Origin of the sequence: Roseibium aquae (assembly GCF_008711285.1) — a bacterium.
Taxonomy (GTDB): domain Bacteria; phylum Pseudomonadota; class Alphaproteobacteria; order Rhizobiales; family Stappiaceae; genus Roseibium; species Roseibium aquae.
In genome coordinates, this window is sequence record NZ_VXDC01000001.1 from 459420 (window position 1) to 690105 (window position 230686).

Here is a 230686-nt window from a genome sequence, read left to right on the forward strand (position 1 = left end):
GTACCACGATAATCAACAGGGAGCGCGTGTAGAGCCCTTTCGGCATGACCCGGTAGAGGAAACGGGATGCCTTCCGGTAGACCAGATAAAGGGGCCGCAAAAGGCTCAATGGCGGGATGTGAAAGATCCTGTGAAGGTTCGCCATGTCCTGTCCGGTCGGTTGCGCCAGTGGTCAAAAATAAGGGTCAGTCGCACGCCAGCCGGTAGCCGATCCCGCGCACCGTCTGGAGATGGATGGGATTTGCGGGATCGTCTTCGATCTTCCGCCGGAGACGGTTGATCTGGACATCCACGGTCCGTTCACCCAAGCCCGTCTGGTCGCCGACGATCTTGTGGCGGGGCACGGTCGCCCCTGGCTGTTCGGCGAAGATCGACAGGATCTGCTTCTCCCGGTCAGTCAGCCTGATCGGAGTCTCGCCATTCCGCAGTTCGCCCTTTGCGGGATTGAAGCTGAACGGCCCGAACCGGATATCGACCGGGCCCTCGGGCAGCTTTGGCCCACCGCGACGCAAAATGGCGGACACGCGAAGAAGCAGTTCCCGCGGTTCGAAGGGTTTGGGCAGATAGTCATCCACGCCGGCTTCCAGACCCGCTATCCTGTCGGCGGTCTCTGAGCGGGCCGTCAGCATCAATATGGGCACCGTGGACGCGGACCTGAGCCAACCGGCAAACTCGATGCCTGTTTCACCGGGCATCATCACGTCGAGAACGATCAGATCGAATGTCAGGCCGCTCATGCAGGCCCTGGCCTCGGCCGCATTGCCCGCTGTGGAGACCCGGTAGCCGTTTTCGGCCAGTAAACGTTGCAGGAGTTGGCGGATCCGCAGATCGTCATCGACGATCAGAATGTGGTCGGCATTGTCATCGGGCAAGGGAGCGCTCATGGGCGGCTATCCTTTGGTTTCGTGCCGCCGTCCGGGGGCGCTTGGGTGTCCCGTCCGGCGTCGATAAGAGCCGCAACGTCGCCGCGGCCATCTGGATTGATCATCTGAAACAGAAATTGCCGAACGATTTCAGCACCGTCATCTGGTAGCGCCATTATGGCACGGTCAAGGCGTTCGGCCTGCAGGCGGGCAAGCCGCATTGCCAGTTCTTGCCCCTTGTCGGTCGCCCGGAGATGGCGCTGCCTGCGGTCGCTGGCTCCCGGTATCTGCCGGATATAACCTTCATCCACGAGTTGCTTGAGCACCCGGCCCAGGCTTTGCTTTGTGATCTTCAAGATGCCGAGCAGATCCGTGACGACCAGATCCGGATTTCGGTTCACGAAATGCAGAACCCGGTGGTGCGCACGACCGAACCCGAATTCAGACAAAACGTCGTCGGGGTCGGCGGTAAAATCGCGGTAGGCGAAAAACAGAAGCTCGATCAGATCGAAAGGCACGGTATCGTTGGGCGCGGCACGGTTGTCGCCCTGCGGTTCCCGGCCACCGCGCGGCGGCTTTGAAGTGTCGGTCTTGAAATTTATGTCAGCCATATTGACTTATTTCGGATCGATTGTTACTAATAGGGCGCCTTGAACGAAATGATTGATCGAATTGAGTGGCGGTAGGGCGTTTGCCTTACCTGCGAATCCGATTGGATCCTTCGTCCGGCATACGATAGCGGGACTTTGGCACCGTGCAAAACACGGTTTTCATGCGAGCATGAAGCGCCTGAGCCGTGTCGAGCCCACAAAACCCAACGACAATCGTCATCGGATAGACGAGCGGGAGTAAGAAACATGGCAGGTTTGCCCTTTGATCAACGTGACGGTGAGATCTGGTACGACGGCGCGTTCGTGCCATGGGCCGAGGCGAAACTGCATGTATTGAGCCATGGTTTGCACTATGCGAGCAGTGTTTTCGAGGGCGAGCGAGCGTATAATGCCCGTATCTTCAAATCCGAAGAGCATACGGCTCGCCTGCATGAGTCTGCCCGCGTCCTCGGTTTCGAAATCCCCTGGACCGAGGCACAGATCAACGCGGCCAAGGAAGACGTGCTCGAGCGGATGAAACTGAGCGATGCCTACGTTCGGCCGATCGCGTGGCGCGGCAGCGAAATGATGGGCGTCTCCGCCCAGCACAACACCATCCATCTTGCGATCGCGGCATGGGAATGGCCAAGCTATTTCGCGCCAGAAGAGCGCTTGAAGGGCATCCGTCTCGATATGGCGGCCTATTGCCGTCCCGACCCGCGAACAGCGCCGTTCAAATCCAAGGCCGCGGGCCTTTACATGATTTGCACGTTGTCCAAGCATGAGGCGGAGCGCAAGGGGTATGCTGATGCGTTGATGCTCGATTGGCGCGGGCAGGTTGCCGAAGCCACCGGCGCCAATGTGTTTTTCGTCAAGGACGGGAAGATCCACACGCCGACGCCGGATTGCTTCTTGGACGGCATCACGCGCCGGACCGTGATCGGGCTTGCGCGTGATCGCGGGATCGAGGTGATTGAACGGGTGATCATGCCGGACGAACTCGAAGGGTTCGAGCAGTGCTTTTTGACCGGAACGGCAGCGGAAGTGACGCCCGTGTCCGAAATCGGGCCGCATCGGTTTCAGGTCGGCGAGATTTGCAAGACCCTGATGCTGGACTATGACGCACTGGTACGGCAGGAGCCCGCGGGTCTGAAGGCTGCGGTCGCATAGTCCGACCGCCCGGTTTCGAAGCGTTTCGATATCCCGGCCCTTAGGGCCGGGATTTTCTTTGGCCTTACACGGCAGTCCGGTCGGCTGCCTCAAAGAGCCGTCCCTTCTCGGCAAACAAAATGCAGAGCAGTGCGGCGAAACCATAGGCCGCAAAGGCCATGCCAAGGGGCACAAGAGTTCCGTCGAACTGCTGGCCCATGATGTAACCGAGGATCGCCCCGCCGAGCGTGCTGACAAAGCCGATGACAGACGAGGCGGTGCCGGCGATGTGGCCCAGCGGTTCCATGGCCATCGCATTGAAGTTTGCCCCGATGAAGCCGAAGCAGGCCATCAGCACCGCCATCAGTCCCGTGAAAAGCCAGAAGTCCCGAAATCCGAGGCTCGCGAGCAAGACGAAAAGTGTCCCCGTGCCGAAGAACAGCAGCGTTGCGCCATGGGAGAGCCGCCGCATGCCGATCGCTTCCACAAGCCGGGAGTTCCAGTAGGACGCCACGGACATGGCAATCGCGATGGACGCAAAGACAAGGGGAAACCAGGGGCCAAGACCGAAAATGTCCACAAAGACTTGCTGGGACATGGTGATGAAGGCGAACAGTCCGCCGAAGATGAAGGTCAGGGCGAGCATGTAGCCAAGGCTTGCCCGGGTCGCACAGGTCAGCCAGTAGCCGCGCAAAATGACCGGATATTGAAATCGTTGCCGGCGCGCGCGGGGCAGGGTTTCCGGCAGACGGACCAGAGACCAGAAAAACAGCGTGAGCCCGGCTGCGAGCAAGGTGGCGAAAATCCAGTGCCAGTCGGCGATCAGAAGAATGCCTTGTCCTATTGCCGGGGCGACAATCGGAACGGCCATGAAGATCATCATCACCAGGGACATGACTTTGCCCATCTTGCGCCCCGAATAACAGTCGCGAACGATGGAAACCGCCACGACACGGGTCGCGGCGCATCCCACCCCCTGAATGAAACGGGCCAGAAGCAGCTGGTTCAACGTGTCGGAAAAAAGGCAGCCGATGCTGGCAAGCGCATAAATGAACAAGCCGCCCAGAAGAACGGTCCGGCGTCCAAGGGAATCCGAAATCGGACCGAAAAGCAGCTGGGCTCCGCCAAAGCCAAGCAGATAGGCCACCAGAACTTCCTGGCGATCGTTTTCATGAACGATGTTCAGCGCCGCCCCGATATCCGGCAGCGCCGGAAGCATGATGTCCATGGCCAGCGCATTCAGCGCCATGAGCCCGGCGATCAGAATGACGAATTCGGCAAAGGGCATTCCCTTGTGCGCGCTTGCCGCTATGGAAGCCTTGGGGGCCGGCGGCTCCACTTGGGACATCACGTCAGTTCTGTCTGGGTTGATGTCCGTGTTCGTGCGCAAGCCGTCATATCCTTTTGCAGGCAAAAAATGCTTTCAACAATTAAAGGTTGTTCATTACTAAAATCTTTCCGGCTTGTCCGAAGCTTGTTGTCCGGCAGCCGATCAAATGGCGGACCAGCGCCCGGCTGCCGTGTCGTCCTCGTCCCGTGCGGCAACCCAACCGCTGCTCTCGCCGGAAACCAGGTGCTCCTTCTTCCAAAAGGGAGCTTTTGTTTTGAGAAAGTCCATCAGGAAACTTGCGGCCTCGAAGGCTGCCTGCCGGTGCGCCGAGGCCGCAATCACCAGAACGATGTTTCCGCCCGGTGGGATTTTGCCGTATCTGTGAATCACCGTGAGCCCTGTCAGCGGCCAGCGCTCGATGGCGGCGTCCGCGATGCGCCGGATCTCCGCTTCGGCCATGCCGGGATAATGTTCCAGCTCCAGCGCAGCCAGGCGCCCGCCCTCATCCCGGCACAATCCGGTGAACGTCACAATGGCGCCGATATCGGTACGCCCCACGCGAAGGCTTGCGGTTTCTGCTCCCACGTCGAAGTCTTTGGCCTCAACGCGCACAGACGGGCGGACCGTCATGATCACCCCCCTGTCATTGGCGGGAAGAATGCGATTTCCCGCGCTCCGGCCAAGGGCCTGTCCGCGTCCGCATGTTCCTGATCGACCGCGACCCGGACGGCTTCCTGATCCGCGAAGGCGGCCGCATGATTGTCGTCCAGACCTTTCAAATGGTTGATCAGGTCACCGACCGTCTGAATGCCGGCAGGCAGATCCAGTTCTTCCTGCTCCAAGCCCACCCGTTCGCGAACCCAGGCAAAATATCTTATCTGCACAGTTCGTTTCCCCTGTTGCTGGCCGCTCACTCGTCAATCAGGTGACCGATCCCGGCGCGGAAATAGTCGTATCCCGTATATAGCGTGAGGATCGCGGCAACCCAAAGCGCGGTCAATCCGATCAATGTGGTTCCCGGCAAAATCACTTCCCCGGCCGGGCCCGCAAGCAGCACCGCGACGGCAACGAGTTGAACGGTGGTTTTCCATTTGGCCAGTTGCGTCACTGGCACACTGACCCGGAGTTCGGCAAGGAACTCCCGAAGGCCCGACACCAGTATTTCCCGGCACAGGATGATGATGGCGGCCACCATAGACCACCCGCCAATGGTCCCATCTGCTGCCAGCATCAAAAGGCAGACGGCAACCAGCAACTTGTCGGCGATCGGGTCCAGCATCCGGCCAAGCGCCGACTGCTGTTGCCAAGCCCGGGCCAGATAGCCGTCCAGAAAATCGGTGATGGCTGCGACAATAAAGATGCCCAGAGCGATCCACCGGGCCGTGTTGCCTTCGAAATAAAAACAGAACGCAACCGCTGGGACCGCTGCAATACGCCCATAGGTCAGGATGTTCGGCAAGTTCCAGGCAACGTTTCGTTTCATGATCTGATCAGGGAGGTGCGGATCTGGACTGGAGGCGGACACAACCACGCTCTCAGGAAGCTGTCAACGCAAGCGGCGTCCTACTTGTTGCTCATTCATTGGGGTCTCATGGCCACTTGTCTCAATCGAAAACGCGGTTTCCCTGCTGATCGATCATCATTTTTGCCTTGCGGACCATATGATTCACGGCCTCCTCTTCGGTTGGCAGCGTATCCGCGCGAATAAACAGATGGGATTTCCGTTCTCCGTCGATGTCTTTTTCAATCCGGCCCCGCAATTGCCACTGGCCGGAGACTTGCTGGGGCTCCGGAATAATGTCGAAGCTCTCGTAGCTGACAGCCGGATGGCTCGACGTTTTCGCCGGTTTTTCGGCTTTGTTTTCACCGCCAAAGAGGCCTTTCAACAGATTGCCGATCATTCTTGTGTTTCCTTCATTGCTGTTCCGCGCACCGGCGGGCCGGTTCCCGTGCCCCGTGGCTACACCGCCGGTCCCGGTTCGCTGCGATGTGCTTGCGCACCGGACGAGGTTGCCAGCTGCCGGCGGGTCCAATGCCGTCTGCACAAGGATACATAGGTTTCCTCGCCGCCGATCACCACTTGTTCGCCTTCCTCGACGATCTGCCCGTTCAGGTCCAAACGGGCCACCATCGTCGCTTTTCGTCCGCACCAGCAGATCGTCTTGATCTCCTTCAAGGCATCCGCGAGTGCCAGAAGCGCGGCGCTCCCGGGAAACAGCTTGCCCTGAAAGTCGGTCCGCAATCCGAAACACATGACCGGAATGCCGAAATCATCGGCGACCTTCGCCAATTGCCATACCTGATTTTCGGTTAGGAATTGCGCTTCATCGACGAAGACCGCGTGAACCGGTGCGCGCTGCATCGCATGCGCGACATGGCTGTGAAGATCCGTGGCGTCCGTGAAGATGTCGGCTTCGGCGCTCAGGCCGATCCGGGAGGCGATGCGTCCGCGTCCTGCCCGATCGTCAATGGCGGCAATCAGAAGCAGCGTGTTCATGCCGCGTTCCACATAGTTGTAGGACGCCTGCAGGAGAACGGTCGATTTGCCGGCATTCATGGAGGAGTAGTTAAAGTAGAGCTTGGCCATATTCGTTTTCAAATGGGGGAATCGACTGGTGGGGATATTGTCGGATATCGCTGCCCGCGCCTCAACCGCGCGGCCACCGAACAAGAGGGGAAAACCACGCCGGTCACCTTGTCCGAGGGAGGGTGAGGTCGGCGATCAGGGGGCGGTGATCCGTCCCGACATCCGGTCCAACTGACACATTGGACAAATCCACACCGGGCGAAACGGCGATGTGATCGACCGGCGCACCGAGAATCCAGCGCAGCCGATAGTCAAAGAAAAACCGTGTCGCGATCGGGAAACCGGATGGAAAGCGAGTGTTCAGGCCCGTCTGTGAGAGGGTCTGGCCGAAATGATACGACCATGGCGAAGTGTTCCAGTCGCCCATCACGACAAGCGGCGCCTCGCTGTCCCGCCGCTTTTGACTGATTACACGGCGCAGGGTTTCAAGATAGGCTTGCCGGTCCATCCAGCGTGTGCGGTCGCGCGGGCTTGCGGCATGAACCGCAAGCACCTGAAGGGGGCCCTGGTCGGTGTCCAGCGTGACCGCGAGGATCCCCCGCCGGGCTCCGGGATTGTCCGGGGGCGTGCCGGGGACCGAGATGAACTCCCGATGCCGTATGGGATAACGGGAAAACAGCACAATCCCACCCAGATCGCCGACAGCCAGATGACCGGGATAGGGCGCCGTGCCCGCGAATGCCTGACCGGGGCCGGAGCGTGCCAACCGCCACTCCTGCAGCCCCCAAGCGGTCTCCTGAAAGACCAGAATGTCGGCCTGCAGGTTCGACAGATAAGCGGTCAGGCGCGGGGCGTGGAGAAAAAGCCGCTCGAGATTGATCGAAACCATCCGAATGGCGGGCGCATCTGAGGTGGCCGCGTTCTGCACTAAGCCAAGCGGACGGATCATGGTTGCCGCCGCCAGAACGGCGAGGCCTGCGCACAGAAGAAGCAAGCCGGCTTTGAAGAAACGCGGCCACATGACGGGGAACCAGCACAATATGGTGCCGGCGATCAGCCCGGCCGCCGCGAACCCCAGCAGTTGCGGAACAAAGAACGACATGTTGTCGCTCAGCCAAACCCCGGCGAAAGCGAAGGCGGACAGGCCAAGCAGGCAAAACCCGAGACTTGCGGCGAGAATGCCCCAGCCGGCAAGCGAGATCAGCTGTTTCACCGGGGCTTTCCCATTGCGCAGAACTCCTCATGGCGGTCCGTGGGGTCAGTGCAGTACTTTCGCCGGACCTGCCGCGGTTTTCAGCCCGTCCGCGAAGGGCTGGAAGTGCTTCCGGCCCCATTCGGCCGCTTGGCCCGACGCCGGTTCCAGTTCCGCACGGTGGCGGGCCACGATGCTGACCGGGTCATCCATTTTGGGATCTGGTCCGCCTTCAATTCCCATGGCTGCCCAGATCCTGCGTGTTTCCCCATCCGGGTCCGCGATGAGATCCTCATAATTGACCGTCGTCATCTCGATCGGCAGGACTTCCTGCCAGAAGGCCATGAGGTCGCGATATGTGCGGACATGGTGGACCAGCGATTCCTCACTGGCATTGTAGTTGTGGTGAGCCGGCAGCACCGTGCGGTAGAGACCGGCACAGGTGTCCAAGGGGTCGCGCCGGATGTGGATGAAGGTCGCGCGCGGGAACAGCAGGGCCAGCAGCCAGAGATGCTCGTAGTCCGTGACCATGCGGTGCACAATATGCGCAGCTTTCTGGTCGATGCCGTCCAGGACCTTCTGGTAGCCGCGCCCGATCCGCTTGAATTCCTTTTCGGGAAGGCGCAGGGCCCCTTGGAAGTAAGTAGGGGTGATATGCGGGTCGACGCGAAGCTGGCGGCCGACGAGATCGAAGTAGGGCACTTCACCGCCCGCCGTCAGCTTTCTGTGGCGGGTCAGCAGGTCTTCGAGAAGCGCGGCGCCGCTCGATGGCAGGCCAAGGATGAACACCGGCCGCGCGTTCTGCGTCGCAACCGAAAAACGCTCCATGAAGTATTCGCGGGTGAATGTCTGCCGGTAGGCATCGATCTGCCAGCTGCGGCGCTTTTTCTCGTAGGGCGGGTAGGCGAGGGCGCGGTACTTTCCGTAATGGGCGAACGCGGCCTCCGGATCTTCCTCCCGTTCCGCCAGATGGCCGGCGGCCATGGACAACCGGAACCGGGTTTCGCCGGGCAAGGCGGCGCTTTCCATCGCTTTTTCAAGTGCGGCCCGTGCGCTGCCGGTGTCGGTGAAGAGACCCTGGCCCACTGCTTCCAGAAGCGTTTCCGGTTCATTCGGGCCGGTTTCCAAGGCCGCTTTCAGCCTCAGGTCCGCCGCCTCCTTTTCGCCAAGGGCCCGCTCGGCCTGGGACAGTCTGGTAAGAATCGCCGCATTGTCGGGCGCCTGTTTCAAGGCTTCCGTCAGGGCGGCGCGCGCCATCACGGGGCGCCCGTCCGCAAGATAGGCTTCGCCAAGGGCTTGCTGGGCGCTGGCTGATGAAGGCGCCATACTGACCGCCCGGCGGGCGGTTTCGACCGCGTTTGCCGTATCGCCCACCTTGAGCAAGGTTTCCGAGAGCGCGGTGAACACGAAGGGCTGCTGTGTCGCGACGCGCGCCGCCATTTCCAGGAAACCGAGGGCCATGGCGAATTCGTTCGCAGCCATGGCGACAAGGCCGAGGGCATAGTTCACCCGCGCATTGGACGGGTCGGCCTCATGCAGCTTGAGAAGCAGCGGTTCGGCGGCCGCATAGTCGCGGTCTTCAATGAAGGTAATTGCTTGCTCGAGGGCGTCCGACGTCATGATCCCATCCGGATTGTCAAAAAATCGCGACTTCCTAACAGCTTCTAGCTCTCATGGAAATGATTGTAGACCAGACGCGCGACCGCTTCGGATATTCCGGGGACCGAAATGAGATCATCGAGGCCGGCCTTCGAGACCGCCTTGGCTGTGCCGAAGTGCCGGAGCAAGGCCCGTTTCCGGGTGGGGCCGACACCTGAAATCTCATCCAACGGGTTCTTTGTGATGTCTTTTTTCCGCCGGGCCCGGTGCGAGCCAATGGCGAAGCGGTGCGCCTCGTCCCGCAGGCGCTGCACGAAATAGAGCACCGGATCCCGTTCCGGCAGCATGAAGGAGTCGCGGCCGGGCATGAAGAACTTTTCACGGCCCGCGTCCCGGTCCGGGCCCTTGGCGATCCCGACCAGCGGAACGCCGGTGACCCCGAGTTGTTCCAGCGTTTCCCGCGCGGCCGTCAGTTGGCCCTGGCCGCCATCGATCAGGACCAGATCCGGCCAGGCGGGCATGTCGGACTGCGCCACGCCATCCTGGTCGTCCAAGGGGTCCGCACCGGGTTCGGGATCCGCCGCGCTGGCCTGGTCTGCGAGGGCATGCTCCTTGAGCAAGCGGGAAAACCGGCGGGTCAGCACCTCCCGCATCATCCCGTAATCGTCGCCCGGTGTGAGATCCTCGGACTTGATGTTGAACTTGCGGTAATGCGCCTTGGCGAGACCTTCCGGTCCGGAGACGATCATGCCGCCCACCGCATTGGTGCCCATGATATGGGAATTGTCATAGACCTCGATCCGCCGGGGCGCTGCAGGCAGCCCAAAGGCGTCTGCCACACCTTTCAGAAGCCTGGCCTGGCTTGAGGTTTCGGCAAGGCGGCGGCCGAGGGCTTCCCGGGCGTTGCGCTCGGCATATTCGACCAGCTCGCGCTTTTCGCCGCGTTTGGGCACGGCGATCTCGACCTTGCGCCCGGCCCTTCCGGAAAAGGCTTGGGCCAGAAGGTCCAATTCCTCAATGGAATGGGACAGCAATATCTGCCGGGGCGGCGGCTTGTCGTCATAGAACTGCGTCAGAAAGCTTTGCAGGATTTCGCCTTCCTCCAGCGTCTTGTCAGCCTTGGGAAAATAGGCGCGGTTGCCCCAGTTTTGCCCGGTCCGGAAGAAAAACACCTGCACGCAGCTTTGGCCGCCGTCCTGATGGATTGCGAACACATCCGCCTCTTCGACGGTTTGCGGGTTGATCCCCTGGTGCGCCTGGATGTGCGACAGGGCCGAAAGACGGTCTCGGTAGATCGCGGCGCGTTCGAACTCCATCTCCGCGGACGCCGCTTCCATCTGCGCGGCCAGTTCCTTCTTGATCAGTTGGCTGCGTCCGGACAGGAAAGACTTCGCCTCCGCGACGAGCCCGGCATAGTCCTGCGCATCGACCTCGTTGGTGCAAGGGCCGGCGCAGCGCTTGATTTGATAAAGGAGGCAGGGGCGGGACCTGTTCTCGAAATAGCTGTCGCTGCAATTGCGGATCAGGAACGCCTTTTGAAGCGCGTTGATGGTGCGGTCCACCGCTCCCGGGGAGGCGAAAGGCCCGAAATAGTCGCCCTTGCGTTTGCGCGCACCGCGATGTTTCACGATGGCCGGCGCGGCGTGATCGCCGGTGATCAGGATATAGGGAAACGACTTGTCGTCTCTCAAAAGCACGTTGAAGCGCGGGCGCAGGCGCTTGATGAGGTTTGCTTCCAGAAGCAGGGCCTCGGGCTCGGTCCGGGTAACCACAAACTCCATGGACGCCGTCGACAGGATCATGCGCATGATCCGGTTCGACTGGCCTTGCAGGCGGGTGTAGCTGGTCACCCGTTTCTTCAGGTTCCGCGCCTTGCCGACATAGAGCACGTCGCCCTTTTCATCGAACATGCGGTAGACGCCGGGGCTGTTCGGCAGGCGTTTCACCTGATCCGCAATAACGTCAACGCCGCTTGGAGCGGGCTGGTCAGATGTGCTGTCGCCGGACGGCTGTGCCGTTGGCGCGGGAGCGGAATCAGAATGTGCGGTCATGGACCCAATTTAGGAGGCGGCGCGGATGACGGAAAGTGGCGCGGCGAACTATCCCCCAATCGGTGCATGAAAGGCTGTCCGCCCCGGCGCCCGATGCGGCTTACTCGCCGACATCGGTCACATCCGGGGTGGCCCAGGCCAGATGCTGTCCGCCATCCAGCGCGATCATCTGTCCCGTGATGCTTGGCGTTTCCCACAAATACCGGACGGTCCGGCCGAAATCGTCGGGTTTTGGCCCGGCCTTCATCAGAACGCCGTCGGTTTGCCTGGCGAATTCGGCGTCCGTTTGCCGGGGATTTTTGAAGCTGGGCCCGGGGCCGATTCCATTCACCCGTATGTGCGGTGCCAGTGCTTGGGCCATGGTCTGCGTGGCGGTCCAAAGGGCCGCCTTCGACAAGGTGTAGGACAAAGCCTGGGGCGTCAGTTTCCAGACCCGCTGGTCGATGATGTTCACCACCAGACCCGGAGTGTCCTGCGGCAGAGCGGCGGCCAGGGCATCGGTAAGAAACACGGGCGCCCTTGCATGGATATGGTAGTGCGCATCGAACAAGGCGGCATCCAGCCGGCCGATGCTGTCATCTTCAAAGATCGAGGCATTGTTGATGATGACCTGCGGGATGCCGGTTTCGCCCACAATCCGGGTGAACAGTCCCGATAGGGCGTCCGTGTTGGTCAGATCCGCTTTCACAACCTTTGCGGAGCGGGCGCCAAGGCGGACCGCCTCGCTTGAAAGGTTCTCAGCCGCCCCGATGTTGTTGTGGGTATGCAGCGCCAGACCCCATCCGTGCGCGGCCAGATCGTGTGCCAGTGCCGTCCCGATCCGGCTCGTTGCGCCGGTGATCAGCGCAAGAGGTGTTGCCTGCCCCATAACGTCTTCCCGTTTGTCTTGATTGTTCCGTGTTGGCATCCGGCGCTTACGCCAATTCACGGGCAACGGATCTTCGGGAGCCGCGGTGTTTCCTGGTGTCAGGCCGCTGTCGTGCCGAACATGTAAACCGCATAGACATACGCGCAATAAGCCCCGACAAAGACGACGCCAGCGGTCCTGTTCAAGGTTACGCGGTACGCGGCCAGTCCCAGCAGCAGAACAGCGCAGCCCAGCATGACCCATATATCGAGCTTGAGGATCTCGGCGGGAACATCGATCGGCACAACAGCCGTCGTGATCCCGATGATCGCGAGCAGATTGAAGATATTCGATCCGATCACGTTGCCGATTGCAACAGCGCCGTGCTGGCGGGCGGCGGCCATAACGGTCGTCGCCAGTTCCGGCAGTGACGTCCCGACAGCGATGACTGTCAGGGCGATGACGGCATCGCTGACGCCCCAGTCACGGGCAACCGCAATTGCCCCTTCGATCGTGAAGTGCGCGCCCAGCGGGAGGCCAATCAGACCGATCACGATATAGACGATGGCGATCCAGATTGCGTCCGGCACGCCTTCGACGTCTTCAAGCAGTTCGGCGCCAGCATCCTTTTCTTCGCCGCTTTGGGCCTTTTGTTCCCTGCGGTGGTTCAAGGCGGTGCGGGCGGAATCCCCAAGAAACAGAGCCAGAAGGGAAAGCAGGATGGCGGCCGCGAGCCAGCCCAGTGGAGAGAAGAAGCACAGAACAATGAAAACGCCAGTCACCGCGACCATGAAGACGGAATTGCGTGTCGCTCCATCTTCTCCGCAAGGTGTCGCCGCGATCAGGGCCGGTATTCCGAGAACGAGCAGAACGTTTGCGATGTTCGATCCAACGACATTGCCAATTGCGATGCCGCCCGCGTTTTCCAGCGCCGCCTGCAGGGAAATCACCAGTTCCGGCGCTGATGTGCCGAAGGCGACGATGGTCAACCCGATGACCAGGCTCGGAATTCCCAACCTTTGCGCGACCGCGACCGACCCTCTGACAAGAATGTCTCCGGCAATGATCAGGACAACGAGACCGCCGGCAAGGCTCAGATAGGCAAACAACACGTATGGATTCCGGGGTGGGCCAATGGGGAGGGTCACAGTTATGTGACTTATGCCCTCACATGGGGTTGCGTGTCTTATACGCAAGAGTTGGCCTTTGGAAAAGCCGGCGATTTTGTGGCAAGTGTCGCAATTTCGCAAATTGCAAGGCTCTGAAACGCATCGTTTACAGTGTCAGATTTCGGTCAAAATCCATCACGAAATCACCCAATTGCGCCAACCAATCTGCCACAAATCAGGACCATATCAGGTTTGGGGAGCGTGGGGACGCCCGGCATTCGGACGTCTGCACGTGGGTTAGTCCTATCAACCTGGAGTATCTTTCATGAAGCGTCTCGTAAGTGCAGGCCTCGCTGTTGCCACGTTGACCGGTGCCGCTCTTCCTGCGTTTGCGGCCGATCTTCCTCAGGCGGTCCAACCTGCGCCAAGCTATGAACCCGCAGCGGTGCCCTCCGGCCGGTTCGATTGGACGGGGGCCTATGTCGGTGGAAATGTCGGTTGGATCTGGGGGCAATTCGATAACCGGTTTAACGGTGCCAGCTTCGACCGGAACACGAACGGCGTCACCGGCGGCTTCCATGCCGGCTACAACTACGCCATCACGCCCAACATCGTGACGGGCCTGGAAGCCGATTTTCAATGGTCGGACCTTTATACCCGCGGCACCGTCGGTGGTGTCAGCACGTCGCTCAATTCCGGCTGGAACTCGTCATTCCGCGGGCGCGTCGGCTATGCGTTTGACCGGTTCTTGGTATACGGAACCGGTGGTCTGGCGATTGCCAGCGTCCAGGCCAACGCGGGCGGGTTCACCGATAATGCCACCGCGCTGGGCTGGACGACCGGCGCCGGTCTCGAAGGAGCCATCACCGACAATGTCACGGCACGTGTCGAGTATCTTTATCAGGATTTCGGCCGGGAAAGCTTCACGCTTGGCGGCAACTCGGTGCGTTCCGATCTGGACAGTTCGACCGTCCGTTTCGGTGTGAGCTACAAATTCTAGAAATCCGGTCCAATCAAGGATCAATGACAACCCGGCCCGCGTGCCGGGTTGTTGATTTTCCAGGTTCCGATAACCTGTTGAACGGCCCGCCTGAAAAGACGGCCGGCCGGGCGAGGAAGATGGCAATCCGCGCGGTTGGCGCTATGTTCGGGATATCGGCGCCCGGCATCGCCGCATCGCGCGGATACGTTCGTCTGGAGGAATGCGAATGGGGTTTTTGACGCGCGGTCTTGTTGGGCTTGCCCTTATCGCGCTCATGGCGGTGTCGGTCGGATACGGTGTGTACCGCGTGGCCGAGGCCGTGACCACGAAGGAAGAGGCGCGCGGCGCTCCGGCCCGGGAGCGGAGCTATGCCGTTAATGTCGCTCCGCTCCAAGCTCAGACGGTCAGGCCGGTCACCACGGCCTATGGTGAAATCGAAACCTGGCGCGCATTGCAAATCAGGGCCAGTTCCGAAGGCCGGATCGTTGATATCGCGGGCAAGTTTCGCGATGGGGCGGCTGTGGAGCAGGGCGATCTGCTCTTGCGGATCGACCCGGCGGTCGCCGAATTCGCCGTACTGGATGCCGAAGCCGCCCTGGCCGATGCCGAATCCCAAAAAGCGGAAGCCGAAGAAGCCATAGTCGGCGCGGAGCAGGAACTCGTGGCGGCGCGGCGGCAGTTGGAATTGCGGCGCCAAGCGCTGAACCGCCAGACTCAACTTCTTGAGAAGGGCTACGCGACCATGGTCCAGGTCGAAAGCGAAGAGCTTTCGGTGGCGGCGCTCGAACAGGCCCTCAACAACCGTCTTCAATCTGTGATCACGGCCCGCAAGAGGATCGAGAGAATGGATCTGGGTGTCGAGCGGGCCCGGATCGCCCGCGACGAGGCGCGCCGGATCCTGGCGGAAACCACGATTGAAGCCCCCTTTGACGGGTATCTCGATCAAGTGGACGCAACCTTGGGCCGGCGGGCCACGCCAAGCGAAGCCTTGGCGTATCTCATCGATCCGGCCGCGCTTGAAGTCCGGTTCAACCTGTCGACCGATCAGTACGCCCGTTTGCTCGACCCCTCGGGGCAATTGGTGGAAGCCCCGGTATCGGTTTTTCTGGAACTTGGGCCGCGGACAATTGAAGTGGGTGGGCAGATCGACAGGGTCGCTGCCACCGTTATGGACGGCGGTGCGGGCCGGACCGTGTTCGCCAGTCTCGATGTGGATACGGGCACGGTGTTGCGCCCGGGCGATTTCGTCACGATACGGATCGAGGAACCGGCCCTCACCGGGGTCGCCGACATTCCCGCGACCGCGGTCACGGAAGATGGTAGCATCCTGGTCGTCAATGCCGATTCAAGGCTGGACGAAGACACTGTGACCATCTTGCGCCGGATGGGAAGCCGCTTGATCGTCTCGGATGCGCCGTTCGGGGCGGATATCGTTCTGGAACGGCTGCCGCATCTGGGACCCGGGCTCAAGGTCACGTCGAACCCGGTAAACGGGGAAGGAAGACTTCACGACGGCGGCGGCCTGCCTACAGCCCGGCCGGAAGCTGGTACCGATGGGGGCAAACAGGCTGGGATGGTCGCGCTTGGCCCGGACCGCCGGAAGGCCCTGCGCGATGCCCTTCAAGCCAGCCCGTTGGACGCAGCCGCAAAGACCGAAATTCTCGATCTTCTGGATGCCCCGATGATGTCCGTGGAAAGCCTTGCCCGCATCGAGGCGCAAATTGGTCAGCGGGGTTAGACAAACATGTGGTGTCGTGTCCTGATCCTCGCGGGCGGAAGCGTGTGATGATGCCGTCGCCCGGTGGTCAAAGGTTTTCGTCTCTGCTCGACTATATGGTCCGGCACCGGACGGCGGCCAATCTGTTGCTCGCTCTCATGCTCCTGGGCGGTATCGCGGCCGGGCTCAATATCCGCACCCAGTACTTTCCCGATTTCGTGCGGGAAGAGGTGGATGTCACGGTCACGTGGCCGGGGGCGGGACCGGAAGACATGGACAGGGCTATTGTCGAAATCCTGGGACCGCGCCTGCTCGCGGTCAATGGGGTTACGGAAGCCAGCTCGCGGGCCAGGGAGGGGCGGGCCGATCTCGAAATCGAGTTCGAGGACGGCTGGGACATGAGCCAGGCAACCGACGAGGTGAAGGCCGCGGTTGACCAGGTTCGAAGCAGTTTGCCCGAGGGCATAGACGAGCCCACTGTCCGCCGCTCGGTCTACAGGGACAGGGTCACCAATGTGGTGTTTTATGGTCCGGTCGCCGTGGATCAGCTTGCCCAGTTTGCGGAGGAGCTGCAAACGCGCCTGTTCCGGGCCGGCATCACGCAGGTGACGATCACCGGAACAGCCGATCCGCTCATGCGGATCGACGTTCCGGAGGTCATGCTCATCCGCCATGATCTGACCTTGCGCGATATCGCCGATGCCGTCCGGGGGGACATGGAATCCCTGCCCGCCGGCGACGTCGGCGCCAGCGGCACCCGTTTGCGCACGGGTATCAACCGCAGAAGCGAAAGGGATCTTGGAGATATCGTTGTCAAGGCTCAGGCCGACGGCGACAAGCTGCACATACGGGATATTGCCCGGATTGACACGGAGGGCGTTGAAAGCGGCCGCGCCTATTACCACAAGGGTCTTCCCGCGGTGCTCCTGCGCGTGGATCGGGACGCGGACGGCGATACGATCGGGATCCAAAGGCAAGTGGAGACCATCGTTGCCGGCCTGCAAGAGACCCTGCCGGAAGGTGTCGTCGTTCAGCTTACCCAGACGCGCTCGCAAAACATCATCGACCGGCTCGATATCCTGATCGAGAACGGGCTTTGGGGGCTGGTGCTGGTTCTGGCCTTCCTGTTCCTGTTTTTGTCGGCGCGCACCGCGTTTTGGGTCGCGGCGGGGATTCCGGTCGCCATGGCCGCCACAATCGGCATGATGTATCTCGGCGGACTGACCTTGAACATGGTCTCGCTGTTCGCCCTCATCATTTGCTTGGGGATCGTGGTTGACGATGCCATCGTGGTGGGGGAGCACGCAGATGCCCTGGCCCGCAAGGGGTATTCGCCGACCGATGCGGCCAGCCTTGCCGCCAGACGAATGACGGTCCCGGTCTTCAGCGCCTCGATCACCACCGTGATCGCATTCGCCGGACTGGTGTTGGTGGACGGATGGTTCGGACGGTTGATTTCCGATATTCCCTTCACGGTCGCGGCGGTTCTCGTCGCCAGTCTGATAGAGTCGTTTCTCATCTTGCCGGCTCACATGCGCCACGCGTTGCAGGCGGGCCAGAAGGAACGCTGGTACGACTGGCCCAACCGGCAATTCAATAAGGGCTTCCGCTGGTTTCGCGAGACAGTGTTTCGCCGCTTCATCGCGCTTGTCGTGCAGGGACGCTACCCCGCCCTGGGGCTGGCCGTCATGGCGCTGCTGGTGTCGCTGAGCCTGTTCCTCGATGGCACGGTCAAATGGCGGTTTTTCAACTCCCCCGAACGCGGGGTGATCGCGGCCAACATCGCCATGATGCCCGGAGCCACCCGCGCGGACACACGGGCGATGGTGGCGGAGATGGAGCGGGCGCTCGAGGTTGTGAACCAACGCTTTGCAGAAGAGCACGGGTTGGCCCCGGTCAAATTCGCTCTTGCAACGGTGGGGGATACGGCTGGCCGCGGTTTGCAGGTCGCTGACAGCAAGGATGTGGACCAGCTTGGCGGGTTGTCGATCGAGTTGATCGATCCTGATCTGCGGCCTTATTCAGCCTTCGAGTTTATAGGGGAATGGCGGAAGGAGATCCGGCGCCCGCCGATGCTTGAAACCTTGGCCCTGCGCGGCGAACGGTCCGGTGGCGGCGGGGATGCGATTGACGTGCGTCTTTACGGGGCCACAACGGAACAGCTCAAGGCGGCCGCCGAAACCCTGAAACAGGGCCTTTCCCAGCTTCCGGGCGTGAGTGCCCTGGAAGACACGATGGCCTTCGACAAGCCGGAACTCACGCTGGAACTGACCCCGAAGGGTGACGCGCTGGGCTTTACCACCCAGGATGTGGCCCAGGTATTGCGCGACCGTCTGGAGGGGATCGAGGTCGCTGAATTCCCGGTCGGACGTCGGACGGCAACGGTCAAGGTGGGGCTTCCCGAAGAGGCGTTGACCCCCGCTTTCGTGCGGGAGACCTTGATCCGGGGGCCATCGGGCGCCTATGTCGCGCTGGGCGAAATCGTCACAATCACGAGCAGTTTTGGATTCGCGTCGATCATCCGGGAAAACGGCTTGCGGACCTTGCGCGTCTCCGGGGACGTGGCCCAGGAAGATCCGGATGCGGCCAGCTTCGTGCGAACCGTTCTGGAAACCGAATTGCTGCCTCAATTGGCCGCGCAGTTCGACGTGCAAAGCGAACTGGCCGGGCTGGCCGAGCAGGAGGACACGTTTCTCACGGAAGCCTCTCTCGGGTTCATGTTGTGCCTTGCGGGTATCTATCTCACATTGTGCTGGGTGTTTGCATCCTGGACCCGTCCGCTGGTGATCATGGTGATCATCCCCTTCGGCATGATCGGCATGATCTGGGGCCACTATCTGCATGGCATTCCCCTCTCCATGTTCTCGATCGTCGGCTTCATCGGCATGGCGGGGATCATCATCAACGATTCCATCGTGCTCGTTACAACGATTGATGGCCATGCCGAGCGCCGGCCTTTTCACGAGGCGTTGATCGATGGTGTTTGCGACCGATTCCGGGCGGTGGTTCTAACCAGTGCAACGACCGTTTTCGGTCTGGCGCCACTGCTGTTCGAGACAAGCCGTCAGGCCCAGTTTCTTCTGCCGACGGTGGTCACGCTCGCCTATGGCCTTGGCGTCGGTCTGTTTATTGTCTTGCTCGTGACGCCGGCGCTCCTGGCCGTGCAGCAGGATTTCGGAAAATCGGTCGCCTCCGGGCGCCGGCTGGCCAGCCACGGTAGGCGCCGCCGCCGGCCTTTGGGCCGGGTTGCGGAGCGTTAACCCTTTAACGCAGGGGGACGGCAGTGTCCGGAACCGGCGCGGGCGCCAGCTTGGTTGCCGCAAAGGCTGGAATTGCGGCTTCGAAAGCATCGACCCAGGCCGCCAGCTGCGGGTGCATTTCCCGCCATTCACCGGCAAACCGAAGGTCCAGATAGCCGAGCGCACAGGCCAGCGCGATGGTGCCCGCATCCGCATCGGACGGCTTTGTGACATCCTTGGGAGCCTGTTTCTCCAGGCTTTCCAAGGCGCGTTCAATTTTTGAGGCTTGGTAATCCATCCAGTCGTCAAACCGGTACTGGGCCGGGCGGAAGCGCTTTTCGTACACCTGAAGGATGCCTGCATCCATGATCCCGTCGGCCAGGGCCTGAAGGCGCAGGACTGGAAAGCGTGTGTCTCCGGCAGGCAGGAGCCGGCCGCCGCCAGCCAGGTGGTCAAGGTATTCGACGATCACGCGGCTGTCGAAAAGGACCGTGCCATCGTCCAGCACCAGAGCCGGTATCTTGCCGAGGGGGTTTTGGTTCCGAAGGCTGTCCGCCGGATCGGCTGTATTGGCTTCTTCGATCGCAATCTGGCCTTTGAGGTCCAAAAGCTCCGCCGCGATCTTGACTTTCCGGCCGAAGGGCGAGGCGGGAGACGAACGCAGGACGGGCATGGAACACTCCTTCAAGAACCTGGAACATTGACGGTGGACGCTGCCGCGGGACGGCAGCAGGAGGCGGGCACTCGCGGTTTGCGGCGACTTGGCGGGGCGGTGCGGATCACCTTGGCCGGGTCGTGCTGCAGTAGCTGCCATAGACCCGCCACTTGTCCAGAGGGGCGAGGCAGGCTTCAACCGCCCAACTCAGGCCGACAAAGCCGCCATGCTCGGTCAGCTTGTAGTGGACGGAATGGGTCGACCCGTCCGAAAGGCTCGCCGTGCCACGGCAAAAGCGTCGGGCCAGGGGACTGATCTGGTTTTCCTGGAAGGCAACCTCCCGCACGCCGTCAATCGCCGTGATGGTCCGGCCTCCTGCGTAGTCGGTCCTTGCCCGCGCCAGGGTGCCTGCCACCGCGGCCTGCACCGAGGCGGACTCGCAGGATGGGGGCCTTGGCGCCTTGTTCCAGGAAAAATAGGCCCGGTTCTCGGTTGCGTATGCGGCGGGGATTGCGAGTGCAAACCCAAGCAGTCCGGTCGAAAGAAGGCGCGCCATGGTCACTAGATTGGTCTCCGGACGGAACGGTTGTTCCCAGACCTTGCGGGACGGGGTGGCGAAGGTCAAGTCCTTGCATGGGAGCCGGTTTTGCCATGCCACCGGATCACTCGCCGATCACGGTCTCCACAGCCCAGCCAGCTCCGGGGCCTTGGCGCAAGACCTTGGCGAACCAGGGAAGGATGGTCCGCATCTCCTCCGCCAGAAGAAAAGGCGGATTGATGACGGTCATCCCGGAACCCAGCATGACGGTATCCGGCCCGCTCTGCCCGACCTTCAGTTCGAGGCCCAGGACATCGCGCAGGCCGGCTTCGCTGAAGGAGGCGTGCATGCGATCGACCGCCTTGCGGTTTTTCAGCGGGTACCAAAGCGCATACGTTCCTTTGGCCCATTTCTTGTGGGCTTTGACAAGGGCGTTTGTCATCCGGTCAAACTCATCGCTGACCTCGTATGCCGGATCGATCAGAACGAGGCCGCGTTTTTCTTTTGGGGGAACAAACCCGCCCAAGCCCATCCAGCCGTCCAGATGAATGGTCTTGACCTGGTGGTCTCCGCCAAAACGCCTCGCAAGGATCTTGAAATCATCCGGATGCAATTCCGTCAGTGTCAGCCGGTCGTTCGGCCGCATCAATGCCCGGGCAAGGCATGGCGACCCCGGATAGAAGGTGAGGTCCGATCCCGGATTGAGTTGGCGCACAGCCTCAAGCCAGGGCTTGAGCAAATCCAGGACGTGAGGAGGCATGTCTTCGGAAAGCACCTTTCCGATCCCGGCAAGCCACTCTCCGGTCTTTCCGGTTTCTTCGGAAGTCAGATCATAAAGGCCGATCCCGGCATGGGTGTCGAGAATACGGAACCCCTTGTCTTTGCGTTGAAAATAAAGGATCAGCCGCGTCAGAACGGCGTGTTTGAGAACATCGCCGATGTTCCCGGCGTGGTAGGCGTGCCGGTAGTTCACGCTTGAGCCTCTCCAAGGACGGCAGGGCGTTCCAGATAAACGACCGCCTTGTCACCGTGATCGGCTTCTCCGATTTCGGTGAAACCGAGCCGTTTGTGGAACCGCAGCGATCCCGGGTTCGGCGGCCGGGTGTTCACTTCGCACACCAGGCTCCGGCCGGTCGGATCCACCGTTTGAAACACCGCCTGATACAGTTTCTCGCCGACTTTTTGGTTCCTCATACTGTCATCTACGCAGATCCGGTCCGTGTAGGCGAACCGGGCGCGCATTTGACCGAGATGCCGGTAATTGCGGCTGTCATAGGCAAGACCCTCCGCAAGGCACAGCAGGAAACCGACAGGGCGATCCTGGGCGATGGCGACCGGACAGGCCAATGATTGCCGAATGAGTTGATGCAGGGCGTCTTCGGTCAGGTCGTTCACGGCGGGAACAGCGGCGGTGTTCATCCTGCGAAGGGCAGGCAGGTCGGCTTCTTGAAATGGACGAATGAGCATGGCGGATCGGTGCCGGATGAGGCTTTCTCGCAAAGATGAGGCTTTCTCGCAATAAGATCAGTGGGGCAGAACTCTCGGATGGGCAGGCTCGGATGGGCAAGACTGTGAACACGGCCCAGTTTGTCACGGCGAACAGCCGGTGTGCCAAGGCGGACCCGGCAAAGTCGCCGGTCGCGCGTCAAGCAAGACGACAATGGGCGCGCCCCAGGGGCATCAGACCACCCCCGGGGCGCCCATCAATCTGGCAGTATCAGTCGTCCAGGCCGGACGGCTCTTCGCCGGTCTCCGCAGCCGAGTCGTCGGCGACTTCCTGAAGGTTGACGGCTTTCGGACCCTTGCCGCGACGGTCGGGTTCCGTCTCGAAGGAGATCCGTTGCCCGCTGTCCAGCGTGGTCATTCCCGACCGCTCGACCGCCGAGATATGCACAAACACGTCGGCCTCGCCGTCGTCCGGGGTAATGAAGCCGAAGCCCTTGTCGGACTTGAAGAACTTCACCGTGCCCGATTGGCGGGGACCGCGCTCGACGGGCCCTCGGTCGTCAGGGCGGGGCCGCCGGGGGGCGCCGTCCTGCGCGCCGCGAAATCCGCCGCCGCCGCCTTCGCGTCCGCCAAAGCCGCCACCTTCACGACCGCCGCCGTAGCCGCCATCGCGCGGGCCGCGAAACCCGCCGCCGCCACCGGCACCGCCGCCGCCATCGCGGCTGCCGCGGTATCCGCCACCGCCATAACCGCCGCCTTCACGGCCGCCGCCATAACCGCCGCCCTCACGGCCACCGCCGTAACCGCCGCCTTCACGGCCGCCGCCGTAACCGCCGCCTTCGCGTCCACCGCCGAAACCACCGCCTTCACGGCCGCCTCCGCCATATCCGCCATCGCGGCTGCCGCGGTATCCACCGCCGCCGCCGCCTTCACGACCGCTGCCGAACCCGCCGTCCCGTGCGCCGCGATAACCACCATCGCGTCCGCCGCTGTTGTAACCACCGTCGTAGCCGCCTTCGGAGCCGCCACCAAAATCACCGCCGCCAAAGTCGCTGCCGAAGTCCTGCGGACCGCCGAACTCGCGCTTGCCGCCGCGCCGTCCACGCGAACGTCGGTCCGAATCGCCATCGTGCATGAGTAAGTCACCCTAATCTTGTGCCGGTCGCCTTGGGCACATAACCAATTGAATGCGCTCTACATTTTATCTTGAGCGCCGTCCCCGGACGTCATCTCGACCGTCCGTTCAACTCCACAGGATTGGGGTGAAACAACCGTGCCGCATCCCGATCCAGTCCGCTGCACCTGTATCATGAGCCGAGAGCGTGAAAATCGCAAGAAAATCCTTGATCCTCACTCTTCGGCGCGAGGTTGCGGAGGCCAGGTTGTGGTCCATGAGGCGAGGGGGGTGGCTTCGCCCGTGCATGCGGTGCTCGCGGCCTCTTCGGTCAAGGCGAAGTTGCCGCCATGCCAGGTCCACCGGTTCCAGACGCCGCACTCGCCAAGACCAGATCCACGAAACAGGCTTTCCAACTGGCGGGTCTTGGGATGCCAGCGGACATTGTAAAGCAGGTCGGTGGCAACCGGTCCGTTTTCGGACATTCTCGCGAAATGCAGCTGGCTCACTTTTCCGTCCGGATTGGCGAGAAGGGCGATATACGGTGTGTTGTAGGCCGTTGGGGCGCCGCAGGGCAGCAGATAGAGGGTTGCATTTTCCTGCAGTTGGGCCAGGACAGCGTCGAGGCCCGCGAAAATCCCCGGGTCGATGTCCGAACAAAACCGGCCGTTGTCCCATCTCGCGGCAACCGCTGGCGGCAAGACATCCGGGCTTGGAATGGCGATGGCATTCGGGGCATCTGCCGGCGTTTCGTCTCCCGGATCCGTCAAGGCCGCTTGGGTCCCGGTCCGGTTCTGGCGGTCATCCATCCATTGGAATGCCGATGTCAAACCGGTCGTATTGACCACGATCTCTACCGGTTCGGGATTGACGGGCAGGCGGACAACCATGCTGCCCCCGGTCTTCATGGCCTGGAGCAGCATCTGGCTGGCCGGGCCGGTGGGATACCAGAACCCCTCGCCGCCAATCGGGCGAAACCCCGCCGGAACCTCAATGGAGGCCTGGATCTCCTTCAACTGGGCAACTGGAAGCTGCTCGATCACCGTGCCATCGACCGTTATCTCTATGGCGCCATCGGCATTCAATCCGGTGTTCGTGGTCATGCGGATCAGCGGCTGCGCGTCCGCCGGCCAGTCATGTATCACCCGCAAGTCCAGCCAGATGCTCTGGGCACGCACGAAACTGGAGGCCGTGCAAAGGCCGGTGTTGGAGCAATCGACCGACCAGCCATCGAACACGGGAAGCGCACGGGGTTCCTCGGCGAGAGCTGGAACGGCTGCCAGGGAGAAGGCCAACAGGACCGACAAGAAGTGCAGCTTCAATGGGATCATAAGAGATGCAGGTCCAGATTTGTGCGCCGGGTATTCAAATGCATTTCATTCTTGTACGAAATGCAATCGCGAAGGTGAAGCGGAACCGTGCCGCTGGTTCGAGTTTGTTCCGCCTTCGCCCGCCAACTTTTTAAGTAAAGGATCAGTATCTTGTCGCAATCGCACGGCGCGGGTTCCGCGCAAGGCCCGCTTGCGGGAGAGCCGCCGATCAGGATCATGGTGATCCCGGTCACGCCGTTCCAGCAAAACTGCACCCTTGTTTGGAACCCGGAAACCTTGCACGCCGCCGTTGTGGACCCGGGCGGAGACGTTCCGGCGATCCTCGATGCGATCAAGCAAACCGGTGCGAAGGTGCAGAAGATCGTTCTGACCCATGGCCATATAGACCACGTGGGTGGCGCGGCGGATCTCGCAGAAGCGCTTGGCGTCCCGGTCGAGGGCCCGCATGAGGCCGACCGCCCGCTGATTGAAAGGGTTGCCGACCAGGCCCGGCAATTCGGTTTGCCGGATGTCAAACCGGTTGAGCCCGATCTTTGGCTTTCCGACGGAGACACAATCGCCTTCGCGGACCGGATCTTCGAGGTGCTTCATTGTCCGGGGCACGCGCCGGGCCATGTCGTTTTCTTCGATCGGGAGATGCGCATCGCCTTTTCCGGAGATGTGTTGTTCGCCGGGTCCATCGGGCGGACCGACCTGCCCGGCGGAAACCATGACGTACTGATATCGTCGATCAAGACCAAACTGCTGCCGCTCGGCGACGATGTGTCGTTCATACCCGGGCACGGCCCGGCCTCGACAATCGGACAGGAGCGGCAGACAAACCCGTTTTTGAAGTAGGGAGCCAATGTACTCCAGCCGCTTGCAGGCACCGCGCCAGACCACTCAGAGCAAAGACTTGAGTTCTTCCAAACGGTCGTTCACGAGCCAGCCGTAATAGTTCTCGCGCGGCCACGCGCGCCCGCTTCGGCGGAAGGCGGCCGCGCGGTCCCATGGGTCGCCGACATTGTAAAGGGTCGCGGTCAGGCCGGGGTTCTTTGAAATGTCGACATTCGCCACCGTCTTGTAGGCTTCGATCGCATCCTGGATCACGGCTGCCATGTAATGAAGCGAGATGTTGGGATCCATCGCGGCCCTGTAGACTTCGCCTGCATTGGCGGCATCCAGCTTGCGGTTGGCGCTTTGGCTGGCGACCCGATCCGTCATTTTCAACACCGTCAGCGGGCTGAGCTGGCCAAACCCGAAGCTTTGACCGGCGAACAAGGGCTGAAAGAACGTTTCGTTGAAGTTCCTGTTGGGAAAGCGGCGGTCGTCGACGGTCTTGTTTCGAAAACTCTTTTCCCAGACTTTCTCATAGCAGGACCAGAGCGTGTTGCTGGTCTTGGAATTCGTCCGGCAGTCCTCGAACTGGGGGCGTTTGACGAACTCTTCGACATGCTCGCCGCCATGGGAGAAACTGATATCGATCCCCGCATAGGCCAGCGCCTTGATGTAATAGGACTGGGCGCTGTCGAGGCTGTTGAAATTGTAGGTATGCTCACCGACGATGGCCCCGATCATGTGGATAGGGTCGATGCTATACCGGTTGGAGATCTGCTTGATCGACCGCATGAGCCGCTTGTCGCGGCGCAGAACGTCCAGAACGCGTTCGAATTTCTGGTCGTAGGTGGCTTGGCTGGCGGCCGTTCGGCGCGCCGAGGCAAACGGAATGGCCGGCTGGGTCCGGTAGCGGTTGCCCTCCGGTACCGTGCGCAGTGCCGCAGCATGAGCCGCCGGCGGGTCGAAAAAGCCCGAGAGGGAAGGTTGAAACCCCAAGCCAAGGATCCCGGCCAATGCTGCCATGCATTGTGCTGTCCGCCTCATCCATGTCTTGATCATGCTTGATCTCCACGCCTTCGGCGCTGGTTAGTAGAGATCTTGCGGGTGCCGCGCAAGCGGATCCGGCCGCTTATGAGCTAAAATTTCCGTGTGTTGCTTACCGGTTTTCTCCCGTTGGCCCATGGCAGGACTGGTGTCCGCAAAGGCCGCAGCAACCGGCGCAAGAACGGAAAAGCCCGGTGGCAAGGAACGTGTGAGCAGCACCGTATGACAAGGCACTGCGTACCCGTGCAAGGTCTGGCCGCTGAGGACGAAGTACCGGCGCCCGATCGCGCTGCATCAAGGCTTTGGTGGGCGCGTCACGAGGCCGGCGCGCAGGCGGACCGCTTTCGGAACGCCCATTTCATCGAAAAACGCCGTATGTGTGCGAAAGCCGCAAAGCTCTCTTTGGATCATCACATGCCAAACGGCTTCGCCCGCTTCCTGAAGCAGGATGTCATAGGTCTCATCCTGCGGATCGCCTGGGTCCGCGGGATTATAAGCGCGGAGCCTGGTCAGAGCGGTTTCCAGCTTCTTGTTCAACCGGGTCAGGGTGGAGACCTTTTGCTCCAGGATTTCCTGATCCAGAACCGAAGCCAGCGGATCGGCCGAGAACGTGTTTGTCGATTTCGGCGGCCGGACACTCACAGCAGTTTCACCCGTTCCGTGCACTTTCGGCGTTCCACCCTGCCACTCCGGGAGCCAGCGGGCGATCCAGGGAGATCTTGGATTCGGCGATGAGCAGCCAGAAGAGCGTCAGGGTCTTCAAAAGGCAAGGCACGACCGCGTAAGCGACGCTCAGGGACAGATCCAGTACCGGGGTCATCTGTCCACCGGGCTCGTAGCCAATCAGGCCAAGAGCGGGCAGGGCAAGACCGGTGGCCAGGGCCAGGGCGGCCTTCGAGATCAAGGTCAGGAACGAGAAAAACTTGGCGGCTTCACCCTGACGATCCTCCTTGTGGATGTGATCGGCCAGGATCGAGGGAGGCAACGCCAGATCGGCGCCAAGCGCCAATCCGGACAGGGTGCAAACGGCGGCAAACGCATAGATATCGCCATCTCCCAGGAGCGCTGCCCATATGAAGGTCAAAATGGCGACGCCCATGGATATGGCCCAGGTCCGGATCTTGCCGAATACCCGCGCGACCCGCTCCCAGACTATCATCGATACCGCGCCTGACAGAAAATAAAGCAACAGGAACAGACCGGTGTAGCTTTCCGCGCCGAGACGGTCGCGAATGAAGAAAAGCACGAGAACGGCGGGTATCGCGCTTGCGAAGGTGTTGAGAAGGCTGAGCAGAAAGAACCGCCGCCGCCACGGGTCGGACACGATCAATCCCCATGACAGGGACTGGGTTCCCGGTTTTGGCCGCGAAAGATCTGCGGTCTTCAGCCATATCAGGAGCAGGACCGTTCCGGCGAGCAGGACCGGAATGTATATGATGGACAAAAGATGAAAGGCGCGTGCGGGGTCCGTCTGCTGGCCGAGAACCGCCGGGCTGATCGAGGCGACGACGAGGCCGAGCAAAGCCAGGGCTTCCCGCCAGCCGGTAACCTTCGTTCTGTCATCCGTCGAGGTGCGCCACACGCCGCCGAGCGTTTGAAGGTTGATTGTGACGACCGAAAACCCCGTTGTGCAGATGAAAACAGCCACTGCGAACCATGTCAGTGTGTGTGCCGGGTCGGGATGGAAGATCATCCAGAAGCCAGTCCCAAGCAAGATCGCGCCCAGGATGATGATCCCGGCGCGGGCCCGGTGAAAGCGGTCACTGAGGGCGCCGATCAGCGGGTCCTGCAGCGCATCGACAACCCGAAGGCCAAGCAATACGAGGCCAAGGGAAGTGATCGAGGATCCCATGGTGACCGCGTAGAAATCGGGTGCATGGAGGTAGACGGGAAGCCCGGCAAAGGCCAGGGGGAACGCCATGAAGCTGTAAAGCAGCAGCGCCGGTATCCTGACCGGCGCGCAAACGCTCTCCGGCTGCTGCGATCCGTCTGGCGCGTTCATCAAGACGAGGCTCCGACCAACCGGGCTCTGAGCTCCGGGTTCCGGGTGTTGTTCCCGAGCCATATGGAGAAGAAGCGCTCCGTGAACTCGCTCTCATCGATGCGGCCGATAAGCCGGTCGCCGAAATAGAACAAAGTGCCGCCATCGGCAGTGCGGACCCCGGTGATCGACTGGCCGGATTTGACGTTGGGAAGGATCTTGGTGAGTTGGTCACCCCAGCGGTCGAGATTTGCCTGGTTTCTGAAGCCTTGGCGCTGGATTTCCTTGATGGTCTCCCTGGCGATCGCGTCGCCGGGAAAATCGCGAAGATAGGTGAGCTGAAGGGCAAACGCGCTTTTCGGATCGTACCGTCCGTTGGGCGCGTAGAGCTTTGCGTCGAACACGCGGAACCCGAGGATCCGCAAGCGACCTTCGCCGACCAGTTCGGCCGCCGGAACGGTTCGTGCGGCCGCGCCGAGGTCGGCCAGGGCTGGCGCGACAAAGGTCAGGCTGCCGGCGAACCCCGCCGCAATCATCGTCCGCGTCGCTGCGCGGCCGGCTCGCCATATCATCGTCCAAGTCATCGAAACCCATCTCCAGTGTCTGATGGCCTTCGATACGATGATATCAGATCTACGGATTATCACCGATGGGGTCCCCGCACTCACTCATCCGTGAACGCGGGGCGTTTATTCATGTCCATGGGGCCGGAGAGTGCCATCCGAAGACTGGCGCCGATCCGCCGTTTCCTCAGTTCAAAGCCGCGTTGAACTTGTCACGCGCCGCTTTTCCTGCCTCGCTGTTTTCAAAGCAGATATGCAGCGAATGCTCGGCGAGCAGGGTGTCATTGAAGCTCAGCGTACCGGCGACCTTGGCCACTTCCGGGTCATTTTTTGCCAGATGCTCGAACACAAGCCGGTCCACGACACCCGCATCGGCGCGCGAACCTGCCACTTTCAGGATGTTCTGAGCATCGTCGTCGGCCATTTCGGCTGAAATGTCCCCGGCGGCCACCATCGCATCAAACTGTTCTTCGTTTGTGTAACCGCGGACCACGCCAATCGTGTAGGCCTTGAGGTCGTCATGAGTGGACCATGTGATGGGACTATCAGCGCGTTGGATGAAACCGACCGGGCTGGTGCCGAAAGAGGCCGAATAGAGGCACCGCGCACCGCCATTGTCCACATCATCGGCAGCTGAGTAATACTCTGGATAAACGCCGATCCAGTTCGGATCTTTCTCGGCCAGATTGATGGCACGGTTCCAGGGAAATACCTGAACGCTCGCCTCGATCCCGGCCTTCTTGAAAGTGGCGATGACTGCTTCGGAACTTGCTCCCGACCCGTCGGACATTACGTAAGGCGGCCACTCCAAAGTGGTGAGCTGAAGACTTTCCGCCTGGGCTGACGCGACAACCGCCGATGCTGCAAGTCCTGCGACAATGGCCAATGTTTTCATGTGTTCGTCACCTTTCACCGATGTAAATGTTCGCGCGGTCTTTTCCAAACCGGTAGCGAAGACGTATGACATCTGCATGTCGAGATGAAATTAACCGGACGTCGGTTGGTAAAAGGTTATGAACTTAAACGCGTTTCTGCATTATCATGAACGAATTGATACTGGAAAAACTGCCTCTTCCTGATGGGTTCAATTATCATTTGTATTTTTACCTATTCGATGCACCTAGTGCGCTGTGCCGGGCGGGCCGGCAAAAGCCAGGTTCCAAGCACGCGGTTCCGGTTCCGCGGGCAAGTTGCGGTGACCGTCGACCGTGCGATCGTCACTCTCGACAATACTTTTTAACTATTTTCGGCTGTCGGCCTGTGAATCCTGCGGGGAGCGCGCGATTCCTTTTGCACTCCGGTGCGATTTGCCTTTTACTTTTCGTCAACGTTGTGAGGTTTGCGGCCAGCGAACCCATCCGCTTGGGAAGTGACTTGGGAAGTGAGAGGACGAGTAATGGGTATTTTCTCAAAGACAACGCGACCGACGGATACGCGGCGGGAGCAATCACCGCCCGAGACGGCGTCACGCGATGGCATTGGGGAGTCCGATACCGATGCCGGGACAGCGCCGTCCAATGTGAAACAGCTGTCGCCGTTCGCGCTCAAGATGCAGGAAAAGATGCACCAGCTGGACGGGTTGAAGACCCGTCTCGGGGGGCTAACCCAGTCGTTTGAACAGATGAGCGCCATGGCCTCGGAGAACCGGAACAGCATCCTGATGCTGTCCGAATTCGTCGAAGCGCAGCGCGTTCACGTGGAAACCGAGATCCGGCTGAAGTCCGAAAATGCGAAGATCTCGACTGATCTTCTGGATGCTACCCACCGGATCAGCACGTTGTCCACGCAACTGGAAGAGGCTCAGGCGGAGGTTCATTCCCTGCGCAAGCGCCTTACCGAAACACGCACGGCGCTCGAAACCGCACGGAACGAGCTGATCGCCATCCGCGACAACAACAAGAAGGTCAATGAGGAATACCGGTCGCAAAGCGCCGAACTGGTCGAGGCCAATGCCCAGGTCACCGAACTGACCGGCGAACTGGTTGACCTCAAGGCCAAGATGAAGTCGCTGGAAGACCACGCCGAAAAGCTCAAGAGCGGGCTGGAGGACGTCACGAAGCGCGAGAAGGAACTGCAGCAGAACCTGTCCGAAAGCGCCGCGCTTCTCGAAGACGAAATCAAGAAGAACAATGGGCTGACCAGCGAGCTTGAAGCCTCCAAACGCAAGGTGGTCGACTTCCGCAACGAAAACATCGACCTGAAGTCCCACCTGGATGTGGCCAATCAGGAACTGGCCTATTCAAAGGAGCGGATGGAGGAAGAGCAGCGCAAGCATGACAATGAGGTCTATGCGCTCAATGCAGAAATCGAGAACCTCTCTTCCCAGCGGCGCATCGGCGCGCAGTCCCTGCAGGAAATGACCCGCGAGAATTCGGATCTCAAGGAACGCAACCGCGATCTTCACAAGCGGATGCAGGAAATCGAACATCTCCTGGTCAGCGCGCAGAAAAATCATGAAAAGGACCGCGAGGAACTGCTGTCCAACAATGCCAAGCTGCGGGAGTTGAGCCTGCGCTACAACGCGACCCTCACGGAGCTGAATCACGAGCGCAACCAGAACAAGCGCTACACCCAGCAGCTCGAGGATATCGTCGACGAAAACAAGACCTTGCAGCGCTACAAGATCCAGGTGGATACGGCCAACGAACAAATCGTGCAGCTCAAGGGCGTCATCCTCAATTACCAGAGGGCGATGGAAGGGCGCGGGCCGGCGGAACTCATGGGTCTGACGGAAGATTACGGTCCGGCCGAAGAGCTCGGCTTGACCGAAACGGCGCCGTCGCGGACCAAATCGCCGTCCAGTGAGGACACCCGGACGTCCGAGCCGGAGCGTGAGGGGCCGGATGATCACGGCCCGGCCGAGCGGTCCGACAAGATTGTCCGCCTGCGCGAAGACTGAGCTCATGTCCGTGAATGCATCGGCCGCCACGCCCTGGTCCGGAACCTCTAATGTGTCCGGTCAAGAGTGGGGCCGGTCAACGCTGTTCGCCAGACCTTGCCATGCGGACGGGGGGCGGCAGAGGCATCCTGCCCGGTGAATGCCCGCTTGGCGGAGGCGCTCGTTGCCGCCCAGCCGATCAAACTTATTGTCAAGAATTACAACCTGCAAACAACCAATAATATGTTTTCCGCCAGAGGGGGCCTTGCTAGGCTCTTAGTGTACTGAGCCGTAGATGGCGGAAACCGTTTTTGATTTCTTTTCTGAGAGTTAGCGGCAACGGGGAAACCTGTTGCCGTTTTTTGCCGGGCCGGCCTTGATCTCAATCGGGTCGGCCATGCGGACGCACGCGCCCGAGATCACTCCTCAGGTTCCACCGAGAACTGAAGGGGATAGCCCATGCGAGAGGCGGCCTCTATCGCACGTGCCGTCTTCGTTTCCGCCACATCACGCGGATAGACAGACACCACGCAAGCGCCTTTTTGATGCGCCGTGATCATCACCCTTTCAGCCTGGCCCGCATCCAGCCGGAACTCGCCCTTCAGCACGAGGATCACGAATTCACGCGGCGTATAGTCGTCATTCAGCAGAACGACCAGATAGCGCTTCGGGCGTTCGACTTTTTTCCGCGTTCCAAGGCGCGGCTTCAGATCCGTATCGGTCATCGATCCTGTCTCGCAATTGGTGCGTACCGGACTTCGCAGCCTCCAGTGGGGCTGCCGGTTTCGTCAATCGGTGTTTGGCGGCGCAACCGCCGGGGCCGGGCATTCCAGGGCCGCTGTCACCTTGCGGCAGGTTATGGCATCAAACGGCTAAAAAATCCATGCTTCCCGGATGGAAAGGCGGCCTGACCCAAGGCTCCGGTCTGATCAAGGAAACCCGCCAATCACATCTTTGCCTTGAGGCGGCGCAAGGCTATGCCTCTGCCACCAACAAGACCCCCCGCCGCAGGGCGGGGGGCCGGGATGTTGCACGGTGTCTGTTGGATCAGACTGCGGAGACGCGCCGCAGGAAGCCGTCGATGCGGTCGGCCAACAGGCGGGTGTTGTCGGCGACTTCCGAAGAGGTCCGGGACACGTCGCCCGCCGATATCGAAGTCTCGTCGACTGCCTGTTTCACGCCCGTCATGTTTTCAGTGATCTCGCGGGTCCCCGAGGCGACTTCCTGGATGGAGCCGCTGATCTCGGCGGTTGCATGACCTTGTTGTTCCAGGGCCTGGGTGATCGAGTCGGTGAACTCGTTCACCTTGATCATGATGGCGGCGATTTCCTCGATCGCCGCGACCGAGTCGGAGGACGCGCCCTGGATCGCATTGATCTGGGCCGAAATCTCTTCTGTCGCCTTGGAGGTCTGGTTCGCAAGTTCCTTGACTTCAGCCGCCACGACCGCGAAACCCTTGCCGGCTTCCCCGGCGCGGGCCGCCTCGATCGTCGCATTCAAGGCCAGAAGGTTGGTCTGCTCGGCGATGTCCTGGATCAGCTGAAGGACCGCGCCGATCTTCTGGGCGGACGCCGCCAGGCTGGCCACCTGCTCGTTGGCGGAGGTCGCCTTTTCATTCGCGCTCGACACAACATCGCTGGTTTCGTTGATCTGGCGGGAGATCTCGCTGATCGAGGCCGACAGTTCCTCGGACGCGGACGCGACCGTTTGAACGCTGGTATAAGCCTGCTCGGTTGCCGCCGCCACGGAGGCCGCCCGCTCGGTCGTGCCGGACGACAGCTCCATGAGTGTGCCGGAGATCTGCGCCATTTTGTCGGTGGATTCCGCAACCGGGGTGAGCAGCCTGCCCGAGTCGTCGCGGAACTCGGAGATCAGGAGTTCGAGCTGTTCCTTCCGGTTCAACTCGTTCTGTGCGTTCTGGCGCTGGGTTTCTTCCAACTCGCGTTGGCGCAGGCCGTTGTCGCGGAAAACTTCAACCGTTCTGGCCATCATGCCCATCTCGTCCACGCGGCCGACATAGGGGATATCGATCTCGTAGTTGCCTTCCGACAGGGTGCGCATCGTGTCCGACAAGGAGCCGATCTGTCCGGTGATCCTCCGGATCAGCAACACCAGGCAGATCGATACGACGCCAATCGCCAGCGCCGCCATGATCACCGACGTCGTCAGCGCTTCGGCGCGCGCGGCTTCCACGGCATTCCGGTTCAGGGCGATGTAGACCTTGCCCAGGACACTGCTATCGCTCCCATCGGCCCGGACGATCGGTTTGACGCCGATTTCGTATTCTCCGGTGGTCACGAACTGTGTGTCCATATCTCCTTCGATCGCCCGGATCGCCTCGGGAACCAGCGCGACGAGGTCTTCGGCGGCCTGACTGTCCGTCTCGAGGACCGCGGAGAAGACCGATCCGTTCGCTTCCTGCACCACCGCCCAGGAAAAGTTCTCATTGTCCTTCAAAGGGGCGAGCAGGGCTCCGGCCAGATCCTGGTCGAAGTCCCACATCGCGTTCGCAAGGGCCTGATTGGTCAGCTTCGTGCTGAGCTGGATTTCCGATTCGAAGGATTCTTCCACCGCCGCGATGCGCTGCGATGAAGTGACATAGGAAAAGACCGCGAATGCGACCGCTACAACGGCGACGATAGGCACGGTGGTCGTGAATTTAACAGATTGCCAGAACTTCATGGGATCCCCCAACGGTTTCAGCAGTGATGTACCATCGAGGGTCCAAAAAAACCCTTAACACTTGTCCAAAACAAAACCCGGTACTGTTAAATTAGACGTCTTATTTATTGACCGGCGACGTGGTGTTTGAAGTTTCTTTAAAAACTATTGATAGAAACAAAAAGACTGCAGAGGAAAGAGCGGGGTCTTTTCGGCCGCAAGGCTCTCCGGCACAAAATGAAGACGCTCGCTTGTCTCGCGAAGACTACGTAGAAATACAAGTCCGGTTCGAAACCCGGGATCCGGGACACCGGTTTCCGCCCCGCCCCCGCCCTCATGCTGAGGAGGCGCGCGCCGTCTCGAAGCACCGGCGGCGCGCTCCGGCGCACGCCGTCTTCCGCCGCGCCTGGCCCCCCGGCCGTCATCCCCGACTTGATCGGGGATCCATACCGTGATGGTGCCCCACGCAGGACCTTGCCGATTGGAACCAGAACGGAATGGATCCTCGGGTCAAGCCCGAGGATGACGAAGTGGGGCTGGGGCTCGGCCAGACCCTCCGCCCTCATGCTGAGGAGGCCGCGCGCCGTCTCGAAGCACCGGCGGCGCGCTCCGGCGCACGCCGTCTTCCGCCCCGCCTGGCCCCCCGGCCGTCATCCCCGACTTGATCGGGGATCCATACCGTGATGGTGCCCCACGCAGGACCTTGCCGATTGGAACCGGAACGGAATGGATCCTCGGGTCAAGCCCGAGGATGACGAAGTGGGGCTGGGGCTCGGCCAGACCCTCCGCCCTCATGCTGAGGAGGCGCGGGTGCCGTCTCGAAGCACCGGCGGCGCGCTCCGGTACCTTCGGCTATCCTTCGAGACAAGCCCCTAGGGACTTCCTCAGGATGAGGCTGGAGGAAGACGGTGGTCCCCCGCTCGCGCAACCCTTTATTTGAGCCAGACCAGATACACCGTGACGCAGGCAAGTCCCGCCAAAAAACCGGCGGGCGCCCCGATCATCGCACCGGCCCGGCGGTTTCGGCATGCGATCGCTCCAACGGCCGCGCCCGCGACAAGACCGGGCGATGCGAGGATCGAAAACAGGATCAGAAGGTCCCAGCCCGTGAAGATACCGCCGATGTCGGACATTGCCGCCCCTTCCGCCCCTTCGCCCTTCAGCGCCGTGGTGCCGCTCTCGATCGTCCGACCGCGGCGCTTTTTCCCGTCTGCCGGGTTCCGGAGGATCCGTTCCACAGTCTGCGTGTTTCCAACGGGAAAGGGAAGACGCGCCCTGGCCACACGGGTCCGGGTCTGGCTGTGCGGCTTCCCGCCCGGAGCACCCAACACGAAAGGCGCCGCGAGGCTCTTCTCCGGCGTTTGGCTGGTCACATCCCCTGCAAGATACAGAGGTGGCGGGACGCGCCAGGCTGTGCCTGCGCATCTGGAGATAAAAAGTGTTTCTTCGGCATGGCCCGACGGCCCCGCCCGGGCTGTTTTGTGCGTTCGGTGGAACCTGATCCGGCCAGGCCATGGCACCTGGGCGTCACCCCCTGTGCCGTAGCCGGCCCAACCGGGAGGCCGCGGTGCTCTGGCTACACAGTCACCGACCGCCCTTCCACGCCGGACCCCGGACAGATTGCGTTACCATCCGTCCGTGAGCCCCCGCCCGATCCGCTCCCCGCCGGGGACGGTCCCCGTGCAAGCCCATGTGAGCGGATGGAGAGAAGTATAGGGGCAGGGCTACGGGAGTGGATAAGATTTTCCTGAGGGTCAGGAGGGGGAGGCGAGCCTGCCTATCTTTCGGGCGTTATTATCCCGCTTGTGAGCCGGCCCCGGACTTGATCGGGGACGGTGTTTCCATGCTTTGGCCCAGTGATTTGGGATCAACCGTCATGACCGGACCTCTCAGCTGTCATCCTCGGGCTTGACCCGAGGATCCATCCCGTTTCCTATCGGCATATGCACAAGCGTTACTGGGTGTACATCCTGACAACGCGCAAGGGCGGCACGCTTTATACCGGCGTGACGAACGATCTCCCGAGACGGTTAAATGAACATATTTCTGGCGCTGGGTCGCAATTTACCAAACGCTACTCAGTCAAACGGCTGATCTGGTATGAAGAACATGAGACGGCGCCTCAAGCAATCGCCCGTGAAAAGGCGATCAAACGCTGGCCACGGAAATGGAAGATCGACCTGATCGAGGACTTGAATCCGGACTGGTTTGATCTCGTTAGGCATCTAAATAGGTGACTTCGTTGGGGCAGGCAGGGCGGCCGGTACTTCCCAACGTCATCCCGGACTTGATCCGGGATCCATACCGTGATGGTGCCTCTGGCAGTGTCCTACCGATTGGCAACAACACGTAATGGATCCAAGGGATGACGGAGTGTGTGTCTGGAGTGCTCGGCACAAACACCACCGTCATTACCCGGCTCGACCGGGTAATCCATACCGTGATGGCGCCCAACGTGGGGCCGTGCCGTTTGGAAGAGGAACGGAGTGGATCCCATGGTCAAGCCATGGGATGACGCGGTGTATGGTGATGGGCTGCGCCACTTGCTCCTTCGTTATCCCGCACGTGATGCGGGATCTTCCCGCTTCCATGCCCGTGGCCAACGTTTCAGCCGTTTTTCCCGGCGGATAGCCTCTTCTGCTGTTTCATAAGTTTCGTAGTAGACCAGCCGGGTCACGTCATAGCGGCGGGTGAAGCTGTCGGCCTGTTTTTCGCGATGCTCATGGATGCGGCGTGCGAGAGTGTTGGTCACCCCGGTGTAAAACGTTCCGTTCTTGCGGCTTGCCAACAGGTACACATAAAACGCCATGCTCTATTGTGAGTGCGATTGGATCCCCGCACAAGGCGGGGATGACCGCTGGGGCGATAGGTACGCTTTGCCAAACACTCGGCCGTCACCCCGGACCGCTCCCAGAGCCTCTTCTTCTGAAAAGCGGCGGGAGGAAGCACCGTCCCGCCCCACACTCAGTCGTCCTTGTGGAGTGCGTTTCCGGGTTCTCATATCCGCCGAACGGCACTGGATGGGCACGGCCCCGCCCCACCCTCTGGCCGTCATCCCCGCCTCCGTGCGGGGATCCATTGGCACCCGTGGGTTGGAAAAGGGGCGCGGCGCAGCGGCTTGGCCGCACGGGCGAACTGTCCTCGGGCCGGTGCGGACCTGTGGATTGGATCCCCCTCGGATCAAGTCCGGGGCAGGCTATCAGGGCGGGGATGACAACCGGGACAAAACCTCACCGCCCCGGCCGCCCACTCTTTTTCGGCCGCCCACGTCGCCGCTTTTCGTCAACCGGGTCTTCATAGGATCCGACGCCGATCTTGCCGCGCGGGGTGTGATGCGGAGCGTCTTCTGCCTGGATGATGGGTGCCGGTTTTTGCGGCAGCGGGCCCTTGGGCATTGGCACTTCGGTGCGGCCGACGGTCATTTCGTCGAGGCTGGGCTTGTGAACCTTTGATTTAGCCGTGGCCGCTGCATTTTTGTTCGCGGGTGCGCCAGAGGCGCGGCCCATGGCCTTATCCTTCGCCGTTTCCTTTTTCTTGCCGGATGCGCCTTCCTTGGTGCCGCCGGCGCCGAACTTCTTGTCGCCCCGGTAGCCGCCGGTTTTCGCATCGACATCCGATTGCCGGGCCATGGCGTCGTCGGCGACGGCCAGTTCCGTTTCCTGCAGGCGCTTGATCTCGTCGCGCAGACGGGCGGCCGTCTCGAAGTCGAGATCGGCGGCGGCGTCGCGCATCTGCTTTTCCAGATCGCCGATATGGGCCTTCAGATTGTGGCCGACCAGCGACCCTTCTTCGGCAAAGCCGGCGTCCACCGTGACATGGTCCTGCTCGTAGACGCTTTGCATGATGTCGCCGATGGAGCGTTTGACGCTTTCGGGCGTGATGCCGTGCTCGGCGTTGTAGGCGAGCTGCTTGTCGCGGCGGCGGTTGGTCTCGGCGATCGCCCGCTCCATGGAGCCGGTCATCTGGTCGGCATAGAGGATCACCTTGCCGTCCACATTCCGTGCCGCGCGGCCGATGGTCTGGATCAGCGAGGTTTCCGAGCGCAAAAAGCCCTCCTTGTCCGCGTCCAGAATGGCGACCAGCGCGCATTCGGGAATGTCGAGGCCCTCGCGGAGCAAGTTGATGCCGACCAGCACGTCGAACGCGCCGAGGCGCAAATCGCGCAGGATCTCGATGCGCTCCAGCGTGTCGATGTCAGAATGCATGTAGCGCACGCGCACGCCGTTTTCATGCAGGTATTCGGTGAGGTCCTCGGCCATCCGCTTGGTGAGGGTGGTGACCAGCGTGCGGTAGCCCTTGGCGGCGACCGCGCGCACCTCGCCCAGTAGATCGTCGACCTGGGACGTTGCCGGGCGGATGTCCACCGGCGGATCGATCAGGCCGGTCGGGCGGATGACCTGTTCGGCAAAAACACCGCCGGCCTCTTCCATTTCCCAGGAGCCCGGGGTCGCCGACACCGCGATGGATTGCGGCCGCATAGCGTTCCATTCCTCGAAACGCAGCGGCCGGTTGTCCATGCAGCTTGGGAGACGGAAGCCGTATTCCGCCAAGGTGGCCTTGCGCCTAAAATCGCCGCGGTACATGGCGCCGATCTGCGGAATGGTCACATGGCTCTCGTCGGCGAAGACGAGGGCGTTGTCGGGCAGATATTCGAACAGGGTGGGGGGCGGCTCGCCGGGCTTGCGGCCGGTGAGATAGCGCGAATAGTTCTCGATGCCCGCGCAGGACCCGGTCGCCTCCAGCATTTCCAGATCGAACATGGTGCGCTGTTCCAGCCGCTGGGCCTCCAGCAGGCGGCCATGGGCGTGCAGCTCTTCGAGGCGGCCCCTTAGCTCGGCCTTGATCGACTTGACGGCCTGCTGCAGCGTCGGTTTCGGCGTCACATAGTGCGAGTTGGCATAGATCTTCACCGACTTCATCTCGCCGGATTTGTGCCCCGTCAGCGGATCGAACTCGGTGATCGCCTCGATCTCGTCGCCGAACAGGGAAATCCGCCAGGCGCGGTCCTCATAGTGGGCGGGGAAAATCTCGATCGTGTCGCCGCGCACCCGGAAGGTGCCGCGCTGGAACGCGGCGTCGTTGCGCTTGTATTGCAGGGCGACGAGATCGGCGATCAGCTGGCGCTGGTCGATGCGCTCGCCCACCTCGATGGCGAAGGTCATCGCCGTGTAGGTCTCGACCGAGCCGATACCGTAGATGCAGGACACCGAGGCGACGATGATGACGTCGTCCCGTTCCAGCAGCGCGCGGGTGGCCGAGTGGCGCATCCGGTCGATCTGCTCGTTGATCGAGGATTCCTTCTCGATATAGGTGTCGGTGCGCGGGACGTAGGCTTCCGGCTGGTAATAGTCGTAGTATGAGACGAAATACTCAACCGCATTGTCCGGGAAGAACGACTTGAACTCGCCGTAAAGCTGGGCGGCCAACGTCTTGTTCGGCGCCAGGATCAGCGCCGGGCGCTGAGTGCGCTCGATCACCTGTGCCATGGTGTAGGTCTTGCCCGACCCGGTCACTCCGAGCAGCACCTGGGTCTGTTCTCCGGCCTCGATGCCCTCCACCAGGTCGGCGATCGCGGTCGGCTGGTCGCCCTTGGGCTCATAGCTGGAAGCGAGCCTGATCGGCACGCCGCCTTCGGATTTGGCGGGGCGTTCCGGCCGGTGCGGCACCCACAACTCGCCGTTCTTGTGCAGCGGGTTGCCGCTTTCGATCAGCGCCGACAGGGCCTCGACGGTGGCCGTCGCGCCCTGGTTGCCCCCCAGTTCGCCATAGCGGCCGTCGGCGGCGGATTTTTTCTTGTTGTCCTTTTTGTGCTGCTTGAGCCTGGCTTCTAGCGCCTCGGCCTCCTCCAGCGACATGTCCAGGCCGGCCACGGGATTAAGACCGCCGGCGGCCCGTTCGCGCGCCGTGTCTGCCTTGCCCATGCTCGTTCCGCGCGATGAGCGCGCCGGGGCGGCTGTGCCGCGCGCCTTCGCCCCCTTCGGCGACAGCTTCGCCTTGCGGCCTTCCTCGACATTCGCCGCAACAGACCCGTCGCCGCCAGCCCGCTCGCGCTCCCTCGACGACGTTCGCGCCGTGCGTCTCGCCGAGCCCGGCGCCCCGGGCGCCAGATCCTCCGCCGTCGCCGGATCCTTGATCTTCGACTTGGATTTGGGAGGTGTCTTTTCCGCTTCCTCGGCGATCTGCCCCTCGATTTCCTGGGCCCAATCGCTGATCGGGCCGGAGAGGGGCGCGCCGGAGAGGGGCTTTTGCGGCGCCTCACCAAACCCGCCGGGCTGGCGCGTGTCCGGATCGATCTCCGCGTCGGCCGGGGCGGATTTGGACGTCTTGCTGCTCATGGGCGGCAATATGGTCCGAGTCCGGGCGGGAGGAAAGGGGGCTGCTACAGGAAAGCAAGTGGTTTCCTGACAGAACCTGTCACTTGATTTTTTCCCCGGGGCTCCTGCCCGAAGGTGACCGCCTGGAGATTCCCGTTGCGTGCCTGAAGCGCCACCCAACCGCCCGGTGCCTGCTGTTTTAAGCGTGCACCTACTAAGCCGCCGCGACGTCCTGGAGGAAGCGGTCGATCCGGGAGGTCACGCTTGCGAGCTGGCGCGTTGCCTCGTCACTGATCTGTTCCACTTTTCGCGCCGAATCGCTGGTCTGGCCGGACCCTTCGGCCAGGGCGTCCATCGTGTCCGTGACGCTGCTGGTCTGCCGCGCGGCTTCCGTCACATTGGCGGATATCTCGGACGTCGCGCTGCCCTGCTGATCGACCGAGGCGGCCATGGCCGCCGCCGTTTCATTGACCGATTCCATCATTGTCATGATCGCGGCTATGGCATCGACGGCGGTTGCGGTCGATTGCTGGATCTCGCCGATCTGACTGGAAATCTCGTCCGTGGCGGTCGAGGTCTGGGTCGCCAGTTCCTTGACTTCCGCCGCGACGACGGCGAAGCCCTTGCCCGCCTCGCCGGCCCTGGCGGCCTCGATGGTGGCATTGAGGGCCAGCATGTTGGTTTGGGCGGCGATGGCCTGGATGAGTTGCACGACGTCGCCGATCCGGTCCGCAGCCGTGGACAGGCCCCGGATCTGGTCGTTCGACAGGCGGGTCTGGCCCGTTGCGTCCTCCACCTGGTCGAGCGTGTTGCGCACCTGGCGGCCGACCTCCTGCACCGAGCTTGTCAGTTCCTCGGTGGCGGCCGCAACCATTTGCACATTGCCGCTGGCGTGGCGCGAGGCCGAACCCACGTCCTGGGTTCGCGTGGTCGTGGCCTGGGCGATGGCGGCCAGATGCTCGGCGGTTTCGTCAAGCTGCCTCATGTTGCCGCTGACGGCGTCGAGCGCGGTTTCGATATCACGCCGGAACTCCGCGACCAGCGCGTCGATGGCGGCTTGGCGTTCGCGGGCTGCCCGGGTGCTCACAAGGGTTTCCTGCTCCAGGCGCAAACGTTCCTTCTCGCGCGCGCTGAAAGTGCCAATGGCACGGGCCATGTCGCCAATCTCGTCGCTCCGGCCGGCGGAGCTCAGGTCCAGTTCCGTGTTGCCTTCCTTGAGGCTCAGCATGGCGGCGGTCAGTGTCCGGATCGGACGGATGATGGCCGACGACACCAGCAGCGCCAGCGCCACGCCAAGGATGAGGGCGACCACCAGGGTCAGGGAAATCTGCGTCTTGGCGGCGCTGGCCGCGGCGGCCGCTTCGGTCCCCGCGCTGGCGCTGATCGCAACCGCGCTCCGGGTCAAGTCTTCCGCAGCTGCGGAAAATGCCCGGTCGCTGGCCATCTGGGCCTCGGTGGCGGCCACGAGCGTCAGGAAGGCGTCCTCGATTTTCGGGAGTTGCTCATTGCCGTTCCGCACCGCGTCGTTCAACGGACCGGTCAGCAGGTCGGCTATGGTTTTCTCGGGGGTTTCCTTGACCGTTGCGGCACGGACCTCTTCCAGGGTGTCCAGAATGGCCTTCGCCTTGGTCATGTAGGCTGCGAACGCGTCGGTCGCGTCCTGTCCGGGTCTGGTGAGATAATCCGCATAGGCGCTCCGGCTGCCGATCACCTCACGGGAAAAACCCTGCATGTAGGTGGATAGCAGCGCCAGGCTGGCAGTGCCGCGTTCGAAGGCGCGCAGGTCTTCGGTCAGTTCGTCCATGGGCTTGTCAGCGGCCTGGCCAATCGCTTGCGCCAGTCTGTCCAGCTCGCGGACCGCCGGTTCGAACGTGTCGGCCCAGACCGGTTCCGCATCGGCCGGCGGTTCCTGGCCGGCCATGTCCTTGACGGCAGACTGAAAGGCCTTCGATGCCTTGAGGTAGGATTTCGCGGCTTCGTCCACCTCGTCCGTCTTGATGGCCCTGCGAACGGCCTTGACGTCTTTTTCGGCATCTTTCGCGAGATCGATCAGGGCCTTTGCCCGGTCCTCGGTGGGCGAGGCGAGGAACGCGGCGGCATCCTTTTCGGCCAGCACGACCGCGATTTGAAGATCGCTCAGCCGGGGCGGGATTTTTGACAGGTTATTGCGCCGGCCCTCGTTGTGGAGCGCCTTGCCCGCGAGGTTGATTTCAAGCGCTTTGAGTTGGTCGAACGCCGAAGCCGTCTCGTCCACAACCCGGCTCGTCATCTGGTCGAGATCCGCGACAATACCTTCGCGCGCTATTCTGTTGGCGGCAAAACTGTCGAACCCTTTTTCCAGATCCGCGACGATCGTTTGCAAGCGCGCGCTTTCCTGGGGCCTGTCGGCCGCAAGGTCCGTGGCCTGGCCGAACAGCAACCCGATATCGGCACGTACGGTGTTCGCCAGTTCCGGCTGACCGGATTGTTCGAACTCGTGGGCCCCGGTCAAAAGGCCGGGCACCGTTCCAAGCAGGGCACTTGCCTTCGAGGCGGCTGCCACGGATGTATCGACCTGATTGGCGGTCATCAGGCCACCGGCCCCAACGCCAATGGCGCACAGCAACATCAAGCCGAATCCGGTTCGCAGCAGTGTTTTTATCGGCCAGTTGCGGATCGAGAAAAGACCAACCAAGGAAAGTGTTCGTGCAACTCTGTTTGTCATGAAACTAAGCCAATAATTGTCCGGGCCAAAGGTCGTGCACCGCGTTTTTCATCCGGTGATGAATGTTAATAGTGTTCCGAAAACTCTAACAATTTCCGAATTCGATTTCGGATAGATGCCCAAATTCAGGGCGGTGGTATTCAAAGTTTACGCAATTCGGCGTGTGTTTTTTGAAAATGCACGCCTGTGGTCCGGTGCGCGAGCGGCGGGGAAAGGACGGTTGTCCGGTTTGATCCCTTGTGAAATCCGTCAGAATCCCGAACTTGGGGTCTGGGCCCAATCACAGCGGGAGACACGCATATGCGGACCGAAACGGACAGCCTTGGTGCCATCGACGTTCCCGGCGACCGGTATTGGGGCGCGCAGACGCAGCGGTCGCTGAAATACTTCTCGATCGGCACGGATCTGATGCCGGTGGAAATCGTGCACGCCTTTGGCATCCTGAAGCGCGCGGCGGCGGAAGTGAACCGCGATCTCGGGCACTTGCCGCCGCAGATCTGCGATCTGATCGTGGCCGCGGCCGGGGAGGTGAGCGCCGGACAATTGGATGACCATTTCCCCTTGCATGTCTGGATGACCGGCTCGGGCACGCAGACCAACATGAATGTCAACGAGGTGATCTCGAACCGCGCCATCGAGATGGCAGGCGGGCAGATGGGGTCCAAGACGCCCGTCCACCCGAACGACCATGTCAACATGTCCCAGTCGTCCAACGACACGTTCCCGACCGCCATGCACATGGCGGCGGCGATGCACACCACGCAGCGTTTGCTGCCAGGGTTGAAGCATCTGAGCGCGGCGTTGAACGCCAAGGCCGAGGCCTGGGCGGAGATTGTGAAGATTGGCCGGACACATATGCAGGACGCGACGCCCCTGACGCTCGGTCAGGAGTTTTCCGGCTATGTGGCGATGCTGGACGAGGGGATCCGGCGCATCGAATGGGCGCTGGAGGATGTCCATGCCCTGACACTGGGCGGCACGGCGGTCGGCACCGGCATCAATGCGCCGGTCGGGTTCGCGGAACGCGCGGCTGAGCGGATCGCGGCGCTGACGGAGCTGCCGTTCCGCAGCGCGCCCAACAAATTCGCAACCCAGGGCGGCCATGATGCCTTGAGCGCGCTGCATGGCAGTTTCAAGACTGTCGCGGGGACGCTCTACAAGATCGCGAATGACATCCGGCTTTTGTCGTGCGGTCCGCGCTGCGGCTTCAACGAGCTGATCATACCGGCCAATGAGCCCGGCTCCTCGATCATGCCGGGCAAGGTCAATCCGACCCAGTGCGAGGCCCTGGCCATGGTGGCGGTGCAGGTCATGGGCAATGACGTGACCGTCGGCATGGCCGCCGCGGGGGGGCTGCTCGAGATGAACGTCTACAAGCCGGTGATGATCAACGCGGTCCTGCAATCCATCCGGATCCTGGGGGACGGTGCGCGCAATTTCGCCGATTTTCTGGTCGAGGGCACCGAGCCGAACACCAAACAGATTGCCGCCTATGTCGAGAACTCGTTGATGCTGGTCACCGCGCTTTCGCCGGTGATCGGCTATGACAAGGCGAGTCACGCGGCTCATCATGCTTTCGAACATGATCTCAGCCTGCGGCAGGCCTGTCTGGATCTGGGCTATGTGAGCGGGGCGCAGTTCGACGAAATCGTCGATCCCAAGAAGATGCTGGGACCGATTGCGTGACCGGGACACCGATCATGATCGCTTCAGGTGCCCCGCCGGGGGGCCGTGCGCCGCAGGATTGCCCGGATGCACAGGCCGTCGGGCGGGCCTTTGCCAAGTGCCCGGATCTGGCCGGCATCACCGGGGGCATTGTGTCGGTCCAACGGCTGCCCGGATTGAGCAATCAGGTGTTCCGGCTCACTTCGGAGCGTGGCGTTTTTGTGCTGAGGCTGCCGCATGCCGGGCGACCCGCCTTGACCGACCGTTGGGCCGAACTGGAGAACCTGCGTCTGGCGGCCGGCATTGGCCTGACGCCCGCGCCCCTGTTCGCGGATCCGGGCAGGGGTCTTTTGCTTCTGCCGGAGGTGGCCGGGACGCCCGGCCGGCCGGAGCCTGCGCAGTTGGGCGAGGTCTTGAGCCGCCTTCATGGCGCGCGGTTTCAGTTTGCCAATCGCCGGGAACTCGCGCCCTGGATTGCCCGGTTGCGCGCTCTGGTGCGCGCGCGGCCGGATCCTGAGGGTCTCTTGAAACGGCTTGAGCGCCTGGCCACACGTGTGGAGGGGAAGGGAGCGGCGGGGTCCTCGGTTTTCGTGCCGTCGCATTGGGACATCATACCCGGCAATTGCCTTCTGACACCGGACGGGCCGGTCCTGATCGACTGGGAGTATTCGGCTATGGGGCCGCCGGCGTGGGATCTTTCCTATGCGGTGCTGGAACTCGACTACACCGCCGAGGAGGAGCGGACGCTGTTGGCCGCATATCGACAGACGGGTGGGGCGCCGGTCGGCGAGGCGGATGTTCAGGCCATGAAAGCGGTCTGCGACGTGGTCTCGGCGCTCTGGGCCCTCGGTCAGGCGGACGCGATGGACCCTGCAGCGCCGCTCGGCCGGTTTGCCCTGCACCGGATCGAAAGAGCGGAGCGTCTGTTCTGATTCACCGGCCGGGGCCGGACCCGGTTTGGTCGGCGAGGCACAGCCCGTACTGCTCGTTCATGGCGGCCCGCAATCCAGGATCGAACGGGTCGTCCAGCAGGGGCTCCCACGTGCCGGCTGCCTTCAGGCCGCTGATGGTGCACTGGCATGCGGCCGCGCAGTCAAGCGCGGCGCCCTCGGTGCGCTGGCAGCTTTGCGTGCAGGAGGTCTTGAACTGGGTGGTCGCGCGATCTGGCAGGACACCGATCCAGATGGGCAGATACAATAATCCGAATAGAATTGGCTGGTGCACGAGATAGATGAGAAGAGACCGGCGGCCCAGCATCCGCAGCCCGCGTCCGGCCCGGGTCTCCATGGAAATGCCCGCCAGGCGGGGCCGCAGCCGCCGCCAGAGCGGACTTTGCGCAACGGCGACACCCAGAAACAGAACGCCGCTCCACGGCGCCACCGGAACATAGTCGACGCTGCCGAAATCGGGCGTCCCCAAGCCGGTCCAAAGCCAAGCCTGACCGTTAAAGACATAGCTGCCCGCCCACAGCGGCAGCGTGAGCATCACGGCGGATGCGGCAAGGCTGATCAGCCAGGGTGCCTGAAGCAGGGGAAGCGCAAGCAGGCCGCTCAGGAATATCGCATGAAGAATGCCGAAACGGACAAAGCTGTCGCCGAAGACGAAGTAGGTGCCAAGGCTGACCCCTACGGCCGCGAACAGCAAAACCAGCTTTGTTCTGGCGAGCGCTTTCCAGCGGATCCCGGTGCCATGGGCCAGGACCAGCGTCACGCCGGACAAGAACAAGAAACTGGCGGCGATGCCACCGGCGAATGCCCGCCATCCGGAGCCGGTGGCGACAGGCCAGCCGACCAGGCCGAACCAGCTCAGGTCCCAGGAGAAATGGTAAACAACCATCGCGATGATGGCGATGCCACGGGCGCCATCAAGTGCGACAAGCCTTTTTGTGCGGGCCAAGGGGCGTGGAACTTCCGTCGTTTGTCAGTTGGCAAAGGCAAGCACAAGCGAGCTCAAAACGACCGCGACAGCCATTGCCCCGCCAACGATCGGCCACGGGGAGGGCCGGTCCGAAGCCAGCCCATCGGATTTTGGATCATTTTGAAGCATGGGTTCTAGCCCTCCTCGAGCAGGTCCAAACCACTTCCAAGGTGAGGAGGGTGGCCCAATTCCCGCGCCGCGAAAAGAGGTTTACGAGAAGTTAAGCCCATTATCCAGAGGCGAGTGCCCTGCTGTTGACAGATCGGGGGGCTTCAAAGCTCCAACGCGTCGAGTCCGGCTTCCAGATAGTCCGCCAGCATCGGCATGCCGAGAAGGTATTTCGCCGTCGATCCTTCGGCGCGTTCGCGCGCTTCTTGTGCGGCCTGCTCGAAATCGCCGGCCTCGAAGTCTCCGCGTCCGATCCATGTGACCGCGACCAGTTCCGCGGCCTCATCGACATTCAAGTCCTCGATCAACTCGCGGAGTTCTTCTTCCGACATGTCGTCGGCTTCTTCTTCGGCCAAACCGTCGTGATGATGGCCATCGGTCAGCGTTTGCTCATCGAATTCGATCTCGCCGTCATGCCCATCTTCGAACGTATCCTCGAGGGCTGTCGCCGCCGCGCGGGCCTTTTGTGCGAACATGCGGATCGTGTCAGCGGACAGGGTGAGGTCGACGGCCATGAAATATCTCCCGGAAAGGGTGCTTTTATCGGTCGAACAGACTGGGCTTGCAACAGCAAGCTGGCGTTTTCCGCGACTTCTTCTGGTGCGCACAGGCTGTTCGTTTCCCCACTATTCCGGGTGGCGGGGCATCTGTGCAATGAGTTTTGTCAAGGCCGGGAACCGGGCTTGCAGATCCGGGAAGCGCGGCGGTCGTTTTTGGCCAAGGGCCTGCTTGGAGCGGGCTTGGGCAAACCGGGTTCACGAATTGCGCGGACCGGGTGCGTCCACCGCGGGTTCGGTGATCTGCGGAAGGGCCGAACCGGCCGGGGCCGGTTTGAAACTGTCCGCATTTGCCAAGGCGGCTGCGCCGATCAGGGCGAGGGCCAGAAAAAGCCCCAATCCAATGGCGGCGAGGAGTTGCCGAACACCGGTCTTGTCCGGCGCGATGCGGTTGGGATCCTTGAAGACCGGCATTGTTCCGCCTCCTGCCATGTTACAACGTTTGCTCGGTGGGCGCCTGCCGTGAGGCGCGGACGGCGGGAAGCGATCGGCGGGGCTCTGTGGGAAAGACCAGACTGCCGGCGCGTTTCGCCAGGTGAAGCGTCAAGGTTCCCATGCCGAACAGCAACGCGATCAGTCCCGCCAGCACCAGTCTTTCGGCAAACACGAGGTCGGTCGCGGTGAAGAGCACCAAAACGGTCGCAATTCCCGTTGCAGTGAGAACCGGGATCAAATCACTCATTCTCTTGGATCGAAACCGTCTGGCTTGCGTCATGGCCGCTGTCTCTCGTGTTGATCTGAAAAAGACACTGACAAGCCATTTGGACCGGATGCGGACCGGATTCGGGCCACAGGGGACTCATTTCGTGACAGGATTGTGGCCGGGTGGTTGAGCTGTTTCAGAAATCCGGAGCGGGGCAAATTGGACCGGTTGTCTTCATAAACTCTCAGTGTTTGTGCGTTTACTCTGCCACTCGGATACTTCCATCCAGATCCATGTGTTTCGAGTAGGCGGCATGACGATCGACGCAGCTAAAACGCGCGCAACACCCGAAAAAACGGCAAGAGATATCGAGACCTCCGCACCGGCTGGAGATGGCGCCGTTTTCCCTGCGTTGTCGCTCGCCGGACTGCAGTTTTTCTTTGCCGATATCAAGCGCAAGACGATCATCTGGAACGAAAACGGATCACAGAGTTTCGACAGCGAAATCAAGGACCTTCAACAGGCTCCCTCGACCGAGGCACTGCGCCTGCTGACACCTGAAGACCGCAAGAACATCCTGCGTCTGATCCAGGGGGCCGTGCGGGACGGGAAAGCGGGCCCCTTTGACGTCGGGGGCGGGCCCGACCACCGCATTCCCGGTATTCCCCTGATGGCCTATCGCTACGAGATGCCCGATGGCCGCATGCTTGCCATCTGCTTTCCGTCCCTCGGCGAGGACGATGGCAATCCTGGCCAGATCGTGCTTGGACTTGCGCCCATCCTGCAGCATTTCGTGCAAAGTTCGAGCCGGATTGTCCTGCTGATCGACAATTTCGGCTATGTGCGGTTCGCCAGCGACGGCTTCGTGAAAAACTTCCAGATCGAGGATGCGCGTATGATCCTCGGCCGCAACATCGCCCATATCCAGAACAGGGTCGGGCGGACGATTGTTTCATTGGCCATCGCCGCCCTCACGCGCCGTGCCAGCGCCACGGGGCGGGGCAAATTCCTGCTCGCCAATTCCGATAGCCTCGACCTGAAATACGATGCCATGTATTTCCGCATTGGCGGAAGCATCGGCGGTGTCCTGTTTTCCGCCGGACACATTGGCGGCGATGTCGATTTTGCCAAGGTTTTCGAGTTGTGCAGCGCGCCCATGCTGGTGGTGTCGATCAAGAACCGGATGATCCTGGCCGCGAACACCGCCGCCATGAAAACCTATCACCTGTCGACCGAAACCATTGACGCTCAACCGATCACCGAAACGTTGCTTCACCCCAGAAGCTATGCCGCGCTGCTGGATGCCGCGCGAAGCAAGGCCGAGGTGCCGCAATCGGTCGTGGTCAACAGCCTGAACGGGCAATCCAAGAAAAAGCGGATAAAGGCCAGCCTGATCGGTTCAGACAAGGACGGCAAGCTGGTTCTCGAAGCCCGGTCCTGAGGGCCAATCCGGACGGGCTGTGCCTGTCCGGATGTTTCGGGGACTGACCTTCGACAAGGCCCGGCCCGGCATACATCACGCTTGCCGCGTGGCCGGCGACCTGCCGCCATTCTCCGCAGGGTCAGCGGCTGCGCAAGAACGCTTCGATCTGCGAGTTCGACTGCTTGATACCGTCAACCTGGGCGACAATCTCACGAACGCCGCGCGCGTGCACCGTGGTTGTCTCGCTGGCGTGCGTCACTCCGGAAATCGCCCGCGCGACTTCCTGGGCCGCGGCGTGCTGCTGGGTCATGGAGGCGGCGACGGCGGCCGAATGCTCGTCCATGTTGGCAATCACACCCATGATCGACTGGATCGCGGTCAGCGCCTCGGTGGTTTCCTTCTGCATGGCCTCGATCTGGGCGCCGATCTGGTCTGTTTCGCGCGTTGTTTGCTCGGAGAGTTCCTTCACCTCCGCTGCGACAACCGCAAATCCGCGTCCCGCATCTCCGGCGCGGGCGGCTTCGATCGTCGCATTCAGCGCCAGCAGCTTGGTTTGATCGGCAATGGCCTGGATTGTTGCCATCACGGACCCGATTTGCTCGGACGCCGCTTTGAGTGTGCTGATTTGCCCGGCCGCCGACTGGGCCCGGTTAAGCGCATCACGGGAAATCTTGGCCGCTTCGTCCATACGGTTTGAGATTTCGGAAATCGAGGCCGTCATTTCTTCGGCAGCGGAGGTGACCGAGGTTGCCTGGCTCTTGGCCGAGTCCGCGATTGTGATCATCTCCCCGGCGGTATGGGTCAGGCCGTCGGCAATGCCGTTCATGGCCTCAACCACACCGGTTACCTGTTCGGCGACTTGAACCTGATCCGAGATCACCGACCACGTCAGCATGGGGCCAAGATACCCGCCGCTGTCGTCCATGATCGCCGAAATGTCGAGGCGCAAATACTCGGGACCGAGTTTGATGTTCGCCCGCCAGGGGAGCTTTGACGGGTCCTTCAGGATCCGTTGCTGGTGTCCCGGGTTCTTGTGAAAGATGTCGATGGACTGGCCCCGAAGCTCGGACGCGCGAATGGGCAAATGTTCCTCGAGCGGTTGGAGCGTTTTGATGCTCGTCTCATTGACATAATTGATCTTGAACGTGTCCGGGTCACAGGTCATCACATTGATCGGCATCTTGTCGATCATCTGCAAGAGCCGCTTCGCCTCGCGGTCCGCTTTCACCTTTTCGGTGATGACATTCCAGACAAGAACAGCCTTGTGGTAGGTCCCTTTCGAGTCAAAGAGCGGCGAGATGTTCAATTCGAGGACCTCTTCCCCGAGATTGATTTTGGCTTCGTGCGGCAGGTTTTTTGCGTCCGCCAACAGACGCCTCTGATGTGTCGGATGCTTGTGAAAAACGTCGATCGACGTTCCCACGATCGTGTCCGCCGAGACCGAGAGCAGATGCTCGATCGTGCGCAGCAGTTCGATGGACGCCCGGTTCGCGTAATCTATGCGGAAGTCCTTGATGTCACATGTCATCACGGCTGTGGGAAGGGCGTCCAGAACACCGGTTGCCTCAAAATTGGCGGACTTCATCAAGCCCAGGCCAGAAAACATTTTGCTCATGACGGATCGGGTCCTTTCGACACCCACGAGGACGGCGTGTCTCGGTGTTTGGATGTGGTGGTTTTGCGCGTATCGAATGATCGCGGCTCAGCGCTCAAAAACCACGGACTTGGCTACGTCAAAATCCCCAAATGGGAAGGGGCGTCCCGCCAAATTTTCTATCGTGAAAATTCTTTTAAACGATCTTGATAAACCTATATTCACCTAAAAAAATAAGTAAAATATCTCGAATTTAGGGTTTTTATTTAAAAATATTGGGATTACTGCAGTTGAAGCATTCAATATACATCCGAAATTGTCCCCTTGTTATCTCGCTGTAGCGAGCGCACCGCTGGGCGAAAACTGACAATAACCGTCAAATCTGGAACAGTCCCGGCACTTCATTCTCTGTTGACGGGAGGCGGGGTTTAAACCGGGTTGCAAGACTGTTGCCGGGACGACCCCTGCGGCGCACCGCTTCGCGTTCAAACGCGATGAAACCGGCCAAGCTGCCATTGTCCGACAACAGCGGACGGACATCCACCTCGCAATAGTAGAGTTCACCGCAGCCGCGACGGTTCTTGATGACCCCCTGGAACCTCTGCGCTTTCCGCAAGCTCTTGCCGAAATCCCGGAGGGTTGACGAGCTGGTTTCCCGGGTCTGGAGCATGCGCGGAGAGCGGCCGATAATTTCGGTCCGCTCAAATCCGGTCATCTCCGTGAAGGCGCGATTGACGTAGCCGATCCATGGTCCGGGGTAGTCCAGTTCCGCGTCCGTAATCGCCACCGCTGTGTTCAAGGTCTCCGCCATCGAGATCAAGAGTTCAATGTTCGCGATCTTCAGCATCGGGGTTGGAAGAGGGAAATTCATGGATCGTTAATCTTTTCCAATGGCGAAAGGCCGCTGTTTCGTGGAAGCGCCGATGATGCTTGATGGAAATAAACGAAAGCTTAAGACTTTTGACGGCCTGTGGACCTACCGAAAAAACAGGACAAGCCAATGTTCAAAGATACTCGCTGTGCACACCCCCCGGCCTACACACCGGGCAATTCCATCATGTGTGAGGACATGGTTGGAAACGGACTTGCCGGACAGTTTTCCAAACTCGAAAACGACGGGAACAACATGCGCGACCAGGCGGAGCGGATACGTGTTCTGGTTGAGCGCCTGAAGTCCAACGCGTTCGTCAACCAGTGTTCGGAGCTGTTGCAGACGGTTCAGCGCTCGACGAAGTAGGTTTTCTCACGATTATTGACGGTCACAGACTTGTCACGGAAGGCGCGCGGATCTACGGTCCGCGCGCTTTTCTTTTCCCATTCCCACGGAGGACAAAATGGGCTTTCTCGCAGACGCTCTGGATCGTGTTCAACCCTCTGCCACGATCGCCGTCACAAACAAGGCGCGCGAGCTGAAAGCCGCCGGGCGCGATGTGATCGGCCTGGGGGCCGGAGAACCGGATTTCGATACCCCGGAAAACATCAAGCAGGCGGCGATTGCCGCGATCAATGCGGGCAAGACCAAATACACGGCCGTTGACGGTATCCCCGAGCTGAAGGAGGCGATTGCCGCCAAGTTTCAGCGCGAAAACGGACTGACCTACGCGGCCAATCAGATCACCGTGGGAACGGGCGGCAAACAGGTCCTGTACAATGCGCTTGTCGCCACCCTGAATCCGGGCGACGAGGTCATCATCCCGACGCCGTATTGGGTGAGTTATCCCGACATGGTGCTGATGGCAGGCGGTGAGCCGGTGATCGTCGAGGCGGACAAAGCCACATTCAAGATCCGCCCGGAAGCCCTGGACGCGGCGATCAGTTCGCGCACCAAGTGGGTGATCTTCAATTCCCCGTCCAATCCCTCCGGGGCCGCCTACACGGAGGCGGAATTGAAGGCGATCTGCGCGGTGCTCAAAAAGCACCCGCACGTCTGGGTCATGACCGACGATATGTATGAGCATCTCGTCTATGACGACTTCAAGTTCACCACCCCGGCCCAGGTTGCGCCTGAGCTGTATGATCGCACGCTGACGGTCAACGGCGTGTCCAAGGCCTACTCCATGACCGGCTGGCGGATCGGCTATGCGGGCGGGCCGGCGGACCTGATCAAGGCCATGGCCAAGGTTCAGTCGCAGTCGACGTCCAATCCCTGCTCGATTTCCCAGTGGGCGGCGGTCGAGGCGCTGAACGGGTCGCAGGACTTCATTCCCAAGAACAATGAAGTGTTCAAGGCACGGCGTGATCTGGTCGTGTCCATGCTGAACCAGGCCAAGGGCATCACATGCCCGACGCCGGAAGGCGCGTTTTATGTGTTCCCGTCCTGCGCGGGAACGATCGGCCGCACGGCGCCCTCGGGCAAGGTCATCGCAAATGACGAAGACTTTGTGACCGAGCTTCTGGAAACCGAAGGGGTTGCCGTTGTTCACGGGTCGGCCTTTGGTCTGGGCCCGAATTTCCGGATTTCCTATGCCACCGCAACGGAAGCCCTTGAGGAAGCCTGCACGCGGATCCAGCGGTTCTGCGGCAACTTGAAATAACGGATGCCGGAGCATCTCCTGAGCCGATGATTGAAGCGCTCCGCGATCAATCGAAGTTGGAAAAGATGCTTCGCCACCTTGATTGAATGGGCAAGGTTTCCGGTCAGATTGGCGCGCACCGCGCCAATCTGACCGGGCTTTCCCCGGCACCGCTCAGTCCATTGCCGCCCTGGTGAAAACCGGTTGCGGCCAAACGCCCCGGGAACCTGGTTCCACCGCCCGCTATCGCCTGCAGCCCGGGTCGCCAGCCTCGCATTCCGGTCCGGTGTTTCGCATGGCATCTTGATTGCGCCGGTCGATATCGCTCTGCCGTTCACGCGCGTCCTGCTGTTCGCGCGTTGTGAAGTCCTGCTGTTGCCGGGATTGGGTTTGATCCAGCTGCTCGCGGGTATCCGGCAAGCGCAAGTTGGCCGGCCCCTGGTCCAGGGTGCGCAAGGTGTTGGTTTGCGCCAGAACCGGTCCGTTCACGCTCAAAGCGACAAGGCCCGCGACGGTTACTCGCACAATGAGGCGGCGATGGGCGCAGGACCGCCCGGCGGCGTACCGTGCCAAGTGGATGGAGGATTTGCTCGGTCTGGCGTCCATGTCGCTTCTCCTCTTGCCATTCGGGCCCCGCTCACCAGGGCGTGACTTGCCTTCGCCCGGAGACATGAGGTTCTTTAGGCGCGATGACAAGGAGCGCCATGATGTATATTCGCCGTCCCAAACCCTGGGCCATCGCCGAAAGCGCGGCCACATCCGAAGACATTTTCTTCAGCCGACGCAAGATCTTGACAGGTATGGCCGCAAGTGGGCTTGCGCTGGCCGCGGCCGCCAGGGCGCGCCCGGCCTTCGGGTCCGACGACCCCAGCGCGCATCTTTATCCCGTGGAGCGCAATCCCCGGTTCATGCTGGACCGGGAACTGACCGACGAATCCATCGCCTCCAGCTACAACAATTTCTACGAGTTCGGCTCCCACAAGCAGATCGCCCGGGCTGCCCAGCAGCTTGAGATCCGGCCCTGGACCGTCACCATAGACGGGATGGTGGACAACCCGCAGGTTCTCGACATCGACGAAATCCTTGCCAAGATGCCGCTAGAGGAACGCCTTTACCGGCTCCGTTGCGTCGAAGCCTGGGCCATGGCCGTTCCCTGGTCGGGTTTTGCCTTGTCGGAGCTTGTGAAGCTGGCCGGCCCGGCCCCGGACGCGAAGTATCTGCGTTTCGAAACCTTCATGAATCCGAGTGTTGCCAGTGGTCAGAAACAGAGCTGGTACCCCTGGCCCTATGTGGAAGGGCTCACATTGGCCGAGGCGACCAATGAACTGGCCTTCATGGCGACCGGTGTCTACGGCAAGCCGCTGGCCCGGCAGTTCGGCGCCCCGATCCGGCTGGTGGTTCCCTGGAAATACGGGTTCAAGTCGATAAAATCCGTGGTCCGGATCACGTTCACCGACCAGCGGCCGGTCAGTTTCTGGGAAGAAATTCAAGGCAAGGAATACGGGTTCTGGGCGAATGTGAACCCGGAAGTGCCCCATCCCCGGTGGTCCCAGGCCACCGAACAGCTTCTTGGCACCGAAGAGCGCCGCGACACGCTGCTGTTCAACGGATATGCGGAACAGGTCGCTGACCTTTACAAGGGGATGGAAGGCGAGCGGCTGTTCATGTAGCGCGCCTGCGGCCACGGAACCGGTGCGGTTTCAACGCCTGTTCGCTGCCGGTCAAAAAAAGAGCCGGGTCCAAGGACCCGGCAGTTTTGTTTGATTCACTGAAACCAGTGGAATCACCTTCCAGAGGGGAACAGCTGGTCGAAATAGCGCCGCTGGGAGGAAGGTGCAGCGCTGTCTAACCAACCATGGTGCTTATATGCAGTGCACAAGCTGCTGAAACAAGAGGCACTGCTGCAAGGCAGCTATGCAAAAAAGAGTGACCTTTGGACCCGGATTGCAAGACATGCGCACCTGGTGCACAGCAGACGGGCACAGGTGTCTCAGGAATGCGCCGCCGGCCCCCGAAAGGTCCTGCAAGCCCGCGCGAACGCCCCCCGAAGGCACCAGAACACCCCATAGCGCCGATGGCAACTGGCCCTTTTGGGGGAAGTCCGCCGCACGGCGTCAGCACATGATTGCGCGCGTTTCTTCAAAAAAAGGCGTCAGTAGTTCCAGCTCTCCGCCTTTGCCAGCAGGAACTGACGAAAAGCGGTCACACGTGCCATGTTTTTCAATTCGGCCGGATACACGAAGTAGGTTTCGAAAGACGGGACGGTGTCATCCAGATCGGGAAGGATCCGGACAAGGCTGGTGTCCTTTTCGACCAGGTAGTCCGGCAGCATTGCAATCCCGCATCCGGCCCTGACGGCGCGCTTGATGGCCACGACGTTGTTGATGTTCAATATCGACTGCCTCGGGTTGGAACTCACGCGCCCGGCGGTCTCCAGCCAGTTCATTCCGCGCAGGAAGGAGGGGGCGTGGTCTCCGAACGTGATCAAACGATGATTGTCAATATCATCAATGGTCGTCGGCGTGCCGTATCTCGCCAGGTATCCGGGCGACGCAAAGACATGAAAATGCACCGTGAACAGTTTTCGTTGAATGAGGTCCGGCTGCGTTGGCTGGCGAAGCCGGATGGCCACATCGGCCTCACGCATGTTCAGGTCCAACTCGTCGTCGTCCAGTATCAGGCGCAACTCGACGTCCGGATAGAGTTCGACAAACTCGTTGATGCGCGCGGTGAGCCACGTCGATCCCAGCCCAACGGTCGTCGTGACCCGCAATATGCCGGAGGGCTTGTTCCTGCTATCGGCCAGGCGGCTTTGGACCGATTCCAGCTTCATCAGCACATCGCGCGCCGTCCGGTAGAGCAATTCGCCCTGTTCGGTCAGCAGCAGGCCGCGGGCGTGCCGGTGGAAAAGCGGTACGCCCAGATCCTGTTCCAGCGAACTGACCTGCCGGCTCACGGCCGATTGGCTCATGTGCAGGGTGTCGCCGGCATGAGTGAAGCTGCCTGCCTGCGCGGCGGCGTGGAAGATCCGAAGTTTGTCCCAATCCATAACAGTCTCCACCGCGCGGTTTCAGCCGCTGCAAAGCTATTCCGCCGCCGCTGCCGGCCGGTTTGCTTCCAGTTCCGCCAGATATTTCTCCGCTTCAAGCGCCGCCATGCAGCCCAATCCGGCCGCGGTGACGGCTTGCCTGTAGACGTCGTCCGTCACGTCGCCGGCCGCGAACACACCGGGAATTGAGGTCCGTGTCGAATCCGGCGCGGTCACCAGATAGCCGCCGGACTTTGTTTCAAGCTGATCCTGGAACAGCTCGACCGAAGGCGCGTGACCGATCGCGATGAACACGCCGTCCGTCGACAGCTCACGGGTCTCGCCGGTTTTCGCATGTTTCAGGCGCACCCCGGTTACGCCTTTCGGAACGCCGCCGCCGAGGATTTCATCCAGGACATGGTCCCACACCACCTCGATCTTCGGATGCTTGAACAGGCGCTCCTGCAAGATGCGCTCGGCCCGCAATTCGGCGCGCCGGTGCACCAGCGTGACCTTGGACGCCAGATTCGCCAGATACAGCGCTTCTTCCACCGCCGTGTTGCCGCCGCCCACGACGATCACTTCCCGGTTCCTGTAGAAAAAGCCGTCGCAGGTGGCGCAAGCGGACACGCCGGCCCCCATGAACTCCTGCTCGGAGGGCAGACCGAGCCAGCGGGCCTGGGCCCCTGTCGCGATCACCACGGCGTCCGCGGTAAATACCGTCCCGCTGTCGCTTTCAAACCGGAAGGGACGGGCTGACAGATCGGCCTTGGTGATCGTGTCATACACCATTTTGGTGCCGACATTTTCAGCCTGCTTCTGCATCTGTTCCATCAGCCAGGGCCCCATGATCGGATCCGCGAAGCCCGGGTAGTTCTCGACATCGGTGGTAATCGTCAACTGGCCGCCCGGCTGGATGCCCTGAACCAGCGTGGGCTCCAGCATGGCGCGCGCGGCGTAAATGGCCGCCGTGTACCCGGCCGGGCCGGATCCGATGATCAAAAGTTTGCTGTGTTCAGTCGTCATGTCTCGCTTACCTGTGTTTGCGGGCAGGCCGCCCCTTGCCCGCTATCTTAGCGGCTCCTGCGCGCCTGTCATCGCACGAAGCGGTGTGTATGGACTGCGTATCTTTTCAAGATGTGAGCCGCGATCTCGGGTGTTGCGTCAACCGGTTCGTAGGTAGTGGTTTTCAGGGGTCCCGGAAAGGGGTGAATCAGCCCCCGGCTTGAAAGCGTCCCCAGGAACCGGTCCATTTTCCGATGGCCTCCCGCAGGGCGGAACACATGCACGGGCCGCCCGGTCGCCAGAACCTCGCCGATCATGTTGGCCGAATCCGCTGTCACCACGATCGCGTCCGCCTTCGCCAGAAAGGCCGCGATCGGATTGCGGCCCGTGCCATCGTAAAACAGGTGTGGCCCGCTCCTCGCGAAGTCCGCCAACCGGTTCTTCAAGGCGTCCGGAGTGCGCCTGGACAGGGTGATGAGGCAAGAGGCACCTGCCCCGTCGGCAATGGCGGCGAGCCCGGTTGTGAAAGAGCTTATGTCCTTTTCCGTGAACCGGTGGTGGCGGCTGTTCCCGCCCACGAGCACGGCAACGCGGGGCGTGCGAAGCGCGTCGATTTCCGTATGAGTCTCCCGGCGCTGCGTCTCGAGCAGCGTTTGCGAAAAGCGATGCGGGCCGGTCAGGGTTGCCAGCACATTGCCGGCGCGCAGCCGGTCGTGCTCCGGGACCCAAATGAAGTCGGCGGCAGACGGTCCGGTCCGCGGATCCTTCAGGCACACCGTGAAAATTCTTCCGTCCGATGCGGCTTTGAGATGGCGAAGATAGGGAACGGCACGCCGCCCGGATCCGATGACCAGGTCGGGGAAGGGCGGGGCCAAGGGTCCTCCCGCCTTGTCCGGGCGCTCGCGAGGATCGATGGGCCCGTAGGGCATTATCCAGGAAAAGGGGGGCCGTGGCCGAACGGTCTTGTGCTCGAAGTTCAATCCGAGGGCGTTGGCGACGCCTTCGCATTGCGCGATATCGCCCGCTTTTCCATCGGTGACAATCCAGCAGGAGCGAGGAGCATCTGAGCGACCCGCGACCATCCCCGCATCACTTTCCTTATCGTAATGTTTCTGAAACATGCGTGTTTTTGTTATACTCTTGCACATTCGCGCAAAAAATCATAATCCGGCAATCAGAAACCGCCATCGTTCCGGACTTGAGAACTCCGCCCGCATCCAGATGTAGATCGGATCCCCATGGACCTCAAACACAACCGGCCCGGTGCTTATAACAGTTTACGCTGTGGACGCTCGTCCCAAGGAGACAGATTTGAAAGCGCGCCTTGATGCCATTGATTGGCACATTTTGAAGGAATTGCAGGACGACGGCCGGATGACCAATGTGGAGCTCGCCCGCCGCGTTGGGATTTCGGCGCCACCTTGCCTGCGGCGCGTTCGCGCGCTTGAAGAAGCCGGCCTCGTGCGCGGTTACCGCACATTGCTGGACGAAAAACAGCTCGGTTACGATGTGACAGCCTTCGCAATGGTCGGATTGCACAGCCAGACCGAGGCGGACCTCCAAGCTTTCGAGAAAAAGGTGGCAGAGTGGTCCTTCGTGCGGGAAAGCTACATGCTCTCCGGCGAAGTGGACTTTCTTCTCAAGTGCGTTGCGCCGGACCTTCAATCCTTTCAGAATTTCGTCATCGGTGAACTGACCGCCGCTCCCAATGTCGATAGCGTGCGGACAGCGTTGACCATCCGCAAGACCAAAGACCTGCCGGTTGTCCCCATCGAGGAAGAGCGGATGGGATAGCACCGGTTCGCCGGCCGCCGTTTCGGGCGCGTCTCAACACCGGCTTGTTCCGGGCGAAGCCGGTTCCGCTCAAACGCCTGCCGGTCTGGTTGTGAACTTCCAACAGGGTGACCATGCGGGGCTTAGGCGCAGGGCTTAGGCCGGTGACTGGCGCTCCCGCGCTTCAAGCCGACCGGGACTTGCCCCCGGCGGGACCGGTGCTTGGCCGAACCAGCCTTTTGATCTTGCCCCGGAGCCGCAAGATGATCGACAGATCGTTTGTCGCTTTCAAGGCCAGCGTGAAGGCAGCCGTGAGAAACAGGCATTTCATCAGCACGGTTATGGGTAGCGGCAGACCGTAGAACGCGGTGTCCAGCGTGTTGTCGACACCTTCCACCCCCGAATACAGCCGGTTGCTCATGACTTCGCCGTAGCTTGCGTGGAGCAGGCGCCCGGTCTGCAGATAGGACATGCCATAGACCAGGATCAGCAAGGTCCCACTGAGCGCCACCAGCAGAACGAACATCCGGGCCGCGAATGCGACCGGGCTCTCTTTTGTCCTGACCAGTCTTTGGAAAATCTCTCGCGCTCTTGGATCCAGGGTTGAAAGCGCAAGGAAGCGACCTGCCCAAAGCGGAATGCTGACTGCGAACAGCAGCAAAATGATTGTATTGAAAACCAAGCCGGAACCTCAACGCATGCTGTGAACGGGGAAGTTTATCCCGGTTCCAGCATGGGTTGAAGAAGGACTATTCCTTAGTTGAAAACCTTGGACTCTCAACCGTACCGGACTTCGGTGATTTCGTAGGACCGCGCGCCGCCCGGAGCGGCCACCTCGACGCTGTCACCAACGCCCTTTCCAATGAGTGCCCGCGCGATGGGCGAGGAAATGGAGATCCGGTTCTGCTTCACGTCGGCCTCGACGTCGCCAACGATCATGTATCTCTTTTCCTCTTCGGTATCTTCATCGATCAGGGATACCGTTGCGCCAAACTTGATCACGTCGCCGCCCAGTTTCGTGACATCAATCACCTCAGCGCGGGAAAGCTTGTCCTCAAGTTCGGCGATGCGGCCTTCATTGTGGCTTTGAGCCTCTTTGGCCGCGTGATACTCGGCGTTTTCCGACAGATCACCATGCGCGCGCGCTTCCGCGATCGCTTCAACGATGCGCGGACGCTCGACAGAGGTGCGCTGCTTCAACTCCTCCTGAAGCATGGCGTAACCGGCAGTCGTCATCGGCACTTTTTCCATGGGTCTCAGACCTTCACGTTATTGGGTCCCTCTCTTTCATCCGGGACCGCAGAATAAAAAAGAGCCCAGCCGGGAAAGCGGGCTTTCCCGGCCGGACCGAATTCAGTGTAACCTCAGCCGAAGTAGGATTGCAAAGACTTCACTTCAAGACGCCCGGCCTTGTGGGCAACAATTCCTTTCGCCGCCGCAATGGACCCGGCCAGAGTGGTGTAGTAGGGAACTTTGCCAACCAGCGCCGCGCGCCGCATCGACCGGCTGTCGGCGATCGCCTGATTGCCTTCCGTGGTGTTGAATACGAGTTGGACATCGCCATTCTTCACCGCATCGACAATATGAGGCCGCCCCTCTAGCACCTTGTTGATCTTTCCGCAGTCGATCCCGTGCTCTTTGAGGAAAGCCTGTGTGCCCGCGGTCGCGATGATCTTGAATCCGGCGTTTTCCAGACTGCGCACGGCTTCCACCACGCCGGGCTTGTCCGCATCGCGCATGGAGACGAACACGGTGCCTGAGGTTGGCACGTCCGTGCCGGCCGCGATCTGCGACTTGGCGAAAGCGATCCCAAACCGGTCGTCGAGCCCCATGACCTCACCCGTGGAGCGCATTTCAGGCCCCAGAATCGTGTCCACGCCCGGGAACCGGGCAAATGGGAACACCGCTTCCTTCACCGCGATGTGAGTGAACGGTTTTTCCGTCAAGGAGAAGGATGCCAGGCTTTCGCCCGCCATGACGCGGCTGGCGATCTTGGCAATCGGAAGACCGATGGTCTTTGCCACGAACGGCACGGTCCGGGATGCACGAGGATTGACTTCCAGAACATAGATGTCGCCGTTCTTGATGGCGAATTGCACATTCATCAACCCGCCGACCTCTAGCGCCAGGGCCAAGGCTCTCGTCTGGCTTTTCAGTTGGTCGATCGTGTCCGGGGACAGGGAGAAGGGCGGCAGCGAACAGGCGCTATCTCCGGAGTGAATGCCCGCCTCCTCGATATGCTCCATAATACCACAGACGAACACGTCCGTGCCATCGCACAGCGCGTCGACATCCACCTCGATCGCGCCGTCCAGATACCGGTCGAACAGCAGCGGGTTGGTGCCCAGCAGGGTGTTGATCTGGCCGGTCTTGTCATTGGGATACTTGGCGCGGATGTCCGCGGGTACCAGCTCCGGCAGTGTGCCCAGCAGATAGGAGTTCAGCGCCTCCTCATCGCGGATGACCTGCATCGCGCGGCCGCCCAGGACATAGGAAGGGCGCACCACAAGGGGCAGCCCGAGTTGTGAAGCGATCAGCCGGCCCTGCTCAACCGAATAGGCGATGCCGTTTTCCGGCTGTTTCAGATCGAGCTTCACAAGCAGTTTCTGGAAGCGGTCGCGATCCTCAGCCAGATCGATCATGTCCGGGGAAGTTCCCAGGATCGGTATTCCGGCCTTGACGAGAGCGGCCGCCAGTTTCAGCGGTGTCTGGCCGCCAAACTGGACAATCACGCCGTGCAGCGTGCCGTTCGACTGTTCCGTCCTGAGAACTTCGAGCACATCCTCGGCGGTCAAGGGCTCGAAATAAAGCCGGTCCGATGTGTCGTAATCGGTGGAAACGGTCTCCGGGTTGCAGTTGACCATGATGGTTTCATAGCCCGCTTCCTCGAGCGCGAAGGCCGCATGGCAGCAGCAATAGTCGAACTCGATACCCTGACCGATCCGGTTCGGTCCTCCGCCGAGGATAACCACTTTCCGGCGCTCCGACGGAGCAGCCTCGCACGCCGGCTGGCCGAGGAACGGAGCTTCGTAGGTGGAATACATATAGGCCGTCGGCGATGCGAATTCCGCCGCACAGGTGTCGATGCGTTTATACACCGGATGCACGTCCAAGGCGGCGCGCAGCCGTGCCACGTCCGCCTCATCCGCCCCGACCAGCGCAGCCAGGCGGGAATCGGAGAACCCCATGCTCTTCAGCTTGCGCAGGTTGACGGCATCCTGAGGCAGTCCGGCGGATCGGACCTTGGCTTCCATGGCGACGATCGCCTCGATCTGCGTCAAGAACCAGGGATTGACGCCGGATGCCTGATAGATTTCGTCGAGCGTCATGCCAAGGCGCATGGCCTGGGCGATGTGGAGGATGCGCTCGGGTGTCGGTGTTGAAATGGCCGCCCGGATCGCGTTCGTCGGATCGCCCTGATCCAGCCCGGGAATTTCCGTTTCATCCATCCCCGTCAGGCCGGTTTCCAGGCCGCGCAGGGCTTTCTGGAAGCTCTCGGCGAAGGTCCGTCCGATCGCCATGACTTCGCCCACCGACTTCATGGCGGTCGTCAGAACCGGATCGGAGCCGGGGAACTTCTCAAAGGCGAACCGCGGGATCTTGGTGACGACATAGTCGATCGACGGTTCGAACGATGCCGGTGTCGCCCCGCCGGTAATGTCGTTTTCCAGCTCGTCGAGCGTGTAGCCAACGGCAAGCTTGGCCGCGATCTTGGCAATGGGGAAGCCCGTTGCCTTGGAAGCAAGCGCGGAGGAGCGGGACACGCGCGGGTTCATTTCGATGACCACCAGGCGCCCGGTGTCCGGGTTCACGGCGAACTGGACATTCGATCCGCCTGTCTCGACGCCTATTTCGCGCAGGACCGCAATCGAGGCGTCCCGCATGATTTGGTACTCTTTATCGGTGAGGGTCAGGGCGGGCGCGACAGTGATCGAATCACCGGTATGAACACCCATGGGATCGACGTTCTCTATCGAGCAGATAATGATGCAGTTGTCCGCCTTGTCGCGGACGACCTCCATTTCGTATTCCTTCCAGCCGAGCAAGCTCTCGTCGATCAGCACCTGTCCGACCGGTGAGGCATCGATGCCGGACCGGCAGATGGCTTCGTATTCCTCGCGATTATAGGCGACGCCGCCCCCTGTTCCACCCAGAGTGAAGGCTGGACGGATGATCGCGGGCAAACCGATTTCATCAATGGCCCGCATGGCCTCCAGCAAACCGGCGTTGCGGTCATAACCCGTGATCCTGCCGTTCTCATCCCGAATGGCCGGTGACGACGCGATGGCCGCGCGCGGGTTCTCAAGGCCGATCACATCCATCGCTGAGCGGAATTTTTCCCGGTCTTCCGCCTTCTCAATGACCTCCGCGCGCGCGCCGATCATTTCGACGCCGAATTGTTCCAGAATACCCATGCGCTCCAGATCAAGCGCGCAGTTGAGGGCCGTCTGGCCGCCCATTGTCGGCAGCAACGCGTCGGGCCGCTCCTTTTCGATGATCCGGGCAACCACTTCGGGTGTGATCGGCTCGATATAGGTCGCGTCGGCCAGTTCCGGATCGGTCATGATCGTGGCCGGGTTCGAGTTGACCAGAATGATGCGATAGCCCTCGTCGCGCAGGGCCTTGCAGGCCTGGGTTCCGGAGTAATCGAATTCGCAGGCCTGTCCGATAATGATCGGTCCTGCGCCAATGATCAGAATAGAGGAGATGTCGGTGCGTTTGGGCATCAGGGCTCGCAGCGGCCTTGTCCTGTCCGGGCGCTGTGCCCGCAGGTGCGGCTCATTCCAGAATGGATGACAATGTTGGCTGAGCGCGTCTTATAGGCAAAAGGCACTGTGCTGCAAACCCCGCTTGGGGCCTGATTGTCACTTTTGTAAGGTCTCGGCCGGCCGGGGAGGCTGATCCGGGGGCGCGGCGAGCGGCTCCCTGGCCAGCGCCTGGGGACCAGACGATGCCGATGTTCCATCGAAATCGTTAACCCCCATTGAGAGCGCGTAGCATGCCAGCCGGATAGACTTTGGGATTTCGACCGGCCGTCCATCCCGGTTGCCTTTTTCGTAGTATTGGATCATGCGCTTCTTGAGGCCAAGTTGCTCTGCCGCTTCCTTCTGCTTCAATCCCAGAGACCTCCGCCAATCTCTGAACTGTTCGGGAGTCATCGTCATCTCGGTTCGTGTCGTTTTCGATTCGGGCATCAGGATCAGCGGGCTCACCATGCACTTTACGGGCACCTGAGTGGCGCATCCGATTTGTCTCTTAAAAATAGTGTTGCAACAGCGCTGTCAATTGAAGAAGTGCACTTTGTGCAGCTTCCGCCGTGGCGCTCCTGGAACCTGATGGCAAAGGTGGAGGGGCGGAAACCTTCCCGATGGACAGTGCCTCATAGGTTTTAGACAAAAGTCCATTGTAAACTTTATCAGGTGTGATGCCTGCCAAGAAATACTCTTCGTATCCACGGATTTCCAGACAATAGGGGGTGTGGATGAATTTTGAAAAATACTTAAATAAAACAATAACACTTAAATTATCGATAATTCATATTTTTTCAAATACTCAAGTATTTTCTGTTTTCGATGTTCAGAAACTTTCGAAGTTTCCCCAGTGTATGCGTTATAAAATTGCGTTTTTGAAGCAGAAAAGCCTGCTCATCGCGTGTTTGTGCATGGATTTGCATAAATTTATTGTAGATCAGGGCTGTCTCCCGTTGTATTTAACCCATGTGAAAAACGACAGGTGATTGTAACGGTCGGTGTTGTGACGGAACACTGGGACAGTGCAGAGGCACAGCGGTCTGACCGTATTCGCATGTGGGGTTTGCCCGAGGCTCATACGGCTTCGCGGGAAATGCGAACAATCGCCTGTGAGATCAAAGCAAAAAACAAGATCGGGTAAGAACATGAATAACGTCGCAACCGAAATGGTGGTGCTTCCTGATATCGCCGGACCGATGGATGCCGTGCCACACGATGGCCGCGTCCTTGCGATCTCCGAAATGTCGGATCTTTTCGACGTCACCTTGCGCACGCTGCGCTTCTATGAGGAAAAGGGCCTTCTCAATCCCGTGCGGCGCGGAGCGCGCCGGTTTTACGGCACCAAGGACGTGGCCCGGATGCGGGTTATCTTGCAGGCGAAGAAAATCGGCTTCACGCTTGCCGAAATCCGGCAGGTGATCGCGCTCGTGGAGGGCGACAAGCCGCGCGAGCAACAATATGCGGACCTGCGTCAGATGTGCGCCAATCAACAGCAGTTGTTGATGGAGCAAAAAGCGATGCTCGACGATCAGGTGGCCGAGGTCGAGGGGATTTTGAGCGCGTTCGACAAGGTCATGTCGAATTGAGCTGGGTGCGCGACCGCGGATCCATTTTGCAGTCAGCTCAACACACCCTCATATTGGCCTGAACCTTGGGTTCAGGCCAATGCCGCGTTCAAGCCGCGTTTTGCGCGCGCATCAATGTCGTGAAACGCTCGAACAGGTATTGGCTGTCGCGGGGGCCAGGCGAGGCTTCCGGATGGTATTGGACCGAGAAAACCGGTTTGGACCGATGTCTCAACCCGCAATTTGATCCATCGAACAGCGATACGTGCGTTTGCTCGACATCTTCGGGCAGGCTTGCCGCATCCACGGCGAACCCGTGGTTCATCGACGTTATCTCAACCTTGCCCGTCGTGTGGTCGAAAACCGGGTGATTGGCGCCATGGTGCCCCTGATGCATCTTCATGGTCTTGCCGCCCAGGGCCAGGGCCAGCATCTGGTGCCCGAGGCAGATTCCGAATGTCGGGATCCCCTTTTCGATCACATCGCGGATCGTGGAAATGGCGTAAGCACCGGTGGCTGCCGGGTCGCCGGGTCCATTGGACAGGAACACGCCGTCCGGGTTGTGGGAGAACACATCATCCGCAGATGCCGTTGCCGGCAGGACGATCACTTCGCACCCGGCTTCGCTCAGCAGGCGCAGAATGTTGCGTTTGACCCCGAAGTCGATGGCAACAACCTTGAATTCGCTTGCGCCAGCCGTGCCGTATCCGGTCTCCCAGTTCCACGCGGTCTCGGACCAGGGGTGGGTTTGCGCCGTTGAGGCGTCCTTTGCCAGGTCCATTCCTTCCAGCCCCGGCCATGCCGCCGCGCGCTCTTTCAGCGCCGCCACATCGAATTGTCCGTCGGGATTGTGCGCGATGACGGCGTTTGGAACGCCTTCCTCGCGGATCAGGGCGGTCAGGGCGCGCGTGTCCACGCCGCTGATGCCAATAATGCCGCGAGCCTTGAGCCACTGGTCGAAATGCTTGCTGGCCCGGTAGTTGGCCGGCTCCGTGATCTCCGCCGCAAGGACCGTGCCGCGGATCCCGCTGTCCGCGGCCATGTTGACGGTCTCGATATCTTCCTCGTTCGTCCCTACATTCCCGACATGGGGAAACGTGAAGGTAACGATCTGGCCGGAATAGGAGGGGTCGGTGAGGATTTCCTGATACCCGGTCATGGCCGTGTTGAAACAGATTTCACCAACCGCCTGTCCGACCGCGCCCAATCCCCGACCTTCGATGACACGGCCATCGGCCAGCACAAGGAGAGCCGTCGCCGGTGGGGTGGACCATGCGTCTGAACTTGTCATGTCTTGTTTCCGGATCTTGTTGGTGCCATCATGCGCTGCAAGATAGGCCGAAAGAACGGACATTTGCCGGCTGGCGCCATCTGCATCAAGCGCGGCACTCTATGGGAACCTGTGATAGTCGTCAACACGAGGCCTGTAGAAAATAACCTATAAGTTTCAGTTGCTTACGGATTGAAGAGTCGGCGGCGTGGCCACGGTGGGAACCTGGGAGCGGCCTGCGGGCGAGGAAAAGGCATGCGTGAGAAAATCAGTGCGGCCCTGAAGGCGGCCAAATCAACGGATCAAAAACGCCGCATTGCGACGCTGCGGCTCATGCAAACGGCCATCAATGACCGGGAAACCGCCGCTCGGGAAGGCGGGCGGGACGGTCTGCCGGATGCCGATGTGCTCGAAATCCTTCATAAGATGGTCCGGCAGCGCGAAATCGCCGCGAAGGAATTCGAGGAAAGCGGCCAGTTGGACCGCGCGGATGAGGAACGCGTCGAGCGGGACATCATTGCCGAGTTTCTGCCGGCGCAGATCGATGAAGCCGAGTTGCGCGGAATATGCGAGGCAACGATCCGGGACATTGAAGCTCAGGGCCTGCGCGATATCGGACGCTGCATGTCGACGCTCAAAGAGCGCTATCCAGGCCAGATGGACTTCGTTCAGGCCTCCTGCCTGGTCAAGGACATTCTCAAGAGTGGCGGTGCCGCGGAGACAGGTACGGCGCCAGACACCTCGCAAGGGACCGTGTCCGATCATGGTATCGGCAACGAACGTTGATCCACCGCGCGCAAACGGACCACCTGCCGGATCCTGGAGCACCGGGCGGTGGGAATGGTTCCATTGACCGGCTGGCTCGATTGAGCGGTTGAACAACCCGGTTGCCCTGTTGATATAAAGTAACGGTCAGGCGGCCGTCAGGCATCGCTTGGGTCTTGAATTGGTTCTGTCCTCTCATGCGGTTCGACAATCGGTTTCTTGATGACATCCGCGCCCGGATCACCTTGTCTGATCTGGTCGGGCGGCGTGTGACCTGGGACCGGCGCAAGTCGCAGCCCGGCCGCGGCGACTATTGGGCATGCTGCCCCTTCCATCAGGAAAAAAGCCCGAGTTTTCATGTGGATGACCGGCGCAACCGCTACAAGTGCTTTGGCTGTGGTGCGTCGGGAGATCACTTCCGTTTCCTGATCGAAACCGAAGGCCTCAGTTTTCCCGAGGCCGTCGAAAGGCTGGCCGAACAGGCGGGCGTGCCCATGCCCGCGCCCGATCCACAGGCTGCGCGCCGGGCGGAAAAACGGGCCAGTCTGAGTGATGTTTGTGAAATGGCGGCGGCTTTTTTTCAAACGCAGTATGCCGGGCAGACCGGCGCCGACGCGCGCGCCTATGTCCAGAAACGCGGGTTCGCCCCGGGCATCGTCCGCGAGTTCCGATTTGGTTTGGCGCCGGACGGACGCGATGGCTTGAAACGACATCTTGCCGGCAAGGGGGTTCCGGAGGCGATGATGGTCGAGGCCGGCTTGTTGATCCAGCCGGAAGATGGCCGCCCGTCCTATGATCGTTTCCGGGGGCGGCTGATGATCCCGATCCAGGACGACCGCGGGCGGGTAGTGGCTTTCGGCGGGCGCACGTTGTTGCCTGACGGGCAGCCGAAATACCTTAATTCCCCCGAAACGCCGCTGTTCCACAAGGGAACCATGCTGTTCAACGCGCACCGGGCGCGTGAACCGGCCTTCAAGGCCCAAAGGGCGGTTGTCGTTGAAGGCTATCTCGATGCGATCGCCCTATGGCAGGCCGGCATTCATCATGTGGTCGCAACGCTCGGAACGGCCTTCACCGAAGAGCAGATCCTGCGGCTTTGGAAATTTGCGCCGGAGCCGGTGATCTGTTTCGATGGGGATGCCGCCGGCGTTTCGGCGGCTCACCGGGCCGTCGATCGCATTTTCCCCGTTCTGACCAGCGGATATTCCTTCCAGTTCTGTTTTCTACCCGATGGCATGGATCCCGACGATCTGATCCGGACAAGCGGGCTGCACGGGTTTGAGGCGCAGGTCGGCGGAGCCCGGGCCCTGTTCGATGTTCTCTGGGAGCGGGAGATTTCCGTCGCCCGCCTTGACACGCCGGAACGCAAGGCGGCGCTTGAAAAGCGGTTCGACGACCTGATCGAGACGATCCGCGACCTGCGGGTGCGGCGGCGGTATCAGCTTGATTTGAAGTTTCGCCTGTCCAGTCTCTTCTTTCAGCGCGCGCGCGATCAGGGGCGCGATCGGGGCCGCGATCGGGGGCACAACTTCGACCGTGGCCCTGGTGGCGCGAATGGGTTCCAGACGGGCGGACGGGTCGCCGCGCCCGAGACGCCGATGTTTGGGATAGAAAGGCTGATTGTCGGGCTTTGTGTCCGCTTCCCGCAGTTGCTGGACCGGCACCTTGAACGGATCGCGGCCTTGCAGTTTTCCGATCCGCTGCATGAGCGGTTCCGAAACCACATATGCCGGATGGCGGTGCGCCTCGAGGAGGTCTCCGCGTCCGACCTGGTGCAGGATCTGGAAGAGCCGCTTCAGGATCTTCTCGCTGAATCGATAGGTGACGCGCAGAACACGGCGGGCGCCGGCGGTGCCCGGCGCTCTACCTTCTCCGCCCTGCTGCAGCGGTTCCCGCTCCTGAAATCCGAGCCGCCGGAAGATTTCGTGGAGGCGGCCTTTCTGCATTTCCTCGATGTGCTCGAGCTCAAAGTTCTGGAAAGCGAGCTGTCCCGGGAAATGGACCTGGCGGAGGCGGACATTGACGAACAAAGCTGGGGGCGCATCCGGGCGATGACCCAGGATTTGTCGCGGCGGCGGGAGGAATGCGCGCGGGAAGAGGCCGGGCTGGCCGAACGGGCCCGAAAGCTTCGAAGCATTGGACCGGTATCCGCCCGCCAGCATTCGGCCGCCGATTCAACCGGTGCGGCACCCGCTTAGACCTGAGCCGAATAAATGGCAGTTTTTTGAGGCGCAGATCGCGAATCACACTTGCGATTCCCGTAAGGCAAGCTAAATACACGATCTGCAGCACACATGCCGTGCACAGCTCTTAGGCGACGGCAATAGTCTACATTCGGCTGCAAGATCCGGTTTCGACGATGCGGCCTCCCGGGATGCGGCGGGCCGTACGACTGTTTGAGTCAAACCTCCTGGATTTGGGGCCAGGGGCGGATTTACGGTTAAACGGAACTTAAGGGACGCAGCTTATATCCGAATCAAATAGCGACTTCGTCACAGCACGGCAGGTGCTGAGGTTTGAATATCGCCGAATTACGGACGAAGCGAGAAATTGGGGCGGCCGCGAACGATCTGCAGACGTTCGCGCTTTTGGAGCACAATATGGTAGCCAAGGCGACACAAGCAGACGACACTCAAGACACCGCAGTGGAAGGCCCGGACGGTCCTCTCCTTGATCTGTCGGATGCCGCCGTCAAGAAAATGATCAAGGCCGCGAAAAAACGCGGCTATGTCACCTATGACGAGCTGAATGAAGTTCTGCCCTCCGAGCAGGTTTCCTCCGAAAAAATCGAAGACACGATGTCCATGCTGTCGGATATGGGCATCAATGTGATCGAGGCCGAAGAGGTCGAGGACGCGCCGGAAGAGGTCGATGGCGGCGATCTGGTTGCGACCAGCACAACGGCCGTCACAAAATCCACCACAGCCAAGGAACCGGCTGACCGGACCGACGATCCGGTGCGCATGTATCTGCGCGAGATGGGCTCCGTCGAACTGTTGTCGCGCGAAGGTGAAATCGCCATCGCCAAGCGGATCGAGGCCGGCCGCGAGGCGATGATTGCCGGGCTCTGCGAAAGCCCTCTGACCTTCCAGGCCATCATTATCTGGCGGGACGAGCTGAACGAAGGCAAGGTTCTCCTGCGGGATATCATCGATCTGGAGGCCACTTATGCCGGTCCCGACGCCAAGGCCGGACCGACAGGCGCCAATGACGACGATGCGCCGGACGATGAAGAAGGCGGACCTTCGGGCGCGGTAAACCGGGGGTCTCCCGCAGCGGACCAGTCGCCAGGGGATCCGGGTTCAGACGCTGATGGTGAGTCGGAAGGCGACGACGGCGAGGACGATGACGAGTTCGAGAGCAACGTGTCCCTGTCCGCCATGGAAGCCGAGCTCAAGCCGCAAGTTCTCGAAACCTTCGATGGGATCGCCGACAACTACAAGAAATTGCGCAAGCTTCAGGATCAGCTTGTGGAAAACAAGCTGGCCAACAAGACCCTCTCTCCAAGCCAGGAGCGGCGCTACAAGAAGCTCAAGGAAGACATTATCGTCGACGTGAAGAGCCTGTCGCTCAATCAGAACCGGATCGACGCCCTCGTCGCGCAGCTTTATGACATCAACAAGCGCCTGATGGGTTATGAAGGCCGGCTGCTCCGGATGGCCGATAGCTACAATGTCGACCGGACGGATTTCCTCAAACAGTACCAGGGCGCGGAACTGGATCCGAACTGGCTGCGCCGGGTCGCCAATCTGTCGACCCGTGGCTGGAAGAACTTCATCGCCAAGGAAAAAGATTCGATCCGCGAATTGCGGCAGGAGATCCAGACGCTGGCGACCGAAACCGGTCTCGAGATCACCGAATTCCGCCGCATCGTGGCGATGGTCCAGAAGGGTGAGCGCGAAGCCCGGATCGCCAAGAAGGAGATGGTCGAGGCGAACCTCCGCCTCGTCATCTCCATCGCGAAAAAATACACGAACCGCGGCTTGCAGTTCCTCGACCTCATTCAGGAAGGTAATATCGGCCTGATGAAGGCGGTCGACAAGTTCGAATACCGCCGGGGCTACAAGTTCTCCACCTATGCGACCTGGTGGATCCGGCAGGCGATCACACGCTCGATCGCCGATCAGGCCCGCACGATCCGCATTCCGGTGCACATGATCGAGACGATCAACAAGATCGTGCGCACATCACGCCAGATGCTGCATGAGATCGGCCGCGAGCCGACCCCGGAAGAACTGGCCGAAAAGCTGCAGATGCCTCTGGAAAAGGTCCGCAAGGTCCTGAAAATCGCCAAGGAGCCGATCTCTCTGGAAACTCCGATCGGAGACGAGGAAGATTCGCACCTCGGGGACTTCATCGAGGACAAGAACGCGGTTCTGCCGATCGACGCGGCGATCCAGTCGAACCTGCGCGAGACCACGACCCGGGTTCTGGCTTCGCTGACCCCGCGCGAGGAGCGCGTGCTCAGAATGCGCTTCGGCATCGGCATGAACACCGACCACACGCTGGAAGAGGTCGGCCAGCAGTTCTCGGTGACCCGCGAGCGTATCCGCCAGATCGAGGCAAAGGCGCTTCGCAAGCTGAAGCACCCGAGCCGGTCCCGCAAACTGCGGTCGTTCCTCGACAGTTGATCCGGCGAGCGCCGACATCTTTGGAACCCGGCGGCGACGCCGGGTTTTTTCATGGCCCCGATCGCATTATGTCTGGGGGGCGTGCCCGGTTTCCGGGCGCCAACTGCGCAACAGTTCCGGATGACGGATGACGGACACTCCAAACAATGGTCATTTGACACCGGAACGGGCCGATGAGCCTCTAGTCGCAGACCCGCGGCAGTCCTCCGGCGAACCCGGCAACACCCGTCTTGCTTTGGTGGCTGTCGCCGGATCGACGGCCTTCCATGCGCTGCTTTTTCTGCTTCTGGCCGGTTGGCTTCACTTTCCCGAGGCCTTGCCCCGACCGCCCGAGCCGGAAACTGTCGATGTGGCCATCGTTCAGGCCCCTCCCGAACCCGAGCCGGCACCCGAACCGCCGTCGGAGCAGACACCGCTCGGGGAAGGCACTGTTGAACCGGCCGAAGAAGAGCGCGCTCAGGACGATCCCGCTCTGGAAGAGCCTGCGCTTGAAGAAGCTGACAGTGAGCCTTCTGGCGAGACGGAAGAAACCGCCGAGCAGGAGGGGGGCGGGCAGGTGGCTGTTGTCCGGGCGATTGAACAGTTTGGGGACACGGACGGGGCCCCTGAACAGGTCGAGGAGGTCGAGCTGGGGCAAGAGGAGGACGCGCCTGCCGGCGCCGGGCAGGCCGGTGTCGAGGAGCCTGAAACTGAAGCGCTCGAAACCGACGCTTCGGAGGAAGCGTCCGTGCTGGACAGGGACCAGCCGGGCGCCGAAACGGAGGTCGCAGACGGCGCCGAAACGGAGGTGCGCGAAGACACCGAAGCAGAGGCTGACACGGACAGGGAAGTGGCCGCGCTTGAGGAAGCGCCGACCGAAGCCGGATTGCCCGAGGATCCCGGGCCGGGTCCTTCCCTCGATGATCTGGATGAGCCGGAGGGGATCGGTCTGGTCACCGCAACGCCGCGCGCAAAGCCAGCCGCGCCCCGCCAGCCGGCCACGGCTTCGGTACCGTCTGCGTCTCCGTCCCTGGCCACGTCTCCGGCCCAGGCGACACAACCGGTCCTGCGCACCGTTGCTCCGGTCCGGCGGCTCTACTCCGACAGAATTCTTGAAACGCCGCAGGCGCAAGCGGCGCTGGACCGGATGTCTGCGCCCGAACGCGCCAGCCTGCTCTGCGTCACAGAGCTGCGGGCTCAGCTCACGGCCGCAGATCCGAGGCGCCCGCCGGAACTTCTCCCGCGGTTCCTGCTGACCGGGCCAGCCGTCGTCGAACCGCGCCTGGCGGCCTACCGAAACCAAGGGATCTGGTATGATGTTGCGTTCCGCTGCGAACTTGACCCCGGCATCACAAAGGTCGAGGCCTTCCGGTTCCGAATTGGTCCGCCGGTGCCAAGGTCGGAATGGGGCGCGCGCGGATTCCCGCAAGGATGAGATCGGCTCAAACGGGAACAGTTTAAGCGGGGAAAACCCGCCGGTGCGATTGCCGTATTCAGCGAACTGCGCCATGAGCCGGGTCAACAGTCTTGGTCATTGGGACAACGAATATGGATTTGCGTCAGTTTCAGCCACTGTGTGTCAGCCTCTTGCGGATCGTGGCAGGTGGCATGACGTTCTTACACGGGTCGACCAAGCTGCTGGACTGGCCCTATGCCGCAGCGCCACGGATCGACCTTGCTTCGGCTGCTGGCGCCATCGCGGTTCTCGAGCTTGTCTGCGGGGCGTTGCTTGTGGCGGGCTTTCTGACCCGGCCGGCCGCCTTTGTTGCCGCGATCTTGATGGCTGTGGTCTATGCCCTGCTGCATGCCTCTGGCAGCGTCTATCCGCTGCTCAATGGCGGTGAAAAGACCTTGCTTTACGGTTTCGTCTTTCTTGCCCTCGCCGCTGTGGGCGGTGGAGCCGTGTCGGTGGATCGGCTCATTGGGCGGCGATAGGACGGTCCTTGCCGTCTGAACGGCTGGTCCGGTGAGCTCAAAATTCACACGCTTCGCCCTTGGGATCACGTCCTTGTCATATACACCCGACTACTCTTTCGGCAGTCAGTGGTGAAATCAGGACCCAAAAGGCATGGAAACAGAAACCGATGTGGCCGACACGCTGAAGAAGCCCGTAGCCAAGACTGTCCAGGCCTATATCGACGAAACCCCTTTCTGGGAGGATGGCACGGCCGTCGACACCATGATGATGACGGGGGTCCAGTGGCGGATCTGGTGGCTTGCTGCGGCCGGCAAGTTCTTCGAAGGCATGGTTGTGTTCATGAGCGGCGTCGCGCTGCCGCTCATCGCCCGCGAGTTTGACATCGGTGCCGCTGGCCATGGACTTGTCGGGGCATCCGTCTTGTTCGGCATCCTGATCGGTGCGAGCTTGCTAGGCGGGCTGGCCGACCTGTTCGGGCGGCGGCGCATGTTCATCGTCGAGATGGTCCTGTTCATCCTATTCCTGTTGCTTGTGACCGTCTCGAACGGCTTTCCAATGCTGCTCATTGCCATGTTTGGGCTCGGGGTTGCACTTGGGTGTGACTATCCGACCGCGCATCTCGTCATTTCCGAGAGCATTTCCAGCAAGGCGCGTGGCCGCATGGTGCTTGGCGCCTTTGCGTTTCAAGCGGTCGGTGCGCTGGTCGGTACAGGCCTTGCCTATGCGGTCTTGAGCAATTTTCCGACCGTGGAGGCCTGGCGATATATGTACGGTGCCGCGATCCTCCCAGCAGCAATCGTTTTGTTTGGGCGGTTCTTCATTCCCGAAAGCCCGCATTGGCTCGCGACGCGCGGCCGGAACGACATGGCGAAATCCGCGTTGCGCTTCCTGCTGTCGCGGGAGCCGGTCTATCCGTCCGATTTCGATCTGAAGACCGGTGACGGGGACGGTGGAGGGGCAGGGGACCATGGCATGGGGTCGCAGTTCAAGGCGATTGCCCGCCTGTTCGTCGACAAGAAGACGCGCCGTGCGACGATACTGGCCTCGGTGCCGTGGTTCCTGCAGGACCTTGGAACCTATGGTATCGGCATTTTTACGCCGGTCATTCTTGCTAGTATTCTCGGCCACCAGGCGGCCCATGAAACAAGCCTCTCCACGGTTGTCCATAATGATCTGCTCGCCGCTAAAGGTGCGGCTATCATAGATGTTCTCCTGATTGTCGGTATCGTGTTCGCGGTTCTGCTGGCGGACCGGGTCGGCCGGATCCGCTTGCAGATCGCAGGGTTTATCGGTTGCGCGGTTGGCCTCGCGCTGGCAGCAGCCAGCACCCATGCCGGTCCTGGTTTTGAAGTCCCGCTCATTTTCGCAGGGTTCATGCTCTTCAACTTCATGACGAACATGGGCCCCAACGCTCAAACCTACTTGCTGGCCGGTGAGGTGTTTCCCACCGAATGCCGGGCTGTCGGGGCGGGCTTTGCGGCATCTTTTGCAAAGATTGGCGCGGTCATGACAGCCTTTTTGTTTCCCGTTCTATTGTCCGATATTGGACAGGATGCGCTTTTGATGGGGTTGATCATCACATCGCTTCTCGGTGCCGCAGTTACTTTTGCCTTTCGGATTGAGACCAAGGGCGTCAGTTTGGAGGACGTGGCGAATTAGGCTCCATCGCTAGATCAGTGGGTGTTAAACTGGAATCGATTGAACACCCGCTGGTCGCTTCTTGAATTGCCGAGCATCTTTGGGTGTTTCTCACAAAACGCCCAAAGATGCTCTAGGCTCATGTCAACCTTGATAGATAAGAACCGCACGCTTTGGCCGCACAAAGGACCTTGCGCCGACTTCAACAGCAAGGCAGAGTCGATGGGTTTTCGTATCCTTTCCACCAAGTCATGAGATCAAGATGACCCCGACCCAATCCCGCGCCTTGCTTGATATCTATTTCGCAGCCTTCAATGCCGGCGATACGAGCAAGATGGAAAGCCTGGTCGCCGAAGACCTGGCCCATGACGTGAATCAGGGCGACCGGCGTGAGGGCAAGGATCAGTTCTGGGCGTTCAATGTTCACATGAGCCGTTGCTACAAGGAGCGGATCAGCGATCTCGTATTGTTCGTCAATGAAGACGGCACCCGCGCCGCGGCGGAGTTCATCGTGTCCGGCACCTATCTGGAGACCGACGAGGGCCTGCCTCCGGCAAACGGCCAGACTTATCGGTTGCCGGCCGGCAGCTTCTTCGAGATCAAGGACGGCAAGATCGCCCGCATCACCACTTACTACAATCTTCAGGACTGGATCGCCCAGGTCGGCGGCAAGGCCGAGGACTAGACGGTGCTGACTGACAGTTCGGAGGGGCGGGGTTGACGTCTTTCCAGAATCGGCGTGGCCCCACCGGGCATTGACCTGCTGAAACGGCTGGCCGGGCCACTCTTGGCCGGCTTTGCCCTGCTCAGGTCTTTCTCGTCCTTGGCCGGGAAAACACCATCTTCTGGTTGGCCAGGATCTCCGGTCTGCCCATCCATGCATAGGCCAGAAGCGAGGGTTCCTGGTTCGACACGGTGATGCGGTGCATGTGCTCGGGCGGGTTGAAGATCATCGAGCCTGGAGCGTAGACGCCCTGGTGGTTTTCGGAAACGGCCCCCGACAGGCAAACATAACTCTCCGAGATTCCGGCATGAGAATGGGCGGGATAGGTGCATTTGGGGGCAAACAAGACGAGACCCAGGATCACCTCATTGGTGATGATCGGGCCATTCGGTCCGCAGATCTCCGCGTATGCGTATTTTTTGTCGAGGCCGCGCGGAACCTTTTCATAGCCGTATTGCCAGATCAAACTGTCCTGAACGGATTCAATCGCCCGGATCAGCGGCGCGGTGCGCTCCAGCCGCCCTTCGTCAAGCGCCCGTTTCAGATGGGCCGTGACCGGTTTTTGGGCGGGCGGATCGAAGTGCAACGGGGCATCGGCCTTGGCAACCCGGCTGATCGCCTCACGCACCGCCCGCTGGTGGGCGCGGATATGCTCACTGCCGCCCGATGACAAGAAGCGGTAGAGTTCATAGTATTCGCGCAGCAAATAGCCCCAATCCGGAAGGTCTGAGACCCGGCGGTGTGCGGGCGATAGGCCCAAGTCAGCTTCCAGAACCATTGCGGCGTCCTTTCCTGCGGCACCCGGCTCACGCCAGACTATTTTGTCCCCGTCGTCCGGCAAGTCATTTGACACTGAAAATCGATCACGATTGCCGCTGTGTCGTGAATACGCCTTCCCCGCGCGCGTTTCGGACGGCCGGACCCTTGTCCTGACGAGGCGGCCGGGTAATGTCAGCTTTCGACTCAAACCGGGATTATAATCATGAAAGTCATTGTCGTCGGGGCCGGGATTTCCGGCCTGTCCACCGCCTGGGCCCTCGCCAAGCGCGGCGTGCAGGTGACGCTCCTGGAGCAAGGGCCGGTCCCCAATCCCCTGTCGGCTTCCGGCGACCAGCACCGGATCATCCGCCGCGCCTATGGCGGCCAGGGCGGGTACCAGCGCCGAATTGGCGCGGCCTTCGATGCCTGGGCCGAGATGTGGGACGATCTGGGCGCAAAGCATCTCGTCGATACCGGCTTCTTGCTGCTGTCCCAAACCGCGGGCGATGAGGGGGAAGAGTATCTGACCGGTCTCAAGGAAGGCGGATACGCGGTTGAAGAGATGAGCGCGTCGGAAACCGCCGGCCGGTATCCTTTCATTGACGCGAGCACGATCCGTTTCGGTGCCTTCAGTTCCGAAGGGGGCGTTCTGCTGTGCCAGAAGATTGCCGCGGATCTGCGCGATTGGCTGGTCAGGTCCGGCGTGGACATGCGCGAGCACACGTGGGTGAGTGCCGTGGATGCGTCCGCCGGATCCGTGACGCTGGAAAGCGGCGGCGTCTTGTCCGCCGATCATGTGGTCGTCACCGCGGGCGCCTGGACCCTTGGGTTGTTCCCCGGTCTTGCAACCGATCTCACCACCTACCGCACGGCCGTTGCCTATCTGACACCGCCGGAGGATTTGCGCCCGCATTGGGAAAACGGGCCGTGCATTCTGGATGTCGGGGGTACGGTCGATGGCTACGTGCTGCCGCCGGTTGCCGGCACCGGCCTGAAAGTTGGCGCCGGGGTTCACAAACGCACAAGCGGACCGAACGAGGGCCGCGTCCCGGAAGAGGGCGAGGGGATCACCATCCGCAACCTCTTCGCACCGCCCTTTGCCCGGATCGACGAGTACGGGATCGCCGATGTGGTCACCTGCGCCTACACCTTCACATCGGACGAGCACTTCTTCATGCGTTCGGAAGACCGTCTGTCAGTGGTCTCCGCCTGTTCCGGGCACGGTTACAAGTTCGGAGCGGTGGTCGGGCGGAAGATCGCCGAAGGCCTCTTGGCCAAGGACCTGGAGGCCGCCCGCGTCTGGCTCGAAGCGCGCGATTGAAGCGGCGCGGCCTTGCCGGTCCGGCGGCCTTGCCGGTTCGATGGGGGAGATCTGCCCCCGGCGGGCTTTGCGTTTCGCCGGGATGACGGCAGGACCGATTTGGTTTCCCGCTGGCTGAGGCGGGCTCATCGCCCGCCTTTCACTTTTGGTACCTTGGAACGCCTCAGACCTTGGCCCGGCCTTCCTCCACCGCGTCACGGATGAAGCGGGGCAGGGCGAATGCGGCCAGATGCACTTCCGGCGTGTAGTACTTGGTCTGAAAGCCTTGCGCCTTGAACCGTTTCTCCAGAACGGCGAGCGGAACGTCCCGCAGCGCGGCGTGGTCCGATGCCCAGCCGAGCGCCATATGGCCGCCGAAATAGGTCGGAATGGCCGCGATATAGGCCGCCGCATCGTTGAAGATCCGGCCGAAGCGGGCGATCGACGTCACAAGCTCGTCTTTTTGCAGAAAGGGGACGCCGTTTTGCGTGACCATCACGCCGCCAGGCGTCAGGCACTTGTGGACGGCCGAGTAGAACTCCTGCGAGAACAGGATCTCCCCCGGTCCGTGCGGGTCCGTGCTGTCGACGATCACGACATCGAACTTGCGATCCGTTTCGGCGACGAACTCCATGCCGTCCGCGATCACCAGTTCGAACCGGGTGTCGTCGAACACGCTGGCGTTGAACTCGGTGAAATGCAGCTTGGAGAAGTCGACGACGGACCGGTCGATCTCGACCTGGGTCAGCGTTTCCACGGTGCCGTGTTTGAGCACTTCCTCCGCCAGCCCGCAGTCTCCGCCGCCAACGATCAGGACATGCCGCGGCGAGCCGTGGGCGAACAGCGGCACATGAGACATCATCTCATGGTACATGAACTCATCGGCGGTGGTGACCTGGGTCACCCCGTCGAGCATCAGCACCTTGCCGAAGACCGCATTTGTAAACAGGACGAGGTCCTGATGCTCGCTGCGGTCCTGAAATAGAATGTCGTCACAGGAATAGCTGACTTGAACGCCGGGATAGAGCGTTTCGTTGAAGGTCAGTCCGTCGCTCATTCGACTTCTTTGCCTCTCAAGAGTTCCGAGACATGCGACCGCCCTGGCGAAAAGGCCGCGTTCAAGACGTCAACACACTTTTCCGGCTTCGCATCGCCGCACATGAAGACGTCGAATGCCGCATAGCCGGCCTCCGGCCACGTGTGAACCGAGATATGGCTTTCGGCCAGCACGGCCACACCGCTCACGCCGGCCGGCTCGAACGGATGCAAGTGGATATGCAGCAAGGTGGCGCCGGCCTCGTCGACACAGCGGCGCAGCGTTTCTTCCATATAAGGCAGATCATCGAGACGCTCGGCGTCATAAAGGTCGATAATCAGGTGCGCACCAGCGCAGCGGACCCCCGCCTTCTCAATGAAGTGGTCCAGACGGTCGACGGGCTGAATGGCCTGCGACGCGGCGGATGTATGGTCTTCCTTCTGGGTGGTGCTTCTTGGCTCGGCAACGCTGTTCGCGCCTTCTGCAACACGAGCCTCCAAGTCCATCCCCAGTTGGAAGAGGGCGGTTTTTGGCATTTCGCTCTCCCCAACCAGCAGATGAAACCCGGCTTTCATTCCGGAGCGCACGCTATACAATTTCCAGGGTGGAATCTCAACAACCGATTTCCATGTTATCATTTAGCCGGGCAAATAAATGTGTGAAGCTGGAGGGAAAGTGACTGTCGAGATCAAGGCGCTGACCGAAGAACATCTTGTTCGGGCCCTGCCGGAATTGGCGCGGCTGCGGATATCCGTCTTCCGCGACTGGCCGTATCTTTATGACGGGACAGCCGACTACGAGCAGAAATATCTGGCGCGCTATGCCGGAATTGAGGGAGCCGTGATCGTCGGGGCCTATGATGGCGATCTCCTTGTGGGCGCCGCTACGGGGATGCCGTTGGACGAGGAGGTCCCTGAATTCCGGCAACCCTTCGAAGACGCTGGTCTCAACCCGTCCGGAATTTTCTACCTGGCCGAATCCGTTCTCGCACCCGGCTACCGGGGCACGGGGATCGGGCATGCGTTTTTCGACAAGCGCGAAGCCCATGCCCGGCGGTTCGGGTTCGAGCGGGCCGCCTTCTGTTCGGTGATCCGCCCGCAGGACCATCCCTTGAGACCGGCCGGTTACCGGTCCCTCGACCCCTTCTGGACAAAACGGGGCTACCGTCCCCTGCCGGATGGGATCGTGCATTTTCCCTGGAAGGACGTTGACCGCGAAACGGAAACGGAAAAGCCGTTGCAGATCTGGATGGGTCTACTACCTGGGCTTCGTTGAATCGGGTCAGTTTTCGTGTTTGAAGTGTCAAATGGAAGGGAAGGGCCGACCAGCTTCGGAACATCGGGAACGATTGTGAAATCAAAAGGCTTTAGCAACGGACCGAGCGTGTTGGCGCACCGGCTTGCCGCGCGGTTTGCCGGAAGCGCCTTAGCGATCGTATTGCTGGGACTATCGGGTTTCGTTCACGCGCCACTTGCCTCTGAATTTCGCCTGATCACATCGCCCTGGCCCCCGTCCAGTTTTTGGGATCAAGCCGGCAATCCGGCCGGAATTGCGGTGGACGTGGTGGAGGCCCTCAAGAAACGAGTTGGTGTCGACACGCCGATTGAAATCATCCCCTGGGCGCGGGGCTATCTCACGGCCCAGAAAAATCCGAATGTCATGCTGTTCACGGCGGCCCGCACACAGGAGCGTCAGGAGGCCGGTTTCACGTTTATCGGGCCCGTGATCATGTGGTCGCATATCTTGTGGTCGCGGGCGCAAGGTCCGGTTGCTGCGACGGATCTGGACGATATGCGTGCCATGAACGCCACGGCCGCAGCGGTTCGGGGCTCTTGGCAAGCCGACTACATTGCGGACGCTGGCTTGACGTTGGTTGAAACTGATGACCACGCCATGGGCGCGCGCATGCTTCTGGCAGGCCGGGTCGATTTCTGGCTGACTTCAGCGCTTCAAGCGGCCGCGGTTCTGGAGGAGATCGGACAGAAGCCGGCGGATGTTGTTCCAGTTGTGTCGGTCCGGCAGGCGCCAACCTATCTGATGGTCTCCGATGGGTCGGACCCCGAAACGTTGTCAAAATGGCAGGAGGCCTTCTCCCAATTCCAGGCGTCCCGGGAAGCTGTCCGGATCGCGGAGGACTGGAGCGCGCGCTTGAATATCGAGTTGACCTACAAGCCGGATATCGGTTTTGTCGGTGCCGCCATGGCTGCGGACGGGAGCGGTCTGTAGCCGCGTCCCGCCCCGCTCCATCCCTCTCTGCGAAAAGTCCCGGGCCTGCGCTCTGGTCCGTCCCGCACGCCGGATTTCGGGAAGTCTTTTCCAAGACGGTGGACCCTTTAGCCGCCGATCAGCTGCCACGTGATGGTCACGGAGGCCGACAATGTGCTCTCACCGGCCTCGATCGGTGCCGCGTCCGCGGCCATCATGGCTTTTTCCAGCCGCATTCCGACTGGCCGGGGCAGGGTCGCGCCGGCCTCGGAGATCGACATGACGGTTCCCAGTTCGGCGCCGGCGGCCTTGGCGAAAACTTCCGCCTTGTGGCGCGCGTCGGCGACGGCTCTTGTCCGGGCCTCATCCAGCTTGCTGCCTGGATCGCTGACATCGAATTGAATGCCGCCGATCTGGTTGGCGCCGCTGGCAACGACAAGGGTCAGGATATCGCCGAGTTTCTCCAGATTGCGGATGTTGACCTGCACGCCATTGGCGACTTCGTAGCCCACGATCCGCGGTGGATTTCCGTTCCGATTGTCCGAATGGTCGTAGCGCGGATAGATTGAAAAGCCGCTCGTTTGAATGTCGCGTTCCTCGATCCCGGCTGCCTTGATCTGGCTTATGACAGCGCTCAGATCCGTGCTGTTTTGCGACAGGGCTTCGGGGGCGGTCGTGCCGGTGGTCACGACCCGGGTCGTGATCACCGCCATGTCGGGGGCCACATTCACCTCGCCGCGTCCGGTGATGGTGATGTGTGAAACCGGATCGGAGGCCGGCTGGGCGGCGGCCGGAAGTCCGGCGGATACGGCAAGGGCCAATGCGCCACCCAAGGCAAGGAGGGTGCGGGAAATCTTGGGGCCAAACGCGGTGCGGGCAATCTCGAACATTGAAATGATCCGTTGTTTTGCCGGAAGGGACCGGCGTGCTGTGTGACGCGGTTGAGTATTCCGCGCGAAAATGGCGCGGCCATGACCGTTCGGTTCATCCGCGGTTCAGCCGCGCGGCCCGTGCGTGGAGCCGGTGCTTGGAGCCGGTGTCAGGCGCGGGTATCCGGGGCCGGGTCCACATCGCCATTCGCCGACAGCAGGACCGCCACCGGACGGGCGGCGGGGATCTTGGCGCAGATGATCACGATGACGACGGTTAGGGGCACGCACAGAACCATCCCGACAACGCCCCAGATCGCGCCCCAAAGCGCCAGCGAGAGCATGATCACCACACCCGACAGATTGAGGCTCGATCCCATCAGCCGCGGCTCTATCAGGTTTCCGATGGAGAACTGGATGATGCCAAGGCCAATCGCGATCACGAAGAACGGGGTCAGTGTTTCGAAGTAAACCAGGGCCAAAAGGCTGGGGAAGATCACACCGATCAGCGATCCGATGGTGGGGATGTAGTTGAGCAGGAAGGCGATGAACCCGAACAGGGCGGCATAGGGAAGCCCCATCACGATCAGAATGCCGCTGGTCAGGGCCCCGGTCGCAATGCTGACCGCCGTCTTGATCCCGAAATAGTGCCGGATGCTGCGGTTGATCTCGGAGCGCATGCGGAAGGCCGCCTGGGCCTGTGCGCTGTCGGGAAACAGCTTGGCGAATTTTGTGTCGAAGGTGGATTGTTCCAGCATGAGGAACAGGGTGTAGATGAAGACAAGCGACGCCGAACCGGCGATGGTGGTCAGAAACGTCGCGCCCGCCGAAACGAGCCGTTGAACCCCGCCGTCGGGAAACAGATCGGACAGTTCGATCGGATCGTTGAGGTTCAGGTGGCCCGCCACCTGTGCCACGATCGCCTCCAGCCGCGCCTGATAGGCGGGCGCGTCGCGGGCAAGCTCGGTCAGGTTCGCGGTGACGATGTCGATGATGACGATGCCGGCCGAGAAGATCGCGATCAGCGAGACCGGCAGGGCCACCCAGCCCGGCAAATGCGCGGTTCCGAACGGGATCTGGCGCACGGCCTCCGCCAGCGCGTTGATCAGGTACCAGACGACAAGCGCGATAACGAAGGGAATGAGCAGTGAGCGCCCGACCACCAGCAGCCAGCCGAACACGGCAATGGAAACCAGACACAGGGTGAGGGTGAGAAGCGGAGAGCGCATGGACCTGCCGGAAAAGGATGAGAGGGCGAACGCGGACCCGATATGCCTAGCGCAATTCCCTGTGAGGTTGAAGCGGTGCGCTCCCCTCCGACCATGATAAATTGCGCGCACTTTTAACGTGTTAGACCCACTATTCCGGATCCGGCCGATCACGGCGCGTGTCCAGCCCGGAATGGGATGCCCCGGCGTGCAAATCATGCCGTGACCCGTCGCGGACCGCGGTTTCAAGCGGGCGCTGCCGATCCGGTTCGCGCGCAAACCGTCTTGCTCCCGCTCAAAGCATGGTATAGTGGATGCACGTCGATCCGGCATGCGCCTCAGGGGTGCCCGCGGTCGCATGGGCCTGTAGCTCAACTGGTTAGAGCCGTCCGCTCATAACGGATTGGTTGGGGGTTCGAGTCCCTCCGGGCCCACCATTTTCAGCTCACATCACGTACGTACCGACTCACAGCCCTAACCGCTCCAGAATTTGCGGGATCTTGGCCTTGACCTTGAAAAAGCCGGCGGTCGCGTGCGGCCAGACGAGGTCGTCATAGGGGCGGCGGAACTGGATCAGCATGAGACCGGCCGCCGCCAAATCGGCCGCGGCGGCGCGAAGCGCATCGCCGACCGGCCCCGCCGGCGCATAGGCGGTCGCGATCATGTTGGCGTCGGCGGCTTGAGCCAGCGCGGCCAGTGCCCCCGTCCAGTTTTCGGCGGGCAGGACGATCCCCGGATCCAGCCCGAAATGGCGCGCCGACCGCGCCAGTCCCTGGTTGACCACGGCGGACGAGAAACGTTCGACAGCGGGCGACACGGGAAGCGGAGAGCGGTGCGCGGCAAGGCTCAAACCGGCCGCGGCCACCACCGTCAGACCGCCGGTTTCCCAGCTTTCCGGATGGGTGTCCTCCTCCGTGATCAGCAGGACGCACCGGCCTGACCGGGGCGGCGCGCTTGCTGCCGGGATCGGCACCCGTCCCCCGAGCGGTGGCTCGTCCAGCGGTTCTGCGGCGCGCGCAAGGCCGTGTGTGTCGCGAAACCGTCCGCCCGTATACCGGGCGATGTTGTCCGGGATGGCGAGATAGGTCTTGCCTTTGGTGTGGAGCCCGCCGACCCAGCGCCAAGACAGGGTGTTGGAGGCCGGGTCGCCGTCCAGCAGATGCCGGTAGAAGAAATCCGCGCCCAGTTCCCAGGGCAGGCGCAGGGTGAAGATCCAGATGCTGGCGAACCACATGCGCGCGTGATTGTGAAGATAGCCGGTTTCGGTCAGTTCCTTTGCCCAAGCGTCGAAACAGGCGATCCCGGTGCGGCCTTCGACGGCCTCGCAATAGGCCTTGCGCAGACCGCTGTTGGCGTCCAGCGCCGCGATCTGGTGCGCAAGGGCGGTCCGATAGCGGATCCAGACGTCCGGTCTTTGCTCCAGCCAGCCCTTGAAATAACCGCGCCAAAACACTTCTTGAATGAACTTCTCCGCCGTCGACGCGCTGAACCGGTTCAAGGTGGCGGCCAGAACCTCTTCTTCCAGAATCACCCGATGGCGGATCCAGGGAGACAAGGCGGAGATGTTCGACCGGTTGTCCGGGCCGAAATCGTGATTGCGCGTGTCCGCGTATGTCCGGCCGGAGCTCGGGACGAACCGGCGGAGCCGCTCCAGCGCGGCCTCCCGTGCCGGGTCCCAAGACCGGATCGTGTCGGCGGTGTCGGAAATGAGATCAAGCTGGGTCATTGGCTATCGTGCCGTTGGTGGAAGGCGCTTGGCGGGTCCGCGACCGCAAGCGCGGCAGGAAATAGGGGGTATGGGCGCGATAGGCCTCGAATTCGGCGCCGAACATCCTTGTATAGCGCCGCTCTTTCAGAACCGGTGCGCACACGCAATAAAGAGTGAGCAGGCTGGCCAGCAGGAGCTGGTCCGGGGTCCAGGTCGGTACCGTCCACAGGGTCAGCGTGAAGGACAGATAGATCGGATGGCGCATGACGGCGAACAAGCCGGCGGATGGCATGGGCGGGAATTGGGGCCGTACCCCGCGCGCCAGCGAGGCCCAGCCCAGAAGGCCGCTTTGGACTTCCGCGCCGGCATCGAACGAGGCCTTGATCAACAAAAGCCAGCAGGCGCCGTAGAGAAGCCCGAACAGCCAGAGCAGCGCGCCTTCCGCCTGCCACCAGACGATGCCGCTTGGCGTCCAGAACACGAACAGCAGGCCAAGCTGGATGGACGCGACAAGGGCATAGGTGGTCGTCGCGAGGGTCTTGCCGGTGCCCGCCGGGGCGAGCCCCGCAAGAACCTTGCCGCCCGTCCGGGTCAGCAAAAAGGAATGGCCGAGCGGGAACTGGGCGATCAGTGCGGCGTTGACGAACCAGCCCCAGGGACTGGGCACGGCGCCCAGGCTCCTGGACATGCCGAACCACATGGCGGCGATCATGGCCAGAACGGCAAGACCGAACATTGCATGGCACAGGCCACCATACACAAGCGCTAGAGCGAGGTCGCGCCTGGTTTGGGCCGCGGATCGCGGCACCGGATCGGCGGTCATCGCGCGGCGCAGGGGCGGAAAGGCCTTGAGCAGCGACAAAAGGCTTCGCACGGCAGGCCGGCTCATCCGTTGCGGCGTTGCAAGCTAGCGGACAGATCCAGTCCGCGTTTCAGGCCGCCGGCAAAGGCGGCGCGCAGATCGGCGGCGGGCTGCAAGACGCGGCCGGGCCCTTTTTCGACAATGAGCGTGCGCCTTTTGCCAAGCGCATCGAGCGCCTTGCGGGCCACTTCGGCCGGGTCCATCGCGCCGGGCAGGTCTCCGCCGGAAAAACCCGCCGTGCGGCCGAAGCCGGTTCGGGTCGCCCCCGGGCAAACGCACAGGACGTCCACGGGCTCCGGTCCGAGCTCGGCGGCAAGCGCTTCACTGAACGACAGCATGAACGCCTTGGTGGCCGCATAGACCGCCAGTTTCGGCACGGGCACGAACGCGGCGGAACTGCCCATCAAGATCAGTCCGGCCGGGCGTTTGGACGTTCTGGCCCGGTCCGTCATGCCGGGCAGAAGCGCATGGGTCAGCGCGATAACGGCGGACAGATTCAGCTCGACGGTCTTGAGATGATCCTCCACCGAGCGCTCCAGGAAGCTGCCATAGCTGCCCATCCCGGCATTGGCGATGACAAGGTCGACGCTGGCTGCCTCGGCCGCGTCGATGACGGCGGCGCGCCCGTCGGCCTCCGTCAGATCCGCTTCTACCAGGCTTACCGATCTGCCCTGGGCCTCCAGCTCAATCTGGACGTTGGCGAGCGAAGCTGCGTCCCGCCCGGTGAGCACGAGATGGGTTTCACGGGGCAGGGCCCGTGCGAAGGCTTCGCCAATGCCGCGGCTCGCGCCGGTTATCAGGGCTGAGGTCGGAGCCTTGCGCTTTCGTTTGCAGATCGTCATGACGTGGCCTTTCCGCATATGTCTCCTGACATCTACGCGCAAAGGCCGCATCGGGATTGCTTCTGCGTCAGCGTGACCACATCGGCGTGGCGGTCAGTACAGCAAGCGTGGCAGCCAGGTCGCGATGACCGGGAACGCCCACAGGATCGCGACAGCAACGATCTGCAGTCCGATAAAGGGCACAACACCCCGGTAGATCTGGCCGGTGGTGATTTCCCTGGGTGCCGCGCCGCGCAGGTAAAACAGCGAGAACCCGAAAGGCGGCGTCAGAAACGAGGTTTGCAGGTTCACCGCGATCAGGACCGTGAGCCAGATCGGGTCGATGCCCATCAGGATCAGCGGCGGGATCAGGACGGGCAAAAGGATCACAGAGATTTCCACGAAGTCCAGGAAGAAACCGAGCACAAAGACAAACAGCATGGCGAAAATCAGCGCCCCGGTCGGCCCGCCAGGCATGTCCTTCAGGATCTCGTGCACGCGGTCTTCGCCGCCAAGGCCAACGAAGACGAGGCTGAAGAAGCTCGCCATCAGGATGGTCGCGAAGATCATCGAGGTGACGGTCAGAGTCGACAGGAGCGAGGCTCTCAGAAGCCCGGCCTTGAAGGCCGCGGTGAGAATGCGCAGCACAACGCCCAGGGCAAACAGGGCGAGACCGGCGTAACCTGCGGCCAGAACATAACCGGCAGGCGTGACATCCGAACGCTGCAGCCGCACGGGAAATGCAGCGGCGGCGAAAGCGAGAACAATCAATGCGGCGGTGGCCGCCAGAATAAGCCTGGGCGAAATGCCGAGCCTGCGGCCGGCCAGAAGGATCGCCCCGATCGCGCCGACCGAGGCGGCTTCGTTCGGCGAGGCGATGCCGCCGAGGATGGACCCCAGAACGGCGACGATCAACAGGATGGGCGGCACGATGGCACTGGCGATTTCCACGGCCGAGGGCTGCTCGACATTTTCCCGCATGGCGGGCGCGTCGTTGGGAAAAAGCCAGGCGCGCAGGACGATGTAAGCGCAGTAGACGGCCACCAGCAGCAGTCCGGGCACCATGGCGGCGGCAAAGGTCTGGCCGACGGAGATTGTCTCGATCGAGAACTTGCCCTGTGCGTATTGCGCTTGCTGAAAGGCGTTGGACATCACGTCGGCAAGAATGATCAGGAGTGTCGATGGCGGAATGATCTGGCCCAGCGTTCCCGCCGTGCAGACCATGCCGGAGGCGAGTTTCGGGTCGTAGCCATTGCGCAGCATGGTCGGAAGGGCAATCAGTCCCATGGCCACGACGGTCGCGCCGACGATGCCGGTCGAGGCGGCAAGCAAGGCGCCGACCAGAACCACGGACACTCCGAGCCCGCCGCGCATACGGCCGAACAACCGGCCCATGGTCTCCAGAAGGTCTTCCGCGATCCGGCTTTTTTCCAGGATGACGCCCATCAGGACAAACAGGGGTATGGCGGTCAGCACCGGATTGGTGAGCACTCCGAAAAAGCGCTGGCCCATCGCGCCCATGAACTGGATCGAGAAATCGCCCAGAGCCCAGCCCAGCAGTGCGAAGCCGGTCGCAACCCCCGCAATGGTAAAGGCAACCGGATAACCCATCAGGATGAAGGCGATCAGGGCGCCGAACATGATCAAATCGAGGGGAAGGGTCATTTGGTGGCGACCTTGAGGCGGAGGATGTCACGGAAAAGCGCGGCGAGGCCCTGGATCAGAAGCAGAACGCAATAGGCCGGTATGAGTGACTTCAAGAGAAAGGAGGCGGGGATGCCGCCGACCGAGATCGGGCCTTCCAGAATGGCCCAGCTGCGGGTCACCGTGGGCCAGGAGTAGATCAGCAGCACGACCAGCGCCGGGGCGAGGAGAAAAAGATGACCGAACAGGTCGATCCAGGCCTGCCGCCGTTCTGTCATTTTGGCATAGAAGATATCCACCCGAACATGGGCGTTGACCAAAAAGGTATAGCCGGCGCCGAGCATGAAGATCGCGGCGTGAAAGTACAAAACGCCTTCATCCAGAAAGATGAAGCTGTACCCGAACACATAGCGCAAAAGCACGATCCCGAACTGCAGCAAGAGCATGCCAAGCGCAGCCCAGCACATGACATGACCGATGGCGAAGTTGATCCGCTCCAGCGCTCCCGCCAGTTTATCCATCGCGGTTGGTTCCTGTTTTCACATGCCGCCTCGCCGCCACCCGCGGCCGGGTCCAAGCCTGCCCGCAGCGCAATGGGGCGAAATCCAAATCGGGATCTCAGCCAATGGCGGAGACAACGGATTGGGCCGCATGGTCAAGCCATGGGATGTCTGTTTGGCCGAACGCCAAGCTTGGATAACCGCAGTGGATCTGCGGTTATCCTATTGGGGCATCAGTTGTACTGATAGTCCAGCAGCCGGGCGTTCATCTGGCCATTGTCGGCATAGGGCATGTAGCTCTTCATCAGTTCCCGGTAGCTCAGGAAACTTTCGGTGATGCGCTTGACCAGTTCATCATCGTCCGCGCGCAGGTCGGCGATCACTTCGCCGGCGGCATTGCCCATGGCGATGATCACGTCGTCCGGCAGCTTGCGCACCATCACGCCGTGCTCGGAGACCAGTTGGCTCAGCGCTTGGGCGTGCTTGGTGTTGTACTCTGTCAGGACATCGTTGTAGAGGCTGGCGCAGGCCTGGCGCACGGCTTCCTGCAGGTCGGCCGGAAGGGCGTTGAAGGTTTCCAGGTTCACCGCGCATTCCTCGGCCGAAGACGGCTCTCCGACCCCTGGCCAATAATAGTTCTTGGCGATCTGGTAGTAGCCAAGGGCGCTGTCGGTCCACGGACCGATGAACTCGCCCGCATCCAGCGCGCCCGATTGCAGGGCCTGGAACATCGCCGGGCCGCTCATGGCCTGAACCGCCATGCCGAGCTTGGTGCACATTTCCGAGGCCAGGCCGGTGGAGCGGAACTTGAGGCCCTTCAGGTCATCGACGCTGTTGATCTCGTTGCGGAACCAGCCGGCCCATTGCGGTCCCGAGTTGCCGCACAGGAACGGCTTCAGATTGAACCGGGCATAGATTTCGTCGTAGAGCGCCTGCCCGCCGCCATGGATGAGCCAGCCGGCCTGTTCCGGTGCCGTCAAACCGAAAGGCTGGGATCCGAACAGCAGGATGCCCTTGGACTTCGAGCCCCAATAGGCCGGAACCGCATGATAAAGATCGGCGGTGCCTTCCCCAACCGCGTCGAAGACGCCGTTGCCGGGCACGATCTCGCCGGCGGCAAACAGTTTCACCTCGATCCGTCCGCCCGACAGCATGGTGATCCGGTCAGCCAGCAACTGGGCCGCAACGCCCGGGCCCGGCAGGTTCTTCGGCCATGCGGTGACCATGCGCCACTGGCGGATGTCCTGGGCGATGGCCGGCGCGGCGAGCGCGGTTGCCGCCGTGGCGGCGGTTCCAGCGACGCCAGCTTTCAAAAAGTCCCGTCTTTTCATTGTCTTCCCCTCGTTTCAAGGTTGATGGCAAGAAGCTGTCCGGCCGTGGGTTATCTCCCAAGAATACCCGGCAGGTTGAGCCCCTGTTCTTTCGCGCAGTTCAGCGCGATCTCGTAGCCGGCATCGGCATGGCGCATCACGCCGGTGGCCGGATCGTTCCACAAAACCCGTCCGATCCGCCGGTCGGCATCTTCGGTGCCGTCGCAGCAAATCACCATGCCCGAATGCTGGGAAAAACCCATGCCGACGCCGCCGCCATGGTGCAGCGACACCCAAGTCGCGCCGGAGGCTGTGTTCAAAAGGGCATTCAGGAGCGGCCAGTCGGACACGGCGTCCGACCCGTCCTTCATCGCTTCCGTCTCCCGGTTGGGGGAGGCGACCGAGCCGCTGTCCAGATGATCGCGGCCGATCACGATCGGTGCCTTCAACTCGCCGGTGCGGACCATCTCGTTGAAGGCAAGGCCGAGCCGGTGGCGCTGGCCGAGCCCGACCCAGCAAATCCGGGCGGGCAGGCCCTGGAACGAGATCCGCTCCCTTGCCATGTCCAGCCAGTTGTGCAGATGCGCATCGTCGGGAATGAGTTCCTTCACCTTGGCGTCGGTCTTGTAGATGTCTTCCGGGTCGCCGGAGAGCGCGCACCAGCGGAACGGCCCGATGCCGCGGCAGAACAGCGGCCGGATATAGGCCGGCACGAAACCCGGAAAGGCGAAGGCGTTTTCCAAGCCCTCTTCCATCGCGACCTGGCGGATGTTGTTGCCGTAATCGAGCGTTGGAACGCCTGCATTCCAGAAATCGACCATCGCCTGTACATGGACCTTCATCGAGGCGCGGGCAGCTTTCTCGACCGCTTTTGGATCGGTTTCAGCCTTCCCGCGCCATTCGGCGACGGTCCAGCCCTGTGGCAGATAACCGTTGACCGGATCATGCGCCGACGTCTGGTCGGTGACAATATCGGGCTTGACGCCGCGCTTCACGAGTTCCGGGAAGATATCCGCCGCATTGCCGATCAGGGCGACGGATTTGGCCTCGCCGGCCTTGGTCCAGCGGCCGATCATCTCCAGCGCCTCGTCGAGCGAATGGGTCTTTTCGTCGACATATTTTGTGCGCAGGCGGAAGTCGGCGCTTTTTTCATCGCATTCCACAGCAAGGCAGCAAGCTCCGGCCATGACCGCGGCAAGCGGCTGGGCGCCGCCCATGCCGCCGAGCCCGCCGGTCAGGATCCAGCGGCCTTTCAGGTTGCCGTCATAATGCTGGCGGCCCGCTTCCATGAAGGTTTCATAGGTGCCCTGCACGATTCCTTGCGTGCCGATATAGATCCACGAGCCCGCGGTCATCTGGCCGTACATGGCCAGGCCTTTCTTGTCGAGTTCGTGGAAGTGATCCCAGTTCGCCCAGTTCGGCACCAGATTGGAATTGGCGATCAGAACGCGCGGGGCGTCCTTGTGGGTCTTGAAGACACCGACCGGCTTGCCGGACTGCACCAGCAGCGTCTCGTCGTCTTCCAAAGACTTGAGGCTGGCTACGATCCGGTCGAAATCCTCCCAGGTGCGCGCGGCCCGACCGATCCCGCCATAAACCACCAGCTCATGCGGGTTTTCCGCGACATCCGGGTGCAGGTTGTTCATCAGCATCCGCAAGGGCGCTTCGGTGAGCCAGGACTTGGTGTTGAGGTCGGTGCCGGTCGGCGGAAAAACGTCACGGGCGTTGTGGCGGCGGTCAGCCATGGGTGGTTTCCTCGGATGTCTTTTTGTGTGGCTTAAGCGCGGGCGCAAGATCGGCCAGCGCGAACAGAATGGTTCTCAGATGGCCCCGCAGACGCTCGGCCTTTGCCTCGTCATAGGCAAAGGGCGTGTCCTCGGTGGCAAGGTGGGTCGATTGGGCCAGTTCCATCTGGATGGCGTGGATGCCGGTGTCCGGCCGGCCATAGTGGCGGGTCGTCCAGCCGCCCTTGAAACGGCCGTTCAGGATCGAGGTGTAGCCCGCAGCGTTACTGGTCAAATCCACGACCGCCTGTTCGATCTCTGCTGCACAAGTGGTGCCGCCATTGGTGCCGGTGTTGAAGTCCGGCAGCGTGCCCTCGAACAGGTACGGCACTTTGGAACGGATCGAATGGCAGTCATAGAGGATTGCGATGCCGTGTCTGGCGCGCACGCGCTCCAGCTCGGCCTCGAGCGCGGCGTGATAGGGCGCGTGCCAGGCGAGCCGCCGGGCTTGGATTTCGTCTGAACCCGGCTCCTTGCCGTCCAGATAGATCGGGCAGCCATCGAAATCCGTTGTCGGGCACAGCGTGGTGGTGTTCTGGCCGGGATACAGGCTGGCATCTTCCGGGTCCCGGTTGGCATCGATGACATAGCGGTGGAAGTTGGCCTTCACCATGGTCGCGCCGGGCAGCAGGCCAGTATACAGCCGATCCACATGCCAGTCGGTGTCTGCCAGCTTATGGCCAGTTTCGTTCAGGTTAGCCCAGATCTTTTCCGGCACGAAGGTGCCCGCATGAGGAACGCCCAGAACGACCGGGCTGTCGCCGGGGATGATCTCAACGGGCTGCATGCGGCACTCCCAGCTTGAACAGGTGATCTTCCGACAGAACCGAGACCAGCGCGCGCGCGCGCAAAAGCCCAGCGGCCGTTTCCAGATCCGGCGCCAGATACCGGTCTTTCGTCAGCGGAGCGACCGAAGCGCGCAGTTTTTCGATGACGGATTGAAGCGCCGGGCTGGTCTTGAGCGGCGCCCGGTGCTCGATGCCTTCAACCGCGCAGAGCAACTCGACGCCCAGAATATGCGCAAGGTTGGCCGTCATGCGCAGAAGGCGGCGCGCGCCGTGGGCGGCCATGGAGACATGGTCCTCCTGGTTTGCGCTGGTCGGTGTGGAGTCCGTCGAACAGGGATTGGCGAGGTGCTTGTTCTCGCTCATCAAGGCAGCCGTGGTGACCTCGGCGATCATCATGCCGGAGTTCAGGCCCGGATCCTTGGCCAGAAACGGCGGCAGATCGAACGACAAGGCCGGGTCGACCATCAGCGCGATGCGGCGCTGGGCAATGGCGCCGAGTTCGGCAATTGCAAGGGCGATCTGGTCGGCGGCAAAGGCGACCGGCTCGGCGTGGAAATTGCCGCCGGAGACGATCCGGTCCGCCTCGACCAGCACCAGCGGATTGTCGGTGGCCGCATTCGCCTCGATTTCCAGCGTGGTGGCCGCCATGCGCAGAAGATCGACACAGGCCCCGGCCACCTGCGGCTGACAGCGGATACAATAGGGGTCCTGGACGCGGGTGTCGCCTTCCCGGTGGCTTTCGCGGATTTCTGAACCCTCCATGATGCCGCGCATGGCGCTTGCGACTTCAATCTGGCCCCGGTGGCCGCGAAGCTCATGGATTTCGGCCAAAAGCGGCGCGGTCGAGCCCATGATGGCATCGGTGGACAGACTTGCGGTGACCAGCGTTGCTTCCGCCAGCCGCCAGGCGTCGAACAGGCCAACCAGCGCGCAGGCTGTCGAGAATTGCGTGCCGTTGATCAGACCGAGGCCTTCCTTCGGGCCGAGGACAACCGGTGTCAGACCCGCGCGTTTCAAGGCTTCCCCGCCGGACACGCGCTCGCCTTCGAACTCGGCTTCGCCTTCGCCGATCAGCGCAGCGGTCATGTGGGCCAGCGGTGCCAGATCCCCGGAGGCACCCACCGAACCTTGCGAGGGCACCACCGGGGTGACGCCTTTGTCCAAACAGTCCTCAATCAACTTCAAGACCTCGAACCGGACGCCGGAGGCACCCCGGCCAAGCGAGAGCAGTTTCAGGACCATCATCAGCCGGGTGGTGGCGCGGTCGAGCGGCTCGCCGACGCCGCAGCAATGGGACAGGATCAGATTGCGCTGCAACGTGGCGGTGTCTTCCGCCGCGATCTTGACGCTGGCCAGCTTCCCGAAACCGGTGTTCACGCCGTAAACCGCCTCGCTGCCACGGGCGGCCTCAGCGACCCTTTGCGCGGCCAGATTGATGGCCGCTTCCGCCGAACGGTCGATCCGGACGGAGCGTTCGTCGCGGTAAACCACCTCCAGATCGGCCAGGGTGGCGGATCCCGGGGTGAGGGTAAGGGCGCTCATTCAGAGCCTCCAAAAATGCGTTTTTCCAGGGAGTTGAAACCGATGCGGTAGCTGAGCTCGGCCGGATGGGCGACGTTCCAGACTGCCAGATCCGCGCGCTTGCCGGTCTCCAGCGTGCCGCGGTCGGTCATGCCCAGAGCCTTGGCCGCCTCGCGGGCTACGCCCGCAAGGGCTTCTTCCGGTGTCATCCGGAACAAGGTGCAGCCCATGTTCATGGTGAGCAGAAGGGAGGCGAGCGGCGAGGAGCCCGGATTGCAATCGCTGGCAAGCGCCATCGGAACGGTGTGCAGGCGCAGAAGATCGATTGGCGGGGCCTGGGTTTCCCGCAGGGTGTAAAACGCGCCCGGCAGGATGACGGCGACGGTGCCGCTGGCGGCCATCGCCCTGACGCCCGCCTCATCGAGATATTCCAGGTGATCGGCGGACAGCGCGCCATAGGACGCGGCAAGCGCGGTGCCGCCAAGGTTCGACAGTTGCTCGGCATGCAGCTTCACCGGCAGGCCGAGGCCTTTCGCCTTTTCGAACACACGGGCGATCTGCTCCGGCGAAAAGGCGATGCCCTCGCAAAATCCGTCGACAGCGTCGACCAGACCTTCGGCGTGGGCCGCTTCCAGAGCGGGCAGGCAGATGTCCTCGAGATAGGCGTCCGCCCGGTCTTTGTAGTCTGCAGGGACCGCATGCGCGCCGAGAAACGTGGTGCGCACGGTGATGGGCCTCAGGTCCCCGATCCGGCGGGCAACCCGCAGCATCTTCAGTTCTGTGTCCCGATCCAGGCCGTAGCCCGATTTGATCTCGAGAGCGGTGACGCCTTCGGCGATCAGCGCGTCGGCGCGGGTTAGTGCGCCGTCCAGAAGTTCGTCTTCGCCGGCATCCCGCGTCGCCTTGACGGTGGAGACAATGCCGCCGCCTGCGCGCGCCACTTCTTCGTAGGTCGCGCCTTCGAGCCGCATCTCGAACTCGCGCGCCCGGTTGCCGCCAAAAACGAGGTGCGTGTGGCAATCGATCAACCCGGGCGTAATCAGGCGCCCGCCGAGGTCTTCCTTTGGAAAACCGGCAAAGGCCTCAGGCAATCCTGTTGCCGGGCCCGAATAGGCAATCGTTTCTCCGTCGATGGCCAGAACGCCGTCTTCGATCAAGCCATAGGCCTCGATGCCATGGATGAGGGTTGCCAGTCTGGCGTTCGTCAGCAGGCGCTGTGGCACCGGACGTCTCCCGCTTGATTAGATTGCGATAAAAGATAATATGCATGCACATATTAACGTGTCAACGAGGGAATAAACCGGCATGCCCACGGCGCAGGACACCATCCTTTTCGCAGATAAGGCGCTGCTTCCAGACGGGTGGGCGGACAATGTCCGCGTTGATATTTCCGCTGATGGCCGGATTTCGGCTGTTGAACCGGATGCCCGTCCCGCCGGGCAGCAGCAAGCCTGCAACGCCGGAATATTGTTGCCGGCGCCGGCCAACTTGCACAGCCATGCCTTTCAGCGCGCGATGGCCGGGATGAGCGAGCGCCGCGGCCAGGAAACCCGCGACAGTTTCTGGACCTGGCGGCAGATCATGTTCCGCTTTCTCGACACCTTGACACCGGAGGATGTCGAGGCGATTGCCGCCTTTGTTCAAATGGAAATGCTCGAAGCCGGATATGCGGCCGTCGGTGAATTTCACTATCTCCACCACCGGCCGGGCGGAGCGCCTTACGACCATTTGGCCGAGATGTCCGAGCGCATCGCGGCGGCGGCCAGCCAGACGGGCATCGGCCTGACCCTGTTGCCGGTGCTTTACAGGTACGGCGGCTGCGACAAGCGCCCGCTGGCGCCGGGCCAGATCCGGTTCGGCAATGATTTCGACCGGTTCCAGAAGCTGCATGATCAGGCGGGCGGCGTTTTGAAGGCATTGGACGGCGATGCCGTTCTGGGCGTTGCCCCGCATTCGCTGCGCGCGGTGGATGCGGATAGCCTTCAAGATGCCGTCTCGCTGGCCGGGCAAGCGCCGGTGCACATGCATCTCGCCGAGCAGGTCGCCGAGGTGGAAGAAGTTCTGGCGGCCACCGGTAAACGGCCGGTCGACTGGCTTTTGGACAATCATGGGGTCGGCGGGACCTGGTGTCTCATTCACTGCACGCAGATGACACCGGAGGAAACGCGGAGCCTGGCAGCCACGGGAGCTGTTTCCGGCCTCTGCCCGATCACGGAATCGAGCCTCGGCGATGGCATCTTCGACGGGGTGCGGTTTCTGGAAGCGGGCGGCCGGTTTGGCATCGGATCGGACTCCAACATCCGCATTTCCCTGTCCGAGGAGTTGCGCACTCTCGAATACTCCCAGCGTTTGCGCGACAAATGCCGGGCCTCGGTGGCAACGCCTGAAAAATCCACGGGCCGGGTCTTGTTCGATGGCGCGGCCGCAGGCGGGGCGCAGGCCTGCGGCCGGGCATCCGGGCAAATCGGAGCCGGCTATTTCGCCGATCTCATCGCGCTTGATGCCAATGCGATCGACCTGGAAGGCCGTGACGGCGACGAGATCCTTGATGCCTTTATCTTCGCGGGCGACGACCGGATGGTGCGGGACGTCTGGTCGGCGGGGCGGCATGTCGTTGCCGGCGGGACTCATGTAAAAGGCGAAGCGATCCGGGACCGCTACCGGTCCACCATGAGAGCGCTGCGCGCCCGCCTTTGAAACGGAGCCGACATCCCGTGACCTTGACCGACACAAATTCATGGACCGGGATCCGCGAGGAGCTTTTGCGCCGGATCCACGACCGGATCTGGGAGCCGGGTTCGCAGATCCCGCATGAAGCCGATCTGGCGGAGGAATTCGGTTGCGCGCGCACGACCGTGAACCGGGCGCTCCGCGATCTTGCCGAAAGCGGTCTCGTCATCCGTAAGCGCCGGGCCGGTACACGGGTCGCGCTCAATCCCCCTCAACGGGCGACGTTGACCATCCCGATCATCCGTGAGGAAGTGGAGGCACTGGGCAAGACCTACCAGCACAGCCTTCTGGAACGCGCCTGTCAGCCGGTCCCTCCGATCCTTCACGGCGTGTTTCATGCCTCGCTCGGCGAGGATGTCGTTTATCTGAAAACCCTGCATTTCGCCGACGACCGGCCTTACGCGTTCGAGGAACGCCACATCAATCTGAAGGCTGTTCCAGAGGCGCGCGCGCGCAAGTTCGAAGTTTCAAGCGCGAATGAATGGCTGGTGCACAACGCGCCTTACAGCCGGGGCGAGCTGTCTTTTTCGGCGCTCAACGCCAGTGACGAAACGGCCCAGATCCTTGACTGCACCCCGGGGACCGCGCTTTTTTCCATGGAACGGATTACATGGATGGGCGAGGAGCCGATCACCCATGTGAAACTGATTTTTGCCCCCGGTTACCGCATGCACTCCGTCATCTGAAAAACCTCAAGTTGCAACCGCGCTGCAATCAATCTGACGTTTCGTCATGTTTCTCCGTTCTGTATTCTTGCGGTGTATTGCGGGCCGGGAGGGCAAGCTGGGAGGGCAACATGCGCACAGCAAGCAAGCAAACACGGACAACAGAGATCGCGCCGGGGCTTTATGCCAATGTCGACCACATTGTTTTGGACGGCATGGATCGGCAAGGCGTCGACTATGTGGCCGAAGTGGTCTGGTTGAGCGACGCCGAGGGCAATCGCAAGGGCAGCTTTTATTGTTCCTGCACCTCCGGAGACTGCAGCAAGAGCGCCTATTGCGACACCGGAATTGAGGTGAACTGCGACTGTATACGGTGCACGTTCAGTTGTTCCTGAATGCCCCGAAATCCCGGGCAATGGCACTCCGGGGTGCCCGCACCGGCTGATGGGGGGCGAATGTGGTGGCGTTGAAGCATGCTCGGGTCTGGCGTTTCCGGTGGTCCCCCACCGCCCGTTCCATATGCGCGTATTGCTGTTGGCATTCGTTTGTTGTGTTTTGGCGCTGATCCATTCGCTTGGACCGGCCCTGGTGGCGTGTCGACACCCACCCCAGGCCTATTCGCCCGCAACACCCATTTCCCAAATATTGTCCCGGACGTCGGCAACGCCTAACGCCGTGTTGTTTTTGCACATCCGTCTCCAGACGATCTGGATGCTATCCAACATGATGATCCGTGCCACGAGTGGGCGCCGGAACCCAGGACATTCTGGGTGCACGTGGCGCCTGGTTCTTGCAGACTTCATGGCCGCCTGCTACCTGTCCATCACCGTTTCGGGCCTCTTGGCTGTGTCAACATCCTGGTAACATGACTGGATGATGGATTTATCCTTCAAAAAGGCGGCAGGCGGGGCCGGGCTTCTTGCCCTCGGCGTCGCCGCTGTTCTGGCCTTTGACGCGGAGCGGGTGTTCGATCTGATGTCTCCGGATCCGGTCGGGCTTTTCCGTCCCGACGATCCTGACGTGGTGCGCCGCGGGGAGGCGCTCTATCTTGCCCATTGCGCATCCTGCCACGGGCGTCAGCTGGAAGGCGCGCCAGACTGGCAGACGCCGCAGGCGAATGGGCTGATGCCTGCGCCGCCACATGATGAAACCGGTCACACCTGGCATCACTCGGATCAGCTTCTGTTCGACATGACCAAATACGGCATCGGCCCGGCAATCGGAGACCCGCGCTATCGATCCGAGATGCCAGCCTATGAAAGTGTTCTGAGCGACGTCGAGATCATCGCCATCTTGTCTTTCATCAAGGCCCAATGGCCACAGGAGATCCGTGCAAGTCAGGACCGGTTGAGCGAACTTGCCGGTTCGCATCCGGTCAGGTGAACCAAACCCGGCCGAGACTGCTGGCCGCAATTGCTGGAATGGGAAAGGCGGATCGAGGCCTGGCCCACCGGGCCGTCCATCTGTCCGATGTGCGTTCACACGGCCGACTGATCCGGCCAATATAACGCCGCGGGCCCACACCCGCGATGCCCGTAAACTTGCGGATCCACCTACTCCTGGGTGTCTTTATCTGGATCGGCCGCTTCGCTGGACGGCTTGTAGGTCAGAAGGTAGGCCCAGGCGGCGTAGACGGCGATGGCGAGCACGACGTAGCCCCACATGGCGTTGTCGAAATAAAACTCCACGCCCGCCCAAAACACACAAAAGGCAACGAGCACAATCCGCCGCCACAACGGGTCGAGAAAAGGGTGTTCCGTCTTGCCAAACATGGTTTTGGCTCCGCCATCAGGATAGGAGGGTGAGGTCAAGCGGTGCCGGTCAGATCCGCCTGTCGCCGCCCATATGGGCCGGAACCAACGGGAATGCAATGAAAACATGCCGCGCATGAAACCGGCCTTCAGCGGTTCCAAAGTGGTGACATTTGACGCATGTCATCGCGGGCTCCCAATCGGGCAGCTTTTCTCGGTTCCGGACGGACCGGGCCGGGGGCCCGGCTCTCACAATCGGGTCTTGGAGCTCATATGGGCGGAATAGCACTGGCAGGTCTTTATCTCGCCATCCTCTTCACGCCGCTCGGTCTGGCGGGTCTGCAGGACAAGCCGGCACGCCCGCTCTGGGATGATCTGGCGGCCGGCTTCGGCATGCTGGCCTTCACGATCATTCTTGCCGAATTCCTGCTGTCAGGCCGGTTTCGGTCGGTTTCCGGCCATGTTGGACTTGATGTCACCATGCGGTTCCACCGGCTTCTGGCGCGAACCTGTCTGCTCTTGGCGATCCTGCATCCGTTTTTGTACAGCCTGCCTTTCTCTTATCCCCTGCCATATGACCCAACCCGCCAGCTAACCCTGGCGCAGCCAGGTGTCAGCCTGGCAACCGGCGTCGTAGCCTGGGTTCTGCTTCCAGCCTTCGTGCTGGTGTCCATCAGCAAATCGGCTGTCTTCAAGACTTACGAGGGGTGGCGGCTTGGTCATGGCCTGGGAGCGGCCCTGATCGCCGGGTTCACGTGGCACCATGCGGTTTTTTCCGGCCGCTATTCGCAAGACCCGGTCCTGGCCGCGATCTGGACTCTCTTCCTTGCGCTGGCTCTGGCGTCCCTGGCCTTTGTGTATCTCGGCCGGCCGGTGCTGCAAGCACGGCGTCCCTGGCGGGTCAGCGGGATCACGCGTGCTGCGGAGCGGACGTGGAATGTGGTGATCAAACCGGAAGGGCATGGCGGCCTGCCCTTCAAGGCGGGTCAGTTCGTCTGGCTCAATATCGGCCACAGCCCCTTTTCCCTGCATGAGAACCCCTTTTCCATCGCATCCGCGCCGTCGCCCGGCGGTGCCATGCGTTTTGTCATCAAGGAGCTCGGGGATTTCACGTCGACAGTCGGCTCGATCCCTGTCGGCACGCCCGCCTATATCGACGGGCCCCATGGACATCTCACGCCCGCACTCCGGGATGCTCCGGGACTGGCGTTGATCGCGGGGGGAGTGGGGATCGCCCCCATGCTCGGGATTTTGCGGGACCTGGAAGCGCGGGGCGATTCGCGTCCGGTGGTTCTGATTTACGGGAACCGGACTGCGGACCAGATTGTCGATGGCGATGTGTTGCTCGATATGAGCCGCCGGAACGCGGTGGATGTCGTTCATGTGCTTGCTGAACCAGGCCCGGACTGGCAGGGCGACAGCGGTGTCATAGATGAGGCTTTGCTGGCGAGATATCTTGGTCACGCGGAACAGCTGCAGTGGCTTTATGTCCTGTGCGGGCCACCCGCCATGCTGGAGGCCGTGGAGCAGATCCTTCTGGATCGGGGCGTTCCCCGGTCAAACATTCTGTCGGAGCGTTTCAGCTATGACTGACCGTCGGCGTCGACCCCTCCGGTTTCATCGTTTGCGATCGTCCCAAAGGCTGGTCCTGCTCTGGCTGATCCTGAATGCGATGGCCTTCGCGGCGGCGTTGCTTTTTGCGCTCAGGGGGTGGTTTTCCTGATCTTCGGCGGCGGCATGCAAGTCCGGCAAAATGCAGCTTGCGTTTGCGCGGGCGGCGGTCAACTCTGGGAACAGTCCCTGTAATGTGATCACAAACCGACCGTCTCCCGAAGTCCAGAAGTCCGAAACGAGAATGCTTTCCAATCCAGATCTGTTGACCGCCAATGACACAGCCGGTGAATTGCCTGCCTCCTATTATGCGGCCACGGCCATTCGAAAAACCGACTATCCCGCGCTCCAGGGGGATTTGACCTGTGATGTCTGCGTGGTCGGCGGCGGCTACACGGGCCTTTCCACGGCGCTTCACCTGGGGCAGCGCGGATACCGGGTCGCGCTTCTGGAGGCCCACAAGGTCGGGTGGGGGGCATCGGGCCGGAACGGTGGCCAGGTTGGCCCGGGACAGCGTGTCGATCAGGAGGTTCTGGAAAGCCGCCACGGCATCGCCCATGCCAAGGCCCTTTGGGATCTGTCCCTGCAATCCATGGATCTTCTGCATGCCCTGATCCGGGATCACGGCATCGATTGCGAGTTTCGGCCCGGCCTCGTGGAAGCGGTTCACCGCAAGGACTGGCTGGAGGAAACCCGGGACTATGTCGAGCATCTGCGCCAGGTCTATGCCTATGACCGGATCGATTATCTGGATGGGGACGCCATCCGCGAATGGGTCGCGAGCCCGGCCTATTTCGGCGGGGCCTACAACCGCGGTGCCGGGCATCTCCATCCGTTGAATTTCGCTCTTGGACTTGCCACCGCTTGCGAGACAGCCGGCGTTGATATTTTCGAGAACAGCAAGGTCCTGCGCTACCGGCAGGGCCAAACCATCACCGTTGAAACGGAAATGGGGACGGTCAAGGCCCGGTATCTGGTTCTCGGCTGCAATGGGTATCTCGGGCGGCTGGACGGGCAGACGGCGGCCCATGTCATGCCGATCAACAATTTCATCATCGCCACCGAACCGTTTTCCCCGGATGAGGCCGCGGCGCTGATAAAGGATCGCGCCGCCGTGGCGGATACCAAATTTGTGATCAACTACTTCCGGCTTTCCTCGGACAACCGGCTGCTGTTCGGTGGAGGCGAGACCTACAGCTACACCTTTCCGAAAGACATCAAGAGTTTCGTGCGCCGCCCGATGCTGGAGATATTTCCGCAGCTCAAGGACGCCAGGATCGACTATGGCTGGGGCGGAACGCTCGCGATCACGCCAAAACGCATGCCCTATTTCGCACGCATCGCCCCAAATGTTCTGTCAGCCTCCGGTTATTCGGGTCATGGCGTGGCCATGGCCACGCTGGCCGGCCAGATCTGCGCGGAAGCCATCGATGGCATCGCTGGCCGGTTCGACCTTTTCGAGCGGATCAACGTCCCGGCCTTTCCAGGAGGCGCGCGTTTCCGCTACCCGCTTCTCGTTCTGGCCATGACATGGTTCGCCATGCGCGACCGTTTGGGAATCTGACCATGCCTGACGCCGACCTGATTGGAAGCTACTGGGAGACAACGGTTCCCGGCTTGCCGGTCGATCCGCCGCTGGCCGGCGAGCGGGTGGTTGACCTGGCGGTCGTGGGCGGCGGGTTCGCCGGACTGAGCGCGGCGCTGCGCGCGGCCGGGGCGGGGGCGAGCGTGGCGGTCCTGGACGCGCATCACATCGGCTGGGGTGCGTCCGGGCGCAATGGCGGCTTTTGTTGTCTGGGCGGGACCAAACAGTCGGAGCGGGATCTGATCCGGGCCTATGGTCTCGGTGAAGCGCGGCGCTTCCTTGCCTATCAGAATGAGGCTGTCGAAACGGTCCGCGCGAGGCTCGCGTCCTGGAACACGGATGCGGACGTGCACTCGGACGGCGAGATTTACCTCGCGCATAGCCAACGTGCTTTTCAACAGTTTGCCGCTGAGGCGGAGTTTCTGGAAACCCGGTTTGACGCACCTGCCCGGGTGCTGGACCGAACCGCCTTGTCGGACGCCGGGATCGCCGGGCCGGAGTTTTTCGGCGGGTTGCATGTCCCGCAGGGATTTGCGCTCAATCCCATGAAATATGTCCTGGCCCTGGCCGACCAGGTCCGGCTGGCGGGCGCCGATATCTTCGCAAACAGCCTGGTCACCTCGATCCGCCGGGAAAATGGAGCCTGGCGTCTTGAAAGCCCGGACGGGACGGTCCTGGCGAAAAAGGTTGTTTTGGCGGCAAATGGCTATGCCCGGGAGCGTGTTCCCGCCTGGCTTCACGGGCGAACGCTTCCGGTCATGTCCTCCATTCTGGTCACCCGGCCGTTGAGCGATGAGGAGTTGGCCGCCCAGGGGTGGACTTCGGACCTGATGGCTTGCGACACCCGGATCCTGCTTCACTATTTCCGGCTGCTGCCGGACCGGCGGTTCCTGTTCGGGACCCGTGGCGGCATCTTCGAAAGCCCCGGGGCCACCGGCGCGATGTACCGCCGGGCCCGGAAGGATTTCAACCGCATGTTTCCCGCCTGGTCGCAGGTGGAAATGACCCATCGGTGGTACGGCCATGTCTGCCTGGCCTGGAACCTCACCCCCTTTGTCGGTCCCGTGCCGGAGATGGACGGGATCTATTGCGCGATGGCATGGCATGGGAGCGGCGTTGCCATGGCCTCGTTTTCCGGCGAAAGGGTTGCCGATCTCGCCCTGGGGCGGATCGGCCCGGCTGCGCTCCCGCAGGCCGTCTCTCAGCCGTTCGCGCGGTTCCCGGTTCCGGCCCTGCGAAAGGCCTACCTTCAGGCCGCGTACTGGGGGTACGGACTGAAGGACCGTTTGACCTAGTTGTGGAGCCTCAACAGGTTGTCGCGGGACAGGCCGACACGCTCTTTCGTCCGGGGTTGACCTCGGGATGCCGAGGCGCTCGAATGCGCGCACTTGGCCTCAAGCGGTCCTCGGGAGGATGGAATGGCGATTTCCTTGCAAGTTCTGTATCCGGCCGGTCCGGGCACACGGTTCGACCACGCCTATTATGCCGAAACGCACATGGCGCTAGTCGACAAGCACTTGGGGCCGTTTCTGGTGTCCGCACAGGCGACGAAGGGGCTGTCTGGCGGGCCGGACAAGCTGCCCGGGTTCCATGCGGTTTTCACGGCGGTGTTTGAAAATCAGGACAAGTTCAGGGCGGCAATGGCGGAGGCCGGCCCGGTTCTGGCCGATATATCAAATTACACCGACGTCGAACCGCAAATGCTGATCGGCGAAGTGATTGGCTGAGTGTTTTTAACCGGCCAATCCTGCGAGCATCCTTTGGTCTTGCCTTTGCGCTGACCGGGCCGTCCAATTCAGGCACCAGCCGGGCAGATCACCTGCCGGCATCGGCCGGGCAATGGCATAACCTTGGCCGAGCGGACAACCGATGGAGAGCAGCAGGCGGCCATGCTCGTCGGTCTCCACGCCTTCGGCGATGACGTCCAGATTGAAAATCTTGCCGAAGCCCACGATGGCTTTCAAAATGTCCTGATCGGTCCGGTTGTCCGGCAGATCCCGGACAAAATCCTGATCGATTTTCAACGTGGTGACCGGCAGCCGTTTGAGATAGGCGAGCGATGAGTAGCCCGTGCCGAAATCGTCCAGCGCGAAGGAAACGCCCAAGGTCTTGCACCGGGCGATGAGGGTGGAAATCTGGTCCAGATTGTTCAACGTGCTGGTTTCCAGGATTTCCAGTTCAAGATCCGAAGGCGAAGCCGCGGGGTGGCGCGCCAGGTGGGCTTGCAGCGTTTGGAAGAAGTCGGGTGCCATGAGCTGTTGTGCGCTCACATTGACACTCAAGGGCATGGAAAAGCCATCCTTTGCCCACCCCTCCATGCGCGACAAGGCGTGATCCAGAACCCAGTTTCCGATGTCGACGAGGATCGGATGATTGTCGATCTGAGGCAGAAAGGCGGCCGGTCCCAACAGGCCCCGTTCGGGATGGTTCCAGCGCAAGAGCACCTCGCTCCCCAGGATCCTGCCTGTTGAAAGATTGACCTTCGGCTGGAAATAGAGGTCGAATTCGTTGGCCTCGAGCGCCCGCTTCACGCTTCCCAGATGGGCGAAATGCTCCGCCACTTCCTGATCGTGGTGGATGTCGAAAAACTGGTAGCGGTTCTTGCCGGCCAGTTTGGCTTGGTACATCGCCTGATCGGCTTGCCGCTGAAGTTGATCCGCGTCCATCTCGTCGGTTTGCGGATAGAACGTCACACCGATGCTGGCCGTCAGCGTAATCCTGCCATTATCGATTTCGACCGGTTCCGCCGCCGCTTCCAGAAGCCGTTCCAGCGTGGCGGTACAGTCTTTCCGGCTCTTCAGATCGCTTAGAACCGCAAGGAATTCGTCGCCGCCAAAACGGCCAAAGGTATCGTTTTCGTCGATGACCTTGCGCATGCGATCGGCGACGATGAGTAGGACCTGATCACCGACAGGATGCCCAAAACTGTCATTGAGGGATTTGAACCCATCGAGGTCGATAAAGGCAACCGCAACGAGCCGGTTGGCGGGGTTGGCGCGCGCCATCGCCTGCGTGAGGCGATCGGCCAGTAGGATCCGGTTGGGCAAGTTGGTCAGGGCATCGTAGTGCGCGAGATGCTTCAGCCGGTCTTCGTGCTCCTTGATGCGGGTGATGTCGGAAAACAAACCGGCATAGTTGCGGGTCGTGCCATCGGCGTCCTTCACGGCGCTGATGGTCAGCATTTCCGGATAGACCGTCCCATCCTTCGCCCGGTTCCAGATCTCGCCGCGCCAGTGGCCCGTGGTCGCCAGCCGTTTCCAAAGGGCCGCGTAGAATGACGGGGAATGACGGCCTGATTTCAGGAAACTGAGCGTCCTGCCGATCGCTTCATCCGCGCTGTAACCGGTGATCTGCGTGAAGGCCGGGTTGACGTCGACGATGATGCCTTTCGGGTCGGTGATCAAAATGCCCTCGTCGGCGGCCTCGAACACCCTTGCGCTGAGTTTCAATGCATCCTCAGCCTGCTTTTGGCTGGTCACATCCTGCGCGATCGCGAAAGCTTTTTTCTGTTTACCGTCCCATCTGGCCGACCAGCGCAGGTTTACAATCGCGCCATCTTTTGCCCTGTAACGATTTTCGAAGCCGTCCAGGGCCGCGCTTACAACAAGTGTCTTGAAAACATCGATTGTCGACGGCCGGTCGTCGGGATGAACAAAGTCCAGAAACGGCCGGCTGAGAAGTTCCTCTACAGAGTAACCGATCAGCTCTTCCCAAGCTGTATTGACCCGCAGAATGCTGCCGTTGTCATCGGCGATCATGTTCAGTGACTGAGACTGGTTGAAGAAGGATTCCAGATCGCGCTGGGATCGCTTGCGTTGGTCCATCTCCGTGGCCAGGGCTCGCGTGCGGTTCACAACCCGGTCTTCCAGCGAGGCGTTCGCCTCGTTCAGCTCCAGGTTTTTCAAGCGCAGTTGCCGGTCAAAGCTGCGCAAGCTAAGAAACTGCCATGCGAGAAACCCGGCAATGCAAAGACCGAGAAGCGCCAACATGGCGAAAAACACCCGCTGGGCCGACCAGAACGGCGGCGCTTCCCCGTACCACTTCAAATAGATCTGTTCATAGTCCGGGGTCGTGACAAAAGTGCTGACGGCCGGACTGAACAGGGCGTGAAGGTCGGCCCGATCGGCGCGGAACCGAAGAGCCCTCTTGATTTCGCTCAAGGGGCTTCCGACTTTCGCGATCTTGTCGCCAACATTGTGCTTGCGGGCCACGGCTTCGAAAACGGTGTCCGGATAAACGACCGCGTCGACGGTTCCCGAAAGGAGGCCGAGCAAAGCCTCCCGGACGTTCGGATAGACCTCGAGGGACAGGTCATTGCGGCTTCGCAGCAGGAACAGGCCCGCATTTTGTTCGACGGCACCGACCGTCTTGCCATGCAGCGAGGATATGCCGGTGATCTGCCGCTGGCCGCTTCGAACGAACACGGAAATGCGGAAAGTCTCAACCGGAGGTGTGAAGAGACAGTCGGAAAGGCGGGCGCTCAGGATGCCGCTGTTGGGAATGAGGTCGGCTTCCCCGGTTTCCAGCAATTTGATCGCGTCGGGAAATGTGTCCGCGATCTTGTAGCGGACGGTGAAACCGAGGTTGCCGGCGAGATGTTCCAGAACGTCGATGGCAAACCCTTGCGGTTCGCCGCGCCCGTTCAGGCTGTATTGCGGCGGCCAATAGGCTGGAATTGCGGCCACGATCTCCTTGGCCGACCGTTCCGAGCCTTCGTGAACTTGAACTTGGCCAGCAAGCGCGGGCCCGAAAGCGCACACAGGGATGGCAACAAGTGCCAGAAGGGACAATCCAAGGATTTTTGCGCGCCAAGCCGAGCGCTCCGCGCGCATTCCGCGCAGGAACCGAAAGGATCTACGAACTTTTTCATAGATAAATATGCTAATTCCGGCTGGCGTGTTCATGGAAGCCATTTTTATTTGGGAGCCAAGACCCGTATTGTTTTGTGATTTTGGGAAAAATGTATGTATTGCGAGTTAATCGGAATGATTGACTAGTGGGAAAACGATATGCCTCTTCGGCAATTGTCTGAATTTCCCTTGGAAATACTGACGATCCCAACCCTTGCTTGCCTACGCGCATGCAGCGCAGAATTCGCTGGCAATCCGGTTGCGCAGCGGGCGGATGGCTGGTTGGTCGTGGTTACCCCCATCCGGCCATTGCCCCGGCGCTCTGTTTCGCCTAAAACCGGGCCAGATTTTAAACAATACCCCGACAGCTTCTCGATACGCGGAGACGACGAGCCCCATGGCGCGCCAGTTCATCTATCACATGAACGGACTGTCCAAGTCCTATAACGACAAGAAAGTCCTCGACAACATCCACCTGTCCTTCTACCCGGACGCCAAGATCGGCATTCTGGGTCCGAACGGGGCCGGTAAGTCGACACTCTTGAAGATCATGGCCGGTCTCGACACCGAGTATTCCGGCGAAGCCTGGGCCGCCGAAGGCGCGAAGGTCGGCTACCTGCCGCAGGAGCCGAAACTCGACGAGACCAAGACGGTCATGGAAAACGTCATGGAAGGCGTTGCCCACAAGCAGGCCAAGCTCGACCGGTACAACGAGCTGATGATGAACTACTCGGACGAGACCGCCGAGGAAGCCGCATCCCTGCAGGACGAAATCGACGCGCAGGACCTTTGGAACCTGGAAAGCCAGGTCGAGATGGCGATGGAAGCCTTGCGCTGCCCGCCGTCCGACAGCCCTGTCGATAATCTGTCGGGCGGGGAGCGGCGCCGCGTCGCGCTCTGCAAGTTGCTGCTCTCCGAGCCCGATCTCCTGCTGCTCGACGAGCCGACCAACCATCTGGACGCGGAAACGGTGCATTGGCTCGAGCGCCACTTGCGCGAATTCAAGGGCTCCGTCCTGATCATCACCCACGACCGCTACTTCCTGGACAATGTTACCGGCTGGATCCTGGAACTCGACCGCGGGAAGGGCATTCCGTACGAAGGCAACTACTCGGTCTATCTGGAAAAGAAGACCAAGCGGATGCAGCAGGAAGGCCGCGAAAACATGGCCCGCTCCAAGGCGATCGAGCGCGAGCGCGAGTGGATGGGCATGTCGCCGAAAGGCCGGCAGACCAAGTCCAAGGCCCGTATCAAGGCCTATGAAGATCTGGTCGCCATGCAGGAAGAGCGTCTGCCGACCATCGAGCAGATCCTCATTCCGGTCGGCGAGCGTCTTGGCGCCAATGTCATCGAACTGGACGGCGTCTCCAAGGGCTTCGAGGACCGGCTCCTGATCGACAATCTGTCGTTCAAGCTGCCGCGCGGCGGGATTGTCGGCGTGATCGGCCCGAACGGGGCGGGCAAGTCGACCCTGTTCAAGATGTTGACTGGTCAGGAAAAGCCGGACAGCGGCAAGATCACCGTCGGTGACAGCGTGCAACTGGGCTATGTCGACCAGTCGCGGGACAAGCTGGACCCGAACAAGACGGTCTGGGAGGAAATTTCCGACGGCAACGAGATCATCTATCTCGACGGCAAGGAGATCAACTCCCGCGCCTATTGCTCGTCCTTCAACTTCAAGGGGCCGGCCCAGCAGGCAAAGGTCGGCGATCTTTCCGGCGGTCAGCGCAACCGTGTGCACCTGGCGAAGGTCTTGAAAAAAGGCGCGAACGTTCTCCTGCTCGACGAGCCGACCAACGATCTCGACACCGAGACCCTGGCAGCCCTTGAGGACGCTCTTGAGAATTACGCCGGCTGCGCCGTCGTGATCTCGCACGACCGGATGTTCCTCGACCGTCTGGCCACGCACATGCTCGCTTTTGAAGGCGACAGCCATGTGGAATGGTTCGAAGGCAACTTCGAGGACTACGAGAAGGACAAGGTCCGCCGCCTCGGTGCCCACGCCGCCGACCCGCGCCGCATCAAGTACAAACCGCTGACACGGTAAGGCGGATGGCAGACCCTTCGAAACCCCGGGGCCTTGCTCCGGGGTTTTCGGTGTCCGCTTGCCGCCTCGGGGCGAGCAGCATCCGTATCCGGGCGTGCTTCAGTCGCACGCCCGTTGATCTGAGCCGGATTTGGTGACACGAATCATCCCATGGACAAACGGGACCGGGCCATTTTGTTTCGGGAGCGGCTTGGCAAGGCGCTGAACGAACGCACCATGAACCGCAGCGATCTGGCAAGAGCGGCGGCACTGGATCGCTCGACCGTATCGCAACTTCTGTCCGAGGGCGCGCCGCGGCTGCCGAACGGACAAGCGCTCGCGGCCATCGCATCCACGCTTGGGGTTTCGTCCGATTGGTTGCTTGGATTGTCCAGTCACGAGGGCGTTGCGGCGGACGTTCTCGATCAGGCTGTTCAGGTGGCTGAAACCGACCGGAACCCGGTCGATGAGCATTTGCTTGCCTGGTACCGCGAATCGGCGGGGGCAAAGGTGCGGCATGTGCCGGCCAATCTGCCCGATGTCCTTAAGACGGAAGATGTTCTGACCTTGGAATATTCCGGGGCGACGGTAAAGACGCCCGGACAGGCGATTTCGGACACACGGGTCCGGCGCGCCCTGTTGCGGCGTCCGGAAAGCGACATGGAAATCGCCGTTGCCAAGGACGCGCTGGAAGGTCTTGCCCGTGGCGAGGGCTTGTGGGCCCGCTTGCCGGTCGAAACCCGCAAGGCGCAGCTGCTCTACACGGGGCAGATGCTCAACGATCTCTATCCTTCCCTTCGGTTGCATCTGTTCGGTGCGCATGACCGCTATTCCGCGCCCTTCACGGTTTTTGGCCAGAAGCGTGCGGCATTGTACATCGGGCAACGCTATCTCGTGTTCACAGCGACCGCTCATGTGCAGCTGCTGACCAGCCACTTTGACGATCTTGTGCGCAACGCGCAGGTGCGTTCCCACGAAGCCGGCGACTTTGCAGTTGACCTTGCGCAGTCTATGCCATTGTCAGGCCATCGCGCTCAAACGCGGCCTTGAGCGTTGCCGCCAGGGTTTCGAAATCGGCCAGGCGCGGGGACGATTTCCGCCAGGCAAGACCAACCGTCCGCGCCGGTTGCGGGTCGTCGAACCGCAGCAGAGCGACCCGGTTGTCCCGGACTTCGACATCCGCGCAGATTTCCGGAAGAAGGGTGATGCCGTAGCCCGCCGCCACCATCTGCATGACAGTCGACAAACTGGTCGCTCCCAGAGCGCTCGTCGCGCGGATCGGCAGGTTCTGGCAGTAGTTCAGCGCCTGATCGCGCAGGCAATGGCCTTCTTCCAGAAGCAGGAGGCGGTCCGTCTCCAGCGCCTCCGACAACACCCGGCGGGCGGGCGTCTCCGGGTTCCCGCCGGACTGGCGGGCAAGGAGGAAGCGGTCGCGGAACAGCGGTTCCTCCCGCAGGGCTGGATGGGCATAGGGCAGGGCGATGATGATCGCATCGAGCTGGCCGGACAGCAGCTCTGACACGAGTTGTTCCGTCAAGGTCTCACGGATGGTCGGAAGCAGGCCGGGGTGCGCCGTTTGCAGCGCCGGGAGAATGCGTGGCAGGAGATAAGGTGCGATGGAAGGAATGATCCCGAGGCGCAAGGTCCCGGTCAGCGGGTCCGACAATTGCTTGGCCGTGTCGATCAGGTCCCGCACATCCACAAGGATCTTGCGCGCCCGCGCGACCACCTCCTCGCCCTCCCGGGTGAGCCGGATCGCGTTGGGCTGGCGTTCGATCAGCTTCACCCCAAGCCCCTCTTCAAGCTCCTTGATCTGCATCGACAAGGCCGGTTGAGACACGGACACGGCCTCGGCCGCCTTGCGGAAATGAAGGTGGGTCGCGAGCGCGTCCAGATATCTGAGCTGGCGTAGCGATACCATGACAGTCAGCGATCCGCGTCCGGCTGGCGATCCGGGGCCTCGCCAGCTGGTCGGCCGCGCTGCTCAAACCATCCGACGGTTGCCTGCGGGACACTGTCCGTGCTTGCGAAATACGGTTTGATATCGAGCAGCGGCGTGCCGCTGAGACAATCGAGGCCCCGCACGGTCAGCCGGTTTCCGTCGATCTTCACCAGTTCCACAACGGACAAGGAGATCGGGTTGGGACGGATCGGGGAGCGGAGGGCGAAGGTGCCGTGGCAAACGCTGTCGAAAGCCGGTGATTGAAGGATCAGGTCGCGGCGGGCCTCATGCATCCAGTAAAGCAGAATGATGTGGGAACATGTGTTCAGGGACGTCAGCCCCGGACCATACTCGTCAGCGACGATCACCTCGCACAGGGCGTCGGTCTGGCGGCCGTTGCGCGGGCACTCCGACGTCTCCGTCCAGGGTGTGTGGATCCGGCCGATAAAGACCAGACCGGCATCTGGAGCGACCGACGCCGGATCAAAGGTCAGGGCTGTTTCGCCCTCGCGCATGGACTTGGACATGTTAACTCCGGATGTGGACGGCAACCATTTTCTGGCCTGAAACCACGTCCTGCACAAATAATCTGGAAAAAATTCCACCGTTTCAATGTCAGGATGCGGGTGTCCGGAGGCCGTGAACAAACAGAATAATAATTTAAAAACAGAGGTTTGATATGGTTCTGTATGACTTGTATTCAATTTTCGTTAGTTTTGAACAAAACACAATTACATTCTCCGCCCGTGCTTTACTGTCTTCTTTAAAACTCCCCGTCATTGTGGCTTTCAGAGATTAACCGCAGTCTGGTAGCGAGAATGTCCGAAGCGCTGAAAACCGAACTTGTGAACTTTTCAGAATTGAACGGGGAGAATTCAGCTGCCCGGCGCGCCGAACTGGCGCGTCACGTGGCGACCCTGTTCGCTCTCACCTCGGATCGATGCTCGGATGAGCAGGTCGATATCTACGATTCGGTTCTGATCCGGCTCGTCGATATGGTCGAGGCTGAAGTTCGCAAGTATGTCGCCGAGCAAATGTGTGGTTTGCGCCGGGGGCCAGAGGAAACGATCCGAAAGCTGGCAATGGACCAAATCGAGGTCGCGGAACCGATCCTCAAAAAGTCGACCGTGCTGCGGGACGCTGATTTGGTCGACATCGCTCAAACGCAGGGCAACGCGCATCGCTTCGCGATCGCGCAACGCGATATCCTGTCTCCGGATGTCACCGATGTGCTGGTGGACAACGGTGACTTGCGCGTGAAGCGCAAGGTTGTCAGCAATACGGGTGCGGCGTTTTCAGACCGTGGCTTCACGACGCTGATCAGCGACGCGGCATCGGACGCAACCCTTCAACTGTTCTTGGCCGAACGTCCCGATCTGGCCGACAAGCACATCCAGGCGCTGATCGCGGTGGCCAGCGGCGAGGTGCGCCGGAAACTCCTGGAGCGGGGCCAGACCCAGGAAGCGGGCCGGGTCGACGAGGCCGCCGATATCGCCGCCCAGAAAATGTCCAATCAGTACTGGCTGAGCAGGTACGATTTCGAGACGGCCCGGAACCGGGTTCTCGTTCTCGCGCGCCGCGGCATGGTGACGGAAGCCGCCTTGCGGCGGTTCGCATCCGAGGACCGGTTCGCGGAGGCGGTTGCAGCCTTTGCCTGGATGGCCCGCTGCGGTCTGGAGGAGGTCAGCCATTGGATGGTGCGCGCCGATCCTGAGCCGTTCCTTATCCTTGCCAAGGCGACCGGCCTGTCGTCGATCACGGTCGGCGCGCTCCTGTCGATAGGCCCGTGGCGCCACCGCCTGTCCCCGGAAACGCGCGCAATGGCCATGCAGAGTTTCGAGCGCCTGTCGGCGTCCGAAGCGAAGCGGAAGATGGCGCACTGGAAGCACATCGTTCTCAACTGAGGCCGGGCCGAAAAAGCCTGAGAAAGCAGACCCGGCCGGGTCTGCTTTTTTGTGCAAGATCATGTGGCAGCAACCGCGCGTCTTTTTTTTGAGCGGCAAACGTGCTCTACCTGAACCCACTTTTTGGGGGAGGGATTCATCGTGTCGCTTCGGTTTCATGCACAGCATCAGGCCCCTCCCGTCCTCCGGTTCTTGAGAGTCCTGCTTCTCGCCGTTGGCCTGGTCGCCGGTCTTGGCTGCGCGAACGGCACAGGCGCAGCCCATGCCCAGGGCGCCCTCGGTGTGCTGACTGCGCAAAAGGACGATCGGCCGGCCGAGACCGCGCCCCAATCCCACTCGGCTGCCTCCACTCATGCTGCGGCTTCGCTGTCGGAACGGACCATGCTGCAAGAGCAGCTCGACATGGCGCAAAAGGCGCGTGGTGTGCTCCTGCGGATCCTCAATGAGATCCCGACCTTTTCTTCCAGCATCACGGCGACACTGAGAGCCAAAGGACCGGATGGGACCCTTGGCTGGCTCGCCGGCACGCTTGTCTCCATCGCCGTGGCTGTCGCGGCGGGGCTGGTCTCAATGACGCTGATCTCCCGGTGGGGACGGGCGCAATTCGCGCATTTTTACCGTGCGACTGCGCAGAACCGGGAGGACAAGCTCGGCTATCTTTTCTTCCGCGCCGCCCTGATGTCCGCGGGGCTGGTGATCTTCGTTCTGGTGGCCGGACTGATCGCCCTGTTTCTGGTGGGGGGCGCGCCCGGTGGGAGGGAAACGGCATTTGTCGTCCTGTCCAAACTGACGTTTTTCCTTTTCATCCGGATCGTGTTCTTGAACCTTCTGGTGCCGGATACGCCGACACATCGGCTTTTCCCCTTGTCGGACGCCAATGCTTCGGGTCTCTACCGCAGCTTGTTGCTCGCTGCCGGGATTGCAGCCGTCATGATCGGCCTGTGCAACTGGATGGAACGGCTCGGCTTGCCGCAGGATCCCCACAAGCTCGCACTCATCGGTGCCTCCTTTCTCTCCATGTTTTTGTTGAGTGCCATCGCGGTCACCTATCGGGCCGCCATCGCGGCGTTGATCCAGGGTGAGGCCAATAAGGATCCGGTGCCCATGTGGCGGCGTGTGCTTGCGGGCGGCTGGCACATCTTTGCGATCGTCTATTTCCTCATGGCCTGGGCGATCTCGTCGATCCGGCTGCTTTTGGATTTGCCGGACGCCACGGGCTTGGTCACTGCCCCGCTTCTTGCCTTGCTTGCCGCCTCGGTGGCCTTCGGCGCCTTGCTGCTGGTCATCGACCGGTTGCTTCTGCCGCGGCTCGACACGCGGCGCGCCCAAGCCAGGCTGATCGAGGACATTTTGCGCCGGGATGAGTCCAGCGAAGGGGAAACCGATCTGGAGAGCGCCAGCGCACAGGCGGCCGCCGAAGCAGCGGATCAAGAAGCAGCGCGCAAACCGTTCCGCGACCTTCTGGACAAGGGAGCCGCCTTGATCGTGATGTTCGGCGGTCTGTATCTGCTGACGTCCATGTGGGGTGTTCCCATCGCCGGACATCAGTCATTCATGGGGTCCCTTATCGAAATCCTGCTGGTCGGCTTCGTCGCCTATATGGCTTACGAAGCGGTGAAAACTCTGATCGACCGGAAGATCGCGAACACTTCACCCTCGGCGGATTCGGGAGAGGACATCGAGATTGGCGGGACGGGGGAAAGCCGGATCGCGACTCTTTTGCCGATCTTCCGGAATTTCCTTTTGATCACGATTGTGGTGATCGCGGCCATGCTGGTTCTGTCTGAGCTCGGCGTGAACATTGGGCCGCTGTTCGCCGGGGCCGGTGTGGTGGGTCTGGCAATCGGCTTTGGCGCCCAGACATTGATCCGCGACATATTTTCCGGTGCGTTCTACCTCATCGACGACGCGTTCCGCAAAGGCGAGTACATCGACATCGGAAGTGCCAAGGGCACCGTTGAAAAGATTTCCATCAGGTCCATGCAACTGCGTCATCACCGCGGGGCCCTGACCACGATCCCCTTCGGCGATATCAAGCAGGTCCAGAATTTCTCGCGGGATTGGGCGATGATGAAGCTTGCGTTCCGGGTGACCTACGACACCGATGTCGACAAGATGCGCAAGATTATCAAAAACTTCGGCCAGGAATTGATGGACGACCCTCATTTTGGTCCAATGTTCCTGCAGCCGCTGAAGTCCCAGGGCATTTTGTCGATGGAAGATTCGGCCATGATTGCCCGGGTGAAATTCATGACCAAGCCCGGCAAGCAGTTTGAGTTGCGAAAGGTTGTGTATGCCGGGTTGCGGGATTTGTTCCAGAAAAACGGGATCGAATTCGCGAACCGGCAGGTCACCGTCCGGGTCGCAACAGCCGATGACGACGAGCCGATGGGAAAAAAGGCCGCGAGCTCCCTGGGACAGGCCGCCGCCGGGGCGGCCGCCGCCGCCGCCATGATGGAAGAAGAGGCAAACGCGAAAGGCAGCGGAGATCAGCTATAGACTGTCCGCGGACCTTGAAAGTGCGCCGCCGCGCGCTGCGCATGGCCAAGCGGTCTGTCCGACCTGAGCGGTCTTATGTGGAGTGGCTATGAAGATCGGCCTTGATGGCGGTGCCTTGAATGAACGCGGGATGACCGTCGCTATTTACGACTACGCGGCGGGCCTGCAAGACCAACTCGGACATGAGGCGGTTGTCTTCTACAATCCCGACCACAGCTTGCCGGATGTCCTTGCCAAGTTTACTGCCCGTTTTCCAGTGGTGGCAAAGCCTGGTCATGGGCAGGATGAAAAAGCCATTGAGCGCGAAAAGCTCGACTTCTACTACATTTTGAAGGACGGTCTCGGGTCCGTAGCGCCCGGCCTGGCGGAGCGAACCGGCGTTCACGCCGTGTTCCGGTGCTACAAACCCCACGGCGATGTCTATGCCTATGTGTCCGAGTGGCTCACGGCTTGGATGACAGGCGGGCGGGCGCCCTTTGTTCCCCACATTGTTGATCTGCCAGACCCCAACCACACGCTGCGGGACCAACTGCGTATTCCGGCCGACGCCTTCGTAGTCGGGCGCTATGGCGGGTTCGATCAGTTCAACCTAGAACCGGCGCGAAGGGCCGTTGCCCGCGCGCTCAATGAGCGTCGGGATCTCTATCTTTTGTTTGTCAACACGCAGCCCTTCTTGTCTCACGACCGGGCGCTGTTTCTATCGCCCGTGGTTGGTCTGCAGGAAAAGTCGAACTTCATCGCCACCTGCGATGCGGGGCTCAATGCCAAGAAAATTGGCGAGAGCTTTGGCCTCGCCAATGCCGAGTTCTATGCGCTTGGAAAGCCCGTGTTCACCTGGGCGGGCGGCATGGATCAGAACCACGTTTGGATGACCCCGGATGACACGTGGCTCTACCGAACGGAAAACGATCTCTATCGCCTCCTGACGGGCTTTTCAGCGCGGGACGCGGATGCCGATTTAGCGATCTCGGCAGCGCAGACCTATTCGCCCACCGCCGTCATGAAACAGTTTGATCAGGTCTTCCTGTCAGGCCGGTATGCGGCATCAGACATCCAACTCAGTCGTGCATTCCGATTGAAACGGCGGCTTCAGGAGAAATGGTTGCGCGCCAAATTCCGGGCGTGGAAGATGGTGTGACGGTGACCATGCTTGATCCGCGCAAACAGTAATATCGCCCCCCATGATCGTTTGAGCGTTGCACATACGGCGTTTTCGCAAACTCAAACACCATGACTGAAAAGGCCGGAAAGCGGGCCTGGTTTCCGCTGGGAGGAGCCGCCGTGTACCGGCTTAAGCTCCAGCGGAAGAATGCGCGCTTGTCTCGGGCACTGAGGGAGACCAAACGCAGTTGAGGCTTGCATCTGGAGCGCTAATCGCATAAAGATATCTTTATATCGACATTCAAGGCTTATGCGCACAGCTTCATGACAGAGTCCCAAACCCTTTCCGTTGATGAAATCCTGGCCGTTCTTCGCGCCGTGGGTGAGGCGACCCGGTTGCGCTTGATCGCGCTGCTGGCTGAGAGCGAGCTGACGGTCAAGGACGCAACCGCGATCCTGGGTCAAAGCCAGCCGCGCGTGTCCCGTCATTTGAAGCTGTTGACGGAGGCGGGGGTCATTTTGCGGTTTCCGGAAGGGGCGTGGGTCTATTATCGGCTCTCCGATGGGCCGCGCGGTGCGCTGGCCCGCGATCTGGTCCAGCGCATGGCCGGTGAGGATCAGGTTCTGGCCGCGGACAAGGAGCGGTTCGGTGCCCTGCGCCGCCAAAAGGCGGAGGAGGCTGCCAGCTACTTTGCCCGGCGGGCAAAAACCTGGGACAAAGAGCGGTCCTTGCATGCTGCCGATGCGGAAGTCGAGGCGGCGATCCTGCGGGCCATCGGTGACCGGCCCTTTCAGTCGTTTCTTGATCTGGGGACCGGAACCGGGCGGATGCTGGAGCTTCTGTCGGACCATTATGTATCCGGTCTGGGTATCGATGCCTCCCATGAAATGCTGGCGGTGGCGCGTGCGAATCTCGCGAAGAACGGCCTGTCCAGGGCGCAGGTGCGCCACGGCGACATTTGCGCGCTGAATGTGCCGCCGCGCTCGTTCGATCTGGTGGCCATCCACCAGGTGCTGCATTTCATGGACGATCCGCAGCGCGCTCTTGCGGAAGCCGCACGTGCTCTTCGTCCCGGCGGCCGGCTTCTGATTGTCGATTTGGCCCCGCACGCGCTTGAATTCCTGCGCGAGGCCCATGCGCACCGGCGTCTTGGGTTCTCCCATGGGCAGATGCAGCGCTGGCTGGATGGGCTCGAACTGGACATGCAGGCTGTGACCGATCTTCCGCCGCCCTCCGACACGGACACCAAACTCACGGTTACGCTCTGGCTGGCGAAGGACCGCCGGGTCGCGACCGATTTCCCGATCGCCGATAGCAACCGCGAGGTCGCCTGATATGACATCTCATTTTTCGGCCCGGCGTTCCCGCCAGCCTTCCCCGTCCCCGATCACGGCCAGTTTCGAGTTTTTTCCGCCGAAAAGCGAAAAGATGGCGGAAAGTCTCTGGGCCACGGTCGAGCGTCTTGCCCCGCTCCGCCCGGACTTTGTGTCCGTGACCTATGGAGCCGGCGGCTCGACGCGTGAGCGCACCCACAAGACGGTGGACCGGATCCTGAACGAAGCCCGGCTCGACACGGCGGCGCATCTGACCTGCGTCGCGGCGACGAAATCCGAGATCGATGGCATTGTCCAGGACTACTGGAACATGGGCGTACGCCGGATCGTGGCCTTGCGCGGCGATCCGGTCGAAGGCATCGGCGCACGGTATGCGCCGCACCCCCAGGGGTATGCCTATGCATCGGATCTGGTTGCCGGCATCAAGAAAATCGGGGCGTTCGACGTGGCCGTGAGCGGTTATCCGGAACGCCATCCCGAAAGCCGGGATTGGTCGATGGAAATCGACAACTTGAAGCGCAAGGTGGACGCGGGCGCCGACCGGATCATCACGCAATACTTCTTCGACAACGAGCTGTTTGCCGAGTACCGAGAGAAGCTGGCGAAGGCGGGCATCACGATCCCGGTCATTCCGGGTATCCTGCCGATCCACAATTTCGAGCAGACTGTGGTTTTTTCCGCCAAATGCGGCGCGTCGATCCCCGAATGGGTCGCCCGCCGGTTCGCAGGGCTGCAGAACGACCCGGAGACCCGCAAGCTGGTCGGGGTGGCGATCGCCTGCGAACAGGTCATGGATCTGGTCGATCAGGGGCTGTCCGATTTCCACTTCTATACGATGAACCGGGCCGACCTGACCTACGCGATCTGCCACATGCTGGGAATGGGAAACGCTGCGCCCGATAAGGTGGCGGCTTAGACGCTGACGTGTCAGCCCGCATCCCGGTGTTGGCCCGGCTTCCTGCCGCGGGCCAGCCCTATGCATGAGTTTCTTCAGGCCTTCGGGCCGAATTGTGAAAGTTAGGAAGTTCCGTGATCAAGTCCGATGCATTCGACCGTCTTCAATCCCTGGCGAAAGATCGAATCCTGGTCCTCGATGGGGCCATGGGAACGGAGATCCAGCTCCTCAAGCTGGAGGAAGCCGACTTTCGCGCGGATCGCTTCAAGGATTGGCCGAGCGATCTGAAAGGCAACAACGATCTCTTGAGCCTCACCCAGCCGGATGCGATCCGGCGGATCCATGTCGACTACCTGGAAGCCGGCGCGGATATCGTCGAGACCAACACCTTCTCATCGACCACAATCGCCCAAGCCGATTACGGCATGGAGGAGCTGGCCTATGAGTTGAACGTGGAAAGCGCCCGTCTGGCGCGGGAGGCGTGCGATCTGGTCGCGGCGAAAGATCCGTCCCGTCCGCGCTTTGTGGCGGGTGCCCTCGGCCCGACCAACCGCACCGCCTCGATCTCGCCGGATGTGAACAATCCCGGTTTCAGGGCCGTGTCCTTTGACGATTTGCGATTGGCCTATGCCCAGGCCGTGCGCGGTCTGATCGAGGGTGGCATCGATATTGTTCTGGTCGAGACGATCTTCGACACGCTCAACGCCAAGGCGGCGCTGTTCGCCATTGAAGAAGTGTTCGAGGAAACCGGAACCAAGTTGCCGGTCATGATTTCCGGCACGATCACGGACCTGTCGGGCCGCACTTTGTCGGGTCAGACAACGGAAGGCTTCTGGAACTCGGTGCGTCATGCCGAACCGTTGACGATTGGCCTCAACTGCGCGCTGGGCGCCAAGGAAATGCGGGCGCACCTTGCAGACCTGTCCCGGGTCGCCGATACGCTGGTCTGCGCCTATCCGAATGCGGGCCTGCCGAACGAGTTTGGGGAATATGACGAGAGCCCGGAATATATGGCCAGCCTCATCGAAGGCTTCGCAAAGGACGGCTTGGTCAATATCGTTGGCGGTTGCTGCGGCTCGACCCCGGCCCATATCCGGGCCATTGCAGAGGCCGTCAAGGACCACAAGCCACGTGTCATCCCCGAGATTTCCCGCCATATGCGTTTGTCCGGCCTTGAGCCGTTCACCCTGACGCCGGAAGTCAATTTCGTGAATGTGGGTGAGCGGACCAACGTCACCGGCTCCGCCAAGTTCCGCCGCCTGATCAAGGAAGGCGACTATGCCACCGCGCTCGATGTCGCGCGCGACCAGGTGGAGAACGGCGCCCAGATCATCGATGTCAACATGGACGAGGGATTGCTGGACTCCGAGGAGGCCATGGTCACGTTCCTCAATCTCGTCGCCGCCGAACCGGACATTGCCCGCGTTCCGGTGATGGTCGACAGTTCCAAATGGACGGTGATCGAGGCCGGACTCAAATGCCTTCAGGGCAAGGGGGTCGTGAATTCGATCTCGCTCAAAGAGGGTGAAGAAGAGTTCCTGAAACAGGCGAAGCTGATCCGCCGGTATGGCGCCGCGGTCGTTGTCATGGCCTTTGACGAGAAAGGCCAGGCCGACACATTCCAGCGCAAGATCGAGATCTGCGAGCGCTCCTACAAGGTGTTGACGGAAAAAGCCGGGTTCGCACCGGAAGACATCATCTTCGATCCGAACATCTTCGCGGTCGCGACCGGCATTGAGGAGCACAATAATTACGGCGTCGATTTCATCGAGGCGACCGGCTGGATCCGCGAGAATCTGCCCCACGCCCATGTATCCGGCGGCGTCTCGAACCTGTCCTTCTCCTTCCGGGGCAATGAGGGCGTGCGGGAGGCCATGCACTCGGTGTTCCTGTATCACTGCATCGCCAAGGGCATGGATATGGGCATTGTCAATGCCGGTCAGCTGGCCGTCTACGACAAGCTCGATCCGGAGCTGCGCGCGCTGTGCGAGGACGTTGTTCTGAACCGCACGCCGGATGCCACCGACAACATGCTAGAGGCCGCAGAGCGCTGGAAGAACGAGGGCGGCAAGAAGAAGGAACAGGACCTGTCCTGGCGCGAGCTTCCCGTCGCCAAGCGGCTGGAACATGCCTTGGTCAACGGCATCGCCGAGTATGTGGAAGAGGATACGGAAGAGGCGCGCCAATCCTTCGACCGCCCGCTCCATGTCATCGAAGGCCCGCTGATGGACGGCATGAACGTGGTCGGCGATCTGTTCGGGTCCGGCCAGATGTTTTTGCCCCAGGTGGTGAAATCGGCCCGCGTCATGAAGAAGGCGGTCGCCTATCTCCTCCCTTATATGGAAAGGGAAAAGCAGGAGCAGGGGCTTGAGGGCAAGTCGAATGCCGGCAAGATCCTGATGGCGACCGTGAAGGGCGACGTCCATGACATCGGCAAGAACATTGTCGGCGTCGTGCTCCAGTGCAACAATTTCGAGGTGATCGACCTCGGCGTGATGGTTCCCGCCGCAAAGATCATCGAGACGGCCAAACAGGAAAAGGTCGACATCATCGGCCTCAGCGGTCTGATCACGCCGTCGCTGGACGAGATGTGCCATGTCGCCGCCGAGCTGGAGCGCGAAGGTTTGAATGTGCCGCTTCTGATCGGCGGGGCGACCACAAGTGAAGTGCACACGGCGGTCAAGATTCACCCCAACTACGAGCGGGGTCAGGCGATTTATGTGACCGATGCCGGGCGCGCTGTCGGCGTTGCCTCCCGGTTGATGAGCGAGGGGCAGCGCGACCGGTACTATGGCGAGGTGCGAGAGAAATACGCCATCATTGCCGAAAAGCATGCCGCGTCCCGTGGCCAGTCAAAGCGTGTGACGATCGAGGCGGCCCGCGCCAATGCGTTCAAGCCGGATTTCGCTGCACACGCGCCGGTCAAGCCAAAGGTGCTGGGCCGGAGAGAGTTCCGCGATTTTCCGCTTGAGCAGCTTGTTCCAATGATTGACTGGACGCCGTTCTTCGCCACCTGGGAAATCAAGGGGCGCTATCCGGACGTCCTGCGCGACAACCGCTACGGCCCGGCGGCAACCGCCCTTTATGACGATGCGCGGCGGATGCTGGACGAGATTGTGGAGAAAAAACTCCTGACCGCCCACGGTGTCGCCGCGCTTTGGCCGGCGGCTGGCCGGGGGGATGACATCGTTGTCTTTGAAGACGACACACGGGCAACCGAACGCTGCATCTTCCACACGCTGCGCCAGCAGATGGACCGGGCCGACGGCCGCCGGGCCAATGTGGCAATGAGCGATTTCGTGGCCCCGGAAGGCAGCGGGTATCAGGACTATATCGGCGGCTTTGCCGTCACGACGGGCCATGGCGAAGAGGACCTCGCCGCCCGCTACGACAAGGCGGGCGACGATTACAACAAGATCATGAGCCAGGCGCTGGCCGACCGTCTGGCGGAAGCCTTCGCCGAAAAGCTGCACCAGATCGTGCGCACGGACCTCTGGGGCTACGCGGCGGACGAGGCCCTGTCGGTCGAAGACATCATCGCCGAGAAATACGCCGGCATCCGCCCGGCGCCGGGCTATCCCGCTCAACCCGATCATACGGAAAAGGAAACCTTGTTCCGCATGCTGGACGCGGAAAGCGCCACAGGTATCCGCTTGACCGAGAGCTTCGCCATGTATCCGGGATCGGCCGTCTCCGGCCTTTATTTCGGCCATCCGGACAGCCATTATTTCGGCGTGGGCAAGATCGAGCGCGACCAGGTGCAGGATTATGCGCTGCGCAAGGGCTGGGATGTCGAGCTCGTCGAGCGCTGGCTCGCGCCGATCCTCAACTACGATCCGGTTCGCCGGGAAGCCGCGGAGTAATCGGCGTCCAGCGTCAAGATGCTGCCGGGGCAGGTGGCAACAATACCTGCTCCGGCTTCCGGCTCTGAACTCAGTGTTCACTAATTGTGATCTAGTTTTATGCTAATTCGGTTTTAACTTCCAGATCGATGAACAACGGGCCGGATTGGCCCTTTTTCCCGATCTGGAGAAGACCCATGAGCAACACCGCAAGAATTCTCAAAATCGATGCCTCCGCCCGCAAGGCCGGATCCGTCACCCGTCAATTGAGCGATGAACTTGTCGCCAGCCTGCTGTCCGCAAATCCGCAAGCGAAGGTGCTGGAAAGGGATGTGGCCCACGGGTTACCAGTGGTGGACGAGGCGTGGATCGGCGCCAATTTCACGGATCCGGCCGAGCGCACGCCGGATCAGCGATTGAAACTGGCCCTGTCCGACACCCTGGTGAGCGAACTGCGCGCCGCCGACACCCTGGTGATTGGCGTCCCGATCTATAATTTCGGGATTCCGGCAAGCCTGAAGGCTTGGGTCGATCTGGTTGCACGGGCCCGCGAAACCTTCCGCTATACGGAAAATGGTCCGGTTGGCCTGCTTGACGGCAAGAAGGCCTATCTGGTTGTCGCTTCCGGCGGCACGGAAGCGGAATCCGCGATCGATTTCGCCACGACCTACATGAAACACGTCTTGGGGTTCATGGGCATCACGGATGTCACCGTGGTCGCGGCGGATCAGCTGATGCTGGACACCGGTAGGAAGGATGCTGCTTCCCACAAAATCCATGATCTGACGCGAAGTGCTGCCTGAGCCCAGAGGGCCGTTGTGACGTCGAGACCCGTTCCTGCGTTCAATAGGCCAGCGTGCAATATGGATGGCGCGGCCGGTGATGCGGATTCCCGCCTGATCCGGCCGCTGCCGTTTTCGCCGGATCGCGCAGGGCCTGGTCTGCCCGTATGGCAAGTCGTCTGCCGAACCGGCACGTCGTGCCCTTGGCCCCTTTCGAATGAACAAAAAAACAGGCTCTGCGTGATCCACGAGAGCCATATTTAAACCGGCGCCTGTTAGAAGACGCCGAGAACTATGCCGGCCAGAAACCCAAAGGCCAAGATGATTGCGATCTTGTTCAGGCTACGTGCTGTGGTCATCTCGAACCTCCCGAGTACCTTCACAAAGTTTTAATCTAGTGTAAATCAGGTGGCAAATGAAGAGAAAAACATGCTGCATTGCACCTGTGCGCAACTGCGGCCCGGCTTCAGATTTTAGCCGCTTTCAGAACAGGTCTTTGTAAAAAGACAGAAAATCATCACATAAACACCTACAGGTCGTAGAATACATGACCTTCAATCAGGTATTCGGAAGGATCCGGTAGCGCTATGTTAACGCGGTTCGGCTAGCATCAGAGCTCCGGAAATTGCATGCATTGGACATTTGAATGCTGAGCCTCAGCAAGCTCGCGGAACTGGCAAAAGACAAGACGTCGACAGGCCGCAAGAGTCTGGTTGCGGCCGTCACGGATCTGTTTTTGTCGGCGGATGACGATCATGTCGAAGAGGTCAGCCTGATCTTCGGCGACATCGTTATGCATGTGCTCGGTCAGTTGGAACACGAAACCCGGCTGGCTCTGGCGAAACGGGTCGGGCGGCACCGCTCGGCGCCTCACAAGCTGATGAAAGAACTCGCGCAGGACACTATCGAAATCGCCCGTCCGGTACTCGAGGACAGCCCGGTTCTGAAGATGTCAGACTTGGTGGATGTGGCCGCGACACAGTCCATGGATCATTTGTCAGCGATCGCCGGGCGGTCCAACCTCGACGAAGCCGTTACGGAAGTTCTCGTGGATCGCGGTGATTCATCTGTTTTGACCAAGGTGACAGCCAATCCCGGCGCGCATTTTGCCGACACCACCTATTTGCGTCTTGTCGACAAGGCCAAGGCGGACCCGGACATTCAAAGCGCGCTTGTCCAACGCACGGACATGCCGGAAGAAGCGGCGCGGATGCTGGTTCCGTTCTTGTCGAAGGAATTGACCGAACGGATCAAGGAACTGAACGTCGACGGGGCGCTTGTTCAGGTCATGGCGGAACGCGCCGCCGCGGAGGTCGCGGCCCGCGCCCAGCGGGCGCAGCAGACCCGTGACCAGATCAACCAGCTCATCAAGGACGTGGCTGCGGGAAAGACCAAGATCGATGACGCGGTCAGCTATTTCGCAAAGTCGGACCGGGCGGCGGAACTCGGCATTCTCCTTGCCAAGGTCAGCAACCTCCCCGCCGCTGGCGTCTCTCGCCTCGTCTATACGGAAAGCGACAAGGCGCTGTCGATCATCTGCAAGGCCAATGGCGTCACGCAGTCGGCCTACAAGCACATTCTCACAATGCGGGCCAAGCATTTGCGTATGGGCGGTCTGGAACTCAACGCCGCTTTGCAGCGCTACAGCGCGCTGACGGACAGTTCGGCGCAAAAGTCGCTCGGAGCGATCCGAGCTTCAATCGAACAGCACATGCCCAAGCGCGAGGACGAAACCAAGAAGGACGGGAAGAAACCGGTCCCGTTCGCCGTCCATCGTTAGGGCATGGCGCACGGTCTGTGTGAAGGGCCGGTGTCTGGATGAAGGTCAGGTGGATGCCCGGCGCATCGCGGCCGTCATGACGGCTGCCGACATGAGGAACCCCCCGCCAATTTTCTGAACCAGGCTGAGCAAAGAGGGACTGCGCAGCCGGCTTCCGATTTCCGACGCCGCCAAGGCGTAAATGGCGGCATTGGCGATCCCCAAAACCACAAATGTGGCTCCGAGCAGCACAAGCTGCGGCGCGACAGCCGCGCTTGGCGAAACGAAGTGGGGAAGAAACGCCATCAAGAAAACGATGCCCTTCGGGTTGAACGCCGTCACCAGGAACGCGTGGGCAAATATCTTTCGCGGCGCTATGTCGGGAACGCCGGTTTGCCCGAGCGCCGCGGGTGCGCTGCGCCACATCTTGAGGCCGAGCCAAAACAGATAGGCGGCCCCAACCCATTTCAGCACTGCGAACAGGCTGGCCGAAGTGGCCAGGATCGCGCCCAAGCCCAACAAAGACAGCGTCGCCGCCACCGCATCGCCCAGCCCGACACCCAACACGCTGGCGACCGTGGCCTTGCGGCCATGGCTGAGGGCATAGCTGATCACCAGCAGGATCGTCGGACCCGGAATGGCCAAAAGGATCAAGGTTGCCACAATGTAGGCGGAATAGAGTTCGATCGTCATGGTTCCTTCCTTTGCGGCGGCTCTCGCCTTTGATCAAGCCCAAAGCCGCCGCCTTTTGTAAAGGAGGAACGTGGCACCATCTGCCGGCCCACCCGGCGCGGAATATGGAACCGATGATCCGATCGCTTGCACTGTTTCTTGCTTTCCTGGTGGCATGGCCAGGCGGTTCCATGGCCGAAATCCCGGCCCCGGAGGCAAAGCCGTTGGCGGATGCCGGTCTGCGGCCATTCTCGCCCGGCGTTGATCTTCCGCCCGCCAAACCTCTGCGGGTGTCCGCTCCGCCCGAGCGCAAGCCGGCGTTGGCGCACCAGTCCAGCGGGGAAACGGAGGCCGGCGGGATCTGCCGGATACAGAATGCGGACGTCGAACCCGGCCCGCCCATCAAGGGGAAGGGGGGCTGCGGGGTGGAGCGGCCGGTCCGGCTGAAGCATGCCATCCTCGGTACCCAACGCATCACCCTGTCCGGCGAACCGAGCCTCGATTGTCCGGCCGCGCAAGCGGTCACGGACTGGCTGCGGAAGGATATTGGGCCTTTGTCGGTTCGCCTGACAGGAAGTCCTTTGGTGCGTCTCGTGACGGGACCGGGATATGTATGCCGTCATCGCAACAACGATCCGGCGGCCAAACTGTCTGAACACGCGCGTGGCCGGGCCTTGGATGTGACGGCTTTCGAGTTCGCCGACGGCCTTGCCATTTCGGTTGAGGAGGATTGGGGGGCGGCGACAGATGCCGGCCGGTTCCTGGCCGCCGCGCACAAGGCGGCCTGCGAGCGGTTCACGACGGTGTTGGGCCCGGCGGCCGATGACAACCACAAGGCCCATTTCCACCTCGATACGGTCTGCCGGGGTCCCGATTGCGGGTATCGGATCTGTCAGTGAGGCTGTCCGCTTGGCGCGGCGCCTGCGCGAAGACTGTGCCGCCGCGCAGACGCTGCTTGCTCGCTCCGGTGTTTGCCCGTCACGGCCCGGGAAGGGCTTACTGGCAGAATTTCTGCTCGCCGCGATACGTCGTGTAGGTCCCGGTCTGCGGATTGAAGGAGCGGTATTTGGTGGAGCAATACCGGTACCAGGCAGGGCTCCAAGGCAGATATCCGACTGGCGCGTAGGCGGGTCCGTGCACAGGGCCATGAATGGGGCCATGAATGGGGCCATGAATAGGGCCATAGACCGGCCCCGGGGGCGGTGCGGGGGGATAGTAGTGTGCCGGAGGCGGCGCGGCATGGCTTGGGCGGCTCGTGGTGCCAAGAATGATTGCGCCCGCCGCCAGCCCGATGATGCCAGCGGCCACGGCCGCGCCGACCGCGTCGTTGTTCTTCCGGTGTTTGCGGTGATGGTGCTTCTTGTAGCTGTGGTGATGGCCCGGCCCGTGCCAGCCCTTTTTGTGGCCGGCCTCGGCAGCTCCGGCCGTTGGCAACAGAAGCATTCCTGTCAGGGCAACGGCGAGAACGCGTTTTGCGATTGTCATGCTCTCAACTCCATCTGCGCCCGGGCCGCTGGCAGGATTTCGCCCTTGGGTCCCGGGGTGGTTCGATCCGATGACACGACCATGCGCGATGTGCGCTGAACTCATTCTGAGATCCTCGTTCATCTCCGGTTCAGAAACGGCACCGCCATTCCAAAGCGAACCGCAAAGCGCTATTTCGAGGAGAGGGAGAGTCTCCAACTCAGGACGCGCCGAAAAAGGAGTTTTCCATGGTGGAACAAACCGGAGTAACGGAACAAACCGGGGCGGAGCGCCCGAAGAAGGATGTTCTCCGTGAGACGGACGATGACGCCCGCCGCATGGGTCGCGGGCTGGTGCGTTCGGCGCGGTTCGGTGCGCTGGCCGCGCTGGAGCCGCAAACCGGTCATCCTTTGGCCAGCCGGGTGGCGCTTGCCACGGACCTGGACGGAGCGCCGGTCATCCTGACCTCAACCTTGTCCGGCCATACATCCGCCATTCTGGCGGACAACCGGTGTTCCCTGTTGTGCGGGGAGCCGGGCAAGGGCGACCCGCTCGCCCATCCGCGCATCACGGTGTTCGCCCATGCCAGCCGCATCGACCGCACCGCCGACACCCATCAGCGATTGCGCCGCCGGTATCTTGCCCGGCACCCGAAGGCCGAACTTTATGTGGATTTTGGCGATTTCGCGTTCTTTCGCCTCGAGATCCAACGGGCCAGCCTCAATGGCGGTTTCGGCAAGGCGTTCGAGCTGGAGAGCGCCGATTTGCAGCTTGGTTGGTCCGATTGCGCGGCACTGGCCGATTGGGAAGCGGGGGCCGTTTCCCACATGAACGAGGATCATCAGGACGCAATCAAGCTCTACGCCGAAGTCCTCGCCGGCGCGCCGGAGGCCGGTTGGAAACTCGCGACACTTGATCCGGACGGCATGGATCTGATCGCGGGCGATCTGACAACGCGTATTTGGTTCGAGGACCGGTTGACGGAACCGGCCAAGCTGCGCGAAGCCCTGGTTGGCCTGGCCAAGCGCGCGCGAGCGGCACGGGTCTGACTGGCGCGCCGCTCAGTGCCTTGGAAGGTGTGCTGGCCTGTGACCCCGGCGCACCGGGTGCGGGCTGAAAGTCATGCCCGGATCCAGGCCTCCGGGTCGTCGAACTGATCGCCGGCGAAAAAGCGGCTCTCGGCGCCGGTAAACACGGAAAACACGCGGCGGGCGAGATCCATCCACGCCGCGTCGCCCACCACAGCAACCTTTTCCGGGGCCTTGCGGTGTTCGCGGACAAGCGACAAATGGCTGGCGAGCGCGTCAAGCCCCTGCCAGCCATCGAACTCGCGCAGATCGAGCAACAGCCGAATCCGGCCGTATTTTTCAATCAGATCTTCCAGTTCGTCATCCGCGCTGTCATAGGCCTCCGCATCGATCTGGCCGATCAGGCTGACATGCACCACCCGGTCGCCATCATCGCGGATCCGGATGGTCCCGAGGGATTCAGACAGCCAGCGCCGAGCCTCGTCATGGTCTTCAAGATCGAAGGTCTGGACCGGATAGGGGAGGGCGAAGGAAAAGGCCTTGATCGAGGTCTTGATCCAGCCCACGTCGGTGACGAGGGCAGCCCGCTCGAACCCTTTCCAGTGCCGCATGCCGAGCTTGGTGTCATCCCAAGCTGCATCCAGCGTGTATCCTTCAAATCCGGGGCCAACCTGGACCAGAACCTTGATCCGCTCGTGCTCCTGAAGGGCCTTTTCTATCGCCGGCGTCAGAACGCTGTCATAGTCCTCATTCGTCACCTTGCCGGTGATCTTGAACTCCAAGGTTCCCTCGGGTGTTCCGGAAATCAGCTCGATCATCGCCCATAGTCTCCCGTGTGGACCGATACCGCCACAAGGTAGGCATCGGCTCGCGGTGCGCGTATCCGGAAAAAAACGGAGGGCGGAAACCCGCCCTCTGATGTCCTGTGTTGGCTGCCCGTTCACCGGCTCCATCGGGGCATGCCGGTGCAGTGTTCTTGTTATTCGGTGCCCTGGATCGCAGACAGCAGCCATTCCCCTCCGGCGCTGCGCACGAATGTCCACACTTCCGTGCTCTCGGCCGGTCCGTCCGGGTCGCCCGAAAGCGCTTCGCCGCTGTCGCGTTTGGCGATGTAATCGACCGCGCTGTAGCGCATGGCGACAGTGACATAGTCCTTGCCATCCTCATGCCAGGCTTCGGCAACATCGCCCTGCAGCAGTTTGACATCCGAAACGACGTTCTTTTTGCCCGCAGACGCAAGCTCGCCCAGCTCTTCGGCCAGATACGACATGGCTTCCGGGGTCGCCAGCTGGCGCAGCGCAGCATAGTCTTCGCGGCTGTAGGCATCCTGAACTTCTGCCAGCATGACCTCAAACCTGTCGAGGTCCTCTGCGGTTGCCTCATAGGGCTGGGGCGCCGGCTGGGCAAACGTCCGGGAAGCTGATCCGCCAGACCCAGACCCGCGAGATCCTGCGCCGCCAAAGCTGAACGGCGTTGCCTGAGGCGCGCTCCGGTTCGGCTCGGGGTGGTGAGGCGATCTTTCAAACGGGTTGGGGCCAGCTGTTGCCGGTTGTTGCCGGGACCGGAAAAAGCGCATCGCGAGGCTGACCAGCAACAAGATGAGGCCGACTTGAAGGATCAGGCCAAGGAACCCGGCGAAACCACCAAGCCCGCCGCCGAACAGCATTCCAACGAGACCACCGAGCATCAAGCCGCCCAGCAAGGCGCCGCCGAAGCCACCGAAGAGGCCGGGGCGCTGCGCATTTGCCGTTTGTCCGGCAGCGCCCGGGGCGGCGCGCTGTGTCTGCGCGGGCTGCGGTGTCATGGACCGCTGAACCGGCGCTGCCCTTTCCGGGGCGGTTTGAGTCGTGGGCGGCGCGGAGTAGGTCTTGCTGCCTCGGCTGCCGAAACCGCCCATCCCGCCTCTGCGGGCCTCGGCGTACTCCGTTGCGGCAAACATCGCTGCAATGGCAACGACCAAAAAAGCTGTCGTCTTGCGCAGACGGCGGGCGGCAGCAGGCATTTTTCTCTCCTCGTTCAGGCCGGTTCGGCCGATTGCGTGTGATGTAGGAATTTCCGCATGAATTGCCAACGGACAGAGCAGGTCTTTGTGGCGAATTCGGAGAGTTTCTGGGGCTGCTGCATCCCGGCGCGTCACTCCAGCTGCTGCAGCTGCAGAACCAAGAAAAAGGGCGGGGATGATCCCCGCCCTCGATTGCTGAACGTTAGGTGATCTTTACGCTTTGCCCCAGCCGCCTGCCGTCGGTGTGATCACCGTGACCGCTTCGCCCGGTTCCAGAACGGTCTGGTCGCAGCCTTCCAGAACCTTTATCGAGCCATCCAGACGGCGGACTTCCGTGCGGCCGACCTCGCCATCTCCGCCGCCAGCCAGACCCTTCGGCCGAATGGTGCGGTGCGAGCCGAGGATCGCGCAGTCCATTCTTTCCAGGAAACGCAGCGTCCGCTTGGTTCCGTCGCCGGCTGACCACTTGCCCTTGCCGCCGGACCCTTTGCGGATGTGAAAGTCTTCCAGGAGGACGGGAAAACGGAATTCAAGCACCTCCGGGTCCGTCAGACGGGAATTGGTCATGTGAACATGCACCCCGTCGGTACCGTCGAAACCCGGCCCGGCCGGCGAGCCGGAGCAGATCGTCTCGTAGTACTGATAGGTGTCATTGCCGAATGTCAGATTGTTCATCGACCCTTGGCTGTTCGCCATGGCGCCGAGCGCGGCGAACAGGGCGTTGGTCACATGCTGGGAGGTTTCCACATTTCCGGCGACGACGGCTGCCGGATAGGACGGACGCAGCATGCAGTCCTCGGGCAGAACGATGTTGATCGGTTTCAGGCATCCGGAATTCATCGGGATGTTGTCGTCAACCATCACCCGGAAACAATAGAGGACGGCTGCGCGTGTGACAGGCTCCGGCGCGTTGAAGTTGTTCGGTTTCACGCCGGATGTTCCGGTGAAATCGACGGTTGCCTCCCGTTTGTCCTTGTCGACCGTGATCTTCACCTTGATCACCGAGCCCTGGTCGGTCGGATATTCGTATTCGCTGTCCGTCAAGGCGGAGATCACACGGCGCACGCTTTCTTCAGCGTTGTCCTGAACGTGGCGCATATAGGCTTGCACCACGTCCAGACCGAAGTGGCTGACCATCTTGCGCAGTTCCTGAATGCCCTTCTCGTTGGCCGCGATCTGGGCGGACAGGTCGGCGACGTTTTGGTGCGGGTTGCGGGCCGGGAACGGATGGTTGGTCAACACCTCGATCAGTTCCGCCTCGCAGAACCGGCCCTGGTCGACGAGCTTGAAATTGTCGAAGAGTACGCCTTCCTCGTTCACATTGGTCGCGCGCGGCGTCATCGAGCCGGGCGCCGAGCCGCCGACATCGGCGTGGTGGCCCCGGGACGCCGCCCAGAACAGGATCTCGCTCTGGTCGTCGGAGAACACGGGCGAGACGACCGTGATGTCGGGCAGGTGCGTGCCGCCATTATACGGCGCGTTCAGGGCAAAGACGTCGCCCGGCTTGATCTTGCCCTCGTTGAGCTTGATCACCGTTTCGACGGACCGGTCCATCGAGCCAAGGTGAACCGGCATGTGCGGCGCGTTGGCCACCAATGCGCCATCGGCATCGAAAACCGCGCAGGAAAAATCCAGGCGCTCCTTGATGTTGACCGAATAGGCCGTGTTTTGCAGCGTCACGCCCATTTGTTCGGCGATCGACATGAACAGGTTGTTGAACACTTCCAGCATGACCGGATCGGCGTGGGTGCCGATGGCGTCGTCGCGCTTCAGCGCGACAACCCGGTTGAGGATCACATGGTCCTTGACATTGATTCCGGCCTGCCAGCCGTCCTCCACCACGATGGTCGCATGCGGCTCGATGATAAGTGCGGGGCCCATGACCTTCATGCCCGGCTTGAGCCGGTCCCGGGTGTACACGCCCGCATCGTGATGCGCGCCCTCCGAGAATATGCGGACGGTCTTGACCGGCTGCGGCGTGTCGCTGGTGGGAGACAGGTCCGGTTCCGTAAGGCCGGCACCGCCACCGGCGGTTTCGACCTCCAGCGCTTCGATAACCACCGGCTTGTTCTCGTAGGCAAAGCCGAACTGTTTGCGGTGCGCCTGTTCAAATGCGGCCCGCATCTCGGCCACGCCGGCGAGGTCGACGGGCAGCGGGGTGTCGGTGCCGTCATAGCGCAGATGGGCCGATGCGCGGGTCTGGCGCTTGTCCGCAGGGATATTCTGTTTTTCAAGCTCGGCCTCGGTCTGGGCGGCGAGTTCGTCCCGCAAGGCAAGAAGATCGGGCAAGAGGTCATCGGTCAGTGTCTTGACCACGGCCATCTGACGGTCGGCGCGGATGTCGGCGAGACCCATGCCATAGGCCGACAGAATTCCGGAAAAAGGATGCAGGATGACGGTCTTCATGCCCAGCGTATCCGCCACCCGGCAGCCGGCCTGGCCGCCCGCGCCGCCAAAGCACGTCAGGGCGTAGTCGGTCACGTCGTAACCGCGCTGGACGGAGATTTTCTTGATGGCGTTCGCCATGTTCTCGACGGCGATTTTCAGGAAACCGTCGGCGACGTCTTCCGCCGTGCGGCCGTCCCCGATCTGTCCGGCCATCTGTGCAAACTTCTCATGAACCACAGTCTCGTCGAGCGGCTCGTTGCGGCCGGGGCCGAATATCCTTGGAAAGAACTCCGGGACGAGTTTGCCGGTCATGAGATTGGCATCGGTCACCGTCAGGGGACCGCCGCGGCGGTAGCAAGCCGGGCCCGGATTGGCCCCCGCGCTGTCCGGCCCGACCTGAAACCGGCCGTCCTTGTAGTGCAGGATCGACCCGCCGCCCGCGGCCACCGTGTGGATCATCATCATCGGCGCGCGCATGCGCACGCCGGCGACTTCGGTCTCGAAGGCGCGTTCGTAATCGCCGTCATAGTGGCACACGTCGGTCGATGTGCCGCCCATGTCGAAGCCGATGATCTTTTCGAAGCCCGCCATGCGGGAGGTCTGCACGGCGCCAACCACACCGCCGGCCGGGCCGGACAGGATTGCATCCTTGCCCTGAAACAGGTCGGCCGCAGTCAGGCCGCCGGACGACTGCATGAACATCAGGCGCGGGCCTTCGCCCAGTTCTTCCTGCACTTGGTTCACATAGCGGCGCAGGATCGGAGAGAGATAAGCGTCGACCACGGTCGTATCGCCGCGCCCCACCAGTTTCATCAAAGGCGATGTCTCATGCGACACGGAGATCTGCGGAAAGCCGGTCTCCCGTGCGATCGCCTTCAGCGCCTGCTCATGGGCCGGGTATGCATAAGCATGCATCAGAACAATCGCGATGGACCGGATGCCGGCGTCATATGCGGCCTGCATCTGGACCCGGGCGTCCTCTTCGTCGAGCCCCAGTTCCAGCGTGCCGTCGGCGCGAACCCGTTCCGTGATCTCGTAGACTTTTTCGTAGAGCAGTTCCGGCTTGATGATTTCCTTGGCGAAGATGTCCGGTCGCGCCTGATAGCCGATTTCCAGCGCGTCGCGGAACCCGGTCGTGATGAAGAGCGCGGTGCGCTCGCCCTTGCGTTCCAGCAACGCATTGGTGGCGACCGTCGTGCCCATCTTGACCGTGTTGATCTGTTCTGCCGGGATCCGGCCGCCGGGTTCTATGCCCAGCAGTTCGCGAATGCCCTGGATGGCCGCGTCCCGGTAGGCTTCCGGGTTTTCCGACAAGACTTTATGGGGATGGACGGAGCCGTCCGGCGCACGGCCGACAATGTCTGTGAATGTGCCGCCGCGGTCGATCCAGAAATCCCATTTGCCTGTCATCGAAAACTCCCTCTTTCGGTTTTGGGCGGCGGTGCCTGGCCGGATCCAGATGAGACGGCCCGTTCACGCCAGCCTTCGTGGTTCTGATGTCGACATTTTATCGATAAAATGTCAATGAAGAAAATTGCCCGTGCCGATATGGCGCGGGGTCCCGGACGCCTTTGGGGGGCCACGTTTGCCTTCCAGCCGGATCCGGGAGCGCCTCGGGGATCGCCGGTGGAAGGTTCGATGAATACATGATGAGAATTTGTCGATAAATTATTGATGTTATCCCAAAACCGGTCTAGCGTGAAAAAAGGCCGGTGTCAGGTGTGGCGGAGAACTCGCGCTGCTTCTGGCGGGTGGTCAGCAATGAGGGCCAGAATGCCCCGTTCCACGAGGAGAGAAGTCATGTCGTTTTCCAACCGTATTCCGAAAGCCGGTGCGCGCCTGATCGCGGCCGCTGCTTTCGGTCTGGCCAGTGCCACTGTCGCATCCGCACAAACCAAGTGGGATATGCCGACCCCTTACGGGGATAGCAATTTCCACACCCAGAATATTGCGCAATTTGCGGAAGATGTGGCGGCCAAGACCGACGGCAGCCTGACCATTCAGCTCCACACCGCGGGCTCGCTGGTGAAGCACCCCGAAATCAAGAACGCGGTGCGCCGCGGTCTTGCGCCGATCGGGGAGGTTCTGATCTCGCGCCTTTCCAACGAAGATCCGGTCTTTGCCGTCGACTCGGTGCCCTTCATGGCCAATTCCTATGACGCGGCCTGGAAGCTCTATCAGGCGTCGAAGCCGGCTGTGGAGGAAAAGCTGGCGGAGCAAGGCTTGAAACTCCTTTACACCGTGCCGTGGCCGCCGCAGGGGATCTATGCGAAAAAAGAGATCAACAGCCTGGATGACATGAAGGGCCTGAAGTTCCGCGCCTACAACACCGCGACGGAGCGCCTCGCCCAGCTGGCCGGTGCCGTGCCGACACAAATCGAGGTATCCGATATCCCGACCGCATTCTCGACCGGACGTGTGGACGCCATGATCACATCGCCCTCGACCGGTGCGAACTCCAAGGCTTGGGACTTCCTGACCCATTACTACGATACCCAGGCCTGGCTTCCGAAGAACATGGTGATCGTCAACCAGAGCGCTTTTGACGGGTTGAGCGAAGCCGAGCAGGCCGCCGTTCTGGAAGCTGCCGCAGAGGCCGAAACACGCGGCTGGGAAGCCTCGAAAGCCGAGACGGAATCCCAGACTGCGATCCTTGCCGAAAACGGCATCACCGTTTCCGCACCCTCCGCCACGTTGCAGGCTGAAATGGAAGCCATTGGCGAAACCATGGTTGGTGAATGGGAAGCTGAAGCCGGCGAGCAGGGCGCTGCCATCGTCAGGGCCTACTCCAACTAAAGGCACGTGTCCGGACCGGCCCCAACGGCGGCCGGTCCGGCTCCTGGTTTGACGGCACGTCTTGGCGCGTCGTGCCTTTGCCGCCAACGTTGTGAAGCCAAACCACCTGTTGGGTGTTCGCAGCTGCGCGCCAACGCACACATTTGAATTGGGAGGCGCGAATGCGCGCGGTTCTAAACAGGCTCTATTCCGGAGCGCTGGGCCTTGCGGCCATCTGCCTGGTGATGATTGCCGCCCTGGTGGTCGCTCAGGTGAGCGGCCGGATCATCGATGGCGCGCGCAGCGCGCTTGGACTGGACCCTTGGGGATTGCTGGTTCCCTCACTTGCCGAATTCGCCGGTTTCCTTCTGGTCGGGGCCTCGTTCCTCGCCCTTGCCGGCACGCTGCGCGGCGGGGCGCATATTCGGGTTTCCATCCTGCTCCAGTCGGTGCCTTCCGGGATTGCCCGTTTTCTGGATCTTTGGAGCCTGCTGGCGGCCTTCAGCCTCACGGCCTTTTTCACCTGGCAGGCCGCGCTGCTTGCTCTCGACAGTTTTCAGTTCAACGAGGTCTCCTTCGGGATCATTCCCGTTCCGCTGGTGATCCCCCAGTCGGTCATGACGGCGGGACTTCTGGTTTTCACCGTTTCGCTGCTTGACGATTTGATCACCGTGTTGCGCGGCGGGCAGGCCAGTTTTGCACCCCACACGGGTGCCGGGGCCGCGGGAGGATCGCACTGATGGACCTGTCTCTCGTTGCTGTTTTTCTCGGGCTCGGCATGCTGGCGGCCCTTGCCACTGGGATCTGGGTTGCCGTCGCGCTTTTCGCCGTGGCGCTGGTTGCCATGGTTCTGCTTGTCTCCGCCCCGGCCGGGCCGGTCATGGCCATCACCGTTTGGGGGTCGGCCAATTCCTGGGATCTGACAGCCTTGCCGATGTTCATCTGGATGGGCGAGATCCTGTTCCGCTCCCGCCTGTCCGAGGACATGTTTGCCGGGCTCGCTCCGTGGATGCGAAACCTGCCCGGACGGCTCCTGCACGTGAACATTCTCGGCTGCGGGATTTTCGCGGCCGTGTCCGGGTCCTCCGCCGCGACCGCGGCGACGGTCGGGCGCATGTCCCTGCCGGAACTGAGAAGCCGTGGCTATGATGAGAACATGGCCATTGGGACATTGGCCGGATCGGCGACGCTCGGGCTGCTGATCCCCCCATCGATCATCCTGATCGTTTTCGGTGCGGCCACCGAACAGTCCATCTCGCGCCTGTTCATGGCTGGCGTGCTGCCCGGGGCATTGGTCTGCGCCCTTTTCATGGGCTATGTGATCCTGTGGTCGATGCTGAATCGGTCCAAGATGCCTCCCAAGGAAGATCCAATCCCGCTTCGTGAGCGGATCTATGCCACCCGGCGCCTGTTTCCGGTCATCGCCATGATTGTCGGCGTCATCGGCTCGATCTACGCCGGCCTGGCCTCTCCCACGGAGGCGGCCGCGATCGGGGTTGTGCTGTCGCTGATCCTTTCCTGGTTCTCCGGAACGCTGACCCGCAAGTCCTTTGTCGATGCCTTGTTGGGGGCGACCAAAACCTCCTGCATGATTGCCTTCATCCTTGCGGGCGCCGCCTTCCTGACGGTTGCCATGGGATACACCGGAATCCCCCGGGAACTGGCGGCCTGGATCGGCGGGATGGAACTGACACCGCTGGAATTGCTGCTCGCGCTGACCGTCTTCTTCGTGGTGCTGGGCTGCTTTCTGGATGGCATTTCCGTCGTGGTCCTGACCACCTCGGTCATCCTGCCGATGGTTCAGCAAGCCGGCATCGACCTGATCTGGTTTGGCATCTATCTCGTGCTCGTTGTGGAGATGAGCCAGATTACGCCGCCCGTGGGCTTTAACCTGTTCGTCCTTCAGAGCATGACGGGGCACAACATCTTCAGGGTCGCAAAGATGGCTTTACCATTCTTTTTCCTGATGATCGTGGCCACTGCACTGATCGTGGCGTTTCCACAAATCGTCTTGTGGCTGCCCAATACCATGATGTCGAACTGACGCGGGATCAATGACATGACCAAGCAGGACACGACCCCTCCGCCAAATCCCCCAACAAGCGTCGGACCGGTCGTGTCTGCCGCCCATCTGGCCTCGGGGGCCATGCCGGCCCTGTCCGAAATCGAGTTCGCGGTGACAATGATGGTCAATGCCTATCACCGCTGGATGGTCCGGTGCATCGCTGCTTCGGGGAATGCCGGACTAGGGCCTCTGGACGTTCTGGTTCTGCACTCGGTCAATCACCGGGGCCGGGCCAAGACGCTCTCCGACATCTGTCTCGTTCTCAACATCGAGGATACGCACACGGTCACCTATGCGCTGAAAAAGCTGGAAAAGGCCGGGCTGATCATGTCCGGCCGGCGTGGCAAGGAAAAGACCGCCGCAATCACTCCCCAAGGCGAGGCAGCCTGTATGGAGTACCGGCGCTTGCGCGAGGCCCTCTTGGTCGAGCCGATGAAAGCCCTCGGACTGGATGAGAAGGAGCTCTCCCGGCTGGCCGCGACACTCCGGCTTGTCTCTGGCAACTATGATCAGGCGGCCCGCGCCGCCGCCGCCATGTAGATCCGGACCAGGCGCACCGGCCTCGGCGTTCCATGCAAATGAGTGCGGTTCAACGGGCTCTGCCGTGCTAGCTCAATATTGCAACACTACAATTATAATTGTATAGTTGGTGCATGAAGGATAAGGATGCCGTCAACAAATTGTCCGCGCTTGCGCATGAGGACCGGGTTGCCGCGTTTCGGCTTTTGGTGAAGGCCGGACCGGAGGGGCTGCCTTCCGGTGAAATCGCAAGCGTTCTGGAGATCGCGCCCACCCGGATGTCTTTTCATCTGTCGGCCCTCGAGCGCAGCGGCCTGGTGAGGGCGCGGCGCAATGGTCGGCATGTCCACTACGCCGTCAATTATGAAGACATGCGCAGGCTTCTGGTGTTCCTGACCGAAGACTGCTGTGGCAGCGCACCGGAAATCTGCCGCCTGCCCGCGCCCCTTTCCCAAGCCATTCCCACCTGTTGAAAAGGCCAAGGCCATGACCATCACGATCTATCACAATCCAGACTGCGGCACGTCCCGCAACACGCTTGCCATGATCCGGGAAAGTGGAGTCGAGCCCACGGTGATCGAGTATCTGAAAACACCGCCAAGCCGTGAGAAACTGGTCGAACTGATCGCCCAGATGGGCATTCCGGTTCGTGATCTCCTCCGCCAGAAAGGCACTCCTTATGACGACCTTGGATTGGGTGATCCGAAATGGACCGACGAGCAACTGATCGACTTCATGATGGAGCACCCCGTGCTGATCAACCGGCCGATCGTTGTTTCGGATAGGGGCGTTAAGCTGTGCCGGCCCTCCGAAACAGTGATGGACCTGCTGCCGGTGGATCTTGTGTCATTCACCAAGGAAGATGGGGAAACGGTCGGCTCGGGTCATAAGGGATGACGCAGATCACTCTGAACGGGCGCGATCTGCCGAATGCTGACCCGGACCTGCTTGAACCGATTGATCACGATGCGCTGGCTCCCGCCGGCGGGCGGACCCATCCCCCGCGCGTGCTATTGCTGTGCGGTTCGTTGCGCGATCGGTCCTACAGCCGGTTTCTGCTTCAGGAAGCGGAACGATTGCTGCAGGCGTTCGGTGCCGAAACGCGGATCTATGACCCGTCCGGCCTGCCGTTGCCCGACGATGGCGAAGCCAGCCACCCAAAGGTTCAGGAACTGCGGGATCTGTCCGTATGGTCGGAAGCGCATGTGTGGTGTTCGCCTGAACGGCACGGTGCGATGACCGGTGTGCTCAAGAGCCAGATCGACTGGATCCCGCTCAGCACCGGCGCCATCCGTCCGACCCAGGGCAAAACGCTAGCTCTGATGCAGGTCTCCGGCGGCTCGCAGTCTTTCAATGCCCTCAATCAGATGCGCGTGCTGGGCCGCTGGATGCGGATGGTCACGATCCCGAACCAGTCGTCGGTTCCTAAGGCCTACACAGAGTTCGATGAGGCCGGGCGCATGAAGCCATCGCCGCTCTACGACAGGGTCGTGGATGTGATGGAAGAACTGGTCAAGTTCACCCTGCTCACCCGGGACCGGTCCGACTACCTGGTGGACCGCTATTCGGAACGCAAGGCGCGCCGGACCGACCAAACCCCGGGGGCAGCCAGCGCCGCTGAAGCGGTGTCAGGTCAGGCAGGCATGGCGCGGGGCGAATAGTCCGCCTCATCCTCCGCCAGAAGTTCTGCGCTGAGCGCGATTTCGTCATCATCTATGTCTTGTTGGGGAGAGGCGCTGCCGCGCTCGTCTTCGGATCCGGGTTTGCGCGCAACAGCCATGGCCCGCAGCGGCACCAGGTCATCGTTCTCATCCCAGAATTCCGCTCGATTGTAGCCCAGGCGCGCGCGATGCTCTTCATGCGCTTCGACGGATCCCGGACGCCCGTAGAGGTAGCCCTGAACCATGTCGCAGCCAGCGGCCCTCAGCAGGGTAACTTGCTCCGGCGTTTCGACCCCTTCGGCGGTAATGAGAACATCCAGGGACCGGCCGAGGCCAATAATCGACGTCACGATGGCATCGGTCCCGGCATCCTCCCCAAGGTTCTGAACGAAGGAGCGATCAATTTTGATCTTGTCGAATGGAAAACGGCTCAGATAACTCAGCGACGAGTATCCGGTTCCAAAATCGTCCATGGCGATCGCCACGCCCATTTCCCGGATCTGCTGCAGCGTTTCCACGACTGCGTCAGTGTCGGAAATGAGCAGGCTCTCGGTGATTTCAATCTCCAAACGACGGGGGTCGAGGCCGGTCTCCCTGAGAGCCTTGGCAACCTTCTTCTGGGTTTCTCCGGCTGAGAACTGGGCGCCGGACACATTAACGGCAATCCGAAGCGTTTGGTCGGGCCAAGATACGGCCTCCTGGCAGGCCCGGTTCAGCACCCAGTCGCCGATCTGTTCGATCAATCCCGTCTCTTCCGCGACCGGAATGAACACATCTGGAGGAATGGTTCCCTTGGTCGGATGATTCCAGCGGATCAGCGATTCATAGCCTTTCAGCTGATTGTCCGTCAGGGAGTATTGCGGCTGAAACAGCAACTCGAACTGGCCGAAGCGCAGGGCTTTCACCAGGCCGGCTTCGATTTCCTTCCTTTTCTGCGCATCGGCATCCATTTCCGATGTGTACCAGACGAAGGTCGAGCGGCCGCTGCGCTTTGCACTGTAAAGTGCGAGATCTGCGCAATGGAGCAGCCGCGACGCGCGCCAATTTCCATCGCTGGCCCGGGCAATTCCAATCGACAGGGAAATCTTGATCTCCTTGCCGTTGATCACACAGGGAAGGTCGGTTGAAGCGATCATTTCCGATGCCAGCCTGGTCAGGCGGGCGATGTCGGACACGGAATGGGTCATGACCGCGAACTCGTCTCCGGACAGGCGGGCGACAAGATGATCGCCGAAAACGGATTTCAGTTGGTTTGCGACGATCTGAAGAAACAGATCCCCGGTCCCATGGCCGTATGTATCGTTGATTTCCTTGAATTTATCGACGTCGATCAGCATCACGCCCATGTTGCTGGCCTTCGCCTGGGTCAGCCGCAGGGTCTCGTTCAAACGGGCGTTGAAGACGGCCCTGTTCGGCAATCCGGTCAAGGCATCATGGTGGGCAAGGTACTCGATATCCCGGGTGGTGCGCACCTGATCGCGGAAACGCAGCCAGAGCAGGATCCCGGCAAACAGGACCGATATGCCGCAGAGCGCGGCGATGAGACCGCTGCTCAACGCCGTAATGCCGGATATGCTTCGCAGGAGGACCGATTGGTCGGTGACGAGAAGAAGACCGCTCTGCATGCCGCCATCGGATCCGCGGTTGGGCAGCACCATCAGAACATGCGGGCTGATCCGGCCGATGAAGTCCATGGCCACCGCGACACCGGCCCGGTTTTCCGAGAGCAAAACTCCGGTCTTTTTTGCGACCGCGGCCACCGGGAGGTTGGGCCCAGCCTGTCCGGAGGGATCGGGGTCGAGGGCCGCCAGGAGCAGGGGGGCCGGGTCAGACTGCGCGGCTTGCAGGTCCCGGGCGGAAAAGGCCCGCGCCGAGAGGAGCTCCGCCGGTTTCAAAAGCGGCAGGATGACATCCCTCTCAGCTCTTGTCAGGGCCCGGCCCGGCAAGTCACCGGGGGGCGGTGCGCCGAGCGCCCCGTCGATTGTGCTGCGCAGCTGAAGGCCGGGGATCTGATCTCCAGGTGGATCGCCTGTCGAATGCCTGGCCGGTGGACCGGAACGCGGGTCAGGCAATTGCTCTTCCAGGCCCGCCTTTTGAAGCGCCACCGGGATCTGCGCCAGCGTATGTTCAAGACTGCGTTCGATCAGCCAATGGGTCAGCAGCCGGTTGCTTGCATACACACCGAGAGCCAGAAGCAGAATCAGAGTGATCGCCATCAAGATGACAACCATGCTGCTCTGTTTCGCTACAGTGGCCATAAAGGAGAAATGCTCTGTAAAACTGACACGGCATTCATGGTAACCGGGAGAGGTTTAACCAACGTGAATCCTGTCTGGCTGCGAGGGCAGGTCGATTTCGACCATAGGATTCCATGGTCCGGCCCGCTGGCCCGTTCTTAAGGCTGGCCAAATCAACCCCGCCCCGCTAAAAAAATTCAATCCGGGACTGGACGGGAGATCCTGCGAGCGTCCTGTCCCGTGCCCAGTCGCAGTCAATCCTTTCCGTCTTTGGGGTCTTCGTGAGCGTCTGGAGTAGTCTCGGGAGCATCTTGTCGGCAATCGGCAACGGCACTGCCCAATTGGCCGACCGCCTGGTTCAGCTTGTTCTCGCGCGGCCGGAAGGGACCCAGACGGTCGGGTTTACGGTCGCGATGATTGCGCTATCGGCGAAGATGGCGAAGGCGGACGGCGTGGTTACCACCGACGAGATGCTTGCCTTCGGAGAACTGTTCGATGTTCCCCCTGGCGAGGAAAAGAACGTCGCGCGGCTGTTCAACCTGGCGCAACAGGATGTCGCCGGTTTCGATATCTATGCGAAGAAACTTGCCGATCTCTTTCCCTATGACAAGGCCACCTTGCTCGATATTCTCGACGGCCTTTTTCACATCGCGAAAGCCGACGGTTTCGTGCACGAGGCTGAAGTGGGGTATCTTTCGGAAGTCGCGAAGGTTTTCGGCCTCGATGAACGGGAATTCTCGACGGTGCTGTCCCGGCACACGCGCCGTGACGGCGATCCTTATGCGCTTCTCGGGATTTCCGCCGATGCAAGCGATGCAGAGCTGAAAACCCATTTTCGAAAGCAGCTCAAGGAAACACATCCCGACCGCTTGATTGCCCGGGGTGTGCCGGCGGAGTTCGTGCGGATCGCAAATGACCGGATGGCCGCGCTCAATGCGGCCTGGGCACAAGTGAAGGTGGAGCGGGGTTTATGAGCGTTGCAACGGACACGACCGTGAAAGCGCGGATCCACCCCTCGCCCAATCACGGCGAACGGTCACACAAAACACCGTTGGACATGCTGGTTCTCCACTACACCGGCATGGACACCAAGGAAAACGCGTTGCGGCGCCTGATGGATCCGAGGTCCGAAGTGTCGGCGCAATATCTGGTCGATGAGCGGGGCGCGATCTTGCAGCTTGTTCCCGAGAGCCGCCGGGCCTGGCATGCGGGACAGAGCTTCTGGAAGGGTGAAACCGATATCAATTCCCGGTCGATCGGCATCGAGATCGTCAATGCGGGCCATGATGGTGGATATCCCGACTTTCCCGTGCCGCAGATCCGCGCGGTGATCCTATTGGCTTCGGATATCTGCCAAAGGCATGCGATCTCGCCCTGGATGGTGCTCGCCCATTCCGATGTCGCGCCCGAACGCAAGCTCGATCCGGGTGAGAAGTTTCCGTGGCGCGACCTGGCACGCGCCGGGATCGGGCATTATGTCGAACCGGAACCGATCATGTCATCGGGTGTCCTGATGCAGCATGGCGAAAGTGGCCAGCCCGTCGAAGCGCTGCAGTCGATGCTCGCGCTTTACGGATACAACGCCCCTGTCACAGGTGTTTTCGACGCGCAGACGGCGAAGGTTGTGGAGGCGTTCCAGCGGCACTTCCGGCCCGAACGGGTTGACGGTGTTGCGGACCAGTCGACAATCGTGACGTTGCACAGGCTTCTTTCAAGCTTGCCATCGCTGTCGGATTAAGCTCCGTCATCGCCTGGATCACAGCCCGGATCACAGCCCGGATCACAGCCCGGATCACAGCCCGGATCACAGCATGGCCACCTTGCGGCGTTCGTGTGAGGGTTGTCATTTTCAAAAGCCCGTGCGCCGCTAAGCCATCAATGGGCATGAATTTGCCCTGTTTCGCCATCGACCCGTCATATTTCAGAGGTGTTTGGCTGGATCCGCTCAAAATTTGCATGATTTTGAAACATTTTCTGAAAGAAAGTGAAATATTTCGTGAATTGAGCGGACCGATTTTCGTCCCAGTGCGCCGTCATCTCTCCGGCCCGACAACAACGACACCTCCCAAAAACAAAAAAGGGCACGACACACATGGTGCGGTCTGTACAAAAGATCACTGGGGCTTTCGGCCTCCTCCTTCTTGCCACCACTTTTTCCAATGGCACAGCAAATGCGAGCTCAGGCGGTCAATTGATCATGCCCGAGCCAATGTCCTCGGCGCGCGGCGCCGACACGAGCGCTGCCGGGGAGATCCAGATCCTGAACCCGAACGCCCGGCCGGGCGATGTTCTTCGGATCGTGAACATGCCGGCGCGCGATTCTGAGACGGCGGACGAGACACCCGGGCAAGCGAAGCAGGCTTCCCCGGCGGCCAAGGAAACCAAGACCCGCGCCCAGAGGCCTTCGGGTTCCGCGAAGCAGGCCGCCAACTCAGGCAAGGCGAAGTACATTTCCCTGATCCGTCAAGCGGCCAAGAAGCACGGTGTTCCCGAGCATATCGCCAAGGCGGTCGTGGAAGTGGAAAGCAACTTCAACCCGAGAGCCCGTGGGGCGGCTGGCGAAGTGGGGCTGATGCAGATCAAGCCGGCGACGGCGCGCGGCCTGGGTTACCGGGGCTCCGTCAAGGCGCTCTACAATCCGGAAACCAACATCGAATGGGGCATGCGGTATCTGGCGGGTGCCCACCAGCGCGCCGGTGGCGATTTGTGTGGCACGATCCTGCGCTACAACGCGGGTCACTATGCCAAGCGCATGAACCCGATCAGCCGCCGGTATTGCCAGAAGGTCAAGATCATCCTGGCTTCCCGTTGATCCTGTGACCGGCGCGGGAACTCCACCGCGCCGGGCAGAGACAACGCCTGCACGGTTTGCCACCAACGCGAATGCCCCGGTCTTGCGCCGGGGCATTTCAGTTTGCTGACGGAGATGCGGCTTGTCCGAAACCTTTTCGTGAGGCGCGGCACGTTCACGAAGAGAACGGTCCCGCGAACCTTCTCAAGATCATGTGGTCAACGGGTTTTGCCAGCCTTGGGAGCCACCGCCCATCGGGCCGGGGTTTTTGTCGGTTGCCTGCGTCTTTTAAGGCCGGATGAATGTGCCGTTTTGCAATTCGGTCACAGCCTGGATCAATTCCTGCCGCGTGTTCATGACAATCGGACCATGCCAGGCGACCGGTTCCTTGATCGGGGCCCCGGAGACGAGCAGGAAACGGATGCCGTGCTCACCGGCCTGAACCACGATTTCGTCGCCGCTGCCAAAGACGACCAGAGACCGGTCTCCGGTCTGATCCCGGATGTGGAGTTCCTCTCCGGCAAACTCTTTTTCGGTGAGAACGCCGAACGGATTGGAAGCCCCCTCGAAGCGGCCCGACCCTTCGAAGATGTAGGCAAAGGTCTGCTTGTGCGTGTCGACCTTGAACCGCTTCTTCCGGCCGGCCGGAACGTGGATATCGAGATATTGCGGTTCTGCGGCAATTCCGTCGACGGGACCCTGCTTGCCCCAGAAGTCGCCGCAGATGACGCGGACCGAGGTGCCGTCATCATCGACGACAATGGGAATGTCTTTCGACTGCACATCCTGGTAGCGCGGTGCGGTCATCTTGTGGGCGGAGGGCAGGTTGGCCCAGAGCTGAAAGCCGTGCATCCGGCCCTTGTCGTCCCCTTTCGGCATTTCCTGGTGCATGATACCGCGTCCGGCCGTCATCCATTGGACGTCGCCCGCCTCCAATGTGCCGATGTTTCCCAGGCTGTCGCCGTGCTCGACCGTCCCGGCAAGCACGTAGGTGATCGTTTCGATGCCCCGGTGCGGATGCCAGGGAAACCCGGCTTCATAATCTTCAGGGCGTTCGTTGCGAAAATCATCCAGAAGCAGGAACGGGTCCAGCATGGTGGGGTCTTGGAAGCCAAACACCCGCTCAAGCTTGACACCCGCCCCTTCCAGCGTCGGCTGGGTGCCGCCGATATGCGTTACGGGCCGGATTGACATGATGCGGTTCTCCAAACGTGTCGTGACAGGTTTCGTCTGGGAATAAGGTATAAATCTTGCGGATCGAAACCAGTCCCGCCGGCGCAACGCACTGTTTCAGCAATGTGAACACTGAGGCACTGAGGTCGCCGGTTTTCTTTCCGCGGCCAATCTGGCAGGTTGCGGCATCTCCGGGTGTTCCCGCCTCCATCCCGGCACATATACCGGGGCGGAGACCCTCCGTTTAGTCCGGCCATTGCCAGTATGAGTGTGTGCATGCCTCCCATTATTTCGGTCAAATCCCTTCGAAAACAGTATGATAGCGGGTTCGAGGCATTGAAGTCGGTGTCTCTGGATATCGTGAGGGGCGAGGTTTTCGCCCTTCTTGGTCCCAATGGGGCCGGCAAGACAACATTGATCAGCACGATCTGCGGTCTGGTCCGGCCGACGGCCGGGGAGATTTTTGTCGGCGGGCACAACGCCATCACGGACTTCCGCGCGGCCCGGCAGATGATCGGTCTGGTTCCTCAGGAAATGCCGACGGCGCCATTCGAAAAGGTGATTGACACGGTCGCCTTCAGCCGCGGACTGTTCGGACTGCCGTCAAAACCCGCGCTGATCGAAGAGATCCTCAAGGATCTGACCCTTTGGGACAAGCGCGACAACCCGATCATGTCGCTTTCTGGCGGCATGAAGCGCAGGCTGCTGGTCGCGAAAGCCCTGGCCCACGAACCGGCTGTCTTGTTTCTGGACGAACCGACCGCCGGTGTGGACGTCGAATTGCGCCATGACATGTGGCGGCTGGTGGGGCAGCTCAAAGACCGGGGCGTCACCATCATTCTCACAACGCATTACATCGAGGAAGCGGAGGAGATGGCGGACCGGGTCGGTGTGATCAACAAGGGGGAAATCATTCTTGTCGAGGAAAAGGCGGAGCTGATGCGCAAGCTCGGGCGCAAGGAATTGACCCTGGTCTTGAGCGAGCAACTGGGCGAGATACCTGGCAGTCTCGCCGGCTACGGGCTCGAACTGTCGGAGGACGGCTTCACCTTGACCTATGGCTATGACACGCGCGCGGAACGGACAGGGATCACCCACCTCTTGACCGACCTGGCCGCGGCCGGGATCCGTTTCAACGATTTGAACACGACACAGAGTTCCCTCGAGGACATCTTCGTCGATCTGGTGAAGAGGCAAGCATGAATTTCGGCGCGATCAAAGCGATTTACCTGTTCGAGATGGCGCGCACGAAGCGTACCATCATGCAGAGCATCATATCCCCGGTCCTGTCGACAACGCTCTATTTCGTGGTGTTCGGAGCGGCCATCGGGTCCCGGATTACGGAGGTCGACGGCGTTTCCTACGGGGCCTTCATCGTGCCGGGGCTGATCATGCTGTCGCTGATGACGCAGAGCCTCTCCAATGCGGCGTTCGGGATCTATTTTCCGCGCTTCACCGGCACGATTTTCGAGGTTCTGTCGGCGCCGGTTTCGTTTTTCGAGGTGACGATCGCCTATGTGGGGGCGGCGGCCACGAAATCGATCCTGGTCGGCCTGATCATCTTTGTCACGGCCCTGTTTTTCGTCCCCATCGAAGTTCGGCACCCCTTCTGGATGGTCACGTTCTTTCTGCTCACGGCCATCACGTTTTCGCTGCTGGGCTTCATCATCGGAATCTGGGCGGACAACTTCGAGAAACTGCAGTTTTTCCCGCTTCTGGTGGTCACGCCGCTGGCTTTTCTGGGCGGCAGTTTCTATTCCATCACGATGCTTCCCGAGTTCTGGCAGAAGGTGACGCTGCTCAATCCGGTCGTTTATCTGATCTCCGGTTTCCGCTGGAGTTTTTATGGTCAAGCCGATGTCAGCCTGGGGCTTTCGCTCTTCATGACCTGCCTGTTCCTGGTGGCAAGCCTTGCGATCATTCACTGGATTTTCCGGACGGGCTATAAGCTCAAAGCGTGATGGCGCGCGCTCGAGCCCGGACCCCTTGTGAGGAAGAAAACCTTGTTTCGACGCTGTTTGAATATCACCGCCGCACTGTTGCTGTGCCTTGCCGTTGCCGCGTGTCAGACGGCGCCGCAGACCACAGGCCCGGCCACCGCCGGACGGGCGCAGGTTCAGCCAGTCTCTGCCGTGCCCGTGGCCTATGCGCCGGCGGAAACCGGCGTGCACCGCGGGTTTTCCGCGCTTGTCATCGACGGGGCAACCGGCGCCGAACTTTATGCGGTCGATGCGGACGAGCCGCGGTTTCCCGCTTCGCTCACAAAGATGATGACGCTCTACCTGTTGTTCGAGGAGGTCGCCAACGGACGCTTTGGGCTCACGACGCCGCTTGAGGTGTCCGGCAACGCAGCCGCCCAGCCACCGTCGAAGATCGGCGTGCAAGCGGGAAGCACGATCACCGTCGAGCAAGCGGCGCGGGCCCTGGCCGTGCGATCAGCCAACGACGTCGCCGTTGTAGTGGCGGAAAACATCGCCGGAAGCGAGGCCGCCTTCGCCCGCCGCATGTCGGACAAGGCCCGGCAACTCGGCCTGTCGCGCACCCGCTTTGTGAATTCGAGCGGATTGACGGATCCGGCCCAGGTCACAACGGCCCGCGACATGGCCAAGCTCGGCCAGGCCCTCACGCGGCGCTTTCCGCAATACGCGGGCTACTACCGGGCGCAATCCTTTACCTACAACGGCCGCAATTTCCGGGCGACCAACAATCTGCTCGGCAAGGTGCCGGGCGTGGACGGGTTGAAAACGGGATACCTCAGAATGTCGGGCTACAATCTCGTCGCCACGTCCCGCCGGGGGCAGAAACGGCTCGTGGTGGTCGTCATTGGCGGTGCGAGCGAGCAGGCAAGGGATGCCGAGGTTGCCCGTCTGATCGACGCATTCTCCTGACCGGCCGGCAGCGCTTAGCCGTATTGCCGAGCCGGTGCGCCCTCGATCGGACTATGCGGTCCGCAATTCGGCAGCCGGGCCAGCGAGACACGGTTCCGGCCGGTGTGCTTGCACTGATACAGGCTTTCGTCGACCGTTCGCATCACCGTGTCGGCGGTCAGCCCCTCGCCAATGCCATGGATGACGCCAGCCGACAGGGTGATCCGGAAATCGGGCGGTGCGAAGTCGAAAATGTGGCCGCAAACCAGCCCGCGGATCCGTTCGGCGATCTTCACGGCGCCCAGCTCGGACACCCGCGGCATGAGCACCGCGAATTCCTCGCCGCCCAGCCGGGCGAAACAATCGTCGCCACGCAGATTGTTCTGGATGAGGGCCGCGACCTCCTGCAGGGCTTCATCCCCGGCGACATGGCCGAACCTGTCGTTCACGGTCTTGAAGTGATCGATGTCGAACTGCACCACGGCAAAGGGCAAGTTCCTTTGCGTCAGAACATGGACCAACTGCCGCTCGAACTCGCGCCGGTTGAAAATGCCGGTCAGGGGGTCCCGGCGGGCGGCGTCGCGATGCTCCTCAGTCTTGCGTTCGAATGACAGGCAGAGCGCGAAGGCACCCGCGAGCGCCACGAACACCAGGCTGGTGAAGAGGTGGGTGGTGAGAACGAGATCCGTCCGCAGGCCCGTGGCCTCCGCCGGATCGAGCAGCAGGCCATGCCCCGTGCGGATCAGGCCTTCCACGGCCATCAGAGAAAAGGCGCCGATCAGACCGTAGGCTGAAAACAGCTTCTGCCGGGCAAGATCCCAATATGTCCACACCGCGCTGAGGGCCAGGGCGGTGACGAGCAGATTGGTTGCCAGATACATCAGCCGGTAATCGGCCAAAACGATCGCGGGCAGGGCGACAACCCCAAGCGCTGTGGCAGGCCCCCAGAAATAGGACTGCTCGACGGGTAGATCTGCAACCTGCCGGGCGCCTTGGACATGGTAAGCGAAGCCGAGAACGATCAGCATGTTCGGGATGAGAATGGCGATCGCGGGCGGGACGCTGGTTTCAAAGGCGAAACAGGCAATGGCGGCGGCCAGTAGCGCGTTGGCGCGGGCCCAGCTGTTCCAGCTTGGCTGACCGGGCAGCCGTTTTGCCAACGTGAAAAAACACGAAGCAAACACGAAAAGCAGAACCAGATTTGCCGCCAGAAGCGTCAAGGTATCCATTCATCCGCACCCGAATTGCCGGCCGGTCCGGCGATGGTGTCCTGACTACCTGAAAGACAATTCCACCCTGTTAGGGAAACGGCGAAAATTTGAGGCAAATGGAAAGAGAAAAGCGGGTTTGTGGATTCAAAAAACTGAATTCACTTGGAAATCGCGATCTTTCCGTCCTGTTGAAAAACAGCGGCCGAGACAAGGGCGGTATCACGGTGTGGATCCCCGCATAAAGCGGGGATGACGGCTGGGGGACCGGGATGACGGGTGGGGGAGATGAAGGGGCGTTGGCCTTGATCCCCCTGCGTCCTGCCTTTGGCAGGCGCAAGGTGTCTCTGATTTGGGCAAGGCCAACGCTGGAAGGCTTAGTTGCGCTCTTTGTCGACGAGGGCGTTGGCCTTGATCCCCCCGCGTCCTGCCTTTGGCAGGGGCGGGAGTTTGGGCTCCTGGGCAAGGCCAACGCTGGAAGGCTTAGTTGCGCTCTTTGTCGACGAGGGCGTTGGCCTTGATCCCCCTGCGTCCTGCCTTTGGCAGGGGCGGGAGTTTGGGCTCCTGGGCAAGGCCAACGCTGGAAGGCTTAGTTGCGCTCTTTGTCGACGAGGGCGTTGGCCTTGATCCCCCCGCGTCCTGCCTTTGGCAGGGGCGGGAGTTTGATGTCCTGGACAAGGCCAACGCTGGAAGGCTTAGTTGCGCTCTTTGTCGACGAGGGCGTTGGCCTTGATCCCCCCGCGTCCTGCCTTTGGCAGGGGCGGGAGTTTGATGTCCTGGACAAGGCCAACGCTGCGAGGGCTTAGTTGCGCTCTTTGTCGACCAGGGCGTTGGCCTTGATCCAGGGCATCATGCCGCGTAGCTTCTGCCCGACCTCTTCGATCTGGTGCGCATCGTTCAGGCGGCGGGTCGCCTTGAACTTGGCTGCCCCGGCCTTGTACTCCTGCATCCACTCGGAGGTGAACTTGCCGGTCTGGATGTCGGTCAGAACCCGCTTCATCTCCGCCTTTGTCTCGTCGGTGACGATGCGCGGGCCGGTGACATACTCGCCCCATTCGGCGGTGTTGGAGATGGAGTAGTTCATGTTGGCGATGCCGCCTTCGTAGATCAGGTCGACGATCAGCTTCACTTCGTGCAGGCACTCGAAATAGGCCATTTCAGGCGCGTAGCCGGCTTCCACGAGGGTTTCGAAACCGGCGCGGATCAGCTCGACCAGACCGCCGCACAGAACTGCCTGTTCGCCGAACAGGTCGGTCTCGCACTCTTCCTTGAAGGTCGTCTCGATGATGCCGGAGCGGCCGCCGCCAACGCCGGAGGCGTAGGACAGCCCGAGGTCGAGCGCGTTGCCGGTCGCATCGTGATGAACGGCGACAAGGCAGGGCACGCCGCCGCCGCGCTCATACTCCGAGCGCACCGTGTGGCCCGGACCCTTCGGGGCGACCATCAGAACGTCGACGGTGTCCTTCGGCTCGATCAGGCCGAAATGAACGTTCAGGCCATGGGCGAAGGCGATCGCCGCACCGTCGCGGATGTTGCCGGCGATATGGTCCTTGTAGATGTCGGCCTGGAGTTCGTCCGGCGTCGCCATCATCATCAGGTCGGCCCAGGCCGCAGCCTCCGACACGCTCATGACTTTCAGCCCATCGGCTTCGACTTTCTTGGCGGTCGTGGAACCGGGGCGCAGCGCCACAACGATGTCGGCAACACCGCTGTCCTTCAGGTTCAGCGCATGGGCCCGGCCCTGGGAACCGTATCCGATGACGGCCACCTTCTTCGACTTGATGAGGTTCAAGTCCGCGTCGCGATCGTAATAAACACGCATGGGTCTTCCTTTCTCCCTGTTTTCGGTCCCGGCCTTCCGCCGGGATGGATCCTGGTTGTCAATGAGGCGGTTAGGCGCCGAAGAGGCTGTAGAACCGGGACACGGCCGTGCTTGCCTGTTTGCCCAGGTCCTTCTCGGCCGGCGTGGCGCGCTCGCCGAGCAGCAGGCGGACATGCACATCCCGCACCGCAAGGCCGTAAAGCACCTGATACGCGTCTTCGGCATCTTCGAATTTCAAGAATCCCTTGTGCCGGCCGGCCTCCAGAAGCGAGCGGGCCCGGGCGGAGATCATGTGCTTGCCGCGGACGAGGAGCAGCCGGCCCAAACGGTTGCTGTCCTTGTTGGATTGCCCGATGGACAGGCGGTTGAGGGCAAGGGATGTCTCCCCGAACAGAACCTCGAGCAACGCCGTGACAAAGGCCTGTACGTGGGATCGGTAGGTCTGGGCATCCGAGGTGGCTCCCGCTTCCGAGGGAAAATGCACCTTGCTGGCCTGATAGGCCACAACGGCGGCCAAGAGACCATCCCGGTCGCCGAACCACTTGTACAGGCTCTCCTTGGAGCAATTGGCCGTGCGCGCCAGCCCCGCCGTCGTCAGCGCCTTCTCCCCGCCGTCCACCAGCAAGGCCAGGGCATGCTCGAGAACAGCCTCCTGACGCGGTGTGAACTCGACAGGCTGAGCGGACGCGGTTTCGTCCAGAATGCTGGATGTTGCGAGGGACATGTTTGAACTGCCAAAAAATGTACCGTACCGTACGGTTCTATCTTGTTTTGGACGAACTCACGTCCCGGGTCAAGCGGAAACTTTGGCGATCTTATCGTGGTGGCCGACGGCGGGTCCGTGGTGCGGCGGCCGTCATGTTCAGGTCACGATGCCCGGCTAGCTCTCGTTTCATGATCTCGAATGAATGGATATTGGGCGTCCGGCTGCGGCGCGCTGCGGCGGTTGATGCTCCGGTCCTCGCGGCGTTGATGCATCGCGCAAAATCCGCTTGGGGAAATGCGAAGCATCAGGAGCGACCGATCGGCAAGCAGGATGGGATGACCGCGCGCCAGATCGGCGATCAGCATGTTCTCGTGGCCGAGCGCGACGGGGCGCCTGTCGGCTATCTGGCGGCCGAAAAGCAGGATGAGGACACGCTTCTCGTGGAGCATCTGTTTGTTTGCCCGGGGTCCTGGGGAAAAGGGGTCGGCCGGCTGTTGCTGACACGGGCTCAAGACCATGCCCGCGGTCTGGGACTCGGCCGGCTGCGCCTTCAAGGCGATGTACCGGCACAGGCGTTTTTCGAAAGCCAGGGGTTTGAACCGGTGGGTGCGAAGCCCAGCAAATTGTTGCCGGGACAATCGGTTCCGCGACTGGAAAAGACACTGGGGCAGGCCGTTTATGCCCTCAAACGCATCTCATTGGCGAAAACGGAAAGACCCTGGGCGTTCGAAGCCGCAAACGCTGCGGAAATCGATGCCTATTTTGCAGGTCTCCAGAAACAGAATCCGGCGCTCTGGAACGGCCGTACCCTGAAGCTGGTCGCCTTTTCGTTCGAGGATGGCGTGTTCACCGGAACGTGCGCGGAAACATCCTTTGCCGCGTTCCTGGCCTGGCGGGACTGGGGCGCGCCGGACTTGAGCAGCCGCAATCTGTTCGGGTCTGCCGTGATCCGGTCGCGTGATGGGGCCCTGCTATACGGCCGGATGTCCGCGAGCACCGCAAATCCGGGACTGATCTATCCGCCGGGTGGCGGACTGGATCTTGATGACGTGCGGCCCGACGGGTCGATCGATATCGAGAGGTCGCTCCTGCGCGAGTTGGCCGAAGAAACGGGGCTTGCCGCGGCGGAGGTGTCTCCCGGCGACGCCTACATTGTCTTTGACGGTCCGAGGATTGCCTGCGCCAGAGTGTTGAATGTCGATGCGGACGCGGTTCCGCTGCGCGAGCGGATCATGCGGTTTTCGATATCGACACATGAGCAGGAACTGAGCGAGGTGCGTATCATGCGGCATCCCCGTGACCTTCAAGATCGCGATGTGGTCCCGTTTGCGCGGGTTTTGGGGGAAGCTCTTTTGAAACAGCAAAACCTGTAAATCGGTTGTTGACCATGTTGCGGATTTGCAGGCTGGCGGCTACGCGACTTCCGTGCAACAGTCCGCCCGGTTTTGCCGGGCTGTCGGCAACGCAAAGAGGAGACCGCCTTAATGGGCCGCCGCTACGCCATTCTTGACGTTTTCACGAACAAGCCGCTGACCGGAAACCCCTTGGCGGTGGTGCTGGATTCGGAGGGGCTGGATGACGGGCAGATGCAAGCCATCGCAGGCGAGTTCAACCTCTCGGAGACGGTTTTCGTCCTGCCGCCGGAAAACCCCGGGCATTCGGCCAATGTGCGGATCTTCACCCCCAAGGTCGAGTTGCCGTTTGCCGGCCATCCCACGGTTGGAACCGCGATTTTGCTGGCGCACGAGCGATTCGGCGATGTCGATGGGGATCAGGATGCCGTCGTCGTCTTGAAACAGCAGATCGGTATCGTGCGCTGTGCCGTGGTGCTCAAGCCGCATGCAGCGGCCTTTGCCGAGTTCGATGTGCCCAGGTTGCCCGAACCGGCGGGGCCGACCCACAACAATGAACTGATCGCGGAGGCGCTCGGCCTCGATCCGGCCGATATCGGCTTCGAGAATCACGATCCGTCCCGCTTCAAGGTCGGATCGCCGTTCAATTTCGTGCCGGTCCGCAATCTCGATGCCCTGGCCCGCGCCAAGCCGGTGATGTCGCGGTGGAAGGCCGGTTTCGGCCATGACAGTCACAACGATGCCTATGTCTACTGCCGGGAAACACGGTCCCGGGAAAGCGCGTTCCAGGCCCGCATGTTCGCGCCCGACATGGGCATAGCGGAGGATCCGGCCACCGGATCGGCGGCCGCGGCCTTTGCCGGAGTGGTGCATTTCTACGACGGCTTGACCTCGGGCACGCATCACATCCGGATCGAACAGGGCTTCGTGATGGGGCGGCCATCCCTGATCGATCTGGAGGTCGATATCGAACACGGCAAGATGCACGCCGTGCGGATCGGCGGTCAGGCCAAGCTGGTCGCGCGCGGCGAGTTGTTCGTTTGACCCAGGTCCGCCGCCCACGCGGAGGATCCAGGCTTCAATTCGGGCTTTCGGCGCTGGTGCGGTTGAAACGATCGCCATGGCAGGCTGCGCAGGTCGCCGCGGCTGTTTGGGCAAGCTGGCCATCTCCCCGCCATGCCACGACCAGCCCGTGATGGGCCGCGGCGAGCAAACCGAAGGTGCCAATCACCCCGACAGCGACGGCCAAAACGCGTTTTCGCATTTCGTCTCTCCCTTGAGCGTGCTGGTGATTTCCCTCCGCCAGTGTGCCGCAACCAATCCTTGCGTGCAAATCCGAAGCGTTCGTGGACACGGGCCGGGAAGGCGCTCAAAAACACAGGATGCGCGGTTGCATAGCAGTGAAAGCTGATCTAAGAACAACAGTTAGTGACTGAGCACGCTCCCTGACGCAATGCCTTGCCCCGGGATGCATGGATAGGCCGAGATCTGACAGATGAGCGCAGAGCGCCGCACCTTCAGCCTTCTCAACGACGCGCTTCCCCCGCGCGGCGGCCTTCTTCTAATCGGCAAACTCCTCCTTAGATGCCCCTGAGCGTCGGCTGATCCGTTGCACTTTTGAAGGACGGGCACTCAGGGGAGAAAAGCGCACCATCATCTTGACAGAACAAGATCGCTCGATGCCTTGGGACCGAACACAGTCCGGCTCGCGATAAAGGGTAAGGAAAAAGCCATGACCACGGAAAAGGATCAGGTTCGCATCTTCGACACAACCTTGCGGGATGGGGAGCAGTCGCCCGGCGCGTCGATGACGCTGGAGGAGAAGCTGCAGATTGCCGAGATCCTCGATGAAATGGGTGTCGACATCATCGAGGCCGGGTTTCCGATCGCCTCCAACGGCGACTTCGAAGCCGTCAGCGAAATCGCCAAGCGCTCGAAGAACGCAACAATCGCTGGGCTTGCCCGCGCCATCCATGCGGATATCGACCGCTGCGGCGAAGCCGTGAAACATGCGGAAAAGGCCCGGATCCACACATTTGTCTCCACCTCGCCGATCCATCTGCAATATCAGATGAACAAGACGCAGGAGCAGGTGCTGGACATCATTACCGACACGGTCACCCGCGCGCGCAACCTCATCGACGATGTCGAATGGTCGGCCATGGATGCCACCCGCACGCCGATCGACTACTTGTGCAAGTGCGTGGAAGAGGCGATCCGCTGCGGGGCGACGACCATCAACCTGCCGGACACGGTCGGCTACGCCACTCCGGACGAATACAAGAGGATGTTCGAGGATATCATCGCCCGGGTTCCGAATTCCGACCAGGCGGTTTTCTCGGTTCACACGCACGACGATCTGGGCCTGGCGGTGGCCAATTCGCTCGCCGGTGTGGCCGGCGGGGCGCGTCAGGTGGAATGCACCATCAACGGCCTTGGCGAGCGCGCGGGAAATGCGGCGCTGGAAGAGATCGTCATGGCAATCCGCACGCGCGGCGACGTGCTGCCCTATGCCTGCAACATCGATCCGAAAATGCTGACGCGCGCGTCAAAACTGGTCTCGGGCGCCTCGGGTTTCGCGGTCCAGTACAACAAGGCGATCGTGGGCAAGAACGCGTTCGCGCATGAGAGCGGCATTCACCAGGACGGGATGCTGAAGAACGCGGAAACCTATGAGATCATGCGTCCGGAGGATGTCGGGGTGCGCGCGACCTCGCTGGTCATGGGCAAGCATTCCGGCCGTCATGCCTTCAAGGACAAGCTGAAGGAATTGGGCTACGAGCTGGGCGACAACGCGCTGCAGGATGCCTTCCGCCGCTTCAAGGATCTCGCCGACCGCAAGAAGCATGTCTACGACGAGGATATCGAAGCCCTGGTGGAGGACGAAATCGCGACCGCCAAGGAAGGCATCAAGGTCATCGCGCTGACCGTCATCGCCGGGACGGGCGGTCCTCAAAAGGCGATCCTGACCATGGATGTGAACGGCCAGCACGTGACCAAGGAAGCCACAGGCGACGGTCCCGTGGATGCCACGTTCAATGCCATCAAGTCGATCGTGCCTCATGAAGCCAAGCTGTCCCTTTATCAGGTCCACGCCGTGACCGAAGGCACGGATGCGCAGGCCGAGGTTTCGGTCCGGCTGGAGGCCGGAGGCCGCATCTCCACGGGCAAGGGCGCGGACACCGATACGCTGGTCGCCTCCGCCCGCGCCTATGTGGCCGCCATGAACCGGCTCGCCCTGCGCCAGCAAGGCACCAACCCCGGTGCGCTGCAGGCGGTCTGAATATTGCGGAAATGCAAATCGACCGGGTGGCAGCATCCGCCGCCCGGTCGGCTTCATTGCGGCGTGGCAAAGCGGATCGACGCCGCTTATGCCTGAAGCGATCGGTAAGACCGCGGGGCCACCGGAACGGTTTGGCTCGCTTGAACCGGCGACATTCGAAGGATCACTGGCACGTTGAAGCGGCTCGTCTTCTACTGTCCGGGCTACGATCTGCGGCCCCTGCGCTCCAGCTTGCCGTTGATTGAGCGGGAGTTCGAAGCTTTTCTTGAAATCCGGAAACTCGCCGGCAGGCTGGAGGCTCCGGTCGATGGCCTTGATCCGGGCCGTTCCACCGCGACCTGGGAGGGCCGCGTAAGCTGGCCGGGAGCGAAGGTTCACACCCGGTTTGTGCAGCTTGGATGGCGCGATGTTATCAAGCCGGATTTCGAGCGGTCGTGGCCACGGATGGCGGCGGATGCGATCAGCTCCTTCTGGCATTATGCCAAGGCTGGAGGATACCGGGCCGCGGTGAAAAGCAATTGGGCGCATGGGCTCTTTTGTCTATACCCGGAAATTGGCTTTGCATTGTGTCTTGCGCTCGGCATCGTCCCGCCATTGCTCCTAGCTGCGTTCCTTTTTGATCTTGATGGAGATGCGGGGCCTCAAGTGTCTTCGCAACTTCTGGCTCTTGCAGTGATCATCGGGGTGAGCACGCTTTGGATCGCCGGGCTCCACCGGTTCTTTTCCTGGTTGGAACCGCGGATTTATCTGCGCTACCTCATCAACAGCTGGCATTTCATGGCGCGTCTTGCCCGAAATGAACACGCCCAAATGCTTGACCGGATTGAAGAGTTCGCGGAACTGATCGTTGCGATGGAGGAAGAAGCGGGGCAGGACGAGGAACTCGTGTTCGTGTCCCATAGCTGCGGAACCTTTGTCGCCATTTATGTTCTGGCGGGTGTTCTGCGCCGGCGGCCAGAGATTGGGCAGCGGCCCGGAGGCTTTGCCTTTGTAACACTCGGCCCGGCGTTTGAGTGTCTCGGTGGCTTTGGTTCGAAGGGAAGCTTCAGCGAAGCCATGTCGAAAGTTGCCTTGTCGGATGTCGACTGGACCGATGTCTATGCCCCGCACGACCTCGTTTGCGGTGGCCGAACGGCACCGGTGGCACGATATGCAACGGCGATCACAGAGGCAGACATGCGGCGGGAGCCGAGAAGGTTCAGCGTTCGAGTACCTGATCGAATGACAAAGGAGTTGTTCCGGCATTTGCGCTATCGGTTTTTCGAGCTTCATTTCTGCTACTTTTTGTCTTCGATCCGCCCAGGCCTGTTTGATTTCTATCGGCTGACGCTCGGACCGAAACGGGCAAGCGCGCAACTTGAGGCTTGGTCGAGAGGAGAGGACTAGCCTCCGGGCTCACAGCCAGTGTCGGATGATCGCGGTGCGGCAGCTTGGTCGTCAGGCGCCTGGCTCCCTTGCGGGGGTTTGACCATGTCGCCGGCCCGGGTGTCGTGGCCTTCTCTGCAACGAACCCGAAAACAGGCCGTGAGTTCGTCAAGGGTGCCTTGACCTTGAATGGGCATCGATCCGGTTAGCTGGCCCCAACCGGCGGCGTTGCGTCCGATTAGGAGCGGCGCCTCTTCTGCCCCGTCACATCGACTGAAACGGCGCGCGCTGCGTTACGCCGTCAGCACATAGCTCTGCATCGAGGGACTGAGGATCTGAAACACATCGCAAGGCATCCCGCCAATCTGGCGGCTTTCGCGGAAATAGAAGCCTGCATCGAGCATAACCTCGCGCACCATCCGGTTGTCGGTCCGCACCACCGAGACAAGATGCGAGAAGTAGGTGTTCTCGAAGAACCAGTCCACAAGATCCTGGCAAAGCTGGCCGGGCAGATTTGGAAACACCTCAAAGGTTTCGAGTGCGAGGCAGTAGTCGAGTTCGATCTCGGAAGTCTCTTCAAGGGCGGTGAACCCGGCCCAGCCGAAGAACCGGCCGTCCGGTCCGAGGACCTTCCATCTGGAAAATCCGTGCCGTTGCTGATCGGCGATCGCCTGGTCGATAAAACCCGAAGCAGCCGCAGCCGACCACGTGTTGTTGTCGGACGATATGAAACGCGCGGCGCGCGGATCAGACCAAAGCTGCTGGACCTGTCCTAAATCATCGGCTTCGAAAGGTACGAGCCGCACTGGTCCACTGGTCAAGACTGTCTCTTGCACCTCGGCCTCCCATGTTCTGGCGTTACCTTACCCATCTACGGGGAGGCCGCATGATCGCGGCCCAAATCTTTTGCAGATATCCCCATCCAGGGCTCAAGGCCTGAGAACAGATCTTCCTGTCCGAAGCCGTTGCGCCCTTATACTTTCAGTATACACGAAATTGCGGGAAACAATTGTGAAATTATTTGCGCGTTGCAGCGTCATTCGTTTTGCGATGCAGTGTAAATGCAGAGGTTGAGGACGGGATCCTCGGTGGTCCATGTCTCAGGGTGCATCCGGTGCCACTGCGGCATCTGGTTGCGAAACCAGGTGTCCTGCCGCTTGGCATATTGGCGGGTGGCGACGGTGATGCGCTCATGCGTCTCTTCCTCGCTCGCCCGGCCTTCGATCATGTCCCTGATTTCCTTCACCCCAATGGCCCGCATGGCCGGCAGGGCCGGGTCCAGCTTTCTGGCCAGAAGCCGGTCCACTTCCCGGCATCCTTCCGGTCCGGTCATCAGCTCTGCCCGGGCCGCGATCCGGGCGTGCAGCCAGGGGCGCGAGGGCGCGAGAACGAGCGGAACGCACCGCGCCAATGGCAGGAGCGGACGGGGTGTGGCCGTCGTCTGCCAGTCGGAGATCGGGCGCCCTGTCGACAGGACAACCTCCAAGGCGCGGGTCAGGCGCTGAAGATCGGCGAGCGTGTCCGCGCCGGACGGATCATGTTTTGCCAGCGCAGTGCGGACCGCGTCCGGTCCACCGTCCGCGGCCAGCTTCCGGCAGTCCGCCCGAATCGCCGGATCGATCTCCGGCATTTCGGCGAAACCTTCGGTGAGCGCTTTAAAGTAAAGGCCGGTCCCGCCGACCAGAATCGGCCGCCGGCCCTCCTGTTGGACGGCCTCCATGATGCGTTCGGCATCGCGCAACCATGCGCCGGTCGAATAGCTTTGGTCAGCCGGAACCGTTCCGTAAAGCCGATGCGGGGCCCGGGCCATATCCGCGGGGGTGGGCCGGGCCGTGACCACGCAAAGGTCGCTGTAGACCTGCATGCTGTCGGCGTTGATCACGGTGCCGTGCAACAGTTCCGCCAGAGACACGGCCAATGCCGACTTGCCGCTCGCAGTCGGTCCGGCTATCAGGATGGGATCGAGGGCCGAAAGTGTTTGGTCGGTCAGGTGTCCCAGGGTTGCTTGCATGTCCTTAATCGCCACTTTGGTCTGCCGTCCGGCGGATCGTGCCGTTGATGCCGCGCTTCTTGCCCGCGCCGCAAGTGCCTTGGGTGAGGCGGGAGAGCCGGATATTCTCAGCCCCGGCGTTGCCGCGGATCTGCCATTCGCCGCCTCGGATGCCGCGGCCGCCGATCGACAGGTGAGGGCCGCATTGTCGGGTGCTCCGGTCGACGTCTTTGTGCAGTCCGCGCGGGGGCGGCGCAAGCGGTTGCTGATCGCGGACATGGATTCCACCATGATTCGACAGGAATGCATCGACGAATTGGCAGCGGAACTCGGCCTGAAAGAGCAGATTTCGGGGATCACCGAACGGGCCATGCGCGGCGAGATCGCATTCGAGCCTGCCCTTCGGGAGCGGGTGGCCTTGTTGAAAGGTCTGGCCGTGTCGAAGATCGAGACGGTTCTCAACAGCCGAATCCAACTGATGCCGGGCGGGCGCACGCTGGTGCAGACCATGAAGGCCAATGGCGCTTACTGCGCGCTGGTGTCCGGTGGGTTCACCCGGTTCACTGGCCCGGTCGCCAGCATGATCGGCTTTGACGAGAATCAGGCGAATGTCCTGCTCGAAGAACAAGGTGTCTTGACCGGTGCGGTTACCGAGCCGATTCTTGGACGCGAGGCAAAGCGCACCCGCCTGAAAGCGCTTGTCGCGGAACGGCAATTGGACATGTCCGAGACCCTTGCGGTCGGGGACGGTGCGAACGATCTGGCGATGCTGGAAACCGCTGGGCTTGGCGTCGCCTACCGGGCAAAACCCGCGGTCGCCGAAGCGGCCGATGCGCGCGTCGATCACGGCGACCTCACCGCGCTTCTGTTTCTGCAAGGATACCGCGAATCCGAATTCGTGTTGGGTTAGAGGATCTCCTGACGGGATTGAATCGCTTCGCGATCAATCGCGCCGGGGAAGAGGCTCCAGCACTGTGAAATTGCGCTGGAGCAGGCAGTCTCGGCTTGCATTGCGCCCGCTGCCGTCCCGGTTGGCACCCTTGGTCGGTTCTGCCGCTCAAACCTCGCCCATCGCCTTGCGGAACCGGGTGACGCTTTCAGCGAACCCGTGGATCAGGGCATCGGCGGTAAACCCGTGGCCGATCGACATTTCCCGGATGAAGGGCGCGCGGGCGATCAGCGCGGGGATGTTGCCGACGGTCAGATCGTGACCGGCATTCACCCCCAGACCGGCCGCCCGGGCGGCTTCGGCGGTCGCAACGATCTTGTCGAGTTCCTTTGCCGCGCGGCCGGGATCGTCGTGGCAGGCGCCATACGGGCCGGTGTAGATTTCAATCCGCTCCGCCCCGAGGCGGGCTGCCTCAGCCGGGGCGGTGGGGTCCGGATCGCAGAAAAGGGACACGGTGACTGCCCAGTCCTTGGCCTTGGCAATCGCCGCTTCGAGGTCTGAGATGTCGCGGTCGAACCGCCAGCCGTGGTCGGATGTTGTCTGGTCCGGATCGTCGGGAACAAACAGGACCTGATCCGGCCGCGCGGCTTCCACCAAATCCAGAAAATCGGGCGACGGGTAGCCCTCGAGGCACAATTCCTTGTTCGGGAACCGGTCCTCGATCAGCTCGGCCAGGTCGTGCACATCTGTCTTGCGGATGTGGCGCTCGTCGGGACGCGGGTGCACGGTGATGCCCTTGGCCCCGGCCTCCATGGCGATGGCGGCAAGCCCGGTGACGCTTGGCCAGGGCAGGTTCCGGCGGTTGCGAAGCATGGCAACGGCATTGACGTTCACTGACAGGCGCGAGACTGAAGACATCGGGTTTCGATCCGGGATAGACGCTGAGAAGGGCAAGGCGGCCGTTGGACGGCGCCACGGCACAAAGTGGTCGAAATCGCGTTGATGTCAAACGTGAATTCGTCTGGAGGCGGCGATTTGCGCCGATCCCGAAAGGTGGGGGCGAGGGCAACGGCCCGGCAACCCGGCGCATGCTGCCGGGTCTGGCCCGGGTGCGCTTTCCTTCCAACTCCGGCAGGCCAGCGCGGTATCATGCCCGCGTGGCCAGGATCCTGTTCTGGCGCAATTCCGGCCTTTTGGCCCGCCGACTATATCTGACTGGTCGACGCGATCTTCGATTCCCAGAAAGCTATCAAGGACTTCACATTTCCCATGCTGGCCGTAACCACGCCGGAGTCCGCCTCAGTCGCGGTATTGCGCACGCTCACCGCATCGGAGCGTGCGCGGGTGGCAACCGTTTCGGTTTCAACGGCGGCGGCTTTCGTTTTTGACAGCCACGCCTTGATTTCCTTGCCCGTGGTCGTGCATTCGAACGCTGTGACACCGACATCGAACAGCTTGATGTCGATGTCGAGCGCAGTGTAGATGTTCAAAGACGCGCTGGCTGTGTAGGTGAAGCCGACGCCAAAGTAAAAACCAACATTTGTGCCGCGGAAGATGGTGAGATTGTCGCCCCAGATATCTTCGAAATTGTCCGCTCTCATGATTGTGGAGTTGGTTTCGGTGATATCGGCCGTGCTGGTCCCGTTTACTTTGAGATAGAGGGATTTACCCTCGATAAAGACATCGGACTTGCCTTCGTCGGATATAATTTCGATGCCCTTGCTTCCCGATGAGTTCTCAGAGGCTGGTTGATACGTGTCGTTCGTGTCGACACCCGAGCGCAGGCTGATCTTCTTGCCGGATTTGACCGTGAATTTGTCGCCGGTCCGGTTGTCTATGGGCCCGTCATTGGCGACCAGCTTTATATTGTCGTTCGAATGCAAGTGGATTTGATCGGTCGCGTGGATGTAGATCCGCTCCGCTGACCGCACAAGGATCCGTCCATCGCAGGCAAGAGTGATCCCGCGGCTCTCAGCGCCATTCGGGCCGCTGGATTTTTGAAGTATGCCAGCCTGTGTCTCATCCGCGATGTGCTGTGCCGGGTAAAAGCCGGACATGTTTTCCTGGCTGGCCGATGCGTTTTCCTCGATCTCCGAATAGGCCCCAAGCCGGAACAACACACCCGGAGGAGAATGCGGGTCAGGGGGCGTGTTTTCCTCGGAATGCGCAGGAATATAGAAATAGATGTACCGATTTGTGTGCGCCGGAGCGTTGGCTGGCACCACGTCGTTCTGAACGTCTGAGCCGCTGTCGGTGTTCGTCACAGTCCTCTCCTTTTCCACATCGATGCCTGCATACCGGAGCGGTCAACCCCTCCAATCCGCTGAGGGTACAGGAAAAGGGGCTGGATTGTCGCTTGGGAAGACCGCTTCTTGTTGGAAAAGACCTAAGTTTTCCTATCGCGTTCAATATCTTGGATTGTAGCTGGCAAAACTTCATCCAGATCGTGTGCGCTGCTTCCGAAAGACGAAAGACGAAAGACGAAAGACGAAAGGCGGGCGGCCGGGTACCGCGAGCGCATGAGGACCTGTTCGCCATGGATACGGATCCTGAAGGCGGCCGCGAACCGGTTTTCGCGTTGAGTGCGCGGTTGCGCCGGGCCATCCTTGCAAGCGACTGGATAGGCGCTTTGCCGCCGGATTGGCCGGAAGTGTACTCGCCAACTGGGATTATCCGGTCTAGTGTGCTGTTATCAAACCTGTCTCACCGGCAAATTGCATGGCAGAACTCACGAATACCGCGCTCCTGCTGGGGCAAGCGGTTCTTTATTTCACAGTTATGATGATGCTTCTCCATGCCCGCAGGTCCATCGGGATCGGCGTGTTCATGTGCGCGCTGGGGACGATGCACTTCCTGGAGACCTATCTCGCCTCCGTCTTTTATGTCGCGATGCCCTTCGGGGCCGTTTCTCCGGGCTCGGCCGTGCTGTTCGCTGGCAAACTCATGATGCTCCTCCTGCTGTATATCCGCGAGGACGCGGTGGTCGCCCGGCAGCCGATTTACGGCCTGTTGTTCGGAAATTTCTTGATCGTAGGGCTTGTATTGCTCCTGCAGCATCAGGATACCATCGCAATGGGGCCGAGCCGTCTTCCGGACATCGGTTTTGTCAACGAGATCGGCTGGCTGATGGTCTGGGGCACGGTGCTGCTCTATATCGACGCAATCGCGATCATTGTTCTGTACGAACGTCTTGGCCCCATGTTTGGCGGGCATCTCGGCTGGCGCTTTTTGGTCTGCGGCGCGGCGGTTCTGACATTCGACCAGGCCGGTTTCTATCTGGTCCTCCATCTCATGACCGGTGCGCCGTTGAGCGTGTTCATGGCCGGATGGATCGCCAAAATGTGCGCGGTCCTGATCTACACCGCTTTGTTCGTGCTCTACCTGAAGTTCTTCGATGATGAAAAGAAGTGGCTTGGAAACCGGTCCTTCAAGGACGCGTTTCAGATGCTCACCTACCGGGAGCGCTATGAGCAACTGCTGGAAGATGCCAACCGGGATGCTCTGACCGGTGCATTTCACCGCCGCCACTATGAACAGCATGCCGGAAGCTTCTTGAAGGCGAGTCTTGATGGTGGTCGGCCATTGACGATGGTTGTCATCGATATCGACTACTTCAAGGGGGTGAACGACCGGCACGGCCACCATATTGGTGACGATGTCCTCCGGCAGATCGCTAATCTGCTCAGCGCAAACCTGCGTTCCGGCGATTTCTTGTACCGGTTCGGCGGCGAGGAATTTGTCCTCCTGTGCGATCAGCTTCCAGCCGAGGCGGCCGTGTCAATGGCGGAACGCATGCGCCGGCACATTGAAAACTTCAGTGAGGCGGAACTGCCGGAACGGGTCACCGTGAGCGTGGGCGTTGCCACCGCTCCGGAAGACGGAGCCACAATCGAAGCCTTGTTCCAGACCGCCGACAAACGCCTTTACGAAGCCAAAAGGCTCGGACGGAACCGCGTTTGCGGTCCCGTCTTCCAAGACTAGGCGCTCAGTGACGGCCAGCTTGTGCTCTCTAGACCCTGTTCAACAACCGGGCGCGGATTGTGTTGGGCAACTCGCGGATCTCTTCCAAAATCTTGACGGGGTCTTCCACCCGGCTGTCAATGTCCACGACCACGTAGCCGATCTCCTGATGGGATTGGAGATACTGGGCGCAGATGTTCAGATCGTGCCGGGTGAACAGGTCGTTCAAGGTCCGCATTGCACCGGGCGCGTTGTGATGCACCTGGATGAAACGGGTGGCATCCGTGCCCTTGGGCAGTTGGACCTGCGGGAAGGCGACCGCGCCAACGGTCGATCCGACGTCTGAATACTCGACCAGACGCTTTGAGACTTCTTCGCCGATACGCGCCTGGGCCTCTTCTGTCGACCCGCCCACATGCGGCGTGAGAATGACGTTGTCGAGACCACGCAAGGGGCTGACGAACTCATCCTTGTTGGATTTCGGCTCGACCGGGAAGACGTCGATCGCTGCACCGCCCAGGTGGCCCGCTTTCAAGGCCTCGGCGAGAGCGTCGATATCGACCACCTTGCCGCGGGCGTTGTTGATCAGGAAAGCGCCCTTTTTCATTTTGGCGATCTGGTCCCGGCCAAACATGTTCCGGGTTTCCGGCGTGTCGGGGACATGCAGCGAAACCACATCCGAGCTTTCGAGCAGAGCGTCCAGACTCTCGGCGGGCATCACATTGCCATGCTGCAGCTTGTCGATCGTATCGAAGTAGATGACGCGCAGGCCCATCGCCTCAGCGAGGTTTGACAACTGCGTTCCGATATTGCCGTAACCCACGATGCCAAGCGTTTTTCCCCTGACTTCGTGGGAACCGGTGGCCGTCTTCATCCACTTGCCCTGATGGGCGGCGGAAGACTTCGAAAACACGCCGCGGAAGAGCATGACAATCTCCGCGATCGTCAATTCGGCCACAGAGCGCGTGTTGGAAAAAGGCGCATTGAAGACCGGAATGCCGCGGATCAGCGTGGATTCCAGATTGACCTGGTTTGTGCCCACCGAAAAGCAGCCGACGGCGACCAATGTATTGGTCGCGGCAAGCACCTCTTCCGTGACCTGCGTGCGCGAGCGGATGCCGAGCATCTGCACGTCCTGCAGTTTCTCGATCAAGGCATCCTGCTCCAGGGCGTGGGGCAGAACCTCGACATTCGTGTAGCCGGCCTTTTCAAGAACGGTTTGCGCCGTGGGGGAAATCCCTTCAAGCAGGAGCCAGCGGATCTGGTTTTTCGGCCGGGACAGACCATGCATCATGGGAAAGCACTCTTTCGTTTGGCGGCATCGGATGGACGGCAGGGTACGGATGGAAACCGGAAGCGGCCACAGAGAACGGAGCCATCCCTGCCGCAATGCAACACGCTTCGTCGTATAGGGACTAAAGCGTGTCGCGTCTAGAGCATCACCTGAACTGACTGTATAGCCGCACGTTCAATCTGATCCGGACAACATGCTCTAACACATTAAAAATACGAGCAATTTGTCCCGGTCAGATTGTAGCGCGCGGCTCCAACCCGACCGGGAATTACTCTGGGCTGAAGTGCATCGCAAACCGCTTTACATTCGCCCGTCAAACGGGCGGTGCCCCGGCGATCCTTACAGACCTTCGGGTCCGCGCTGGACGGCAGCGACGCCGGTGCGGGACACTTCGACAAGGCCAAGTGGCTTCATGATGGAAATGAACTGCTCCACCTTGTTGGTCCGGCCCGTGATTTCGAAGACGAAATGGTCGGTCGTCGCATCGATCACGGTGGCCCGGAAGGCATCGCCCAGACGCAGGGCCTCCAGCCGCTTCTCGCCCGTTCCGGCGACCTTCACCAGGGCCAGTTCGCGCTCCAGCGGCTTGTCCTGACTGGCCTGCCGGGCCTGAACGGTCAGGTCCGTCACGCGGTGAACCGGAACCAGCCGGTCCAATTGATGGCGGATCTGTTCAATCACCATCGGCGTTCCCGTGGTGACAATCGTGATCCGGGACAGGTGCTTTTCGTGCTCTGTTTCGGAAACGGTCAGGCTGTCGATGTTGTAGCCGCGTCCGGAAAACAGTCCGATGACCCGGGCAAGAACGCCCGGCTCGTTGTCGACGATCACGGAAAGCGTGTGGGTTTCCCGCTCATCTCCCACTTCGGCGAGAAAGTAGGCGGATGGCGCGGAGAGGTTCTGTGCGTTCATTGTTCTTGTCCTTTGTCTCGACGCTTACACCAGCGCCTTGCCTTCGGCGCTGATGGCGCTGGCGACCGCCTCGTCATTGGCTTCATCCGGCAGCAGCATTTCGTTGTGTGCCTTGCCCGACGGAATCATCGGGAAACAGTTGGCGAGATTGGCGACCCGGCAGTCGAACAAGACCGGACGATCGATGGCTACCATCTCCTCGATCGCGCCATCCAGATCGCCCGGCTTTTCAACCCGGAAACCGACCCCGCCATAGGCGTCGGCCAGTTTCACGAAATCCGGAAGACTGTCGGTGTAGGAGTGGGACAGCCGGTTACCGTGCAACAACTGCTGCCACTGGCGGACCATGCCCATGTATTGATTGTTCAAGATGAAAACCTTGACCGGGAGGCGGTACTGGACCGCTGTGGACATCTCCTGAATGTTCATCAGGATCGAGGCGTCCCCGGCAATGTCGATACACAGCGCGTCGCGGTGGGCAACCTGCGCGCCGATGGCCGCCGGCAAGCCGTACCCCATGGTACCGAGACCGCCGGAGGTGAGCCACCGGTTCGGCGCTTCAAAGCCGTAGAACTGCGCGGCCCACATCTGGTGCTGGCCGACTTCCGTGGAAACGAAGGTCTTCTTGTCCTTGGTCAGCTCATAGAGACGCTGCAGCGCGTATTGCGGCATGATCACGTCGTCATTCGGCCGATAGGCGAGCGAATTGCGCGCGCGCCATGTGTCGATCTGGGCCCACCAGTCCGTCAGCGCGGCTTGATCGGCCCGCGCCGACGACGTGCGCCAAACCCGGACCAGATCCTCCAAGACATGCCCGACATCGCCGATGATCGGCAGGTCGACCTTCACCGTCTTGTTGATGGACGACGGATCGATATCGATATGGATCTTGCGCGAATGGGGCGAGAAGGCATCGAGGCGGCCCGTGATGCGGTCGTCGAACCGCGCGCCGATGTTGATCATCAGGTCGCAGTCGTGCATCGCCATGTTGGCTTCGTAGGTGCCGTGCATGCCCAGCATGCCGAGCCAGTTGTCGCCAGATGCCGGATAAGCGCCCAGGCCCATGAGCGTGGAGGTGATCGGGAAACCGGTGAGCCCGACAAGTTCGCGCAGGAGCTGGGAAGCCTGCGGGCCGGAGTTGATCACACCGCCGCCCGTATAGAAAACCGGCTTCTTGGCGGATGCCATCAGTTCGACGGCGTATTTGATCGCCGCCGCATCACCCTTCACCTGTGGGCGGTAGCTCTTGTGCTGCGCGGCCGGATTGGCGCTTGGCGGGGTGTATGTCCCGGTGGCGAACTGCACGTCTTTGGGAATGTCGACAACGACCGGCCCCGGACGGCCGGAGGTGGCGACATAAAAGGCCTCGTGCAGGATCCGCGACAAATCCTCGACGTCGCGAACCAGCCAATTGTGTTTGGTGCAGGGCCGCGTGATGCCGACCGTATCGCATTCCTGAAAGGCGTCATTGCCGATGAGATGGGTGGGAACCTGGCCGGTCAGGCAAACCAGGGGGATGGAATCCATCATCGCATCGGTCAGGGCCGTGACCATATTGGTCGCGCCGGGGCCCGATGTGACAAGAACAACGCCCGGTTTGCCGGTGGAGCGCGCATAACCTTCCGCCGCGTGGCCGGCGCCCTGTTCGTGGCGCACGAGAATGTGTTCGAGCCCGTCTTGCTGGATGATCTCGTCGTAAATCGGAAGCACGGCACCGCCCGGGTACCCGAAAACAGTGTCAACACCTTGATCTTTCAGCGCCTGGATGACCATTTCGGCGCCGGTCATTTCCCGTGTCATTTTCTGTGCTTCCTCAAGTTTGCCCGGCTCTGTCCGGACGTTGTTTGGCTCACGTATCCATGTTGTCGCGGGTTGCTGGGTCTAAGGCTGCGACAGGATCGGCGCTTCGTCTTGACCGAAGGCTGCGCTGACTTGCTCTGCTCGATGCCGGGTACAAAAAAAGGCCCCCGAGGAGCCTTGTCATGCGCGCCAGCGATCCGAACAGCTCAAGCCGTTCCGATGGCGCGCGATCCTACTACAAGAATGAGAGACGTTGTCATCAAGTTGGACGCTCTATTCGTATCCTCAGGAGTTAGCCGATATATCAGCCAGCCGGGAACAGACAACCCTTCTGTCTCCGACGCCGCGCACACTAGTCAGGTGCCGGAGGCGGGTCAAGCGGAAATATCGAATATTGCGCGGCTTGCGCCTCTGCTTTTTTGAAAGTTACCGTTTGCTCTGTTTCAATGTCCAGACCCTTTGGAATTCTGACGGGATGTCAGAGGGTTGGTTAAGATCTCCCGGATTTTTGCAGGGCAGCTATGACAAAAAACCGTCATAAATTTCTTGCCTGCGCCGGGCATCGCCTATATACCCCGTCCATCGCTTGCAGGGTCGTCACTCCGCGAGCCGATGGGTGTATAGCTCAGTTGGTAGAGCAGCTGACTCTTAATCAGCCGGTCCTGGGTTCGAATCCCCGTGCACCCACCATTTTTCAATCCTGCTCCTTCAACACTGTCATTGCGCTGGCGTTTGGTGAGTGCGGCCGCGCCGCGTTTCCGGAGCCTGCGAGCCTGCTGGAAATGCCTGCAGCGCAGGCGATGACCAGCGGGGCTGCCGTGTCCACGGCCAGATCGTCAAGCGCAACGACGCCGATGCAAGCCTCCAGTCCGGCATGGGATGACTGCGAAAATCGGAGCGGGGCGGCGATCCCGATCGCCCCTTTTTGCAATTGGCCTTTCGTGACGCTGTAGCCGTCCGCGCGCGCCTTGCACACCGCGTGCGTGTCTTCCGGTTTCTCCGGCCGTCCAGCGAGGATCGCAAGGCCCGCCGCACCCAAGTCCAACGGGTGCCGGCTGCCGGTCCGGTAACCGACGCGTATCAAGCCGGCGTCCGGCTCGCACACCAGAACGGCCTCAGCCTCCCTGCCGCGGGCAACGGACATGAAGGCGGTGGCAAGGGTGTCCGCGGCCAGTTGTTTCAGCGCCGGCTCGGCATGAGCCCTCAGGTGCGGCTCGATGCGTGCGGCGAGCGCGAGAACCGCACCGCCCAGATGCAGCGTGCCGCCCGCGGCCCGGGACACAAACCCGCCGGCCTCCAGCGTGGCTGCAATCCGGTAAGCGATGGCCCGGTCAACACCGAGCAATTCCGCCAGTCTGGCGACCGACAGGCCGTGCGGATGATCGGCGATCAGGTCAAGGGCATCCAGGCCTCTTTGCAGGGTTTGCAAGGTGCCCGTTTTCATCCCGGCCCGTGCCTTGGACTCAGTCTGCTTTTGCGCCACCGTTTCGTGTTCCTATCCCGACGCGCCCCATCCCGACGCGCCCCATCCCGACGCGCCTCACCTTGACGCGCTATGAATTCCAAGGATAATCATGATAACGCACAAAATTGTGCGATAAAAGTAAAGAGTTTGGGAGGGAGCGATGGTGGATCGCCATGCCAATGCGGGGAACCACGCCGGGGCTCAGGTCCCGGCATGTCCCCTGGCTCAAAAAGCCGCCGAGTTCGATGCGTTTTCCGGCCCCTATCAACTCGATCCGGCCGAGGCGCTGCGCTGGTCCCGGGATCAGCTGCCGGTCTTTTTCAGCCCCAAACTCGGCTACTGGATCGTCAGCCGATATGAAGACATCAAGTCCGTCTTTCGGGACAACATCCTGTTTTCCCCGCGCAATGTGCTTGAAAAGATCACTCCGGCGACGCCGGAAGCCATGGAGGTGCTCAAGGGCTATGGCTATGCCATGAACCGGACCATGGTGAATGAGGATGAGCCGGTTCACATGGAGCGGCGCCGGGCGCTGATGGATCATTTTCTGCCCGAGCACCTGGAAACCAAACAGGAGATGATCCGCCGGCTCACCCGGGAAAAGGTGGATGCATTCATCGATCGCGGCCGTGTCGATCTGGTCGATGCGATGCTCTACGAGGTGCCGTTGAACGTTGCGTTGCACTTTCTCGGTGTTCCGGAAGACGACATCCAGGTTTTGCGGAATTTTTCCGTCGCCCATTCGATCAACACCTGGGGCAAGCCGACAGACGCGCAGCAACTGGCCATCGCGCACGATGTCGGCCGGTTCTGGCAGTACGCGGGCAAGATTATTGAGAAAATGAAGCGGGAGCCGAACGGCACCGGCTGGATGCACGAGACGATCCGAAAGAATGTCGAAATGCCGGAAATCGTGCCGGACAGCTACGTCCATTCCATGATGATGGCGATCATCGTCGCTGCCCATGAGACAACGTCGCTTGCCTCCGCCAACATGTTCAAGACCCTGCTCGGCCACCGCCAAGCCTGGGAGGATATCTGCGCTGATCCGAGCCTTATTCCCAACGCCGTTGAGGAGTGTCTGCGCTATGCCGGGTCGATCGTCGCCTGGCGCCGGCAAACCACAGCACCGGCGCGCCTGGGCGATGTCGACCTTCCCGAAGGAGCAAAGCTCCTGATCGTCCAGGCCTCGGCCAATCGCGACCCGCGTCACTTCGAAGAGCCCGACAGGTTCGACATTTACCGGGACAACGCGGTCGATCACATGACCTTCGGCTATGGCGCCCACCAATGCATGGGCAAGAACATCGGCCGGATGGAAATGCGCATCTTCCTGGAGGAGATTTCCCGCCGCCTGCCGCATTTGCGCCTCGCCGAACAGGAATTCGCCTATATGGTCAACACCTCTTTCCGGGGCCCCGAACATGTGTGGGTCGAGTGGGATCCGGACTTGAACCCGGAGCGGACGCGGCCCGCGCTTGCGAAAGGGGAGATCCGCTTTCCCGTCGGCCCGCCCGCGCGGCGCGATATCGCGCGCAAGGTGTGCGTGCGCGAAGTCCGCCGGGAGGCGGAGGGGGTTCTGGGTCTCACCCTGGAAGACGCCAGAGGACGGTCTTTGCCCAATTGGAGTGCGGGCGCCCATGTGGAGTTGTGCATTGGGCCCTATGACCGCAAGTATTCGCTGTGCGGTCCGGCCAATGCCGGGACATATGAGCTTGCGATCCTGTTGGAGGAAAATGGGCGCGGCGGTTCGCGGTACATCCACCGGACGGTCAAACCAGGCATGGAACTGCGGCTGCGCGGTCCGCATAATCTGTTCCGCCTCGATGAAACGGCGACGGGTTTCGTTCTGATCGCCGGAGGGATCGGGATCACACCGATCCTTGCCATGGCCGACCGCCTGAAGGCGCTCGGCAAGGACTACCGTGTTCACTATTGCGGCCGGGGGCGGTCCGCGATGGCGCATCTTGAACGCCTTGAGCGCGACCATCAGGACCGGCTCACGATCTATGCAAAGGACGCTGGCCAGCGGGCCGATCTGGAAAGCCTGGTGGCGGGTTTGCCGGCGGGGTGCCAGATCTACGCCTGCGGTCCGGAGCGGATGATCGCCGCTCTGGAAGATCTCGCCGCCGATCTTCCGGAGGGCGTGTTGCATGTGGAGCACTTCACTTCGGCGGGACCAGGACTTGATCCCGTGAACGAAAAGGCGTTCGAGATCGAACTGATCGATTCCGATCTCACGCTGCGAGTGGCGGCCGATGAGACGGTTCTGGACGCACTGCTGGCAGCGGGAATCGATGTGCCAAGCGATTGCCGGGAAGGGCTTTGCGGCAGCTGCGAGGTGAGTGTGGCCGCCGGTGAGATCGAGCACAGAGACCGCGTGCTCAGCCGGGCCGAACGGTTGGAAAACCGGCGCATGATGACATGTTGCTCCCGATCCGTTGAAGGCCAGTCCCTGAAACTGGCGCTTTGACGGCGTTTGGACGGTGATCGCATCTTGCGTTCCACAACTGGACCTCTAGGGTTCGGATCCGTCGTTGCCCGCTCTTGTGGAGATCTTAAATGGTGGCTGTGCCCCCTGTGTGCGATTTTGGCTGGAAAGCCGTGGACTTCACTTTGCAGGCCACCGATGGCCAGACCTATCGCCTCGGGGATGTTGCGGGAGTGAACGGCACGCTGATCATGTTCATCTGCAATCACTGTCCCTATGTCATCGCGGTGCGTGACAGGATCTTGCGGGACGCACGGGACCTGCAAGCGCTCGGGATCGGCGTGGCGGCGATCAGCTCGAATGACGCGGCCGCTTACCCGGCAGACAGTTTCGAAAAGATGTGCGATCTGGCCGAAAAGGAACAGTTTCCCTTTCCCTATCTCTATGACGAAGACCAATCGGTTGCCCGCGCCTACGGGGCGGCCTGCACACCGGATTTCTTCGGGTTCAACGCGGACCTTGAACTCCAGTACCGGGGCCGGCTCGACGCGTCCCGCGCCCAGGCGGCGCCGGCGGATGCCCGGCGCGAGCTGTTTGAGGCCATGAAGATGGTGTCGGAGACCGGGCGCGGCCCCGAACACCAGATCCCGTCCATGGGCTGCTCGATCAAGTGGAAGGCGGCATGACCCGTCCCATTCTGATTTTCGATCTGGACGGCACCCTGATCGACAGTGCGCCGGATATACATGCCGCTTGCGCCCGCCTGCTTGAGGGGGAAGGGGAGCAACCGCTTGCGTTCGAAGTCATCCGCTCGTTCATTGGCAACGGCGTTCCGGTCCTGATCGACCGGATCATTGCGGCGACGGCCCTCGATCCGGCCCGTAAAGACCGGTATCTCGCTGCGTTCCTCGAAGACTACGGGGCGCATGCCACCGATCTGACCTTTCCCTATCCGGGCGTTATCGAGGCCCTGGACGCGTTTCGCAAAGACGGTTTCTCCTTGGCGGTCTGCACGAACAAGCCGGAGGCGCCAACGCTTGCGATCCTGTCCGCGCTCCAGCTTGAGGGCTATTTTGAGGGGGTTGTGGGTGGCGATACGCTGGCGGACCGGAAGCCCGATCCGGCCGGCCTGATCCATCTGCGCCAGCGATTGGGCCATGGTCCGGTCGTGTTTGTCGGCGACAGTGAAGTCGATGCTGAGACCGCGCTGCGTGCGGGGGTCCCTTTCGCGCTTTTCTCGCAAGGCTATTGCAAGGTGCCGTTTTCCGATCTGACCTTCGCCGGACAGTTCCAGCATTTTGCCGACCTGCGGCCGCTGGTGTTCAAGCTCCTTGCCGAGATGCCCGTGCCTGCCCGGGGCTAGCCGCCCATCCTTTCCTTTGTTCATTTTTTGTTCTATTGTTCGTCCGCGTGTTCGAATGGCTGTCTGGCGATCTCCCCTGTTTTGGTTAAAGCCCGGGAGGGATTTTTTCCCAGCATATTTTCACAAGAAAAATTTCCTGACGTCCAAGGGGCAAGAACAGACATTCAACGCATTGGGAATGTGGGAGGCGCGGCGTGTCGGAGCCGGTCGGAGCCAGAGATACCCGGGGCCTGCCATCGACGGGCCTTTGGGGAAGTTGGATCGCTGATGGGCCGGTCTTGCGGCGGCGCGCGTTGCGCCTGACCAATGGTAACCGCGAGGAGGCCGAAGATCTGCTGTCCGCCACCCTGATCAAGGCGGTCAGCCATGTGGAACAGCACGACACAACCGTGCGGGAACCGCGGGCCTTCCTCCTGTTTGCCATGCGGAACGAGCACATCAGCCGCTTGCGCCGATTGAGCTCGGAACGGCAGGTCCGCGATTTCCATGCGGATGTCTATCAGGACCATGTGGCTGGCGCGTCCGATCCCCAGCCCGATCAGGAACATCTTCTCAGGCAGCAGGACCTGTTGCGCCGTATCCTCGCGGTGGTCGAGGGGTTGTCCGCGGAGCTGAAGGAGGTATTCCGCCTCCGGTTCTGCGAGGACCGCACATATCGGGAAGTTGCAGAACATCTGGCGATTTCAGAGCCGCTGGCGCGCAAACGGGTGCAGAACCTGCGCGAACGCCTGCGGCGGTCCTTGGACGAAGATGAATTGAGGGCGTTCAACCGGGATGTTTTGGCCTCACGCGCCCCCACCTGATGCGTCCGTGAGATAGCAGCCGGGCGAAAGCGGCTGACATACCAATCCGCCTCCCCGCAACCGGGGAAATGACCAGAAACGGAACAGAACCATGGCTGACGTCGTAAATCCCCAGATCACGGATGCGGTGACCCAGACAAATGTGAAGGTGGTCGCCGAAGCGCCGTCCCAGGCTATGGGAAACCTATACCAGGTCGCGAGCCATGCATCCGGCCTGTCCATTCAAAATGCCGTGCACAGCCAGCAGGCCATGAACCAGCTGACCACGGCCGTGGTGTCCAAGGCCTGCCAGCTCATCATGGACATCGCCGAATAGAGTGAGCGCCGGCCAAGCGTGAGTGGAGAACGCCATGGGGTTTCGAGGGCTTTTGGGACAACTTCTTTCGAAAGACCGCCAGGCCGACGGTCCTGTGCCGGGGAAAGCGGGACCTGGAAGGGGCGCGTCCGCGACACATGGGTTTTCTCGCGATCCGGACGGACGGTTGCGCCCCTTTGTGGATGCGGGCGTGCCTCGTCCGAAAAGCCTTGGCGCCGCCGGGGTTGACGACAATGGATGGGGTCACGGGCCGCTTGGCGACAATGGAGCCGCAGCAGCGCCCCCCAAAGCTCCCGCTGGCCAGGCTCCGGATACTTCCGCGCTCAACCAAAAGATCGTTCAGGCGGTGTCATTTGCGAATTCACAGAATGCCGAAAGCCGCAGTGACATGGTCGTTACCCCGCCCGAACTCATGACCGGTCAGGCCGCCGGCTTGGCGGTTCAGGGCGCGGAAAACTACATGACCGCCGTGATGCAAATCGCCATTGCCGGTCAGGCGGTCGCCGCCAAGAAAATCGCCGAGACAGACGGTGCCGAAGGAACCAAGATCATGAACGACATGAACACCATGGTGACGAACGCTGTGCAGATCTTCAGCACGGTCAGCAAGGATGCAGGCCAGGCGGCAAAGGAAGACTTCCAGGACTTTGAAGCCGATTAAACCCGCAGACCGGAAGGGGAACACCAAGATGACATCGAACACCGCCGGAGGCGGAGACCGGGACGGGAAGGGGGATGGGAACCCAGACGGGGGTGCGGATGGCGACGGTGACGGGCCGATAAGTGGTGCCGTTCCGTCTGTCCCGCGCAAAAAGGCGGCCGATCCCAGGCCCGCGGGTGATGATCCCGGCCCGCAGGGATATCCGCCACCCGAACCCGCAGAGGTTCTCAGGAAAACCTTGAAACAGGTGGAGGCGGCGCTGTCGCCCGAAGAAAAGGCCCTTCTTGAGAAAATCATCCGTCAGATCGCGCCGGATGAGTGACCGGAATTGAGTGGCTGCCGACAATGAAGGAGCCAACGCATGCAAAGTGAACTTGAGGACCTGGAGCGGGGTCTCGACACCCTTCTCCTTCGCGGCCTTGCGCGGTGGATCGATGCTCTTGAGCAGACCGTTGAAAACCAGACGCCGAAGGTGGACGCTTACCGGGATCATGCCCGCTATGTGTCGCTGCTGACCGGGGCGCGGCTGAACCTGATGGGGGCCGCACACGTGTTTCAGGAGCGGGGAGGGGGGGAACCGCACACAGAGCTTGAAACCGCCGGGGCGGGGGCTGCCGCCGTTTGCGTGCCGGTTCCCCCCGCCCAAATTCTGGCCTTTATCACGGATCTGGCCGAAGAATGTGGCTCCCGGCGGCCTTACAGGACAGGACGGGACCTACCGCGCGAGCGGTGGGGTGCCTGTTGCCGCCGGACCGGCCGGACCGACAGTCCCCAAGAGCAGGGCAGTGCGGTGTTTGAGGAGGTCGAGGTGGAGGCCGTTTCGGTGGCAAGTGTCGCAAGCGAGGTGGTGGTTGCAAAGGAAAAGCCAAAGGAGAGCGCAGATGGCCGGGGAAGATCCAACCGAAAACCGGGGAAAAGGACGGGCGCGGGGGACTAGCGAACCTCAAACGCGCACGCCGGCCGAGGCTCTCAAGGCTTTGCTGGAGAGTTCAAGGCAAACCGGCGTCCTGCAATCCGAATACCAGGCGGCTTACCGGTCTCTCCCTGCGCTTTTGGGCGTCGCCGGCGCGATCCTGAAGAAGCAGCAAGAGAGTGAAAAGGCGCTCGATGAGGGCTTGAACGTCGTCGAGAAGGTTCTCAGCGATGCCAGTTCCAAGGCCAAGGCTCTGTCGGAAGACATGTCCCGGCAGCACGACCTGCTTCAGGATCTTCTGAAAAACCGGCAGTCCCTGACCGAGTTGCTCCATGCGGGAAAAAATTCGGGGCTGTTCGATGCCAAAACCTCCGATGCACCGCTCTCAGGAGGCTTGGCGGGGATCAATCCGCAGGCCAATCCGGATCCGAAAGTCGCCTATCAGCTCAATATCCTGATGTCCAACCTCCAGTCGATGGTTGCCCGGGAGGTGGAAAGCCAGCTATCCCAGCTGCGAATGCAAGCGGAAAAGATGGCCCAGCAGAGCCAATAGGGCCAACACGGCCTGAAGGCCAAGACGGATTGCACACCAGTCACCGACCTCGCCCGTCAGGCAAGACTGCGAGACCCGGCTTTGGCGGGCCGCGCCCGCCATTATCCCGTTCAACGCCGGCGCCGCCGGCGTTTTCGCTTTTCTGCCAGGCAGAGGGTTTTTTCACAAACGCACGTCACAAGGCGGCCCTTTGCGCGTCATTACCAGTGCACGGACCGGTACGAATGCCGGCCAAGCCTTAAGGAGATGACATATGCCTGATCCCGTAACAGTGAACCCCATGGTCACCGACGCCGTCACCCAATCCAACGTCAAGGTTGTGGGTGAATCGCCGGCCATGGCCTTGAGCACCCTTTACCAGTCCATGGCGCATTCGACCGGAATCCTGTTCGAAAACGCGGTCTCGGCGCAGCAGCAGCAGAACATTCTGGCGCAAGCCGCGGTCAACCAGGGCGTGATGCAGATCTACAGCATGGACACCATGGCCGGGGCCGGCGCCACGGAGAAGGTCGGACAGACTGGCGTTTCCGACAATCTGACCAGCCTTCTGACTGTCTTGAACGCGTTCGGATCGGGCCGCTAACCCCAACCGGCGCCAATTGATTGTCTTGTGCTTCGTTCCGGGCGCCCGGGACGAAGCTCTTTGACGTGCATAAGTCTTTATTTACACCTTAAGGTTATATCCGTTTTGGATGCCTCTTGGGAAAATTCGCGTTCGTCGAGAAAACGCAATCGGGCATTCAACAGGGCAGCAGTGTGTTTCAAACCGGGTTTTCCCCGGAACCTGAAGGACTTGCGCAATGCCAAAACAGGATACAACCTCCGCCAATCCGCAACCCGCCCCGCCAACCGATTTGGGACCCATGCCGCTTTCCAATGCACCGGGTTTGGCCTTGGCCGCTGTCTATGGATCGCTCGCCCAATCCACGGGGCTGCTTTATCAAAACGCCGTTGCGGCCCAACAGCAGCAGACCCTGGCCGGAAACGTGCTGGCCTTTGGCGCCGTGCTGCAAAGCCTGGCGCGAACGGCGCCCGAGGCGAAGACAGCCGCGTCAAGTGCGACCGATGTGGAAGCCGTGTTGAACCTTCTCAAAAGTCTTCAAGCGAACCAGTGAGGCATGGCTGTCCCCAGGCCGAGGCCATGGGTGAGCGGCGGCCATGGGTGACCTCCGTTGAGATGCGGACTTCTCAAGATGGGGCGGCACGCTGTATAGAGGGCCGCTCTCAATCATCTCAGGTTCGCCCGCAAGAATGACACAGTATCTCGTCGCCGCTCTCTACAAGTTCAGTTTGCTCGAAGACTTCGAGGCCATGCGCGATCCCCTCAAGGCCTATTGCGAGGCGAGAAACGTGCGCGGCAGTGTGCTGCTGGCGAAGGAAGGCATCAACGGAACGATTTGCGGTCCGGAAGCGGGGGTTCGCGAGGTTCTGGCGCATCTTCGCGCCGACCCGCGTTTGGCGGCCCTCGAGCACAAGGAATCCTGGACCGACCGCCACGTTTACAAACGCATGAAGGTCCGGTTAAAGCAGGAAATCGTCCGGCTGGCCGTGGACGGCATCGATCCCAACGAAACCGTTGGGACCTATGTGGATCCGAAGGACTGGAATGCGCTGATCTCCGATCCGGATGTCGTGGTGATCGATACACGCAACGATTACGAATACGCCTTCGGGACCTTCGAGGGGGCGGTCAATCCCAGGACACAGTCGTTCCGGGACTTTCCCGATTGGGTGAAAAGCGAGGATGGGCCGACAGGCAGGCAGAAGGTCGCCATGTTCTGCACCGGCGGTATCCGGTGTGAAAAAGCCACGGCGTGGATGCTGAAGAACGGTTTTGACGAGGTCTACCATCTTCAGGGCGGGATCTTGAACTACCTTGAAAAGGTACCGGAACAAGACAGCCTCTGGAAAGGCGAATGCTTTGTGTTCGACGATCGGGTGTCCGTCGATCACGATCTCAAACCCCGCTGGGGGGCCTGGATTCCCGAAGAGGCCCGGCATGTGATTAACGAAGATACCGAATACGACACCGAATAACCCTGCGTAAGGGGTTTTCCGCTTTAAGATTTCGTAAAGATTTCCTACCCTTTCCCCGCGTGCCCCGGGCTTTTCAGCGCGTGGCGGGACAGGGGGGAAGTAAAATGCGTCAATCCGTGTTCGCGGCGGGGCTTGCGGTCGCCGTTATGACAGTTCCAACATTCGTTTTCGCCGGAGGCAACGTTCGCTCCTGCTACGAGCAGGTGGTGGTGCCGGCCGCTTACCAAACCGTTCAGAAGACGGTTCTGGTCAAGCCTGCCACACAGCGCGTGGTGCATACGGAACCGGTTTACGGATACCGTACCAGACAGGTGGTTGTTCAGCCGGAGCGCATTACCTACCGAACGGTCGCTCCAGTCTATCAGACGCGCCACGACCGGGTCTTGGTGCGCCCGGCAAGCGTTGGATGGGAGTACCAGATGCGCAAGGGCCGGAAGGTGTTGTGCAAGGTCGAGCACCCGGCGGTCTATCAAACCGTGGCCCGAACGGTTCTGGTCAAACCGGGCGGCAAGGTGGCGGTGCGGCAGGCCGCGATTTATGGCACCGTGCAGGAAAAGGTCGTGATCCATCCGGCGGGCCGTCACGTCGTGACGGAGCCCGCCATTTACAAAACCGTCCATCAAAAGGTGAAGGTCAGCGAAGCGCGCACCGCTTGGCGGCCCGTTTCCGCACGGTGCCGCTAGGAAAAAGCGCCGAGCTTGTGGGGGATGTTGGGGTCAGGTTGGACGGAAGCGGTATCCCGGAAGGCCTTTGACACCGTGCCCTTCGACGAGAAACAGCCCGCCGGACAGCTCGTCCGGCTCGATGACTGTCGGGTCGGATGGCGGCTTGAGGCTGGTTACCACGAGTTGGTCGAGTTCCGGCCCGCAGAAGCAGGGCATGGTCGGCCGGGGGACGGGCATGCGGATCGCGGCCTTGATCTCGCCGTCGGGCGAAAAACAATTCAACACACCTGAGGAAACACCCGCGCTCCAGTATTGGCCGGATGCGTCAACGGCAGCGCCATCGGGGCGCCCGGTTTCATTGGTTTGCTGGGCGAAAAGCATCTTGGCGCCCAGTGCCCCGTGCTGGGGATCGAAGGTATAGGCTTCGATCCAGCCCGGACTTGAATCGGCATGGTACATGGTGGTGCCGTCCGGAGACCAGGCAAGACCATTCGACACTTGCAGCCCCTCGCGGATGTGTTCAACCGCTCCCGATCCATCAACTCGATACAAGGACGCGACGGGCTCCCGCGGGGAACGGGTGTCCATCGTGCCAACCCAGAACGCGCCGTCCGGCCCGACTTTTCCGTCGTTCAGCCGGGTGTAGGGCAGGTCGGCCTCGACCTCGGCCAAGATTTCCTGCGCGCCGGTTTGCGGATCGAAGAGAATGATCTTGTCCCAGACCGCGACCACCAGCCTGACGTCTTCCGTCAGGCCGAACGACCCAACCTCATTGGCGAAGTGCCAGGTCGAGACAGCGCGGGTTGTCCAATCCATGGCCTGGATCGAATGTCCCTGGATATCGGCCCAGTAGAGGTGGCCGGTCCGCTCGTCCCATGTTGGACATTCGGCAAGCTGATAAGTTGTATCGAGCAAACGCGTGATGGTGATGGACACCGGTTCTTTCCCTTTAGGTCATCAAATATGTCGGGGCGGACTATACCCCTGGCACTGGGCAAGGTCGACTGGGCATTCGGGAGAACCGGGAACCGGCCTAACCGGTGTTGAGCGGCAAGGCGGTCCGGCGGACGATCGGACGGATGGCGAAGGATGATTTCATCCGCACCACGCCCGGCAAACGCGCCAGTTCCTCGCGGTGGATCCGATCGAAATCGACCGGATCTGCGGCCGTTACCTTGAGCAGGTAATCGGCGTCGCCCGCCATCAGATGGCATTCCATGATCTCGGTGGATCGAGCGACCGCGCGTTCGAATGCCTCCAGGATTTCCTTCGACTGCCCGGCGAGGGAGATCTCGACGAAAACATCCATCCGCCGGCCCAGCTTCGTCTGATCCAGCAGCGCGACATAACCGGAGATGTAACCGCTCTCCTCGAGCGTCCGCAGGCGCCGCAAGCATGCCGAGGGCGACAAGCCGATGCGTTCGGCAAGATCGGCATTGGCGATGCGTCCGTCCCTTTGCAGAACCTCCAGTATCCGGCGGTCGATCACGTCAAGCTTCAACGGCGGGTCCTTTCGTATGAAATTCGAAAATATATATAATAGCCGCAATTTTATTGCGAACTTTGAAAAAGTCACACGCGAAACGCAACCAAATTCGGTTCATCGCGGCGTAGACTACAGCTTTCGGACGGTCAGTCGCCGTTTCTAGCCAGGGAGGTTGCGCCATGCGCGTCGGAGTGCCTAAGGAAATCAAGAATCACGAATATCGCGTTGGCCTGACACCGGACAGCGTGCGCGAGATGGTGGCGCACGGACACGAGGTGTTCGTTGAGGCAATGGCCGGGGCCGGGATCGGCGCGACGGACGCCGACTATCGGGATGCCGGCGCGGCCGTGCTTACGAGCGCCAGGGAAGTGTTCGATGCCGCCACCATGATCGTGAAGGTGAAAGAGCCGCAGGCGGGCGAGCGGGCGATGCTGCGGCCCGACCATATCCTGTTTACCTACCTCCACCTTGCCCCGGATGCCGAGCAGACCGCCGATCTGGTCCGTTCCGGTGCGACCTGCATTGCCTATGAAACCGTTCTGGCAGCCGATGGCAGCCTGCCGCTGCTGGCGCCCATGTCACAGGTCGCCGGACGTCTCGCGGTCACCTCCGGCGCAAAATGCCTGGAAAGGGAGCAGGGCGGGTCCGGCACGCTCATTGGCGGGGTTCCGGGTGTCGCGCCGGCCAAGGTCGTTGTGATTGGCGGCGGTGTCGTGGGGTCCAACAGCATCGCGATGGCACTCGGCCTGGGCGCCGATGTCACGGTTCTGGACCGCAATGTCACTGTTCTGACGGAGCTGTCCCACACGTTCGGCCCGGCCCTCAAGACGGTTTATTCCACCCGCAGCGCGCTGGAAAAGCATGTTCTCGAGGCGGATTTGGTCATCGGTGCCGTTCTTGTCGCCGGTGCGGCTGCGCCCAAGCTCGTGACCGCGGATCTTGTCCGCCGGATGAAAGCCGGTTCGGTTCTTGTGGATGTGGCCATCGACCAGGGCGGTTGTTTTGAAACCTCCAGGCCGACAACCCACTCCGATCCTACCTATATCGTGGACGACGTGGTGCATTACTGTGTCGCCAATATGCCCGGCGCGGTTCCCAGAACCTCAACATTCGCCTTGAACAACGTCACGCTGCCCTTCGCCCTGGCTCTGGCCAACAAGGGGCCGAAAGCGGCGCTTATCGACGACCCGCTGTTCCTGCCCGGCCTCAATGTGATCGGCGGTCATGTCACCTGCAAGGCTGTTTCCGAGGCTTTGGGATATGACTATGTCGATCCGGCGGAAGCCCTACAGACGACCGGGATCAAGGCCGCCTGATTGCCGGCAGCGGCCCAAACGAAAAGGCCGGCATTCAAGCCGGCCTTTTTTGATGCCCGTTTTGGCCTGTCCTTTGCCCGGTCTCAGGGACAGCGAACCTTGTAAGGGGTTCCGTCCTGATCGCGGGCAATACAGTTCCGTGGCGTCGTCACCGCGCCAATCAGACCGCCGCCCACCGCGCCAATGGCGGCTCCGGCCAAGGCGGAGCCCGCCGTCGACCCGGCGACAGCTCCGATGGTGGCCCCGGTTGCCGCGCCCAGCCCGCCGCCAATCAGCATTCGGTCCCGCTGACTGTCGGTGTTGGCGGCACATCCGGCGGCCAGAAGACCGGCCGCTGCAACTGCTAAAAGAGCCTTCATCGCTCTTCTCCTGGTCAAACTGTCGAATCACCAGAGAGTTTATCGCGCTTTGCCGCCGGTGTCGGTCCTGTCGATTTTACGGGCAGGCCACGCGATATGGGTTGCCGTTTCGGTCATAGGCCACGCAGTTTTTCGGCGTGGTGGCCGAACCGACAATGGCGCCGCCAGCCGCACCGATCGCGGCCCCGGCGAGAGCCGGACCCACGCCGTTGCCCGCCGCAGCCCCAATGATCGCACCGGTCGTTGCGCCAAGGCCACCACCGATCAATGCGCGATCCCGCTGACTGTCGGACTGGCAGCCGGCCAGAAGAACGGCGGTCGCCGCGACCAAAAACAGCTTTTTCATTCCCATATCCTCGTTTGACGTTGAAGGCTTATCCTCGATTACGGGCAAGCGACGCGATACGGGTTCCCGTTCCGGTCGTACGCCACGCAATTCCTTGGTGTCGTGGCCGAGCCCGCGATCGCGCCCCCGGCTCCGCCGATGGCCGCACCGGCAAGAGCACTCCCGACATCTCCTCCGGCGGCCGCGCCAATGGCCGCCCCGGTTGCCGCGCCCAAGCCACCGCCGACAAGTGCGCGATCGCGTTGGCTGTCGGACTGGCATGCTGTCAGCAGCAATCCGGAGGCTGCGATGAGAAGGATCTTTTTCATGGTCGGTCTCCCTATGGTCGCTCGGTCCACGTTTTCAAGTACAGTGTTAGCATGGCTTAATCGGCAATTGTACAACGTTGATTTATCTCAACACCCGTTTGCAGAGAATCCATGCCATCCACATTTGCCCCGATCCCGTTGGCAAGGGCACTGCCCTTTCGGAACGCAATCGGGTCGCAATCGGGTGACAAAACGGGAGGGGTGCGGCGTAAATGAGGCGGATCCGCTGTCTGGCATGCCTTTGTCCGGCATCCTTGAGGTCCGGAAACCTCACACCGGCCGCAGCCTTGCAAGCAGGCCCCGTGTGGAGGCATCCTTTTCATCACTTCCGGGTTCTCCGCGAACCATCGGCAGCAGGGCGGTCGCCAATTCCTTGCCCAGTTCGACGCCCCACTGGTCGAAGGAGTTGATGTTCCAGATCACCCCCTCGACGAACACACGGTGTTCGTAAAGAGCAATAAGCCGGCCGAGCGCGAAGGGTGTCAATTGGTCGTGAACCAGGGTCATCGAGGGACGGTTGCCGGGGAAGACCTTGTGGGGCGCGAGGGTTTGAAGATCTGCCTCGCCCGCTCCCGCGGCCATGAGCTTTTCCCGAACCTCGCCAATGGTGCGGCCGCGCATCAAGGCCTCCGATTGCGCAAGGCAGTTGGCGACGAGCATCTGGTGATGGTGCGCCAAATCTGGCTCATGCCCTTGAACGGCGACGATGAATTCACAAGGGATCACCGTGGTTCCCTGATGGAGCAACTGGTAGAAAGCGTGCTGGCCATTCGTGCCGGGTTCGCCCCACACCAGAGGGCCGGTGTCCATGTGAACCGGCTCCCCTGCGAGGGTCACGCGTTTGCCGTTCGATTCCATGTCGAGTTGCTGGAGATAGGCGGGCAGCCGTGCCAGCCTTTGATCATAGGGCAGGATGGCGCGGGCGGAGAAACCGAGGGCGTCACGGTTCCATACGCCAATCAGACCCATCAGGACGGGCAGGTTTTCCAGCAGAGGCGCCTCCCGGAAATGCCGGTCCATTTCATGGGCTCCCTCCAGGAATTCATGAAAGGCGTCCGGGCCGATCGCGATCATCAGGGGCAGGCCAATGGCCGACCAGATGGAGTAGCGCCCGCCGACCCAGTCCCAGAAGCCGAAGACCCGGTCGTCCTGAATACCGAACTCGGTAACCTTGGCAAGGGCCGTCGACACAGCCGCGAAGTGTCCGCCGACAGCAGCGTCTCCCAGGGCAGCGGCCACCCACTTGCGTGCCGTGCCGGCGTTGGTCATCGTTTCGACGGTCGTGAAGGTCTTTGAGGCGATGATGAAGAGCGTCGTTTCGGGATCGAGCGCTTTCAAGGTGTCCGCGATATGCGCGCCGTCCACATTGGACACATAATGGACAGCCGGCCCGTCGTGATAGGGCGCCAGGGCCAGGGTGCACATGGCCGGCCCGAGGTCCGAGCCTCCGATTCCGATATTGACCACATCCGTGAAGCGCTTTCCCGTGGAGCCGCACAGGTCCCCGGCTCTCACCCCGTCGGCAAACTCGCCCATGGCGGCGAGCACATCGAACACCTGCGGCATCACATCCACGCCGTCGACATAGACGGGCGTTCCGGCCTGATTGCGCAGGGCGGTATGCAGGACGGGCCTGTTTTCCGTCTCGTTGATCGGCTTGCCGTCGAACATGGCCCGCCGGCGCTCCTCCAGTCCCGCGGTTTCCGCAAGCGCGGCCAGAAGGGTCATGGCCTGCGCATCCACATGGCATTTGGAATAGTCCAGCAGCAGGTCGCCGCAGGATGCGGAAAAGCGCTCGAACCGCATTTCGTCCTCGGCGAAGAGGGTCCTCAGCGTTCGCGTTTGCAAGCGCGCAGCATGGTCTTTCAGTTGCTGAAGCCGTTCAGGACCGGGCATCGTTGCACTCCATTGTGAAGATCTTGATCATCATTGTCGGGAGAGGGGCGGTTTAGAGTGATGAGACCTTGGATCAGGGGCGGGATCAAGACCGGAAGGCCCCGCCCATGGCGTTTCCCCGCGGTGTCCTGGCAGCGCGCAGGATCATGAGAGTGTTGCGGGCGGTCCCGGCCAAGGCTATCACCGGATCATGACAACCTTTGCCGCTGCGGTGTTCTTCTTGTTGATCACGCCTGGACCGGGCGTCCTTTCCACCGCCGGCGTGGCGTCGGGGTTCGGACGCGCGGCCGCCCTGAGATATGTGGCGGGCCTGTTTCTGGGGACCAATCTGGTTGCCCTTGCCGTGGTCAGCGGTCTCGCCGCCGCTGTCTTCTCCGTGCCGTATCTGCGGGAGGTCCTGTTCGCGGCTTCCGCGGTCTATCTTCTGTATCTTGCCTTGAAGATCGCGCTGTCGGGAACCCGGGTCGCGTTCATTCATCCCGAGCGTCCGCCAGGTGTGGGCGGTGGGCTGACCTTGCAGATGATCAACCCCAAGGCCTACGCGGTGAACACCGCCTTCTTCTCGGGTTTCCCATTTTTCCCGGACAGTTTCTGGATCGAGACGCTGGTCAAGTTCGCCATCGTGAATGCGATCTGGATTCCCGTGCACCTTCTGTGGTTGAGTGCCGGGATCTTGATCCGCCGGCTGAACTTGCCCGAACGGGTCCACAAAGCCATCAATATTGCAATGGCCGTATCGATGTTGCTGGTGGTCGCGCTGGCCGTCCTGGCTCAATTCTGATGGTGCTTCTGCCCAAATCTTGAGGTCTCCATGAACCCCGCACTGCTTGCGTTTTAAGCAAAAGGCAACCAGTTGAGCGTAACTTACCTGTCCGGTAGGTCGGGAGCTTGTGGAATGGATCGTCTGGAATATCTTCAGGACAACGTTGATGCGACTGAAGATGTGCTCGTGGTTGATTTTGACAAGCTGAGCTGCGTGACCGCCGTTCTGTCGAATGTCAGCTCGTGGGGCGCCCGGCTGACGGGAAAAAAAATCGGTGACCTTCACAGGAATATCGGGATCCGTATCGGTGACTCGGACCGTCTGGTCAAGGCCCGGGTGATGGCCGTAAAGGGACAGGATGCGTCGATCGTGTTCCCGCAGGACGAAGAAAAGGTCAGCGACAAGCGCCGGGAACGCCGGAATTCCGTCTCGATCCCGGTGACAATCACGGATCGGGAGGGGATCACGGAGATTTCCGGCTTGATCGTCGATGCAGGCGCGAACGGATGCCGTATTTCCGCCAAGGGCCTCACCGCACTGCCGGACGAGGTCATGCTCAAAATCAAGCGGTTTGAAAAGCCGGTTGTCGGTGAGTTTGCCTGGCGCAATGAAACGTCGGCCGGCGTGCGCCTTCTTTGGAATGAAGGCGAAATGCCGTAACCTTGCGGCATGGGCGGACCATGCCGCGGGAGCCAATCTCATCTAGCGGCCGAGCCCGGCGGCCTCCCGGGCCCGCGCTTCGATCCCGCTCCAATCCTCCGCCGCGATGGCTGCCTTGTCGGCAATCCAGGATCCACCGACGCACAGGACGTTCGGTAAGCCGAGGTAGCTGAGGGCATTTCCAAGGCCGATCCCGCCCGTTGGGCAGAACTTGGCATCCGGCAGGGGGGCCGACAGCGATTTCAGATAGGCCGCACCGCCGGCTTGTTCTGCCGGAAAGAACTTCAAACGCGTGTACCCACGTTCCAGAAGATGCATCACTTCCGATGCGGTCGCTGCCCCGGGAAGCAGTGGCACACTATGCTGATCGGCGGCGTCCAGAAGCGTGTCCGTTGCGCCGGGCGACACGATGAACCGGGCGCCGGCCGAAACGGCCGCATCATATTGCGCGCCGTTCAAAACCGTGCCGGCTCCCACGATGGCGCCCTCGACATGCTCGTTCACGGCATCAATGGCCTCCAGGGCATGTCCCGTGCGCAGGGTGATTTCGATTGCCTTGAGGCCGCCTTGCACAAGCGCTTGCGCCATGGGCACGGCCTTTTTCGGATCCTCGATCACAAGCACCGGGATCACGGGCGCCGCCAGCATGATCCTTTCAATCTGGGAAGTGTCCTGTGTCATTTTAGCGTCCTTGAAATCCCTATACTTTAAAAACGGAAGCGCCGGTGTCGGCGGTTCCGACGATCTGGCGAAAGGCCGCAAACAAGTCTCTGCCGACGCCGCTGTGATGGTCTGTCATGTCCTGGGTGACGGTTGGCCGCGCATCAAATTCGGCCTGCCCGACGAGAACTTCGAGCGTGCCCGCGATCGCATCGACCCGGATTATGTCCCCGTCGCGGACCTTTGCGATCGGCCCGCCGTCCGCCGCCTCCGGCGTGACATGGATCGCTGCGGGCACCTTGCCGGACGCTCCGGACATGCGTCCATCCGTGATCAAGGCGACCTTGTATCCGCGATCCTGCAAAATGCCGAGGGCCGGTGTCAGCTTGTGCAGTTCCGGCATGCCGCAGGCTTTCGGACCCTGGAACCGGACCACGGCGGCGACATCGCCATTTAATTCCTTGTTCGAGAAGGCCTTCAGGAAGTCTTCCTGGGAGTGGAAGACCCGCGCCGGCGCTTCGATCACGTGGCGTTCTGCGGCAACTGCCGAGATCTTGATCACGGCCTTGCCGAGTGTTCCGGTCAGCATTTTCAGCCCGCCATTGGCCTGAAAGGGCCTCGAGACGGGAGCGACGACCGTTTCATCGCCAGATGTTTCGCCGACCGGTTCGCGGACCACATTGCCGTTTGGATCGAGCTTGGCTTCGACCGTGTAGCCGGAGAGGTCGGTGCCATAGACCGTCTTGACATCCTGATGCAGATAGCCCTCGGACAGCAGTTCGCGGATCAGGAACCCGAGGCCGCCCGCCGCATGGAAATGGTTCACATCCGCCTTGCCGTTCGGATAGACCCGGGCGAGCAGGGGAACAACATCGCTGAGCTCCGACATGTCGTCCCAGGTGAGCTGAATGCCGGCGGCTGCGGCCATCGCAATCAGATGCATCGTATGATTGGTGGAACCACCGGTCGCGTGCAGGCCGACCACACCGTTCACGATTGCCTTTTCGTCGATCACTTCCCCGGCCGGCGTGAATTCGTTGCCGAGGGCCGTGATCGCCAGCGCCCGTTTGGCCGCCTCACGGGTGAGCGCGTCGCGCAGCGGGGTGCCGGGATTGACAAAGGACGCCCCTGGAAGATGCAGGCCCATGAATTCCATAAGCATCTGGTTGGAGTTCGCCGTACCGTAGAAGGTGCAGGTGCCCGGCGAATGATAGGCCTTGGATTCGGATTCAAGCAGCGCGTCGCGCCCGACCTTGCCTTCGGCATAGAGTTGGCGGACCTGTGCCTTCTCGTCGTTGGAGATCCCCGTCGTCATCGGGCCTGCCGGGATGAAGACGGCCGGAAGATGACCGAAGGACAAGGCGGAGATCACCAGGCCGGGAACGATCTTGTCGCAGATGCCGAGAAAGACGGCGGCGTCGAACATCTGATGCGACAGGCCGACGGCTGAGGCCATGGCGATGACATCGCGTGAAAACAGCGAGAGTTCCATTCCGTCCTGCCCCTGTGTGACGCCGTCGCACATGGCCGGAACACCGCCGGCAACCTGAGCGACCGCACCAACCTCCTCGGCCGCGCTGCGGATGATGTCCGGGTAGCGCTCATAGGGCTGGTGGGCTGACAGCATATCGTTATAGGCGGTGATGATCCCCAGATTGGACACCACGTCTCCCGACAAGGCCGCCTTGTCTTTCGGGGCACAGGCCGCAAATCCATGGGCCAGATTGCCGCAAGACAAGCGGCCGCGCTGCGGTCCTTGGTCCGCCGCTCTCCGGATCCGGTCCAGATAGGCCGCACGGCTGATCCGGCTGCGCTTGACGATCCGTTCCGTGACGTCTTCGATCCTTGGATGGATGGTCATCGGTGTTGTCTCCCTCTCAGCGGCTTTGCGGCCTCACCAAAATTCCAGTGATCGTCCGGCTCCCGCTCATGCAATCGCCACGTGTTCCGGTGTGTGACCGCGCTTCCGGCCAGGTCCGGTTCACAGGCCGTCTTCGGCCCATGTCCGATGGTCGCGTTCGACCAGCGCGATGGAAGCCGACGGCCCCCAGGTTCCTGCGGTGTAGGACCGCGGCTTGTCGCGCGAGGCCGCCCACGCGGCCTGGATCGGGTCGATCCAGGCCCAGGCCGCATCCACTTCGTCCCGCCGCATGAAAAGGGTCTGGTTGCCGCGGATCACGTCCATGATCAGGCGCTCATAGGCATCCGGATTGCGCACCTTGAATGCCTCCGCAAAGCTCATGTCGAGCGGAACCTGGCGAAGGCGCATGCCGCCCGGACCGGGGTCCTTGATCATGATCTTCATCTGAACCCCTTCATCGGGTTGCAGACGGATAATCAGCCTGTTGGCCGAGATGGACCCGGCCTCCTGGGAGAAGATCGAGTGCGGGATCGGACGGAACTGCACCACGATCTCCGACACGCGCTGGGCCAGGCGCTTGCCGGTGCGCAGATAAAACGGCACGCCGGCCCATCGCCAATTGGCGATTTCGGCTTTCAGCGCGACGAAAGTTTCGGTCGCACTGTCCGAATTGCCCAGCTCATCCAGGTAACCCGGAACGGCGCCGCCCGCCGAAGCCCCGGCCGTATATTGCCCGCGCACGGTCAGTTTTTCCGCATTGGCCTCGGTGATCGGAGCGAGTGCCTTCAAAACTTTAAGCTTTTCGTCGCGCACGCTGTCGGCATCCATCGACTCCGGCGGTTCCATCGCGACGAGACACAACAACTGCAGAATGTGGTTCTGCACCATGTCCCGCAGCGCGCCGGCCGTGTCGTAGTAGCCCGCCCGGCCGCCGACACCGAGCGCTTCGGCCACCGTGATCTGGACATGGTCGATATGAGCGGCGTTCCACAGCGGTTCGAACAGCGCGTTCGCGAAGCGCAAGGCCATCAGGTTCTGGACGGTCTCCTTGCCGAGATAATGATCGATCCGGAAGATCTGGTGTTCGTCAAACACGCGGGCAACGGTGTCGTTGAGGACTTTCGCTGACGTGCCGTCCTTGCCGATGGGTTTTTCCAGAACAATCCGGGTTTGCGGGGTGACAAGACTGTTTGACCCCAGATGTTCGCAGATCGGCCCAAACAGGTCAGGCCCGACCGCCAGATAAAACGCCCGGATCCCGTGAGGGCGTTCCTCGAGCGCAGACTTCAGGTCGGCCAGCCCTTCGCCGGAGGCCAGGTCGATCGCGATATAATGAATTTTCTCGAGAAAGGCGTCGAGTTTGTGCGTCTCGTGATTCTTGACATGTTCCTCGATCGCCTCGCGGGCCCAGGCCCGGTACTCAGCATCGGAGTAGCTCCGGCGGGCGCTGCAGAAAATTCGGGACCCGTCGGGAACCTGGCCGTCGTCGTACCGGTGGTACAAAGCCGGCAGCAGCTTGCGGTGCGCGAGATCGCCGGAGGCGCCGAACACCACCAGATCGAATTCGTCGACTTCAATGACCCGTGAAACCATGCATGCTCCGTGAGGCGTGAGTTAGAACGGTTGTTTAAATCGATTTAAATCCACTGTCAGCAAGTTATTCCGCAGATGTGCCCACTGCTGCAAGATCCGACCTGCGGGGCAGGTCGGCGCCGGCCCGGGAGCAGGTGATGGCAGCTGCCCGGATCGAGGTCTCGAGAATGCCGGTCAGCGTGGCGCTGTCAACGTTGTCGAGCGCCGGGCGGGAGGTCACGCCCGCTTCGGTCAACCCCATCAGGAGCGCGGCCTGAAACGTGTCCCCGGCCCCCACGGTGTCGGCGACCTCGACGGCGTGACCGGGCAGGTCAAGATCGTATCGGGACGTGGACGCGAACGCGCCCGCCGCACCGCGGGTGACCACGACCAGCCCCGCGCCGGCCTTTATCCATCGTTTCGCGATCCGTTCCGGGTCCTGAGCCGGATGGATCGAGGCGAGGTCCTCATCGCTCACCTTGATCAGATCGGACATGTGAACCAGGTCCTCTGTGTTTTTCCGCCATCTTGCCATATCCCCGACCACGGTCGGCCGAATGTTCGGATCGAATGAGATCAGGCACCGGGACCGCTCCCGCCGGACGAGGGTTTTGAGAGCGGTCGCGACCGGTTCGACCAAAACCGTGTAGGAACCGATATGAATGACGCTGGTGTCCACGGTGGGGGGCGGCAGATCCGTGTCGCTCACCATCCGGTCGGCCGAAGCCTCGCCATAGAAGGTGTAGGCCGGATGACCGCCGGCGTCCTTTTGGACCAGGCTCAGCGTTGTCGTCCGGTCGGACCGGATCACGAACCGGGTGTCGACACCTTCGGCAGTGAGGCGGTCGAACAGCCGGTGCCCCAGCATGTCCGTCGAGATGCCGCCGAAAAACGCGCTGGCTTGACCGAGACGGGCAAGGCCGACCGCGACATTGAAAGGCGATCCGCCGATCTGCGCCCGGAAATTGAGCGATGGGGCGTCGGGGTCGTCCGAAAAAAGATCAAAAAGGGCTTCGCCGCATACAAGTATCATCACCCGATCCTGTTCTGGACAATCAAGGGCTGTCGTTTCAGGCCCCTGTTATCGTGTCAAGCCGTCAAAACCGAAACGCGTCTTTCGCGCATGCGCGGCGCGGCCCAAGGACAACGTTTCTATCCGATCGCGGCTAGCAGGGACGGCGGCACTGGCCGTTCACGGGGCGGCTGGTTAAACTCACAGTCCCGCCGGCCCGGTCCGGCTTCATCTTTCTCGCCCCTGTTCATGACAAGGCCATTGCCCATGCCCCCTTTTTCCTCCACGTCCACGTTTTTGCGCAAGGCCATCGCCGCAGGCATGGGCGAGGTGCCCGCCGATCTGGTTCTCAAGAACGCCCGGTTGTTCAGTGTGCTCGATGGGAGTTTCACCAAGACGGATATTGCAATTGTCGAGGACCGGATCGTTGGAACGTTTGGCACATACTACGGCGAGACCGAGTTCGATGCCGGCGGGCGTGTCGTGGTGCCTGGGTTCATCGATACGCACCTGCATGTCGAATCGTCGCTTGTGACCCCGTTCGAATTCGACCGCTGCGTTCTCCCCCATGGGGTGACGACCGCCATTTGCGATCCGCACGAGATCGCCAACGTTCTTGGCGCGGAGGGCATCCGCTACTTTCTCGACTGCGCCCGGGAGACCGTCTTGGACTTGCGGATCAACCTGTCGTCCTGCGTTCCGGCCACTGCGTTTGAAACCTCAGGAGCTTGCCTGGAGATCGGCGATTTGCTGCCCTTTCGCGACCACCCGAAGGTGATCGGCCTTGCTGAATTCATGAATTTTCCGGGGGTGCTGGCGCGAGACCCGAAGGTGCTGGCCAAGCTCGCGGCCTTCCAGGACGGGCATATCGACGGGCATGCGCCGCTCCTGTCCGGCATGGCACTGAATGGCTATCTGGCGGCCGGAATCCGCACCGACCACGAGGCGACAACAGCCGATGAAGCGCTGGAGAAGCTTGCCAAAGGCATGACGATCCTGATCCGGGAGGGGTCTGTCTCAAAGGATCTGGATGCGCTGGCGCCGATATTGACGCCGGACCGCTCGGCCTTTGTGGCTCTGTGCACCGACGACCGCAATCCGCTGGACATTGCCGAGGAAGGGCATCTGGATTCGATGATCCGCCGGTTGATTGCCCATGGGGCCCGGCCGCTGGATGCTTACCGGGCCGCCAGTTGGTCGGCGGCCAATGCCTTCGGCTTGAGGGATCGCGGACAGATTGCCCCCGGATGGCGGGCGGATTTGGTCCTGCTCGACGATTTCGAAGACTGCCGCGTGGCCCGCGTGGTCAGTGCCGGGCGACTGGTGAACGAAACCTTGTTCGCGCAGCGCGCGCCCGTGACGCCAGTCGGGCTGGACAGCGTGAAGATTGCCCGGGTGGAAGCTGAAGCCTTCGCGGTCCCTGCGAAAAACGCCCATACCCGTGTCATCGGCGTCGTGCCCGGCCGGATCCTGACCGAAGACCTGAGAAGAACCTTGCCAGTGGCCGGCGGCAAGCTTGTGGCCGACATTTCACAGGATGTTTTGAAGGTCGCTGTCGTCGAACGGCACAAGGGGACGGGAAACGTGGGACGCGGATTTGTATCCGGGTTTGGCATGACGCAGGGCGCCATTGCCTCCTCGGTCGGTCATGACAGTCACAACATCTGTGTTGTCGGTGCCAGCGATGTGGCCATGGCTCATGCGGTGAACCGGGTCATTTCCCTCAAAGGTGGTTTTGCGGTTGCCAGCGACCATGGCGTGGAGGCCGAACTGGCACTGCCGGTCGCCGGGTTGATGAGCCTCGAGCCGTTTGAGACCGTTCGCCATGCCCTGGAGGACCTGCGGAGCGCCGCTAGGGCGCTGGGCTGCACGTTGCCCGAACCCTTCTTGCAGGTCGCGTTCCTGCCCTTGCCGGTCATTCCGCATCTCAAGATCACGGATTTCGGTCTGTTCGACGTGGACCGGTTCGAACTCGTGGATTGATCGGCCATGATCCTGACCCTCGCCGTTGCCGGATACAGGTCGATCCGGGACATTGTTCTTCCCCTGGCGCGTTTGATCGCCTGGGCGGCAGAAAAAACACAGGTCCTGGTCGTGTCTGATGCGGCGGATCTGGTGTCCGCGCTGGCGCGTGAGGCGGGGCGACACGGTACAATCTTGCGAAGTCGTTCGGTGAAACGATCGTTGAGGGCGTCGAGCCGCCGAGATGGGCCTGGCCCAAGAGATAAGGTCAGCGCCGTCACACTGTTTTCCCAAAATGACGACACAGCCTGTGTCCCTCGAGCGGGGCTTTGCCGGGCAAAAAACGACCGGGGTGTAGTAACGTCGCCTGTTGACGTAAACGGAAGCTTGTGCCCATCTGGACCAAGACGGCCGAAAACGGCCGCGCTTGAGTTGGGTGGAAACGATCATAGAGGACGGAAACCGGAACCGCGGTGAAACGTGGCGACGGGCTCCATGGGAGGTCTCCCCCGCGCTCGGGCGTTGTGAGTTAAGCGCGCTGGAGAACGCTATGACGACTGCGGAGGAATGGGTTGCGGGGTTCACGCCCCGCCCGGTACACGACTATCTCGATGACACGGTGACCCGCTTCGGCGACCGCCCGGCCATGGACTTCATGGGGAAGGTCTGGACCTATGCGCAACTCGGGGATCTTGTGAACCGCACGGCTGCCGGATTGCAGGCCATGGGCGTCGGTCCGGGGGACCATATCGGCCTGTGCCTGCCCAATACACCCTATTATTCGGTGTTTTATTTCGCCATCCTGAAGATCGGTGCGACCGTTGCCAACTTCAATCCGCTTTATGTGGAACGGGAAATCGCGTTTCAGGCCCGCGATGCGGATGTGAAGATCATGGTCACCATGGATCTCAAGCTGCTCTACGACAAGGTCGAGGAAGTGCGGCGGGAACAGATCCTCGAGAAGATCATCGTGTGCCCCATGGCGGATTGCCTGCCGCTGATGAAGAAAACCCTTTTCGGCCTCTTCAAGCGCAAGGAACTGGCCGATATTCCGAAGGATGCGGCCCATATCCGCTTCCATGACCTGCTGACCAAGGGCAAAACGCCAAAGCCCGCGGCCATCGATCCGGAAACGTCGATCGCCGTGTTGCAATACACGGGCGGCACGACCGGGGTCCCGAAAGGCGCCATGCTGACCCATCGGAACCTGTCGGCGAATATCGAGCAGATGCGCGATGTGTTCGAGAAGGCGCGTCCCGGCCAGGAAAAGGTACTGTGCGTCCTGCCGTTCTTTCATGTCTTCGCAATGACGGTCGGTCAGAACCTCTCGGTGATCCTGGGGGCCGAAATGGTGCTTCAGCCTCGGTTCGAACTGAAGGCGGTGCTTGATGTCATCAAGCGCAAGAAGGTGACCCTTTTCCCGGGCGTGCCGACCATATTCACCGCCATCAACCATTCGCACATGACGAAGAATTACGACTTGACCAGCATCGAGCTCTGCCTGTCGGGCGGCGCGCCGCTGCCGGTGGAGGTCAAGGAGCAGTTCGAGACGCTGACCGGTTGCATTCTGGTCGAAGGCTACGGGCTGACGGAATCCTCCCCCGTGGCTTGCGTCAATCCGCTGGACCGGACCAGCCGTGCCGGGTCGATCGGCCGGCCCGTGCCGGGCACCACGGTCCGGTTCGTCGACATCGAGGACCGCAACACAGACGTTCCGAATGGCAAGAAAGGGGAGCTGCTGCTTAACGGCCCGCAAATCATGAAAGGCTACTGGAAGCGGGCGGATGCGACGGCCGAAACCATCGAGGCGAGCGGCTATCTGCACACCGGCGATGTCGGATATCAGGACGACGACGGGTTTATCTATCTCGTCGACCGCATCAAGGACCTGATCCTGTGTTCGGGCTACAATGTCTATCCACGGATGATCGAAGAGGCGATCTACCAGCATGAGGCGGTCGAGGAGACCATCGTGATCGCCGTTCCCGACGATTACCGCGGGCAATCGCCCAAGGCCTTTATCAAGCTGAAGGAAGGCCGGCAGTTGACCGGACCGCAGATGAAGGAATTCCTGAAAGACCATCTGTCGACCATCGAAATGCCGCGCGATTTCGAATTTCGCGACGAACTGCCCAAGACCATGGTCGGCAAACTCTCGAAAAAGGAGTTGGTCGAGGAAGAGGCGGCCAAGCGTGCGGCTTTGAGTGCAAACAGTGCCTGACCGGCGGCAAAGCTGGTGACACCGCCTTTTCGGATCCACGCCTCCGGGCGCTGGACCGGCCCGGCGGATGCGGCCGGTCCACGGTTCGGCTGCGCCCGCCTGAAGGCGCGGCTGGCTGCGGTCCCTCAAGATCGAGATTGGGAAAGCCGGCCGGATTTGCTATCAAACGGTCTGCTCGATTTGCGGGCGGTGGCCGGATCCTTGCGACTGGAGGGAACGAACGGCCGTCTTGCCATTGGCCGCCGCGCGCGCTACCGACGCTGACACGTATGACTGTGACCCGGCTGGCCCATGCTTGAAGACCTTCCTGTCTATCTCACGACACGCGAACTTGCCGACCTGATCCGGGTCAAGGAACGCAAGGTTTATGATCTTGTCGCCACGGGAGGGGTCCCGCACAGCCGGGCGACCGGAAAACTGCTGTTCCCCCGGGATGCCGTTCTGGCCTGGATCGAGGAGGCCGGGGATGCCATTCCCGGGGAAAGCCGTCCGCTGGTCGCCCTTGGCAGTCACGATCCGCTTCTGGAATGGACCTTGCGGTCCAGCGAATGCGGTCTGGCCAGTTTGTTCGATGGCAGTCTGGATGGTCTTGACCGGTTCGGCCGCCGGGAAGGGGTTCTGACGGGGCTCCATGTGCCGGATGAACATGGGGACGGCTGGAACACAGGGATTGCCGAGCGGTTGTACAAGTATAAGCCCGTCGTCCTGATCGAATGGGCCAAGCGCCAGCGGGGACTGATTGTCGCGCCGGGCAATCCCAAGCGTATTCGAGGGCTTGCCGATCTGGCCGGCAAGCGCCTTGTGCAGCGCCAGGAAGCGGCGGGTAGCCATTTGTTTCTCCAGCGCATGCTTGCCACGGCCGGGGCGGGGGTGGAGGCGGCGATTCAGCCCGGCCCCCGTGTCCGGGACGAGCGGGAGGCAGCGCTGGCGGTGTTTTCCGGCGAGGCGGACGCAGCATTCGGGCTGGAAACGGCGGCGCGCCAAAACCGGCTGGAGTTCATCCCGCTCCGTCAGGAGCGGTTCGATCTCCTGATCGGGCGCAAGGAGTATTTCGAAGCCCCGGTTCAGTCGCTGCTCAGGTTCACCAAGACAGCGCCATTTGCCGAAAAAGCCACGCAATTCGGCGGTTATGACATTTCCGGACTTGGAACGGTGCATTTCAACGGCGCCTGAGGCGGCTCGTCAGCTGTTGTAACCGCGCCCTTCGGCATGGCGCGTCAGGGCCTTGCCATGAATGGCCTCGCGCCGGACGGTGTAAAGGGAGGCCGCGATGATGATCACGGCCCCGACCAGCGTTTCAACACTGGGCCAATGCCCGAACAGGAAAGCCCCGAACAAGGTCGCATAAAGCAGCCGCGTGTAGTCGAGCGAGGCGATCGCCGTTGCCTCTCCGGCTCTGAAAGCCTGGATGTTCGACATCTGGGCGGCCCAGGAGACGACACCGATGAGACCCAGCAGAACCCACTGATCGAAGGTTGGGGTTTGCCAGGTCAGGTAGGCTGGTATCGCCATGATCAGCCCCACGAAGGTTGCCTGGTAGGTCAAAATGGTGACCGGCGCATCGGTACGCGTCAGGATCCTGAGAATGATCATCACCATGCCGGCCGCTGCCGCCCCGACGATCGCCATCAGGGCATAGGGGTCGATCAGGCCTTCGCCGTCCGGCCGCAACATCACAAGAACGCCGATAAATCCGACAATCGTTGCGCCCCACCGGTGCCTTCCGACCTGTTCGCCGAGGAACAAGATGGCGAACACGGTGACGAAAAAGGTTTTCGAAAAGCCAAGCGCCGTGGCATCTGCCAGCGGCATATGGATGATCGCCGTGAACCCGCACAACATGGCTGTGGACGCGAACACAATCCGCGCGGCCTGCAGGCCAGGCCGCCGCGTCGCGAGCGAGCCTGGCAGGTTGGGCACGATTTTTGGGGCAACGATCGCAACCATGATGGCCTGCCGGATGGCCAGAATCTGAAACACGGTCAAACCGTCGCCAACGAGTTTGATGAGAGCCGTCATGACGGTGAACAAAAAGGCGGCCTGCAGGATCCAAAGGGCGCCGATCGTGTTGGCGGGCAGGCGTTTGATCGTCGTGGCCAGGCCTCGCAGGCCCTTCGCCGGTTCCGGCGCTTTGGCATCCGCAGGGTCGCTTCCCGGATTCTCCTGGCTCGACATGATCTGTTTCTTTTCCGGGTGGCGGCTGCACCGCGCGGAGCGCGCATGTGGGGGGCAAGATATGTTAGACAACCGCGGGACCGGCCGTCTCGTGTTGGTCCTTATCGACAAGAAACATAGCCGGTTTTCGCGCCGGGGAAAGGGCAAAGTCACGGCCCGGCCGGGCCGCGGAGGCGCGTCGCCGCGACCCCGGACAGTGTGTTCACTGGTCACGGCCTTGCCGCCCGGCGCCCGCCGCACAAGAATTGCCGCAAGATGCTATGAGGGGAAACGGCATGCAGAAGATCCAGGTGCAGGGCATTCATCACATTACGCTCGTTGGCGCGGACCGGCAGACCTCCATCGATTTCTGGGAAGGGCTCCTGGGCATGCCTTTTGTGTTCGAGCAACCCAATCTGGATGATGGCCAGCAGAGCCATCTCTATTTCGATCCGGGCGATGGCCGCCTCATCACCATTTTCACGGACGAACAACGGCGGCCGAGTTCAACGCCCGCGCCGCAGGATATCGGTTGTGTGCATCACCTGGCGCTCACCGTGTCACTGGCGACCTTCCGCCAGGTGGTCGAGCGGCTGGACGAGCGGGGCATCACCCACAGTGGGCCAAAAGACCGCGGGTTCATGGATTCGATCTATTTCCGGGACCCTCTCGGGCTTTTGATCGAACTGGCCTGCTACCGCTTCACCCCGCCTGAGGGGGTGCCGATGGGCCAAGTCATGCTGGAGGCGCACAAGCTTCGGCTCGCCCGCGGCGACTACAATATCCAGGAGATTCATCTGGCGGATGCCATCGAAAATCTGACGCGTTCCTCCCGGCAAAGCCTTTCGGACGACCGGTCCCCAAAAAACCCCTATTGACGTCCCAGCCGCAACGCGTCACATCGCAATCGGCCACGCGCCCGTTGGGCGTGGCATGGTTTAAAGACTGACCGGAGATGTGCCTTGGCGAAAGCGATTCACTCCATGATCCGTGTGCTCGATGAGGGGCGGTCGGTCGAATTCTATGCCAGGGCATTCGGGCTTTCGGTTGCCGACCGCTTCGAGTTCGACAGCTTCACTCTCGTCTACCTGCGAAACGGCGAAGCTGACTTCGAGTTGGAACTGACGATCAACAAGGATCGCGAAACGATGTACGATCTGGGCGATGGATATGGCCACCTCGCCTTTTGCGTCGATGATCTGGATGCCGAGCACGCGCGGTTCGCCGAACTTGGCTTCAATCCGCGCCAGATCGTGGAATTCGAGCGTGAGGGATCTTTGATGGCGCGGTTCTTCTTCGTTGCCGATCCGGACGGGTATCAGATCGAAATCCTTCAACGGCATGGGCGCTACCGGTAATTCCGGAACAGCGGTGGCTGGCCACATGGCTGGCCCGCCTTCCATTTTCAAGAAATCCGTGTTGCATTCGGGTGGCTTTGGGGGACAGCAATCATGAAGCCGGGGCGCAAAGCTCGGATCGGAAAACCGGACATTGTCGGTTGGCGGGAAATCGTCGCGCTGCCCGAGCTGAACATACCCGCCCTTCGGGTCAAAATCGATACCGGCGCGCGCACGTCCGCGATCCACGCGGAGCAGATCTCCGTTTTCGACAGGGCCGGTCAATCCCGAGTGAAGTTTCGGGTACCGAAATCGATCGTGCATAAACCTGTGTGGATCGATGTGCCCGTGCATGATGAACGTGCCATCAAGAACACGAGCGGCGTTCCCGAGACACGGCTCATTATCGAGGTGCTCATGCTCCTGGGCCGGCATCGGTGGCGCATCGAATTGTCGCTCGCCAACCGCGCGAATATGGGTTTCGACATGATTCTAGGACGGACGGCCATCCGGAACCGGAATATTCTTGTCAATCCGGGGCGTTCCTTCCTGATGGGGGCTCCGGGTCATGAGCACGCAACGTCATTGGAAGACATTTCACATCCCGCTGACCATATCTACCCGGCCAAGGGCCCGTCTGACAGCACAGAACCAGGGAGCGACCTTTGAAGATCGCAATGCTAGCCCGAAACCCGGACCTGTACTCCCACCGCCGTCTCAAGGAGGCCGCGGCGGAGCGGGGTCATGATCTCGACATCATCAACACGTTGCGGTGTTACATGAACATCGCGTCCCGGAGGCCCGAGATCTACTACAATGGGCAGAAGCTCGTGGGATACGATGCGGTCGTGCCACGGATCGGGGCGTCCATCACCTTTTACGGCCTTGCGGTCCTGCGCCAATTCGAGATGATGGGCGTCTACACCCTCAATGAATCGGTCGCCATTGAACGGTCCCGGGACAAACTGCGCTCCATGCAGCTTCTCGCGCGTGACGGCATCGGCCTGCCGGTGACCACCTTTGCCCATGATCCGAAGATGACGGAACAGGTTCTGGCCACGGCGGGCGGGGCGCCCGTGGTGATCAAGCTGCTGGAGGGCACGCAGGGCATCGGGGTGGTTCTGGCCGATACCGAACGCTCGGCCAAATCGGTCATCGAGGCGTTTCGCGGGGCCAACGTGAACATCCTCGTGCAGGAGTTCATCAAGGAAGCCGGGGGGACCGATATCCGCGCGCTCGTGGTCGGCGGGAAGGTGATTGCGTCGATGAAGCGAACCGGTGCGGAGGGGGAATTCCGGTCCAATCTGCACCGCGGCGGCATTGCCCATGCCATCCGTATTTCTCCCGAGGAGCGATCCACGGCTGTTCGGGCCGCCAAGACGATGGGGCTCAATGTGTGCGGTGTCGATATGCTGCGTTCCAACCATGGTCCGGTTGTGATGGAGGTGAATTCCTCGCCAGGCCTGGAAGGGGTCGAGAAGGCGACTGGCGTCGATGCCGCCGGAAAGATCATCGATTTTCTTGCCAAGCATGCCGAGGCGGGCAGAACCAAGACCCGCGGAAAGGGATAGCCGTGACGCGCCCAGCGTTCGAGATCGGATCGCAGAAAGTAGAAGCGGGGACCCGCCGGACGATCGATCTGCCGGTCAGCGTCCTGTCCGATCACACACCAGTCACCATGTCGGTGCATGTGGTTCACGGGCGCAAGCCCGGGCCCGCCGTGTTTGTCAGTGCGGCCGTTCATGGTGACGAGGTGATCGGTGTCGAGATCGCCCGCCGTATCCTGAAGGCGCCCAATCTGGATAATCTGAAAGGCACCTTGCTGGTGGTGCCGATCGTCAATGCCTTCGGTTTTCTGAGCCATTCGCGCTACCTGCCAGACCGGCGGGATCTGAACCGGTCCTTTCCCGGTACACCGGGAGGCTCGCTCGCCGGGCGCCTGGCGCATTTGTTCATGAGCGAAATCGTAAAGCGCTGCGACTATGGGATCGACCTCCATTCGGCAGCGATTCACCGGACCAACCTGCCGCAAATCCGCGTCTCGCCATCGCGTCCCGAAACCCTGTCCCTGGCCCGTGCATTCGGGGCGCCGATCATCGTGACAGCGAGACTTCGAGAAGGATCCATGCGCGAAGCGGCCAAGCAGGAGGGTGTCGACGTGCTGTTGTTCGAGGCCGGCGAGGGCTTGCGCTTCGACGAAATGGCGATCCGCACCGGGGTCAGCGGCATCTTGCGGGTTCTGCGCACGCTTCAGATGGTTTCCGGCAAGGGGATTGCCAGACCCAAGGCGCCGTCCTTGCGGGCGTCCACAACGCTGTGGTTGCGCGCGCCGGCCGGAGGGCTGTTGCGCACCTTCCGCACAGCGGGGGACTTTGTGCGGGCGGGCGATTTGATCGGCATGATCTCCGATCCTTTTGGCGAGGTGGAGCACGAGATCCTCGCCCCGGTCGAAGGGCTGGTCATCGGCCGGACGCATCTGCCGGTCGTGAACGAGGGCGATGGGCTGTTTCATCTGGCGGAATTGCGGTCCTCCGACGATGCGGAAGCCACGCTGGACAGCCTCAATTCCCAGCTTCTTGCCGATCCGATGTTCGACGAAGACGAGATCATCTAGGCCGTTTTTGAAGTCGATAGGTGCGACCGTCGGCAAGGCCGAACACGAAGGCGGGCCCCGCCGGTGCGGCCTCTTGCACGATCCCGCTGGCCAGCCGGCCGGGCAGGGTGATCGACGCTTCTTCCCGTGCTTGTCCGGATGCAAAGCTCAAAAGCTTCAAGACCCGAAGGCCGTCTGTTGGAAGGAGCAAATCGGGGATCCCGTCGCCGGTGGCATCAAGGGTGGCCGACAGATCCATCTCCCGCGATCCTATGGCATGATTGGAGAACCCGGTTTTCGACACCAGCCGTGTCAAGCCTGATCCGTCGAAATCATACAGGAACAGTGTGCCGCCGATATGCGGCGTCTGGACATAGGCAATCTGCTTTCTGCCGAGCTGGAGATAGTCGTCGATCCCGGCGATGTTGAGCCATCTGTTGGCGCGCCCGATGTAACCGGTCGTTCCCAGTTCCCGAAGGGTGCCGTCGCGCAAACCGTAAACGGTGACAGAGCCTCCAAGCCGGACCGACGCCTTGATCGTGACGACTTCCGTCCGCCCATCCCCGTCCAGATCGGCAAGGCGCGGCGTACGGTCCTCGAAAACATCCGTGTCGGGCAGAACGAACCGCATTACCTCGCCGCTCGCGGTCTTTACCGACAAGCCCCCGGCTTCGATCCCGTCGCCCAGAATGGCATGCCCGTATCGGCCGGTCGGTTCGATGTACCAGGCCTCTCGAATATCTCCCGACAGGGTTTGTGCAACCGCGCCATCGGGCAGACCGTTCGGAGCCGGCTGAAAACCGGGGGCGAAGCTGTCTGGGGCGGAGCGACCGGGCAAGACTTCGAGAAACCAGCCGACAGTCCCGGCAGCGATACTTGGCGTGGCGCTGGTGAACAGCGCGAAGACGGACAGCAGCAGGAGGCGCATGGCGGACCTTTCCGTGGATCAGGTTTCCATACGGGATAACCATCTTGCGACCGCCGTCCATTCAAATGACGGGTCTTGAAAGTAAAACCAACGTCAAGGCGCCGTTTCGATCAAGGGATTTGAAGCGCGTCTTTTTGCGCTGCCGCACTGGTCACCTCCCGGAGCGGGCGTTATGTTCGCCCCCATGACGGCCCGTCCGGAAACACTGAATTGCCCGGCGCCCGGGCCAAACTCATCTCGCAGGCCAAGGAAAACTCCCATGAATCAGATGGTGACCCCGAAATTCGGCATCGGAGCGCCCGTCCGCCGGAAGGAAGATCAGGCTCTGATTACCGGCCAAGGGCATTACACCGGCGACTACATGCCGGACGGGTGTCTGCATGCCTATGTGCTGCGCTCGCCCATGGCCCATGCGACGTTCACGCTCGCCGGGCTGGACGATGCCCGCGCGCTTGAGGGGGTTCATTTAATCCTAACCGGCGATGACCTTGATGGCGTCGGGACCATGCCGACGCGGGCGGTCATGAAGCAGATTGACGGCAGCACGCACAAATGCCCTCCGCAGCCCGTTTTGTGCAAGGACACGGTGCGATATGTGGGGGATGCAATCGCCTATATCGTGGCCGATGACGTCAATACCGCGAAATCCGCGGCCGAACTGATCGAAGTCGATTTCGAGCCGCTGGATGTCGTGGTCGATATCGAGGCCGCGCTTCAGGATGGCGCGCCGCTGGTCTGGCCTGACTATGGGACGAATGTGGCATTCACGCTTGGGCACGGGGATGCGGACAAGACGGCCGCCGCGTTCGAGAAGCCGGAGCGGGTCGTCTCCATCGACGTGATCAACAATCGCCTCGTTGCCAACTACATGGAGCCGCGCGGCTGTGTCGCGGAGTTCGATGCGGGCGCGGATCGGTTCAAGCTGACACTCGGCACCCAGGGCGGCCATGGCATGCGCGACGTGATCTGCACCGGGATCCTGAACATCGATCCCGCCAAATTGCAGGTGGTCACGCCGGAAGTCGGCGGCGGATTCGGCACGAAGATGTTCTGTTATCGGGAATACCCGCTCTCCCTCCTGGCCGCCAGAAAGCTCGGCCGTCCGGTCAAGTGGACCGGCGAGCGTATGGAGCATTTCATCACCGACGCCCATGGCCGGGACAATGTCACCCATGCCGAGCTGGCGCTCGATGCGAACTCGAAGATCCTGGGTCTCAAGGTGCATGTGAAGGCCGCCATGGGCGCCTATCTCCACCAGTTCGGCCCGTTCATTCCGTTCGTCGGAACTTCCATGTCAAGCGGCCTATATGACATCCCCGCGTTGGAGGCCCGGATCACCGGCGTCTACGCCAACACGGTGCCGACCGACGCCTATCGCGGAGCGGGGCGCCCGGAGGCCGCCTATCTGATCGAGCGGCTCATCGAAAAGGCCGGCGAGGAAACCGGCCTTGGTTCGGTGGAGATCCGCAAACGGAATTTCATCGCGAAAGAGGCGCTGCCCTACACCACGCAGACCGGCCGGATGTACGACACAGGCGACTATGAGGGGCACCTGACCAAAGCGCTGGAAGTGGCCGATTGGGAGGGGTTCAAGGCCCGCCAGGACGCGAGTGCGGCTGAGGGCAAATACCGCGGCATCGGGATCTGTTCCTATATCGAGGCCTGCGCCTTCCCGGGCGGCGAGGAGGCGACGGTTGAACTCAACGCCAACGGAACGCTCACCCTCCTGATCGGCACCCAGACCAATGGTCAGGGCCATGCAACTGCCTATGCGCAGGTGATTGCTGAGAAATTCGGGATCGACCTGGATGCGATCGAGGTCATTCAGGGCGATACCGACCGTGTCCGCAAGGGTGGCGGCACGGGCGGGTCCCGGTCGATCCCCCTTGGTCTTCCCTCGGTCAACAATGCATCCCAAATCCTTGTCGACAAGATCAAGGAAAAGGCGGCCGACCAGCTTGAGGTCGGTGCCGGGGACCTCGAACTGTTCGGTGGACAGGTGCGCGTCGTGGGGACGGACCGGCAGGTAAGCCTGGCGGATATCGCGGCCGCAAGCGGAGAAACCCTGACCGGTCAGGACATGGTGAAGCAGGCCGAGGCCACCTACCCCAATGGCACGCATATCTGCGAACTGGAAGTCGATCCGGACACCGGCGACGTCACCATCGTCAACTATGTGATCGTGGACGACTTCGGCGTCACCGTGAACCCGTTGCTGCTCGCAGGTCAGGTCCATGGCGGCACTGCTCAAGCCATCTCCCAGGCCCTTTGCGAACGGGTGGTCTATGACGAGGACGGGCAGCTGATGACGGCCTCCCTGCTGGATTATCAGCTGATCCGCGCCGCCGACCTGCCGGATTTCAACTTCCAGACCCGGAACGTGCCGTCGAGCACCAATGCGCTGGGCATCAAGGGCGCCGGGGAAGCGGGCACCATCGGGGGCTGCGCGTCTGTCATGAACGCCCTTCAAATGGCCTTGAAGGATGGCGCCGGTGTGAGCGATCTGATCCAGATGCCCGCCACGCCCCAGCGGGTATGGGAGGCCATTCAGGCCGCCAAAGCATGAGTTGCTTGCGGGGATAAACCATCAGGCCCGCGCATTGGCGCGGGCTTTCCATTTCACTGCTGCAAGACGTTATGTGAGCTGCATCGGCGGGACATCGCCGTGCATGATCAAACTGGCGCCCGTTGCGGCGATGACCTCGTCCACGCTGACGTCGGGGTGACGTTCCTTCAGGACAAGGCCCGCCTCGGTCGGCTCGATGACCGCCATTTCTGTCACAATCAGGCTGACGCGGCGTTGCGCGGTCAGGGGCAGGGTGCACTCGGGCAGGATCTTGTGGGCGCCCTTGGCGGTGTGCACCATGGCGATCACCACCTTCTTGGCGCCCGCCACCAGATCCATCGCCCCGCCCATGCCCGGCACCATCTTGCCGGGGATCATCCAGTTCGCAAGATAGCCACGCGCATCGACCTGCAAGCCTCCAAGCACGGTCATGTCCAGGTGACCGCCCCGGATCAGGCCGAAACTCATGGCACTGTCGATGGAGGCCGCGCCCGGCAAGGCGGTCACGAACCCGCCGCCGGCATCTGTCAGGTCCGGGTCTTCCATGCCCTCCGGCGGGCGGGCACCCAAACCGATCACACCATTTTCGGCCTGAAAGAATACATGGACATCTTTCGGCAGATAATTGGCAACGAGGCTCGGCAGCCCAATGCCAAGATTGACCAGCATGTCCGTCTTGACTTCGTGCGCCACGCGGCGGGCAATGATTTCCTTGGCTTCCATCACGCAGCCCTTTCGATAAGATGATCGACCAGAACACCCGGCGTTTTCACCGAATCTGGCGAGATGACACCGACCGGAACAATAAGCTGGGGCTCGGCGATCACGGTTTCGGCCGCCAGCGCCATGATCGGATTGAAATTATGGGCTGTCAGTGAGTATTCCAGATTGCCGACATAGTCCGCCTGGCGTGCGGCCAGCAGGGCGAAATCGCCTCTGATGGGCGTTTCCAGAAGAAAGGTTTCGCCATTGATCTCGACGGTCGGCTTGCCGTCCTCGACGGGTGTTCCGAGCCCTGTCTTGGTCAGCACGCCGCCGAGACCGACCCCTGCGGCCCGGATCCGTTCGACCAGCGTTCCCTGCGGAACGAGTTCGACCTCGATCTCTCCTGAAATCATCTTCTGTTGCGTTTCCGGGTTGAGGCCAATGTGCGAGGCGATCACCCTGGACACGGCTCCGGCGGAAATCAGCTTGCCAATTCCCTTGCCGGGCATGGCGGTGTCATTGGCGACGACCGTCAGGTTCCTTGCGCCGCGGGCCACGAGGGCGTCCATGATGCGCTCGGGTGTTCCCACGGCCATGAAGCCGCCAATCAACACCACCGATCCGTCGGGAATCATCTCCGCCGCTTGTTCAGGTTTGCATGCGTGTTTCATTCAGAACCTCGTCCGGCTGAGGAATTATGCGGCCAGACGATAGCCGGGGGATAAGGACGGGCAAAGTGAAGATTGTGCGACGCAGTATCCTTACGTATGCGCCAGTTGCCGCCGCAAAGTGCCTCATCTTGCGTTTTGAGAACAACAATTGGCGGACCTTGAAAAAGCGGGCTGTTCGGCAAATGTCGAATATACGATAAAAATCGCAATAACTCAGGATACGAAAGCAAGCGGAGGATGGCGGTGCAATGAATGTGGCGCACTGGTTGCACAGGACCGCGGTTTTGGGGCCGGACCTGCCGGCGCTCTATCACGGGGCCGACCTGCACCTGACTTATGCCGCGCTCCGCCAAAGAGTGAAAAGCCTGTCCGCCGGTCTTGCGGACCGTTTCGGTGTTCGGCCCGGTGATCGCGTCGCCCTGTTCATGGGCAACACCCCTGCCTATCTGGAAGTGCTGTACGCCATATGGCATCTCGGCGCGGCGGCGGTGCCTATCAACTACAAGCTCCATCCCAAGGAAGCCCAGTTCATACTGGAGGATTCCGGTGCCAGGTTGGTGTTCGTTGCGGACGGGAACGGCCTGAGTGACCCCTATGCGATGTGTGAGGTTTGCTGTGTGCACAGCGAGGACTACGCGGCGCTGACCGGACGGGACGATGGGGACGGTGAACCGGCCCCGCGGGCGAGGGACGATCTGGCATGGCTGTTCTATACCTCCGGCACGACCGGCAAGCCGAAAGGTGTGATGATCAGCCATGGGAACATACACGCCATGGCCTTTGCCTATTTCGTGGATGTCGACGAGGTTCGGCCGGACGATACCGCGCTCTACGCGGCTCCGCTGTCCCATGGTGCCGGGATCTACAATTTCATGCATGTGATGCGCGGGGCAGCGCATTGTGTTCCAAAGAGCGGTGGCTTCGATCCGGCGGAAATACTGTCTCTGGGCAAAACGTTCGGCAGTGTGCACATGTTTGCGGCGCCCACCATGGTGCGCCGTCTGGTCGATGCCGCCAAGGCGGCCGGGGAAACCGGGGAGGGCATCCGGACCATCGTTTACGGCGGCGGGCCGATGTATCTTGCCGATATCATGGAAGCGGTCCAGGTCATGGGGCCCCGGTTCGTCCAGATCTACGGGCAGGGCGAATGCCCGATGACGATCACCGCGCTGCCCCGGGACCTGGTGAGCGACCGGGCTCATCCCCGGTGGAAGGAGCGGCTTGGGTCCGTGGGAACCGCGCAGTCCTGCGTCGAGGTGCGCGTTGTCGACGAGGCCGGGCGGATCTGCGCTCCGGGGGAGAGTGGCGAGATTGTCGTGCGCGGCGCAGCGGTGATGCCGGGCTATTGGAACAATCCCGAGGCGAACGCAAAGACGCTGAAAGACGGATGGCTCCATACCGGAGATGTCGGGCGGTTCGATGAAGACGGCTTTCTGACGCTGACCGACCGGTCCAAGGACGTGATCATTTCCGGCGGCACCAATATCTATCCCCGTGAGGTCGAGGAAGTTCTCCTGCTGCTCGATGATGTGGCCGAGGTGTCCGTGGTTGGCGCACCCGACCCGGAATGGGGCGAGGTCATCGTCGCCTTCGTGGTGCTCCGTCAGGGCGGCGAACTGTCGCCGGAGGCGCTTGACCGGCATTGCCTGGAAAATATGGCCCGGTTCAAGCGCCCGAAACGGTACGAGTTCCTGCCAGAACTTCCCAAGAACACATACGGCAAGGTTTTGAAGACCGACCTGCGCCGGCGCTTTTCCGATGAGAAGGTTTCACCATGATGCATTCCGGGTTCTTGAAGGGGCGGACCGCCTTTGTCACGGGGTCCGTTCAGGGGATCGGTTTGGCGATCGCCCGCGCGCTGGCGGCCGAAGGCGCGCGGGTCGGGCTTCACGGCCTTGGCGATCGGGCGGTCATCGAAGAAGCTCAAGACCAGGTGCGCGCGGCGGGCGCGGCGGAGGTGCGGTTCTTCGAGGGCGATATGCGGCATCCGGACGAGATCGAGGCCATGATGGATGCGCTCGAAGCCTGGGGGAGCTGCGATATTCTGGTCAACAATGCCGGAATTCAAAAAACCGCACCCTTGGCGGATATGCCCCGTGAAACCTGGGAGGCGATCCTGGCGGTGAACCTGTCCGGGGCCTTTTTCACCATGCGCCGGGCCATGCCGAAAATGGCGGAGCGGGGTTATGGCCGCGTGGTGAACATTGCGTCCGTTCATGGCCTTGTCGCTTCGAAGGACAAGAGCCCCTATGTGGCCGCCAAGTTCGGACTGGTCGGTCTGTCCAAGGTGGCCGCCCTTGAATATGCCCATGCCGGATCGCGGGAAACGGGCGGTGTGACCGTCAACTGCATTTGCCCGGGCTGGACGGAAACCGCCATCATTCAGCCGCAGATCGAGGCGAGGGCCGCGGATCAGGGCGGCGACCGGGCGGCGGGTGTGGCAAGCCTCTTGGCGGAAAAACAGCCCAGCTTGCGGACCTCGATGCCTGAGGAGATTGGTGCCGCCGTGGTCTGGCTGTGCAGTCCCATCGCGCACAACATGACCGGGATCACGTTGCCGATCGATGGCGGCTGGACCGCGCAGTAAGCCGGTCTAGACCTTGCCTTCGATCGTTTGCGCGGCTAGTTCCGCCGCTGCGCGAATATCGTTGGGGTCCGCGCCAGTGCGGGCCATGCCGTTGAGCCCGAACAGCGTGGTCATCACGAAGGCACTCAACTGGGCGGCCAATCCCCGCTCGCTCGCATCAAGGTGCTCAAGGGCAAGATCGACCTTGTCCCGGATGCGGCCGGCGATGAGTGCGTTCAGTTCGGCCAGCTTGTCTGCCTGAGGGGTGCCGTCCAACGTCCGTTCAGCGACGTTCGAGAAAATTAGGCAGCCGCGCCGTGAGCCCTCCGCCATCGTGCTCCCGATGTGGCGGAGAAAGCAGGCAAGGCCCTTCCGGGGGCCTTCGGGATCGTTGAGCAGTTCCAGGCCTTTCAACGTGCGCTCTTGGACATACCTTTCAAGCACAGCCGAAAACACCGCATCCTTGCTCTCGAAGGTCGAATAGAAGCTGCCGCGCTTGATCCCGGCGGCGTCCTGCAAGTCCTCGATCGATGTCGCGGCATACCCTTTTGTCCAGAATACCTTCATGAAGGCATCCAGAGCCTTGTCTTCATCGAATTTTCGTGGCCGTCCCGCCATTTGGTCCTCAAGAGGGCGTGCAGCCTGGCTCTTTGCTGGCTGCACGCCGGATCATGTTACGCGACCGCCTTGTCCCGGGGCGGCGTCCAGTCGAACTTGTGAAACACACTGTCCACCGGCGTTTCGGCGATGTGATTAACATAGTTCGACATCACCTTTTGGGCGAGGCCCAAGATAATGTCGAGCACGTTGCGCTTTGTATAGCCGGCGTCGAGGAAAGCCTGGACATCGTCATCGGAGACATGGCCGCGCTGGCGGACGACTTTCAAGGTGAAGTCCCGCAGGGCCTCGAGTTTGGCGTCGGGCAGGGGCGTATTGTTGCGCAAGGCATCGATGATGTCCGCCGGCACCTTTTGCATATGCGCGATACCGGTATGTGCCGGCACACAATAGTGGCACTCATGCTCGACATTGATGGTGAGCCAGACCACGTTTTGCTCGACGGTGCTCAGGCTTGTTTCCTGAAACAGCTGATGAAGCCTTTGATAGCCGTCGAGCAGTTGCGGCGATTCCGCCATCACGGCGTGCAGGCCGGGAATGCGGCCAAATGCTTTCTGCGATCTTTCGAGGAGTTCGGCGCCGCCGTCTGGCGCGCTTTCAAGAGTGTGGATTGTCAGTTTGGTCATGCTGGGCTCCTTAAGGCTTAGAGCGGCGACGCGGTGTTGCGTGACCTCAACCTGGTATATTTGTACTCAAAAGTCAAAAATTACGAAAGGCCGGAATTCCGCCGTTTTTCAGGCTTCGGCATGCAAAGTCACCGATTTGTGTTCGTGCCGTGCTCCGGCGTGACCAGTTCGAAGGTGTTTCTTGACCTGAGCCGCAATCCCACATAAGCCACGCGGGCCAGTCGGCCGGACAGCCGCTGCCGCAAGTGCCGAAAGGCCGCGGGGGAGGAAAGTCCGGGCTCCAAGGAAACACGGTGCCGGGTAACACCCGGCGAGGGCGACCTCAGGGAAAGTGCCACAGAAAGCAAACCGCCCTGTCCAGATAGCGATATTTGTCGCAGGGTAAGGGTGAAAGGGTGGGGTAAGAGCCCACCGCGCCTTCGGCAACGCGGGCGGCATGGTAAACCCCACCGGGAGCAAGACCGAATAGGGGCAGCGCGGGCCGCAAGGCCCAGGCCGGTTTCCAGGCCAGTTGCCCGGGTTGGTTGCGCGAGGCGTCTGGCAACAGGCGTCCCAGATGAATGGCTGTCACGTCCGGGCCTTCGGGGCCGGGCCATACAGAACCCGGCTTACAGGCCGGCTGGCTCTTTCAAGATTGCGTTACAAGCGCCCGGACACGGGACGCCGGGTTTATTTGGCCGTCGGCAAGTCACGGCATGGCCTGGGAAAGCCTGGTAAAGCCCGGGCGGCCCGGCTGGTGCCCTCAACCGGTTGAAAGCGGGCCGATTGCGCTATCTACCGTAGGGTTATTCCATTTCGCATGAGGTGTTTCATGAAAGCGTACACATTTGCAGCGTCCGCCGGTCTTGCGGTTCTGATCGCCGGATCGGCTTCAGCCGAAATCGTCGGGGATTATCACACCTATACGGTCGGCGGGACGACCTTCGAAGGCTATGTTGCCACCAACACGGCACTGGAAGAGCCGCGCGGCACGGTTCTGATTGTCCACGACTGGGATGGCATGACCGGCTATGAAGAGCGGCGGGCCGACATGCTGGCCGCGCTCGGCTATACGGCGTTTGCCATCGACGTCTACGGCGCCGACGTCAATCCGACGACAGTCGATGAAAACCGCGCCTTGTCCGGAGCGCTCTACGGCGACCGGGCCCTGTTCCGCGAGCGGCTGCTCGGATCCATTGCCGAAGCGGCCAACATTCCCGGTGCCTCCGACGACATGGTCATGATGGGCTATTGCTTCGGAGGCGCGGCGGTGCTGGAGGCGGCACGTGCCGGGGCGGATCTCGAAGGCTTTGTCAGTTTCCACGGTGGCCTCGGCACGCCCGAAGGGCAGGACTACAGCCAGGCGACCGGGCCGATCATGCTGTTTCACGGGTCGGCGGACCCGGTATCCGGCATGGCTGACCTGGCCGCGCTGCTCGATGAACTGCAAGCCGCCGGCGTTGCCCATGGCGCGCAGATCTTCGGCGGCGCAAGGCACTCCTTCACGGTCTATGGATCGCGGGATTACGACCTTGGCGCCGATCAGGGCAGTTGGACAGGACTGCAGGCTTTTCTTGCCGAGGCGCTCTGATCACGAAGCTTGTTCATGCCATGCGAGCCGCCTGCCTTCTGGCTGGCGGCTTTTTTCGTGCGGCTCGCCATACCCCACTCCGATCCCGGTGTGTGTTGACCGGTTGCGCATCCTTTTCCGGAGCTGCTGCGATTCTTTTTTCCTGTCAAGCCTTCATTAAGCCTAACGCGCTAGCCTCAATTTTAGGAATTTTGGGAAGGCTTTGGCTGGGGTTGGTGCACCAAGTTCCATTGACCTCCCATCATATCCCATGATATCCCATAAATACCCAGAACGGGGAGATGAAGGCCCGGACTGTGAAGGGTTCACGTGGTCTTCCGAACGGATCGCCGTCAGGCCGGTCCTGGCCCATTCCGGTTACTGAAAATTTGTGGGGCAGAGGCAGAGATTGCCTGTCTGAAAGGGACCGATGGCCGGCTTCGTTTCGCATTTTACCAACCGGCTGGACGCCAAGGGTCGCGTGTCGATCCCGGCGCCATTCCGGGCGGTTTTGGCGAAGGATGGCTATGAGGGGCTGTACGCGATCGCATCGCCCCATTGTCCGGCGGTCGATGCGGGCGGGCATGCGCTTTTGGGGGAAATCGAGACGCGGCTTGAGCAGTTCCAGAAGCTTTCGCCCGATCACGATGCGTTGGCCGTGGCGCTGTTCGGTGCCAGCGAGACCCCGAAGATCGACAATGATGGCCGGATGATGATTTCCGATATGATCCGAGAGCACACGGGCATTGACGACCAGGTGACCTTCGCAGGGCTCGGATACAAGTTTCAGATCTGGCAACCGGACCGGTTTCGCGAGCATCGCGCGGAGGCCCAGCGGCGCGCGCTCGCAATGCTGTCGGGCGCGTCCGCGTCCGCGGCGACCTCGGAAGGAGGATCGGCATGATGGCGCAAGGCGCGGAGCAGAATCTCTCCGATGCTGGCGGACCAGAGCGTCATGTGCCGGTTCTCCTTGAGGCCGTGATGACCCATCTCGCGCCGGAGCCCGGGGATGTGATCGTTGATGGTACGTTCGGTGCCGGCGGTTACACGCGGGCCATAATCGGGGCCGGCGCCCAGGTGATCGGCATTGACCGGGATCCGGATGCCATTGCCGGCGGGGCGGATCTGGCGCGCGCGGCCGGAGGCCGTTTGACCCTGGTGCCGGGCCGGTTCGCGGATCTTGAGAAGCATGCGGCGGAGGCCGGTCATGCCGCGGTCAGCGGTGTGGTGCTCGATCTCGGCGTGTCTTCCATGCAACTCGACGAGGCCGAGCGCGGGTTTTCCTTTCTCCGCGATGGGCCGCTGGACATGCGCATGGAGCAAGCGGGGCCGTCGGCGGCCGATGTCGTGAATGAGCTTCCCGTTCGCGACCTGATCAGGATCATCGGCCTTCTTGGTGAGGAAAAGCGCGCGACCAGCGTCGCCCACGCCATTGACGTGGCCCGCAAGGAAAAGCCGTTTGCCGGGACCGCCGAATTGGCGAACCTCATCGAGAAGGTTCTTGGCCGCAATCCAAAAAAGGCGCAGATCCATCCGGCGACCCGCACATTTCAGGCCTTGCGCATCTATGTGAACGGCGAACTGCATCAGGCCGCCGAGGCGCTGGCGGCGGCCGAGCGGGTCCTGAAGCCGGGCGGACGGCTCGTGGTGGTGAGTTTCCACAGTCTGGAAGACCGCATCGTCAAACGGTTCTTCGCCGACCGCAGCCGCACCCATGCCGGAGGGTCGCGTCACATGCCGGAAGAACATGTTTCACCGCCGACTTTCGAGTTGTTGACCCGAAAGGCGGTCGAGGCGGATCAGGAAGAGACCGATCTCAATCCAAGAGCACGCTCGGCGCGTTTGCGGGCGGGGCGCAGGACCGCCAATCCGCCCAGGCATCTGGATATTCATGAAGCAGGCGTGCCGAAGCTCGCTGCCTTCAATGGACTGGGAGGCTGATCATGGGGCGGATTTTGAACATTGTGTTCGTTGTGGCCGTCGTGATCGGGGCCGCGACGGTTTATGACATGAAACTGGCCGCCGAAAAGTCGGCGGAACGTGTGGCCGAACTCAACCGGAAGATCGAAGAGGAGCGGCAGACCATTCAGCACCTGCGCGCGGAATGGAGCATGTTGACCCAGCCCGAACGCTTGCAGCGTCTTGTGGAGCGTCACAACGCCTATCTGGAGCTCAAGCCCCTGGAAGCGGCACAAATCGTTCGCGCTGAAGACCTGCCGGCACGGCCGGTGATGCTTGAGCCGATTGGTGGCCCGGACCCCTTGGGCGGCTATGCCGGCGCTGCGACGGTGGTGAGGTGAGGCGGCCATGACCATCGCAGACGGGAAAGCGTCGTTCTTGCAGGTGAGCCGGCCCAGACCGCGTCCCTCGGTTGGATCTGTCTCATCGAGCCAGGTCAAGTCGCGGGTCTATGTGGCGATGGCGGCCTTTGTTGCCGTATATCTGATGATCGGCGGGCGTCTGGTCCAATTGGGGCAGATGGACAGCACCTCGAACCCGATCGTGGCGACGGCCGCCGATGCGGTCGCAGCGTCAAGACCCGATCTTCTGGACCGCAATGGCGAGATCCTTGCCACCGACATCAAGACGGCTTCACTTTATGCCGAACCGCGCCGGATACTGGATGTCGACGAGGCTCTTGACGGCTTGACCCGGGCCTTGCCCGATCTGGATCCCCTTGTCGTCCGCCGCCGGCTGGAAAGCCGGGCGGGTTTTGTCTGGTTGAAGCGCGAACTGTCCCCGCGCGAGGTCGATGCGGTGCATGGCCTCGGCCTGCCGGGCATTGGCTTTCTGACGGAAAAGCAAAGGTTCTATCCGGGCGGTCCCACGGCCGGCCATATCGTCGGGTCCGTCAATGTCGACAATCAGGGATTGGCCGGGGTCGAGAAATTCATCGATGGGGAATGGCTGGGCGACCTGCAAACGCTCGGGTTCACCGCTGACCGCTCCCTGGAACCGGTGCGTCTGTCCATCGATCTGCGGGCCCAACACGCGGTGCGGGACGAACTGGTCAAGGCCATGGAGCGGTACCGGGCCATTGCCGCCGTGGGGATTGTTCTCGATGCGAAGACCGGCGAGGTCATCGCCATGGCATCGCTGCCCGACTACGATCCCAATGACCGATCCCAGGCGCTGGAAAAGGACCGTCTCAACCGGGCGACCGGGGGCGTGTTCGAGATGGGCTCGGTGTTCAAGGCATTCACAACGGCCATGGCGCTTGATTCGGGACGGGTCACAATCAATGACAGTTTCGATGCAACGCGGCCGATCCGGGCGGCGGGCCGCACGATCTCGGATTTCCACGGAAAAAACCGCATCCTCTCCGTCCCGGAAATTTTCATTTATTCGTCGAATATCGGGACCGCGAAAATGATGCTGGCGACCGGTGTGCCCCAGCAACAGGAGTTTCTGGAGCGGATCGGGCTGACCACGCGCCTTGAGACCGAATTGCCGGAAAACGCCAGGCCATTGCTGCCGCCAAGGTGGAACGAGCTTGCGGCCATGACCATCTCTTTTGGTCACGGTCTTTCGATCACGCCCATGCAAACCGCTGTCTCGGCAGCGGCCATGATCAACGGTGGGAAACTGCTGCAGCCGACTTTCTTCCCGCGCTCCATGGATGAGGCGCAAGCCACTGCAAAACAGGTCATTTCCCCCGATGTGAGCCGGGCAATGCGATACCTGTTCCGGCTCAATGTGCTCTCCGGTTCCGGGCGCAGGGCGGAGGTTCCCGGCTATCTCGTCGGCGGAAAGACCGGGACCGCGGAGAAGATCGAAAATGGCGTTTACGTGGATGACAAACGCCGGAATTCGTTCCTGTCCGCCTTTCCCATGGATGACCCGCGATATGTCGTGCTGACCGTGATCGATGAGCCGAAGCCGGAGCGCGAAGGCATCGCCGCGACTGCCGGTTTGAATGCCGCGCCGGTCACCGGTGCCATCATTCGGCGGATTGCGCCAATGCTCGGGGTCATGCCGCGATTTGGCCAGGGGGGAGAGACGATCGAGATTTCCTACTAAAATGCCGATGAGCATCCGGCGGGGTCGCAGCCGAAAATCCGGACGCTTGAAAACGCAAAAAGACGACGCACCAACCGGATGATCGGATGACATGCAATTATCGAATCTTGCCGGCGGGCTGAAGCTACCGGACGGGGCGTCAGGCCTCGATATCACCGGGCTGACGGCCGATAGCAGGACCGTTCAGGCCGGATTTCTATTCGCCGCGCTCGAAGGCGCCGCCGTCGATGGCGCCCGTTTCGCTCCGCAGGCGGTCGAGGCGGGTGCGGTTGCGGTCCTGTGCGCCGAAACGGCGGCTCTCGACCTTTCGAAAACCCTTCCGGGCCATGTCGCAATTGTGGCCAGCAAGCAGCCGCGCCGCGACTTCGCGCTCATGGCCGCCCGGTTTTACAACCGGCAACCCGATGTGATCGTTGCCGTGACGGGCACCGCCGGCAAGACTTCGGTTGCCCATTTCACCCGTCAGATCTTCCAGATGTCGGGCCACGCCGCAGCCAGTCTGGGGACAATCGGAACAATCAGTCCGGATGGTGCGGTCTATGGCGGACTGACAACGCCCGATCCTGTTTCGCTCCATGCCGAACTGGCGCGGCTGGCCGATGACGGCGTCACCCATGTCGCCATGGAAGCCTCCAGCCACGGTCTCGACCAGCGCCGCCTCGACGGGGTTCACATCGTCGCCGCGGCCTTCACGAATCTCGGCCGCGATCACATGGACTATCACGCCACGATGGAGGATTACTTCGAGGCGAAGCTGCGGTTGTTCAAGGATCTGCTGCCGCAGGGCGGAACGCTGGTCGCCGACCCTTCTGCCCCTTATGCCGACCGGGTGCTAACATTCGCGGCCGATCGGGGCCTTCGCACGCTCACGGTCGGGCCCCAGGGCCGGGACCTTCGCCTTGCGCGGGTGGAGACGGTGGGATTGGGTCAGTTTCTGACCGTTGAAGCAGGCGGCAGGACGCTTAATGTCACGCTCCCTCTGATCGGCGACTTCCAGGTGTCCAACGCGCTCATCGCCGCGGGGCTTGCGATTGGCGCCGGTGTCAGGCCTGAAACGGCGGTGCGGGCTCTTGAAAGCCTGAAAGGTGCGCCGGGACGGCTCGAATTCGCCGGGCGAACCAGAACCGGGGGGGCTGTCTATATCGACTACGCTCATAAGCCAGACGCGGTTGAAAAAGCGCTCGCCGCTTTGCGGCCGTTCACGAAGGGCACACTCTCGGTGATCATCGGCGCCGGTGGGGACCGGGATCCCGGCAAGCGTGTCCTCATGGGTGCGGCGGCGGCGCGCAACGCGGACATGGTCATCGTGACCGACGACAATCCGCGCTCCGAAGACCCGGCTCTGATCCGCAAGGCGGTGCTGGAGGGAGCGCCGGGCGCGCTTGAAATCGCCGACCGGGCTAAAGCGATAGAAGAGGCCGTGCGGCGTCTGCAGGCTGGGGACATTCTGTGCGTGGCTGGAAAGGGCCATGAAACGGGCCAGATTGTCGGAAACACCGTGCTCCCGTTTTCAGATCACGAAGCCGTCAAGGCCGCCCTTTTGTCGGGAGAAAAACAATGAGTGAACCGCTGTGGACCCGGGAAGCGTTTGTCGCCGGTGCCGGGGGAACGCCGCAAGGACAGGTCCCGGACGCCGTTCTCGGCATTTCGATCGACAGCCGGACCCTGCAGCCGGGCGAAGCGTTTTTCGCCATCAAGGGCGACCGGTTCGATGGGCATGACTTTGTTGCCAGCGCTTTGGAGAATGGGGCCGCGGTCGCCGTGATTTCGGCCGACCGCCTTGGCGGGCTTCCCGCGGACGGGCGGTATCTGGTCGTTGACGATCCGCTTGAGGCGCTCAGGCGTCTTGCGGTTGCCGCGCGCCAGCGCAGCCGGGCCAGGATCGTCGCGGTGACCGGATCCGTGGGCAAGACCGGCACCAAGGAAGCCCTGCGCCTTGCTCTTTCCCCTAGCGGCAAGGTCCACGCGTCCGTCGCCTCCTTCAACAACCATTGGGGGGTGCCGTTGACGTTGGCCCGGATGCCGGAAGACACCGACTACGGGGTGTTCGAGATCGGCATGAACCATGCAGGCGAAATCACGCCGCTTGTCAAAATGGTCAGACCCCACGTGGCGATCATTACGACCGTTCAAGCGGTGCACCTGGAATTTTTCGAAAGCATTGAAGGCATCGCGAAAGCCAAGGCCGAAATCTTCAATGGACTGGAAAGCGGTGGTCAGGCGATCCTGAACCGCGACAACGACCAATTCGATCTCTTGCTGTTCCTCGCCAAGGCGGCCGGGGTGTCCGAGATTCAGACCTTCGGAACCGGTGAAGGCGCCGACTCATTCCTCGAAAAGGCGGCCCGGCAACCGGGCAGTTCCTCGGTTCAGGCGCGGATCCTCGGCCAGAACATCACCTACAAGATTGGCGCGGCCGGACAGCACCATGTCGTCAACAGTCTCGCTGTGCTTACCGCGGTTGTGGACCTCGGGGCCGATCTGGCTCTGGCCGGTCTTGCCCTGGCCGACATGCAAGCGCCGAAGGGCCGCGGCCAGGTCAGCCGATTGTCGATGGATGGCGGCGTCGCCAGTCTGATCGATGAAAGCTATAACGCCAATCCGGCCTCCATGCGGGCTGCACTGGCGGTCCTGGCCGATGCTCCCGTGAGCCGCCCCGGGCGGCGGATCGCCGTCCTGGGCGACATGCTCGAACTGGGAGAAGACGGCCCGCGCATGCATGCGGGCCTGCTGGAGCCCATCGAGGCGGCTCAGGTGGATACGGTCTATTGTGCCGGCCCGCTGATGCATCATCTCTGGCAGCAACTGCCGCCGCAAAGGCGGGGGCACTATGCCGAGCATGCCAGGGATTTGACGGAACGGCTGCTGGAAGACCTGCGTCCGAAGGATGTCGTCATGATCAAGGGGTCCCTTGGTTCGAAAATGGGCCCTCTTGTCGAGGCTCTGAAATCAGAATATCCGCCTGCGGATGAAACCGCGGCGGCATGAGGGCACTCGATGTTTTACTACCTCACACAGTTTTCCGATCAGATCTCCGCTTTGAACGTTTTCCGTTACATCACGTTCCGCACCGGCGGGGCGATCATGACGGCCCTGTTTTTCGTCTTTCTGTTCGGTCCGAAAATCATCTCCAGCCTCCGGTTGCGTCAGGGGCATGGTCAGCCCATCCGCGCAGATGGTCCGGAAGGGCATCTTCTGACGAAAAAGGGCACCCCGACGATGGGCGGCCTGATGATCATTTCGGGCGCGTTGGTGGCCGCTCTGCTCTGGGCGGATCTTTCCAACCCATATGTGTGGGTGGTGATCGGTGTCACGCTCGGGTTTGGCTTGATCGGCTTTTATGACGACTACCTCAAGGTCACCAAGTCCAGTCACAAGGGGTTCAGCGGAAAGGCCCGGCTGGGCGTGGAATTTCTGATTGCCGGTCTGGCGGCCTACGCGGTCACCGTGCTCGACAATCCGCCATTTTCGACCTCGATCGCCTTTCCGTTTCTCAAGGACCTGACCTTGAACCTTGGGATTTTCTTCATTCCCTTCGCGGCCTTTGTGATCGTGGGGGCGGGCAATGCGGTCAACCTGACCGATGGCCTGGACGGGCTGGCGATCGTGCCGGTAATGATTGCCTGTGCGTCCTTCGCCCTGATCGCCTATCTGTCGGGCAACGCGGTGTTCGCCGAGTATCTGCAAATCCACCACGTCCCGGGCACAGGTGAGCTCGCGGTGCTGTCAGGGGCGGTCATCGGGGCCGGTCTGGGGTTCTTATGGTTCAACGCCCCGCCGGCCGCCATCTTCATGGGTGACACCGGTTCCCTAGCGCTCGGCGGCATGATCGGGGCGATCGCGGTGGCGACGAAACACGAGATCGTGCTCGCGATTATCGGCGGGCTGTTCGTGTTGGAAGCGGTGTCCGTCATCGTGCAGGTCGTCTCCTACAAGCTGACCGGAAAGCGTGTTTTCCGCATGGCCCCCATCCACCATCATTTCGAATACCTCGGCTGGACGGAATCCCAGGTGGTGATCCGGTTCTGGATCATCGCGGTTGTCCTCGCGCTGGTCGGTCTTGCCACATTGAAGCTGAGGTAAGGCGAGATGATCCCGGTCACGACATTCCAAAATCAACGTGTGGCGCTGTTCGGCCTGGGCGGTTCGGGTCTCTCGACGGCCAAGGCCCTGGCCGCCGGCGGTGCTGACGTCAGAGTTTGGGATGACGCGCCGAACCGGGTGGCCGCCGCCCGTGAGGCGGGGCTTGCGACAGTTGACCTGGCCAAGGCCGACTGGTTCGGTTTTGCCGCACTTGTCCTGGCGCCGGGCGTGCCGCTGACCCATCCGGTTCCCCACTGGACAGTGGACAAGGCGCGGGATGCGGGTCTCGAGATCCTCGGCGATGTCGAACTGTTCTTCCGCGAGCATCGCAGGGTTTGCCCTGAATCGCCGGTGATCGCCATTACCGGAACCAACGGGAAGTCCACCACGACGGCGCTGATCGCCCATCTGTTGAAGGACCTGGGGTTCGACACGCAGATGGGCGGCAATATCGGTGTTCCCGTTCTTGATCTGGAGCCGTTCGCCCCCGCCCGCCACTATGTGATCGAGTGCTCTTCCTACCAGATCGATCTGGCGGCGAGCATCGATCCCACAATCGGCATTCACATGAATTTGTCGCCCGACCATCTCGACCGGCACGGTACGATGGAAAATTATGCCGCCATCAAGGAACGGCTCGTCGCCGGTGCCAAGGCAGCCATTGTCGGGGTGGACGACCGCCTGTCCTCGGCCATCGCGGACCGGCTGGAACTGGCGAGCAAGCCCGTGTGCCGGATTGCCGGTGAACGGGAACTGCCCGATGGCGTTTATGCGAAGGACGGCCAGATTTTCGAGGCGTATGACGGAACCCAGCATCCGGTCGCCAAGCTGGCCGGCATCGACAGTTTGCGCGGGGACCACAATGGCCAGAACGCGGCGGCGGCTTTCGCGGCCTTGCGTGCGCTGAATGTCGCGCCGGACAGGATCGCCGGCGCCTTGAAAACCTTCCCGGGCCTCAATCATCGCATGCAAGTGATCGCCCGGTCCGGGCGCCTTATGTTCATTAATGACTCAAAGGCAACCAATGCCGATGCCGCCGCCCGCGCCCTTGCCAGCTTCGAGCGTATCTACTGGATCGCCGGCGGACGGGCCAAGGAGGGCGGTATTGCCGCATTGGATGAATACTGGCCGCGAATTGCCAAGGCCTATCTGATCGGGGAAGCCGCCGAAACCTTCGCGCAAACGCTTGAGGGACACGTTCCCGCGGTGCTGTCAGGAACACTCGACCTTGCCATTCAGCAGGCCGTGGCGGACGCGAAGGCCGATAGCGCGGACGAAATCGCCATTCTGCTGTCGCCTGCCTGCGCGTCGTTCGATCAGTACCCGAATTTCGAATTGCGCGGTGCCGCTTTCGCCGATGCCGTTCATCGGATCTTGGACAAGACAACGAGCCAGGAGGTCGCCTGATGGTCAGCCGCGCCGATCGCAGCCGTTTTGCCGAATGGTTCTGGACCGTCGACCATTACCTGCTCGCGGCGTTCGGTCTGCTGATGCTGGGCGGCGTGGTCCTGTCCTTCGCGGCAAGCCCGCCGGTTGCAGAGCGGCTCGGCCTCGACACGTTCTATTTCGTCAAACGGCAGGCCCTGTTTCTGATCCCGGCCATTGCCATCGTCCTGCTCGGATCCCTGCTGTCGCCGCGTATGGTGCGCCGTGTCGCTCTTGCCGTCTTTGTCGTTTCGGTCGTTCTCCTGGTCGCCACCCTGTTTTTCGGCATGGAGGCGAAAGGCGCCCGGCGATGGATCTACATCGCCGGATTTTCGGTGCAGCCGTCGGAATTCGTGAAGCCGGCCTTCGTCATTCTCGTTGCCTTTCTCCTTTCGGAGAGTGGGCGCCGAAGGGAAGTGCCGGGCGTCCTGTTCGCCTTCGTGCTGTTCGCGATTTGCGCGGCGCTCCTGATCGCGCAGCCCGATTTCGGTCAAACCATGCTGCTCGGAGCGGCCTGGGCGGGTCTGTTTTTCCTCAATGGCCTGCCGTGGTTCCTGATCACCGGACTCGGGATCATCGGGATCGTGGGCCTTGTTTCGGCTTATGCCTTTCTTCCCCATGTGACCGAGCGGGTGAACCGGTTCCTCGATCCGGCTTCCGGCGATACCTATCAGATCGACACGGCGATGGATTCCTTTCTGTCCGGGGGGTGGTTCGGCAAGGGGCCGGGAGAAGGAACTGTCAAGCGGATCCTGCCCGACAGTCACACCGACTTCATCTTCGCGGTTGTGGCGGAAGAGTTCGGAGTGATCGTCTGTCTGTTCATGGTCATGCTGTTCGCCTTCGTTGTCATTCGCGGATTGCGGCATGCGAGCCGCGACCAGGATGCCTTCAGCCGTCTGGCGACGGCGGGTTTGATCACCCTGTTCGGGCTGCAGGTAACCATCAACCTGTCGGTGAACCTCAATCTCATTCCCCCCAAGGGAATGACGCTGCCCTTCATTTCCTATGGTGGATCCTCGCTGTTGTCTTCCGCGATGACCGCCGGCGCCGTGCTCGCCCTGACGCGGCGGCGGCCGCGGCCCACCCGTGGCGGGGACATTGTCACCATCGCCCGCCTGTCGCCCTCGAGCCTGATGTGAACCGTCAACGGACCGGACATGACCAAACGCATCCTACTGACCGCCGGAGGAACAGGCGGTCATCTTTTTCCCGCACAGGCGCTGGCCGGTGAATTGTTGAAGCGCGGCTGGGTTGTCGAATTGGCGACCGATGAAAGGGCCGGCAAGTTTCACGCAAGCTTTCCCGCCAGCGCGATACATGTCATTTCCTCGGCGACCGTGAGGGGCAGGAACCCGATCGGTTTGGCGCGCACGGCGCTGAAGTTGGCGCGCGGTTACTGGCAGGCGCGCAAGGTGTTGAACACCTTGAAGCCGGATGTTGTGGTCGGCTTCGGCGGATATCCGACGTTTCCGCCAATGTTCGCGGCCAAGGCGGCGGGCATCCCCACCATCTTGCACGAGGCGAACGGGGTGATGGGCCGGGCCAACAAGATGTTGGCCAAGGGCGCCACCGCCATAGCGACGTCATTCCCGCTTGAGAACCTCCCGCCGGACCTGGCCGGCAAAGTGACCGAAACGGGTAACCCGGTGCGCGAAGCGGTGCTTGCTGCCGCCGGAAGACCCTATACGCCGCCCGAGGCCGATGGCCCCTTCCATCTTCTTGTGTTTGGCGGATCCCAGGGCGCGCGGGTGTTTTCCGACCTCCTGCCGGCAGCCGTCTCGAAACTGGATGAAGACATCCTTTCACGGCTGAGGATCGTCCAGCAATGCCGCCCGGAAGATCTGGAGCGGGTCGAGGCTGCCTACCGGACCCTGGGTGTGAAGGCCGAACTCGGCAGTTTCTTTCAAGACATGCCCGAAAGGATTTCGGCCGCGCATCTGGTCATGTGCCGGTCCGGTGCTTCGACCGTGAGCGAACTGGCGGTCCTCGGTCGTCCGTCGATCCTTGTGCCCCTTCCCGGCGCCATCGATCAGGACCAGGCGGTCAACGCGCGGCTTCTCGAAAATGTCGGTGGCGCGTGGCCAATCCGGGAAATCGACCTTCATGGGGAGCGCGTCGCCCAGGAATTGAAACGCTTTAGCGCCGCACCGGAATTGCTCGCGGCCGCCGCGAACGCCGCGCTCACAGCCGGGAAGCCGGACGCGGTTAAGCGGCTTGCGGATCTCGTGGAAAAGGTGGCGGGCAAACGTCAAAAACAAAATGGAGACGGCGCATGAAAATGCCGCAGGACATTGGACCGGTGCATTTCGTCGGGATCGGCGGGATCGGGATGAGCGGAATCGCCGAGGTGCTCAAGACGCTCGGCTATCAGGTGCAGGGATCCGACATGGCCGAGAACGCCAATGTGAAACGCCTGCGGGAAAAGGGCATCCAGATCGCCGTCGGGCACGCTGCGGAAAACCTCGGGCTGGCGGAAGTCGTCGTCGTGTCGTCGGCGATCAAGAAAGACAATCCGGAATTGGTCGCGGCGCGAGAAAAACTCATCCCGGTGGTCCGTCGTGCCGAGATGCTGGCCGAACTGATGCGCTTCAAGCAGGCGATCGCCGTCGGCGGAACGCATGGAAAGACCACCACGACCTCAATGGTCGCCGCGCTTCTGGATGCTGGCGGGGTCGACCCGACGGTCATCAACGGCGGGATCATCAACGCCTATGGCACCAATGCCCGGATGGGCGAGGGGGACTGGATGGTGGTCGAGGCCGATGAAAGCGACGGCACTTTCGTCAAGCTGCCCGCGGATGTGGCCATTGTCACCAACATCGACCCGGAGCATCTCGATCACTATGGCGACTTCGAGGGCGTGAAAGCCGCGTTCCGGCAGTTCGTCGAGAATGTGCCTTTCTATGGATTTGCCGTGATGTGTCTGGATCACCCGATCGTCCAGACGATGATCGGCACGATCGAGGACAGGCGGGTCGTCACCTACGGGGCGAATCCGCAGGCCGATGTCCGGTTTTCGGACGTTTCCATGGATGGCGGCAAGTCGAACTTCTCGGTCTCGATCCGGGACCGGCGAACGGGCAAGAGCGTTGATCTCAAGAACCTCTCGTTGCCCATGCCCGGCCTGCACAATGTGTCCAATGTGACCGCCGCAATTGCCGTGGCCTCGCAATTGGGTGTCGCGCCCGAGGCCATCAAACGCGGCATCGCCGGTTTTGGCGGCGTGAAGCGGCGCTTCACGCATACGGGCACCGTCCATGGAATTCATGTCTATGATGACTACGGGCATCATCCGGTGGAGATCCGGGCCGTGCTGCATGCCGCGCGTCAATCGACCGGCGGCCGGGTGATCGCCGTGGTTCAGCCGCACCGTTACACCCGGCTTGCGAGCCTGTTCGATGATTTCTCCAGCTGTTTCAACGACGCCGATCATGTGATTGTGGCCCCGGTCTTCGCCGCCGGCGAGGCTCCCATCGAGGGCGCAAGCCATCTCGATCTCGTGTCCGGCTTGAAGACACGCGGCCACCGCGCGGTCGAGGCCATCGAAGGGCCGGATGATCTCGCCGCAGCGATTGCCCGAACGGCAGGCCCGGGCGATTACGTGATTTGTCTTGGCGCCGGAAACATCACCCAGTGGGCCTATGCGCTGCCGCAACAGCTTGCGGATGCCTTGGGAGGCGCGGCGTGAGCTTTCCCGATCTGCTTCGGACATATCCCGATCTGGGTGCAGGCATCCGCGGGCGGTTGACGGCGAACCAGCCGATGTCGGCGGTGACATGGTTCCGGACCGGAGGGGCGGCTCAGCTCCTGTTCCAGCCGGCCGATGCGGACGACCTGGCACGGTTCCTGGCGGTGCTGCCCGGGGATATTCCCGTTCTGCCGGTCGGCCTCGGGTCGAACCTTTTGATCCGCGACGGTGGTGTGGACGGGGTTGTCGTGCGCTTGTCGGCCAAGGGGTTCGGCGGTCTCGAGCAGGTGGGAGAGACGCGGTTTCGCGTCGGGGCGGCTGTGCCGGACAAGCGGCTGGCCGAAGCCGCCGCCGCCGCAGGCGTGGGCGGTTTCGCGTTCTTCGCCGGTATTCCCGGCGGTCTTGGCGGCGCCTTGCGGATGAATGCGGGGGCTCACGGGGCGGAAACCCGGGAGCGGATGATCGAATTGACCGCCATTGACCGGGATGGTCAGCGCCATGTCCTCAAAAACGCCGACATGGGCTACGCCTATCGCCATTCAAACGCCTCGCAAGATTTCATCTTCGTCGAGGCTGTCTTCGAGGGCGTTGCCTCAGATGAGGCGACGGTGCGCCGGCAAATGGCGGACGTGATCGCGCACCGGGAGACCGCGCAGCCGATCCGGGAAAAAACTGGCGGATCGACGTTCAAGAACCCGGAAGGTCACTCCGCCTGGAAGCTCGTGGATGCGGCGGGCTGCCGGGGCCTGACCATTGGTGGGGCTCAAATGTCTGAGATGCACTGCAATTTCATGATCAACACGGGCGAGGCCACTGGCCACGATCTGGAGCTTTTGGGCGAAACCGTTCGCGCCCGGGTTCTGGCGCAGTCGGGTGTTCGGCTCGAGTGGGAAATCAAGCGCCTCGGCCATTTCGGGCCGCAAGGCGAAATCCAGCCGTTTCTCGGCCAGGCAGGGGAGGCCGCGTGATGGCCGGCAAGAAACATGTGGCGGTTTTGATGGGTGGATGGGTCAACGAACGGCCCGTGAGCCTGGCCTCAGGTGCGGGCTGCGCCAACGCCCTGGAAGAAGCCGGCTACAAGGTCACCCGCGTCGATGTTGACCGGACCATTGCTGCCGTCCTTGCTGAATTGAAGCCGGATGTCGTCTTCAACGCATTGCACGGTCCTTTTGGAGAGGACGGCTGCATCCAAGGCATTCTCGAGGTCTTGGAGATCCCATACACCCATTCCGGCGTCATGGCCTCGGCCTTGGCCATGAACAAGGTCAAGGCCAAGGCGGTGATGGCCGCGGCCGGCGTTCCGGTTACCGAGCACTTAATTGTTAACCGTCATCAGATCGGCCGCGACCACCCGATGGAACCGCCTTATGTGATTAAACCGATCAATGAGGGATCGAGTTTCGGGGTGCTGATCGTGAATGCGGATGTTCCTCATCCGCCCCAGGAACTGACACGGGAAGACTGGCCCTATCCCGATGATTTGATGTGCGAAAAGTTCATTGCAGGGCGGGAACTCACATGCGCCGTCATGGGCGACCGTGCGCTTGGCGTCATCGATATCGTGCCAGAAGGCCACAGCTTCTACGATTACGACGCGAAATATGCGGAAGGCGGTTCAAAACACATTCTTCCTGCAAAAATTTCACCCTTTGTTTACCAAGAAATACAGACACTGTCCGTCAAGGCGCATCAGGCTCTCGGATGCCGAGGGGTATCCCGGGCCGATTTCCGATTCGATGAACGCGAAGACGGCACCGGAGAGCTGATCTGCCTTGAAGTGAATACGCAACCCGGCATGACGCCGACCTCGTTGGTACCGGAAATGGCCGCCCACGAGGGACTGAGTTTCGCCGAGTTGGTCAGTTGGATGGTAGAGGACGCAAGTTGCTGTCGATAAGACGCCGACATAACTGGAACGACCTGACGCCGCTGGAAGCCGAACTGGCTTCGCGCGGGCGCGGGACGTCGCGTCTGAACCGCCAGCCGGTTTGGCGGGCAGTCGGCCGTCTGGCGCACCTGCCGCGGTGGGCCGGATCCAGTGCCGCACTCGGGTTCTTGGGGCTGACTCTCGCCTACAGCATCGCCCTTGGCGGATATGGCCGGGAAGTGTCCGATGCGCTGTTGAGCTCCGTGGGTCTGGGTATCGAGACCGTCAAGCTGTCCGGCCAGAGCGAGACCGACGATTTCCAGGTGCTCGAGGCGCTCGAGATCGACACCGGCGATTCCCTGGTTCTGTTCGATGCCAACGCAGCCCGTGACCGCCTGACCAGGCTTGCCTGGGTCAAGTCGGCCTCGGTGATGAAGTTCTATCCCAATACGCTGCAGGTCCGGGTCGATGAATGGGAGCCCTATGCGTTGTGGCAGCGCGGCGAAACCGTCTCGATCGTCACCCGCGACGGCGACGTGATCACGGACGAGGTCGATGGCCGGTATGCGAACCTCCTTCTGGTCGTGAACCATGGGGCCAACAGACGGGCTGGTGAGATCATGGCCGCCCTGGAAATGGTGCCGGAACTGCGCCCGCGCGTGCGCGCCGCATTTCTGGTCGGGGACCGCCGTTGGGATCTCATGCTGGAAAACGGGATTTCCCTCAAATTGCCGCAAGTGGGCATGGAAAAGGCGCTCGGTGAAATCGTGTACATGGATGCTGAGTCCGGTCTGTTGACCCGCGATATCGTTGCGGTCGATATGCGCATTCCGGACCGGATCGTTGTCCGGCTGTCCGAAAAGGCAGCGGAGCGCCGCAAGGAAATGACCGGGCCGGACGGCCGGTTGGTGAACTGGGAGCGCGACACATGAGCAAGCCGCGTTCCGCCCTCTATCTGCCGAAGATGCGCCCGCTTCCCAGCCGGCGCGCCGTCGTTTTGTCGGTGCTGGATGTCGGCTCGACTAAGGTCTGCTGCCTTATCGCCAAATTGACGCCGCGCGAAGACGGAGCCGTGA

The 230686-nt window shown here is 61.4% G+C and carries 209 protein-coding genes, 2 tRNA genes and 1 other RNA gene (2 of these 212 only partly in view); 111 read left to right on the forward strand and 101 right to left on the reverse strand.

Features of this window, described 5'->3' with window-relative positions:
* The 3 genes in view from F0184_RS01995 to F0184_RS02005 are tightly spaced (at most 40 nt apart) and all read right to left on the reverse strand, a layout consistent with a single transcriptional unit that may run on beyond the window.
* Positions 1-145 carry the 5' portion of an ATP-binding protein gene (locus F0184_RS01995; protein WP_150493922.1) on the reverse strand. 1247 nt of this gene lie to the left of the window's left edge, so the window shows 145 of its 1392 coding nt (coding positions 1-145); it begins with the start codon at positions 143-145; the stop codon falls past the left edge of the window.
* A gap of 40 nt (positions 146-185) precedes the next feature.
* The gene (locus F0184_RS02000) at positions 186-884 is read right to left on the reverse strand and encodes a response regulator (RefSeq protein ID WP_150493924.1); all 699 of its coding nucleotides are present in this window, start codon (positions 882-884) and stop codon (positions 186-188) included.
* Entirely contained in the window at positions 881-1474 is a 594-nt protein-coding gene (locus F0184_RS02005) for a MarR family winged helix-turn-helix transcriptional regulator (RefSeq protein ID WP_150493926.1), read from the reverse strand. Before F0184_RS02005 ends, F0184_RS02000 begins: the two co-directional genes overlap by 4 nt.
* A 246-nt stretch (positions 1475-1720) precedes the next feature.
* Here F0184_RS02005 and F0184_RS02010 point away from each other — a divergent pair, with 246 nt between their 5' ends.
* Entirely contained in the window at positions 1721-2623 is a 903-nt protein-coding gene (locus F0184_RS02010) for a branched-chain amino acid aminotransferase (RefSeq protein ID WP_150493928.1), read from the forward strand.
* Positions 2624-2687: 64 nt separating this feature from the next.
* Here F0184_RS02010 and F0184_RS02015 read toward each other — a convergent pair whose 3' ends face one another.
* The 11 genes from F0184_RS02015 to F0184_RS02065 all read right to left on the reverse strand — a co-directional run bounded on the left by F0184_RS02015 (position 2688) and on the right by F0184_RS02065 (position 13260).
* Positions 2688-3992: a multidrug effflux MFS transporter gene (locus F0184_RS02015; RefSeq protein WP_308809944.1), complete on the reverse strand. Its 1305-nt coding sequence runs from the start codon at positions 3990-3992 to the stop codon at positions 2688-2690.
* Between the two features lie 102 nt (positions 3993-4094).
* The gene (locus tag F0184_RS02020) at positions 4095-4562 is read right to left on the reverse strand and encodes a molybdenum cofactor biosynthesis protein MoaE (protein WP_150493930.1); all 468 of its coding nucleotides are present in this window, start codon (positions 4560-4562) and stop codon (positions 4095-4097) included.
* Positions 4563-4564: 2 nt separating this feature from the next.
* Positions 4565-4816: a molybdopterin converting factor subunit 1 gene (moaD, locus tag F0184_RS02025; RefSeq protein WP_150493932.1), complete on the reverse strand. Its 252-nt coding sequence runs from the start codon at positions 4814-4816 to the stop codon at positions 4565-4567.
* 26 nt (positions 4817-4842) lie between these two features.
* The gene (gene pgsA / locus F0184_RS02030) at positions 4843-5415 is read right to left on the reverse strand and encodes a CDP-diacylglycerol--glycerol-3-phosphate 3-phosphatidyltransferase (RefSeq protein WP_150493934.1); all 573 of its coding nucleotides are present in this window, start codon (positions 5413-5415) and stop codon (positions 4843-4845) included.
* A 121-nt stretch (positions 5416-5536) separates the two neighbouring features.
* Positions 5537-5833 (reverse strand): HlyU family transcriptional regulator, encoded by a 297-nt coding sequence (locus F0184_RS02035; RefSeq protein ID WP_150493936.1) that lies wholly within the window; start codon positions 5831-5833, stop codon positions 5537-5539.
* 59 nt (positions 5834-5892) lie between these two features.
* Complete coding sequence (locus F0184_RS02040) at positions 5893-6519, reverse strand: thymidine kinase (protein WP_150493938.1); 627 nt, start codon at positions 6517-6519, stop codon at positions 5893-5895.
* A gap of 103 nt (positions 6520-6622) precedes the next feature.
* Positions 6623-7672 (reverse strand): endonuclease/exonuclease/phosphatase family protein, encoded by a 1050-nt coding sequence (locus tag F0184_RS02045; protein ID WP_150493940.1) that lies wholly within the window; start codon positions 7670-7672, stop codon positions 6623-6625.
* A gap of 45 nt (positions 7673-7717) precedes the next feature.
* Positions 7718-9271, reverse strand: a complete 1554-nt coding sequence (locus F0184_RS02050) for a tetratricopeptide repeat-containing sulfotransferase family protein (RefSeq protein WP_150493942.1) — start codon at positions 9269-9271, stop codon at positions 7718-7720.
* Between the two features lie 44 nt (positions 9272-9315).
* Positions 9316-11301 (reverse strand): excinuclease ABC subunit UvrC, encoded by a 1986-nt coding sequence (gene uvrC / locus F0184_RS02055; protein WP_150493945.1) that lies wholly within the window; start codon positions 11299-11301, stop codon positions 9316-9318.
* A 100-nt stretch (positions 11302-11401) separates the two neighbouring features.
* Positions 11402-12169, reverse strand: a complete 768-nt coding sequence (locus tag F0184_RS02060) for an SDR family oxidoreductase (RefSeq protein WP_150493947.1) — start codon at positions 12167-12169, stop codon at positions 11402-11404.
* Positions 12170-12267: 98 nt separating this feature from the next.
* The gene (locus F0184_RS02065; RefSeq protein ID WP_150493949.1) at positions 12268-13260 is read right to left on the reverse strand and encodes a calcium/sodium antiporter; all 993 of its coding nucleotides are present in this window, start codon (positions 13258-13260) and stop codon (positions 12268-12270) included.
* Between the two features lie 322 nt (positions 13261-13582).
* On the opposite strand from F0184_RS02065, the gene F0184_RS02070 reads away from it, so the two are divergent.
* The 3 genes from F0184_RS02070 (at position 13583) to F0184_RS02080 (ending at position 19216) form a co-directional block, all read left to right on the forward strand.
* A complete protein-coding gene (locus tag F0184_RS02070; protein WP_150493951.1) occupies positions 13583-14257 on the forward strand; it encodes an outer membrane protein in 675 nt (224 codons plus the stop codon).
* A gap of 208 nt (positions 14258-14465) precedes the next feature.
* Positions 14466-15977 carry an efflux RND transporter periplasmic adaptor subunit gene (locus F0184_RS02075; protein ID WP_150493953.1) on the forward strand — a complete coding sequence of 504 codons (1512 nt, stop codon included), beginning with the start codon at positions 14466-14468 and terminating at the stop codon, positions 15975-15977.
* A gap of 47 nt (positions 15978-16024) precedes the next feature.
* Positions 16025-19216, forward strand: coding sequence for an efflux RND transporter permease subunit (locus tag F0184_RS02080; RefSeq protein WP_208998274.1), 3192 nt, complete (start codon positions 16025-16027; stop codon positions 19214-19216).
* Positions 19217-19220: 4 nt separating this feature from the next.
* Here F0184_RS02080 and F0184_RS02085 read toward each other — a convergent pair whose 3' ends face one another.
* From F0184_RS02085 to F0184_RS02115, 6 genes are all read right to left on the reverse strand, one after another.
* On the reverse strand, positions 19221-19868 hold the full coding sequence (locus tag F0184_RS02085) for a glutathione S-transferase family protein (protein ID WP_150493955.1): 648 nt from the start codon (positions 19866-19868) through the stop codon (positions 19221-19223).
* Between the two features lie 106 nt (positions 19869-19974).
* Entirely contained in the window at positions 19975-20508 is a 534-nt protein-coding gene (locus F0184_RS02090; protein WP_208998275.1) for a hypothetical protein, read from the reverse strand.
* Positions 20509-20512: 4 nt separating this feature from the next.
* A complete protein-coding gene (locus F0184_RS02095; protein ID WP_150493957.1) occupies positions 20513-21361 on the reverse strand; it encodes a 23S rRNA (adenine(2030)-N(6))-methyltransferase RlmJ in 849 nt (282 codons plus the stop codon).
* Positions 21358-21855 carry a GNAT family N-acetyltransferase gene (locus F0184_RS02100; RefSeq protein WP_150493959.1) on the reverse strand — a complete coding sequence of 166 codons (498 nt, stop codon included), beginning with the start codon at positions 21853-21855 and terminating at the stop codon, positions 21358-21360. Before F0184_RS02100 ends, F0184_RS02095 begins: the two co-directional genes overlap by 4 nt.
* Positions 21856-22105: 250 nt before the next feature.
* Positions 22106-22969: a cold-shock protein gene (locus F0184_RS20995; RefSeq protein WP_280176925.1), complete on the reverse strand. Its 864-nt coding sequence runs from the start codon at positions 22967-22969 to the stop codon at positions 22106-22108.
* A 215-nt stretch (positions 22970-23184) separates the two neighbouring features.
* Positions 23185-24279 carry a DUF1176 domain-containing protein gene (locus F0184_RS02115; RefSeq protein WP_150493963.1) on the reverse strand — a complete coding sequence of 365 codons (1095 nt, stop codon included), beginning with the start codon at positions 24277-24279 and terminating at the stop codon, positions 23185-23187.
* 216 nt (positions 24280-24495) lie between these two features.
* Here F0184_RS02115 and F0184_RS02120 point away from each other — a divergent pair, with 216 nt between their 5' ends.
* Positions 24496-25116 carry an MBL fold metallo-hydrolase gene (locus tag F0184_RS02120; protein WP_150494613.1) on the forward strand — a complete coding sequence of 207 codons (621 nt, stop codon included), beginning with the start codon at positions 24496-24498 and terminating at the stop codon, positions 25114-25116.
* A gap of 45 nt (positions 25117-25161) precedes the next feature.
* Here F0184_RS02120 and F0184_RS02125 read toward each other — a convergent pair whose 3' ends face one another.
* The 5 genes from F0184_RS02125 to F0184_RS02145 form a co-directional block, all read right to left on the reverse strand.
* The gene (locus F0184_RS02125; RefSeq protein ID WP_244298950.1) at positions 25162-26154 is read right to left on the reverse strand and encodes a DUF1402 family protein; all 993 of its coding nucleotides are present in this window, start codon (positions 26152-26154) and stop codon (positions 25162-25164) included.
* Positions 26155-26433: 279 nt separating this feature from the next.
* Positions 26434-26781 (reverse strand): DUF6665 family protein, encoded by a 348-nt coding sequence (locus F0184_RS02130; protein ID WP_150493965.1) that lies wholly within the window; start codon positions 26779-26781, stop codon positions 26434-26436.
* Between the two features lie 7 nt (positions 26782-26788).
* Positions 26789-28141, reverse strand: a complete 1353-nt coding sequence (locus tag F0184_RS02135; RefSeq protein WP_208998276.1) for an MFS transporter — start codon at positions 28139-28141, stop codon at positions 26789-26791.
* Positions 28141-28704, reverse strand: coding sequence for a chalcone isomerase family protein (locus tag F0184_RS02140; protein ID WP_208998277.1), 564 nt, complete (start codon positions 28702-28704; stop codon positions 28141-28143). Before F0184_RS02140 ends, F0184_RS02135 begins: the two co-directional genes overlap by 1 nt.
* A gap of 166 nt (positions 28705-28870) precedes the next feature.
* Positions 28871-29578 (reverse strand): substrate-binding periplasmic protein, encoded by a 708-nt coding sequence (locus F0184_RS02145; RefSeq protein WP_150493967.1) that lies wholly within the window; start codon positions 29576-29578, stop codon positions 28871-28873.
* A 501-nt stretch (positions 29579-30079) separates the two neighbouring features.
* Here F0184_RS02145 and F0184_RS02150 point away from each other — a divergent pair.
* The gene (locus F0184_RS02150) at positions 30080-31582 is read left to right on the forward strand and encodes a coiled-coil domain-containing protein (protein WP_150493969.1); all 1503 of its coding nucleotides are present in this window, start codon (positions 30080-30082) and stop codon (positions 31580-31582) included.
* 398 nt (positions 31583-31980) lie between these two features.
* Here the strand turns inward: F0184_RS02150 and clpS are convergent, their stop codons facing one another.
* From clpS to F0184_RS02165, 3 genes are all read right to left on the reverse strand, one after another.
* The gene (clpS, locus tag F0184_RS02155) at positions 31981-32286 is read right to left on the reverse strand and encodes an ATP-dependent Clp protease adapter ClpS (RefSeq protein WP_150493971.1); all 306 of its coding nucleotides are present in this window, start codon (positions 32284-32286) and stop codon (positions 31981-31983) included.
* 322 nt (positions 32287-32608) lie between these two features.
* Positions 32609-34243 (reverse strand): methyl-accepting chemotaxis protein, encoded by a 1635-nt coding sequence (locus tag F0184_RS02160; protein WP_150493973.1) that lies wholly within the window; start codon positions 34241-34243, stop codon positions 32609-32611.
* A 911-nt stretch (positions 34244-35154) separates the two neighbouring features.
* A complete protein-coding gene (locus F0184_RS02165) occupies positions 35155-35595 on the reverse strand; it encodes a hypothetical protein (protein WP_150493975.1) in 441 nt (146 codons plus the stop codon).
* Between the two features lie 588 nt (positions 35596-36183).
* Here F0184_RS02165 and F0184_RS02170 point away from each other — a divergent pair.
* Positions 36184-36459, forward strand: a complete 276-nt coding sequence (locus tag F0184_RS02170) for a GIY-YIG nuclease family protein (RefSeq protein WP_371871033.1) — start codon at positions 36184-36186, stop codon at positions 36457-36459.
* 317 nt (positions 36460-36776) lie between these two features.
* On the opposite strand, the gene F0184_RS02175 is transcribed toward F0184_RS02170, so the two are convergent.
* From F0184_RS02175 to F0184_RS02185, 3 genes are all read right to left on the reverse strand, one after another.
* Positions 36777-37031, reverse strand: coding sequence for a GIY-YIG nuclease family protein (locus F0184_RS02175; protein ID WP_150493979.1), 255 nt, complete (start codon positions 37029-37031; stop codon positions 36777-36779).
* Between the two features lie 421 nt (positions 37032-37452).
* Complete coding sequence (gene uvrB, locus F0184_RS02180; protein ID WP_150493981.1) at positions 37453-40557, reverse strand: excinuclease ABC subunit UvrB; 3105 nt, start codon at positions 40555-40557, stop codon at positions 37453-37455.
* A 193-nt stretch (positions 40558-40750) separates the two neighbouring features.
* Entirely contained in the window at positions 40751-43240 is a 2490-nt protein-coding gene (locus tag F0184_RS02185; protein WP_150493983.1) for a methyl-accepting chemotaxis protein, read from the reverse strand.
* A 300-nt stretch (positions 43241-43540) separates the two neighbouring features.
* Between F0184_RS02185 and fumC the strand changes: the two genes are divergently transcribed.
* Positions 43541-44926 (forward strand): class II fumarate hydratase, encoded by a 1386-nt coding sequence (gene fumC, locus F0184_RS02190; RefSeq protein WP_150493985.1) that lies wholly within the window; start codon positions 43541-43543, stop codon positions 44924-44926.
* Positions 44923-45837, forward strand: coding sequence for a choline/ethanolamine kinase family protein (locus tag F0184_RS02195; protein ID WP_150493987.1), 915 nt, complete (start codon positions 44923-44925; stop codon positions 45835-45837). The genes fumC and F0184_RS02195 overlap by 4 nt, the downstream gene beginning before the upstream one ends.
* Before the next feature lies 1 nt (position 45838).
* On the opposite strand, the gene F0184_RS02200 is transcribed toward F0184_RS02195, so the two are convergent.
* The 5 genes from F0184_RS02200 to F0184_RS02215 form a co-directional block, all read right to left on the reverse strand.
* Positions 45839-46801 carry a heparan-alpha-glucosaminide N-acetyltransferase gene (locus tag F0184_RS02200; protein ID WP_150493989.1) on the reverse strand — a complete coding sequence of 321 codons (963 nt, stop codon included), beginning with the start codon at positions 46799-46801 and terminating at the stop codon, positions 45839-45841.
* A 24-nt stretch (positions 46802-46825) separates the two neighbouring features.
* Positions 46826-46951 carry a hypothetical protein gene (locus F0184_RS21000; protein ID WP_280176926.1) on the reverse strand — a complete coding sequence of 42 codons (126 nt, stop codon included), beginning with the start codon at positions 46949-46951 and terminating at the stop codon, positions 46826-46828.
* Between the two features lie 143 nt (positions 46952-47094).
* Positions 47095-47505 carry a DUF3775 domain-containing protein gene (locus tag F0184_RS02205; RefSeq protein WP_150493991.1) on the reverse strand — a complete coding sequence of 137 codons (411 nt, stop codon included), beginning with the start codon at positions 47503-47505 and terminating at the stop codon, positions 47095-47097.
* 240 nt (positions 47506-47745) lie between these two features.
* Positions 47746-47961: a hypothetical protein gene (locus F0184_RS02210; RefSeq protein WP_150493993.1), complete on the reverse strand. Its 216-nt coding sequence runs from the start codon at positions 47959-47961 to the stop codon at positions 47746-47748.
* A gap of 19 nt (positions 47962-47980) precedes the next feature.
* Positions 47981-48229, reverse strand: a complete 249-nt coding sequence (locus F0184_RS02215) for a hypothetical protein (RefSeq protein WP_150493995.1) — start codon at positions 48227-48229, stop codon at positions 47981-47983.
* 274 nt (positions 48230-48503) lie between these two features.
* On the opposite strand from F0184_RS02215, the gene F0184_RS02220 reads away from it, so the two are divergent.
* Positions 48504-49631: a hypothetical protein gene (locus tag F0184_RS02220; RefSeq protein ID WP_208998278.1), complete on the forward strand. Its 1128-nt coding sequence runs from the start codon at positions 48504-48506 to the stop codon at positions 49629-49631.
* A 121-nt stretch (positions 49632-49752) separates the two neighbouring features.
* On the opposite strand, the gene F0184_RS02225 is transcribed toward F0184_RS02220, so the two are convergent.
* Positions 49753-51228: a methyl-accepting chemotaxis protein gene (locus F0184_RS02225; protein WP_150493997.1), complete on the reverse strand. Its 1476-nt coding sequence runs from the start codon at positions 51226-51228 to the stop codon at positions 49753-49755.
* A 355-nt stretch (positions 51229-51583) separates the two neighbouring features.
* On the reverse strand, positions 51584-52078 hold the full coding sequence (locus F0184_RS02230; RefSeq protein WP_150493999.1) for a PAS domain-containing protein: 495 nt from the start codon (positions 52076-52078) through the stop codon (positions 51584-51586).
* A 129-nt stretch (positions 52079-52207) separates the two neighbouring features.
* Between F0184_RS02230 and F0184_RS02235 the strand changes: the two genes are divergently transcribed.
* Both F0184_RS02235 and F0184_RS02240 read left to right on the forward strand, forming a co-directional pair.
* Complete coding sequence (locus F0184_RS02235) at positions 52208-52444, forward strand: hypothetical protein (RefSeq protein ID WP_150494001.1); 237 nt, start codon at positions 52208-52210, stop codon at positions 52442-52444.
* Positions 52445-52541: 97 nt separating this feature from the next.
* Positions 52542-53741 (forward strand): pyridoxal phosphate-dependent aminotransferase, encoded by a 1200-nt coding sequence (locus F0184_RS02240; RefSeq protein WP_150494003.1) that lies wholly within the window; start codon positions 52542-52544, stop codon positions 53739-53741.
* Positions 53742-53963: 222 nt separating this feature from the next.
* Here the strand turns inward: F0184_RS02240 and F0184_RS02245 are convergent, their stop codons facing one another.
* A complete protein-coding gene (locus F0184_RS02245; RefSeq protein ID WP_150494005.1) occupies positions 53964-54326 on the reverse strand; it encodes a hypothetical protein in 363 nt (120 codons plus the stop codon).
* A 101-nt stretch (positions 54327-54427) separates the two neighbouring features.
* Between F0184_RS02245 and msrP the strand changes: the two genes are divergently transcribed.
* Positions 54428-55390 carry a protein-methionine-sulfoxide reductase catalytic subunit MsrP gene (msrP, locus tag F0184_RS02250; protein WP_172971981.1) on the forward strand — a complete coding sequence of 321 codons (963 nt, stop codon included), beginning with the start codon at positions 54428-54430 and terminating at the stop codon, positions 55388-55390.
* A gap of 482 nt (positions 55391-55872) precedes the next feature.
* Here the strand turns inward: msrP and F0184_RS02255 are convergent, their stop codons facing one another.
* The 3 genes from F0184_RS02255 to F0184_RS02265 form a co-directional block, all read right to left on the reverse strand.
* Positions 55873-56781 carry a LysR family transcriptional regulator gene (locus F0184_RS02255; protein WP_172971949.1) on the reverse strand — a complete coding sequence of 303 codons (909 nt, stop codon included), beginning with the start codon at positions 56779-56781 and terminating at the stop codon, positions 55873-55875.
* A gap of 24 nt (positions 56782-56805) precedes the next feature.
* On the reverse strand, positions 56806-57774 hold the full coding sequence (trxB, locus tag F0184_RS02260) for a thioredoxin-disulfide reductase (RefSeq protein WP_150494011.1): 969 nt from the start codon (positions 57772-57774) through the stop codon (positions 56806-56808).
* 68 nt (positions 57775-57842) lie between these two features.
* Positions 57843-58874 carry a mitochondrial fission ELM1 family protein gene (locus F0184_RS02265; protein WP_150494013.1) on the reverse strand — a complete coding sequence of 344 codons (1032 nt, stop codon included), beginning with the start codon at positions 58872-58874 and terminating at the stop codon, positions 57843-57845.
* 190 nt (positions 58875-59064) lie between these two features.
* Between F0184_RS02265 and F0184_RS02270 the strand changes: the two genes are divergently transcribed.
* Positions 59065-59547, forward strand: a complete 483-nt coding sequence (locus tag F0184_RS02270; RefSeq protein ID WP_150494015.1) for an Lrp/AsnC family transcriptional regulator — start codon at positions 59065-59067, stop codon at positions 59545-59547.
* Positions 59548-59710: 163 nt separating this feature from the next.
* On the opposite strand, the gene F0184_RS02275 is transcribed toward F0184_RS02270, so the two are convergent.
* The 4 genes from F0184_RS02275 to F0184_RS02290 form a co-directional block, all read right to left on the reverse strand.
* The gene (locus F0184_RS02275; protein ID WP_150494017.1) at positions 59711-60208 is read right to left on the reverse strand and encodes a hypothetical protein; all 498 of its coding nucleotides are present in this window, start codon (positions 60206-60208) and stop codon (positions 59711-59713) included.
* Positions 60209-60303: 95 nt separating this feature from the next.
* The gene (greA, locus tag F0184_RS02280; protein WP_150494019.1) at positions 60304-60777 is read right to left on the reverse strand and encodes a transcription elongation factor GreA; all 474 of its coding nucleotides are present in this window, start codon (positions 60775-60777) and stop codon (positions 60304-60306) included.
* 113 nt (positions 60778-60890) lie between these two features.
* A complete protein-coding gene (carB, locus tag F0184_RS02285; protein WP_150494021.1) occupies positions 60891-64253 on the reverse strand; it encodes a carbamoyl-phosphate synthase large subunit in 3363 nt (1120 codons plus the stop codon).
* A gap of 138 nt (positions 64254-64391) precedes the next feature.
* Entirely contained in the window at positions 64392-64742 is a 351-nt protein-coding gene (locus F0184_RS02290; protein WP_308809945.1) for a helix-turn-helix domain-containing protein, read from the reverse strand.
* Between the two features lie 680 nt (positions 64743-65422).
* Between F0184_RS02290 and F0184_RS02295 the strand changes: the two genes are divergently transcribed.
* The gene (locus tag F0184_RS02295; RefSeq protein WP_208998279.1) at positions 65423-65863 is read left to right on the forward strand and encodes a MerR family transcriptional regulator; all 441 of its coding nucleotides are present in this window, start codon (positions 65423-65425) and stop codon (positions 65861-65863) included.
* 88 nt (positions 65864-65951) lie between these two features.
* On the opposite strand, the gene carA is transcribed toward F0184_RS02295, so the two are convergent.
* Positions 65952-67133: a glutamine-hydrolyzing carbamoyl-phosphate synthase small subunit gene (gene carA / locus F0184_RS02300; protein WP_150494023.1), complete on the reverse strand. Its 1182-nt coding sequence runs from the start codon at positions 67131-67133 to the stop codon at positions 65952-65954.
* Positions 67134-67367: 234 nt separating this feature from the next.
* Here carA and F0184_RS02305 point away from each other — a divergent pair, with 234 nt between their 5' ends.
* The 7 genes from F0184_RS02305 to F0184_RS02335 all read left to right on the forward strand — a co-directional run bounded on the left by F0184_RS02305 (position 67368) and on the right by F0184_RS02335 (position 76728).
* Positions 67368-67898 (forward strand): GatB/YqeY domain-containing protein, encoded by a 531-nt coding sequence (locus F0184_RS02305; protein ID WP_150494025.1) that lies wholly within the window; start codon positions 67368-67370, stop codon positions 67896-67898.
* A gap of 176 nt (positions 67899-68074) precedes the next feature.
* Complete coding sequence (dnaG, locus tag F0184_RS02310) at positions 68075-70075, forward strand: DNA primase (RefSeq protein ID WP_150494027.1); 2001 nt, start codon at positions 68075-68077, stop codon at positions 70073-70075.
* Positions 70076-70477: 402 nt separating this feature from the next.
* Positions 70478-72508 carry an RNA polymerase sigma factor RpoD gene (gene rpoD, locus F0184_RS02315; RefSeq protein WP_150494029.1) on the forward strand — a complete coding sequence of 677 codons (2031 nt, stop codon included), beginning with the start codon at positions 70478-70480 and terminating at the stop codon, positions 72506-72508.
* Positions 72509-72635: 127 nt separating this feature from the next.
* On the forward strand, positions 72636-73922 hold the full coding sequence (locus F0184_RS02320; protein ID WP_150494031.1) for a DUF930 domain-containing protein: 1287 nt from the start codon (positions 72636-72638) through the stop codon (positions 73920-73922).
* A 113-nt stretch (positions 73923-74035) separates the two neighbouring features.
* Entirely contained in the window at positions 74036-74422 is a 387-nt protein-coding gene (locus F0184_RS02325; RefSeq protein ID WP_150494033.1) for a DoxX family protein, read from the forward strand.
* 133 nt (positions 74423-74555) lie between these two features.
* A complete protein-coding gene (locus F0184_RS02330) occupies positions 74556-76064 on the forward strand; it encodes an MFS transporter (protein ID WP_206668288.1) in 1509 nt (502 codons plus the stop codon).
* A gap of 241 nt (positions 76065-76305) precedes the next feature.
* Positions 76306-76728: a ketosteroid isomerase-related protein gene (locus F0184_RS02335; protein ID WP_150494035.1), complete on the forward strand. Its 423-nt coding sequence runs from the start codon at positions 76306-76308 to the stop codon at positions 76726-76728.
* Between the two features lie 121 nt (positions 76729-76849).
* Here the strand turns inward: F0184_RS02335 and F0184_RS02340 are convergent, their stop codons facing one another.
* On the reverse strand, positions 76850-77545 hold the full coding sequence (locus F0184_RS02340) for a dimethylsulfonioproprionate lyase family protein (protein ID WP_150494037.1): 696 nt from the start codon (positions 77543-77545) through the stop codon (positions 76850-76852).
* 204 nt (positions 77546-77749) lie between these two features.
* On the opposite strand from F0184_RS02340, the gene F0184_RS02345 reads away from it, so the two are divergent.
* On the forward strand, positions 77750-78847 hold the full coding sequence (locus tag F0184_RS02345; protein ID WP_150494039.1) for an NAD(P)/FAD-dependent oxidoreductase: 1098 nt from the start codon (positions 77750-77752) through the stop codon (positions 78845-78847).
* A gap of 163 nt (positions 78848-79010) precedes the next feature.
* Here F0184_RS02345 and speE read toward each other — a convergent pair whose 3' ends face one another.
* Both speE and speD read right to left on the reverse strand, forming a co-directional pair.
* On the reverse strand, positions 79011-79883 hold the full coding sequence (speE, locus tag F0184_RS02350; protein WP_150494041.1) for a polyamine aminopropyltransferase: 873 nt from the start codon (positions 79881-79883) through the stop codon (positions 79011-79013).
* Positions 79880-80398 (reverse strand): adenosylmethionine decarboxylase, encoded by a 519-nt coding sequence (gene speD, locus F0184_RS02355; protein ID WP_150494043.1) that lies wholly within the window; start codon positions 80396-80398, stop codon positions 79880-79882. The genes speE and speD overlap by 4 nt, the downstream gene beginning before the upstream one ends.
* A 139-nt stretch (positions 80399-80537) precedes the next feature.
* Here speD and F0184_RS02360 point away from each other — a divergent pair, with 139 nt between their 5' ends.
* A complete protein-coding gene (locus tag F0184_RS02360) occupies positions 80538-81137 on the forward strand; it encodes a GNAT family N-acetyltransferase (protein WP_244298954.1) in 600 nt (199 codons plus the stop codon).
* A 108-nt stretch (positions 81138-81245) separates the two neighbouring features.
* Positions 81246-82088 (forward strand): substrate-binding periplasmic protein, encoded by an 843-nt coding sequence (locus F0184_RS02365; protein ID WP_172971951.1) that lies wholly within the window; start codon positions 81246-81248, stop codon positions 82086-82088.
* A gap of 107 nt (positions 82089-82195) precedes the next feature.
* Here F0184_RS02365 and F0184_RS02370 read toward each other — a convergent pair whose 3' ends face one another.
* Both F0184_RS02370 and F0184_RS02375 read right to left on the reverse strand, forming a co-directional pair.
* Entirely contained in the window at positions 82196-82957 is a 762-nt protein-coding gene (locus F0184_RS02370; RefSeq protein ID WP_150494049.1) for an SIMPL domain-containing protein, read from the reverse strand.
* 149 nt (positions 82958-83106) lie between these two features.
* A complete protein-coding gene (locus tag F0184_RS02375; protein WP_150494051.1) occupies positions 83107-84165 on the reverse strand; it encodes an AI-2E family transporter in 1059 nt (352 codons plus the stop codon).
* A 339-nt stretch (positions 84166-84504) separates the two neighbouring features.
* On the opposite strand from F0184_RS02375, the gene F0184_RS02380 reads away from it, so the two are divergent.
* Positions 84505-84581, forward strand: a tRNA-Ile gene (locus F0184_RS02380).
* A 29-nt stretch (positions 84582-84610) separates the two neighbouring features.
* On the opposite strand, the gene F0184_RS02385 is transcribed toward F0184_RS02380, so the two are convergent.
* From F0184_RS02385 to hutI, 10 genes are all read right to left on the reverse strand, one after another.
* Entirely contained in the window at positions 84611-85870 is a 1260-nt protein-coding gene (locus F0184_RS02385) for an FAD-binding domain-containing protein (RefSeq protein ID WP_150494053.1), read from the reverse strand.
* A complete protein-coding gene (locus F0184_RS02390) occupies positions 85857-86741 on the reverse strand; it encodes a methyltransferase family protein (protein WP_150494055.1) in 885 nt (294 codons plus the stop codon). The genes F0184_RS02385 and F0184_RS02390 overlap by 14 nt, the downstream gene beginning before the upstream one ends.
* The gene (locus tag F0184_RS02395) at positions 86738-87574 is read right to left on the reverse strand and encodes an SDR family NAD(P)-dependent oxidoreductase (protein ID WP_172971952.1); all 837 of its coding nucleotides are present in this window, start codon (positions 87572-87574) and stop codon (positions 86738-86740) included. Before F0184_RS02395 ends, F0184_RS02390 begins: the two co-directional genes overlap by 4 nt.
* Positions 87575-87649: 75 nt before the next feature.
* Positions 87650-89200, reverse strand: coding sequence for a TRAP transporter large permease (locus F0184_RS02400; protein WP_150494060.1), 1551 nt, complete (start codon positions 89198-89200; stop codon positions 87650-87652).
* Entirely contained in the window at positions 89197-89700 is a 504-nt protein-coding gene (locus tag F0184_RS02405) for a TRAP transporter small permease subunit (protein ID WP_150494062.1), read from the reverse strand. Before F0184_RS02405 ends, F0184_RS02400 begins: the two co-directional genes overlap by 4 nt.
* A 212-nt stretch (positions 89701-89912) precedes the next feature.
* Positions 89913-91010: a TRAP transporter substrate-binding protein gene (locus tag F0184_RS02410; protein ID WP_150494063.1), complete on the reverse strand. Its 1098-nt coding sequence runs from the start codon at positions 91008-91010 to the stop codon at positions 89913-89915.
* A 50-nt stretch (positions 91011-91060) separates the two neighbouring features.
* On the reverse strand, positions 91061-92734 hold the full coding sequence (hutU, locus tag F0184_RS02415) for a urocanate hydratase (protein ID WP_150494064.1): 1674 nt from the start codon (positions 92732-92734) through the stop codon (positions 91061-91063).
* Positions 92727-93560 (reverse strand): N-formylglutamate deformylase, encoded by an 834-nt coding sequence (hutG, locus tag F0184_RS02420; protein ID WP_150494065.1) that lies wholly within the window; start codon positions 93558-93560, stop codon positions 92727-92729. Before hutG ends, hutU begins: the two co-directional genes overlap by 8 nt.
* Positions 93547-95103, reverse strand: a complete 1557-nt coding sequence (hutH, locus tag F0184_RS02425) for a histidine ammonia-lyase (RefSeq protein WP_150494067.1) — start codon at positions 95101-95103, stop codon at positions 93547-93549. Before hutH ends, hutG begins: the two co-directional genes overlap by 14 nt.
* Positions 95100-96305, reverse strand: coding sequence for an imidazolonepropionase (hutI, locus tag F0184_RS02430; RefSeq protein ID WP_150494069.1), 1206 nt, complete (start codon positions 96303-96305; stop codon positions 95100-95102). Before hutI ends, hutH begins: the two co-directional genes overlap by 4 nt.
* Before the next feature lie 82 nt (positions 96306-96387).
* Between hutI and F0184_RS02435 the strand changes: the two genes are divergently transcribed.
* From F0184_RS02435 to F0184_RS02450, 4 genes are all read left to right on the forward strand, one after another.
* Positions 96388-97779: a formimidoylglutamate deiminase gene (locus F0184_RS02435; protein WP_150494071.1), complete on the forward strand. Its 1392-nt coding sequence runs from the start codon at positions 96388-96390 to the stop codon at positions 97777-97779.
* A gap of 17 nt (positions 97780-97796) precedes the next feature.
* The gene (locus tag F0184_RS02440; RefSeq protein ID WP_150494074.1) at positions 97797-98498 is read left to right on the forward strand and encodes a histidine utilization transcriptional repressor HutC; all 702 of its coding nucleotides are present in this window, start codon (positions 97797-97799) and stop codon (positions 98496-98498) included.
* Between the two features lie 110 nt (positions 98499-98608).
* Positions 98609-98872, forward strand: coding sequence for a hypothetical protein (locus F0184_RS02445; RefSeq protein WP_150494076.1), 264 nt, complete (start codon positions 98609-98611; stop codon positions 98870-98872).
* 478 nt (positions 98873-99350) lie between these two features.
* Entirely contained in the window at positions 99351-99860 is a 510-nt protein-coding gene (locus F0184_RS02450; protein ID WP_208998280.1) for a c-type cytochrome, read from the forward strand.
* Between the two features lie 170 nt (positions 99861-100030).
* Here F0184_RS02450 and F0184_RS02455 read toward each other — a convergent pair whose 3' ends face one another.
* A complete protein-coding gene (locus F0184_RS02455; protein WP_150494078.1) occupies positions 100031-100249 on the reverse strand; it encodes a hypothetical protein in 219 nt (72 codons plus the stop codon).
* A 252-nt stretch (positions 100250-100501) separates the two neighbouring features.
* On the opposite strand from F0184_RS02455, the gene F0184_RS02460 reads away from it, so the two are divergent.
* The 4 genes from F0184_RS02460 (at position 100502) to F0184_RS02475 (ending at position 105151) form a co-directional block, all read left to right on the forward strand.
* The gene (locus F0184_RS02460; protein WP_172971954.1) at positions 100502-101821 is read left to right on the forward strand and encodes a ferredoxin reductase family protein; all 1320 of its coding nucleotides are present in this window, start codon (positions 100502-100504) and stop codon (positions 101819-101821) included.
* A 262-nt stretch (positions 101822-102083) separates the two neighbouring features.
* Complete coding sequence (locus tag F0184_RS02465; RefSeq protein ID WP_150494082.1) at positions 102084-103403, forward strand: NAD(P)/FAD-dependent oxidoreductase; 1320 nt, start codon at positions 102084-102086, stop codon at positions 103401-103403.
* A 2-nt stretch (positions 103404-103405) separates the two neighbouring features.
* A complete protein-coding gene (locus F0184_RS02470; RefSeq protein WP_150494084.1) occupies positions 103406-104719 on the forward strand; it encodes an NAD(P)/FAD-dependent oxidoreductase in 1314 nt (437 codons plus the stop codon).
* A 123-nt stretch (positions 104720-104842) separates the two neighbouring features.
* Positions 104843-105151 (forward strand): EthD family reductase, encoded by a 309-nt coding sequence (locus F0184_RS02475; protein WP_150494087.1) that lies wholly within the window; start codon positions 104843-104845, stop codon positions 105149-105151.
* Positions 105152-105157: 6 nt separating this feature from the next.
* Here F0184_RS02475 and F0184_RS02480 read toward each other — a convergent pair whose 3' ends face one another.
* Positions 105158-108109 (reverse strand): EAL domain-containing protein, encoded by a 2952-nt coding sequence (locus F0184_RS02480; RefSeq protein WP_172971956.1) that lies wholly within the window; start codon positions 108107-108109, stop codon positions 105158-105160.
* 562 nt (positions 108110-108671) lie between these two features.
* On the opposite strand from F0184_RS02480, the gene ettA reads away from it, so the two are divergent.
* Entirely contained in the window at positions 108672-110321 is a 1650-nt protein-coding gene (ettA, locus tag F0184_RS02485; protein ID WP_150494091.1) for an energy-dependent translational throttle protein EttA, read from the forward strand.
* A gap of 150 nt (positions 110322-110471) precedes the next feature.
* Positions 110472-111350, forward strand: coding sequence for a helix-turn-helix domain-containing protein (locus F0184_RS02490; RefSeq protein ID WP_150494093.1), 879 nt, complete (start codon positions 110472-110474; stop codon positions 111348-111350).
* On the opposite strand, the gene F0184_RS02495 is transcribed toward F0184_RS02490, so the two are convergent.
* Together F0184_RS02495 and tsaA are read right to left on the reverse strand one after the other, a co-directional pair.
* Entirely contained in the window at positions 111310-112221 is a 912-nt protein-coding gene (locus F0184_RS02495) for a hydrogen peroxide-inducible genes activator (protein WP_150494095.1), read from the reverse strand. The two genes, F0184_RS02490 and F0184_RS02495, sit on opposite strands and share 41 nt — an antisense overlap.
* Positions 112222-112226: 5 nt before the next feature.
* Positions 112227-112769, reverse strand: a complete 543-nt coding sequence (gene tsaA, locus F0184_RS02500; protein ID WP_150494097.1) for a tRNA (N6-threonylcarbamoyladenosine(37)-N6)-methyltransferase TrmO — start codon at positions 112767-112769, stop codon at positions 112227-112229.
* Positions 112770-113060: 291 nt separating this feature from the next.
* On the opposite strand from tsaA, the gene F0184_RS02505 reads away from it, so the two are divergent.
* The 8 genes from F0184_RS02505 to F0184_RS02540 all read left to right on the forward strand — a co-directional run bounded on the left by F0184_RS02505 (position 113061) and on the right by F0184_RS02540 (position 126380).
* Complete coding sequence (locus F0184_RS02505; protein WP_150494099.1) at positions 113061-114146, forward strand: DUF2336 domain-containing protein; 1086 nt, start codon at positions 113061-113063, stop codon at positions 114144-114146.
* A 141-nt stretch (positions 114147-114287) separates the two neighbouring features.
* The gene (locus tag F0184_RS02510) at positions 114288-116645 is read left to right on the forward strand and encodes a mechanosensitive ion channel family protein (protein ID WP_208998281.1); all 2358 of its coding nucleotides are present in this window, start codon (positions 114288-114290) and stop codon (positions 116643-116645) included.
* Between the two features lie 88 nt (positions 116646-116733).
* Positions 116734-117783 carry a glycosyltransferase family protein gene (locus tag F0184_RS02515; RefSeq protein WP_150494101.1) on the forward strand — a complete coding sequence of 350 codons (1050 nt, stop codon included), beginning with the start codon at positions 116734-116736 and terminating at the stop codon, positions 117781-117783.
* A 287-nt stretch (positions 117784-118070) separates the two neighbouring features.
* A complete protein-coding gene (locus F0184_RS02520; protein WP_150494103.1) occupies positions 118071-119081 on the forward strand; it encodes an ArsR/SmtB family transcription factor in 1011 nt (336 codons plus the stop codon).
* Position 119082: 1 nt separating this feature from the next.
* A complete protein-coding gene (gene metF, locus F0184_RS02525; protein WP_150494105.1) occupies positions 119083-119997 on the forward strand; it encodes a methylenetetrahydrofolate reductase [NAD(P)H] in 915 nt (304 codons plus the stop codon).
* A gap of 113 nt (positions 119998-120110) precedes the next feature.
* Entirely contained in the window at positions 120111-123839 is a 3729-nt protein-coding gene (gene metH, locus F0184_RS02530; RefSeq protein WP_150494107.1) for a methionine synthase, read from the forward strand.
* A 176-nt stretch (positions 123840-124015) separates the two neighbouring features.
* Entirely contained in the window at positions 124016-124621 is a 606-nt protein-coding gene (locus tag F0184_RS02535; RefSeq protein WP_150494109.1) for an FMN-dependent NADH-azoreductase, read from the forward strand.
* Positions 124622-125246: 625 nt separating this feature from the next.
* Positions 125247-126380, forward strand: coding sequence for a DUF2336 domain-containing protein (locus F0184_RS02540; protein ID WP_150494111.1), 1134 nt, complete (start codon positions 125247-125249; stop codon positions 126378-126380).
* A gap of 45 nt (positions 126381-126425) precedes the next feature.
* Here the strand turns inward: F0184_RS02540 and F0184_RS02545 are convergent, their stop codons facing one another.
* On the reverse strand, positions 126426-127052 hold the full coding sequence (locus tag F0184_RS02545) for a LysE family translocator (protein WP_150494113.1): 627 nt from the start codon (positions 127050-127052) through the stop codon (positions 126426-126428).
* Between the two features lie 170 nt (positions 127053-127222).
* Between F0184_RS02545 and F0184_RS02550 the strand changes: the two genes are divergently transcribed.
* Complete coding sequence (locus F0184_RS02550; RefSeq protein WP_172971958.1) at positions 127223-127930, forward strand: extensin-like domain-containing protein; 708 nt, start codon at positions 127223-127225, stop codon at positions 127928-127930.
* Positions 127931-128027: 97 nt separating this feature from the next.
* Here F0184_RS02550 and F0184_RS02555 read toward each other — a convergent pair whose 3' ends face one another.
* Complete coding sequence (locus F0184_RS02555) at positions 128028-128516, reverse strand: BA14K family protein (RefSeq protein WP_150494117.1); 489 nt, start codon at positions 128514-128516, stop codon at positions 128028-128030.
* Between the two features lie 227 nt (positions 128517-128743).
* Here F0184_RS02555 and F0184_RS02560 point away from each other — a divergent pair, with 227 nt between their 5' ends.
* Entirely contained in the window at positions 128744-129544 is an 801-nt protein-coding gene (locus F0184_RS02560) for a HugZ family pyridoxamine 5'-phosphate oxidase (protein WP_150494119.1), read from the forward strand.
* Positions 129545-129615: 71 nt separating this feature from the next.
* Here the strand turns inward: F0184_RS02560 and F0184_RS02565 are convergent, their stop codons facing one another.
* The 3 genes from F0184_RS02565 to F0184_RS02575 all read right to left on the reverse strand — a co-directional run bounded on the left by F0184_RS02565 (position 129616) and on the right by F0184_RS02575 (position 135323).
* Positions 129616-130341, reverse strand: coding sequence for a SpoIIAA family protein (locus tag F0184_RS02565; protein ID WP_150494121.1), 726 nt, complete (start codon positions 130339-130341; stop codon positions 129616-129618).
* A 161-nt stretch (positions 130342-130502) separates the two neighbouring features.
* The gene (locus F0184_RS02570; protein ID WP_150494123.1) at positions 130503-131525 is read right to left on the reverse strand and encodes a Tim44 domain-containing protein; all 1023 of its coding nucleotides are present in this window, start codon (positions 131523-131525) and stop codon (positions 130503-130505) included.
* 213 nt (positions 131526-131738) lie between these two features.
* A complete protein-coding gene (locus F0184_RS02575) occupies positions 131739-135323 on the reverse strand; it encodes a hydantoinase B/oxoprolinase family protein (RefSeq protein WP_150494125.1) in 3585 nt (1194 codons plus the stop codon).
* Positions 135324-135713: 390 nt separating this feature from the next.
* Here F0184_RS02575 and F0184_RS02580 point away from each other — a divergent pair, with 390 nt between their 5' ends.
* The 7 genes from F0184_RS02580 to arsH all read left to right on the forward strand — a co-directional run bounded on the left by F0184_RS02580 (position 135714) and on the right by arsH (position 140933).
* Positions 135714-136709, forward strand: coding sequence for a TRAP transporter substrate-binding protein (locus F0184_RS02580; RefSeq protein WP_150494127.1), 996 nt, complete (start codon positions 135714-135716; stop codon positions 136707-136709).
* Between the two features lie 161 nt (positions 136710-136870).
* Complete coding sequence (locus F0184_RS02585; protein WP_150494129.1) at positions 136871-137428, forward strand: TRAP transporter small permease; 558 nt, start codon at positions 136871-136873, stop codon at positions 137426-137428.
* On the forward strand, positions 137428-138732 hold the full coding sequence (locus tag F0184_RS02590; protein ID WP_150494131.1) for a TRAP transporter large permease: 1305 nt from the start codon (positions 137428-137430) through the stop codon (positions 138730-138732). The genes F0184_RS02585 and F0184_RS02590 overlap by 1 nt, the downstream gene beginning before the upstream one ends.
* A gap of 15 nt (positions 138733-138747) precedes the next feature.
* On the forward strand, positions 138748-139293 hold the full coding sequence (locus F0184_RS02595; protein WP_150494133.1) for a winged helix DNA-binding protein: 546 nt from the start codon (positions 138748-138750) through the stop codon (positions 139291-139293).
* A 113-nt stretch (positions 139294-139406) separates the two neighbouring features.
* Positions 139407-139745, forward strand: a complete 339-nt coding sequence (locus tag F0184_RS02600) for an ArsR/SmtB family transcription factor (protein WP_150494135.1) — start codon at positions 139407-139409, stop codon at positions 139743-139745.
* A 13-nt stretch (positions 139746-139758) separates the two neighbouring features.
* Positions 139759-140169, forward strand: a complete 411-nt coding sequence (arsC, locus tag F0184_RS02605) for an arsenate reductase (glutaredoxin) (RefSeq protein WP_150494137.1) — start codon at positions 139759-139761, stop codon at positions 140167-140169.
* Positions 140166-140933 carry an arsenical resistance protein ArsH gene (gene arsH / locus F0184_RS02610; RefSeq protein ID WP_150494139.1) on the forward strand — a complete coding sequence of 256 codons (768 nt, stop codon included), beginning with the start codon at positions 140166-140168 and terminating at the stop codon, positions 140931-140933. Before arsC ends, arsH begins: the two co-directional genes overlap by 4 nt.
* Here arsH and F0184_RS02615 read toward each other — a convergent pair.
* Entirely contained in the window at positions 140906-143149 is a 2244-nt protein-coding gene (locus F0184_RS02615) for a putative bifunctional diguanylate cyclase/phosphodiesterase (RefSeq protein ID WP_150494141.1), read from the reverse strand. The genes arsH and F0184_RS02615 overlap by 28 nt on opposite strands.
* 302 nt (positions 143150-143451) lie before the next feature.
* Here F0184_RS02615 and F0184_RS02620 point away from each other — a divergent pair, with 302 nt between their 5' ends.
* From F0184_RS02620 to F0184_RS02630, 3 genes are all read left to right on the forward strand, one after another.
* Positions 143452-144144 (forward strand): J domain-containing protein, encoded by a 693-nt coding sequence (locus tag F0184_RS02620; protein WP_150494143.1) that lies wholly within the window; start codon positions 143452-143454, stop codon positions 144142-144144.
* Positions 144141-144908: an N-acetylmuramoyl-L-alanine amidase gene (locus F0184_RS02625; RefSeq protein ID WP_150494145.1), complete on the forward strand. Its 768-nt coding sequence runs from the start codon at positions 144141-144143 to the stop codon at positions 144906-144908. Before F0184_RS02620 ends, F0184_RS02625 begins: the two co-directional genes overlap by 4 nt.
* A 459-nt stretch (positions 144909-145367) precedes the next feature.
* Positions 145368-145982 (forward strand): lytic transglycosylase domain-containing protein, encoded by a 615-nt coding sequence (locus tag F0184_RS02630; protein ID WP_244298955.1) that lies wholly within the window; start codon positions 145368-145370, stop codon positions 145980-145982.
* A 267-nt stretch (positions 145983-146249) separates the two neighbouring features.
* Here F0184_RS02630 and F0184_RS02635 read toward each other — a convergent pair whose 3' ends face one another.
* On the reverse strand, positions 146250-147155 hold the full coding sequence (locus F0184_RS02635; RefSeq protein ID WP_150494147.1) for a pirin family protein: 906 nt from the start codon (positions 147153-147155) through the stop codon (positions 146250-146252).
* Positions 147156-147410: 255 nt separating this feature from the next.
* Here F0184_RS02635 and F0184_RS02640 point away from each other — a divergent pair, with 255 nt between their 5' ends.
* From F0184_RS02640 to F0184_RS02650, 3 genes are read left to right on the forward strand one after another with little or no spacing between them, the layout of a single operon-like run.
* A complete protein-coding gene (locus F0184_RS02640) occupies positions 147411-148337 on the forward strand; it encodes an ABC transporter ATP-binding protein (RefSeq protein WP_150494149.1) in 927 nt (308 codons plus the stop codon).
* Entirely contained in the window at positions 148334-149095 is a 762-nt protein-coding gene (locus F0184_RS02645; RefSeq protein WP_150494151.1) for an ABC transporter permease, read from the forward strand. Before F0184_RS02640 ends, F0184_RS02645 begins: the two co-directional genes overlap by 4 nt.
* Positions 149096-149137: 42 nt before the next feature.
* Positions 149138-150022, forward strand: coding sequence for a D-alanyl-D-alanine carboxypeptidase family protein (locus tag F0184_RS02650; RefSeq protein ID WP_150494153.1), 885 nt, complete (start codon positions 149138-149140; stop codon positions 150020-150022).
* Between the two features lie 14 nt (positions 150023-150036).
* On the opposite strand, the gene F0184_RS02655 is transcribed toward F0184_RS02650, so the two are convergent.
* From F0184_RS02655 to F0184_RS02665, 3 genes are all read right to left on the reverse strand, one after another.
* Positions 150037-151230: a GGDEF domain-containing protein gene (locus tag F0184_RS02655; RefSeq protein ID WP_150494155.1), complete on the reverse strand. Its 1194-nt coding sequence runs from the start codon at positions 151228-151230 to the stop codon at positions 150037-150039.
* A gap of 781 nt (positions 151231-152011) precedes the next feature.
* Positions 152012-153031 (reverse strand): ketol-acid reductoisomerase, encoded by a 1020-nt coding sequence (gene ilvC / locus F0184_RS02660; protein WP_150494157.1) that lies wholly within the window; start codon positions 153029-153031, stop codon positions 152012-152014.
* Between the two features lie 70 nt (positions 153032-153101).
* Positions 153102-153755, reverse strand: a complete 654-nt coding sequence (locus tag F0184_RS02665; RefSeq protein ID WP_150494159.1) for a TetR/AcrR family transcriptional regulator — start codon at positions 153753-153755, stop codon at positions 153102-153104.
* 317 nt (positions 153756-154072) lie between these two features.
* On the opposite strand from F0184_RS02665, the gene F0184_RS02670 reads away from it, so the two are divergent.
* Positions 154073-155110, forward strand: coding sequence for a GNAT family N-acetyltransferase (locus F0184_RS02670; RefSeq protein WP_172971962.1), 1038 nt, complete (start codon positions 154073-154075; stop codon positions 155108-155110).
* 111 nt (positions 155111-155221) lie between these two features.
* Positions 155222-156133: a PhzF family phenazine biosynthesis protein gene (locus F0184_RS02675; protein WP_150494163.1), complete on the forward strand. Its 912-nt coding sequence runs from the start codon at positions 155222-155224 to the stop codon at positions 156131-156133.
* Between the two features lie 34 nt (positions 156134-156167).
* Here the strand turns inward: F0184_RS02675 and F0184_RS02680 are convergent, their stop codons facing one another.
* A complete protein-coding gene (locus tag F0184_RS02680) occupies positions 156168-156353 on the reverse strand; it encodes a hypothetical protein (protein ID WP_150494165.1) in 186 nt (61 codons plus the stop codon).
* Between the two features lie 468 nt (positions 156354-156821).
* Here F0184_RS02680 and F0184_RS02685 point away from each other — a divergent pair, with 468 nt between their 5' ends.
* Positions 156822-158372, forward strand: a complete 1551-nt coding sequence (locus F0184_RS02685; protein ID WP_150494167.1) for a 2-isopropylmalate synthase — start codon at positions 156822-156824, stop codon at positions 158370-158372.
* A gap of 174 nt (positions 158373-158546) precedes the next feature.
* Positions 158547-159758 (forward strand): hypothetical protein, encoded by a 1212-nt coding sequence (locus F0184_RS02690; protein ID WP_150494170.1) that lies wholly within the window; start codon positions 158547-158549, stop codon positions 159756-159758.
* A 272-nt stretch (positions 159759-160030) separates the two neighbouring features.
* Here the strand turns inward: F0184_RS02690 and F0184_RS02695 are convergent, their stop codons facing one another.
* Together F0184_RS02695 and miaA are read right to left on the reverse strand one after the other, a co-directional pair.
* Positions 160031-160558, reverse strand: a complete 528-nt coding sequence (locus F0184_RS02695; RefSeq protein ID WP_208998283.1) for a GNAT family N-acetyltransferase — start codon at positions 160556-160558, stop codon at positions 160031-160033.
* Positions 160559-160773: 215 nt separating this feature from the next.
* Positions 160774-161748: a tRNA (adenosine(37)-N6)-dimethylallyltransferase MiaA gene (gene miaA, locus F0184_RS02700; RefSeq protein ID WP_150494174.1), complete on the reverse strand. Its 975-nt coding sequence runs from the start codon at positions 161746-161748 to the stop codon at positions 160774-160776.
* Between miaA and serB the strand changes: the two genes are divergently transcribed.
* Positions 161747-162637, forward strand: a complete 891-nt coding sequence (gene serB, locus F0184_RS02705; protein ID WP_150494176.1) for a phosphoserine phosphatase SerB — start codon at positions 161747-161749, stop codon at positions 162635-162637. The two genes, miaA and serB, sit on opposite strands and share 2 nt — an antisense overlap.
* A 147-nt stretch (positions 162638-162784) precedes the next feature.
* Here the strand turns inward: serB and F0184_RS02710 are convergent, their stop codons facing one another.
* Both F0184_RS02710 and F0184_RS02715 read right to left on the reverse strand, forming a co-directional pair.
* A complete protein-coding gene (locus tag F0184_RS02710; protein WP_150494178.1) occupies positions 162785-163534 on the reverse strand; it encodes a pyridoxine 5'-phosphate synthase in 750 nt (249 codons plus the stop codon).
* Positions 163535-163821: 287 nt separating this feature from the next.
* Positions 163822-164880 carry a hypothetical protein gene (locus F0184_RS02715; protein ID WP_150494180.1) on the reverse strand — a complete coding sequence of 353 codons (1059 nt, stop codon included), beginning with the start codon at positions 164878-164880 and terminating at the stop codon, positions 163822-163824.
* Between the two features lie 454 nt (positions 164881-165334).
* Between F0184_RS02715 and F0184_RS02720 the strand changes: the two genes are divergently transcribed.
* Positions 165335-166597, forward strand: coding sequence for a GGDEF domain-containing protein (locus F0184_RS02720; RefSeq protein ID WP_150494183.1), 1263 nt, complete (start codon positions 165335-165337; stop codon positions 166595-166597).
* Positions 166598-166625: 28 nt separating this feature from the next.
* On the opposite strand, the gene serA is transcribed toward F0184_RS02720, so the two are convergent.
* From serA to F0184_RS02735, 3 genes are all read right to left on the reverse strand, one after another.
* A complete protein-coding gene (serA, locus tag F0184_RS02725) occupies positions 166626-167870 on the reverse strand; it encodes a phosphoglycerate dehydrogenase (protein WP_150494185.1) in 1245 nt (414 codons plus the stop codon).
* Positions 167871-168209: 339 nt separating this feature from the next.
* Entirely contained in the window at positions 168210-168782 is a 573-nt protein-coding gene (gene ilvN / locus F0184_RS02730) for an acetolactate synthase small subunit (RefSeq protein ID WP_150494187.1), read from the reverse strand.
* 24 nt (positions 168783-168806) lie between these two features.
* Positions 168807-170582 carry an acetolactate synthase 3 large subunit gene (locus F0184_RS02735; RefSeq protein ID WP_150494189.1) on the reverse strand — a complete coding sequence of 592 codons (1776 nt, stop codon included), beginning with the start codon at positions 170580-170582 and terminating at the stop codon, positions 168807-168809.
* A gap of 614 nt (positions 170583-171196) precedes the next feature.
* Between F0184_RS02735 and F0184_RS02740 the strand changes: the two genes are divergently transcribed.
* Positions 171197-171272 (forward strand) — tRNA-Lys (locus tag F0184_RS02740).
* 4 nt (positions 171273-171276) lie between these two features.
* On the opposite strand, the gene F0184_RS02745 is transcribed toward F0184_RS02740, so the two are convergent.
* The gene (locus F0184_RS02745) at positions 171277-172026 is read right to left on the reverse strand and encodes an IclR family transcriptional regulator (RefSeq protein ID WP_150494633.1); all 750 of its coding nucleotides are present in this window, start codon (positions 172024-172026) and stop codon (positions 171277-171279) included.
* Positions 172027-172207: 181 nt separating this feature from the next.
* On the opposite strand from F0184_RS02745, the gene F0184_RS02750 reads away from it, so the two are divergent.
* The 13 genes from F0184_RS02750 (at position 172208) to F0184_RS02810 (ending at position 181807) form a co-directional block, all read left to right on the forward strand.
* Entirely contained in the window at positions 172208-174520 is a 2313-nt protein-coding gene (locus F0184_RS02750) for a cytochrome P450/oxidoreductase (RefSeq protein ID WP_150494192.1), read from the forward strand.
* Between the two features lie 89 nt (positions 174521-174609).
* Entirely contained in the window at positions 174610-175164 is a 555-nt protein-coding gene (locus tag F0184_RS02755) for a thioredoxin family protein (RefSeq protein WP_150494194.1), read from the forward strand.
* Positions 175161-175841 (forward strand): phosphoglycolate phosphatase, encoded by a 681-nt coding sequence (gph, locus tag F0184_RS02760; protein WP_150494196.1) that lies wholly within the window; start codon positions 175161-175163, stop codon positions 175839-175841. Before F0184_RS02755 ends, gph begins: the two co-directional genes overlap by 4 nt.
* A 194-nt stretch (positions 175842-176035) precedes the next feature.
* Complete coding sequence (locus F0184_RS02765; RefSeq protein ID WP_208998284.1) at positions 176036-176644, forward strand: RNA polymerase sigma factor; 609 nt, start codon at positions 176036-176038, stop codon at positions 176642-176644.
* 91 nt (positions 176645-176735) lie between these two features.
* On the forward strand, positions 176736-176960 hold the full coding sequence (locus F0184_RS02770) for a RebB family R body protein (RefSeq protein ID WP_150494198.1): 225 nt from the start codon (positions 176736-176738) through the stop codon (positions 176958-176960).
* 190 nt (positions 176961-177150) lie between these two features.
* The gene (locus F0184_RS02775) at positions 177151-177621 is read left to right on the forward strand and encodes a hypothetical protein (protein WP_150494200.1); all 471 of its coding nucleotides are present in this window, start codon (positions 177151-177153) and stop codon (positions 177619-177621) included.
* 28 nt (positions 177622-177649) lie between these two features.
* Positions 177650-177943, forward strand: a complete 294-nt coding sequence (locus F0184_RS02780) for a hypothetical protein (RefSeq protein WP_150494202.1) — start codon at positions 177650-177652, stop codon at positions 177941-177943.
* 39 nt (positions 177944-177982) lie between these two features.
* A complete protein-coding gene (locus tag F0184_RS02785; RefSeq protein WP_150494204.1) occupies positions 177983-178558 on the forward strand; it encodes a hypothetical protein in 576 nt (191 codons plus the stop codon).
* A complete protein-coding gene (locus tag F0184_RS02790; RefSeq protein WP_150494206.1) occupies positions 178503-179087 on the forward strand; it encodes a hypothetical protein in 585 nt (194 codons plus the stop codon). The genes F0184_RS02785 and F0184_RS02790 overlap by 56 nt, the downstream gene beginning before the upstream one ends.
* A gap of 253 nt (positions 179088-179340) precedes the next feature.
* Positions 179341-179670 carry a RebB family R body protein gene (locus tag F0184_RS02795; protein ID WP_150494208.1) on the forward strand — a complete coding sequence of 110 codons (330 nt, stop codon included), beginning with the start codon at positions 179341-179343 and terminating at the stop codon, positions 179668-179670.
* Between the two features lie 217 nt (positions 179671-179887).
* Positions 179888-180202: a RebB family R body protein gene (locus F0184_RS02800; protein ID WP_206668290.1), complete on the forward strand. Its 315-nt coding sequence runs from the start codon at positions 179888-179890 to the stop codon at positions 180200-180202.
* Between the two features lie 136 nt (positions 180203-180338).
* Positions 180339-181124, forward strand: a complete 786-nt coding sequence (trhO, locus tag F0184_RS02805; RefSeq protein WP_150494210.1) for an oxygen-dependent tRNA uridine(34) hydroxylase TrhO — start codon at positions 180339-180341, stop codon at positions 181122-181124.
* A gap of 104 nt (positions 181125-181228) precedes the next feature.
* On the forward strand, positions 181229-181807 hold the full coding sequence (locus F0184_RS02810) for a hypothetical protein (RefSeq protein ID WP_150494212.1): 579 nt from the start codon (positions 181229-181231) through the stop codon (positions 181805-181807).
* Positions 181808-181840: 33 nt separating this feature from the next.
* Here F0184_RS02810 and F0184_RS02815 read toward each other — a convergent pair whose 3' ends face one another.
* Both F0184_RS02815 and F0184_RS02820 read right to left on the reverse strand, forming a co-directional pair.
* Positions 181841-182725: an SMP-30/gluconolactonase/LRE family protein gene (locus tag F0184_RS02815; protein ID WP_150494214.1), complete on the reverse strand. Its 885-nt coding sequence runs from the start codon at positions 182723-182725 to the stop codon at positions 181841-181843.
* A 97-nt stretch (positions 182726-182822) separates the two neighbouring features.
* Entirely contained in the window at positions 182823-183290 is a 468-nt protein-coding gene (locus F0184_RS02820) for an Lrp/AsnC family transcriptional regulator (protein ID WP_150494216.1), read from the reverse strand.
* A gap of 164 nt (positions 183291-183454) precedes the next feature.
* Here F0184_RS02820 and ald point away from each other — a divergent pair, with 164 nt between their 5' ends.
* Positions 183455-184591: an alanine dehydrogenase gene (gene ald, locus F0184_RS02825; RefSeq protein ID WP_150494218.1), complete on the forward strand. Its 1137-nt coding sequence runs from the start codon at positions 183455-183457 to the stop codon at positions 184589-184591.
* An 83-nt stretch (positions 184592-184674) separates the two neighbouring features.
* Here ald and F0184_RS02830 read toward each other — a convergent pair whose 3' ends face one another.
* The 4 genes from F0184_RS02830 to pgi all read right to left on the reverse strand — a co-directional run bounded on the left by F0184_RS02830 (position 184675) and on the right by pgi (position 187500).
* Positions 184675-184950 (reverse strand): glycine zipper domain-containing protein, encoded by a 276-nt coding sequence (locus tag F0184_RS02830; RefSeq protein WP_150494220.1) that lies wholly within the window; start codon positions 184948-184950, stop codon positions 184675-184677.
* A 76-nt stretch (positions 184951-185026) separates the two neighbouring features.
* On the reverse strand, positions 185027-185296 hold the full coding sequence (locus tag F0184_RS02835) for a glycine zipper domain-containing protein (RefSeq protein ID WP_150494222.1): 270 nt from the start codon (positions 185294-185296) through the stop codon (positions 185027-185029).
* A gap of 38 nt (positions 185297-185334) precedes the next feature.
* Entirely contained in the window at positions 185335-185604 is a 270-nt protein-coding gene (locus F0184_RS02840) for a bacteriocin (RefSeq protein WP_150494224.1), read from the reverse strand.
* A gap of 270 nt (positions 185605-185874) precedes the next feature.
* Positions 185875-187500, reverse strand: coding sequence for a glucose-6-phosphate isomerase (gene pgi, locus F0184_RS02845; protein ID WP_150494226.1), 1626 nt, complete (start codon positions 187498-187500; stop codon positions 185875-185877).
* A 190-nt stretch (positions 187501-187690) separates the two neighbouring features.
* Between pgi and F0184_RS02850 the strand changes: the two genes are divergently transcribed.
* On the forward strand, positions 187691-188281 hold the full coding sequence (locus tag F0184_RS02850; RefSeq protein WP_150494228.1) for a LysE family translocator: 591 nt from the start codon (positions 187691-187693) through the stop codon (positions 188279-188281).
* Between the two features lie 114 nt (positions 188282-188395).
* Positions 188396-188923 carry a PilZ domain-containing protein gene (locus tag F0184_RS02855; RefSeq protein WP_150494230.1) on the forward strand — a complete coding sequence of 176 codons (528 nt, stop codon included), beginning with the start codon at positions 188396-188398 and terminating at the stop codon, positions 188921-188923.
* A gap of 42 nt (positions 188924-188965) precedes the next feature.
* Here F0184_RS02855 and F0184_RS02860 read toward each other — a convergent pair whose 3' ends face one another.
* The 4 genes from F0184_RS02860 to F0184_RS02875 form a co-directional block, all read right to left on the reverse strand.
* Complete coding sequence (locus F0184_RS02860; protein ID WP_150494232.1) at positions 188966-189604, reverse strand: bifunctional 4-hydroxy-2-oxoglutarate aldolase/2-dehydro-3-deoxy-phosphogluconate aldolase; 639 nt, start codon at positions 189602-189604, stop codon at positions 188966-188968.
* A 19-nt stretch (positions 189605-189623) separates the two neighbouring features.
* Entirely contained in the window at positions 189624-191444 is a 1821-nt protein-coding gene (edd, locus tag F0184_RS02865) for a phosphogluconate dehydratase (RefSeq protein WP_150494234.1), read from the reverse strand.
* A gap of 120 nt (positions 191445-191564) precedes the next feature.
* A complete protein-coding gene (zwf, locus tag F0184_RS02870) occupies positions 191565-193037 on the reverse strand; it encodes a glucose-6-phosphate dehydrogenase (RefSeq protein ID WP_150494237.1) in 1473 nt (490 codons plus the stop codon).
* Positions 193038-193101: 64 nt separating this feature from the next.
* Positions 193102-194049 carry a carbohydrate kinase family protein gene (locus tag F0184_RS02875; RefSeq protein WP_150494239.1) on the reverse strand — a complete coding sequence of 316 codons (948 nt, stop codon included), beginning with the start codon at positions 194047-194049 and terminating at the stop codon, positions 193102-193104.
* Between the two features lie 246 nt (positions 194050-194295).
* Here F0184_RS02875 and ade point away from each other — a divergent pair, with 246 nt between their 5' ends.
* From ade to F0184_RS02895, 4 genes are all read left to right on the forward strand, one after another.
* Positions 194296-196011, forward strand: coding sequence for an adenine deaminase (ade, locus tag F0184_RS02880; RefSeq protein WP_150494241.1), 1716 nt, complete (start codon positions 194296-194298; stop codon positions 196009-196011).
* A gap of 529 nt (positions 196012-196540) precedes the next feature.
* Positions 196541-198211 (forward strand): long-chain-fatty-acid--CoA ligase, encoded by a 1671-nt coding sequence (locus F0184_RS02885; RefSeq protein WP_150494243.1) that lies wholly within the window; start codon positions 196541-196543, stop codon positions 198209-198211.
* 15 nt (positions 198212-198226) lie between these two features.
* The gene (locus tag F0184_RS02890) at positions 198227-198475 is read left to right on the forward strand and encodes a hypothetical protein (RefSeq protein WP_150494246.1); all 249 of its coding nucleotides are present in this window, start codon (positions 198227-198229) and stop codon (positions 198473-198475) included.
* 27 nt (positions 198476-198502) lie between these two features.
* On the forward strand, positions 198503-199384 hold the full coding sequence (locus tag F0184_RS02895; RefSeq protein WP_150494248.1) for a helix-turn-helix transcriptional regulator: 882 nt from the start codon (positions 198503-198505) through the stop codon (positions 199382-199384).
* 9 nt (positions 199385-199393) lie between these two features.
* Here F0184_RS02895 and F0184_RS02900 read toward each other — a convergent pair whose 3' ends face one another.
* Positions 199394-200386 carry a DMT family transporter gene (locus F0184_RS02900; RefSeq protein WP_150494250.1) on the reverse strand — a complete coding sequence of 331 codons (993 nt, stop codon included), beginning with the start codon at positions 200384-200386 and terminating at the stop codon, positions 199394-199396.
* Positions 200387-200661: 275 nt separating this feature from the next.
* On the opposite strand from F0184_RS02900, the gene F0184_RS02905 reads away from it, so the two are divergent.
* The 5 genes from F0184_RS02905 (at position 200662) to F0184_RS02925 (ending at position 204316) form a co-directional block, all read left to right on the forward strand.
* Positions 200662-201243 carry a VOC family protein gene (locus F0184_RS02905; RefSeq protein ID WP_150494252.1) on the forward strand — a complete coding sequence of 194 codons (582 nt, stop codon included), beginning with the start codon at positions 200662-200664 and terminating at the stop codon, positions 201241-201243.
* Positions 201244-201327: 84 nt separating this feature from the next.
* Positions 201328-201723: a VOC family protein gene (locus F0184_RS02910; protein ID WP_150494254.1), complete on the forward strand. Its 396-nt coding sequence runs from the start codon at positions 201328-201330 to the stop codon at positions 201721-201723.
* 93 nt (positions 201724-201816) lie between these two features.
* Positions 201817-202371 (forward strand): ATP-dependent zinc protease family protein, encoded by a 555-nt coding sequence (locus F0184_RS02915; RefSeq protein WP_150494256.1) that lies wholly within the window; start codon positions 201817-201819, stop codon positions 202369-202371.
* Positions 202368-203273, forward strand: coding sequence for a 30S ribosomal protein S6--L-glutamate ligase (gene rimK / locus F0184_RS02920; RefSeq protein WP_150494258.1), 906 nt, complete (start codon positions 202368-202370; stop codon positions 203271-203273). Before F0184_RS02915 ends, rimK begins: the two co-directional genes overlap by 4 nt.
* Before the next feature lie 2 nt (positions 203274-203275).
* Positions 203276-204316: a succinylglutamate desuccinylase/aspartoacylase family protein gene (locus F0184_RS02925; RefSeq protein ID WP_150494260.1), complete on the forward strand. Its 1041-nt coding sequence runs from the start codon at positions 203276-203278 to the stop codon at positions 204314-204316.
* On the opposite strand, the gene F0184_RS02930 is transcribed toward F0184_RS02925, so the two are convergent.
* On the reverse strand, positions 204309-205223 hold the full coding sequence (locus F0184_RS02930; RefSeq protein WP_150494262.1) for a hypothetical protein: 915 nt from the start codon (positions 205221-205223) through the stop codon (positions 204309-204311). The two genes, F0184_RS02925 and F0184_RS02930, sit on opposite strands and share 8 nt — an antisense overlap.
* Before the next feature lie 259 nt (positions 205224-205482).
* On the opposite strand from F0184_RS02930, the gene F0184_RS02935 reads away from it, so the two are divergent.
* The gene (locus tag F0184_RS02935) at positions 205483-207789 is read left to right on the forward strand and encodes a xanthine dehydrogenase family protein molybdopterin-binding subunit (RefSeq protein WP_150494265.1); all 2307 of its coding nucleotides are present in this window, start codon (positions 205483-205485) and stop codon (positions 207787-207789) included.
* Between the two features lie 69 nt (positions 207790-207858).
* Here F0184_RS02935 and F0184_RS02940 read toward each other — a convergent pair whose 3' ends face one another.
* Positions 207859-208512: a 3-oxoacid CoA-transferase subunit B gene (locus F0184_RS02940; RefSeq protein WP_150494267.1), complete on the reverse strand. Its 654-nt coding sequence runs from the start codon at positions 208510-208512 to the stop codon at positions 207859-207861.
* Complete coding sequence (locus F0184_RS02945; RefSeq protein WP_150494269.1) at positions 208512-209165, reverse strand: CoA transferase subunit A; 654 nt, start codon at positions 209163-209165, stop codon at positions 208512-208514. The genes F0184_RS02940 and F0184_RS02945 overlap by 1 nt, the downstream gene beginning before the upstream one ends.
* 248 nt (positions 209166-209413) lie before the next feature.
* On the opposite strand from F0184_RS02945, the gene F0184_RS02950 reads away from it, so the two are divergent.
* Entirely contained in the window at positions 209414-210943 is a 1530-nt protein-coding gene (locus tag F0184_RS02950) for an AMP-binding protein (protein ID WP_150494272.1), read from the forward strand.
* Entirely contained in the window at positions 210940-211752 is an 813-nt protein-coding gene (locus tag F0184_RS02955) for a 3-hydroxybutyrate dehydrogenase (RefSeq protein ID WP_244298956.1), read from the forward strand. Before F0184_RS02950 ends, F0184_RS02955 begins: the two co-directional genes overlap by 4 nt.
* 6 nt (positions 211753-211758) lie before the next feature.
* Here the strand turns inward: F0184_RS02955 and F0184_RS02960 are convergent, their stop codons facing one another.
* Together F0184_RS02960 and F0184_RS02965 are read right to left on the reverse strand one after the other, a co-directional pair.
* Positions 211759-212349, reverse strand: coding sequence for a TetR/AcrR family transcriptional regulator (locus tag F0184_RS02960; RefSeq protein WP_150494274.1), 591 nt, complete (start codon positions 212347-212349; stop codon positions 211759-211761).
* Positions 212350-212405: 56 nt separating this feature from the next.
* Positions 212406-212975 carry a carboxymuconolactone decarboxylase family protein gene (locus F0184_RS02965; RefSeq protein WP_150494276.1) on the reverse strand — a complete coding sequence of 190 codons (570 nt, stop codon included), beginning with the start codon at positions 212973-212975 and terminating at the stop codon, positions 212406-212408.
* Between the two features lie 217 nt (positions 212976-213192).
* Between F0184_RS02965 and rnpB the strand changes: the two genes are divergently transcribed.
* The 17 genes from rnpB to ftsA form a co-directional block, all read left to right on the forward strand.
* An RNA gene (gene rnpB, locus F0184_RS02970) (RNase P RNA component class A) lies at positions 213193-213602 on the forward strand.
* Between the two features lie 184 nt (positions 213603-213786).
* Positions 213787-214545, forward strand: coding sequence for a dienelactone hydrolase family protein (locus F0184_RS02975; RefSeq protein WP_150494279.1), 759 nt, complete (start codon positions 213787-213789; stop codon positions 214543-214545).
* Between the two features lie 409 nt (positions 214546-214954).
* The gene (locus tag F0184_RS02980; RefSeq protein WP_150494281.1) at positions 214955-215428 is read left to right on the forward strand and encodes a division/cell wall cluster transcriptional repressor MraZ; all 474 of its coding nucleotides are present in this window, start codon (positions 214955-214957) and stop codon (positions 215426-215428) included.
* Positions 215428-216465 (forward strand): 16S rRNA (cytosine(1402)-N(4))-methyltransferase RsmH, encoded by a 1038-nt coding sequence (rsmH, locus tag F0184_RS02985; protein WP_150494642.1) that lies wholly within the window; start codon positions 215428-215430, stop codon positions 216463-216465. The genes F0184_RS02980 and rsmH overlap by 1 nt, the downstream gene beginning before the upstream one ends.
* A gap of 2 nt (positions 216466-216467) precedes the next feature.
* Positions 216468-216824: a cell division protein FtsL gene (gene ftsL, locus F0184_RS02990; RefSeq protein ID WP_150494283.1), complete on the forward strand. Its 357-nt coding sequence runs from the start codon at positions 216468-216470 to the stop codon at positions 216822-216824.
* A 7-nt stretch (positions 216825-216831) separates the two neighbouring features.
* A complete protein-coding gene (locus tag F0184_RS02995) occupies positions 216832-218544 on the forward strand; it encodes a peptidoglycan D,D-transpeptidase FtsI family protein (RefSeq protein WP_150494285.1) in 1713 nt (570 codons plus the stop codon).
* Between the two features lie 91 nt (positions 218545-218635).
* Positions 218636-220105: a UDP-N-acetylmuramoyl-L-alanyl-D-glutamate--2,6-diaminopimelate ligase gene (locus tag F0184_RS03000; RefSeq protein ID WP_150494288.1), complete on the forward strand. Its 1470-nt coding sequence runs from the start codon at positions 218636-218638 to the stop codon at positions 220103-220105.
* Positions 220102-221532, forward strand: a complete 1431-nt coding sequence (locus F0184_RS03005) for a UDP-N-acetylmuramoylalanyl-D-glutamyl-2,6-diaminopimelate--D-alanyl-D-alanine ligase (protein ID WP_150494290.1) — start codon at positions 220102-220104, stop codon at positions 221530-221532. The genes F0184_RS03000 and F0184_RS03005 overlap by 4 nt, the downstream gene beginning before the upstream one ends.
* A 9-nt stretch (positions 221533-221541) precedes the next feature.
* Positions 221542-222627, forward strand: coding sequence for a phospho-N-acetylmuramoyl-pentapeptide-transferase (gene mraY, locus F0184_RS03010; RefSeq protein ID WP_150494292.1), 1086 nt, complete (start codon positions 221542-221544; stop codon positions 222625-222627).
* A 6-nt stretch (positions 222628-222633) separates the two neighbouring features.
* Complete coding sequence (gene murD / locus F0184_RS03015) at positions 222634-224034, forward strand: UDP-N-acetylmuramoyl-L-alanine--D-glutamate ligase (RefSeq protein WP_150494295.1); 1401 nt, start codon at positions 222634-222636, stop codon at positions 224032-224034.
* On the forward strand, positions 224034-225194 hold the full coding sequence (gene ftsW / locus F0184_RS03020; RefSeq protein ID WP_150494298.1) for a putative lipid II flippase FtsW: 1161 nt from the start codon (positions 224034-224036) through the stop codon (positions 225192-225194). The genes murD and ftsW overlap by 1 nt, the downstream gene beginning before the upstream one ends.
* An 18-nt stretch (positions 225195-225212) precedes the next feature.
* The gene (gene murG, locus F0184_RS03025) at positions 225213-226331 is read left to right on the forward strand and encodes an undecaprenyldiphospho-muramoylpentapeptide beta-N-acetylglucosaminyltransferase (protein ID WP_150494300.1); all 1119 of its coding nucleotides are present in this window, start codon (positions 225213-225215) and stop codon (positions 226329-226331) included.
* The gene (gene murC / locus F0184_RS03030; RefSeq protein WP_150494302.1) at positions 226328-227743 is read left to right on the forward strand and encodes a UDP-N-acetylmuramate--L-alanine ligase; all 1416 of its coding nucleotides are present in this window, start codon (positions 226328-226330) and stop codon (positions 227741-227743) included. Before murG ends, murC begins: the two co-directional genes overlap by 4 nt.
* Positions 227740-228711: a UDP-N-acetylmuramate dehydrogenase gene (murB, locus tag F0184_RS03035; protein ID WP_150494305.1), complete on the forward strand. Its 972-nt coding sequence runs from the start codon at positions 227740-227742 to the stop codon at positions 228709-228711. The genes murC and murB overlap by 4 nt, the downstream gene beginning before the upstream one ends.
* Positions 228711-229640, forward strand: a complete 930-nt coding sequence (locus F0184_RS03040) for a D-alanine--D-alanine ligase (protein WP_150494644.1) — start codon at positions 228711-228713, stop codon at positions 229638-229640. Before murB ends, F0184_RS03040 begins: the two co-directional genes overlap by 1 nt.
* Entirely contained in the window at positions 229628-230542 is a 915-nt protein-coding gene (locus F0184_RS03045) for a cell division protein FtsQ/DivIB (protein WP_150494307.1), read from the forward strand. The genes F0184_RS03040 and F0184_RS03045 overlap by 13 nt, the downstream gene beginning before the upstream one ends.
* On the forward strand, positions 230539-230686 hold the beginning of the coding sequence (gene ftsA / locus F0184_RS03050; RefSeq protein ID WP_150494309.1) for a cell division protein FtsA. The gene runs 1175 nt beyond the window's last position; the window shows 148 of its 1323 coding nt (coding positions 1-148); its start codon is at positions 230539-230541; its stop codon lies beyond the right edge, outside the window. Before F0184_RS03045 ends, ftsA begins: the two co-directional genes overlap by 4 nt.

Coding starts and splice junctions, on each gene's coding strand:
- F0184_RS02000 (WP_150493924.1), bottom strand. CDS start 884: ATGAGCGCTCCCTTGCCCGATGACAATGCCGACCACATTCTGATCGTC.
- F0184_RS02005 (WP_150493926.1), bottom strand. CDS start 1,474: ATGGCTGACATAAATTTCAAGACCGACACTTCAAAGCCGCCGCGCGGT.
- F0184_RS02010 (WP_150493928.1), top strand. CDS start 1,721: ATGGCAGGTTTGCCCTTTGATCAACGTGACGGTGAGATCTGGTACGAC.
- F0184_RS02020 (WP_150493930.1), bottom strand. CDS start 4,562: ATGACGGTCCGCCCGTCTGTGCGCGTTGAGGCCAAAGACTTCGACGTG.
- pgsA (WP_150493934.1), bottom strand. CDS start 5,415: ATGAAACGAAACGTTGCCTGGAACTTGCCGAACATCCTGACCTATGGG.
- F0184_RS02035 (WP_150493936.1), bottom strand. CDS start 5,833: ATGATCGGCAATCTGTTGAAAGGCCTCTTTGGCGGTGAAAACAAAGCC.
- F0184_RS02040 (WP_150493938.1), bottom strand. CDS start 6,519: ATGGCCAAGCTCTACTTTAACTACTCCTCCATGAATGCCGGCAAATCG.
- F0184_RS02050 (WP_150493942.1), bottom strand. CDS start 9,271: ATGACGTCGGACGCCCTCGAGCAAGCAATTACCTTCATTGAAGACCGC.
- uvrC (WP_150493945.1), bottom strand. CDS start 11,301: ATGACCGCACATTCTGATTCCGCTCCCGCGCCAACGGCACAGCCGTCC.
- F0184_RS02060 (WP_150493947.1), bottom strand. CDS start 12,169: ATGGGGCAGGCAACACCTCTTGCGCTGATCACCGGCGCAACGAGCCGG.
- F0184_RS02070 (WP_150493951.1), top strand. CDS start 13,583: ATGAAGCGTCTCGTAAGTGCAGGCCTCGCTGTTGCCACGTTGACCGGT.
- F0184_RS02075 (WP_150493953.1), top strand. CDS start 14,466: ATGGGGTTTTTGACGCGCGGTCTTGTTGGGCTTGCCCTTATCGCGCTC.
- F0184_RS02080 (WP_208998274.1), top strand. CDS start 16,025: ATGATGCCGTCGCCCGGTGGTCAAAGGTTTTCGTCTCTGCTCGACTAT.
- F0184_RS02085 (WP_150493955.1), bottom strand. CDS start 19,868: ATGCCCGTCCTGCGTTCGTCTCCCGCCTCGCCCTTCGGCCGGAAAGTC.
- F0184_RS02100 (WP_150493959.1), bottom strand. CDS start 21,855: ATGCTCATTCGTCCATTTCAAGAAGCCGACCTGCCTGCCCTTCGCAGG.
- F0184_RS20995 (WP_280176925.1), bottom strand. CDS start 22,969: ATGCACGATGGCGATTCGGACCGACGTTCGCGTGGACGGCGCGGCGGC.
- F0184_RS02115 (WP_150493963.1), bottom strand. CDS start 24,279: ATGATCCCATTGAAGCTGCACTTCTTGTCGGTCCTGTTGGCCTTCTCC.
- F0184_RS02120 (WP_150494613.1), top strand. CDS start 24,496: ATGGTGATCCCGGTCACGCCGTTCCAGCAAAACTGCACCCTTGTTTGG.
- F0184_RS02125 (WP_244298950.1), bottom strand. CDS start 26,154: ATGATCAAGACATGGATGAGGCGGACAGCACAATGCATGGCAGCATTG.
- F0184_RS02135 (WP_208998276.1), bottom strand. CDS start 28,141: ATGAACGCGCCAGACGGATCGCAGCAGCCGGAGAGCGTTTGCGCGCCG.
- F0184_RS02140 (WP_208998277.1), bottom strand. CDS start 28,704: ATGACTTGGACGATGATATGGCGAGCCGGCCGCGCAGCGACGCGGACG.
- F0184_RS02145 (WP_150493967.1), bottom strand. CDS start 29,578: ATGAAAACATTGGCCATTGTCGCAGGACTTGCAGCATCGGCGGTTGTC.
- F0184_RS02150 (WP_150493969.1), top strand. CDS start 30,080: ATGGGTATTTTCTCAAAGACAACGCGACCGACGGATACGCGGCGGGAG.
- clpS (WP_150493971.1), bottom strand. CDS start 32,286: ATGACCGATACGGATCTGAAGCCGCGCCTTGGAACGCGGAAAAAAGTC.
- F0184_RS02160 (WP_150493973.1), bottom strand. CDS start 34,243: ATGAAGTTCTGGCAATCTGTTAAATTCACGACCACCGTGCCTATCGTC.
- F0184_RS02175 (WP_150493979.1), bottom strand. CDS start 37,031: ATGGCGTTTTATGTGTACCTGTTGGCAAGCCGCAAGAACGGAACGTTT.
- uvrB (WP_150493981.1), bottom strand. CDS start 40,557: ATGAGCAGCAAGACGTCCAAATCCGCCCCGGCCGACGCGGAGATCGAT.
- F0184_RS02185 (WP_150493983.1), bottom strand. CDS start 43,240: ATGACAAACAGAGTTGCACGAACACTTTCCTTGGTTGGTCTTTTCTCG.
- fumC (WP_150493985.1), top strand. CDS start 43,541: ATGCGGACCGAAACGGACAGCCTTGGTGCCATCGACGTTCCCGGCGAC.
- F0184_RS21000 (WP_280176926.1), bottom strand. CDS start 46,951: ATGCTTCAAAATGATCCAAAATCCGATGGGCTGGCTTCGGACCGGCCC.
- F0184_RS02205 (WP_150493991.1), bottom strand. CDS start 47,505: ATGGCCGTCGACCTCACCCTGTCCGCTGACACGATCCGCATGTTCGCA.
- F0184_RS02210 (WP_150493993.1), bottom strand. CDS start 47,961: ATGCCGGTCTTCAAGGATCCCAACCGCATCGCGCCGGACAAGACCGGT.
- F0184_RS02215 (WP_150493995.1), bottom strand. CDS start 48,229: ATGAGTGATTTGATCCCGGTTCTCACTGCAACGGGAATTGCGACCGTT.
- F0184_RS02220 (WP_208998278.1), top strand. CDS start 48,504: ATGACGATCGACGCAGCTAAAACGCGCGCAACACCCGAAAAAACGGCA.
- F0184_RS02225 (WP_150493997.1), bottom strand. CDS start 51,228: ATGAGCAAAATGTTTTCTGGCCTGGGCTTGATGAAGTCCGCCAATTTT.
- F0184_RS02230 (WP_150493999.1), bottom strand. CDS start 52,078: ATGAATTTCCCTCTTCCAACCCCGATGCTGAAGATCGCGAACATTGAA.
- F0184_RS02235 (WP_150494001.1), top strand. CDS start 52,208: ATGTTCAAAGATACTCGCTGTGCACACCCCCCGGCCTACACACCGGGC.
- F0184_RS02240 (WP_150494003.1), top strand. CDS start 52,542: ATGGGCTTTCTCGCAGACGCTCTGGATCGTGTTCAACCCTCTGCCACG.
- F0184_RS02245 (WP_150494005.1), bottom strand. CDS start 54,326: ATGGACGCCAGACCGAGCAAATCCTCCATCCACTTGGCACGGTACGCC.
- msrP (WP_172971981.1), top strand. CDS start 54,428: ATGTATATTCGCCGTCCCAAACCCTGGGCCATCGCCGAAAGCGCGGCC.
- trxB (WP_150494011.1), bottom strand. CDS start 57,774: ATGACGACTGAACACAGCAAACTTTTGATCATCGGATCCGGCCCGGCC.
- F0184_RS02265 (WP_150494013.1), bottom strand. CDS start 58,874: ATGTTTCAGAAACATTACGATAAGGAAAGTGATGCGGGGATGGTCGCG.
- greA (WP_150494019.1), bottom strand. CDS start 60,777: ATGGAAAAAGTGCCGATGACGACTGCCGGTTACGCCATGCTTCAGGAG.
- carB (WP_150494021.1), bottom strand. CDS start 64,253: ATGCCCAAACGCACCGACATCTCCTCTATTCTGATCATTGGCGCAGGA.
- F0184_RS02290 (WP_308809945.1), bottom strand. CDS start 64,742: ATGGTGAGCCCGCTGATCCTGATGCCCGAATCGAAAACGACACGAACC.
- F0184_RS02295 (WP_208998279.1), top strand. CDS start 65,423: ATGAATAACGTCGCAACCGAAATGGTGGTGCTTCCTGATATCGCCGGA.
- carA (WP_150494023.1), bottom strand. CDS start 67,133: ATGACAAGTTCAGACGCATGGTCCACCCCACCGGCGACGGCTCTCCTT.
- F0184_RS02305 (WP_150494025.1), top strand. CDS start 67,368: ATGCGTGAGAAAATCAGTGCGGCCCTGAAGGCGGCCAAATCAACGGAT.
- dnaG (WP_150494027.1), top strand. CDS start 68,075: ATGCGGTTCGACAATCGGTTTCTTGATGACATCCGCGCCCGGATCACC.
- rpoD (WP_150494029.1), top strand. CDS start 70,478: ATGGTAGCCAAGGCGACACAAGCAGACGACACTCAAGACACCGCAGTG.
- F0184_RS02320 (WP_150494031.1), top strand. CDS start 72,636: ATGACGGACACTCCAAACAATGGTCATTTGACACCGGAACGGGCCGAT.
- F0184_RS02325 (WP_150494033.1), top strand. CDS start 74,036: ATGGATTTGCGTCAGTTTCAGCCACTGTGTGTCAGCCTCTTGCGGATC.
- F0184_RS02330 (WP_206668288.1), top strand. CDS start 74,556: ATGGAAACAGAAACCGATGTGGCCGACACGCTGAAGAAGCCCGTAGCC.
- F0184_RS02335 (WP_150494035.1), top strand. CDS start 76,306: ATGACCCCGACCCAATCCCGCGCCTTGCTTGATATCTATTTCGCAGCC.
- F0184_RS02340 (WP_150494037.1), bottom strand. CDS start 77,545: ATGGTTCTGGAAGCTGACTTGGGCCTATCGCCCGCACACCGCCGGGTC.
- F0184_RS02345 (WP_150494039.1), top strand. CDS start 77,750: ATGAAAGTCATTGTCGTCGGGGCCGGGATTTCCGGCCTGTCCACCGCC.
- speE (WP_150494041.1), bottom strand. CDS start 79,883: ATGAGCGACGGACTGACCTTCAACGAAACGCTCTATCCCGGCGTTCAA.
- speD (WP_150494043.1), bottom strand. CDS start 80,398: ATGCCAAAAACCGCCCTCTTCCAACTGGGGATGGACTTGGAGGCTCGT.
- F0184_RS02370 (WP_150494049.1), bottom strand. CDS start 82,957: ATGTTCGAGATTGCCCGCACCGCGTTTGGCCCCAAGATTTCCCGCACC.
- F0184_RS02375 (WP_150494051.1), bottom strand. CDS start 84,165: ATGCGCTCTCCGCTTCTCACCCTCACCCTGTGTCTGGTTTCCATTGCC.
- F0184_RS02385 (WP_150494053.1), bottom strand. CDS start 85,870: ATGACCCAGCTTGATCTCATTTCCGACACCGCCGACACGATCCGGTCT.
- F0184_RS02390 (WP_150494055.1), bottom strand. CDS start 86,741: ATGAGCCGGCCTGCCGTGCGAAGCCTTTTGTCGCTGCTCAAGGCCTTT.
- F0184_RS02395 (WP_172971952.1), bottom strand. CDS start 87,574: ATGCGGAAAGGCCACGTCATGACGATCTGCAAACGAAAGCGCAAGGCT.
- F0184_RS02400 (WP_150494060.1), bottom strand. CDS start 89,200: ATGACCCTTCCCCTCGATTTGATCATGTTCGGCGCCCTGATCGCCTTC.
- F0184_RS02405 (WP_150494062.1), bottom strand. CDS start 89,700: ATGGATAAACTGGCGGGAGCGCTGGAGCGGATCAACTTCGCCATCGGT.
- F0184_RS02410 (WP_150494063.1), bottom strand. CDS start 91,010: ATGAAAAGACGGGACTTTTTGAAAGCTGGCGTCGCTGGAACCGCCGCC.
- hutU (WP_150494064.1), bottom strand. CDS start 92,734: ATGGCTGACCGCCGCCACAACGCCCGTGACGTTTTTCCGCCGACCGGC.
- hutG (WP_150494065.1), bottom strand. CDS start 93,560: ATGCAGCCCGTTGAGATCATCCCCGGCGACAGCCCGGTCGTTCTGGGC.
- hutH (WP_150494067.1), bottom strand. CDS start 95,103: ATGAGCGCCCTTACCCTCACCCCGGGATCCGCCACCCTGGCCGATCTG.
- F0184_RS02435 (WP_150494071.1), top strand. CDS start 96,388: ATGCCCACGGCGCAGGACACCATCCTTTTCGCAGATAAGGCGCTGCTT.
- F0184_RS02445 (WP_150494076.1), top strand. CDS start 98,609: ATGCGCACAGCAAGCAAGCAAACACGGACAACAGAGATCGCGCCGGGG.
- F0184_RS02450 (WP_208998280.1), top strand. CDS start 99,351: ATGATGGATTTATCCTTCAAAAAGGCGGCAGGCGGGGCCGGGCTTCTT.
- F0184_RS02455 (WP_150494078.1), bottom strand. CDS start 100,249: ATGTTTGGCAAGACGGAACACCCTTTTCTCGACCCGTTGTGGCGGCGG.
- F0184_RS02460 (WP_172971954.1), top strand. CDS start 100,502: ATGGGCGGAATAGCACTGGCAGGTCTTTATCTCGCCATCCTCTTCACG.
- F0184_RS02465 (WP_150494082.1), top strand. CDS start 102,084: ATGCTTTCCAATCCAGATCTGTTGACCGCCAATGACACAGCCGGTGAA.
- F0184_RS02470 (WP_150494084.1), top strand. CDS start 103,406: ATGCCTGACGCCGACCTGATTGGAAGCTACTGGGAGACAACGGTTCCC.
- F0184_RS02475 (WP_150494087.1), top strand. CDS start 104,843: ATGGCGATTTCCTTGCAAGTTCTGTATCCGGCCGGTCCGGGCACACGG.
- ettA (WP_150494091.1), top strand. CDS start 108,672: ATGGCGCGCCAGTTCATCTATCACATGAACGGACTGTCCAAGTCCTAT.
- F0184_RS02490 (WP_150494093.1), top strand. CDS start 110,472: ATGGACAAACGGGACCGGGCCATTTTGTTTCGGGAGCGGCTTGGCAAG.
- F0184_RS02495 (WP_150494095.1), bottom strand. CDS start 112,221: ATGGTATCGCTACGCCAGCTCAGATATCTGGACGCGCTCGCGACCCAC.
- tsaA (WP_150494097.1), bottom strand. CDS start 112,769: ATGTCCAAGTCCATGCGCGAGGGCGAAACAGCCCTGACCTTTGATCCG.
- F0184_RS02505 (WP_150494099.1), top strand. CDS start 113,061: ATGTCCGAAGCGCTGAAAACCGAACTTGTGAACTTTTCAGAATTGAAC.
- F0184_RS02515 (WP_150494101.1), top strand. CDS start 116,734: ATGAAGATCGGCCTTGATGGCGGTGCCTTGAATGAACGCGGGATGACC.
- F0184_RS02520 (WP_150494103.1), top strand. CDS start 118,071: ATGACAGAGTCCCAAACCCTTTCCGTTGATGAAATCCTGGCCGTTCTT.
- metF (WP_150494105.1), top strand. CDS start 119,083: ATGACATCTCATTTTTCGGCCCGGCGTTCCCGCCAGCCTTCCCCGTCC.
- F0184_RS02535 (WP_150494109.1), top strand. CDS start 124,016: ATGAGCAACACCGCAAGAATTCTCAAAATCGATGCCTCCGCCCGCAAG.
- F0184_RS02540 (WP_150494111.1), top strand. CDS start 125,247: ATGCTGAGCCTCAGCAAGCTCGCGGAACTGGCAAAAGACAAGACGTCG.
- F0184_RS02545 (WP_150494113.1), bottom strand. CDS start 127,052: ATGACGATCGAACTCTATTCCGCCTACATTGTGGCAACCTTGATCCTT.
- F0184_RS02550 (WP_172971958.1), top strand. CDS start 127,223: ATGGCCGAAATCCCGGCCCCGGAGGCAAAGCCGTTGGCGGATGCCGGT.
- F0184_RS02555 (WP_150494117.1), bottom strand. CDS start 128,516: ATGACAATCGCAAAACGCGTTCTCGCCGTTGCCCTGACAGGAATGCTT.
- F0184_RS02560 (WP_150494119.1), top strand. CDS start 128,744: ATGGTGGAACAAACCGGAGTAACGGAACAAACCGGGGCGGAGCGCCCG.
- F0184_RS02565 (WP_150494121.1), bottom strand. CDS start 130,341: ATGATCGAGCTGATTTCCGGAACACCCGAGGGAACCTTGGAGTTCAAG.
- F0184_RS02570 (WP_150494123.1), bottom strand. CDS start 131,525: ATGCCTGCTGCCGCCCGCCGTCTGCGCAAGACGACAGCTTTTTTGGTC.
- F0184_RS02575 (WP_150494125.1), bottom strand. CDS start 135,323: ATGACAGGCAAATGGGATTTCTGGATCGACCGCGGCGGCACATTCACA.
- F0184_RS02580 (WP_150494127.1), top strand. CDS start 135,714: ATGTCGTTTTCCAACCGTATTCCGAAAGCCGGTGCGCGCCTGATCGCG.
- F0184_RS02585 (WP_150494129.1), top strand. CDS start 136,871: ATGCGCGCGGTTCTAAACAGGCTCTATTCCGGAGCGCTGGGCCTTGCG.
- F0184_RS02590 (WP_150494131.1), top strand. CDS start 137,428: ATGGACCTGTCTCTCGTTGCTGTTTTTCTCGGGCTCGGCATGCTGGCG.
- F0184_RS02595 (WP_150494133.1), top strand. CDS start 138,748: ATGACCAAGCAGGACACGACCCCTCCGCCAAATCCCCCAACAAGCGTC.
- F0184_RS02600 (WP_150494135.1), top strand. CDS start 139,407: ATGAAGGATAAGGATGCCGTCAACAAATTGTCCGCGCTTGCGCATGAG.
- arsC (WP_150494137.1), top strand. CDS start 139,759: ATGACCATCACGATCTATCACAATCCAGACTGCGGCACGTCCCGCAAC.
- arsH (WP_150494139.1), top strand. CDS start 140,166: ATGACGCAGATCACTCTGAACGGGCGCGATCTGCCGAATGCTGACCCG.
- F0184_RS02615 (WP_150494141.1), bottom strand. CDS start 143,149: ATGGCGATCACTCTGATTCTGCTTCTGGCTCTCGGTGTGTATGCAAGC.
- F0184_RS02625 (WP_150494145.1), top strand. CDS start 144,141: ATGAGCGTTGCAACGGACACGACCGTGAAAGCGCGGATCCACCCCTCG.
- F0184_RS02630 (WP_244298955.1), top strand. CDS start 145,368: ATGCCCGAGCCAATGTCCTCGGCGCGCGGCGCCGACACGAGCGCTGCC.
- F0184_RS02635 (WP_150494147.1), bottom strand. CDS start 147,155: ATGTCAATCCGGCCCGTAACGCATATCGGCGGCACCCAGCCGACGCTG.
- F0184_RS02640 (WP_150494149.1), top strand. CDS start 147,411: ATGCCTCCCATTATTTCGGTCAAATCCCTTCGAAAACAGTATGATAGC.
- F0184_RS02645 (WP_150494151.1), top strand. CDS start 148,334: ATGAATTTCGGCGCGATCAAAGCGATTTACCTGTTCGAGATGGCGCGC.
- F0184_RS02655 (WP_150494155.1), bottom strand. CDS start 151,230: ATGGATACCTTGACGCTTCTGGCGGCAAATCTGGTTCTGCTTTTCGTG.
- ilvC (WP_150494157.1), bottom strand. CDS start 153,031: ATGCGTGTTTATTACGATCGCGACGCGGACTTGAACCTCATCAAGTCG.
- F0184_RS02665 (WP_150494159.1), bottom strand. CDS start 153,755: ATGTCCCTCGCAACATCCAGCATTCTGGACGAAACCGCGTCCGCTCAG.
- F0184_RS02670 (WP_172971962.1), top strand. CDS start 154,073: ATGACCGCGCGCCAGATCGGCGATCAGCATGTTCTCGTGGCCGAGCGC.
- F0184_RS02675 (WP_150494163.1), top strand. CDS start 155,222: ATGGGCCGCCGCTACGCCATTCTTGACGTTTTCACGAACAAGCCGCTG.
- F0184_RS02680 (WP_150494165.1), bottom strand. CDS start 156,353: ATGCGAAAACGCGTTTTGGCCGTCGCTGTCGGGGTGATTGGCACCTTC.
- F0184_RS02685 (WP_150494167.1), top strand. CDS start 156,822: ATGACCACGGAAAAGGATCAGGTTCGCATCTTCGACACAACCTTGCGG.
- serB (WP_150494176.1), top strand. CDS start 161,747: ATGTCCTTAATCGCCACTTTGGTCTGCCGTCCGGCGGATCGTGCCGTT.
- miaA (WP_150494174.1), bottom strand. CDS start 161,748: ATGCAAGCAACCCTGGGACACCTGACCGACCAAACACTTTCGGCCCTC.
- F0184_RS02710 (WP_150494178.1), bottom strand. CDS start 163,534: ATGTCTTCAGTCTCGCGCCTGTCAGTGAACGTCAATGCCGTTGCCATG.
- F0184_RS02720 (WP_150494183.1), top strand. CDS start 165,335: ATGGCAGAACTCACGAATACCGCGCTCCTGCTGGGGCAAGCGGTTCTT.
- serA (WP_150494185.1), bottom strand. CDS start 167,870: ATGATGCATGGTCTGTCCCGGCCGAAAAACCAGATCCGCTGGCTCCTG.
- ilvN (WP_150494187.1), bottom strand. CDS start 168,782: ATGAACGCACAGAACCTCTCCGCGCCATCCGCCTACTTTCTCGCCGAA.
- F0184_RS02735 (WP_150494189.1), bottom strand. CDS start 170,582: ATGACACGGGAAATGACCGGCGCCGAAATGGTCATCCAGGCGCTGAAA.
- F0184_RS02745 (WP_150494633.1), bottom strand. CDS start 172,026: ATGAAAACGGGCACCTTGCAAACCCTGCAAAGAGGCCTGGATGCCCTT.
- F0184_RS02750 (WP_150494192.1), top strand. CDS start 172,208: ATGGTGGATCGCCATGCCAATGCGGGGAACCACGCCGGGGCTCAGGTC.
- F0184_RS02755 (WP_150494194.1), top strand. CDS start 174,610: ATGGTGGCTGTGCCCCCTGTGTGCGATTTTGGCTGGAAAGCCGTGGAC.
- gph (WP_150494196.1), top strand. CDS start 175,161: ATGACCCGTCCCATTCTGATTTTCGATCTGGACGGCACCCTGATCGAC.
- F0184_RS02770 (WP_150494198.1), top strand. CDS start 176,736: ATGGCTGACGTCGTAAATCCCCAGATCACGGATGCGGTGACCCAGACA.
- F0184_RS02780 (WP_150494202.1), top strand. CDS start 177,650: ATGACATCGAACACCGCCGGAGGCGGAGACCGGGACGGGAAGGGGGAT.
- F0184_RS02785 (WP_150494204.1), top strand. CDS start 177,983: ATGCAAAGTGAACTTGAGGACCTGGAGCGGGGTCTCGACACCCTTCTC.
- F0184_RS02790 (WP_150494206.1), top strand. CDS start 178,503: ATGGCCGGGGAAGATCCAACCGAAAACCGGGGAAAAGGACGGGCGCGG.
- F0184_RS02795 (WP_150494208.1), top strand. CDS start 179,341: ATGCCTGATCCCGTAACAGTGAACCCCATGGTCACCGACGCCGTCACC.
- F0184_RS02800 (WP_206668290.1), top strand. CDS start 179,888: ATGCCAAAACAGGATACAACCTCCGCCAATCCGCAACCCGCCCCGCCA.
- trhO (WP_150494210.1), top strand. CDS start 180,339: ATGACACAGTATCTCGTCGCCGCTCTCTACAAGTTCAGTTTGCTCGAA.
- F0184_RS02810 (WP_150494212.1), top strand. CDS start 181,229: ATGCGTCAATCCGTGTTCGCGGCGGGGCTTGCGGTCGCCGTTATGACA.
- ald (WP_150494218.1), top strand. CDS start 183,455: ATGCGCGTCGGAGTGCCTAAGGAAATCAAGAATCACGAATATCGCGTT.
- F0184_RS02830 (WP_150494220.1), bottom strand. CDS start 184,950: ATGAAGGCTCTTTTAGCAGTTGCAGCGGCCGGTCTTCTGGCCGCCGGA.
- F0184_RS02835 (WP_150494222.1), bottom strand. CDS start 185,296: ATGAAAAAGCTGTTTTTGGTCGCGGCGACCGCCGTTCTTCTGGCCGGC.
- F0184_RS02840 (WP_150494224.1), bottom strand. CDS start 185,604: ATGAAAAAGATCCTTCTCATCGCAGCCTCCGGATTGCTGCTGACAGCA.
- pgi (WP_150494226.1), bottom strand. CDS start 187,500: ATGCCCGGTCCTGAACGGCTTCAGCAACTGAAAGACCATGCTGCGCGC.
- F0184_RS02850 (WP_150494228.1), top strand. CDS start 187,691: ATGACAACCTTTGCCGCTGCGGTGTTCTTCTTGTTGATCACGCCTGGA.
- F0184_RS02855 (WP_150494230.1), top strand. CDS start 188,396: ATGGATCGTCTGGAATATCTTCAGGACAACGTTGATGCGACTGAAGAT.
- F0184_RS02860 (WP_150494232.1), bottom strand. CDS start 189,604: ATGACACAGGACACTTCCCAGATTGAAAGGATCATGCTGGCGGCGCCC.
- edd (WP_150494234.1), bottom strand. CDS start 191,444: ATGACCATCCATCCAAGGATCGAAGACGTCACGGAACGGATCGTCAAG.
- zwf (WP_150494237.1), bottom strand. CDS start 193,037: ATGGTTTCACGGGTCATTGAAGTCGACGAATTCGATCTGGTGGTGTTC.
- F0184_RS02875 (WP_150494239.1), bottom strand. CDS start 194,049: ATGATACTTGTATGCGGCGAAGCCCTTTTTGATCTTTTTTCGGACGAC.
- ade (WP_150494241.1), top strand. CDS start 194,296: ATGCCCCCTTTTTCCTCCACGTCCACGTTTTTGCGCAAGGCCATCGCC.
- F0184_RS02885 (WP_150494243.1), top strand. CDS start 196,541: ATGACGACTGCGGAGGAATGGGTTGCGGGGTTCACGCCCCGCCCGGTA.
- F0184_RS02895 (WP_150494248.1), top strand. CDS start 198,503: ATGCTTGAAGACCTTCCTGTCTATCTCACGACACGCGAACTTGCCGAC.
- F0184_RS02900 (WP_150494250.1), bottom strand. CDS start 200,386: ATGTCGAGCCAGGAGAATCCGGGAAGCGACCCTGCGGATGCCAAAGCG.
- F0184_RS02905 (WP_150494252.1), top strand. CDS start 200,662: ATGCAGAAGATCCAGGTGCAGGGCATTCATCACATTACGCTCGTTGGC.
- F0184_RS02915 (WP_150494256.1), top strand. CDS start 201,817: ATGAAGCCGGGGCGCAAAGCTCGGATCGGAAAACCGGACATTGTCGGT.
- F0184_RS02930 (WP_150494262.1), bottom strand. CDS start 205,223: ATGCGCCTCCTGCTGCTGTCCGTCTTCGCGCTGTTCACCAGCGCCACG.
- F0184_RS02935 (WP_150494265.1), top strand. CDS start 205,483: ATGAATCAGATGGTGACCCCGAAATTCGGCATCGGAGCGCCCGTCCGC.
- F0184_RS02940 (WP_150494267.1), bottom strand. CDS start 208,512: ATGGAAGCCAAGGAAATCATTGCCCGCCGCGTGGCGCACGAAGTCAAG.
- F0184_RS02945 (WP_150494269.1), bottom strand. CDS start 209,165: ATGAAACACGCATGCAAACCTGAACAAGCGGCGGAGATGATTCCCGAC.
- F0184_RS02950 (WP_150494272.1), top strand. CDS start 209,414: ATGAATGTGGCGCACTGGTTGCACAGGACCGCGGTTTTGGGGCCGGAC.
- F0184_RS02955 (WP_244298956.1), top strand. CDS start 210,940: ATGATGCATTCCGGGTTCTTGAAGGGGCGGACCGCCTTTGTCACGGGG.
- F0184_RS02960 (WP_150494274.1), bottom strand. CDS start 212,349: ATGGCGGGACGGCCACGAAAATTCGATGAAGACAAGGCTCTGGATGCC.
- F0184_RS02965 (WP_150494276.1), bottom strand. CDS start 212,975: ATGACCAAACTGACAATCCACACTCTTGAAAGCGCGCCAGACGGCGGC.
- F0184_RS02975 (WP_150494279.1), top strand. CDS start 213,787: ATGAAAGCGTACACATTTGCAGCGTCCGCCGGTCTTGCGGTTCTGATC.
- F0184_RS02980 (WP_150494281.1), top strand. CDS start 214,955: ATGGCCGGCTTCGTTTCGCATTTTACCAACCGGCTGGACGCCAAGGGT.
- rsmH (WP_150494642.1), top strand. CDS start 215,428: ATGGCGCAAGGCGCGGAGCAGAATCTCTCCGATGCTGGCGGACCAGAG.
- ftsL (WP_150494283.1), top strand. CDS start 216,468: ATGGGGCGGATTTTGAACATTGTGTTCGTTGTGGCCGTCGTGATCGGG.
- F0184_RS02995 (WP_150494285.1), top strand. CDS start 216,832: ATGACCATCGCAGACGGGAAAGCGTCGTTCTTGCAGGTGAGCCGGCCC.
- F0184_RS03000 (WP_150494288.1), top strand. CDS start 218,636: ATGCAATTATCGAATCTTGCCGGCGGGCTGAAGCTACCGGACGGGGCG.
- F0184_RS03005 (WP_150494290.1), top strand. CDS start 220,102: ATGAGTGAACCGCTGTGGACCCGGGAAGCGTTTGTCGCCGGTGCCGGG.
- mraY (WP_150494292.1), top strand. CDS start 221,542: ATGTTTTACTACCTCACACAGTTTTCCGATCAGATCTCCGCTTTGAAC.
- murD (WP_150494295.1), top strand. CDS start 222,634: ATGATCCCGGTCACGACATTCCAAAATCAACGTGTGGCGCTGTTCGGC.
- ftsW (WP_150494298.1), top strand. CDS start 224,034: ATGGTCAGCCGCGCCGATCGCAGCCGTTTTGCCGAATGGTTCTGGACC.
- murG (WP_150494300.1), top strand. CDS start 225,213: ATGACCAAACGCATCCTACTGACCGCCGGAGGAACAGGCGGTCATCTT.
- murC (WP_150494302.1), top strand. CDS start 226,328: ATGAAAATGCCGCAGGACATTGGACCGGTGCATTTCGTCGGGATCGGC.
- F0184_RS03040 (WP_150494644.1), top strand. CDS start 228,711: ATGGCCGGCAAGAAACATGTGGCGGTTTTGATGGGTGGATGGGTCAAC.